Here is a 230686-nt window from a genome sequence, read left to right as displayed (position 1 = left end):
CAGCAGCCCCAGAGTGGTATTGATTACCGGTGGGGATGAAATCACCTTGGATACTGAAGCCGCCCCCGAAAGCGGCAAAATACTGGACGCCAACGGCCCCATGCTCTGCGCACTCGCCGGAGCTGATGGCGCTGAAACTCAGCGGGTGGCTATCGGAGACTCTGTTGAACAGCTGGTGGGAGTTCTCACCCGGCTAGTGCTCAGCTGGCGCCCTGACTTTATGATTACTAGCGGCGGCATCAGCCACGGCAAATACGAGGTGGTACGACTAGCTCTCACCGCCATGATGGAAACTAAGGACGCCCGGGTGCAGGCAGAGCGCACCTGGTTTGGGCACGTTGCCCAGCAACCTGGCGGCCCTCAGGGGGTGTCCCTGCTACGGGCCACTTCCCAGGAGCAGGACGGCGGTGCCCACCTGGTCCCGGTGATTTCATTGCCAGGCAACCCGGTCAGTACCCTTGTCTCCTATGTAGAGCTGGTGCGCCCAGCTCTAGCCCAACTCACCGGTAGGGTAGCACCCCAGCCCCGTCACGGCGTCCTGGCACTAGCGGAAGGGGAGGCGCTGCAAGCCCCGGAAGGTAAAACTCAGTACCGGCGAGCGCGTCTTGAGCGGGTCTTTGAGAGCGACGGAACGGTGCGCACTCTGCTGACCCCTGATCCATTGACTGGCTCCCACCTGCTGCACCGGGCAGCCACCGCCCAGGTGCTGGTCCAGCTAGACCCGGGGGTCACCTACCGTAGCGGGGACGTTGCCTTATACCTTCCGCTCTGACCCGGGAACGCCTCTGCCTTAATGAAGTATCATGGATACTAAATTTCACCGCCTGACCACCTCAATCTGCTCTAAGGACTCCATGACTACCCCAGAACCTCAGGCACACCTTACCCACGTCCGCACTGACGGTAGCGCTCACATGGTGGATGTCACCGATAAGGCGATTACCACCCGCACCGCTGTTGCTGAAGGTTATGTGATCACCAGGCCCGATGTCATCGAACAACTCTTTGACGCCACCCTGCCTAAGGGTGACGCTCTGCCCGTAGCCCGCGTTGCCGGCATCATGGGGGCCAAAAAGACCCCCGAAATTATCCCCCTCTGCCACCCTCTGCCCCTGGGCAAAATTACGGTGGACTTCCAGCGGATGGAGGACCGGGTACGTATTGAAGCGCTGGTGAAGACCACCGGAGTCACCGGTGTAGAAATGGAAGCCCTCACCGCTGTATCTACTGCCTCCCTCACGGTCTTTGACATGATTAAGGCAGTCGATAAGCAGGCCACTATCACAGGTCTTCGAGTGCTAGAAAAAAGCGGCGGAAAATCGGGCGATTGGTCGGTGGAGCGCTAATCATGGGTAAAAATTACACACTGCCCGAGGGGCTGACCGGCTTAGTCATCGTTGCCTCAACTCGAGCTGCCCGCGGAATCTACCGCGATGAATCCGGCCCTGTGGCGGTTGAATGGTTGCGGTCCCGAGGCTTTGAGACCCCTGAAGCGGTCGTGGTAGCTGACGCTGATTTTGGCCCCTACTTTGATGGGCTGGTTGCCGCAGGAAACCTGCCTACCTTCATTCTCACTAGCGGTGGAACCGGGCTGAACACCGATGACATGACCGTTGAGGCCGTGTGTGCCCACCTAGATAAAGAAGTGCCGGGCATGATGCATGCTTTCTGGGCGCAGGGGCTGAACCACACTCCCACCGCCGTGCTCTCGCGCGGCGTTGCCGGTGTAATTGGGCGTAGCTTCATCATGACCCTACCCGGCTCTAAGGGTGGGGTGAAGGACGGCTGCACCGTATTAGACCCCCTGGTCACCCATATTTGCCGCCAGATGGAGGACTACCATGACCACTAAAGACGCCAACCCCTACGCGGACAGCCCGCTTGAACCTCACGGTTCAACCGTGGTGCACACCGCTATCACCGAAGAACCCCTGGAGCCACTACTCGCTGCAGCCAAGCGTCAGACCATGACCCAGCAGATGGGTGCACTGGTGATCTTTGACGGTATTGTGCGCAATCACGACCACGGGCAAGCGGTCGCTGCCCTCAGCTATTCTGCTCACCCGCAAGCCCAAGACTTTATGGAGCGCACCGTGCAAGGTGTTGCCGATCAGCTAGCAGGTGTGCGGCTTTGGGCTGTGCACCGCGTGGGCCCCATTGCTATCGGTGAATCAGCCCTCACCGTGGTGGCGGCTGCCGCCCACCGAGGACTGGCATTCACCGCCTGCGAGATGGTCGCTGACCGCATTAAGGCAAATGTGCCCATCTGGAAAGAACAGGAACTGACCGACGGCGCCGTGGAATGGGTGGGGATCGACACCCCACCGGCCGCCCGCTAACCACCACGGAGATAAGACACCATGACCGCACCAGCTGACTTCAGCCCCCTGGAATACAAGCTCTACGGGCGGCAAATGATTCTGCCCGAGCTAGGCCAGTCTGGGCAGCAGAAACTTAAGGACGCCAAGGTGGCAGTCATCGGCGCAGGGGGTCTGGGTGCTCCTGCTCTGCTTTACCTGGCAGGTGCCGGGGTGGGCACCGTGGTGCTAATCGATGATGACGAAGTAGAGATTTCCAATCTGCACCGGCAGGTTATTCACTCCTTCGCCCGGGTGGGAACCGCCAAGGCAGACTCGGCTGCTCAAACCATGCGCGAACTTAACCCCACCATTACGGTGCAGGTGTTCAAAGAACGTCTCACCGACGCTAACGCAGACAGCCTCCTACAGGGAGCAACCGTGCTGATGGACGGTAGCGATAACTTTGCCACCCGATACGCTGCCTCCCGAGCTGCCGCCCGCGCCGGTATTCCTCACGTCTGGGGCGCAATTTTGGGCTTTGACGCACAGATGAGCGTCTTTTGGCGCGATCAAGCACCCGTCTATGAAGATCTTTACCCGGTAGAGCCGGCCCCCGGCTCGGTGCCCAACTGCGCCACTGCCGGCGTCATCGGGGCGCTCGCCGGGGTGGTGGGTACCTCCATGGCGATGGAAACCATCAAACTCATCACCGGCGTGGGCCAGCCACTCACCGGGCAGGTTGGCTACTACACCGGACTAACTGGAAGGTGGGAATACATCCCCTTAGTTGCTTTACCTCGGGAGCCTGCTAAGGCCCCCAATGCACCTGAGCCGATGCTGGACGAAAAGCCGGCACTTGGTGAGCCTCAGAACGCCACTCAGGGCCTGGTTCGTGATGCATCTCAGATCGCCACCCAGCAGCCAAAAAACCTTAGTGATATAGACAATATTTTTAGGGTGGGTGAAGCCAGCCCTTATGGCCTAGATATTACTTTTGACGACTATTTCGACAGCGGTGACTTCGCGGGGGTGCCTCTCATTGACGTCCGTGAGCCGCATGAGTTTGAAGCGCTTTCTATACCGGGAGCCATCAATCTGCCCCTGTCGGTTATTGAGTCGGTGGGCGAAAACCGCAGCATTGACCAAGAAATAAAGCGGATTTTGCCGGAAAAACAGGCTGCTTACGCCCTCTACTGTGCTGCCGGCGTCCGCTCGCGCACTGCCGCACAAAAACTTCTCACCCTGGGGTATGGCAGTCTCTATAGCCTCGAAGGAGGAATTTCAGCCTGGCTTGCCCGTTAGGGGAGAGGTTCCCAAAGCTTGAACTGTAAAATATTCACCCCTTTGTTCCCGAATTAGGATAGATTTTTATTCGGTATTTTCTGTGCGAATATTTCGGTAGAGTGATGTTCATGACTCAGCAGGCATCACACACCGCGGGCCCTGACGGCCCTCTCACCGACAAACTGATTAAATTCGGTAAGTTCTTCACTAAGTGGGACGAAACCGACGACGGCCGTGCAGCTTTCTTGCAGGGCGGTCGTCAGGGCGATATCTTCTATCGCAACCGCTGGAGCTATGACAAGGTTGTCCGCTCCACCCACGGCGTGAACTGTACAGGCTCCTGCTCCTGGCAGGTCTTCGTCAAGGACGGCGTCATCACCTGGGAAGCCCAGGCAACTGACTACCCGACCATTGGCCCTGACCGCCCTGAGTATGAGCCCCGCGGCTGCCCCCGTGGCGCAGCCTTCTCCTGGTACACCTACTCACCGACCCGCGTGAAGTACCCCTACGTCCGCGGTGTCCTGCTCGAAATGTACCGTGAAGCCCGCGCCCGCCTGAACGACCCCGTGGACGCCTGGCACTCTATCGTTTCTGACCCTGAAAAGCGCCGCCGCTACACCTCAGCTCGCGGTAAGGGTGGTCTGGTGCGCGGCACTTGGGCAGAAGCCCTTGAAATGGTAGTTGCAGCTCAGATCCACACCATCAAAACCTACGGGCCTGACCGTAACATCGGCTTCTCGCCCATCCCCGCTAAGTCCATGGTCTCCCACGCCTCTGGCGCTCGTTACATCGAGCTGATGGGTGGCGTTATGACCTCCTTTTACGACTGGTACGCCGACCTGCCCGTCGCATCACCCCAGGTCTTCGGTGACCAGACCGACGTGCGCGAATCAGGTGACTGGTGGGATGCCACCTACCTGATGATGTGGGGCTCCAACATCCCCGTCACGCGTACCCCTGACGCCCACTGGATGGCTGAGGTACGCTACCGCGGTACCAAGGTCGTCTCGGTCTCCCCGGACTACGCCGATAACACTAAGTTCGCCGATGAATGGTTGCCTGCCCAGCCCGGTACCGATGCCGCTCTAGCGATGGCTATGGGCCACGTCATCCTCAAGGAAAACTTTGTGGATCGCCGTGTGGAGTTCTTCGAGGACTACACCAGCACCTACACCGATTTCCCCTTCCTGGTGACCTTGGAAACCCGCGAAGACGGCACCAAGGTGCCTTCCAAGTTCCTAACTGCAGCTAACCTGGTAGAGCACAAAGAGGTTGCAGATGCTGCCTTCAAGACCGCCCTGCTCAACCGTGAAACCGGCGAGGTCGTTGTGCCCAACGGTTCAATGGGCTACCGCTACAACAAGGAAGACGAAGGCAAGTGGAACCTGGATCTGCAGGGCGTCAAGCCTGCTCTGTCCATCCTTGACCTGCCCAGCGGCAGCGAAAAGAACGTTGAGATTCTGCTCCCCGCCTTCGATGAGCCCTCGGGGCGCGGTAAGGTAATGACTCGTGGAGTCCCCACTATCACCGTTGAGGGTTTTGAGGTCACCACTGTCTTTGACCTCATGCTCGCCCAGTACGGTGTGGGCCGCGCCGGCATCCCCGGCCAGTTTGCTACCGGTTTTGACGATGCCAGCGTGCAGTACACCCCTGCCTGGCAGTCAGAAATCACCTCGGTTCCCGCCGAAGCTGCGATCCGTACCGCCCGCGAATTCGCCCAGAACTCCATTGACTCTAAGGGCCGCACCATGATCATCATGGGTGCAGGTATCTGCCAGTGGTACCACGGCGATGCCACTTATCGCTCCATCCTTGCTCTGCTCATTATGTGCGGTGCTGAGGGGCGTAACGGTGGCGGCTGGGCTCACTACGTGGGCCAGGAAAAGGCTCGCCCCATCACCGGCTGGGCTCACATGGCTAACGCACTGGACTGGTGCCGCCCGCCCCGCACCCAGGCTGGCACCAGTTTCTGGTACATGCACACCGATCAGTTCCGTCAGGACGGCTACTCATCCGAGGCCATGCAGTCCCCACTTGCTAAGGGCGAACTCAAGGGTGTTCACACCGCTGACCTTCTGGCCCGCGCCGTACGCATGGGCTGGACTCCCTTCTACCCCCAGTTCCCCGAAAACCCTCTGGAGCTGGCAGAAAAGGGCGCCGCTGCCGCTGCAGCTGGCACAGCCGAATCACCTGCTGACTACATTGCTCAGCGTCTGAACTCAGGTGACCTGGAATTCTCGGTAGAGCACCCCGATGCGCCGGCCAACTGGCCCCGCACCCTCATGCTCTGGCGTAACAACCTGCTGGGTTCATCAGCTAAGGGTGAGCAGTACTTCTTGCGCCATCTGCTTGGCAATGAGAATTCCAATATCGCCGAGGACGCTGAAACCCGCCCCTCAGAGGTGCGCTGGGAAGAGGACGCCCCGGTCGGCAAGCTGGACCTGCTGGTTACCACCGACTTCCGCATGACCTCATCCACCCTGTCGTCCGACATCGTTTTCCCCGCTGCCACCTGGTATGAGAAGCACGATATTTCCTCGACCGACATGCACCCCTACATCCATGCCTTCTCACCGGCCATCGACCCGCCTTGGGAAACCAAGACTGACCACCAGGTCTTCAAGGAACTGGCTTACGTCTTCTCGAAGGTTGCTAAGAAGCACCTGGGCGTGCGCAAGGACCTGGTCTCGGTGCCCCTGCAGCACGATACCCCCGGCCAGATTGCCCAGCCCGGTGGCCATGCCCCCGACTGGAAGAACAAGGGGATTAAAGGTATTCCCGGTAAGAACATGCCGGTCTTTGCAGTGGTTGAGCGTGACTACGGTGCCCTCTACGATATGTACACCTCGGTAGGGCCTCTGCTCTCAAAGCTGGGCACCACTACCAAGGCTGTCACCGTGGACGTCAACGACGAGCTAGCAGCCCTGGCTGAAGAGCACGGCGTGATGGGCACCGGTAAGGGCGCAGGTCTTCCTGCCCTGGATACCGACGTCAAACTGGCCGATACCATCCTGGCTCTCTCCGGCACATCCAACGGCCCCGTGGCCATCAAGGGTTTCAAGGCTCTGGAGAAGCGCGTGGGCAAGAAGATGCACCACCTGGCAGAAGGTAACGAAGAGAAGCGCATCCGCTTCCGCGATACCCAGGACCGCCCCGTTCCCGTCTTTACCTCACCCGAGTGGTCAGGTAGCGAAACCGGCGGACGCCGCTACGCACCCTTTACCCTCAATATCGAGCAGCTCAAGCCCTTCCACACCCTCACCGGTCGTATGCACTTCTTCTTGGATCACGACTGGATGAGCGAGATGGGCGAGCAGATGCCGCTCTACCGCCCGCCGCTGGATATGCACAACCTCTTCGGTGAGCCCGAACTGGGCGAAACCGGTGACCTGTCAGTGGCTGTTCGTTACGTGACGGTTCATAATAAGTGGGCTATCCACTCCTCCTACCACGACAACCTCTACATGCAGACCCTTTCACGCGGTGGCACCCACGCCTGGATGAGCCCGCAGGATGCAGAGAAGATTGGCGTCAAGGACCACGACTGGATCGAGTGCGAGAACAACAACGGTGTCTTCGTTGGCCGCGCTGTTGTCTCCCACCGAATGCCCGAAGGCGTTGTCTACGTGCACCATGCCCAGGAACGCCTGGTCAACGTGCCCAAGGCAGAACGTACCGGGCGCCGCGGCGGTATTCACAACTCCGTCACCCGCATCCTGGTCAAGCCCACCCACCTCATCGGTGGTTACGCTCACCTTTCCTACGCCTTCAACTACCTGGGCCCCACCGGTAACCAGCGTGATATTGTTTCCCGAATTCGCCGCCGCAAGCAGGAGGTAACCTACTAATGCGCGTCATGGCACAAGTTTCTATGATTATGGCACTCGACAAGTGCCTGGGCTGTCACACCTGTTCTGTGACCTGTAAGCAGGCATGGACCAACCGTGCTGGCACCGAATACGTCTGGTTCAACAATGTTGAAACCCGCCCGGGTCAGGGCTACCCTCGCCGTTACGAGGACCAGGAGAAGTGGAAGGGCGGCTGGACGCTGAATAAGCGCGGACGCCTGGAGCTCAAGAGCGGTAACCGTTTCAAAAAGCTCTTTACCCTCTTCGCCTCACCGGTTCAGCCCGAGCTCTCGGACTACTATGAGCCCTGGACCTATGACTACGAGAACCTGATTAATGCACCTCTGGGGGACGATTTCCCCACCGCTAGGCCTAAGTCGCTGATTACCGGCGAGGACACCTCGATTGAGTGGGGTCCCAACTGGGACGATAACCTGGGTGGCTCCAGCGAAAACGGTCACCTTGACCCGCTGGTTGAGAAGGTACGCCAGCAGTCAGAAGAGAAGATTAAGTTCGAATTCGAACGCACCTTCATGTTCTACCTGCCCCGTATCTGCGAGCACTGCCTCAACCCCTCCTGCATGGCATCCTGCCCTTCAGGCGCTATCTACAAGCGCGAAGAGGACGGCATCGTTCTCGTGGACCAGAACCAGTGCCGCGGCTGGCGTCAGTGCATCACCGGCTGCCCCTATAAGAAGATTTACTTCAACCACAAGAGCGGCAAGGCAGAGAAATGTACTTTCTGCTACCCCCGCATCGAGCACGGTATTCCCACCGTCTGTGCTGAGACCTGTGTTGGCCGTATGCGCTACATCGGTATCTTCCTCTACGACGCCGACCGCATCACCGAGGCTGCTTCAGTGCCCGATGAAAAGCAGCTCTACCAGGCCCAGCTAGACATCATGCTGGATCCTTTTGACCCCGAGGTCATTCGTGCGGCCAAGGAGCAGGATATCCCTGATTCCTGGATTCAGGCAGCTCAGAAGTCACCGGTCTACAAGCTGGCTAAAGAATGGAAGATTGCCCTTCCTCTGCACCCCGAATACCGCACCATGCCCATGGTCTGGTACGTTCCTCCGCTCTCACCCATCATCGACCTCCTCAAGGAACAGGGCCACGATGCTGAGAGTCAAACCAACCTCTTTGGTGCCATCGACTCCCTGCGTATTCCCGTGGAATACCTGGCAGAGCTCTTCACCGCTGGCGACACCACCATCATTACCGATGTGCTCAAGAAGCTGGCTGCCATGCGTGCCTACATGCGTGACATCACCCTCGGTGGCACCGGCAACGAAGAAATTGCTTCTCAGGTAGGTATGACCGGCGCTGAAATGTACGAGATGTACCGCCTTATGGCGATCTCCAAGTACGAAGAGCGCTACGTCATCCCCCCTGCACACATGGAAGATGCCCATAACCTCGAAGAAACCGGCTGCTCGCTCGATACTGACGGTGGCCCCGGCATGCTCTACGATAGCGCTTTCAACGATCCTGGTGACCGCCCCGTCCCCGTCTCGGCAGGTAGCTACGCTAATCAGGCACGCCAGGATGGCAAGGTCAATATCTTCATGTGGGATGGTAAGACACACCCTGAGGGTATGTTCCCCGATACCAGCGGCAGCAAGAGGGTCTAGTTCTTCATGGCTGGATTTTTCTCTCAACTCCTGAAGCGGAATGCAGTTGAGGCCCTACCTCAGTTGCCCGCCTCGGGCGACCCCTTTGACATGGACTGGGGGAGCGGCCAAGAGCTGGACGCGGTGACCTACCAGGTCACCTCCGTTCTGCTCCGCTACCCCAGCGAAGAAACCCGGGCGCTGCTACCAGAACTCCTAGAACTGGCAGCAGAGACCGGCAACGAGCAGTTCCTGACCGGCGTCCGCGCTGTACAAGATTGGTACGCTACCTCATCCCTAGAAGAGATGCAGGCGCACTACGTGCAGGAGTACGACCTTTCCCGCCGCCATTCTTTCCATCTGTCCTACTGGACTGAGGGCGATACCCGCCGTCGCGGTGAAGCCCTGACCCGTTTCAAGCAGATGTACCGTGACTCAGGTATGGTTACCAATCTGCAGGGGGAGCTGCCCGACTACCTGCCCATGGTGCTGGAATTCACCGCACTGGTGGATGCCCGAGCTGGCCGAGCAGCCCTGCAAGCCTACCGCCCATCCCTAGAGCTACTGCGTCTGGCGCTACGCGATGATGAGCTGCCCTACTATGGGCTAGTTGAGGCAGTATGCCAGAGCTTGCCCGGGGTTTCACCCGAAACCCAGGCTGAGGTTCAAAATATGGTCAACGTTGGACCTCCCAAAGAGGATGTCGGGCTAGCTCAGCTTCCTGCTAGCGACCCGCGCCTCCTACCCCTTCTTCTGCCACATGAGCAGAGACCCGGTGCCCGGGTGGGCGCCGATAAAACAGCCCCCTTCGCCGCACAGCGATCACAGAACGGAGCCCACCAGTGAACCTAACACCCCTTGATTACTTCCTCTGGGGTATCTTCCCCTACATCACCCTAGCAATCGTCATTGGTGGCACCATCTGGCGCTACAAGACAGACCAGTTTGGTTGGACCACCCGTTCATCGCAGATGTACGAATCCAAGTTGCTGCGTATCGCCTCGCCCATGTTCCACTACGGCATCCTGGTCGTCCTGGTAGGGCACATCGTTGGTCTAGTGATTCCTAAATCCTGGACCGACGCTGTGGGTATCTCCGAGTACTTCTACCACCTGAACGCACTGTGGCTTGGCTCTGTCGCAGCGGTAGCTACCCTCGTTGGCCTCTTCGCCATGATTTACCGCCGCCGCACCTCAGCTACCGTTTTCCGGGCTACCACCTGGAACGATAAGTTGATGTACGTGGCACTGGCGAGCGCCATTGTGCTGGGTTCAGTAGCAACCCTCTTCAACGCTCTGGAGATCGAGGGTGAGCATAACTACCGTGAGACCGTGTCGGTCTGGTTCCGTTCCATCTTCTACTTCAACCCCAATGTTGAGGCGATGGCTAACGCGACCACCTCCTTCCACATTCACGTGATTGTTGCCCTACTACTCTTCTGCCTCTGGCCCTTTACCCGCCTGGTGCATGCCTTCACAGCGCCGCTCCACTACATCTTCCGCCCCTACATCGTTTACCGTTCCCGCGGCAAGCGCAACCACCAGCGCGGCTGGTCACCGGTAGGCACCGCGGATTCGGTGAACAAAGACGCCAAGCGTGTTGAGCGTCAGCATCACCACTCCTAAAAAATTTCATACACACCATTTGTTCCTAAGGATCTATACACTATGAGCACTCCCGCAGTCGCAGAACGCGACCCGCAGCTCAAAGGTCAGCTGAAGTACGTCATCATGGCAGCCTGTGCTTCTATGATTGGTTTCTGGGGGTGGACCATGATTGGCCCCCTGGCTAAGTACTACACCGAAACCTACGGCCTGACCGAAGGGCAGCGTTCCCTACTCATCGCTATGCCCGTTATCGTAGGCTCTATCGCCCGTATCCCGGTAGGTGCCCTGACTGACCGCTACGGCGGACGCATCATGTTCACCATCATGCTGATCTTCACAGGCTCCATGGTGCTGGTGACCGGTCTGGTAGGTCAGATGGGTAACTTTAACCTGCTGCTAATTGCTGCTTTCTTTCTTGGTATCGGCGGCTCAATCTTCGCTGTGGGTATTCCCTTCTCTGCCGCATGGTTTGAGCCCCATCGCAAGGGCCTTGCAACCGGTATCTTCGGTATGGGTATGGTGGGTACTGCTTGTGCTGCATTCTTCAACCCCCGCATGCTCAACGCTTTTGGCTACTTCCCAACCCACCTCATCATGGCTTGTGTCGCTCTGACCTACGCCGTCATCGTCTGGATTTTTATCCGCGACTCACCGGTCATGAAAGCTCGCACCCCTGAGCCTGTAGTGCCCAAGATTATCAACGTTTCTCAGAAGCTCATCACCTGGCAGCTTTGCTTTATCTACGCCGTCGGCTTCGGTGCTTTCGTTGCTTTCTCTAACTTCCTCTCCACCTACACCCAGAAAATCTACGATTTTGACCCGGTAGCTGGTGGCACCTTTGCGGCTATGTTCGCTGTCTGCGCTGTGATTGCGCGCCCCTTCGGCGGTGTGGCAGCAGATAAGTTTGGCGGCAAGAACACCACCATCCTGGTCTTCATCGCTATGGCTGTCCTTGGTTTCTTCGTGGCTCAGGCTCCCGCTTCGACCACCGTGAACACCGTGCTTTTCATTGCGCTGGCACTCTGCGTAGGCTTCTCTACCGGTACCCTGTACGGCTGGTTGGGTAAGGCCTGCCGCCCGCAGGACACCGGTACCATCTCCGGTTTGGTCTCGGCCGCTGGTGGCCTGGGTGGTTACTTCCCGCCGCTCATCATGGGCGCAGTCTTTACTGATTACGGCGACTACTTCTGGGGCATTATGTTCTTCGTTGGAGCCTGTGTAGTTTCTGTACTGGTATCCCTCTGGATGGAAAACGATCGCCAGAAGGCAGCACTTGCCGCCTAATCTGATGCTTCCCGGCTCGTTCTGAAAAGGACGGCGGGGTGTCACCTCCCTTTTACAGTAGGGGAGCGGCACCCCGTTGTCTTTTCTGTTTTCCTTTTTGTTGCGGTTTTGAGGTGGCTTAGCCAAAAGGGGATAAGCCTGCCTGGAGCAAAATCCTTGGAAGGCGCCCCGTATGGTGCGGGCCTGTAACATGTGGCACAATAAGGAGGGAAACAAATAGAGCCGTTATGCTAATGCGGGAGAGACCGGAAGAGTCGTGGTTGAGGGACTGCGCCCCGGCGCCGAAGGAGCAAACCCTCCCCGGGAAACTCTCAGGCAAATGTACCGCTTAGATATGGCAACTCTGGAGACGGCGCTAGTTTGGCGCCAACCGAAGGGGCAAAATCTGCTTGCACACCCGCGCGTGATGGGTGGTGCGCAGACTAAAACTCTCAGGTTTTAACAGAGCGGGGAGGACACCCACCTACCCAAGCAGGGTAGGCAGGCTTACCGAGAACGCTTTGGAGTGTCCCATGTCATTCATCGACCGTCACCTTGGCCCCCGTGGGCGCGAGACCGAAACCATGCTCAGCACCCTGGGCTACGATTCATTGGCTAACCTCATTGACGAGGTGATTCCCTCCAACATTCGCTTAGACGGCGACCTAGATTTACCAGCTCCCCTGAGTGAGTTGGAAGCTCAGAAGAAAATTGCTAGCTATGCCGCTCAGAACCAGGTGAAGCACCAGATGATTGGTGCCGGCTACTATGACACCATCACCCCTGCGGTCATTCGCCGCAACATTCTGGAGAACCCCGGTTGGTATACTTCCTACACCCCCTACCAGCCAGAAATTTCTCAGGGTCGCTTGGAGGCTCTGCTGAACTTCCAGAACACCGTCATGGAACTGACCGGTCTGCCAGTAGCCAATGCCTCCTTGCTCGATGAAGCTACTGCCACTGCTGAAGCTGCCGTGCTCATGCACCGGGCTAACCGCAAAATCAAAAACGGTTTCTTCGCCATTGACTCCCGCGCTCTGCCTCAGACGCTCTCAGTAGTTCGAGGCCGTGCTGAAGCTCTTGATATTCCTTTTGAAGTCACCGACTTCAACCAGGGGCTTCCCGAAGGCGACCTCTACGGCGTCATCCTCGCAGCCCCCGGTCACGATGGTGAAGTGCGAGATATTGAACCTCTGATTAAGGAAGCCAAGGAGCGCGGCGCACTGGTTACTGTTGCCGCTGATTTGCTTTCTCTCACCCTGCTGACCAGCCCCGGTTCCCTGGGTGCCGATATTGCTGTGGGCTCCACCCAGCGTTTCGGCCTGCCTTTCTGGTACGGCGGCCCCCACGCTGCTTACATGGCGGTCACCAAGGGCATGGAACGCAACCTGCCTGGCCGTCTGGTCGGCGTCTCTAAGGACTCTGCAGGTAAGCCCGCCTACCGTCTGGCGCTGCAGACCCGCGAACAGCACATCCGCCGTGAGAAGGCGACCTCCAACATCTGTACCGCCCAGGCACTGCTAGCCATCGCAGCGGGCGCCTACGCGGTCTACCACGGCCCCGAAGGTATGCGCGCTATCGCTAACCGCCTGCACGATAATGCAGCCCGCGTGGCGACTGCCCTGGTCGCCACTGGTCTCACCCTGGTCCACGAGAACTTCTTTGACACCGTTGCATTCGAGGCTCCCGGCCGCGCTGACGAACTGGTCGCCAAAGCACTAGAAGCTGGCGTGAACATCCGCAAGCTTTCCGCCGACCGCATCTGCCTATCCATCGGTGAATCCCACTCCGAAGAGGTTCTGGATGCCCTGGTCAATGCCCTGGGTGGAACCCTGGACGAGGCTGAAGGCTACGAGCTGCCCAGCGAACTGTTGCGCACCGATGACTACATGAGTCACCCGGTCTTCCACCTCTACCGTTCAGAGACCTCCATGATGCGCTACCTGCGTGCACTCTCTGACAAGGACCTAGCGCTGGACCGCACCATGATTCCGCTAGGTTCCTGCACCATGAAACTCAACGCCGCAGCTGAGATGGAACCCATTTCCTGGCCCGAACTCGCCGGTATCCACCCCAATGTACCCGCTGATCAGGCTCAGGGCTGGAAGGCACTCATTGATGAGCTGTCTAACTGGCTGGTTGAAATCACCGGCTACGATGCTATCTCCCTGCAGCCTAACTCAGGTGCCTCTGGCGAATACGCCGGTCTGCGCGCTATTCGCGCCTACCACGAGTCCAATGGGGACACCCAACGCACCGTCGTATTGATTCCCAACTCGGCTCACGGCACCAATGCTGCCTCCGCTGCACTAGCAGGACTGGGAGTTGCCGGCGTTGCTACCGCCCCCGACGGTTCCATTGACGTTGAGGATCTTAAGGCAAAGATCGAAAAGTACGGCGACACCATCGCCGGCATCATGATCACCTATCCCTCCACTCACGGTGTTTTCGAAGAGCAGGTCGTAGAGGTTTGCCAGCTGGTTCACGACGCCGGTGGACAGGTCTACGTTGACGGCGCTAACCTCAACGCCCAGATGGGTCTGGCGCAGCCCGGTAAGTTCGGTGGCGACGTATCCCACCTGAACCTGCACAAGACCTTCGCTATTCCCCACGGTGGCGGCGGCCCCGGCGTCGGCCCCGTAGCTGTCGGTGCCCATCTGGAGAAGTACCTGCCCGGTAACGGCTTCGAAGCCGATGCAGAGGGCAACCTGGCAGCACCCCTACCCATCTCCCAGGCAATGTTCGGCTCAGCCGGTGTACTTCCCATCTCCTGGATGTACATCGCTATGACCGGTGCAGAAGGTCTGCGCGAATCATCCGAAATCGCCATCCTCTCTGCCAACTACATCGCCAAGAAACTAAGAGGCCTCTACCCCGTACTCTACGCAGGTGAAACCGGCCTGGTAGCCCACGAATGCATCCTTGACCTGCGCCAGCTTACCGCGGACTCAGGCATCACCGCAGAGGACGTCTGCAAGCGCCTCATGGACTACGGCTTCCACGCCCCCACCCTATCCTTCCCCGTACCCGGCACCCTCATGGTCGAGCCCACCGAGTCAGAATCCCTGGCAGAGCTAGACCGCTTCATTGAAGCAATGGAACACATCCACGCGGAAATCCAGGAAGTCATCGATGGGACTGTTACCGCTGAAGAATCAGTTCTTCGCCAGGCGCCCCACACCGCCGAGGTTGTCACCGCAGACGAATGGGACCGCCCCTACCCCCGCTCTCAGGCGGCCTACCCCGTGCCCGCCCTACGCCTGAACAAGTACTTCACCAGCGTAGGCCGCATCGACGGTGCCGGCGGCGACCGCAACTTCGTCTGCGAATGCCCGCCCATGGAAGCCTTCGACCTCGAAGCTAACTAGGTATCCAACACTTGGATATGGCTTTTCACAGGTACTAATACTTCGCTGAAAGAGAGAGAGCGGCGGCAAGCCAGGCCCTCTCGCCCGGTTCGCTAACGCTCATGAGACGATTGGCGCCAGACCCGACCAGCTTGCCGCCGCCCTCTCTGTCAGCTCCCACACCGGTGAACCGTCTCAATTATTCTTCAGTCCCGAAAGGTTCAATCATGACTCCCAAAAAAACAGCTCTCTACACCGTCCACGAACAGCTTGGTGCTTCCTTCACCGACTTCGGCGGCTGGGATATGCCCCTGAAATACACCAACGACGTTGAAGAGCACAAAACCGTACGCAACGCAGCCGGTCTTTTCGACCTCTCCCACATGGGTGAATTCCGCGTCAAAGGTGCCGACGCCGGCGCTTACCTGGACTACGTCCTGCTCTCCAACATGTCCATCCTCAAAGTTGGCAAGGCGAAGTACTCCTTGCTGCTCAACGAAGATGGCGGGGTCATCGATGACCTCATCACCTACCGCCTGGCAGACGACGAATTCCTCGTCGTTCCCAATGCCGCCAACGTCGATGTAGACTTTGAGGCTTTCCAAGAACGTCTGGGCGATTTTGATGTCACTCTCACCAACGAAACAGCTGATACCTCACTGGTCGCAGTACAGGGCCCGGCAGCAGAAGCCATCCTGCTGGACATGGCACCGGACTCTCCCGAAACCATCACCTCCATGGGCTACTACGCGGCAGCCCCCGTACTCTTCGGGAACATTCAGACCCTGGTCGCCCGCACCGGCTACACCGGCGAAGACGGCTTCGAAATCTACGTACCCAACCAGGATGCCGAGGCCCTCTGGAACCTGGCAGCCACTCGCGGTGAAGCCCACGGCGCCCTTCCCGCCGGCCTGGCAGCCCGCGACTCCCTGCGCCTTGAAGCCGGCATGCCCCTGTACGGCCACGAACTTGGCCTAGACATCGCACCCGCAGAAGCAGGCATGGGCAAACTGGTAGAAATCGCCCTCAGCAAGAAAACCGCCGACTTCGTAGGTAAAGAAGCAGTAGCAGCACAGGCAGAGAATGCCCCCGCCCGCACCCTCATTGGTCTCAAAGCCCAGGGTAAGCGCCCCGCCCGTGCTGGTTCGAAGATTGTCGACGAAGCAGGCAACTCCATCGGAGAAATTACCTCTGGCATTCCCTCACCCACCCTGGGCTACCCCATCGCGCTCGCTCTGATGAACACCGAGCACGCGCACCAGGGCACCACGGTAAATGTTGACATTCGTGGCAAGGCAGCCCCCTTCGATATCGTGCCGACCCCCTTCTACCAGCGCGAAAAATAAGCCCTAGACCCCCATCCAAAGCGCGCCTATCAGCCCACCGATAGGCGCACTTTTGGCTACCCTTTCCCGTATCACACCAAAGGTTTCACCGTGGACATCGACTTCGTACCGGACTTCTCACCGACCGCCCACCAGGAGGCTGACAACGCCCAAAGCCAGGCTGAAGCACTGAACTATGACATCAGCGTCTTTGACCTCTTCTCAGTCGGTATCGGCCCCTCCAGCTCCCATACCGTGGGCCCTATGCGAGCCACCAACCGCTTCATCGCCGAACTCATCGACACCGGCTCCCTGAACCAAGTCACCGGCATGCACATCGACCTTTACGGTTCCCTTGCCGCCACCGGCGCCGGGCACGGCACCATGAGCGCTGCCATCAAAGGGCTAGCTGGTTTCGTGCCAGAAACCATCAACATCGCTGATTCCGAGCTGTTCCTCGACCGCAACTCGGTCGACGGCACCCTGCCCCTGGCAGGCTACCCCTCTGAAGCTTTTGCTAACGGCGCCCCCGCCACCGACCTTCCTCAGACCACCGGGCCCAACTTCAGCTACCGTGAAGCTGACATCACCCTACGTCCACTCACCGTGCTACCCCGGCACACCAACGGCATCAAGGTCACTGCCTACGCGGGGGAGCGCACCCTGCTAGAGCGCACCTATTTCTCCATCGGCGGCGGCTTTATCATCGAAGAACACGAGGACGCCGCCGGGGCAAACGGCCTCACCAGTGCCCCCTACCCCTTTGGATCTGGCGCTGAACTGCTGGATATGGCAAACACTGCTGGGCTTTCCATTGCAGCCCTCAAGATGGAAAACGAGAAAACCGAACGCACCGAAGACGAAGTGCGCCAGGGCATCCTCGCCATCCGTCAGGTCATGAAAGAGTGCATCGGCTCATCCTTAGAGCGCGTGGGTTACCTGCCGGGGCCCCTCAAAGTTCGTTGCCGCGCCGGAGCCTGGCACCGCGACCTCTTAGCAGAAGACCCCCGCAAGTCACCAGAATTCGCCATCGATTGGGTCAACCTCATAGCCCTAGCCGTCAACGAAGAAAACGCTTTCGGCGGGCGCATCGTCACCGCACCGACCAACGGCGCATCCGGCATTATCCCCGCCGTGTTGCACTACGCTCTCAACTACCTCCCCACCATCCGCCACCGCGGTCAACACGTCATCGACGATGCCGTTGTGGACTTCTTCCTCGCCGCTTCCTCCATCGGAGCCCTCTACAAAAAACGCGCTTCGATCTCAGGCGCTGAAGTCGGTTGCCAAGGCGAAGTAGGCACCGCCTCATCTATGGCCGCTGCCGGTCTTGCCCAGGTCATGGGTGGTACCAACGAACAGATTGAAAACGCTGCAGAGATTGCCATGGAACATAACCTCGGCCTCACGTGCGACCCTGTCGGCGGTCTGGTGCAGATTCCTTGCATCGAACGCAACGCTATGGCAGCCTCCAACGCCGTTACCGCCGCCAAAATGGCGCTACGCGGCGACGGACACCACCGCGTCTCCTTGGACCAGGTCATTGAGACGATGCGGCAAACCGGGGAGGACATGTCCCACCGCTACAAGGAAACCTCCATGGGTGGACTAGCGGTCAACGTCGTTGAATGTTAGTATTCCTGCTTTGCTACTTGGGCCAACGAGAAAGCAGGCGGACGCACGCACCCCAGCTCCTGAAGCAACGACTTGGGTCGAAGTTTGCAAAAAGCGGCTTTATTAGATATAGACAAACGTGCACATATTGCTGTAATGTAAATATTTGCGCTTCCCTAATCTTCTGTGCCTTCATATAGCGGTGGGCTGGTTGTAACAGGATAAAACGTACGTTTCTAACCTCTTTCAGCAATCTAGTCTCACCGGCACAGCACAGGTGTCCGAGAAGGGCTTTTTTGTATTTAAGGGAAGAAGGGCGTGCACCCTGGTGGGGGAGCGGGTACGAACAGACATGTCTGTGGAAGGATCCAATATCTTGGTCGCCTCGAGCACCTCACATACCGAAGCCGCTAACGGCGCAGATTCGCAGCGCCGAATCTCATTCGCAAAAATCGCGGAACCCCTGCAGGTCCCAAACCTGCTCGCTCTGCAGCTGGACAGCTTTGACCGCCTTGTAGGCAACGAACGCTGGCAAGAGAAGGTAGCAGTCGCCGAAGAAACGGGTGACGCCTCCGTCCCCCGCGTTTCCGGTCTGGCTGAAATCTTTGAAGAAATCTCACCGATTGAGGATTTCCAGGGCACCATGTCCCTGTCATTCTCAGAACCTGAATTCGCTGACCCCAAGTACACCATGGAAGAGTGTAAGGATCGCGATGCGACCTACTCAGCTCCGCTGTACGTCAAGGCCGAATTCATGAACAACAACACCGGCGAAATCAAACAGCAGACCGTGTTCATGGGCGATTTCCCGCTCATGACCGAGTCCGGCACCTTTGTCGTTAACGGCTCAGAGCGCGTTGTTGTTTCCCAGCTGGTGCGTTCACCCGGTGCTTACTTTGAAAAGACTCAGGACCGCACCTCCGATAAGGACATCTACTCGGCCCGTATCATCCCCTCACGTGGTGCATGGTTCGAGCTCGAAATTGATAAGCGTGACCAGGTTGGTGTGCGTCTAGACCGCCGCCGCAAGCAGTCCGTCACCACCCTGCTAAAGGCTATGGGCTGGAGCGAAGCTAAGATTCTCGCCGAGTTCGGCGAATTCGACTCCATCCGCGCCACCCTCGAGAAGGACACCGTTCACACCCGTGAAGAGGCCCTACTTGATATCTACCGCAAGCTGCGCCCGGGCGAACCGCCCACGGTTGATGCTGCCCAGTCACTGCTGGACAACATGTACTTCACCCCCCGCCGCTACGACTTGGCAAAGGTCGGTCGTTACAAGATCAACCGCAAGCTGGGTATCGACACCCCCGTGAACGATCCATCAGCAGCAGTGCTGTCTCAGGACGACATCGCTGCGATGATTCGCTACCTGGTCACCTTGCACGCTGGTGGCAGCACCATCAAGGGTATTCGCGACGGTGAAGAAGTTGAGCTGCGCGTTGACGTGGATGACATCGACCACTTCGGTAACCGCCGTATCCGCGCGGTAGGCGAACTCATCGAGAACCAAATCCGCACCGGCCTGTCCCGTATGGAACGCGTTGTGCGTGAGCGTATGACTACCCAGGACGTTGAGGCAATTACCCCTCAGACCCTGATCAACATCCGCCCGGTTGTTGCCTCCATGAAGGAGTTCTTCGGCACTTCTCAGCTCTCGCAGTTCATGGACCAGAACAACCCGCTTGCTGGTCTGACTCACAAGCGTCGTCTGTCTGCTCTGGGCCCCGGCGGTCTGTCCCGTGATCGTGCGGGCATGGAAGTCCGAGACGTCCACCCCTCCCACTACGGCCGCATGTGCCCCATCGAAACCCCTGAAGGCCCCAACATTGGTCTGATTGGCTCGCTGGCTACCTACGGTCGCATTAACACCTTCGGTTTCATCGAGACCCCCTACCGCATTGTGCGCCAGGGTAAGGTCACCGATGAGGTTAAGTACCTCACCGCTGATGATGAGAAGGGCAATACCATTGCTCAGGCAAATGCTCCCCTGAACCCCGATATGACCTTCGCTGAAGAGCAGGTTCTCTGCCGTGCCGGCGACGGCTCAGGCGAAGCGGTTCTGGTCGATGTAGCCCACATCGAATACATGGACGTTTCACCGCGTCAGATGGTTTCTGTGGCAACCGCACTGATTCCTTACCTGGAACACGATGACGCTAACCGTGCGCTCATGGGCGCCAACATGCAGCGTCAGGCTGTGCCCCTGCTGGAGTCTGAAGCTCCCGTCGTTGGTACCGGTATGGAACGCTACGCAGCTATTGACTCCGGTGACTCCGTCCTGGCTAAGAAGCCCGGTGTTGTCTCTGAGGTTTCCGCTGACCTGGTTGTTGTTCGTAACGATGACGGCACTACCAGCTCTTACCCCATCCTGAAGTTCCAGCGTTCAAACCCCGGTAACTGCTACAACCACCGCGTGGTTGTTAAGGTAGGCGACCGTGTTGAGACCCGCGGCCTCATCGCTGACGGCCCCTCAACTGATAAGGGTGAACTGGCGCTCGGTAAGAACCTGCTCGTGGCGTACATGTCATGGGAAGGTTTCAACTTTGAGGACGGTATCATCCTGTCCCAGCGCATGATCTCTGATGACGTGCTCACCTCAATTCACATTGAAGAGCACGAAATCGATGCCCGCGACACCAAGCTGGGCGCTGAAGAGATTACCCGCGACATCCCCAACGTCTCTGAGGAAGTACTGTCAGCTCTTGATGAGCGCGGCATTATCCACATTGGTGCTGAGGTCGAAGCCGGTGACATCCTGGTTGGCAAGGTCACCCCCAAGGGCGAGACCGAGCTGACTCCCGAAGAGCGCCTGCTGCGCGCTATCTTCGGCGAGAAGTCACGCGAAGTCCGCGATACCTCCCTGAAGGTTCCCCACGGTGAGTCAGGTACTGTTATCGGCGTGCGCATCTTTGACCGCGACACCGACGAAGATGATCTGCCTAGCGGTGTTAACCAGCTGGTACGCGTCTACGTTGCTCAGAAGCGCAAGATTACTGTTGGCGATAAGCTGGCAGGCCGCCACGGTAACAAGGGTGTTATTACCAAGATCCTTCCCGTTGAAGATATGCCCTTCATGGAAGACGGTACCCCCGTTGACATCATCCTTAACCCCCTCGGCGTCCCCGGTCGTATGAACATCGGTCAGGTACTCGAAGTTCACACCGGCTGGCTCGCTAAGCAGGGTTGGAAGATTGACGGCAACCCCGCCTGGCTCGACAAGCTGCATAACTTCCCCAAGGAAACCGGCCCCACCACCGTGGCAACCCCGGTCTTCGACGGCGCGGGCGAAGATGAACTCTTCGAACTGCTCGATCACGCTAACCCCAACCGTGACGGCGATCGTCTGATCAACCGTTCCGGTAAGGCACGCTTGCTCGATGGCCGTTCCGGTGAGCCCTTCCCCGAGCCCGTTTCCGTGGGTTACCAGTACATCTTGAAGCTGCACCACCTGGTGGACGACAAGATTCACGCACGCTCCACCGGCCCCTACTCCATGATTACCCAGCAGCCCCTGGGCGGTAAGGCTCAGTTCGGCGGTCAGCGCTTTGGTGAGATGGAAGTGTGGGCGCTTGAAGCCTATGGTGCTGCTTACACCCTGCAGGAAATCCTGACCGTGAAGTCCGATGACGTTCACGGTCGTGTGAAGGTCTACGAGGCGATCGTTAAGGGCGAGAATATCCCCGAACCCGGCGTCCCAGAGTCCTTCAAGGTTCTGATCAAGGAAATGCAGTCACTTTGCCTGAACGTTGAGGTTCTCTCAACTGACGGTAAGACCATCGAAATGCGCGATGTAGAAGATGAAGGCTTCCGGGCAGCAGGTGAGCTGGGTATTGACCTGTCTCACGCGGAACCCAACTCCGTAGAAGAGGTCTAAACCTTTGCAGGTTTACCCTCATCGTTGCCCAGAACTAAGACTTCATAACACTAGGAAAGAGATAAGGACCACATGTCCAACGAATCTTCACTTGGTTTGATGCGAATTGGCCTTGCGACCTCAGCAGATATTCTGAGCTGGTCGTACGGCGAGGTTAAGAAGCCCGAAACCATCAACTACCGAACCCTCAAGCCGGAGAAAGAAGGCCTCTTTGATGAGCGTATCTTCGGCCCCACCCGCGACTGGGAATGCTACTGCGGTAAGTACAAGCGTGTACGCTTCAAGGGCATTATCTGTGAACGCTGTGGTGTTGAGGTAACCCGCGCCAAGGTGCGCCGCGAGCGCATGGGCCACATTGAGCTTGCTGCTCCCGTAACTCACATCTGGTACTTCAAGGGCGTGCCCTCACGCCTGGGCTACCTACTGGATCTGGCTCCGAAGGATCTTGAGAAGATCATTTACTTCGCCGCCTACATGATTACCGCTGTGGACGAGGACGCTCGCCACGAGGACCTGCCCAATCTTCAGGCCGCGCACGACCGCGAGAAGAAGGTTCTGCAGGATCAGCTGGATGCCGACATCAACCTCATTGCCCGCGAAACCGAAGAGGAACTCGCTCGCGTTGAGGCTGAAGGCGGCAAGGCTGCCGAGAAGCGTAAGCTCCGTGATAGTGCTGAGCGTCAGATGGCGTCCGTTCGCAAGAACGCAGAACGCGAAATTGAGCAGCTAGAGCGCGTCTGGGATCGCTTCAAGAACCTCAAGGTCGCTGACCTTGAAGGTGATGAGGCGCTCTACCGTGGCATGGTCGATAAGTACGGTATGTACTTTGAAGGCTCCATGGGTGCTGAGGCGATTAAGAAGCGTCTTGAGACCTTCGATATGGAGGCCGAAGCTGAGTCTCTGAAGGACACCATTCAGACCGGTAAGGGCCAGCGTAAGACCCGCGCCCTGAAGCGTCTGAAGGTTGTTAACGCCTTCCTGACCACTGATAACTCACCGCTGGGCATGGTCCTGGATCACGTCCCTGTGATTCCGCCAGAACTGCGCCCCATGGTGCAGCTGGACGGTGGCCGCTTTGCGACTTCCGACCTCAATGACCTCTACCGTCGTGTGATCAACCGTAACAACCGTCTGAAGCGTCTGCTGGAACTCGGTGCCCCCGAGATCATCGTGAACAACGAAAAGCGCATGCTGCAGGAAGCTGTTGACTCCCTGTTTGACAACGGCCGTCGCGGTCGCCCTGTCACTGGCCCCGGTAACCGTCCTCTTAAGTCCCTTTCAGACATGCTGAAGGGTAAGCAGGGTCGTTTCCGCCAGAACCTCCTGGGTAAGCGCGTTGACTACTCAGGTCGATCCGTTATTGTTGGTGGCCCCACCCTGGAAATGCACCAGTGTGGTCTACCCAAACAGATGGCGCTTGAGCTCTTCAAGCCCTTTGTGATGAAGCGTCTGGTTGATCTCAACCACGCTCAGAACATCAAGAGCGCTAAGCGCATGGTAGAGCGTTTCCGCCCCCAGGTGTGGGACGTTCTCGAAGAGGTCATCACCGAGCACCCCGTGCTTTTGAACCGCGCACCTACCCTGCACCGTCTGGGTATCCAGGCCTTCGAACCCCAGCTGGTTGAAGGTAAGGCTATCCAGCTGCACCCGCTCGTATGTTCAGCATTCAACGCTGACTTCGACGGCGACCAGATGGCAGTTCACCTGCCGCTGTCACCCGAAGCGCAGGCTGAAGCTCGCATTCTGATGCTGTCCTCTAACAACATCCTGAAGCCCTCAGACGGCCGCCCCGTTGCGGTACCTGACCAGGATATGATCATCGGTCTTTTCCACCTCACCACCGCACGTGAAGGTGAAAAGAACGAAGGTCGACTGTTCTCGTCTTACGCTGAAGCGATTATGGCGATGGACCGTCACGAGATTGAGCTCTACACCAAGGTCAAGATTATTCTTGATGACTTCGTACCCTACGAGGGCTTTGAGGCTCCTGAAGGTTACGAGGCAGGTCAGCCCGTTCTCGTTGAAACCACCGTCGGCCAGGTTATCTTCAACCAGGCTCTGCCCGCCGATTACCCCTGGTACACCGGTATTGCAGATAAGAAGTCACTGGGTGCACTGATCAACGATCTTGCTGAGAAGTACCCCATGTACGTAGTGGCCCGTTCACTGGATAACCTGAAGAACACCGGCTTCTACTACGCCTCACGCTCAGGGGTGACCGTTGCTGTTTCTGACATCGCAGCGCCCCCTACCAAGCCCGCCATTATGGAAGGCTACGAGAAGCAGGCAGCTGACATCGAATCCCAGTTCGAGATGGGTCTGATTGACGACGTTGAGCGTCGTACCGAGCTCATTGACATCTGGACCAAGGCAACCGATGAGGTTGCTGAGGCTATGAAGGAAAACCTGGCTGAGAAGAACACCACCATCAACCGCATGGTCACCTCAGGTGCACGTGGTAACTGGATGCAGGTTCGTCAGATTGCCGGTATCCGTGGTCTGGTGTCTAACCCCAAGGGTGAAATCATGCCCCGCCCGATTAAGTCTTCTTACCGCGAAGGCCTATCGGTTCTGGAGTACTTCATCGCAACCCACGGTGCACGTAAGGGTCTGGCCGATACCGCGTTGCGTACCGCTAACTCGGGTTACCTAACCCGCCGTCTGGTGGACGTTTCTCAGGATGTCATAGTGCGTGAAGATGACTGTGGCACCCGCCGCGGTCTGACTCTGCCTCTTACCCAGGTGGACGAGCACACCGGCGCCGTTTCTTTGCATGAGAATGTTGAGTCTTCAATCCACGGCCGCGCTCTGGCTGTTGATGTGAAGGCTGAAGACGACACCGTCTTGGTTACTGCCGGCACTGACGTGTCAGATATCGTCATTGATGATCTCTACAAGGCTGGCATTCAGGAAGTTAAGGTCCGCTCGGTCCTGACCTGTGAATCAGCTGTTGGTGTCTGTGCACTCTGCTACGGCCGTTCTATGGCATCAGGTAACCTGGTCGATATTGGTGAGGCTGTCGGTATTATCGCTGCTCAGTCCATCGGCGAACCCGGTACCCAGCTAACCATGCGTACCTTCCACACCGGTGGTGTCGCATCAGCGGACGATATTACCCAGGGTCTGCCCCGTATTCAGGAACTCTTCGAAGCACGTACCCCCAAGGGCGTAGCTCCGATTTCAGAGGTCACCGGTCGCGTGTCGATTGAGGACACCGAGAAGTCGCTGAAGGTCGTCATCACTCCGGATAACGGAGATGAGCCCATCGCCTACCCCGTCCTACGTCGTGCCCGCCTCAACGTTACTGAAGGCGATCACATCGAGGTCGGCGAGCAGCTCGTTGCCGGTGCTGTTGACCCCAAGGAGGTGCTGCGTATTCGTGGTCCCCGTGAGGCTCAGAAGCACCTGGTGGATGAGGTTCAGGGCGTCTACCGTTCACAGGGTGTAGGCATTCACGATAAGCACGTTGAGGTTATCGTCCGCCAGATGCTGCGCCGTATTACCGTGATTGATTCCGGTGATACCGCACTGCTACCCGGTGAATTGGTTGAGAACATTGCCTTCCAGCGCGCTAACCGCGCTGCTCTGGCTGAGGGTAAGCGTCCTGCTGCAGGCCGCCCCGAGATGATGGGTATCACCAAGGCGTCACTGGCAACCGAGTCCTGGCTGTCAGCTGCTTCCTTCCAGGAAACCACCCGAGTTCTGACTCAGGCGGCTATGGAAGGTAAGTCTGACCCGCTGGTTGGCCTTAAGGAAAACGTCATCATTGGTAAGCTGATCCCCGCCGGTACCGGCCTCGCTCGTTACAACGATATCGAGGTTCAACCCACCGACGAGGCTCGCGAAGCGATGTTTGCGCAGACCGCGACCCCCTACAACGATTTCAGCTACGCCGAGACCAACGAGGGTGCTATTAGCCCCGAGTTCCAGGCGATTCCGCTGGATGACTACGAGTTCGGTAAGTAAACCGTTCTTGAGCCGTTAGGCTAAGCCAAAGGGCGCTTTCTCACTCTTCGTGGGAAAGCGCCCTTTGCTGTCCTCAAAAACTATGAGGGAGCTCATTGCCGGTTTCTTGTAGGAAGAAACGGTGGAGTTCTGGAACATCGGGGCGTTGGCCGGTAATGAGCGTGAAGGCATCTACGGCTTGGCCTACCGCCATGAGGCCGCCGGGTAGGGTGCGCGCCCCGAGTGCGCGGGCTGCGGTGATCAGAGGAGTGTCCTGGGGCAGGTAGATAACGTCGGCAACCCACAGGTCAGCGCGTAGGAGCGAGAGGTCTATGGGAGCGCCGGGGTGGTGGTGCATACCGATGGGGGTAGCATTCACCAGACCACGGGAAGACGCCAGCGCGGAAGCTAGCTGCTCTGGCTCTAACGCCACGACTTTTTGGGAGGGGAAGAGGTCTTGTAGCGTGCTGGCCCGCGCTTGGGCTTGTTGAACTGAAATATCGAAGAGGAAGAGCGTTTTGACTCCGCGACTCAGCAGGGCGTAAGCAGTGGCAGAGCCAGCGCCACCGGCACCCAACTGGAGCACCGTATCTAGGTCCTCAGATCCTAGTGCTAGCCCGCTATCTACAGCGAAAGAGAAGCCTGAGTAGTCGGTGTTGTAGCCTACCGTTGCGCCGTCTTCAATCACTACCGTATTGACCGCGCCAAGTTGTAGAGCATGTTCAGACACCTGATCGAGGTGTTGCATAATGAGCTGCTTGCAGGGGTAAGTAATGTTGAAAGCGTTGTACCCCAGGGCCAGCCCGTAGCTCAAGAGAGTGCCGCAGTCATCGGCAGTGAAGGCTCGTTGATGAGGGCCCAGGGCATCAATGTCCAGGGGGCGATAAAGGTAACGGATTCCTAATTGGTCAGCAGCCATCTCGTGCATTGGGGGAGTGAGAGAGGCATTGATGCCGCTGCCCAGGAGGCCCACTAAAAACGATTCATCAATCCTGCTCACAGCATCCTTCTTTCCGGCCCAATAACTGCCCTGACTCCCAGGCTAGACAGAGAGGTACCGGGGCACAAACCGGCGTCCTAATCAGCGGACGACTCCCGGGTCATCTTGGTGCAGGGCTACGAGCATGGACGCTGGGGCACGGTCACTGCTGATAATGACCCTGGTACCTGCTTCAAGTGGAAGCGTCACCTGGCGCCTCAAGCCATCACCTACTGCGACGCAGGGTCTACCTACGTGCCTGACATCACCTGTTTTGAGGGATTAAAGGCTTAAATAGTCGGTTATCGGGGTGGATTAAAACCATGGTAACCGGCTATAGTTCTATGTGGAGTACTTAGCTAGCTCTTCCCAGCTGGCATCGTACGGAATACCAATGGCAGAACGGACACCGTCCTTTGGCCTTGTTCGCCCCAACTTTTGTTGGTCAGCGATCTTGAGGCCTAAATGCCATTTTTCGTCATGTCTGGGTAAAAACAGCTAAGTCAATGTGATTCTTTTGCGCGTTATATAAAAGCTCGCCCAATACAGCACGTGTTGTGCAGGTGAAACCGCAGGAGCAACACCTTTTCCACCTGGAGGAGATGTTGTTCAAACAGCATCACCTGCAAATACTTGAGGGGCTAGAGTCTAGCCGCAAGATACAGTAACCGGTCGCACCTAGCGGAGCGACCGAAACCAAACGGAGAACAAGTGCCTACAATTCAGCAGTTGGTCCGTAAGGGCCGTGCACCAAAGGTCGTAAAGACCAAGGCGCCCGCACTTAAGGGCAACCCCATGAAGCGTGGCGTATGCACCCGTGTATACACCACCACCCCCAAGAAGCCGAACTCAGCACTGCGTAAGGTCGCACGTGTTAAGCTCAACGGCGGCGTAGAAGTAACGGCTTACATCCCCGGTGAAGGTCACAACCTTCAGGAACACTCCATCGTGCTCGTGCGCGGTGGCCGTGTGAAGGACCTCCCCGGTGTTCGTTACAAGATCGTTCGTGGCGCACTGGATACCCAGGGCGTTAAGGGCCGCGGTCAGGCTCGTTCACGCTACGGCGCAAAGAAGGAGAAGAAGTAATGCCTCGTAAGGGTCCCGCTCCTAAGCGTCCCCTCGTAAACGATCCCGTTTACGGTTCACCGCTGGTTACCCAGCTCATCAACAAGGTTCTGCTGGACGGCAAGAAGTCAACCGCTGAGCGCATCGTTTACGGTGCACTTGAGGGTGTTGCTGCCAAGTCCGGTGAAGACCCCGTTGCAACTCTCAAGAAGGCTATGGACAACATCAAGCCTGCTCTTGAGGTTCGCTCACGCCGCGTCGGTGGCGCAACCTACCAGGTTCCCGTAGAAGTTCGCCCGGGCCGTTCAACTGCCCTAGCACTCCGCTGGCTCGTAGGTTTCTCAAAGCTTCGCCGCGAGAAGACCATGACCGAGCGTCTCATGAACGAGATCCTGGATGCATCTAACGGTCTCGGTGCCGCTGTGAAGCGTCGCGAAGACACTCACAAGATGGCCGAGTCCAACAAGGCCTTCGCACACTACCGCTGGTAATTTCTTCGCAGCCTGCCGACCTTTTGCACTCCGTGTAAGGTGGCAGGCTTTCGAAGTTTCTCACAAGGGAGAACAAAGTGGCACTAGACGTGCTTACCGACCTGAACAAGGTCCGCAACATCGGTATTATGGCGCACATTGACGCCGGTAAAACCACCACCACCGAACGCATCCTCTTCTACACCGGTATTAATCACAAAATCGGTGAAACCCACGACGGTGCGTCAACCATGGACTGGATGGCTCAGGAACAGGAACGCGGTATCACCATTACCTCCGCGGCTACCACCTGCTTCTGGAAAGACAACCAGATCAACATCATCGACACCCCCGGCCACGTTGACTTCACCGTTGAGGTTGAGCGTTCACTGCGCGTCCTCGATGGCGCTGTTGCAGTCTTCGACGGCAAGGAAGGCGTTGAGCCCCAGTCTGAGACCGTTTGGCGTCAGGCTGACAAGTACGAAGTTCCCCGCATCTGCTTCGTCAACAAGATGGACAAGCTGGGCGCTGACTTCTACTTCACCGTAGATACCATCATCAAGCGTCTTGGTGCCACCCCCCTCGTGATGCAGCTGCCCATTGGCGCTGAAAACGACTTCATCGGTGTCGTAGACCTGCTCACCATGCAGGCTTACGTATGGCCCGGCGATGCCAAGGGTGACGTAACCATGGGCGCTTCCTACGAGATCCAGGAAATCCCTGCTGACCTCAAGGAAAAGGCTGAAGAGTACCGTTCGCAGCTCGTTGAGTCTGTTGCAGAAACTTCAGACGAGCTGATGAACAAATACCTCGAAGGTGAAGAAATCACCATTGAGGAAATCAAGGCTGGCGTACGCAAGCTGACCGTTAACAACGAGGCTTACCCCGTTTTCTGTGGTTCAGCATTCAAGAACCGCGGTGTGCAGCCTATGCTTGACGCTGTTCTGGATTACCTGCCCACCCCCCTTGACGTTCCCGCAATGGTTGGTCACAAGCCCAACGATGAAGAAGTTGAACTGACCCGCACCCCCTCAGCTGACGAGCCTTTCGCAGCTCTGGCGTTCAAGGTTGCAGCTCACCCCTTCTACGGCCAGCTAACCTACATCCGTGTTTACTCGGGTAAGGCTTCATCAGGCCAGCAGGTTCTCAACTCAACTAAGGGCAAGAAAGAGCGCATCGGTAAGCTCTTCCAGATGCACTCCAACAAGGAGAACCCGGTTGATGAGATTCAGGCAGGTCACATCTACGCAGCGATTGGTCTGAAGGACACTACCACCGGTGACACCCTCTGTGATATCGCTAACCCGATCGTCCTTGAGTCGATGACTTTCCCCGCTCCCGTGATCTTCGTGGCAATTGAACCCAAGACCAAGGGTGACCAGGAAAAGATGTCAACCGCGATCCAGAAGCTTTCTGCAGAGGATCCCACCTTCACCGTTTCACTTAACGAAGAAACCGGCCAGACCGAAATCGGTGGCATGGGCGAGCTTCACCTCGATATCATCGTTGACCGTATGAAGCGTGAATTCAAGGTTGAAGCTAACGTTGGTAAGCCTCAGGTTGCTTACCGCGAGACCATCCGCAAGGCTGTTGATAAGGTGGATTACACCCACAAGAAGCAGACCGGTGGTTCAGGTCAGTTCGCTAAGGTTCAGGTTTCCTTCGAGCCCATCCCCCTCGATTCAGAAGAACTCTACGAGTTCAGCAACGCCGTCACCGGTGGTCGTGTTCCCCGTGAATACATCCCCTCTGTTGACGCCGGTATCCAGGACGCAATGCAGCTCGGTATCCTCGCTGGCTACCCCGTTGTTGGTGTGAAGGCAACCCTGATCGATGGTGCTTACCACGATGTTGACTCGTCAGAAATGGCGTTCAAAATCGCAGGCTCAATGGTCTTCAAGGAAGGCGCACGCCGCGCTAACCCGGTTCTGCTTGAACCGCTGATGGCTGTTGAAGTTCGTACCCCGGAAGAGTACATGGGCGACGTTATCGGCGACCTCAACTCACGCCGCGGTCAGATCCAGTCAATGGAAGACGCAGCAGGTGTCAAGATCGTTCACGCTCTTGTTCCGCTGTCAGAAATGTTCGGTTACATCGGTGACCTCCGTTCAAAGACCCAGGGTCGCGCTGTGTTCTCCATGGAGTTCGACAGCTACTCAGAGGTTCCCAAGAACGTTGCTGATGAAATCATCCAGAAGAGCCGCGGCGAGTAATTTCGTCCCCGCGTAACTCACCGCAAGTGAGTCGCACCTCTTTTTGAAAAAACCATATCCGTGAAACCGTTCTAGGGTTTCAACTCACCGGCGTTATCCGCTATTGTGGTAGCTAGACCGCTTTTTGGCGGATTGCGCCGGTGTGAAACCCGAGTGCACGTTTTCATAACTTCTCTATAGGAGGAATACTCTTGGCTAAGGCTAAGTTCGAGCGCTCCAAGCCTCACGTAAACGTTGGTACCATTGGTCACGTTGACCACGGTAAGACCACCCTGACCGCTGCAATCTCAAAGGTTCTTGCTGACAAGTACCCCGATCTGAACGAGCAGCGCGACTTCGGTGCTATCGACTCCGCTCCCGAAGAGCGCCAGCGCGGTATTACCATCAACATTGCTCACATCGAGTACCAGACCGAGAAGCGTCACTACGCACACGTTGACGCTCCCGGCCACGCTGACTATGTCAAGAACATGATCACCGGTGCTGCTCAGATGGACGGCGCAATCCTCGTTGTTGCTGCTACCGACGGCCCCATGGCTCAGACCCGCGAGCACGTTCTGCTGGCTCGCCAGGTTGGCGTTCCCACCCTGCTTGTTGCACTCAACAAGTCAGACATGGTTGACGACGAAGAACTCCTCGACCTCGTTGAAATGGAAGTTCGTGAACTTCTTTCATCACAGGAATTCGACGGCGACGAAGCTCCCGTAGTTCGCGTTTCAGCTCTCAAGGCTCTTGAAGGCGACGCTGAGTGGGTTGCTAAGGTTGAGGAACTCATGGACGCAGTCGATGAGTACATCCCGGACCCCGTCCGCGATAAGGACAAGCCCTTCCTCATGCCCATCGAGGACGTCTTCACCATCACCGGTCGCGGTACCGTTGTTACCGGCCGTGCAGAGCGCGGTACCCTCAAGATCAACTCTGAAGTTGAAATCGTTGGTATCCGTCCCATCCAGAAGACCACCGTTACCGGTATCGAGATGTTCCACAAGCAGCTCGACGAAGCATGGGCAGGCGAAAACTGTGGCCTTCTGCTCCGCGGTCTGAAGCGCGATGACGTAGAGCGTGGCCAGGTTGTTGTAGCTCCCGGCTCCATCACCCCCCACACCCAGTTCGAGGCTAACGTTTACATCCTTTCCAAGGATGAAGGCGGCCGCCACAACCCCTTCTACTCGAACTACCGTCCTCAGTTCTACTTCCGTACCACTGACGTAACCGGCGTTATCACCCTCCCCGAGGGCACCGAAATGGTTATGCCTGGCGACAACACCGAGATGACCGTTGAGCTCATCCAGGAAATCGCTATGGAAGAGGGCCTCGGCTTCGCAATCCGCGAAGGCGGCCGCACCGTTGGTTCAGGTCGCGTTACCAAGATCATCAAGTAAGTACTGCTTACCTGATGTTCTAACCAGGCTTTGACCTCGGTAATGAACCCATGCAGAGGGCCCCCGGCATTGCCGGGGGCCCTCTGCTATACCCAAAAGAAACAGTCCAGCCTGAAAGCTAACTAGCCCGATAGAGAGCCGGTCCTAGAGCGTCGGGTGGCCAAGGAGACTTATTGCCTTTTAGGGTGTATGGTCTGGTTTCTGCCAGGCTGGGATTGATGTTTGTTGGGTCCCGCTAGGGTTGCTTCCTGTAGCCGGCGGGGCAGGTGGGGTTGTGTTTGTATAGTTTCATCGCGGGCTAGTAGACGCCAGATGACTAAGCCGATGAGGGCGAAGCCCAGGATGAAGAGCGAGAAGATGTTGAGTCCACCGACGATGCAGAGAATCTGGTAGGACAGCATAGCCACTACAAGAATCACCAGGATCTTACGTTTCAGGAGTACTGTAGCGACGAGTAGCACCAGGGTGACTAGCACGATGATGAGCCGGTCGCTCCAGGGAAGAGACCAGCCAGCCACCGTCAAATAGAGGGTACCAAAGGCTTGTATCCCAAGAGCAATACTGTAGAGAATCAGGGAGGGTTTCTGTCTCCTAATGATGCTGAAGACGAGGAGCAGGCTGAAGCTGAAAACTAGGGCCTGTGAGAAATAGAGGAAAGCTTCCCGCATCTCGTTCTCTACGAGAATACGGAACACGAGGAGGTTGATACCCACTAGAGGTGGGTAGAGGCGCATCTGCGGAGCTACCTGGACCCACCAACCTGCAGTAAGAATCAGGATGGCAAGGCAGGAGAGAGCTAGAGGTTCTGCCCATACCGGGTGTAAGAGATAGACGTGGGTAAGGGCAAGACCTGTTCGGGCAGTGGTGACGTTATAGGCGTATCCCCAACGACCCAAATAGTCCTCCTGGTTGGGGTTACTGACATGTGCCGGTTGAGTCGAGACGCTGAGAGCGGCCCAGGTTTTACTCCCGGCAAGGCTCAACATTCCCAGGATCAAGAGACTCAGCGCGTCCGAAAGCCTCAAGCTGCCGGTAAAAAGAGGATAGCCCAGAAGAGTGAGGGCACCGGCGGCAAGCGCTACCTGCAACGCGGATACCGCCGGGCGACGTGACGTAATCTGCCAGAGAAGGGCTAAACCGGTAAGAAGCAGAGCACCGAGGAGGGCTGCGACTCTGATGTCTGTTCGGATAAGGGGGAGCGCAGCTAGAAGAGCTATCCAGCCAAATACAAGACCGGTGATGAGTTCTGTTCCGGCTGATCTGCTGAGCTGGTGGAATCGGATGAGCAGAAGAGAACAAGCAGAGAGCAGGGCCGTCAAGAAGGTGATGATGAGGGCAGTATGGAGAGAGAACAGTGAGCTAGTAATCATTAGCTGGACAGCAGCCCACAGTAGGTAAAGGCGAATCAAGATACCTAGGTGACTGAAAGTTCTGGGGCTGGCCTTCCAGAAGATTGCTAGCGTACCCAGCAACAGCGCTGCATACACCAAATAGTCCCGGTGGCTCATTAGAACCGCTGGCGCGGTGATAAGGATGAGACTAACTGAAACGTAGAGAGCCGTAAGGAGCAGGTAGGGGGTTTGCAGGGGCGAATGAGTATATATCTGGCCTGAAACTGGGGCTTTCTGATGAATCGGTCTGGCATCAAGAGCCCGATAGGTGCGGTCAAGTGTCAAAAGTGCCCCGGCAATACTTAGTCCAAGATAAGAAGCAATGCCGACGGATAAAGCGCTGTACTCGATACTTCCGGAGATGACCCGGTACCTGTAGGCAGCATCAACACCTATAGATAGGAGTACTGGGGTAATAACACCCGATGCCAGCAGAATGATAGCTGAGAACATCCGGGCGTTGGAGGGAGTTTCTGCCGTCCTGGGGGTTGCCAGCTCACTATAGAGATAGCAAAATGCACCGGATAGACCTAAAAATAATAGAGCCCAATAACTGTGGGAGTCTGCGATCTGCACGAGCAGTAGAAGTAGAGCGGGGAGAGCTAAACCGCCTGCAACACCAGGCAACTGTGCCCCGTGACTGAGGGGCTTAGGCATGACGTGCAGTGCTGCTAGGCCAAGAAGTAGAACTACTAATGGAATCGTGGGTAGAGCAAGAAAACCTAGGATTCCCACGATGAAGGCTAAAGCTGGGGTATGAGTTTTTAGACGGCTTCTGACTGCGACCCCTAAGGCTGCCACATTAAGGGTGACCAGCAGAGAAAGAACCAGAGTGGCTCCGACACCGCCGGAAGAGCTGCCGGATAAGGCGGGTTCCGCGTGAGCATCTACCATTATCGCTGCAACAGAGAAAATCATAGGAGGCTGGGCTAGACACCAGGTTGCCATAAGATCTTTAGAAGGCGCCCAAGGCAGAGCTGGCAAATTGACCAAGCCTAAGATTAAACAAGATATCAGCGACAGAATCGCAGTTGGGAGCAGAACATATACATAGTTATTCAAGTACTCACAAAGCCAGAGCGTGAAGTAAAGAGTAGCTAGCAGCGAATAGACGCGGGCCTGCACATAGAAGTAAAAACTTCGATCCAGAGCAACAAAAGTAACCGTGTAGAGGGTACCGAGCACAAAGATGAGTGCCGTTTCCCAAAAATGCAACCGTGTTCCTATCATCATCGAAGCAAACATGGTGACCGGGACAAAGACGCGGGCAGAGTCGTTGATCCCGCGAGTAAGCTGCACAGGTAACTGTGCTGATGCGAATCGCTGTATAAGGGCCAGAGCTGTTGCGAGCAGCAAAAGAGACACAAAGTACCAGATCAGCCCCACCTGCATTGTCTTAGAGACAGCAAGTACATCGGAGACTATGAAGGCAACTGCCAGGTAAATCATGGCCCGTGCTTTCATGAGAGCCAGGGCTCCCAAGACGGCTGCGGTGCCTACCAGTGATACCAGTAGCCAGAGTAAAGCCCCGGAAAGGGGCCACATCAGGTGATAAACGGCAAGACCGCACAGGGGAATGAGTGCCAACCCCGTCGCCGTAAAAGAGTAGGACGCCAGGCGTAGTTTTGGAATCCACCGGTAGCTGACCAAACCCGCGACGTAGACGAGTAAGGTGAGTGCGCATAGAAGAACACCCTGCATAGGAGCCGTTGCTACTGAGCTCACTAAAAGGGAGGAAGCGCTGATAATGAGAAGGCTACCCAGGTAAAGGCCGAGATTTAGGAAGATATTTTCCAAGGCTCGACGATCCTGTCGCGGCGGGTGAAGCGATACCGGCGGATTTACTCTGGCAGCCAGCACTGAAGCAGGGGGATCCCACGGGTTTGATGGGTATTGAGGTGGGGGAGATGGCAGGCTCATATTTTTCATGCTAGACCAGTCAGACTAAGATCCTCTGACGCCTTCCCATATGTTAAGAGCGGGGGTACTGTTCAGAGCTCACCGAGGGGCTCATGTGAGAGCTAGCACTAATCAATTCTGGGGGTTGCAAGTGATAACTGAGCCTGTAGAATAGAAGACGTTGTTCAAGCGCTTACCGCTTTAAGCAGGCTATGAATCGTTCAAGATTCTGGATTCTAGAGTAAGCCCAAATATGACCCAATCGATCAGTTCAAGGGCTGTGAAGCGCAAATTCATCACAAAGTACGCGACACGCCCGAGTTCGGGGGTCGGTGCCTCGGCAGGGTGAGGAACCCGGTTTTACCGGATTCAGTCTGTTCGAGGTGATGCAAGAGAAGCTATGAGTTTCTTAACCTAAAGCATCACATAAAGGAGCAACCGCTCCGTTACAGGGAAGTAGACAGAAAGAGAGTCCGACAGATGGCGGGACAGAAAATCCGCATCCGTCTGAAGTCATATGACCACGAGGTCATTGATTCATCAGCACGGAAAATCGTTGAGACAGTAACTCGTGCAGGTGCGACGGTAGTTGGCCCGGTGCCGCTGCCCACCGAAAAGAACGTATACGTTGTTATCCGTTCACCTCACAAGTACAAGGACAGCCGCGAGCACTTTGAAATGCGCACGCACAAGCGTCTGATCGACGTTGTTGATCCGACCCCTAAGGCTGTTGATGCCCTCATGCGTCTAGACCTTCCGGCAGACGTAAACATCGAAATCAAGCTGTAGAGGATCGCATCTAAATGACTAACAAGATCGAGCGCCAGGTTAAGGGCCTGCTAGGCACCAAGCTTGGTATGACCCAGATTTGGGATGAAAACGGCAAGTTCGTGCCCGTTACTGTCGTCAAGGCCGATTCGAACGTTGTTACCCAGCTCCGCAACGCTGAAACCGATGGCTACGAAGCTATCCAGATCGGTTTCGGTTCCATCGAAGCTCGCAAGGTAACCAAGCCTCTGGCAGGCCACTTCGAGAAGGCAGGCGTAACTCCTCGCCGTCACCTCGTTGAACTCCGCACCTCAGACGCAGCTGAATACTCACTCGGTCAGGAACTGACCGTTGAGCTCTTCGAAGCTGGCCAGAAGGTTGACGTAGTTGGCAAGACCAAGGGCAAAGGCTTTGCCGGTGTAATGAAGCGTCACGGCTTCTCAGGTGTCGGTGCATCACACGGTGCCCACAAGAACCACCGTAAGCCCGGTTCAATCGGTGGCGCATCCTACCCCGCACGCGTGTTCAAGGGTATGCGCATGGCAGGCCGTATGGGCGCTGCACGCCACACCACCATGAACCTGACCATTCAGGGTGTCGACGCAGAAAACAACGTTCTTCTGATCAAGGGTGCTATCCCCGGTCCTAAGGGCGGCGTTGTTCTGGTTCGCACCGCTGTGAAGGGAGCCTAATACATCATGGCTGTCAAGACCGTAAAGGTAGACCTGCCCGCAGATATTTTTGACGCGCAGGCATCAGTACCCCTCCTTCACCAGGTTGTCGTAGCTCAGCTCGCTGCAGCACGTCAGGGTACCCACAAGACCAAAAACCGCGGCGAAGTTTCCGGTGCAGGTCGTAAGCCCTTCAAGCAGAAGGGCACTGGCCGCGCACGTCAGGGCTCAATCCGCGCACCGCACATGACCGGTGGCGGCGTTGTACACGGCCCGACCCCGCGTAACTACGCACAGCGTACCCCCAAGAAGATGATTGCAGCTGCACTGCGCGGCGCTCTCTCGGATCGCGCTCGTCACGACCGCATCCACGTTGTCGAAACCCTAGTTGATGGCACCAAGCCCTCCACCAAGGCAGCACTGGCAGCAATTGCAGAGATCACCAGCCGCAAGAACGCTCTGATTGTTATCGACCGCAAGGACGACGTTTCAGCGCTGTCAGCACGCAACCTTGAGAACGTTCACGTCCTCTACGCAGATCAGCTGAACACCTACGATGTTCTGATCTCAGATGACGTAATCTTCACCAAGGACGCATTCGACGTATTCGTCGCTGTTGCATCTAAGGCAAAGAAAGAGGCTGCTAACTAATGACTGTCTCCAACTTCAAAGACCCCCGCGACGTGATCATTGCTCCCGTCGTTTCGGAAAAGAGCTACGGTCAGCTCGATGAAGGTAAGTACACCTTCCTCGTAGACCCCCGCTCAAACAAGCTGGAAATCAAGCAGGCCATCGAAAGCATTTTCGATGTCAAGGTTGCTTCCATCAACACCGCTAACCGTCAGGGCAAGCGTACGCGCACCCGTTTCGGTTGGGGTGCTCGTAAAGACACCAAGCGTGCGATTGTAACCCTCAAGGAAGGTTCAATCGACCTCTTCGGCGGTCCGGCAGCATAAGCAGCCGGAGACCACTTTAGCGAAGGAAAGAAATATCTAAATGGGTATTCGTAAGCACAAGCCGACGACCCCGGGTCGCCGCGGTTCGAGCGTATCAGATTTCGCAGAAATCACTCGCTCAACCCCGGAAAAGTCCCTGGTTCGTCCGCTCCCCAAAAAGGGTGGCCGTAACAACACCGGTCGCATCACCACCCGCCACAAGGGTGGTGGCCACAAGCGCCAGTACCGTCTGATCGACTTCCGTCGTCACGACAAGGACGGCGTCAACGCACGCGTTGCACACATCGAGTACGATCCCAACCGTACTGCCCGTATTGCTCTTCTGCACTACTTCGATGGCACCAAGCGTTACATCATCGCCCCCAACAAGTTGGCACAGGGCGACGTCGTAGAGTCAGGTCCCTCGGCTGATATCAAGCCCGGTAACAACCTGCCCCTGCGCAACATCCCCGTTGGTACCGTGATTCACGCTGTAGAGCTCCGCCCCGGTGGCGGCGCTAAGATGGGCCGCTCAGCTGGCGCATCCATCCAGCTGGTCGCTAAGGAAGGCAAGTACGCCCAGTTGCGTCTGCCCTCCGGTGAAATCCGCAACGTTGATGTTCGCTGCCGCGCAACCGTTGGTTCGGTTGGCAACGCCGAGCAGTCAAACATCAACTGGGGTAAGGCTGGCCGCAACCGCTGGAAGGGCATCCGCCCAACCGTTCGTGGTGTTGTCATGAACCCCGTTGACCACCCCCACGGTGGTGGTGAAGGCAAGACCTCCGGTGGCCGTCACCCGGTTAACCCCAATGGTAAGCCTGAGGGACGCACCCGTCGCCCCAACAAGGAAAGCGACAAGCTCATTGTTCGTCGCCGTCGTACTGGCAAGAAGCGCTAAGGAGCCTGAACCATGCCTCGTAGTTTGAAGAAGGGTCCTTTCGTCGATCAGCACCTTTTTGTAAAGGTTGCAGCTCAGAACGAAAAGGGCACCAAGAACGTAATCAAGACTTGGTCCCGTCGCTCGATGATTATCCCCGACATGCTCGGACACACCATCGCAGTGCACGACGGACGCAAGCACGTACCCGTGTTCATCACTGAGTCCATGGTTGGGCACAAACTCGGCGAGTTTGCACCCACCCGTACATTCCGTGGCCACGTTAAGGACGACCGTAAGGGCAAGCGTCGCTAGAAACGGTTCACACCGTTTTTAGAAACGTTTTCCTTTCGGCAATAGACGAAAGAGAGATAGGCAATGGAAGCCAAGGCAACTGCGTCTTACGTACGCGTTACGCCTATGAAGGCACGCCGCGTCATCAACCTTATCCGTGGTAAGCAGGCGGAAGAGGCTCTGGCGATTTTGAAGTTCGCCCCCCAGGGTGCTTCAGAACCGGTATACAAGATCGTTGCATCAGCTGTTGCAAACGCTCGCCAGAAGGCAGCCCAGCAGGGTCTGCCCTTCAAGGAAGAAGAGCTGTTCATCAGCGAAGCATACGCGAACGAAGGCCCCACCATGAAGCGTTTTCAGCCTCGTGCACAGGGTCGCGCGTTCCGCATCAACAAGCGCACCAGCCACATCACTGTGGTCGTTGCAACCCCGTCAGAGGAGGAGGGCCGCTAAATGGGTCAGAAAATCAACCCCAACGGTTTCCGACTTGGCATCACCACCAACCACGTCTCCAAGTGGTTCGCTGACTCCACCAAGGAGGGCGAGCGCTACGCAGACTTCGTTCGTGAAGATGTAAAGATTCGTGAACTCCTGTCTAAGGGTATGGAACGCGCAGGCATCGCTAAGGTCGAAATCGAGCGTACCCGTGATCGTGTTCGTGTGGACATCCACACCGCACGTCCCGGTATCGTTATCGGCCGCCGCGGCGCTGAAGCTGACCGTATCCGTGGCGAGCTTGAGAAGCTCACCAACAAGCAGATCCAGCTGAACATCCTCGAGGTTGCAAACCCCGATCTGTCAGCTCAGCTTGTTGCTCAGGGCGTCGCAGAGCAGCTCGCTTCACGCGTAGCTTTCCGCCGCGCAATGAAGAAGGCAATCCAGTCCGCACAGCGTGCAGGTGCTAAGGGTATCCGTATCCAGTGCTCCGGCCGTCTGGGTGGCGCTGAAATGTCACGTAGCGAGTTCTACCGCGAAGGCCGTGTGCCCCTGCACACCCTGCGCGCAAACATCGACTACGGCTTCTTCGAGGCTAAGACTACCTTCGGCCGCATCGGCGTCAAGGTTTGGATCTACAAGGGTGACCTCACCGACAACGAGCTTGCTGCACAGCAGGCTGCAGGTAACCGTCGCGGCAACGCCCGCGGTGGCGACCGTCGTCGTCCTACCGGTAACCGTGGTCCTCGCCGCGAACGTCGTTCCGACAATGCTTCAGCTCCTGCTGAAGCAAAGACTGCAGAAAACGGTGAGGCATAAATGCTAATTCCCCGTCGAGTAAAGTACCGCAAGCAGCATCACCCCAAGCGTTCAGGTATGGCAAAGGGTGGCACCGAGGTAACCTTCGGTGAGTGGGGCATCCAGGCTCTCACTCCCGCATACGTTACCAACCGTCAGATTGAAGCTGCACGTATCGCGATGACCCGTCACATTAAGCGTGGCGGTAAGGTTTGGATCAACATTTATCCCGACCGCCCCCTGACCAAGAAGCCTGCCGAAACCCGTATGGGTTCCGGTAAGGGTTCACCCGAATGGTGGGTCGCAAACGTCAAGCCCGGTCGAGTCATGTTTGAACTCTCCGGTGTATCCGAAGAAGTGGCTCGCGAAGCTATGCGCCTCGCAATCCACAAGCTCCCGATGAAGGCACGTGTTGTGCGTCGCGAAGGTGGTGAATAAGAAATGGCAGTTGGATCAAAGGATCTGAGCATCGACAACCTCGCAGAGCTCTCCGACGAGAATCTGGTAGAGAAGCTGCGTGAGTCGAAGGAGGAACTGTTCAACCTCCGTTTCCAGGCAGCCACCGGTCAGCTTGAAAACCCCGGTCGAATCCGTTCGGTCAAGCGTGACATCGCACGTATCTACACTGTGCTTCGCGAACGCGAGCTCGGTATTCGTCCCGCAACCGAAGGTTAAATCACATGAGTGAAGTAAAGACTGAAGAGCGCGGCTACCGCAAGACTCGCCGCGGCTACGTTGTGTCCGACAAAATGGACAAGACTGTAGTCGTTGAGGTTGAGGATCGCGTGAAGCACGCACTGTACGGCAAGGTTATGCGCCGTAGCTCGAAGATCAAGGCACACGACGAGCAGAACACTGCTGGTATCGGTGACCTCGTTCTTCTGGCAGAGACACGCCCGCTATCTGCTTCAAAGCACTGGCGCGTTGTAGAGATCATCGAGAAGGCTAAGTAAATCTTAGGCGTACGAGTTCTCACTCTGTAAGAGCTGAGATGGCCCCCACCTACAAAAGTAGGTGGGGGCCATCTGCGTGTGCTGCTGAGTTATGTGACGTGCAGTGTGATGGGGGAGTACAGCGTAAATCACGCTCTTCTTTGCTCTCTGGCCCCCTGTTCAGCCTAAAAATGCTGTGCTAAAGTTGAAGTTCTGTGTGGGTACACAAGCACCTGCACAACCACGGATTTTTTCGTGCCACAACATAATGCCGCTTTTCAGCGGGGTTCGCCCGCTCATAAGGCGGGTCCAAATGTTCGGGGCATGACCAGATCCCAGGCGTGTCCGCCAACTCTTCCCCTGAATTTTAGGTTAAGAGACCGGCGCGTCAACATCCCGTACAAATGTTCCGCAAGGCTGGCTCACAAGATACGTGTGTCGGAACCGGCGAGACGACAGGAGAAATATGATTCAGCAGGAGTCACGACTCAAGGTTGCTGACAACACCGGTGCGAAGGAAATCCTGACCATCCGTGTTCTCGGCGGCTCAAAGCGTCGTTACGCAGGCATTGGCGACATCATCGTCGCAACCGTTAAGGATGCTATCCCCGGCGGTACCGTAAAGAAGGGCGACGTCGTAAAGGCAGTTGTCGTTCGCACCAAGAAGGAAGTTCGTCGTGCAGACGGCTCCTACATCAAGTTCGATGAGAATTCAGCAGTAATTCTCAAGAACACCGATGGTGACCCCCGTGGCACCCGTATCTTCGGACCTGTTGGCCGCGAACTGCGCGACAAGAAGTTCATGAAGATCATTTCACTTGCTCCGGAGGTGCTCTAACTCATGGCTAAGATCAAGTCTGGCGACCTAGTACAGGTCATTTCAGGTGCAGATAAGGGTAAGCAGGGCAAGGTTCTTAAGGTATTCCCTAAGACCGAGCGTGTGCTGGTTGAAGGCGTAAAGATCGTCACCAAGCACAACAAGGCTAACCCCATGACCGGCGAAGCCGGCGGCATTGAAAAGGTTGAAGCTTCAATCCACGTATCGAACGTTGCGATTGTTGATGCCGAGACCAAGAAGCCGACCCGCGTTGGTTACCGCCTCGAGACCGTAGAGCGCAATGGCAAGACCCGCACCAACCGCGTGCGCGTCGCCAAGAGCTCGGGTAAGGACATCTAATGACCGAAGCAAAGATTACCCCTCGTTTTAAGACTAAGTTCAACGACGTAGTCACCCCGGCACTGCAGGAGGAGTTCAACTACTCCAACACCATGCAGGCCCCGAAGATCGTTAAGGTCGTCGTGAACATGGGTGTCGGTGAAGCTGCCAAGGACGCGAAGCTCATGGATGGTGCTATTCGCGACCTCACCGCAATCACCGGTCAGAAGCCGCTGGTTACCCGCGCGAAGAAGTCCATCGCACAGTTCAAGCTACGCGAAGGTATGCCCATCGGTGCACACGTCACCCTCCGTGGCGATCGCATGTGGGAATTCCTCGACCGCCTGGTCACCCTGGCACTTCCCCGTATCCGCGACTTCCGCGGCCTCTCGGATCGCCAGTTCGACGGCAACGGTAACTACACCTTCGGTCTCACCGAACAGTCAATGTTCCACGAAATCGACCAGGATTCCATCGACCGTGTTCGCGGTATGGACATCACCGTGGTTACCACCGCAAAGACCGATGAAGAAGGCCGTGCGCTGCTAAAGGCACTCGGTTTCCCCTTCAAGACTAAGTAACGACTACGTTGTAGGTCCGCACCCTATACAGGGTGAGGAAACCATAACGAGGAAGGGCTCAGCCCACCATGACTATGACAGATCCTGTCGCAGATATGCTGACCCGTTTGCGTAACGCAAACTCAGCTCATCACGACACCGTGTCAATGCCTTACTCAAAGCTCAAGGCTCGCATCGCCGAGATCCTCAAGGCTGAAGGCTACATCGCTGATTTCAAGGAAGAGGAAGCAAAGGTCGGTAAGACCCTCATCCTCGAACTGAAGTTCGGCCCCTCACGCGAACGCTCCATCGTAGGTGTTCGTCGTATTTCCAAGCCGGGTCTGCGTGTATACGCAAAGTCCACCAACCTGCCTCAGGTACACGGTGGCCTCGGTATCGCAATTCTGTCCACCTCTTCAGGTCTGCTCACTGACAAGCAGGCTTCGAAGAAGGGTGTGGGCGGCGAAGTCGTCGCTTACATCTGGTAGTCGGTAAGAAGAGAAAGGAAGAAGAATGTCACGTATTGGACGTCTCCCCATCTCGGTTCCTGCCGGCGTTGAGGTAAAGATTGATGGCAACCTTGTTGCTGTTAAGGGTGCAAAGGGCGAGCTGACCCACGAGGTTGCTGCTCCCATCACCGTTGCACTTGAAGACGGTGTTCTCACCGTTTCCCGCCCGAACGATGAGCGTGCTTCACGCTCACTGCACGGCCTGACCCGAACCCTGATCCAGAACATGATCGTAGGTGTTACCGAAGGTTACTCGAAGAAACTCGAAATCGTCGGTACCGGTTACCGTGTAATGGCGAAGGGCTCAGATCTCGAGTTCGCACTCGGCTACTCACACCCCATCAACATCAAGGCACCCGAGGGTATCACCTTCGCTGTTGAGGGCAACAACAAGCTGACCGTTACCGGTATCAGCAAGCAGCAGGTTGGCCAGGTTGCAGCTAACATTCGCGGTCTGCGCAAGCCCGATCCCTACAAGGGTAAGGGTGTTCGCTACGAAGGCGAGCAGATCCGTCGCAAGGTCGGAAAGGCTGGTAAGTAACAATGGCTGTAAAGACTAAGTCAGCACAGCGCGCACGCCGTCACGCACGCGTTCGCAAGTACGTTTCAGGCACCGCTACACGCCCCCGCCTGTCCGTAACCCGTTCAGCTCGTCACATGTTCGTCCAGGTGATTGACGATGTTCAGGGTCACACCCTGGCATACGCCTCCACCATGGAAGCAGAACTCCGTGGCTCAGACATGGACAAGACCGCTAAAGCTAAGCGCGTTGGTGAGCTCGTAGCAGAGCGTGCCAAGGCTGCTGGCGTAGAAGCAGTTGTCTTCGACCGCGGTGGTAATAAGTACCACGGCCGTGTCGCAGCAGTTGCAGAAGGCGCACGCGAAGGGGGTCTTGCACTCTAATGAGCGAGCAGACTGTAAACGAAAAGGAAACTCAGGTGACTGAAGCTACCGCAGAAGCTACCGCTGAAACTTCCGAGAAGCGCGAAGAGCGCCGCAACGACCGTGGCGATCGCCGCGGCAACCGCGGTGAGCGCGGTGACCGTCGTGGTAACCGTGGTCGCGAAGAAGAGAAGGATAAGTTCATCGAGCGCGTTGTCACCATCAACCGCGTCTCCAAGGTCGTCAAGGGTGGTCGTCGCTTCAGCTTCACCGCACTTGTCGTTGTTGGTGACGGTAACGGTATGGTTGGCGTTGGCTACGGCAAGGCGAAGGAAGTTCCCGCAGCTATCTCTAAGGGTGTTGAAGAAGCAAAGAAAAACTTCTTCCGCGTTCCCCGTATTGAAGGCCGCACCATTCCTCACCGTGTTCAGGGTGAAGCAGCAGCAGGCGTAGTTATGCTCCGCCCCGCTACCGCTGGTACCGGTATTATCGCCGGTGGTCCCGTCCGCGCCGTACTTGAGGCAGCAGGCATCCACGATGTTCTGTCCAAGTCACTGGGTTCATCAAACCAGATCAACATTGTTCACGCAGCAATTGAAGCACTTCGCCAGCTCGAAGAGCCCGCAGCTGTTGCAGCACGCCGTGGTCTGCCCCAGGATGAGGTTATCCCCGGCTACCTGCTGAACACCAAGTCTGAAAAGGCAGGTGCGTAATGACCGGTAAGCGTATTAAGCCCAGCGACGCACAGCTGGAAATCACTCAGATCAAGTCATACGTTGGTGAGAAGCAGAACATGCGCGACACCCTCCGTTCCTTGGGCCTCAAGCGCCCCGGCAACAAGGTTGTTCGCACTGCTGACGCTGTAACCTGCGGCATGATCAACACCGTTGCTCACCTGATTCAGGTTGAGGAGGTCAAGTAAAGATGGCAGTAGAAAATAACGACGCTATCAAAATTCACGATCTGCGCCCCGCACCGGGTGCCCACAAGGCAAAGACCCGCGTTGGCCGCGGTGAAGGCTCAAAGGGTAAGACCGCAGGTCGCGGTACTAAAGGTACCAAGGCTCGTTACCAGGTTCGCGCCGGCTTCGAAGGTGGTCAGCTTCCGCTGCACATGCGCCTTCCCAAGCTCCGCGGCTTCAAGAACCCTTTCCGCACCGAGTACCAGGTTGTTAACCTGGAACGCATCGCGGAACTGTTCCCCGAGGGCGGCGACATCACCGTTGACGCTCTGGTAGCAGCAGGCGCAGTTCGCAAGAACGAACTCGTCAAGGTTCTTGGCACCGGTGAAATCTCAGCAGCTTACACCGTAACTGTTGACAAGGTTTCAGAGTCAGCTAAGGCTAAGATTGAGGCAGCTGGCGGTTCAGTAACCGTCAAGTAGTCTTGATGACCGATTGACTTCGGTAGGGGTGCCCCGCGTTTCAGCGCGGGGCACCCCTTTCTCATTCGCGATGCCTACAAACGGTGGCTCAACCTTACTTAAACGGTAAATGTGTTCTATGCACCGAGCGTAACTGCCCCGTTTCCGGCTAATTAAGAGATATAAGCGTTACACTTGAGAAGATTGTGTAACTGCAGGTGCTCTCAAGACCATCTTTGGAGCGCACATTGGCAGACTAAAACTTTTTTCAGGAGGACATGTGCTTAGCGGTTTCGGGCGGGCTTTTACGATCCCCGACCTGCGCAACAAGCTGCTGTTTACCCTGGGCATTATCATCATTTACCGGTTAGGTGTTTTCATCCCTGCCCCCGGTATTTCCTACGGGAACGTGCAACAGTGTCTATCGAATATCACCGCTACCAGCGGTGTCTACGGTATGATCAACCTCTTCAGCGGCGGCGCTCTGTTGCAACTTTCGATTTTTGCCCTGGGCGTGATGCCGTACATTACCGCGAGCATCATTGTTCAGCTTCTACGCGTTGTAATTCCCAGGTTCCAGCAATTGCATGAGGAGGGCGCCCAGGGGCAAACTAAGCTGACCCAGTACACCCGCTACCTCACTATCGCCCTGGCTGTTCTCAACGCAACGACCATCGTTACGCTGGCTCAGAACGGTACTTTGCTACAGGGGTGTACCCTGCCCATTATTCCGGATGACGGTATTTTGAACATCCTACTCATTATTACGACTCTGACCGCAGGTACCGGTGTCGTGATGTGGCTGGGCGAGCAAATCACCGAAAAGGGTGTTGGCAACGGTATGTCCTTGCTCATTTTCACCTCCATCGCAGCGTCCTTCCCCACCGCTTTCGGTTCTATTCTGCAGACCCAGGGCTGGGGGATCTTCGCCGCCGTGATGGGCATTGGGCTTCTGGTGATTGTGGCTGTTGTCTTCGTTGAGCAGTCCCAGCGCCGTATCCCCGTACAATACGCTAAGCGTATGGTGGGCCGCCGGACTATCGGAGGAACCTCAACCTACATTCCGCTCAAGGTCAACATGGCTGGCGTTATCCCACTGATTTTCGCTTCATCTATGCTGATGCTGCCAGGTCTGATTGCCCAGTTCAATACACCGTCTGACGGGCGTCAGCCACCGGAATGGGTCAACTGGATTAACACCTACCTGATAACAGGGGATCACCCTCTCTACATGATTATGTACTTCTTGATGATCCTTGGGTTCGCATACTTCTACGTTTCCATCACCTTCAATACAGAAGAAGTGGCCGGTAATATGAAGAAGTATGGTGGTTTCATTCCGGGTGTGCGCGCAGGTCGCCCCACCCAGGAATACCTCACCTATGTGCTAAACCGCATTACCCTGCCCGGTGCAACCTACCTAGCGGTTCTCGCTCTGATTCCGCTCATTGCACTGGTGCTCTTTGATGCTAACCAGAATTTTCCGCTCGGCGGTGCTTCACTGCTGATCGTTATCGGCGTCGGTCTTGATACTATCAAGCAGATTGACGCTCAACTTCAACAACGCAACTACGAAGGATTGCTCCGATGAATCGTTTGCTCATCATTGGCCCTCCCGGTGCAGGTAAAGGCACCCAGGCTGTAAAAATCGCTGAAAAGCTGAACATCCCTGCTATCTCAACCGGTGACATCTTCCGCAAGAACATTAAGGAAGAAACTGAGCTGGGTAAGGAAGCTAAGGGCTACATTGACGAGGGAAACCTAGTACCGGACTCGGTGACCAACCGCATGGTTCGTGCGCGTCTGGCAGAAGAAGACTGCACCGATGGCTTCCTGCTGGATGGATACCCCCGCAACGTAGCTCAGGTTTCTGAACTTGATGACATCCTGACCGATATGGGCCAGGAAATCGGCCAGGTGCTCTTGCTGGTTGCCGATAATGAAGAGCTGGTTCAGCGTCTTCTGGGTCGCGCCGCAGAACAGGGCCGCTCGGATGACAACGAAGAGGTCATCCGCCACCGTCTCAAGGTGTACGAGGAAGAAACTGCGCCGCTCGTAGCTATTTATAGCGAGCGCGGGCTAGTCACCTCCATTGACGGTCTCGGCGAGATCGATGAGGTTACCACCCGTATCATGGACGCTCTGAAGTAAGGCCTCCTGCTCGTCCCTGTGCCCCCGGTCATTGCGGGGGCACAGGTGTTTAAACCACAATGGAACAGCTTGGCTTTTGACCCGAGTAGAAAGAGAAGTGAGATAACTATGCGCCGTATCGAGTATAAAACCGATGCCCAGCTGGCCCACATGGCACGAGCAGGCATTATTACCTCCCGTGCCCTGGACGCTGCTGTAGCCGCTGTCGCACCCGGCGTCAGCACCGCTGAACTCGACCGTGTGTTCCGGGGGGTGCTTGCAGAACACGGCGCGGGCTCGAACTTCTTGGGTTACTATGACTACCCAGCGACCGTTTGTACCTCGGTCAATGATGAAGTGGTGCACGGTATCCCGGGGGAGCGCACCCTATCTGATGGAGACATGATTTCCATCGACGGTGGAGCGACCGTTCAGGACGCTCAGGGTAAAACCTGGCATGGTGACTCTGCCCGAACCGCTCTTATTGGCAACGTCTCGGCGGCTCGTCGCGAGCTTTCAGAGATTACACGGGCTGCCCTTTGGCACGGTATCGCGGCTGCTGCTACCGCTAAAAAGGTGGGCGAAATCGGGTTCGCCATTGAACACTTCGTCCGCGAGGAAACCGGCGACAAATACGGCATCATCGAGGATTTCGTGGGCCATGGCATCGGTACCTCCATGCACATGGCACCTGATGTACTCAACTATGCTGCCCGCGACCTGGGCCCTCGCCTCAAAAAGGGGATGGCGTTAGCTATCGAACCCATGCTCACCACCGGTGGTATTGAAACCATTACCCTGGAGGATGACTGGACCATCAAAACTGTAGACGGCGGGGACGCCTGCCAATGGGAACACTCCATTGCCATTCACTCCGAGGGTATCTGGGTGCTCACCGCAGAGGACGGTGGGGCTTCTGAACTCTCTAAACTTGGTGTCACTGTTAAACCCATTCCCGCCTAAATACTTTCTTCCACCATCACTAACCGGCCTTTAGCCGTTTGCATCTCACAGGACACTTTATGACTGATACTTCCACCAAAACCCCGGTTGAAATCTCAACCGCCCGGCCCGCACCAGGCCAGATCATTCTGCAGGCACCGCGCCGCGGAAAGCCCCCACGCCATATCGCTGACTTCGACATGGCAGGGCGGCGAGAATTTTTGGCAGAACTTGGCTACAAGCCTTTCCGCGCTGCCCAGCTCTCAAAGCACTACTTTGAGCGCCTGGTCGCTGATCCTGAGCACATGACCGACCTGCCGGCTGCAGAGCGTGAACAAATGGTAGCTGACGCTATGCCTCAGCTACTCACCACCGTCCGCACCCTTGAAGCTGATGGGGGAGACACCCTCAAAGTAGTCCACCGTCTCTTCGACGGTGCCCTGGTGGAGTCCGTCATCATGCGCTATGAAAACCGCGTGACCATGTGTATCTCATCCCAAGCTGGCTGCGGCATGAACTGCCCCTTCTGCGCCACCGGTCAGCAGGGCCTGACACGTAACCTATCCACCGCTGAAATCGTGGAGCAGGTTGTAGCCGGCGCCCGCTACCTTAAAGAAATGAAGGGTCTAGAACAGGCAACAGACGGAGCGGAAGATACTCGCCCGCTACGCGTCTCCAACATCGTGTTTATGGGCATGGGGGAAGCACTAGCCAACTACAAGCAGACTATGGGCGCTGTGCACCGCCTCATTGATTCCTCACCCGAAGGCCTGGGTATCAGCGCACGCGGGCTCACCATGTCCACCGTGGGGTTGGTTCCCGGCATCCGCAAATTCGAGATGGAAAAACTGCCCATCACCCTTGCCCTCTCACTCCACGCCCCGGATGATGAGCTACGTGATGAGCTCATCCCCATCAACCAGCGCTGGAAGGTTGATGAGACCCTGGATGCTGCCTACGACTACTACCGCACCACCGGCCGTCGCATCTCCATTGAGTACGCTCTGATTCGCGATATTAACGACCAGGGCTGGCGCGCCGATCTTCTGGGCAAAAAACTTGCCTCACGCGGGCGCGGCTGGGTGCACGTTAACCCCATCCCTCTCAACCCAACTCCCGGCTCCAAATGGACTGCCTCCCGCAAGGGCGTCGAGCAAAACTTCGTAGAGCGCCTGCGTGCCCACGGTATCCCCGTGACCGTGCGCGATACCCGTGGCAGTGACATTGACGGAGCCTGCGGCCAGTTGGCAGCTAAGGAAGACTAAGCCACATAAGTGTGAGGTCAAGCAACTTTGCCGCAAAGCGTTAACATTTAATGTTTTTTCGCGTATATTTGTGTGTTGGTCGTCTGTGCCCAAAAGGCTCCTGCCTTAAAGCGCCCGGCACCCGCACTTACGCGGGATAACGGTTGCAACAGAAAAACACTACAAACTGCCCGCAGCGAAAGCTGTGAGCACAAACGTAAAGCGGAGGATATGGCCAAGAAAGACGGCGTCATCGAGATCGAAGGTACCGTGGTCGAAGCACTGCCCAACGCGTCATTCCGCGTTGAGCTAGACAACGGACACAAAGTACTTGCACACATCTCAGGCAAGATGCGTCAGCACTACATTCGAATCCTGCCTGAGGACCGAGTAGTAGTCGAGCTGAGCCCCTACGACCTCTCACGCGGTCGTATCGTCTACCGCTACAAATAAACACCAACCAAACACCACCAGTGCGTGGTGTTTGCGCCGTGTAAAAGGGGTAAACAGTTCTACCACCCGCTTGCGGGACGCAGAACCTCTTACCCCGCCCGTCCAAAGCAATAGCTGAAAATCAACGCAAAGGAATGCGATGAAGGTCAAGCCGAGCGTTAAGCCGATCTGCGATAAGTGCAAAGTGATCCGCCGTCACGGTGTGGTCATGGTGATCTGCGAAAACCCGCGCCACAAGCAGCGCCAGGGCTAAACCCCTAGAACGCTGAACACCGCGCTGAAAGGTGCGGAACTAACTGAAAAATGGCACCACTCCTAGGAAAACCTAGGATACCCTCGGGCACAGAGGCCGGGGACCGCAAAGAATTGCGGGCAGTGATGTCACAGACCTCTGCGAAAGCAAGGAGAAGCCAACTATGGCACGTCTCGCTGGAGTCGATATTCCCCGCGAAAAGCGCGTGGAGATTGCTCTCACTTACATCTACGGCGTGGGTAAGACCCGTGCAAAAGAAGCTCTCGCTGCAACCGGTGTTGATCCCAACATCCGCGTCAAGGACCTTGACGATTCGCAGCTCGTAGCACTTCGTGACTTCATCGAAGGTAACTACAAGGTTGAAGGTGACCTTCGCCGCGAGGTTGCTGCAGATATCCGCCGCAAGGTTGAAATCGGTAGCTACCAGGGTCTGCGTCACCGCCGTGGCCTTCCCGTACACGGCCAGCGCACCAAGACCAACGCACGTACCCGTAAGGGTCCGAAGCGTACCGTCGCAGGTAAGAAGAAGTAAACAGTGTTGCCTCAGTCTTGCCCGTTCAGTAAGACCAACACTTCAACCAAAACTTTGTAGGAGAATCAAAAATGCCTCCCAAGACTCGCGCAGCGGCCCGCAAGACCGGCCGCCGCAAGGTATCTAAGAACATTGTCGCCGGTCAGGCGCACATCAAATCAACCTTTAACAACACCATCGTATCGATCACCGATCCTTCAGGTGCTGTTATCTCCTGGTCATCAGCAGGTGAAATGGGCTTCAAGGGTTCACGTAAGTCAACCCCCTACGCTGCTCAGATGGCTGCCGAAACTGCTGCAAAGCGCGCTCAGGAGCACGGTGTACGTAAGGTAGACGTATTCGTCAAGGGCCCCGGCCCCGGTCGCGAAACCGCTATCCGCTCACTGCAGGCTACCGGCCTCGAAGTTGGCTCAATTCAGGACGTCACCCCCGTTGCACACAACGGCTGCCGCCCCCCGAAGCGCCGCCACGTCTAAGCCGCTCGTCCACAGGACGCGTCCCGATTTATCGGGAGACCTCACACCACACGGTTTGAGGTCAATGAACAGACTGCTTCGTCTGCTTCCTCACACGTTTTTCCCAACCTGTGAGCTCATATAGCGGATGCTCACCGAAAGGAAACAAAGTGCTCATTGCACAGCGCCCCATCCTGCGTGAAGAATACGTATCGGAAAACCGTTCACGTTTCACCATCGAGCCCCTCGAGCCCGGCTTCGGCTACACCCTGGGCAACTCACTCCGTCGCACCCTTCTATCCTCCATCCCCGGCGCTGCTGTTACCAGCATCCGGATCGATGGTGTGCTGCACGAATTTAGTACCGTAGAAGGCGTCACCGAGGACGTCACCGAGATCATCTTGAACATCAAGAAGCTCTCAGTCTCCTCAGAGAATGACGAGCCCGTCATCGCCTACCTGCGCAAGCAGGGCGAAGGTGAACTCACCGCAGCCGACATCGAGGTGCCCGCAGGCGTAGAGATCCACAACCCGGATCTCCACATCGCAACCCTCAACAACCGCGCTAACTTCAACGCGGAACTGACCATCGAACGCGGCCGCGGCTACGTTTCGGCAGCTCAGAACAAGTCAGGCGATGCCGAGATTGGCCGTATACCGGTCGACTCCATCTACTCACCCGTTCTGAAGGTCACCTTCCGTGTTAGCGCAACCCGTGTTGAGCAGCGCACCGACTTCGACTCCTTGACTTTGGACGTCGAAACTAAGGAAGCAATCGCTCCCCGCGACGCAGTAGCATCAGCAGGTAACACCCTAGTTGAGCTCTTCGGCCTAGCCCGTGAACTAAACACCGCAGCAGAAGGTATCGAAGTTGGCCCGTCACCCGCTGACGAGTCAATGGCAGCAGACCTCGCTCTGCCCATCGAAGACCTGGACATGACCGTCCGCTCCTACAACTGCCTCAAGCGCGAAGGCATCCACACCGTGGGTGAACTCGTGACTCGCAGCGAAGCAGACCTCATGGACATCCGCAACTTCGGTGCCAAGTCCATCGACGAAGTCAAAGCAAAGCTCACCGAGCTTGGCCTCTCCCTCAAGGATTCACCCGCGGGAATGGACCTGGCATCACGCCTGCAGGACGACGACAGCTACGGCAGCGACTACTAAGACACCGGCAGTCAACGCGTAAGCGTTACACCCGTCAAACATCTTTGGTTCCCGCACTACCTGGTACGGGTGCAGGAACGGCAAACAGGAGAATAAATTATGCCTACTCCCACTAAGGGTCCCCGCCTCGGCGGATCACCGACCCATGAGCGCATCATGCTGAACAACCTGTCTCAGCAGCTCTTTGAGCACAAGCGCATCACCACCACCCTGACCAAGGCAAAGCGCATGCGCCCCGTCGCTGAGCGTCTCATCACCTTCGCTAAGAAGGGTGACCTCAACGCACGTCGCCGCGTCCTACGCTCCATCGGCAACAAGACCGTGGTCCACGAGCTGTTCACCGTCATTGCACCCGCAATGGCAGAGCGCCCCGGTGGCTACACCCGAATCACTAAGATCGGTAACCGCAAGGGCGACAACGCTCCCATGGCAGTTATCGAACTCGTGATGGAGCCCATGGGTGCCAAGGCAGCAGTAGCCGAAGCAACCGCAGTGACCGAAGCAGCAGCACCCGCCGCTGAAAAGGCAGCACCCGTTGCAGCAGCAGCACCGGTTGAGACCACTACCGAAGCTACTTCAACCGACCTGCCTGCAGGCGCAGCAGCAGCACTCGAGAACGGCGAAGCTCCTGAAGGCTTCGAGATCAAGGGTAACGCTGGCTCCATGAAGTACCACGTACCTGGCTCACGCTGGTACTCGAACACTCAGGCTGAAATCTGGTTCGACACCAAGGAATCAGCTGAAGCAGCAGGTTACGCACCTGCTGGTGGTGTAGCAGCACAGACCATCTCCGAGTAATCTCCTAGAGACACACTCCGGTCGATTAACTGGTGGCTCTTCCCGAATTGGGGAGGGCCACCATTTTCTGTGTTTAATATGCTGCAGGATCACGGATACCTGCTGACCCTCTCACAACTGATGCAAGTTATCGCGCAAGCTCGGAAAACCTGCACCAGCTGTGATTCACTCAAGTCCTGAGCCAGCAGCCGCCCGTTATCCTACAGCACAAAACCGGTAAAGTAAGTGCGAAACCAATACGACTGACCAGGAGCACCGTGAACCACCATCCCTTGGGAGCCGCAGCAACGGAGTCTTTGCCGGCTGAATTCAAGCCGACCATGCGGGTCCGTATCGATTTTGCCTATGACGGCGCCCCCTTTGCCGGCTGGGCCAAACAGCCTGGTCTGGTCACTGTTCAAAGTGTTCTTGAAGAGGCTCTGGCTCTCATTTTCCGTCAGCCCATCTACACCACGGTTGCCGGGCGCACGGACGCCGGGGTGCACGCCCTGCACCAGGTGGTGCACTTTGATGTCCCCACTGACCTCTGGGAGAAACTCCCCGGTCGCAGTGAAGACGCACCGGCCCGAGCTTTGCGCCGCAAATTGCGCGGATCCCTCTCTCGGGCATTAGCTGACGCTGAAGCACAGCTGGGTTTACCGTCCCGCCTGCAGGGACTCCTGCAGAAAGCTATTACTATCAGCGCTTGCGCAGAGGTTCCCTCTAGTTTTGACGCCCGCTTCTCTGCCCTAGAGCGCTCCTACCGCTACCTCCTTGAAGATAATCAGGAGGAAAATGGCTCCAATCCTCTCTACCGGGGTTTGACCTGGCAGATTAATAAAGAACTTGATCTGGAACTTATGAACAGTGCGGCCCGAGAGCTGCTAGGGCTCCACGATTTCCTGTCCTTCTGCAAGCCCCGTGAAGGATCTACCACAATCCGTGAGCTACGAGAACTCAGCTTTGAGCGGCAAGAAGACGGGCTGATTGAGGCAACCATTAGAGCGGATGCCTTCTGCCATAATATGGTGCGAACTCTCATCGCCTCCCTGGTGATGGTGGGGGAGAGAAGCAAAGATCTACCCTGGCTTTTGAGCCGGATCCAAAACCCTGTGCGTGACTCCCAGGTGCGGCTAGCTGCACCTCGCGGGCTCGCTCTCAACCAGATCACCTACCCCGTTGCGTCGGCTTACGCTGCTCAGGCAGACCGGGCGCGCAACAAGAGAGAACTCTAAAACTACACCCTTGTCATTATTAAGGGTGAGCTACCTCAAAGAGGGCAGTTTTAAGGCTTCTTCACCTAGATTAAGTGCCGGATTTTCTGTATAGTTTCATACGTTGTGCGTACACCGCCCTCATTTCGTACCCTGTTCTTCGGTCTAGTTGCAGGACATAACGGGGAACAAGAGGTCTGAGGAATGGTGGTGCAGCTGCGTTTGGCCCTCACCCAAACCCTGCCACTAACGCACAGAGAGTCAAATAGGCGCGACACCCAACTAGCGCCCTACCGAAACGAGAAAAGGCGAAATTTTGCGCACTTACACTCCGAAGTCAGGCGATAACAACCGCCAGTGGCACATCATTGATGCCTCCGACGTTGTTCTCGGCCGTCTTGCAAGCCAGACCGCAATCCTGCTGCGCGGCAAGCACAAGCCCACTTTTGCACCCCACGTTGATATGGGTGACTCAGTCATCATCATCAACGCAGAAAAGGTTGCACTGACCGGTGCGAAGCTTGAACAGAAGCGCGCATACCGTCACTCAGGCTACCCCGGTGGTCTGAAGTCAGTAAACTACGCCGAACTGTTGGAAACCAACCCCGTTCGCGCCGTAGAAAAGGCTGTTAAGGGCATGCTGCCCAAGAACAAGCTGGCTGCACAGCAGCTCAAGAACCTCAAGGTTTACACCGGTTCTGAGCACCCCCACTCAGCTCAGCAGCCCAAGACCTACGAATTCAACCAGGTTGCCCAGTAATTCGGGCCTACGAAAGAACTATTAAAGGAGACATCGTGGCTCAGAACGAAGAGTACACCACCGAAGAAGAGCTGACTAGCTACACTTCAGAATCATCAGAAACCGTAGCTGAGAAGGCTCCCCGCCCCGCACTGACCGTTGGCGGTCAGGCTGTAGGTCGCCGCAAGGAAGCTGTTGCTCGCGTTCGCCTGGTACCCGGTACCGGCAAGTGGATCGTAAATGGTCGCGAACTCGATAACTACTTCCCCAACAAGCTGCACCAGCAGGAAGTTAACGATCCTTTCAAGCTCCTCGAGCTCGAAGGTGCTTACGACGTATTTGCACGCATTTCCGGTGGTGGTCCCTCCGGTCAGGCAGGCGCACTGCGTCTGGGCGTTGCTCGTGCACTGAACGAGATCGACCTCGAGAACAACCGCCCCGCCCTCAAGAAGGCTGGCTTCCTTACCCGTGACGCACGCGTCATCGAACGTAAGAAGGCAGGCCTTAAGAAGGCACGCAAGGCTTCACAGTTCTCAAAGCGCTAAAGACTTTCGTTGCTTACGCAGCGACAACAAGCTTACAGGCAGCGTCCCACCCCTTACGGGTGGGGCGCTGCCTCGTTTTAAGGCTAAAAAGTTAACCCTCAGGCTCAGGGGTAAAGGTCTAAGTACGCGTAATAGTGGGGGCAGGGTGATGTAAACCATAGAATGATGGTGCAAGGTACCGATGAGAGAAAGGGTGCCCATGGCATCTTCGAAAACCACCCGCGCTAGGACCCTTAAGAACGCACCGGGCAAAGACGCCCCCGCTGAGACGGAGAGCAAAGACGCTCAGGCAGTCCAGATACCAGCTGAAGACCCCAAAAAGCAGGCTGTGAAAGCTGCTTTAGCTAAAGAAACCCGCCGTGTTTCTGTGGTTGAAGACTACAGCGCTGAACTTGATGAGATGGAATCGCTGAGGAAAAAAATCAACGGCTCCTCTGAATCCACGTCGGATGCCTGGAAAGCAGGCTACCCCTACGACGAAAAACTGGGGCGCAAGGAATACGAGAAAGAGAAGCGAGCTCTGCAGATCGAGCTTCTCAAGTTGCAGCTGTGGGCCAAGGAGACAGGGCAGAAGATTCTCATTATCTTTGAGGGCCGTGATGCTGCTGGTAAGGGCGGTGCCATCAAGCGTTTCATGGAGCACCTCAACCCGCGTGGCGCCCGCGTCGTTGCGCTAGAGAAACCAACCGATATTGAGCAGACACAGTGGTACTTCCAGCGCTACATCCAGCACCTGCCCTCCGGCGGTGAAATCGTGCTCATGGACCGTTCCTGGTACAACCGGGCAGGTGTTGAGCGCGTCATGGGCTACTGCACTTCCCAACAGTACTACGAGTTCATGCGAGAAGTGCCTGAGCTAGAGCGCATGCTGGTGAACTCCGGGGTCAAGCTCATAAAATTCTGGTTTTCCGTGACCCGCGCGGAGCAGCTGGCTCGCTTTAATGCCCGCCGCACAGATCCTGTGCGTCAGTGGAAGCTATCACCTACTGACATAGCTTCGCTGGATAAATGGGATGACTACACCGCAGCCAAAGAGGCAATGTTCTTCTATACCGATACCGGGGATGCCCCCTGGACGGTGGTAAAGTCTAACGACAAGAAGCGTGCACGCCTGGAGGCTATGCGTCATGTGCTCAACCAATTCGATTATCCCAACAAGGATACGGCGCTGGTAGGTGCCACAGACTCACTGATTGTGGGCTCGGGTTCGGACGTATTGGACGATGATGTGCCAGAAAACCCAGAGGGTTTTCCCATACTAAGAGAAGAAAACTAGGTTAAGCCGCGTAGAATAATCTGTGATGTCACAAAGATTATTCGGAACCGACGGTGTTCGCGGCCTCGCTAACGATTTGATTACCCCAGCTCTTGCAATGGAGTTGGCGCAAGCCGCGTCTATCGTCCTTGGGTTCAATACGGTTGAAAATGGAACTCGCCCCAAGGCAGTCATCGCGCATGACTCCCGGATCTCGGGTGAGTTTATCGGTGCGGCAATGACCGCAGGCTTTGCTTCCTCTGGCGTTGATGTTCTTGACGCCGGATTGGTGCCTACACCTGCGGCTGCCTACCTAGTTGCTAGCACAGGCGCAGACTTTGGCGTCATGATCTCAGCGTCTCACAACGCAGCTGAAGATAATGGCATTAAGTTTCTTGCTCGGGGAGGCAAGAAGCTCGATGACGCGCTGGAGGATGCTATTGAAGAGCTCTATAGCAGCAAGGACTTCCGTTTCCCGACTCACGGTGCTGTGGGGCGTATCCGGCCCCTGACTGACGGTGAGGACCGTTACGTCACCCACCTGCTCTCAACCATTCCTGATCACCGCCGTCTTAACGGTCTTAAGGTCGTTCTTGACTGTGCCCACGGTGCTGCCTCGGGTGTTTCCCCCGACGCCTTCCATGCCCTCGGCGCTAAGGTTCGTGTGATTGGTGCCGAGCCAGATGGCACTAATATTAACGACGGCGTGGGTTCCACCCACCCCGAGAAGTTACAGGAAGCTGTGGTTGAGTGGGGAGCTGACCTGGGTATCGCCCATGATGGTGATGCTGACCGTTGCTTGGCCGTTGACGAACAGGGCAACCTGGTGGACGGCGACCAGATTATGTCGATTCTGGCACTCGCTATGAAGGACGCCGGAAAACTCAAGGACGATACTCTAGTGGCCACCGTCATGAGCTCACTGGGTCTTGAAATCTTCCTCAAGGAACACGGTATTAAACTGGAACGTGCTTCGGTGGGAGACCGATACGTGCTGGAAGCTATGAACGCTAAAGGTTTTAACCTGGGTGGTGAGCAGTCCGGTCACGTCATTATGAGCGACTACGCCACAACCGGTGACGGGGTACTAACCGGTCTGCATATTGCAGCTGAGCTAGTACGCACCGGCCTGCCACTATCTGAGCTGGCCAACCGCATGCAGGCAACGCCCCAGCGCCTCATCAACGTCAAGGGCGTGGACCGCGCAGGCGTACAGGGCAATGAGACTCTACAACAGGCTATTCGCAATGCTGAAGTTGAGCTGGGGGATACCGGCCGTGTGCTCCTGCGTCCTTCTGGTACCGAGCCGCTGGTCCGCGTTATGGTAGAAGCCCAGACGCAGGACATCGCAGATGCAACTGCTGAATCACTAGCTGCCGTCGTTGCCAAGGAACTAGCTATCTAGCCCATAGATTCATCGATTACAGCGCTCATCCTCTTTACGAGGGTGAGCGCTTTGTGTATAACCTATCTAAACCTGTCTAACAGGTGTGAAAAAACAGTAGAAAAGCTCATGTATAAAAGGAAGTGCCGGGGAGTAGAATAGGTGTATTCCACTCTAAGTATTGTTTTTCTTTGTCTATATAGAGTGTTTAGTAGATTTATTCATCTCACTCGCACCCCGCGAAAATACACGTAAGAAGGGCTTATGTCCGAAAAGAAACCAGCCAGCGTTCGCGTGCGCGTCCAAAAGTTTGGCACCTTCCTCTCCAGCATGATTATGCCCAATATCGGTGCACTCATTGCTTGGGGTCTGATTACCGCGCTCTTTATCCCTGCCGGTCTCGTCCCCAAATATTTCCCTTCGCTGACTGGCTTCAGTGAATACGTGGCAACGATGGTTAGCCCCATGGTGACCTACCTTCTGCCCATCTTGATTGCTTACACCGGCGGTAAGCTCATCTATGAACACCGTGGTGGTGTTGTAGGTGCAACCGCAACCATGGGTGTCATCATGGGTACTAGCGCTGAAATCTTCATCGGTGAAGAGGGCGGCTCACCCATGTTCTTGGGCGCTATGATTATGGGCCCCCTGGCTGCATGGTGCATGAAGAAACTTGATGGCATCTGGGACGGCAAGATTAAGCCCGGCTTTGAAATGCTGGTCAATAACTTCTCTGCCGGTATCTTTGCCGGTATTGCAGCTATCGCTTCGATGTTCTTGCTGACTCCCGTCATGAAGGCTATCTCAGCCGGCGCTGGTGCTGCTGTGGAGTGGCTGGTTAACACCGGTCTGTTGCCGCTGACCGCACTGCTGATTGAGCCCGCAAAGGTTCTCTTCCTGAACAACGCCATTAACCACGGCATTATTACTCCTCTCGGCACTCAGCAGTCACTGGAAATGGGAAAGTCCATCCTCTACCTGCTGGAAGCAAACCCCGGCCCCGGTCTGGGTATCCTGCTGGCCTACATGTTCTTCGGCCGCGGTGCTGCGAAGGCATCGGCTCCCGGTGCAGCCCTGATTCACTTCTTCGGTGGTATCCACGAAATCTACTTCCCCTACGTTCTGATGAAGCCCCAGCTGATTGCTGCCGCTATTGCTGGCGGTATGGCTGGTACCTTTACCTTCTTGACCTTCGATGTAGGTTTGACCTCAGCTTCTGCTCCCGGCTCAATCATCGCTATCACCGCTGTTTCTGCGCCCGGTGACCTTTTTAAGGTTTACGCCGGTGTGCTGGCAGCTACCCTGGTCTCCTTCCTGGTAGCTACTCTGATTCTTCGCTTCTCCAAGAAGGGTGAAGACGATATTGAAGCTGCTGCTCAGAAGATGCAGGACATGAAGGGTAAGAAATCCTCAGTTGCTGGTGCCTTCGCTCCTTCAGCTGCTCATCCCAACAAGGAAATCCGTAGCATCGTTTTTGCTTGCGACGCTGGTATGGGTTCATCCGCTATGGGTGCTTCAGTTCTACGTAACAAGATTAAGGACGCAGGTTACGGCGACAAGGTCACCGTCACCAACTCCGCAATCAACGCTCTGCAGGACAAGTACGACCTGCTCGTTTCTCACCAGGACCTGGCTGATCGTGCTGCCACCCCCACCCCCAGCGCGCTCCACGTAGCTGTCGATAACTTCATGGGTTCACCCCGTTACGATGAAATCGTTGAGATGATTCGCAAGCAGCAGGAAAGCACCACCGCAGCTCCGGCTGAAGCCGCCCCTGTAGCTGTCCCCGCTGCGGTAGCCGCTACCGCCACCGAAACACCTGCTGGTGAACAGGTGCTGACCGCCGACACCATCGTCTTGGGCGCCAGCGCCGCTGACCGCGCAGCGGCAATTGAGCAGGCAGGTGACCTTCTGGTCTCTACCGGTAAGGTCGATGCTTCATACGTAGCAGCTATGCATGAGCGTGAAGCTTCTGTCTCTACCTTCATGGGCAACGGTCTGGCTATCCCCCACGGCACCAATGAAGCTAAGGACGCCATCCACTCATCGGCGATGTCTTTCATTCGCTTAGATGAGCCCATCGACTGGAACGGTAAGCCCGTCAACTTCGTGATTGGCATCGCTGGCGCAGGTGGCACCCACTTGGAACTGCTCCAGAAGATCGCTAAGACCTTCTCCAACAAAGCATCTGTTGCCCAGCTTGAAGAAGCAAAGACTGCCCAGGAAATCCTGGATATCTTCGGAAAGGTTAATAGCTAATGAAAAAAGCTGTACATTTCGGCGCCGGTAATATCGGCCGCGGCTTTGTTGGCGTTATCCTCAATGAAGCCGGCTACGAGCTGGTCTTCTCAGACGTTGCCGCTCCTCTCATTGACGCACTCAACACCGAGGAAAGCTACACCGTGCATGAGGTAGGTGCTGACCCCAAGGACATCACTATCACCAACTTCCGCGGTATCAACTCAGCAGAGAACCCCGACGCGCTCGCTGAGGAAATCGCTACTGCTGATGTCGTCACCACTGCCGTTGGCCCCACCGTGCTCAAGTTCGTTGCGGTTAATATCGCCCAGGGGTTGCAGAAGCGTGCTGAACTGGGTACCCCCGGCAAAGTCGCCGTCATGGCGTGTGAAAACGCTATCAACGCAACCGACGGTCTGGCTGAAGAAGTGCGTAAGCACTACGCTGCAGCCGATGAACAGGCAATCTTCGCCAACACCGCCGTTGACCGCATCGTACCTAACCAGGCTCCCGGACAGGGGTTGGATGTCACCGTGGAGAACTACTACGAATGGGCTGTTGAAACCGGCCCGTTCGGCGATGACGTTCCCGCTATCAACGGTGCAACCTGGGTTGCGGATCTTGCTCCTTACATCACCCGCAAACTCTTCACCGTCAACACCGGGCATGCCACCCTCGCCTACTTTGGCGCTCAGGCTGGCATCTCAAAAATCTCTGATGCGCTCGCAAACGATGAGATCCGCGCCAAGGTTGAGGCAACTCTTGCTGAAACCAAGGACCTCATCGTTCGCACGTTCGGTTTTGAGCCCGAGGTGCAGCAGGCCTACATTGAAAAAATCCTGAGCCGCTTTGCCAATAAGGATTTGCCTGACACCACTGACCGGGTTGGACGTTCTCCCTTGCGTAAGATTTCACGCAATGAACGCTTCATTGGCCCGGCAGCTGATTTGGCTGAACTAGGACGCCCCACGGACGCCCTTCTGGCAACCGTAGCGGCCCTGCTGGAATTTGATGTAGCTGCGGATCCTGAAGCAGTTAGTCTGCAGCAGACCCTGGCTGAGCTCAAGGCAGGGGAGTCCGACCTGGACACCGTAACCGCCCAGCTCACCGGCCTGGAAGCTAAGCACCCGCTCTACGATGGCGTCCGCGAGGTTATCGCGGATCGTGTAGCCTAAGAGAAACGCATAGGGGCTTAGCTCTTTAAACGCACCAAGAAGAGGTGCCCCGCCTCCCTCACGGGAAGCGGGGCACCTCTTTTATCCCCACCGGTATGAGGCTTTAGCCTACGAGGCTGGGTGTTCATCTTCTGGTGAAAGAAACGAACCAGGAGAGGGGGTGGCATGCCATACACTCCGTCCACCTGCGCTTTTAATGCCTGATGAGCCCCTCCGTTGCTTCTAACTCAGAGCTACTGGGTTCTTAAAGCAAAGGTGCCCCGTTCCGAAAAGGAACGGGGCACAGCTCAGTTAGATTTACTGAAAGTCTTTACTTGGCAGCGATTGCGTCGCGGATTTCCTTGAGCAGAGCGACCTGGGGATCTTCCTCTTCCTCTTCGAGTTCCAGCTTTGCAGCGCGCTTTTCGTTGAACTTGTTGATGGGCATAACGATGCAGAAGTAGAGTGCAGCTGCAACGATCAAGAAGTTAACAACAGCGGTTAAGAAGACGCCGATCTTGACATCGCCAAATGCGAGCCATTGGTCGAATGAAACATCGCCACCGGTAACGAGGGCAATTGCGGGCATCATCACTGACTCTACGAGAGCGGTGACAACGGCGGTGAAAGCGGTACCAATGATCAGACCGACTGCGAGGTCGATGACGTTACCGCGGGTAATAAAATCTTTAAATCCAGTAAGCATGATTTCAAGAATAGCTTGGGTCAAACCAGTAAGAAACTAAAAGCAGGTAAAAATTTCTGCGGAAACCAGTGGGCTTCCTCACAAAGTGATGTACGCCCCTCGATATATTCATTAACTGTATGTTTTTCCTTGCCAGGTGCGTTTTGGGGCATAGTCACTCACGAGAGGCATGATGCGCGTCGGAGCACTGCCAGCAAAGACCGCTCTTAGGCATTGGGGCGTGATGGTGTCCCCGTGCCCCGTCTGCGTAGAACCGGCCGGAACTCAACCCCGGATTCTGGAAGATGAGAATTCTCCGTTGGACGGCGTGCATCCATCGATGAGCAACCGCCGCACCCCTGCAAGTTATCAGATACCACTGGAAGTCCACACCGTGAGCTTTCGTCTACGCTAGCAAGGTTGCTTTCATCGCCCCTATCTTTCGCCAATCTCTGATGCTCAGCCAAAAGGTCTCTGCCCTCAGCCCCCACTATCTCAAACCCACTATCTCGAATCATATCCAGGTCATCTAGGGCTGCTTGACCTTCGGACGTGAGATAATCGCCGAGGAAAAGGGAGTTGGCTATCTGCAGCGCCACCGACTGCAGGGACCGCAGGTGCATCTCACGTCCGCCCGCCATACGGATCTCTCGGTCGGGCGCCACCAGGCGCACTGTCGCCAAAATTCGCAGACATTTCAGTGGGGTGAGCTCCCACGTGCCAGCAAGCGGTGTTCCTTCAAAAGGCATCAGAAAATTGACGGGAATGGAGTCTCCATCCAAATCTTTCAGAGCAAAAATTGCATCAATGAGCTGTTCGTCTGTCTGCCCCATCCCCACAATGAGCCCGGAGCAAGCTGATAAGCCCGCCTGCTGAGCTTGGTGGATTGTGCTAATGCGTTCTTGGTAGGTGTGTGTGGAGCAAACGTCGGTGTAGTGGTCTTCGCTGGTGTTGAGATTGTGATTGTAAGCATCAGCGCCAGCTTCTTTAAGGCGTTGGGCCTGCCCATCTTTCAGGATCCCTAGACAAGCACAAACTTCTACCTGCGGGTGCTGGTCCTTGAGCTGCTTTATCATTCCAGACACGCGTTCAACGTCCCGATTGCTGGGCCCCTTGCCTGAAGCAACCATGCACACTCGAGACGCTCCGCCGGCAATGCCGAACTTTGCTTGTGTGAGTGCTTCTTGATGCGAAACCCAGGAGTACTTGAGAACATCAGCCTCAGACCCCAGGCGTTGGGAGCAGTAGGTGCAGTCCTCTGGGCACAGCCCTGATTTGAGGTTGATGAGGTAGTTGACTTTAACCGTGTTGGAGAAATGGTGGCGGCGAAGTAAGGATGCGGCTTCTACCAGGGTAAAGGTCTGGGCGTCGGGGGCTGTCAGCGCGGTCAGCGCCTCTTTGCGGCTGATCGGCTTGCTCTGAAGGATGCGCTCTGCAAGAGCTTTAAAATCTGTCATACATCTATCAATAGACGATTTTTGAACAGTGTTCAAATTTCTGTTGCTAGATTTCATCAACCAATGAAAAAGGCAAGCCACTACCTGAGCGCAGCGCCTTGTTGTCTTGCTCTAATACTGCATACAGTGAGTTTACTCAGACGATGAAAGAGCAAAACCCCAAAAATCCTCCAGTGTAGGGGCGCCTGAGCTGTGGAATGCCGCTGCTTCTGCGCGTCCTACGTAGCGAAAATGCCAGGATTCGTACCAGTAGCCCGTAGTTTTGTGCTGCCACCAGGGATAGCGCAGCACAAAGCCATACTCATGGGCATGGGCGGCTGCCCAGCGGGCGGCATCGGTATCTTTGAAGCAGACCTGTATATCGCAGGCGCCTCCGGTGCCGATATCAAGGGCTAGGCCGGTCTGGTGCTCTGAATAACCGGGACGCGCAGAAGCTACATCGGCCTGCTCCTGTCCGTAGGTAGCCACCCATGAGTTATAGGTGCCGACCTGGGTCTCGTAGGACCTGTAACCACTCAAGGCTGTGATACCTACTCCCTCAACTGAGGCGGCAGCAAACATTTCCTCGGCAGCTTGAGCCGCCTCTTGGCGAAGGTATACCCCACCGAAGGGAACGAGATCAATCGGGGCGTAGGTTTCGGGAGAGAGCGGGTGCATCTTGTTCACCAGCACCGTCAGAGAGTCGGGCGAGGTGAAATCTGGTGAACGCGAGGTGCTAGGCGATGACGACGCGGCTTTGCTGGGGGTTGATTCGGTCTCTGCAGTAGCAGTTGCCTCTGCGGTAGGCGTTTCTTGTGCAGGGGTGCTAGCGCCAGGAGTATTGGCTGCTGAAGAGGTTGTAGCAGGCGTTGGAGAACTGCCGTGAACAGTACAGCCACAGAGCAAGACTAGCGCGCCCACCAGGGGGTAGATGCTTGCTTTTCTGATGGGTAAACCCATTATTTTAGTTCTTCCTGAGCAAGACACGGCGAACCTTGTGGTCGTGAGACTTGCTCAAAATCAGTTTGGCGCGTCCCCGGGTGGGGAGCACATTCTGGCGGAGGTTCGGTTCGTTAATGGACTTCCAGATGCTGGTGGCCAGTTCTATAGCAGCATCTTCAGAGAGATCAGCATAGCGCCGGAAATATGAATCTGGGTTGGTAAAGGCTGATTGCTGCAGCTTGAGAAAGCGCTCTACATACCACCGCTCTATATCGTCGGTCTTGGCGTCCACATAGATAGAAAAATCAAAGAAATCAGCCAGACTCAGCGCTGATGAGCTGTTTTCGCTCAGTTTAGCGGGGGCAAGAACATTGAGGCCCTCGACAATGAGGACATCAGGTGCTGTTACCGCGATGCTCTCCTCCGGGAGGATGTCGTAGTAGAGGTGAGAGTATTTGGGAGCGGTCACCACAGGGGCCCCGGACTTCACGTCTGCGACAAAACGTAGGAGCGCGCGTCGGTTATACGACTCGGGGAAGCCTTTGCGGCCCATGAGCCCCCGTCGTTCTAGCTCAGCGTTGGGGTAGAGAAATCCGTCTGTGGTGATGAGCTGGACGTTAGGGGTAGAAGGCCAACGCCGCAGAAGGTCCTGCAATACCCTGGCTGTGGTGGACTTGCCCACCGCCACGGAACCCGCCACGCCGATAATAAAGGGAACCTTACGCTCTGATGTCCCCAAAAAGTCGTTCGTCATATCGTTGACGCCAGCAGCAGCATTCACATAGAGATTCAGCAACCTCGAAATGGGCAGGTAGACCTGAGAAACTTCTTCAAGGTCAATGCGCTCACCCAGACCGCGCAACTGTGTCAGCTCATCTTCAGTGAGCGGTACTGATATTTCGCTGGCAAGCCGCGACCAGGTATCCCGGTCAAGCTCTGTAAAAGGGGAGTGCTTTGAAGCAAGTGCGGAGGTGCTCATTTAGCCAAGTCTAAAACCCTCTGAACGTCAGCTGAAAACCTCTTCCCTAAGAAACCGATTATGACGCTCAATTTAGGGGACAAATAGTCGTTCGACAGGCCTGTCCACCCCTAGAAATCAATGTGTCGCACTCGTCATTCGCATAATCTGTTCCCAAATGAAACATGCACGGTAGTATGAGCTTTATGTGTGGAATCGTAGGATATGTAAGTCTCGGCCAGGTCGCAGACGGTAAGAAATTTGACCACTCCGCTTATGATGTGGTCCTCGAAGGTTTGCGCCGCCAGGAATACCGCGGCTATGACTCAGCCGGTGTTGCCGTCATTGGTGATGAAGGAATTGAGTTCCGTAAGAAGTCGGGCAAACTGGTCAACCTGGAAGCTGAAGTTGCAGCTAACCCCATGACCGAATCAACTATCGGCATCGGTCATACCCGTTGGGCAACCCACGGCGGCCCCACCGATAACAATGCTCACCCTCAGGTTGTAGATAACGACCGCCTAGCAGTTGTGCACAACGGTATTATCGAAAACTTCGCTGAGCTTCGCGCCGAACTGCTGGAAGAGGGCGTCACCTTCCTCTCGCAGACCGATACCGAAATCGCAGCTAACCTGATTGCCAGCATCTACAACAAGCTGGAATCAAAGGACCTCACCGAAGCAATCCGCCTGGCCTCAAACCGCCTTGAAGGTGCTTTCACCATCCTGGCAATTCACACCGACCACCCCGACCGCGTTGTAGCTACCCGCCGCAACTCACCGCTGGTTATCGGTCTGGGCGAAAATGAGAACTTCCTGGGCTCAGACGTCTCAGGTTTCATCGACTACACCAAAAAAGCAGTCGAAATGGGCCAGGACCAAATCGTTACCATCACCGGTACCGACTACTCCATCATTGATTTTGAAGGCTTCCCCGCCCACGGCAAAGAATTCACCATCGAATGGGACACCGCAGCTGTTGAAAAGGGCGGCTTCGACTCCTTCATGGAGAAAGAAATCCACGAGCAGCCCGCAGCTGTGCGTGACACCCTGCTAGGCCGTCTGGACGAAAAGGGTAACCTGACCCTCGATGAGCTGAAGATCGATGACAGCGTCCTGCGCTCCATTAATAAAATCATCGTGGTTGCCTGTGGCACCGCAGCTTACGCAGGCCACGTGGCCCGCTACGCTATCGAGCACTGGTGCCGCATCCCCACCGAGGTCGAGCTGGCCCACGAGTTCCGCTACCGCGACCCCATCGTGGATGAAAAGACCCTAGTTGTGGCTTTGTCACAGTCCGGCGAAACCATGGACACCCTCATGGCTGTGCGTCACGCGCAGGAGCAGGGCGCTAAGGTTGTCTCCATCTGTAACACCAACGGTTCAACCCTGCCCCGTGAAGCTGACGCAGCTCTCTACACCCACGCAGGCCCCGAAATTGCCGTTGCCTCCACCAAGGCCTTCCTCTCACAGATTGCTGCTGCCTACCTGCTGGGTCTCTACCTGGCACAGCTGCGCGGCAACATGTACAAGGACGAAGTACGCGGCATTCTCCAAGAACTGCAGCAGATGCCCGAAAAGATTCAGGCAGTTATCGACGGTGAGCAGCAGGTCAAGGATCTTGGCACCTCCATGAAGGACGCTAAGTCTGTGCTCTTCCTGGGCCGCCACGTAGGCTTCCCCGTAGCTCTTGAGGGCGCTCTTAAGCTCAAAGAAATCGCCTACCTGCACGCAGAGGGCTTTGCCGCTGGTGAGCTCAAGCACGGCCCCATCGCACTGGTTGAAGAGGGCCAGCCCATCTTCGTCATCGTACCTTCACCCAACGGTCGCGACTCCCTGCACGCCAAAGTTGTTTCCAACATCCAGGAAGTGCGTGCTCGCGGTGCTGTCACCATCGTTATCGCTGAAGAGGGCGACACTGCCGTTGAGGAGCATGCAGATCACATCATCCGCATTCCCGCCTCACCGTCACTGCTGCAGCCCCTGCTAGCTACCGTGCCCCTGCAAATCTTCTCATGCGCAGTAGCGCACGCGAAGGGCTACGACGTTGACCAGCCCCGTAACCTGGCGAAGTCTGTGACTGTTGAGTAATCAAACGGTCTAAGGAATGCTTATTTGGGCGCCCCTACCTCTGGTAGGGGCGCCTTTGCCATGCCCCTACCTTCTTGATGTAGCCAGTTCGCTAAACTAGGGGGATAAGAAGAGACGGTTAGAAGGGTCACCGCATGATTATTGGTACCGGCGTTGATGTGGTCAACATCAACAGATTCGCAGAGATCATTGAGCGCACCCCGGGCTTCATCGACCGTGTATTTGTCGAACATGAACGGGATAAACTCTTGCGTTCCTTGGCCGCACGTTTTGCCGCTAAAGAGGCAGCCGCCAAAGCCCTTCGAGCACCTGCTGGCCTGGTCTGGCAGCACTGCTGGATTGAAAATGACCCGGACGGAGCTCCCCACCTGGTAGCTACGGGTACGGTAGCTCAGCGGGCAGCAGATCTGGGTATTAACCGCTGGCATCTTACTCTCACCCACGATGAACCGGTAGCTATCGCATCTGTCGTGGCAGAACACCTGACCGACGATGAATTACTCACCCTCATGAGATTAGACCCAGCCGGCCGCGGTCTGCTATCTGCTCACCCTAAGGAGACTGACCGATGAGCCTTGAAATCAGCCCCACCGTAAGAGCATTCGATGCTGGCCAGTTACCCGCTCTGCTGAACGCACCCAGCGAAAAGTCCCATAAGTACACTCGTGGAGTGCTGGGAGTTCTGACCGGTAGTGAGGACTACCCCGGGGCGGCGCTCATGAGCGTGCGGGCGGCTGTCAACACCGGGGTCGGTATGGTGCGGTTTGTTGGCAGCAGTCAGCTCAACTTTCTTATGAATCTGTCGGTTCCTGAAGCAGTTTGCTCTACTGGTGACCCGTTAAAATTGCGCGTTAATGCCTGGGCACTGGGAAGTGGTGTCAGTCAGGGCTCACGTCTTGAACACATCGGGGCCGTGCTGAGCACCGAGACCGCAGCGGTGGTGGATGCTGGCGCGGTAGCTCTTGCTGCCCAGCTGGTAGCGGGCGGTCGGATGTTGATGCAGCAGCACATTCTTACTCCGCATGCTGGTGAACTTGCAGATTTCTTCACGTGGCTCTTGGCGCTTGCGCCGAACCTGTTTGATGGAGCTGCCCCTGAACGCGCTGAAATAGAAGCAGATCCTGTCTTCTGGGCTAGCCAGGCAGCCTATTTGAGCGGCGCCACGGTTCTGCTCAAGGGTGGAGTGACGCATATAGCAACTAGTGATGGGAAGATGGTGCTGACGGTCGAAGGTAACAGCCCCTGGTTGGCCACGGCAGGTAGCGGAGATACCCTCACCGGTGTGATGGGTGCTCTATTAGCGCAACACCAGGCACACCACACCCAACCCAGCGCTCCCTTAGTCTACGCTCAGCTGGCGGCTGCTGCCGTGACGGTACACGGCCTTGCCTCTGACTTGGTGCATACACCCGGTACCCGCGGCCCTCTACCACCGACCGAGGTAGCCCAACGGTTACCCGCTGCCCTGGCGCAACTACTGAGCGTGTAGGTATCGTAAAAAAATCCACCCGGCTGTCAGCCGGGTGGATTTGATGCTTTTAGGGCTTAGTAGGCCCCATCCTTAGCGAAAACTGCGCGTACAGTGCGGAAAAGGATCACTAAATCGCCAATCACTGACCAGTTCTCAACATAGTAGAGGTCCAGGCGAATGGACTCTTCCCAGGACAGGTTGGAACGGCCTGATACCTGCCAAAGACCGGTAACGCCGGGCTTGACGAGCAGACGGCGGTAGGCGTCCTCCTCGTATCGGGCAACCTCTGATGGCAACGGGGGTCGGGGCCCTACCAGGGACATATCACCGAGGAAGACATTCCAGAGCTGGGGCAATTCATCGATCGAGTACTTGCGGATGAACTTACCGATTGTGGTAATGCGGGGGTCATCGGTCATTTTGAAAAGAACCCCGTTGCCCTCGTTCTGCGCTATGAGCTCTTTTTTGAGCTCCTCAGCGTTAGTTACCATAGAGCGGAACTTAATCATGGGGAAGGAAGTGCCGCGGTAGCCAACCCTCTCCTGTAAGAAGAAGATGGGGCCGCCGTCCTTCTTAACCATCAGAGCAACAACCAGTAGGAGGGGGGACAGGATGATAAGCCCCAAGGTGGAAACTACGAGGTCGAGGGAGCGTTTTAGAAGGGCCTTGAACCCCTCAATACGCGGAGTATGCACGTGAATAAGGGGGAGACCGCCCAGAGGCTGAGTGTGAATGCGAGGACCGGCGATATCGGTCAGTGCCGGTGCCAAAATAAGGGCCACGTGAGCTGCTGCCAGAACCCACCCTAACCGGCGCAGTTCTTGAGGGTTGAGACCGTGGCCGTTAGAAACTGCCACCGCGTGAATATTGTTATCGCGCACCACCTCAATGATGTCAGCTGCGTTGGGTGAGTAACCCAGGGTGGGGATTTCTCCGTCTCCCAGCGTGGTGCCTTCAGGTGAACTAGGTAAGTAGGCTGCTACAGGTGAAAGGCCTGAAGTGCGGCCTTTTATCAGAGTCTTGTAAAGGTGATTACCGGAATCATAGTCACCGATAATCAGCACACGGGATAGAGCTCGGCCGCGGTTTCTCCAGCTCACCAAATAGCGGCGTACAGACCACCGTGCGCTGAGCAAGAGAAGAATGCCGATGGGGTAGGCCAAAACAACGTAGCCTCGGGCAAACTCAATCTTGGTGAGGTAAGAGAAAATCGCAATGAGGCAGAAAAAATACGAGGTCGCCTTGATGACCAGGCGGTACTCATCATTGCCCTGACCCAGGTAACGGATATTACGGGACCCCGAAATAGAAAGAGCCGTGAACCACAGCACACCGAAAATAATGCCGGTGCCGATATAACCCATGGGCAGCTCAGTAGGGCCTATGACCTCTGAGTTTTCAAAGCCGAAGCTAGCCAGGTGTGCTAGCGCGAAAGCGATAGTGATGGTGAGTGCATCAACAATGTAGAGAGCCGCCTTAATCTTTGGGTGCCATGGGCGGCGATTGCGAGTCTCCCTCCAACGCTCTTCAATGATGTCTTGATTCACGTGGTGTGTTCCCCCCAGTGTGAGTGATGAATGTACCTCAGACAGGGTGCGAAAACTGTTCTGCGGCACGTAGATTAATTATCCAGTCAATCCTACTGCCAATCGCAGAATAAGGGGTGCCTCATAAAGGTGGCTCTTTGCACACTAGCTAGGGCCATGAAACCTCTAGATGGCGGGGTAAAGGCCTGCTTCACTCAGAATAAAATCGATAACCGGTCGGTAAAGATGAGGGGTTACATTATCGTCCATAGGAACAGCCACCAGAATCTGCCCCTGTTCTGCTGAGACAAAGAGCCCGGGGTCATTGCAGTCAGCAATGCCGATGGTGGGGTAGCCAGCTGATGCTGCGAACCCTGCTAACCCGTGGTCAGCGACCACCAGGTCGGGGGCGTCCTCACGCGCCTCAAGCTGGGCGAGGGCCAGCTGCATAGGGCCGGAGAAGTGGGTATGCTGCAGGTTGCCGTACTGTTCGAACATGACCACATCGAAGATTTGGCGGATATCACCATCTAAAAATAGATCACCCTCGTCAATGGTGAGGACGCGGGCTCCGGCTGCCCGGGCTGCACGTGCCATCTCAGCGTAGATGGGGAGGAGGCCTGCGGGGTGACCGGTTGCGAAGAGGATGCTGTGGCCAGCTGCTACAGCCTGGCCGAAAATACGCGCATACTCGGTCAGAGCGTCCACGCACTTCTCTGCGCTGATGGTGTCCTGCCCCTCTACGAAAGTAGCGTCTGAGCTAGTGCCCACACGTCGAGCCATGAGCTCAAAGATTTCTTCGTAGCTCCAATCGCGGGTGAGTTTCACCCCGAACTCAAGGTGCTCGTTACCCTCCACAAAGCCGTGCATATGGGCGATATTATTCTCGCGGGCGGTTGCTACCTGCCCGGTGATTTTGGAGGCGTTGAGGTAGTCAATGAATTCATGGCGGGTCATAGAAAAAGACATGGGTGTTCCTTAGCGTGATCTATAGGTTCTAAATACTGTAGGTGCTGTGAAGTAGCTGGCTGTAGAGCTCAAAGAGACGGTCGGCGGTGTCATCCCAGCGCAGGTGAGCTGCGCGTGCGGAGCCGGCTGCGCCCAGGCGCCGGCGTTCTTCCGGTGATTTCACCAGCTTTTTGATGGCTGAAGCCCAAGCCTCCGGGGTGCGAGGCTCGACCAAATGACCGGTCACACCGTCTTGCACAGCGGTCAGCAGGCCGTCTGCTTTGGTCGCCAGCACGGGCGTACCGCAGGCCTGAGCTTCTAGAGCTACCAGACCAAAGGTTTCTGAGGAGGATGGGCAGGCAACGATATCAGCGGCTCTGAAGGACGCGGCAAGTTCCCGAGGCTTTTGGGAGGGGAGGAGCCTGACTCGATGCGTGAGGCCCAGCTGCTGTGACCGTTCGAGAAGCTGATCCTCGTAGTTAGTGTGGGACTGCCCGATGATATCGAGGGTCACCTCTAAGTCCTGAGGGAGTAAGGCGAGCGCCTCAATGAGAAGGTGGGGGCCTTTCAGCGGCTGCGGGCGTCCGGCAAAAACTAGGTGAGCTGAGGTGGCAGAACCGGCGTTGGTGGCTGTCTCACCTGCCCGGGGTGTAAAGATACCGGTTTCAACACCCGGTGTGATAACCTTCAGCCGCCCGGGATCAGCCGCGTAGAGGTCGCGTATTTGCTGAGCTTCAAAACGTGTATTCACGACCACGGCAGATACGGTATCAATCAGGCGCTGCTCACCCTCCAGGCGTATCTGCGGCTCAGGTTTCTCGCCGGGAGCCAGCCGGGTGTTTTTTGCCGCAGCTGTGGTATGCATGGTCTGCACCAAGGGAAGATCCGGGGCGTATTCCAGTGCCGCTAGCCCCGACAGCCAGTAGTGGGCGTGGATGATATCGGGTTGCCGCACAGCACTCTCCCGAATCGCCTGAGCAAAAGCAGGAACAAATTTCGGTAAATTCTCTTTCGAAGCACAGGCAGCTTCGGGTAGATACAGCGAGTGAACAATCGCCCGGTCAGAAATCCGCTCCGTTGTGCGCGCACCGTTGCAGGCCGTATCCAGGGTAAAGACCTCTACTGATAGCTGCGGATAGCGTTTCAGCAAAGCGCGCAAAGAACGGTCGATGTAGACATTCATGCCCCCAGCGTCCCCCGTGCCCGGCTGTGCCAAAGGAGAGGTGTGCATGGAAATCAGGTGAAGGTGCACGCTTGCCAGAGATAGGTCTACCACGCTTCACTACTTTACCGCCCCTAAGGAGCCAATCGTCACTTACTTTCACCAGCGGTGTACCGGCGGGCACATGACCTGGCGCGTCAAAGTGGACTACCCTAAAAAGAGAAGAATTCATAACACGAAGGCAGGAAGAGCGATGAGTCTTACCAGCGGATACCGCCAGCAGGGTTTCGTGCCCCTGGATGCCCCCGGCGATTTTGAGCGCCTTGCCCTCATTGATCTGGACGCTCTTGAGCATAACGTCACCCGTATTCGTTCCCTCATCGGGGAGCGGGAGCTGGTCGCTGTGGTGAAGGCAGATGCCTACGGGCACGGTGCTGTTGATGTGGCCCGCTCGGCTCTAGCTGCCGGCGCGGACGCTCTGGGGGTGGTGCATGTACGCGAGGCCGCTACCCTGCGTGATGCTGGAATAACGGCACCCATGATTGCCTGGCTCCATACCCCTCGCACCGACTTTGAGCTTGCTCTGCGCTTGAACCTTCAGTTGGGTGTTTCTAGTCTCTGGGAACTAGAAAAAATCGCGGCCGCCGCCCAGACTGTTACCCCCTCCCAGCCGGTGCTATTGCACCTTAAGGTCGATACCGGTCTTGGCCGTAACGGCGTGATGCTCGCTGATCTTGAAAGGCTGGCTGAGCGTGCCCGTGCCTATGAGGTGCAGGGGCTGATAAAAGTGCGCGGGCTCTTTACCCACCTGGCGGTGGCTGATGAACCGCAACGCCCTGAAACCGCTAGCCAGTCGGCAGAGTTTGATCGTGCTCTGATGATTGCAGAAAATGCCGGGCTGACCCCCCAGGTGCTGCACCTTGCTAACACCCCGGCAACCTTTACCGCTGCTGACCTTCAGCAAGAGGATGCGCTGCTGAGGGACGCCGTCCGCGTGGGGCTGGGGCTTTATGGTCTTTCGCCGCTGCCAGGCGTCAGCCCTCAAGAATTGGGCCTCAGACCCGTGATGCACCTCCAAACCTTCATCAGCTCGGTTAAAGAAGTGCCCGCTGGCCAGGGCGTTTCGTACGGTCTTAACTACGTAACTGACCAGCCAACCACCCTAGCCCTGGTGCCCATGGGCTACGCAGACGGTGTGCCCCGGGTAGCCACCGGTGGGCCGGTGCGCATCTACCCGGTAGGCGCAGAGCCCCGCACCTACCCGGAGGTAGGGCGCATCGCCATGGACCAGATGGTTATTGATCTCGGTGCACCCGGTCTTTCTGACCCGGCTCTCGGCTACTTGGGGGCGCCCGCCGTCCTCTTCGGAGCCGAGCAGAACCCGCCCGTGACCGACTGGGCGCAGGCCGCTGGCACCATCAACTACGAAATCGTCACCCGCATCTCACCGCGCGTGCCCCGTGTCTCGGTGGGCGGTAGCTGGCGAAACGACACCACGGAAAGGTAGTCATGCCGAGTTCTGAAGCATTTTTTGACCTAGAAATTACCGGCCCTAGCCACACCGCAGCCGTTGCACATGCGCTCGCGCCCCTGTTGGATGCTGGGGACGTGTTGATTCTGACCGGCGAATTGGGTGCAGGTAAAACTACCTTTACCCGTTCACTGGGTGAGGGGCTAGGGGTGCGCGAGGGCGTCATCTCACCGACCTTCGTGCTCTCCCGCGTACACCCCAACCTGGCTGATGGCCCGCGCCCCGGTGGTCCAGACCTGGTCCACGTGGATGCCTACCGCCTGGCCTCGGGTGAAGAACTGGATGACCTAGATTTGGAGTACTCCCTGGACCGCTCGGTTACCGTCATTGAATGGGGTAGAGACAAGGCCGAACACCTCTCAGATTCTCTGCTGGACTTGGAATTCACTCGCGTCACCGGTGCCGACCTAGCCGAGACCGACCCCTACCAGCTCTACACCAGTGGCAGCGAAACTGACCTTCACGAGGACGAAGAAGCCCCCGAACCGCGCCGCCTGCGCGTCATAGCCAGCGGCCCCCGCTGGCTTAGCCAGCGTCCAAGCGCTTTCGACCGGCTACAACAGGCTCTCACCCATGCCGCCCCGACTACGGAGTAAACTAACACCGTGCTTTTTCTTGCCCTAGACTCATCAGCTACCGCCTCCGTCGCCCTGGGACGTATTGAAGGCGGTCAGCTCACCCTGCTCGCCCACCGCGCCACCACGGACACCCGCTCCCACGCCGAGGTCATGTCCCCCTTCGTCGCCGATGTAATGGCCGAAGCTGGCGTCAACGGTCACGACCTTGACGCCGTACTGACCGGCACCGGGCCTGGCCCCTTTACCGGTCTGCGTGCTGGTATCGTGACAGCCCGTGCGCTCGCCGTCGCCTGGGACCTTCCTCTCTACGGCATGATGAGCCTGACCGCACTGGCCGAGGCAGCCCATGCTGTTGCTCGGGAGGCCGGCCAGCAGCGTTTTCTGGTGGTCAGCGATGCCCGCCGCCGCGAAGTCTACTCGGCGCTGTACGAGCTCACTGAAACCGGCTACTCGCTGGTGCAGGGCCCCACCGTTGGCCCTGCCTCCCAAACGCCTACCCTGCCCGCCTACGGTATTGGAACCTCCCTCTACCCCCAGGACTTCGATGCTCAACCCGGCTTCGAGAGCCTGCAACCCGAAGCCAGCCACCTGTTGCGCGCCGCTGCCCGCCTGGGCGCTAGTGCGCTGAGCACCGATACCTCGGCTCTTTACCTGCGTGAGTCGGACGCTAAGGTGCCGGCCGCCCGTAAAAAGGCGGGTAGCTAGTGCTCCAGGCAGATTTACCCAACGGGCTGCCCGGCGTCCGCGCTCGCGCAATGACCCTCGTGGACGTACCCGCAGTGCACACCTTGGAAAGCCAGCTCTTCCCGGCTGATGCCTGGCCGCTCGATATGTTTTTAGCCGAGATAGTGCATCCCACTCGAGGCTATATTGTGCTCGAAACCGTGCAGGAGGGGAGGAACGAGGCTGAGATCATTGGTTATGCCGGTTTGATGAGTATCGCCGAGACAGCCGACGTGCAGACTATTGCCATTGACCCACGGCACGAGGGCAAGGGCTACGGGCGGGCTCTACTGGACTTCCTTGCCCGCGAAGCCGCGGTCCGCGGTGCTGAACAGATTCTGCTAGAAGTACGCGCCGATAATGCCCGCGCCCAAGATCTTTACCAGCGCAACGGCTACCAGCAAATTCATGTGCGTCGCGGTTATTACAACGACGGCGTGGATGCTCTCATTATGCGCAAGGAGCTACTGGCTCCCGCTTCCACCCCGAACGATGATGCCACGAGCACGACCCCAGAACCCACGATTGAAAGTGAAGCCCACCATGACTAAGGCAAACACCGAACCCCTGGTATTGGGCATCGAATCCTCCTGCGACGAAACCGGCATCGGCATCGTGCGCGGCTCCACCCTGCTCACTAATACCGTTGCTAGTTCTATGGAAGAACACGTGCGCTTCGGCGGGGTCATCCCCGAAATCGCCTCCCGTGCCCACCTAGACGCTTTCGTACCAGCCCTTAAACAGGCCTTGGACGAAGCTGGGGTAACCCTCGAGGAGGTAGACGCTATTGCAGTCACTGCAGGACCCGGCCTGGCCGGTGCTCTCATGGTCGGTGTATCAGCTGCCAAAGCACTGGCTGTAGCCACCGGTAAACCCCTTTACGGTATCAACCACCTGGTCGCCCATGTAGGTGTGGGTCTGCTGGATGACTGCGGCATCGAAGGGCACACCGCCGACTTCTTGGACGGCTTACCCCGCGAGGGTCTTGGCGCCCTGCTGGTCTCTGGCGGACACACCGAAATCCTAGCAGTCCGCGATATCACTGGCGATGTGGAACTCTTGGGCGCTACCCTGGATGACGCCGCCGGCGAAGCCTACGATAAGGTCGCCCGCCTTCTCGGCCTACCCTACCCCGGTGGCCCCGCCATCGATCAAGCCGCAAGAGAGGGCGACGGTAGTGTCTTCGCTTTCCCCCGCGGGCTCTCCACCCGCAAATTCATGGGCACCGTCGAAGAACCCGGCCCCCACCGCTACGATTTCTCCTTCTCAGGCCTCAAAACCGCCGTTGCCCGCGTCGTCGAAGGGTTCGAAGCCCGCGGTGAAGAAGTACCCGTGGCAGACGTCGCGGCCTCCTTCCAAGAAGCAGTCGTCGATGTCATCACTGAAAAAGCCATGCTGGCCTGCATTGAACGCGGTATCAAAACCCTCCTGCTAGGCGGCGGGGTGGCAGCCAATTCCCGACTGCGCGAGCTCACCGCCCAGCGCTGCGCCGAACACGGCATCAAACTGGTTATTCCACAGCTCTCGCTCTGCACTGACAACGGCGCTATGGTCGCTGCTCTGGGTGCCCGTCTGCTCACCGAGGGGCGGCAGCCCAGCGGTATTGACTTCACTGCCGACTCATCCCTGCCGGTCACCACCATCTCGGTCTAGACGAAGTATCTACACAGTATCTACACACGTGCGCCTAGCCTACTGGTTAGAGCCAGCCTGGCAGCTGTGGGGTACCGGTCCGAGCTTGCCCAGAGATTCTATTTATAGTTCCTGCGCCTGAGCCACCAGGTCATCGACCACAGCCCGCAGGTCTCCCCGGTGCTCGGCAGCAACCCGGCGCTGACGCTGGTAACCCGCACCCTCACGACACATCCGTTCAACATCGGCTAGTTCTGCGCTAGAGCCCAGGTCGCGGGCAACCGGCTCCAACTTATCCAGCAGACCCAGCACGTCCTCGGTGACCAGGCGTTCCTCGTTGCGATTATTCATGATGATGATAGCTTCAGTGCCATAGCGCGCGGCCCGCCACTTATTCTCCTGGGCATGCCAGGGGTGCAACGGCTCCACGCGTCCACCGGCGTCCAACTGGCGGCTAAACCACTCCACCAGGCACTGCGTGAAAGCCGTCAGCGCTGCAATATCACGCACCGAGGCAAGCCCGTCATAGGCGCGCATCTCAACGGTCCCGTAGCCTGGCACCGGGCGGACGTCCCAGCGGTTTTCGCTGGGCTCGTCAATGACACCGGTTGCCAACAAATCGCCCAAGTAGGATTCGTAGTCTTCCCAGGTTTCAAAAATAAAGGGCAGCCCACTGGTCGGCAGCTGCTGGAAGAGCTGCGCACGGTGGGAGGCGAAGCCGGTGTCCTCACCTTCCCAGAAGGGGGAAGAAGCTGAAAGTGCCAGTAAATGAGGGTAAAAGTTGGTCAGCCCGTTCAGTACCGGCAATGCTTTATCGCGCGAATCCACGCCGGTGTGCACGTGCACGCCGTAAATAATCTGCCGTTTCCCCCAGAACTGGGAGCGGTCCAGCACTCGCTGGTAACGGTCTTTATCGGCGACCGGTTGCTCAAGGGCCCGTGAGAAGGGATGCGTTCCTGCGGAGAAGAAGCCTAGCCCCAGACTGTCGGTGACCTCTTTGAGGACGGACGCCGCTTCGCGCAGCTGGTCGGAGGCTTCGGCTGGGGTGCGGCAGATACCTGTCACCAGCTCGACGGTGTTATCTAAAAACTCTCCGGTGATATGGGGCTGAGTCTTGCCCGGCACCAGTAGCTGAGGGTGGTGCTCCTTGAGTGCCGTCAGCACCTCAGGGGCACGCGAGGACAGTTCGCGGGTTGCCGGGTCAACGAGAGCGATTTCCCATTCCACGCCAATGGTGGACTGCTCTGAGACATTAAAGGGCATCATGGGCGGCTCCGGGGGCTAGTCAGTAGGCTGTTTCTAGTCTAGGGGCTGGGTTAGGGTGGCGCCGAATTCTGCGTCATGAAAAAGACAAAAAACGGTAAGGGACGCTTCACAGCGCACAGGCTGTCTTATGGTTGCACCGGGTTAGCGTGGATAGCCAGCCGCCGAGATTCAGCCCCGTTGCCCAGGCGCGTCAAAATTAGGGTGGCGGGAACCGCCGCCGCTCCCTTTTTCTTCTTAACCCCGGCCAAAAGCTTGGCACGCAAGTGCTCGGGCACAATATCGACCCCGCGTTTTTTCACCGTCAGGGTGGTGATGCCCTGCTCCTTAACCCATCGCTTGAGCGTCTTATCCTGCAGGGAAAGCACCTGCTGAACCGTATAGATCTGCGCTAAGGCGGTCTCTGCAGGGATTTCCATGGTTAGGTAGGCAATCTTTTCATCCAGTAGCTGGGCACCCAGCTGATGAGCAAGATCAGAGACCAGGTGGGAACGCACCACCGCGCCGTCGGGCTCAGCGATGTAATTGCTGAGTTCTCCCACAAGTGGTTCGTGTTCGTGCGTTCCAGTGAGGTCCGGGGAGTCTTGGGACGAGGTAATCTCGCCCAGCAACTCCGGCTCTAAGGGGTGAGATGAGAGGACGCTGGCCGCCCGGCGCACTCCTAGGCGGGCGAGAGCATTGAACCAGAGCACCACCTCAACCACCGAACCGCCGTGGGACACCCATTCAGCTTCGCAGCCTTCGGGAATATGCTCGTGGGGCAGGCCGGGGCCCATCTTGACGCCCATGGGAATGCCGGTGGCCGCCAGCTTCTCTACAAAGGACAGGGGAGGGGAGAAAGCTTCGGGGTCAAAGAGCCGGGACGTGGTGGCGCCGCCTTCCACCTCGCGGCGGGCAGGATCTAGCCAGAGCGCCTCTACCGGTTGCCCCGAGACCGTGGTCAGGTTTTCTAGTTGCACCTCTTCTACATTGCCCACCAGCACCTGGGCGGTCTCAAAACCCTGCAGATTATGGGCGGTGAAAGCCGCCGTTGCCGGGTCAAGCTCCACCGCTGTCACGGTCAGACCGGCGGCGACAAAGGCGAGAGAGTCAGCCCCGATTCCGCAGCCCAAATCAGCTACCGAGCTGAGACCTGCGTCTACAAATCTTTGGGCGTGACGCGCCCCCACAGCTGCCCTGGTTGCCTGCTCATACCCTGCCTCAGTCAGCAGCATCTCTGCAGCGTGCTCACCAAACTTATTGGCAGCCTGGGTGCGGAGTTTTGCCTGGGTCAGCACTGCTGAGGTCTCTTCAGGGGTAAACCCCCTGGACCGTAGCGCACTCGCGGCGGCAAGGGCAGTATCAGCTGTGTAGGGGGTGAATTCGTGGACGGCGGCGAGCAGCTCTTCACTGAAAGGATGGGCTGGTGCTGGTGTAAAGCTAGTCATCGTTTCTTATTCTAGTGGTGCTATCTAACTGCGCCGGGAACCGGTAGGTAGTTTAGTAATCGGCTGAGTGGCAAGTGCCCAAACGGCTCCAAAGACGGTCAGAGATCCTACCAATATAAAGGTCGCCGGTAGGGCGAACGCAGTGAGCACAGCCGAAATACCCAAGGGACCACCCACAACAGCCACCTGGGAGAACATGGACCAGATGCTCAAGAACTTGGCCCTGCCGGTGTCCGGGCTAAGGTCAGCACCGATGGTCATATTGATACCGGAGCCCAGGCCGTTGCCCACACTCATGCAGATGAGGGCAAGGACGAAACCCCAGCTACCGTCCCAGAACGGCACCAGCAGGAAGCCTCCGCCAAAGAAAACGAGGCACAGACTCAGGGTAAAGGAACGACCTACCCGATCTTTCAGGTAACCGCCGGGGAACATGAGCACCATCTCCAGAGCAGAGCCCAAGGCAATGGCTAAGGAAATCTGGGCTTCGGACCAGCCCAGGTGCAGCCCCCAGAGGGCTACCAGAATGGGCTGGCTCACCCGGGTCACTGAGAGAAGGCCGACTCCGATGCCAGCCACGAAAACGGTGTTCCAAGTAACCGATAGTTGGCTTGTTTCGGTGGCTGCCCTGTTTTCTCTGGCCTGGGCGGTTGCCCGATCAAAGGTTGAATTAAAGCGGGGGATTCGCAGCAGTACCGTTGCAGCTAAAACCAGAATGATGGAGAAAGCAAAAACGGTCCAAAGAGGAAGCCAAATGAGCATGAGGGAACCGACCAGCGGTCCGGCGAGGAAACCTGCTCGTTGTGCCCCGCCCAAGGACGTCATTGCCTTGCCTCGGTCTTTGGCGGCAACGGTTTCAGCCACCACAGCTTGGCGTGCCAATCCCCAGGCAACCTGGGCGGGCACGCGCAACAAATGACCGGCGATATAGAGGGCAATAGACCAGCCCGAAGGCACTGCAAGAGCCAGAATAGTCAGTGCCAGGGCGCCGGCTGCATTCAGGGTAGCCAGAGTCATGGCCCTCTTGTCGCCTACCCGGTCAATAGCTGCGCCCACCGGAACCGTACAAGCAAGCGCCGCAACGCCCGAGGCAGCCATGAGGAGGGCAGCTGCTGCAGGGGGTATTCCTATGTCGATGGCTGCAAGAATGATGAGAGGGGTGATAGCTCCCAGGGCTGCGGCAAAGAGGAAGGAGGGCACCAGCACCGGCCAAAAGAGAAGTTTGATCACGCCATTCCTCCTTGCTTATGGCTTGGCTCACTTTTGCAACCTCTTCATCATAGCCCCACCGCGGTGCGCTCACCGCGAAACCTGCTGGCTCGGTTGCCCCGTGAGCAGAGACGTTCTAAAGTTTTAGTTAGCACTTGACCGTTTAGAGTGCTAAATCTGTAGTCGGTGGCACCGCGACGACACCGAAGACAGTTTTAGCGCAGGTCAACCCCTAACGTTTACGCCCTAGAAGGAGCAAGAACATGGCTACCATCAAGCCGCTTGAAGACCGCATTGTTGTGCAGATCGTAGAAGCTGAGCAGACCACCGCATCCGGTCTCGTAATCCCCGATACCGCCAAGGAAAAGCCCCAGGAAGCTAAAGTTATCGCTGTTGGTCCCGGCCGCGTCGATGACAAGGGTAACCGCATTCCCGTTGACGTAGCAGAAGGCGATGTTGTCATCTTCTCCAAGTACGGCGGCACTGAAGTTAAGTACGGCGGCAGCGAGTACCTCATCCTTTCAGCACGCGACGTGCTGGCCGTTGTCTCCTAAGACCCTTTATCTTCTCAACCACCCTAGATAAAGACCAAAGGAGATAGAGGATTCATGGCAAAACAACTTGAATTCAATGATGATGCCCGCAAGCACCTGCAAGCCGGCGTTGATAAGCTCGCGAACGCGGTCAAGGTAACCCTTGGCCCCCGCGGCCGCAACGTTGTGCTCGATAAGCAGTGGGGTGCGCCCATCATCACCAACGACGGCGTCTCAATCGCTCGCGAAATTGAGCTTGAGAACCCCTACGAAAATCTGGGCGCCCAGCTGGCTAAAGAAGTTGCCACCAAGACCAACGATGTTGCCGGTGACGGTACCACCACCGCAACCGTCCTTGCTCAGGCACTGGTTGCTGAAGGTCTGCGCAACGTTACTTCCGGTGCAGCACCCGGTGAGGTCAAGCGCGGTATCGAGGCAGCAACTAAGTTAGTTTCTGAGCGTCTGTTAGAGAACGCTCGCGGTGTTGAGGGCGAAGAAGTTGCCCATGTGGCAGCGATTTCAGCCCAGTCACCTCAGATCGGGGAACTGCTCTCAGAGGCCTTCAAGAAGGTGGGCCAGGACGGCGTCATCACCATCGAAGACGGATCCACCACCGAGATTGAACTCGAAGTGACCGAGGGTATGCAGTTCGACAAGGGCTACCTCTCACCCTCCTTCGTCACTGACCCCGAGCGTGCCGAGGCCGTTCTGGAAAACAGCGCTATTCTGCTCTACCAGGGCAAAATCTCAACCGTGGCTGAAATTATGCCCGTACTTGAAAAAGTTGTTCAGGCTAAAAAGCCCCTGACCATCATTGCCGAGGACGTAGACGGTGAAGCCCTGTCCACCCTGGTCGTCAACAAGTTGCGCGGCAACCTAGACGTGGTTGCTCTCAAAGCACCCGGTTTTGGCGACCGCCGCAAAGCGATTCTGCAGGACCTCGCCGTTCTCACCCAGGGTACCGTTATTACCGGTGAATTGGGTATCACCCTTGACAGTGTCACCATGGATCAGCTCGGTGGCGCTCGCCGCGTCACCGTCACCAAGAACACCACCACCATCGTCGAAGGCGCCGGCACCTCTGAAGAGGTTGCTGAGCGCGTTGACCAGTTGCGCCGCGAAATCGAGCGCGTGGATTCCGAATGGGACCGCGAAAAGCTTAAGGAACGCCTGGCAAAGCTGTCCGGAGGTGTCGGTGTCATCAAGGTCGGCGCTGCAACCGAGGTTGAGGCCAAGGAACGTAAGCACCGTATTGAGGACGCAGTCTCCTCCACCCGCGCAGCCCTTGAAGAGGGCATTGTTGCCGGTGGCGGTACCGCCTTGGTGCACGCCCTGGCTGCACTGGATGGTTTTGAAGCTGGCTCCCGCGACGCCCAGGTCGGTGTGGACATCGTCCGCCGCGCCCTGGTCCAGCCTCTGCGCTGGATTGCTGAGAACGCTGGTGAGGACGGCTACGTAGTGACCTCTAAGGTCGCTGAGCTGCCCATCGGTCACGGCTTCAATGCGGCAACCAGGGTCTACGAAGACCTCATTGCCCGCGGCGTCATTGACCCGGTCAAGGTGACCCGTTCAGCTCTGGAGAACGCGGCGTCCATCGCTGCCCTGGTGCTGACCACCGAAACCCTCGTGGTCGAAAAACCTGCTGAGGAAGAAGACAACAAGTAGCCCCTTCTTTTCTCAGGGAAAACTGCCCGCTATGGTCTTAGCCACCGTAGCGGGCAGTTTCGTGTTTTCTCAAGCTGATGCTCAGGATGGAGCGGTAAACTTAACCCTTTATGGATTGCGCCAGTACCACCTCAGCGCCCCAGCTGAGGCGCCATGCTGGCTAAAGAGTAGGGAGGGAGTCTGCCTTGAGTGGGCACGCAGTGATGAACCACCACACCAGCACTGGGCAGAGCCGCCGCATCTATTCGAGCGACCGCTCCTGGCGTCCTGAAATTCAAGGTCTACGCGCACTCGCCTTGCTGCTCGTTGCCGCCTACCATTTCTGGTTTGGTCGGGTATCAGGCGGTGTGGATGTTTTTCTCTTCATCTCAGCTTTCCTGCTGACCGGTTCTTTTGCTCGCCGTATTGAAAGCGGAACTTTTGCCGCCGGTGGTCTTTTTCCGGGGCTGAGGGCTGTTTTTGCCCAGTGGGTGCACACCTTCAAACGACTGCTGCCCCTAGCCGCCATTACCGTTGCCCTCACCCTGCTAGGTACCTATTTTTTTATTCCTGCTGAGCGCTGGCTGAGCATCCTTGATGAGGCGGGCACCGTGGTGCTCTACCAGCAGAACTGGTGGTCCATTGATAACGCGGTGGACTACTATGCCACTGATAGCTCGCAAGCATCTCCTCTGCGTCATTTCTGGTCCCTGTCGGTGCAGGGGCAGATTTACCTGCTCTGGCCACTCATCTTCCTGCTGGCTGCACTTCTGATTCGAGCCTTAAAGGGTAGGGGAGTGCGCGCTGTTCTCATTAGCATTTTTACATTGATTTTCGCGGTATCACTGACCTACTCCATCCGTGAGACTGAGTCCAGCCAGGTCACTGCTTACTTTGATACCTGGGCCAGGCTCTGGGAGTTTGCGCTGGGTTCTCTGGTGGCCCTAGTGCTGCCTCTGCTGAAGTTGCGCCGTACCCTACGTGCGGTGATGGGCTGGGCGGGCATCATTGCCATTATTTCCTGTGGCTTCGTTCTGGACGTTAACGGCAGCTTCCCGGGGTATGTGGCGCTCTGGCCCACCCTAGCCGCCGCCTGTGTGATTGCTGCTGGAAATACCGGCACTAGATTTGGCCCTGAAAAACTGCTGACCGCCAAGCCCCTGCTGGCTCTCGGTGGCTTTTCTTATGCCCTTTACCTGGTGCACTGGCCCATTCTGGTCTTCTATCTCTCCTATACCCAGCAGGAAAAGGCGGGTTTTCTTGCCGGTATGATTTTGCTCGTTCTCTCCATGGCGCTTGCCTGGCTACTGACCCGCCTCGTTGAAAACCCTCTGCGCACCTGGAAGCTGCCCAACCGCTCAACCGTTACGGGGCTAGTTATGGTGGGAGCCTGCCTGCTCGTTGGGCTTATGCCCGCCCATGCCTGGACATCTTCAATTCACCGCCAGGCGGTGCAGGCTGAGGCTAACCGTGCTATCAATAACGTGGGCGCTGCCGTGCTTGATTCAGACTATGCGTACGAGGGGGACCAGGCTGCCCCCGTCATCCCCATTCGAGCGGTACTGGACGCTGACTGGGCCGAACTGGGTGATTCCTGCGCTCAGATAAAACCTGAGATGTCGCTCACCGAAGAACTGGCGGGTAGCTGCACTGTGCCGGTAGCTAATGGAAACCCCACCCGCACGGTAATGGTGGTGGGCAACTCGCACATGCAGATGTGGCTCACCGCCCTGCGCCCACTAGCTGAGAGCCAGGGTTGGGAGTTGATTGCCAATATTCGCCCCGGCTGCTTCCTGACTGAAGAAGATAATGCCTCCTTTGCCAGCGGCGCTAACTGCGATGAGTGGGCGCAGGCGTCCTGGGAATTCATTGATACCCAGAACCCTGACACTGTCTTTGTGCACGGTACCCGCTCGCTTGCCGATGAACCTGATGTGCTCTTCACCGGGCTTGAGCCGCACATCGCGCACCTGACCGAGCAGGGAACCAGCGTCATCGGTGTGCGGGATACACCGCGTATGTCACAGATGCATAAGGACTGCATGGACGCTTTTGGGGGCGCTGATGATTGCATTATGGGCCCGGGCCAGGACGTTCTGGACGACCCCCAACTTTCCTTCCAGGAGAGCTACCCCGGTTTCGCAGCGGTCAACCTGTCAGATTTAGTCTGCCCAGATAATGCCTGCCCACCGTCTATCGGTAATGTCTATACCTACTTCGATTATGACCACATCACCGCAACCTACATCGAGACCTTGGGCGACTATTTTGACCCGCGAGTGCTGGATGCCGTAGACCGGGCAGATGCTGCCCTGCAGCCCTCACTCGCGCAAGACGGCTAACCCGACTAAGATTGACAGCAGTGTGCCTCACCTACCCTTTGAAAGGTAATGAAACTTTCATGACCACCCCCACCGCCCTGAGCGAAGACCCCTTTGGCTTTATCGGACTCACCTACGATGACGTTCTGCTATTGCCAGGTAACACCGACGTCATTCCGTCAGATGCGGATACCACCACCCGCCTGACCAAGCGTATTTCGATTGCGTCGCCCATTATCTCAGCAGCTATGGATACCGTGACCGAGTCAGCCATGGCGATTGCTATGGCCCGCCTGGGCGGTATGGGCGTTATCCACCGCAACCTTTCCATTCAGGATCAGGCCGACCACGTGGACCGCGTTAAGCGTAGCGAATCGGGCATGATTACTAACCCCGTGACCGTTGGCCCCGATGCTACGTTGGCAGAGCTGGATGAACTCTGCGGTCACTTCAAGGTTTCGGGCTTGCCCGTGGTGGACGAGTCCGGTGTGCTGATGGGTATCATCACCAACCGTGACACCCGCTACCTGCCCGAGTCCACCTTTGAAACTACCCTGGTCCGCGAGGTTATGACCAAGATGCCCCTCATTACCGGGCACGAGGGGATGAGTAAGGACGAGGCTTTTGCCCTCCTGGCAGATAACAAGATTGAAAAGCTGCCCCTTATTGACGAGGCCGGCAAACTCACCGGTCTGATTACCATCAAGGATTTCACCAAAACCGAGCAGTACCCCCGCGCCACCAAGGACGACGAGGGCCGCCTGCGCGTGGGTGCCGCCATTGGCTTCTTTGGCGACGGTTACGAGCGAGCCATGAGCCTGGTAGAAGCTGGCGTTGACGCACTCTTCGTGGATACCGCCAACGGCCACTCCCAGGGTGTGCTCGATATGATTTCCCGCTTGAAGAAGGACCCCGCCGCAGCTCACGTAGATGTTGTGGGCGGCCAGGCCGCAACCCGCGCCGGTGCCCAGGCCATCATCGATGCCGGCGCCGATGCTGTTAAGGTGGGCGTAGGCCCCGGTTCCATCTGCACCACCCGCATTATCGCCGGCGTGGGCGTCCCCCAGATCACCGCAATTAATGAATCAGCTAAGGCAGCCATTCCTGCAGGTGTTCCCCTGATCGCTGATGGCGGCATGCAGCACTCCGGCGAAATTGGCAAGGCACTGGTAGCTGGTGCGGACGCCGTCATGCTCGGCTCCCTGCTTGCTGGTACCGCTGAATCCCCCGGTGACCTGATTTTTGTGAACGGTAAGCAGTTCAAGGCTTACCGCGGCATGGGCTCCCTGGGCGCTATGCAGTCTCGCGGTGGTAAGAAGTCTTTCTCTAAGGACCGATACTTCCAGGCGGATGTATCCTCCGAAGAAAAGCTCATTCCTGAAGGTATCGAGGGTCAGGTTCCATTCCGCGGCCCCATCTCCTCTGTGCTTCACCAGCTAGAAGGCGGTCTGCGCCAGACCATGTTCTACGTGGGCGCCAATACCGTTGAAGAGCTCAAGAACCAGGGTAAGTTTGTGCGCATCACCAGCGCAGGCCTGAAAGAATCGCACCCCCACGACATCACCATGACCGTTGAGGCGCCCAACTACCGCCGTTAAAGACCCGGCACACCAGCTGATATTGACCGAGCAGGCTCACAGCTCGGGGATAAGGAAACCATGACTGATCTTCAAATCGGTATGTCCAAGCGCGCTCGCCGCACCTACTCTCTCGATGAGATTGCTCTGGTGCCAGCCCGCCGCACCCGCGACGCCAACGACGTCAATATCAGCTGGCAGATTGACGCCTTTAAATTCGATACCCCCATCATCGGCGCCCCCATGGATTCGGTCATGTCACCGGCGACAGCTATTGCCCTAGGCAAATTGGGCGGCTTGGGCGTGCTCAACCTGGAAGGTCTCTGGACCCGCTACGAGGACCCCCAGCCCTACTTCGATGAAATCACCGCCCTGTCGGGGGGCGATGCTTCAGCAGCTACCCGCCGTATGCAGGAAATCTACGCCGAGTCCATCAAGGCTGAGCTGATTACCGCTCGACTGGCTGAGATCCGTGAATCGGGCGTCATCGTCGCAGGCTCCTTGACCCCTCAGAACACCCAGGAGTTCTACGAGACAGTGGTCAAGGCAGGCGTTGACCTCTTCGTCATTCGCGGCACCACCGTTTCAGCCCAGCACGTCTCTGCTAACCGTGAACCTCTTGACCTCAAGAAGTTCATTTACGAGCTGGACGTGCCCGTTATCGTCGGTGGCGTCACTGGCTACACTCCCGCTATGCATCTGATGCGAACCGGCGCTGCCGGCGTCCTGGTTGGTCTTGGCGGCGGCGCAACCCTGACAACCCGCCGTGGCCTGGGCATCCAGGCTGCCATGGCAACCTCAATCTCTGATGTCGCCGCAGCTCGCTCAGATTATCTGGACGAATCCGGCGGCCGCTACGTACACGTGATCGCGGACGGCTCACTGGGACGCTCCGGGGACATGATTAAGGCGCTCGCCATGGGTGCGGACGCCGTCATGGTCGGTGCCCCCCTGGCCCGCGCTGAAGAAGCACCGGGTAAGGGCTGGTACTGGGGTAATGAGGCGCATTCAGTAGACTTCCCCCGCGGAGTGCGCACCCAGCTGGGCACCGTAGGTTCCCTCGAAGAGGTGCTCTACGGCCCCAGTGCACATGCTGATGGTACCGCCAATATCGTCGGTGCACTGCGCCGCGCACTGGCAACCTGCGGTTATACCGACCTCAAATCCTTCCAGCGTATCGACGTTAACGTCACCCCCTACGTCCGCTAACATCTCACACCCCCGCACCCCACCGCCTCGACGGTGGGGCGGGGTTTACGGTGAGAGGCTTTTTGACTTTTCCTACTTCTAAGGCTGAGATTCCTTGCTGAAACTAGCATTCACCCCTCGCTGGATAGGCGGCCTGTTGGCCGTCCTGGCTCTAGTGACTGGCTTTGTGCTACTCAGCTCCTGGCAGCTGGGAGCTTCTACCCAAGGGCGGATTACTGCTGACCCTGCTAAAGATGTGGTGCGGCCTTACTCCCAGATTCTTGAACCCGGTGACTATCTAGATGCCAGCGAGGTCGATACCGTGGTGGAGGCGACCGGCAGTTATGTCTCGGGGTCCTCATACCTGGTGGAAAACAAGCTGAATGATGGCACCCAGGGATTCTGGGTGGTTTCCCTCTTCGAACCGGTTGATACTGACACCGTGACCACCAGCTTTGGGAATTCACCGCGAGGCATTGGGGTAGCACGAGCCTGGACGCCGGTGGCTGAGATTCCAGCGGAGCCAGAGGGCGAAATCACCATCGCCGGTAGGATAGTGGGCAATGACCCGCCCATCAACAGCAACCTGATTGCAACCGATGGTGCCGAAGACCTGAAGGTTATCGGTTCTGCTAATTCTTCTTACCTCACTAATTTGTGGAACGCTCCGCTGTTCAACGGGATACTGGCCGTAGACTCTGAGAGTCTGGGGGATACGCCCCTCACCGAGCAGGGCACCATTGAACCCACGGCAACCCTGCTGGAGCAGGGGGAGAACTTGCTCCCTATCAACGCCCAGCAAGTTACCGATGAGACGGTTGACTGGCTCAATATTTTCTATGCGGTGGAGTGGATAGTTTTTGCTGGCTTCGCGCTCTATCTCTGGTGGCGTTTGCTCAAGGATGCCGTTGAGAAGCATAAGGACCCGGCTCTCTACTTCGAGTACGAGGGGGAGTACTGGGTCGATGAAGCAACCGGTAAACCTTACTATTACGACCCCGCCGATGATGCCTACTATTTCTTTGACGAAGTGGCCTCATCTCCGGCTAACCAGGGGAAGCCTTAGGCTGGCGTCCCTGTCTCATCTTTTCTTCAACCCTCGACCGACCCGAAAGCTGACCATGAGCGAAAATTCCCGCCCTGTTCCCACCCACCGCGGTGACGGTAAAAAAGTGACCCTGGCTGATGGTGCTGTGACCGCAGGGACTAAAGGTGGTTTCACCGTACGTAAAAAGTTCGGTGGTACCGAGACCCAGATCCGCGGCGCCCTCACCTTCTACAAGTGGTGCGCCTGGATTTCCGGTACTTTCTTGCTGCTGCTTGTTGCCGAGATGATTAGCCGCTACGCCTTTGGCTATGACCTGGTCGCCGGTGGCACTGATGCGCAAACTGGTCAAACCGTAGCCCTGGGCTGGCTCAATCTTGAGACCGGTAACCTCCACGGCGGGCTCAATATCTCTACCTGGATTCTGATCATTCACGGTTGGTTCTACGTCATCTACCTCATCTCTTGCTTCCGTCTCTGGCTGCTCATGCGCTGGGCTCTACCCCAGATGATCGTGATGGCGCTCGGTGGGGTTGTTCCTTTCCTCTCCTTCATCGTGGAGCGTCGTATCTACCGCGAGACTCTAGAACTGCTGGCTGCTAACCCTCAAGCCACCAAGCGCTACTAGGCGCCGGTGCCCACCGGTCTTATCTGTCATAGAATAAATACAAACACTCACTGATCAACCGAAAAGGTACATGCGTGACTACTCATAACCCCCTCGAGGAGCTAGAACAGCGCCCGGTACTGGTCGTCGACTACGGCGCTCAGTATGCGCAGCTCATTGCTCGCCGGGTGCGCGAAGCCGGAGTTTACTCCGAACTGGTGCCCCACAACCTGTCCACCGAGAAAATGCTGGCTAAGAACCCTGCAGCTATCATCCTCTCGGGCGGTCCTTCTTCGGTCTATGAGGAAGGTACCCCCAAAGGTGACCCGGCCCTCTTTGAAGCTGGAGTGCCTGTTTTCGGTATTTGCTACGGCTTCCAGGTCATGGCACAGACCCTGGGTGGCACCGTCGCTAAGACCGGCCTACGCGAATACGGTGCCACCGATGCCGTTCTCTGTGCTGAAGATTCTTCCTTCCTGACCGGTACCCCCGCCACCCAGAATGTCTGGATGTCCCACGGCGACTCCGTTTCTGAGGCTCCCGAAGGTTTCCGTGTGCTCGCTCAGACCCCCGGTGCTGCTGTTGCGGCTTTCGTGGACGAAGAACGCAAGTTTGGTGGTGTGCAGTGGCACCCCGAGGTCAAGCACTCTGACTACGGTCAAGTAGCTCTTGAGAATTTCCTCTTCAATGTTGCTGGTCTGGAAAAGACCTGGTCTACCGCAAACATTATCGAAGAGCAGGTCGCTAAGATCCGCGAGGAGGTGGGCGAAGACCGCGTCATCTGCGCGCTGTCAGGCGGCGTTGACTCATCCGTAGCTGCCGCCCTGGTCCATAAGGCTGTTGGCGACCAGCTGACCTGTTTCTTCATTGACCACGGTCTGCTCCGTGCCGGTGAACGTGAACAGGTTGAAGAAGATTACGCCACGACCATGGGTATCAAGGTTGTCACCATCGACGAGTCTGAGCGCTTCTTGGGCGCACTGGCCGGTATCACTGAGCCCGAAGCCAAGCGTAAGGCTATTGGCCGTGAGTTCATTCGCTCCTTCGAAGCTGCCCAGCGTAAGCTCATTGAAGAAGCCGGTAATGACGGCGCTGACATCAAGTTCCTCGTTCAGGGCACGCTTTACCCTGACGTTGTTGAGTCTGGTGGTGGCGAAGGTGCAGCTAACATCAAGTCCCACCACAATGTGGGCGGTCTGCCCGAGGACATGCAGTTTGAGCTGGTTGAGCCTCTGCGCACCCTCTTTAAGGATGAGGTACGCGAGATTGGCCGCCAGCTCGGCGTTCCCGAGAAGATTGTTGCCCGTCAGCCTTTCCCCGGCCCTGGCCTGGGTATTCGCGTGATTGGTGAGGTCAGCAAGCACAATCTGGACATTCTGCGCGCTGCTGACGCTATTGCCCGTGAAGAGCTGACCAAGGCTGATATGGATGACAAGATCTGGCAGTGCCCCGTTGTTCTGCTGGCGGATGTTCGTTCGGTGGGTGTACAGGGCGATGGTCGTACTTACGGTCACCCGATTGTGCTGCGCCCTGTTTCTTCTGAGGATGCGATGACTGCTGACTGGTCGCGCTTGCCGTATGACTTGTTGGCTAAGATTTCTAATCGTATTACTAATGAGGTTTCTGAGGTTAACCGAGTGGTCTTGGACGTGACCTCGAAGCCCCCGGGAACGATTGAATGGGAATAATCTGATTTTCCGCCCCCAGGCGGAATAGAAAATCAGATTATTCGGCGAGCATAGCGAAGCGGCGAGTCGTTAGAGCTGTGAGCGTAGCGAACTCGTTGTCCGCCCCCAGGCGGAATAGAAAATCAGATTATTCGGCGAGCATAGCGAAGCGGCGAGTCGTTAGAGCTGTGAGCGCAGCGAACTCGTTGAGGAGACAAAGGGCCGTCACGCCTCTGAGGCGTGGCGGCCCTTTTTTGTGAATTTTTTGGTCAGGTAGTGACAAATAAACCTGCGTGCGGTTAGGTTTAATGTGTTGTGTTGTCCCCCCTTTGATGGACACAGCGTTCTTTCCCCCACGATAAGGCTGATTTTCATGCTTGTACCATCCCTTTTGAGGCGTGGAGTGCGCCCTGCTGTCGCCCTGCTGGCTTTAGCGTCGGCGTCCTATCTCGTCCCGGCACATGCCGTGCCTGCTGAGCTTTCGGATGTGGGCATGGAGTCCCGTTCGATCCAACAGAAAGAAACCCCTTTGCCGGTAACCGGTGGGGATAATCCAGGTGCTCAGATGGGGCATGTTTTCAAGAACGCTGAGCAGGAAGGAGCTGGTGTGGAGCAAAACGGCTTGGCGGACGCGGTTCAGAGCGATCTTCCCCCAGCACCAGGAGTGCTGGGTATGGATGTCTCAGGTTGGCAGCCCAACGTTAACTGGGTCAACGAGTATGCTAAGGGTGCGCGTTTTGCCTACGTTAAGGCGAGCGAGGGTAGCTACTACACTTCTGATGATTTTTCCTCCCAGTATCTTGGTGCGGATAGGGTGGGGATGCTCCGCGGGGCTTATCACTTCGCCATTCCGTCCCTGACCAGCGGTGCTGAGCAGGCTCGATTCTTCATTGCGAACGGTGGTGGGTGGAGCCCAGATGGTAGAACGTTGCCTGGTCTGCTCGACATTGAATATAACCCCTATCCGCAACTGGGTAATATGTGCTTCAACATGTCCCCGGCGCAGATGAACCGATGGATTACTGATTTCACAGAAACTTACCGTGGTATTACCGGCCGTTACCCGGCTATCTACACCACTACTCACTGGTGGCGAAACTGTACGGGTAATACAGATGCCTTCAATTTCATGCCCTTGCATTTGGCAAGCTATTCACACCAGCCTGGAGCTATGCCGAATGGCTGGGTTGAGCAAGATATCTGGCAGTATTCTGATGCTGGCCCTTTTGCCGGAGATTCCAATATTTTCAATGGCACGATGAGCGATTTACGGGGGTTCGCGGCCAATGCTAACTACCGCCCCTTGGGTAGCACCAGACCCTTGGTGACCGGTAAAGATTTCATTGATGTGCCACCGCATCATGTCTTTTACGGTGAAGTGAGCTGGCTGTCTTCTAACGGTATTTCTAGGGGCTGGGAAGACGGTACATACCGCCCGACGACCTCGATCACACGCGAGGCCATGGCGGCCTTCATGTACCGTATGGCTGGTGAACCTAACTACTCTCCACCTGCTAGATCACGTTTTTCTGATGTTCCTACGAGTCATCATTTCTACAAGGAAATTAGCTGGTTAGCTGACCAGGGGATTACGAGAGGTTGGGATGACGGCACTTTCCGGCCTGACGAGTCTATTAGTCGTGAGGCCATGGCTGCTTTCTTTTACCGTCTAGCGGGTGAGCCGGCTGTTGTAGGGGCTTCCCCTTTCCTCGATGTTCGGCGTGGCGATACCTTCAATCGCGAAATTACCTGGCTGGCATCTACCGGTATTACCAGGGGCTGGGACGATGGTACCTTCCGCCCCCAGACGCCCGTTACCCGTGAGGCGATGGCAGCCTTCATGTATCGCTTTACCTACAGATCCTAATAATTACTAACTACCCAGAATGCAGAAGGCTTCCAAGAAGGTAAAGGTTCTCTGTGATTTGCTGGTTTTGGTGGGGCCAGCTCGGGCTAGGCTGTAGGCACCCCGCGTTAGTGAGTAGCCCTTCTTGACCTGAGGAAAAGTCTAACGACGATAAATGTCTTCCCGCCGCACTGCTTTTTCAGCAGATACAAGAAAACCCCTGCCGGTCTTCAATGCCGAAGATTAACAGGGGTTTTCGTAGTTGTAGGGGTGCAAGACGCCGCTAGTTGGCTAGGCGATAGACCTTAGCTTCGTAGGGGCGCAGGGTGGTTCCGGCATCATCTGTGTAGTTAGAGATGACCGGTGAAAGGCCCTCTCCGAGACCGAAATCTCGGGTTAGCTCCTGATCAGTAAAGTTGGCAATCACTAGAAGCTTCTCACCCTCGCCAATGCGCTCGTAGGCGTAGACCTGGGCATCGTCTTCACCCAGGGGTAGAAAATCGCCATAGACCATGAGATGTTGCAGTTCACCGCGGCGCAAACCAATCAGCTGACGGTAGAAGTTCCACAGCGAGTCCTCACGACTTACCGCCTCAGCAACGTTAATCTCGGTGAAGTTGGGATTTATCCCAATCCAGGGCTGCACCCCAGCGTCCGTGAAACCGCCGTTGTCGCTGGCGTCCCACTGCACCGGCGTCCTGGCATTATCACGGCCCTTGGCATAAATCAGCTCCATAGCCTGCTCGTGAGTCAGGGTGCCGTACTGGCGCACCATACTCTCGTACATGTTGAGGGAATCAAGGTCCTTGTAATCATCGATAGCGTCAAACTGCACGTTGGTCATGCCGAACTCTTCACCCTGGTAAATGTAGGGGGTGCCCTGCATAAAGTGAAGTACGGTTGCCAGCATCTTGCCCGAAAGCTCCCGATACTCTGGTGAATCATTGCCGAAGCGGCTGATAGTGCGCGGCTGGTCGTGATTATTCCAGTAAAGAGAGCCCCAGGCCTTACCTGATAGCTTGGTCTGCCACTCATTCAAAATGGTTTTGAGTTCAACCAGGTCAACAGGCTTTCGGGACCACTTACCCATGCTGGCACCGGGATCAGAATCCACCGTCATATGCTCAAAGTGGAAGATCATGTGCAGCTCATCTGACGTGAAACCTGAGAACTGGATAGCTTCTTCCGGGGGAGTGGCGCTCATCTCGCCCACGGTCATTACATCATATTTAGCGAAGGTCTCAGCGTTGAGCTCATGCATCCACTCGTGCACCCGGGTCCCGTTTTCGATGACGAAAGGAATTGAAGAGGTCTGCTTGCCGGGGACTACAGCAGGGTCATCGGGCAACCCTTCAGGTTTGGAGATGATGTTGATGGCATCTAGGCGGAAGCCGTCCACACCCTTATCCAGCCAGAAGGTGACAATATCGAAGATTTCCTGACGAACCTTGGGGTTTTCCCAGTTAAGATCCGGCTGCTTCTTGCTAAACATGTGAAGGTACCACTGGTCAGTATGCTCGTCATACGCCCAGGCGGGGCCACTGAACTCAGAAACCCAGTTATTGGGGGGTAGGGGGTTGCCTGCCTCATCGTGACCTGAAGAATCACGCCAGATGTAGTAGTCGCGGTAGTCATTATCGCGGCTGGCTCGGGAAGCCTCGAACCAGGCGTGCTCATCCGAGGAGTGGTTGACCACCAGATCCATCAGAATCTTAATTCCCAGACTGTGGGCGGTTTCCAGCATCGTATCGAAATCAGCCATGGTGCCGAACTCTGGCATAATCGCCCGGTAGTCCGAGATGTCATAGCCCATATCGTCATTGGGCGACGCAAAGACCGGAGACAGCCAAATGACGTTAATGCCCAGCTCCGCTAGGTAGGGAAGCTTCTCGGTAATACCGGGGATATCACCCAGACCGTCGCCGTCGGAGTCCTTAAAGGAGCGCGGCCAAATCTGGTAGACCACCGCTTCCTTCCACCACTGCTTACCTGAATGATCTGCCATTAGTTTTCTTCCTTCTGAGTGTAGAGGTAGACCTTTGCCTCGTAAGGGCGCAGAGTTTCACCTTCGTCATCGGTGTAGTTGCTGGTCAATAGTGTCTGCTCGCCGTCCGGCTGTACGTAGGAGCGCTCGACCTGCTGGTCAGTAAAGTTAGCGATGACGAGCAGGGTCTGGCCTGCGCTACTGCCGTTACCCTCACGAAGGTAGGCATAAACCTGCTCATCTTCAGCGTCCAACAGACGGTAGGTTCCGTTGATCATCACAGGGTTTGCGTGGCGCAGCTTGATGAGCTCCTGGTAGTGATAGAAGACCGAATCTTCATCTGCCAGGGCTTCTTCAGCGTTGATTTCTGTGTAACGCGGATTGAGCTTGAGCCAGGGTTCACCTGCGGTGAAACCGGCGTTCTTTTCTGCGCTCCACTGCACGGGAGTGCGAGCATTGTCTCGGCCTGAAGCGGAAATGTAGCGCAGCATGTCCTCATGCGACACAGTACCTGAGCTCACCAGCTTGGCATAGGAATCGTGAATTTCGATGTCGTTGTAGTCTTTGATGTCATCAAAGAATACGTTGGTCATGCCCAACTCTTCGCCCTGGTAGATGTAGGGGGTGCCCTGCATGAAGTGCAGAACGGTGCCTAGCATCTTGGCGGAGCGGACGCGGTGCTCGGGGGCGTCGTTGCCAAAACGGGAGACAGCACGGGGCTGATCGTGGTTGTTCCAGTACAGTGCATTCCACGCCTTGCCTGAAAGATCATCCTGCCACTTGGAGAGAATGCGCTTGAGGTCAACCAGCTTAAAGCGGGTGTCATTCCACTTGCCCAGTTTGGCGTCCGGGTTGGCATCCACACCCATATGCTCGAACTGGAAGAGGGTTTGCAGTTCACCGCGGTCAAAGCCGGTGTAGAGCAGGCCGTCTGCGGTGGTGACGTGCGGGGTTTCGCCCACGGTGATGACGGGGTAGTGAGCCAGCACCTGCTCGTGCATTTCGTGCAGGAACTCGTGGACGCGAGGGCCGTTGGCTGCCATGCCCAGCGAGTCGGTCTTGGCGCCAGCTGCTACAGCGGGGTCGTCGGGGTAGGCAGGGTCTTTAGAAATCAGGTTGATGACATCCATACGGAAGCCATCGACACCCTTATCCAGCCAGAATCGCATGAGTTCGTAAACCTCTTCACGCAGGACAGGGTTCTCCCAGTTGAGATCGGGCTGCTTGACCGAGAAGAGGTGCAGGTAGAACTGCTCGGTAATCGGTTCCCATTCCCAGGCGGAGGGGGAGAAGGCTGCTACCCAGTTGTTGGGAGGGATGGGGGAGCCGTCTTCGGTGAAACCGGCGGCGTCCTTCCAAATGTAGTAGTCGCGGTACTTGTTATCGCGGCTGGTCTTAGCCTGCTGGAACCATTCGTGCTCGTCAGAGGAATGGTTAACAACCAGGTCCATCATGATTTTGATGCCGGCGCCGTGGGCGGTTTCTAGCAGGGTGTCGAAGTCTTCCATGGTGCCGAATTCGTCCATGATGTCCCGGTAGTCCGAGATGTCATAGCCGTTATCGTCGTTGGGTGACTTGTAGATGGGGGAGAGCCAGATGACGTCTACGCCCAGCTTAGCCAGGTAGGGGATTTTTTCGGTGATACCGGGTAGGTCTCCGATCCCGTCGCCGTTGCTGTCGTTAAAGCTGCGGGGGTAGATCTGGTAAACCACCGGCTCCTGCCACCACTGGGTTTCTGCTATGGGCTGGTCTAATTGTTCGGTCACGGTGAGCTCCTAATCAGGGGTGAGGTGTTAGAGGTTGATATCGAGGTAGAGGCCTGAGTGGTCAGAAATCGCCACTGTCGGATCGTTGTCGGGGAAGATGACGCTGTGCTCAGCCACGTTTAGGTCGGTTGAGCTAAAGACGAAGTCAATGCGTTGCTGAGCCGCGACCAGGGCATCCCAACCCGCGATAGGTTTGTGCACGGTTGCCTCACCGGTGACTTTTTGGGCGGTCGTAAAAGTATCAATCCAACCCATAGAGACCATCAGGTCATAACCCTCGCCACGTACCTCTGCGGGGCTGTTGAAGTCACCTGCCAGCAAGACGGGGGCACCGCAGGCAAGCTGGTGGATCTGCGCATCAAGCTGCCCGAACTCCTTCTCAAAGTAGTGCACACCTTCCCGCTTCCACCAGGACATGTGGGTGGATACCACCCAGGCGCCCTGGTGCTCTTCTCCCAGCTGCACTGCAAGGGCAACACGGCGTGGCACATCGGTATAGCGGTAGGACGGCGCGAGGTTGATCATCTCGATACGGGTAACAGGCATTTTGGCGAGTACCGCAACCCCTTCGTCGTAGCGATCGAAACCGATGTGTGCTTCAGCCCATCCCCAGTAGTAGCTGTGGCCGGTGAGTTCTGCAATGAACTGGTTGAGGATCAGGGCGAAGTTGTCCTGCCGTATCGGTTGTTCGTTGCCGCCGAGGAAACGCTCTGGTTCTCCAGCGAGTGGGGAGTGCCTAAACTGGTTGACTTCTTGTAGAGCAACAACATCTACAGATTCAGAGACGATGAAGTGAGCTAACTCGTAAATCTTGGGAATTTGGTGAACCTCTAGCCAGCTGTGCACGTTCAGCGTCAGGAGTTTCATAAATGGTCTCACCTTAAAGTCAGAATAAGAGGGTAGGTTACCTACCATCATATAAACAGGTGTTCCCTCGCCGTGAGCAAAGAATGCTTGAAGGGGAGGGGAACTTTTACCCGCTACTGTAAAAGGTTCCAATCTCTGAAATTAATACCAAGTGTGAGTTGTGCCTCTCAAAAGATGTCAAACGCTGGTTATATTAGGTTTTGAGTTATTACACGGGCGCTAGCCACACACCCTCGCAAGAGTCAGACGCAGCGCCTCACAACATGAAAGGGATCTCTACCGATGATGGAGAAGATTCAGAGGTTCGGCTCGGCGATGCTCGCCCCCGTCCTCATCTTTGCTTTTGCCGGTCTTGCCGTTGGTATCGCGATCATCTGCAAGAACGAGCAACTCCTGGGCAGCATTGCTGCTGAGGGTACCGGCTGGTACAACTTCTGGTCTGTTTGGGAATCAGGCGCTTGGACCGTCTTTAACCAAATGGAACTGCTCTTCGTGCTGGGTCTGCCCATTGCACTGGCAAAGACCGCTCAGGCACGCGCTGTGCTTGAAGCCGGTATGGTCTACCTGACCTTCAGCTACTTCGTTGGCGCCATCCTTAGCATCTGGGGCTCAAACTTCGGTGTGGACTTTGATGTTGACCTCTCAGAAGGTGCTGCGGGTACCGGTCTGAAGATGATTGCAGGTATCAAGACCCTTGACACGGGTATCTTCGGTGCCATCATCATCTCAGCCATTGTGGTATGGCTGCACAACCGTTACTTCGGTACCAAGCTGCCCGACTTCCTGGGCATCTTCCAGGGCACCCAGTTTGTTTACGCCCTCAGCTTCTTCCTGATGATGCCCGTCGCTCTTCTCTTCTGCCTGGTATGGCCTCCTATCCAGACCGGTATTGAGTCCATGCAGGGCTTCTTCATGGGCTCCGGCGTCTTCGGCGTATGGCTCTACACCTTCCTCGAGCGCATCCTGATTCCCACCGGTCTGCACCACTTCATCTACACTCCCTTCGTCTTTGGTCCCGCTGTGGTTCCGGATGGCATCACCAAGTACTGGGTTGCTAACCTGGACACCTTTGCAGCTAGCCAGACCCCCGTCAAGGAACTCTTCCCCGGTGGTGGCTTCGCTCTGCACGGTAACTCAAAGGTCTTCGCTCCCATCGGTATCGCAGCTGCTTTCTACACCACCGCACGCAAGGAAAAGCGCAAGGAAACCCTTGCTCTGCTGATTCCTGTCTGTCTCACCGCAATCCTGATTGGTATCACCGAGCCTCTAGAGTTCACCTTCCTCTTCCTGGCACCCCCGCTATTCGCAGTTCACGCAGTTCTGGCAGCTACCATGGCAGCTACCATGTACGGCTTCGGCGTTGTCGGTAACATGGGCGGCGGTCTGATTGACTTCCTCTTCCAGAACTGGATCCCCCTGTGGCCCAACCACTCCGGTATGGTTCTCACCCAGATTGCTATCGGTTTGTGCTTCACCCTGATCTACTTCGTGGTCTTCCGCTTCCTAATCCTCAAATTCAACTTCAACACTCCCGGTCGCGAAATTGAAGGCGAAGAAACCAAGCTGTACACCAAAGCTGAATACAAGGAGGCCAAGAAGGCTGGAACCCTGAACAAGGACGGCTCCCTAGCAGCAGCACCCGCAGCAGCTACCGCAACCTACAACGATCCTTACTCACAGCGTGCGACTGAGTTCCTGGCCCACCTCGGTGGCGCTGAGAACATCACCAGCGTGAACAACTGCGCAACCCGTCTTCGTGTCTCGGTTGCAGATCCTTCACTGGTAGGCACCGAAGCTGACTTCAAGTCCTCCGGAGCTCTAGGCCTGGTCAACAAGGGTAAGGCTCTGCAGGTCATCGTTGGTATGGACGTCCCCCAGGTTCGCGATAAGTTCGAAGATCTGGTCAACGAGGACAAGTAACCCCGCTCTGGCGCTAGCTAGGTAGCTGAACGCCAAAAGGGCTCCTGAGCTTCAACACATGTACGCTAGAGATAGCAAGCGAGTAAGAAGACAGGAGCCCTTTGTGGATTTACAAGAATTAGTTAACAAGCATCACAACCGGCTGAGTGAAACTGAACGCGAAATCCTCGCGTTCATGCTCAATAACGAGCAGTTTGTTGCTGACTCAACGATTAGCGTACTGGCTCATAAAACTTTCACTTCGACCTCCAGTATCATTCGCTTGACCAAAAAACTGGGGTTTAGTGGTTTCGCCGAGCTTAAGTTCTTTGTCAAGAGTTCTTTGAGTTCAACCTATGAACCTAACGCTGATTTCCTTAAAAGCGGGCGCGAGGACATCCTTAAAACCTATGAGGGGCTGCAGAGCGCAGACTTTGACGCGATCTCTCAGATGTTATACCGAGCCCGCACCATATACTGCTACGGCACCGGCTTCGCTCAGCGCAATGCTATCTCTGAGTTTTCTAAATCAATGCTGGCCTGCGGAAAATTCACTCACGTGATTCCCGCCAGTAGTGAATTTAGGGGTAGCACCGGCGTCATCACCCCCGATGACCTCGTGATTATTGTGTCTCTATCCGGTGAAACTGCAAGCGCTCTTGATACGGTCAAAACCCTGGCAGCACGCAAAATTCCCATCATTGCCATTACTGTACCGGGGGTCAACACCATCTCCTCGGCAGCAGATATCTCTCTGCACTATATAGCCACCCCCACCGTGACCAAGTTTCAACGAGACCCCTTCCATTCTTTTGTGGCGCTTTCCGTGCTCCTTGACTACACGGTGCGCCAGTATATTCAGTTTCTCGAAAGTAATTAACCCGATGAACGCTATCCTCTATGCCCTGCGCGATCTCAACAAGATGCGCACCTTCCTCTACTGGTACTGGCTTATTAGCCCCTTTGTCTTCTTCTTTTACCAGTATTCTGCGTCCTCTATTAGCGGGGCAGGTTTGCAGGAGATGCTAAATCAACCAGAAATTGCCCTTACCTTCTTGGGGGCATGCATGTCTCTGATTATGGCGGGGCTACTCAAGGGTGCTGAAAGTGAAAACGAAGTGACCGAGAAAACCTTCGGTATCTTCGCCGTGGCCCAGCAACTCTTGGTGGGCAACATCCTTGGTTTTTTGCTCAGCTTCTTCTATGCGAGAGTGCTGTGGGACGCCGGGGGAGAACCTTTCGCGCCGCGTCTGCGCTGGGTACTACTGGGCGGTATGACGCTGATCGGTTTGCTCAGCCTTCTCACGGTGGTTGGAAATATCAATATGGCCCTGAACCGCTAAGCAGCCGGCGCCACTGGTTACCCGGCCCGGTTACTGTGCAGGGCACCTAGCAACTATCATGGTAAACAAAGCAGAAGACGCGTTGAAAGCTAGAGAATCTCAGTGAACGAGCCGCAGGCACCCTCCACCATCCCAGCTGATCAGGCAACCCAGCAGATTTCCCCCTGGTCTCATGGTCCGGTTGCAGCCGAACAGCCCCAAGAGGTCGCTCCTCACCTTTTAGATCATCCACACAGCTCAGATGACGACGTCGAGGTACGTGCTGGGCTTGAAGCGTGGGCTGAGCAGATGGAAATCTATACCGGGCCCGATGCCATGCTGGACTTCAACGAAGTTGACTACGTCCATATTGACCTGACCGACGCCAACTCATCCGGTGTCGCCCAGATGTTCATGGGGCGCAAAACCCGCCTCTCCACAATTCTGCGGGATAAAGAAAAACGCGAAGCTGGAATGGTAGCTGCTCGGGCACTGCGCACTAAAATCTTTGAGCTCAGTGTGGAGCACGGCCTGGATGCTGGGTATTTTGTGGCCGGCACAGCGTCCTGGCTCTCCCACGATGTGCGTGAAGATGGCATGGTGTCCGAAAAACGTTTTATCGCTCCTATTCTCATGGCGCCTCTGTCAATCACTCCGCACCCCAACGGTGATGACTTTGAGGTCAAATTAAACGGCCCGGCTCAACTTAACCCGGCTATGGTGCGCCAGATTAAAAAAGAGTACGGTGTAGATTTGGGCACCATGGATGTAGCGCAACTGGCCAACTCCATGCGGAAGCTTGATCCTGAGCCTGTGATCGAACGGATGCGTATCAGCACCGCTGGAGTGCCGGGTATGACAATCCGGTCCAACTACTTCATTTCTACCTTCGCTGACCTTAAAGAAAGCACGGGCGAGCTACCTGCAACCGCGCATACAGATCTAGTGAGAGAGGTAGCGCGGCTCAAACTGAACCCTCTAGAAAAACCTTTTGTCGCGCCCATTCAGAACACGCGTGAACCGGTCGATACGCGTGATTTGAGCAGTGACCTGCTCATTTTCGATGCGGACTCAGCCCAGCAGGAGGTCATTGACCTGGCCTACCTGGGGCACTCTTTCACCGTAACCTGCGCACCGGGCACAGATCAGTTGCGCACCGCTATCAACGTGGCAGCTGCGTTGATGAACGAGGGTAAATCAGTGCTGATGGTGGGCGAAAAGCGTTCGACCCTGGCTGATGTGAGGGAGCTAGTTGAGCAAGCTGGGCTTGATGACCTCTGCTTTGACGTACTCTCTGAAAAAGACGACGAAGCCAACCGCAACGAGTTTATTCAGGCGGTTATCCGCAACGAAAACAGTGCCGTGCCTAACCTCAGCAAAACCTTCACTGAGCTAGAAGAAACCCGGGCTAAACTAAGGGGCCACACCCAGTCTCTACGGTTTACCGAGTCCCGTTGGGGCTGCTCTGTCTATGAGACACTGCAAACCCTGGCCGCGCTCACCGCCCAGCACCCGGCTCCTTCAACCCACGTTCGTTTGGACCGCTCCACCATGGACGCCCTAACGCAGCGCAGCGCCACGGCACAGAAGTTACAGCGTCTTGCGCAGCTGGGTGGTTTTGACCCTTCAACTCGCACATCAGCCTGGCACCGCGCCAAGCTGGTCAACACCGATGAGACTGCTGCCGCCCATGAGCTCGCTCAGAACCTGAGCGAATCTTTAGCGAGCCTGCGCGCTAAAATGCGTTTAATGGCCGATGAAGCGGGCATCCAAGAGGGTGCCACCATGGAACAATGGCATGCTCAGCTCGACCTCTTTGAACGCATCGCAGATACCCTGACCCGTTTCCGCCCCGATATTTTTGACCGCCCCGTGACCGACCTCATCGCAGCAACAGCCACCGGCTCGTGGCGGCGTGAACACGGCGTTGATATGTCGAGTATGCAACGTTCCCGCCTGCGTAAGGTTGCCAAAGAATACATCCTCCCCGGTGTCAGTATTGGAGATGTCCACGAGCAATTGTTTGTGGTCCAGAGCCAGCGCGAGGAATGGATGCGCTGGGTCACCGACCAGCGAGTGCCCACCGTCCCCAACAATCTAGGGGAGCTTCAGTCCGCCTACCTACGCCTTCGAGAAGAATTTGTCGGGCTAGCGATCGTTCTCGAAGATTCGCCTCAGGGCACGGACTTCAACAAGACTGAGCTTAGCGTTTTAGAGAACCGTCTTGCGGCTCTCATCAATGAAGAGAAACTGCTACACACCCTGCCTGAACGGGTGGATCTTCTCACCGAGCTTCAAGAAGCAGGGCTCACCGAGCTGCTCAGAGACATCTATGAGCGTCAAGTGCCAGAAGATGCACTGGCTGCCGAACTCGAATTAGCCTGGTGGCAGACAGCCCTTGAAATGATGCTTCAGTCGCACGAGATTGAGATTCTTGATGGCACGACTCTGCGAGAGCTCGAAACGACCTTCCGCCGCGCCGACTACTCCTTCGTAGCATCGGGCAGCGCCAGGCTGCACTCCAACCTAGCTAAGCTATGGAAGCAGCGTATTGAGAGCGACGAACACGGGGCAGCCTACCTGCGCAGTCAATTACGCAGTCACCGGTTCGAGCTGATGCAACTGCTGGAACAAGCCGGAGCTATGGCGACCAGCCTGCTACCTCTCTGGCTGACCAGCCCCTTTGCACTATCTCGCAGCGTCCCCACCACCATGCGGTTTGACGCAGTAATTCTCTTGGACGCTGAATCAACCCCTTTGGCTGCCAACCTGCCCGCTCTCACTCGTGCTGAACAGGTCATAGCGCTCGGTGACCCGCACAGCGGTTTCCCCACTCCCTTCATGGTCTCAGCGGTGACCCGCAACCTGCCAGCACCCAAGCAGCAGAGCATGGTGAGCACCTTTGACGCGCTCTCTCAAACCTTGCCCTCCCGATCGCTGGCTATGGTCAACAAAGCCATTGACCATGCTCTCTTCACCTACCTCAATGAGCATTTCTATAAAAATAAGCTCATCAGCTACCCCTGGGGCGAAGATATTACCGATGGCGCCCAAGCCCTCACCGTTGAGGTAGTGAAAACCGAGGGCAAAATCTCGGATAACGCCAACCTCGATTCACCCAGCCCAGAAGTTCAACGAGCTGCAGAGCTAGTGATTGAGCACGCCTACCGCACCCCTCAGCAAAGCCTGGCGGTAGTGACAGCTACCCCGCGCCATGCCCAACGAATCGCTGCAGCGGTGCGGAACCTACTGATTCAGTACCCCCAGTTCGCGAGTTTTTTTGCTCCCGGAGAAGAACCTTTCAGAGTTGTTGATCTCGCCCGAGCTGTAGATATAGAACGGGACGTCATTATTTTTGCTCTCGGTGCTGGCAAGACTTCCCGCGGAGCATCCCACCATTTTGGCGCCCTCTCAGAACGCGGCGGGCGTCAAAAATTTGTGCTAGCCCTGACCAGAGCTAGGCACCTTACCCGCATGCTGACCTGCCTAACCCCCGAAGACCTGGACCCCCAGCGCCTTGAGCAGGGAGCCTTCGATATCTACCGTCTGTTACTGGCCTACCGTAAAGACAGGGACGCAAAGGCAGCGCAAGCACTCACCGCACCCATTACCGATAAACTACCGGTCAACGAATTCTTACGACACGATGACCTCGATGCCATCGACATGGGGGACTGGCTACTGAGCGACCTCGTGCGCAGGCTAGGTGCCCAGGGCGTTACACTCCACGAAGTGGACAATAATGTGATGTCCTTAGTGCTGACCGGCGATAACGAGTCCCTGGTGGCTGGAGCGGTTGCCAGCCCCCGCGCTCGCAAACAGAACGGGGAGGTGACCAGGCGCCGGGTTCCCCTCGCCGTCATCTCAGATGGCACCGACGCCTATGCAAAGATGAGCGTCCGCGAACGAACCCGATTACTGCCCGAGCTACTTGCTCGCACCGGCTGGAACCATATGACCGGTTGGACCATAGAAGTCTTTACCAACCCAGAGGCAGTAGTTAAGCGTATGAGCCGCTACGTGGGTGTAGAACACGAGGGCAAATAGATGGTTACGCCGGATCACACAGAAGCTGGCAGCGACCGCTACTCAGCTACACCCCGCCGCAGGCGCGGTAACCGGCGTGCTACCGGTGGTTCATCCTTCACCGGTGCGGAGCCCAAAATGGTCGGCTTAGCCCCCACTAACGCTCAGGGCGAGGAGAGTAACTCTAGGGATGAGCGAGATGCCTGGCTTAAAGAGCAACGCCCCCCGCACTACCAGAATCGGGTCTGAAGCTGGTGGGCAGGGGGCGCGAATCGAGTTTTCTACACCCTATTTTCCCTTGTCATTGGCGTAGAAACCTGAGCCTTTAAAAACTACACCCACCTGACCGAACTTCTTGCGAAGGGTTTCCTGCTTGCATTTAGGGCAGGTACGAAGGGCATCCTCAGCGAAGGACTGATGCTGTTCAAAAACATGGTCACAGTTTTTGCATTGATAAACGTAAACGGGCACGGGTGCTCCTTGCAATGGTGGTGTCTGTATCAATCAAAGAGTTATTCTACCGGCTCACTGAAGCCAACTTTCCCTAAGCGGTGAACCCCGCTTTCAGTGAGGACGTAGCTTAGGCGGGCGTCCCAATGGTCCGCTGGAACCTGGGTGAGAATTTCGCGTTCAAATGCTACGCCCACCGTGGAGCGGCTACGGGTGCGGTGGTCCAGCTCTTCTAAGAGACGGTCGTAGTAGCCCCCGCCTTGACCCAGACGCCTGCCGGTCACGTCATAGGCAAGAGCTGGGACGAGACGTAAGTCTGCTTCAAGAAAAGCGGAGGAGGTCAGCTCCTCACCCAGGGGCTCTTCTATGCCCAAAGCATTAGTAGACGTAGCTGCACCCGGCGTCCACCGCACCCACGATAGCTGGTGATGGGGGAGGATTCTGGGGACCAGAATGGTGTGGCCACGCGCGATAAGTTGCCCCAGAGCTTTTTTGATGGGGGGTTCTGATACTAACGGCAAGAAAGCCGCAATGGTGAGGTGAGAAGAAGAACCTACCTCATTCTCTATTGCTCGGGTGAAACCCTGAAGTGCCTCCTGTGAAGCAGGGAATCTCTGACGCATCCTTCGTATATGAAACCTTAAAAGTTGCTTATTCTGTGCCGTCTCTTCTGAGAGGTTTGTGGTTTGTATAGGGGACATTGTCCGGTCTTAACCTTTCTATACTGTAAACACTTCAGCCATAAATTTACAGACTGCGCCCGGTTACACGAACTATTGTTTGACATTGTTAGGTATTCTGAACGGTATGACTGAAGAAAAATCATTCACCGTAACCAAAGCAGTAATTCCTGCTGCTGGTCTCGGCACTCGTTTCCTTCCCGCTACCAAGGCTACTCCCAAAGAAATGTTGCCTGTGGTTGACCGTCCCGCTATCCAGTATGTTGTTGAGGAAGCTGTTCGCGCAGGCCTCGATGACGTTCTGATGATTACCGGTCGCAACAAGCGTGCTCTTGAGGACCATTTTGATCGCGTGCCCGGTCTTGAGCAGCAACTCTCAGATCAGGGTAAGGACGCCCTGTTGAAGAGCGTCGAGGATTCAAACGATTTGGGCGAAATTCATTACGTTCGACAGGGCGATCCCAAAGGGCTAGGTCACGCTGTTCTGCGCGCTAAGGTGCACGTAGGCAAGGAGCCTTTCGCCGTGCTTCTGGGCGATGACCTCATCGACGAGAAAGAAGATCTCCTATCCACCATGGTAGCTGTGCAACAGAAGACCGGTGGGTCTGTCGTAGCTTTGATGGAGGTTCCTGAGGAGCAGATTTCAGCGTACGGTTGTGCAGCTGTTGAAGAGGTGGCCGGTGAAGACGGTTTCGTTAAGGTAACCGGTCTTGTAGAGAAGCCTGCTCGTGAAGAGGCTCCTTCAAACCTGGCAATTATCGGGCGCTACGTCCTCTCACCCAAGGTCTTCGAAGTACTGGAAAAAACCGAGCCTGGCCGTGGAGACGAAATTCAGCTGACCGATGCTCTGCAGACCCTGGCTCAGGGGCAGGGTGAGGGTGAAGGCGTCTATGGTGTCGTCTTTAAGGGCCGCCGTTTTGACACCGGTGACAAGCTCTCCTATTTAAAGGCTAACGTTATTTTGGCTGCTGAGAATGATGACCTTGGCGCAGATTTGCGCCAGTGGATTAAGGAATTTGCTGCTGAAATCTAAATTTCACTACAGCATATAGATAATGGTGCATCTCCCTTTTGAAAGAGGGTGAGAGGCACCATTTCTATATCTGGTACAAGAAATATTCCCCCATGTATCTGCGGTACAATAGGTCAGATAGATTTCAGCTATAGAGAGGGGCAAACCCTGGCACTTTTGAGTACTTCGGGTGTTATTGTCACTCTATGCATTCTTCTGGGTCTATATCTCATCACGGGCCGCAATTCTAAAGCTCAATCTCGAGCTCCGTTCGGTGCAGAAATCTATGCTGAAGACGTTTTAGAAGACGCCGTTCTGGAAGTCATTAAGCACCAGGATGCAGGCGGTAGCCTCCATCCCTCGGGGGAACCTGCACCTGTCTCCTCCACACCTAGTGTCCCCTCGCCGCGAGTGCCGGTAGGCAAGCGCGTCCGTCTGGCTATATTTGGTGGGGCAGCTTTCTTATTTTTGAGTGCCGTAATAATGGCTCTCGTGGCAGCTTTTAGCTCGGTCAGTTGGTGGGTTCCCGTATCTTTGCTGGCGTTTTCGGCGTTGATGCTGGGGCTCCTCCGTTTTTGGGCTGTGCAAGATCGCAATAGGTCACGTAGCCTATCCGCTCTTCATCGTTCTGAAATCCACGGTGCGCGTGGGCCAGAGTCCACCCGCGATGTTTCAGTGGAACTTAAACATGCCCCGCAGGTCACTGAACGAAACAGGCAAGCTCTCCCGGTTAACCACGCTGTAAAAGCTCTGCGGGCAGCGCGCACTCAGCATGTGCCACGCAGGGCACCCCTTGAGCCTCTGCCCCTAACGGCTTCGGGCGAGATGCCCACACGTTTGCGTCTGGATGACGAACTGCCCCATAGTGGCTGGCAGCCCGTAGAGGTACCGCGCCCCACCTATTTGGATGCCGAGGTAGTGCATGCGGTGACTCCTGAGCCACTCCAGCGTAACACCGCACCTAAGAGCCGTAGCAAGACTCTGGCTCAAGCAGCTAGCTTTGACCTCGACGATGTATTACGCCGGCGTCGTGCCTAAAACAATTCATTGTTCACTCAGCGCCCTGTCTCTTGGAAGAGAGCCGGGGCGCTGAGTACTCTTAAGGCGTATCATTCTTGCTTCTTGGCTTGATGAACATATCTACCTCCCACTGCGAAGGGTTATATCCTATGGTGTCCCACCATCTTGAGATTGAGCGTAAATACGAGATGCCAGAGGCTGGATCCCCCATACCTCAGCTGAGCTGGTCCATGAAGGAATTGGTGGCAGCCCCAACTGTCAGCGAACATCTGGATGCCACCTATTTCGATACCGAAACCCAGAGTCTGGGGCGCCATAAAATAGCTGTTCGCCGCCGTACCGGGGGATACGACCAGGGATGGCACATTAAATTCGACGCAGCGGGTGGGCGCCATGAAGTGGGCTTTGACCTCACGGACGATGCGCTAGGAGTGCCTGATACGGTGACCGATTTTGTTCGAGCTGCCATTCTCGATGAGACCCTTGTGCCGAGGGTTTCTTTGACGACCGACCGGAAGCGTACGGTTTTGTCTCTTGCAGGCACCGGGGATATTGCTGAGATTTGTGAAGACAGCGTGAGAGCGGTTGACTATTCCACAGGAATACAAAGAACCTGGTGTGAGTGGGAAGTTGAGCTGCTGGGGGCAGCTGAAGAGAGTGAAGAGCTGGCGCAAAAGGTCTTCTCAGAGGTAGAAACAGTGCTAACTGCTGCCGGAGCAGTACCTTCGCAATCAAGTGCAAAAATTGCTCGGGCGCTGGGGCAGGACGCTGATTTTGAACGCAGACTCAAGGGCGATAAAGCTGATCTCCAGCCATCTGCGCAAGCTCCACGGAAAAAACGTACGGGACGCGCGGGTGCTAAGTTCACCCTGCCCAGTTCTGCGCAGGTGCTCACCACCGTCCTCGCCCACCAAAGCCTAGCGCTGGTACAAGCTGATCTTCTGCTGAAAGCCGGTGTGCAAGACGCAACCCACCGCGGTCGTATTGCTGCCAGGCAGCTGCGCAGCACCATTAAATACATGGTGCGCCCTTACACTAAAAGCCTTGAGGTAGATGAGCACTTGGCTGAGCTTGCCCTCGAACTGAAGTATTATGCCGAGGTGTACGAGACCAACCGAAATGGTGAGCTGCTGGCTGACATGCTGGCTGAGCGGGGAACTCCTGCTGCCGGGGATCTCTCTCATCTGATGAGCCGCGCCCAAGAACAGATGCTGATGGGGACTCAAGAAGCTCTTACCTACAGTGCTTCAGCCCGCCGACTGGCGGTGCAGAGAGAACTAGGGGCACTGATTGCAGATGTGACGTTGAGCGCTGATCTGCCCCTTAATAGCGAAAACTATCTCAATAAGGTGGCTAAGCGTCTGCATAAGGGCGTCTTGAAAACCTATGAAAGTCACCCTGGGGGAGAGGTCGGGGTTGAGGCCGATGCGTCCTGGCACGATATCCGAAAGATGGTTAAGGCCGCGCGCTACACCTTAGAATCCTTCCAGGACGCTGGCTTACCCCTCACAGAGGACCAGATCAACATGCTGTCTATGGCCAAAGAGCTGCAGGGGCACCTGGGCCGTCTCACCGATGAGATGACCTTTACTGCTTGGCTTTCAGGCGACGCTCCGCAGGCTCAGGAGAGTGAGAAGCCTTCCTATCTCTACCTGCAGGGCTACAGTGATGGGCAGGCAGATTTGGTACGGGGCGAACTGCAAGAGAAAGTTCCCGCTGCGATGAAGGAATTGAAGCAGCTCACCTTGAAGTAGTTGGCTACTCTGAAGGCGTCAAAAAGAATAAGGCGGAGGTATCTGAGGTACCTCCGCCTTGCATCACACACAGGAAGAAGAAAAATCTTCGACACCTTCTAGCTACATTGCTTCCCACAAACTCAGCAACTATTTGGTAATAAAAATATAACCTAATTAATCTGTCTTTGGCTAGCATTCTGAGCTACTAATTTTGGTGTGCCTGATTATGTACTAAGGATGCCTAATAATGGTGGGGTGGTACTCCTAAGGTGTCCTGTCTAACGTCTTGCCCTAGAGTCGTCCGCAAGCCGGTAAACTTGAGCAAATGAGAGAATGGCTAGACACCTTGCACTGGAGTGCCGCTATCGGCTTCTTCTGGACCGTTGGTGTCATTCGCACATCCATTATCTATTCTTTGGGGAGACTAGCTGCTGCAGGCGGGCGTCACTCCCAGAAAATCGCACGCTTGATGCGCCATCCTGTCTATGTGCAAGCTAGAGATTTTGTAAACCGCTGGGGAGTCTTGGCCGTACCCGCCTGTTTTTTCACCGTAGGGTTTCAAACAGCTGTTATCATCACCACCGGCTTCACCCAAATGCCTCTTCTTCGCTGGATACCGGCCATGCTTCTCGGTACCCTCATTTGGGGCGTTATCTACGGGACGGTTGGTATGGCAGTAGTGTGGGCGTGGCTTGAAAACCCCTTCATTGCCGTTACCCTCATAGCCCTCCTGGGTGCAATCATCGTCCTCTATCGCCTCATCCAGCGGAAGCAAACTGCTGAAGCTCTCAAGAAAGTGGAAAAGCTGTGACTCTGAGCGAAGCTATCCTCAACCATCCACACCTCCTCATCGACGAGGAAACTGCCCGCTATGAGCGTGTAGGCAAAGTCCCTGGTCTCTGCATTGGTTTCGTGCCGGGCATTATGCCCGGCAAATGGTTCAACCGCTGGCAACAACGCTACAGCGCGATAGCCCCCCTCACCGAGGTTGCGCTGGCAGAAGCCCGCGGCTTAGATGCTCTAGATGCCTTCGCCGATATGGTGATCGTGCGCGCCGAAGATGAACCAGAGGCCCGCGACAAGAAAAAGTACCACGCCATCGAGCTTTACCGCGAGCAACTGGTCGTCCTGATGCCCAAGGAGCACTTACTCACCGTCCTGGATGAAGTACCTCTTGACGAGCTCTCCGAAGAATTGCTCCTACAAGCGCCTGATGAGGTGCCCGAGTGGGCAGAAATCTCAGCAGACTACCGTGCAGCTAATCCCCGCCAGCTACCCCAGATGCGCAACCGTAAGGACGCCGTAGAGCTCATAGCAGCCGGGGTCGGGCTGATGATCGCCCCTCTCTCAGTGGCCCGCTTCTACCACCGCAAAGACCTCACCCACCGCCCCCTCAAAGGCGCTGATGAACGCCCCGTCCTCCTCTGCTGGAAACGGCAACTACGCGAAGATGATCGCGAAGCCCTTCTGCAAGACTTCGTAGGCATCACCCGCGGACGCACCGCAGCCTCTAACCGCGGTAGCGACAGCAAAGAGGTAGCCCTTGAAAAACAGCGCCGCCAAAAAGAAGAAGCTAAACAAAAACGCCAAGCCGCCAACAAACGCCGCGAACTTGAAGACCGCAAAAAACGCAATGCCCGCAAAAACGGCAACCTACGCCAATACCAGACCCAAAAAGGCGGGGCGGCAGGCCGCAAGAAGAAGTAAGAAATGGTGTACAAGTCGGCTTAGCTCCACACCCTCAGACCCCTCAAGTTCAAACCAGCACGCTAGCGCTTAGCTGATGACGCTTGATCTTAGGTGCTCGCGAGCTTGCACCCGCTATACTCCATCTCGCTTTGCTTCAGGGAACGTGCAGGTGGGTGGAAGGCGCTCCGCTTAAGCTACGACTTTTGAGCTATTTCCAAGCCCGTACAAAAGCCCGGAACCAGTCAGCAACTTAACTACTGTTGGCTGTCTGCGGGAATAGTTTTCTTGGAAGGTGATGACTGCTCTTCGGTCAGAACCACGGACTGGTTGGTGTGCGGCATGCGGATACCGCGGGCGTCCATCGCCTTCTTGAGCTCTTCACGCAGTTTGCGCCCCACCGAGAACTGGGCAGCTGGAGCAGTTTTGACCAGCAGGCGCAGCGTCACGGATTCGCCGGTAATGGTCTGCACGCCCAGGTACTCTGGCTTACCTGTCACATTGCCCTTAATACCGGGCTTCTGCAGAGCCTCAGAGGTAGCCTCAACCAGGAAATCTGCCATCTCGTCAATATCAGCATCGTAGGGGATGGGCAGGTCCACCACAGTGCGTGCCCAGCCCTGGGATGAGTTGCCCACCCTCAGAATTTCACCGTTACGGACGTGCCAGAGGGTACCTTCCAGGTCGCGCACCTGAGTGGTTCGAAGGCCCACGGCCTCTACTTCACCGGAGGCTTCGCCCAAATCCACCCAGTCTCCAATACCTAGTTGGTCCTCGGCGACAATAAAGATGCCGGATAAGAAATCTTTGACTAGAGACTGAGCGCCGAAGGACAGGGCAACACCCACCACACCGGCAGACGCAATCACCGGGGCGATATTGAAACCCAATTCAGCGATAATCATGACAATCATGACTGTCCAAATGACGATAGAAGCCACTGACCTCAGCACTGAACCGACGGTCTTCGCGCGCTGGGACTGGCGGGCGCTCGAGAGAGTGGTGTCGGTCTTCCACCTGTTGCCCTGCCTCTTTTTGGGGGAAGCCGCTACTACCCGTGACTGTGTGCCCCGGGCAATCGAACTGGTGACCTTACGGATGACCAGCCGCACCATGGCATGCAAAATCAGCCCAATCAACACAATCATGATGATGCGCAAAGGAGCGTCCAACCAGAAATCGATGCTGGCTAGACGCAGAAGAAAATCACTTGCGCTCTGGGCGCCCTCGCCCAAGGAAAGCGTCATCAATGAAATCAGTGAAATACTCATGACTCACGAGCTTAGTGCCTCTCCCTGAAAAGATCGGCAAAGGTGAGAGCCTCTGGAAGTTACACTGGATGAGAAGGAAAGGAGCCCACCCTATGCCACTTGTCATGGATACGAGACCTGCAGCCTATGCCGTGGTAATCCGCGATGGATGCCTACTTCTGTCCCGGTGGGTTCCTCACATTCCCGGTATGAAACCGGGCTGGACGCTGCCCGGTGGCGGCATGGACCCGGGTGAACAACCTTCAGACACTGCCATCCGCGAGGTTTTTGAAGAAACTGGCTACATTGTTGAACTGAAGCAACTGTTGGGAGTGCATGCTGGTTACTTCGAGCCGGAAAACGGTTCAACGCGGCCTTTTTGCGCCCTGCGCACCATTTACCGAGCCGAGGTCATAGGGGGCGAGTTGACCTCCGAGGTGGGCGGCTCCAGCGACCTAGCTGCCTGGGTGCCGCTCGGCGAACTCGATCAACACTTCTGCTACAGCGTTGTAGAAGAAGCCGCAAAGATGATGGGCTTCGCGACCCTGGAATTGATGACAGCCCACTACCGTGCAACTGACCAGCCTTAGAGACCTAGAGAAGAGAAGGCCACTCATGATAACCGCTTTTTTCACTACTCACCGCCGCAAATCTCTAGCCACGACGCTGGCGCTCACCTGCCTCGCACTCACAAGTTGCGTCTCCGGCCCTTCCGAGCAAAGTGCTGAACACACCGCGACCCCCACCAGCGCCACCATCCGCATCGGAACCGGTATCACCCCAGAAACCCGCCACGCTGCCTACCTTTACGCAGCTGCCCTGCAACAGGCTGGCTACAGTGTCGAAGTAACAGAAACAGGTGCAACCCGGGAAGAGCTCTTCGACTCCATGGGAATCGATACCACCTCACTTGCTACTGCCGACCCCAGCGCGACCGAACCAGCAGAGGGCCGCATTCACCTCATCCCTGATCTCTCCGGTGAGCTGCTGCTCTACCTCACCGATGACGGCAGAATCAGCCCCACCGAACTCGAAGAGAGCCGAGAAAGCGCCCGCATCACCCCCAGCGAATCACCGACTAGCGCCAGCCCCCAACCAACTGACACTCCGGCTGGGCCTACCCCCTCCGCCTCACCCAGCCCCACTGCACAGCCCCTCAACGTCCGGGGGCTGAGCGGTAGCGACATCATCAGCTACGTGCAAAAATCACTGCCCGAAACGGTCGAGATGCTCGATTCATCGGCTGCCACCAACCGCTACGGTTACGCCATCACCTCAGCGACCGCCCAAAAATACGGCATCAGAAACATGGGGGATCTAGGAGAGCACTGCAAGGAGCTAGCCTTCACCGTGCAACCCACCTTCACCAGTAACCCCGCCGGCGCCGCATCCTTGGGCACCTACTACGGTTGCACACCCGGTAAAACCATAGAAAACGACGATCGAAGCTCACGCACCTGGCAACTCATCACTGCCCAAGCTCAGGTCGCCTACCTCTACAGCACCAACTCAGACATTAAACGCAACAACCTGACCCTGCTCGATGACCCCCAGGGCACCCAACTTGCCCAAAACATCATCCCCCTCACCCGAGCCGGCGAAATACCAGAAGAAGCCCAAAACATCGTCAACAGAGTCTCCGCTCAACTCGACACCCCCTCACTCGAGCGCCTCGAAACCCTCACCACCGGCAAAAACCCCATTTCAGAAACAGACGCCGCAAATTTCTGGCTCGAGAGCGTAAAGGAGTAATCTGGGGCATATGGAGTTCAAGCAATCAAAAAAACTGGCAAACGTTCTGTACGATATTCGCGGCCCTATCCTCGAAGAAGCCCAGCGCATGGAGGCACGCGGCCAACGCATCCTCAAACTCAATATCGGCAACCCAGCCCCCTTCGGCTTTGAAGCTCCCGAAACTATCATGATGGACATCATCGAGCACCTGCCCGAAACCCAGGGCTACTCAGACTCCCGCGGGCTCTACTCAGCACGCACCGCCATCGTTCAGTACTACCAGAACGAAGGCATCATGAATATCACCACCGATGATATCTACCTGGGCAATGGCGTCTCCGAACTGATCCCCATGACTCTGCAGGCCATGCTGGATCACGGCGACGAAATCCTGGTGCCCTCACCGGACTACCCCCTGTGGACCGCTTCAACCCAGCTGGCAGGCGGCACCCCCGTGCACTACCACTGCGATGAAGAAAACAACTGGTCCCCGGACATCGAGGACATCACCTCCAAAATCACCCCCAAGACCCGCGGCATCGTTGTCATCAACCCCAATAACCCCACCGGCGCCGTCTACTCCCGCGAAACCCTGCAGCACATCGTAGACCTGGCAAAAGAACACCAGCTGGTGATCTTCGCCGATGAAATCTACGAAAAAATCACCTACGACGACGCTGAAATGGTGCACATTTCATCACTCGCCGGTGAGGACGTCCTCTGCCTCACCTTCTCAGGGCTTTCCAAGGCCTACCGCGTAGCAGGCTACCGCGCCGGCTGGGTCGCCATCTCCGGCCCCAAACTAGCCGCCGCCCCCTACATCGAAGGCATCAACCTCCTCGCCAATATGCGCCTCTGCGCCAACGTGCCCGCCCAACACGCCGTGCAAACAGCGCTCGGTGGCTACCAGTCCATCAATGACCTGATCCTGCCCGGCGGCCGACTCAAGGAGCAGCGCGACCTCTCCTACAAGATGCTCAACGACATGGACGGAATCACCGTCAACCAGGCAGAAGGCGCCCTCTACCTCTTCCCCAAGATCGATACCGACAAGTTCAACATCACCAGTGACGAAAAGTTCATGCTCGATCTGCTGCGCGAACAAAAAATTCTGCTCTCCCACGGCACGGCCTTCAACTGGGACAAGCCGGATCACTTCCGCCTGGTCTTTCTGCCCGATACCCGCACCCTCAAGGACGCGCTGGAACGTCTAGGCAACTTCCTCAGCGACTATAAGCAGCAGTAAGGGAAGCGCAACAGGCGAAGGAGGGGTAGCAGGCGATCATGGCTATCTGTGTTCTTTGGCGGCTCGTTCCACAGAGCTTATTTCAGCTCTACTACCTATAGGTCTACTGGGCGGCGTCCTTGCGAGCAGCATCCAATTTTGCCTGGGCGCCGTCCAGCCAAGCCTCGCAACGTTGCGCCAGCTTCTCCCCGCGTTCCCACAGAGCGATGCTCTCTTCCAGGTTGGTGGCGCCAGATTCCATGCGGCTCACCGTCTGCAATAGTTCTTCGCGTGCCTGCTCGTAGGTCAGCTGATCTACGGGGGTCGCGTTGAGGCTGGTGGTGAATTCGATATCTTTGCTCATCATCTTCTTCTCTCGTTCTGGGAAATATTAGTGGTGGTGAGGGTGAACGTGGGTGATGGTGGCATCCAAGGATCCGGTTGCCGCGCGCACCTTTACGGTATCGCCGGGGGAAAGCAGAGTAGCGTCCCGCACTAATTGCCCGGCTTCGGTCTGCATGAGCACATACCCGCGCTCTAAAGTTTGCTGGGGTGAAAGAGCGGTGACGCGAGCGCGCAGCTGGGCTACCTCATCGCGGGAACGCACCACCCGCTGGCTTACCGCAGCCCGGGCGCGGGTACGCAGCCTCTCTAAGTCCTCAGCTCTTGCCAGCAGGGCAGAAGCAGGGTCAACCAATACCGGGCGGCTGCGGAGCTGGGCTAACCCAAAGCGCTCGCGTTCCACCCACTGGGTGACTGACCGCTCTAACTGGGCGCGGATTTGGGCGAACATCAGACGCTCCTCAGCAACATCGGGCACGATGCGTTCGCCAGCGTCCGTTGGGGTAGACGCACGCAGGTCAGCTACATGGTCCATGAGCGGTGAGTCAGCCTCGTGCCCGATCGCTGAGACCACTGGGGTCTGCGCCGCAGCAACAGCCCGTACCATGGCCTCTTCAGAGAAGGGCAAAAGATCTTCGAAAGAGCCACCGCCGCGAGCAATCACAATGATATCGACCTGCGGGAGGGCATCGAGTTCAGCCAGGGCAGCGGTAACCTGAGAGACCGCATTGACCCCCTGCACCGCAACCTCACGAATCTCAAACTGGACGGCGGGCCAGCGCAGACTGGTGTTGCGCACAACGTCTTTGAGAGCGTCCGAATCTCTACCCGTAATCAAACCGATACGGTGGGGGAGCAGCGGCAGAGGCTTTTTGCGGCGGGCATCGAAGAGCCCCTCAGCTTGGAGCTTGGCACGCAACTGCTCTATGCGTTCCAGCATGGACCCAACACCGACCGGCTTGATGTTGGAACCCTGCATTGACAGCCGCCCGGTTTTTACCCAGTAGTCGGGTTTGAGCTGCAGCACCACCCGGGAGCCGCGATCAATGTGACCGGCAACCTTAGCCATTTCAGAACCCCACACGGTGACCGAGACCGAAACTTCCTGATCAACATCGCGCAAGGTTACATAAGAAACCCGCCCGCGATTGTTAAGCTCAATGACCTGCCCCTCCACCCAGGTGGGCACGCAACGGGCGATATAGTCGTGCATTTTGTTGGACAGCAGATGCAGCGGCCAGGGGTTTTCAGGGCTAGTCTGCCCGGCCGTGGGGGCCAACTGCCTCGGTTGCTGGGGTTGCTCCTGCAAAGCCTGAAGCTGCGCTAGGGTGGGTTCAGCAAAATCATTCATACATCTATTTCTAGCACCCCTGGCTGACATTTTAGGTGCCCTTAGAGCCTCCCGGGGTAAAAAGTGCCGGTAAGCTCACGTCAGTACCCTGAGGCAAAACTCAGCTAGAGACGTTAGTATGCTCAGCATGGGCACAGAGAACCGGGGCGCAGACCCCACGCAGAAACTCCCCGATTACGGGGACGGGAGCTGGACGAACCCCCAGATTGCCGCCGATAACAGGCGCTACCTGGCGGATCAAGAGGCGCAGCAGGCAGCACTCCACCCTGTACCGCCCTATCAGCCGCCGCAGCCTCACGCTTATCAGCACAATCAGCCTGCCCCCGGTGGCAGTTACCGGGAGCCCGCCTACCAGCCGGTCCAGCGACGCTCCTTTCCAGCGTCCTACCGTGCTCTGCCTGCCCGCAAGCCGACGCTGAATCTGACCCGCCGCTTTATCTGCATTCTGCTCATGCCCCTGGCACTGCTGACAGGGCTCACCTCAGCCCTGGCCTACTGGGCTGATACCACGCTGGTAGACACCCAAAACTTCACCGAACTGACCAGTTCCCTGGCCACTGACCCCGATTTTCAGCAGGTGCTGGGAACCTCAGTGACCGACGATATTATGAGCTCCGACGCCATCGCCACCTATCTGGGCGACGGCAATAGCACCACCTGGTACGGGGACGTGCAGGATTGGCTCTACGATCGCACCCACACCATCGTCAGCGATGCAACGACCGGGGCAATCACCTCAGAGAACTTTCAAACCCTTTGGCTAGAAGTCATCAGTGACACTCACGCCTATAACTTCTCAGGTGAAAGCCGCCCAGCGGTGCTTGATCTTTCAGCAATTTATGATCAGGCTGATGATTCAGTGAATAATTCGCTGGGATTCACCATCGATACCAGCACCCTACCCGGACGCACCGTTCCCCTAGATAACGGGCAGGGCAGTTACCCCATCAATAGTGCTATCAACACCCTCATCAGGTTTTCTGATTCTTGGCAGCTCCTGCTCGCAGCAGCTGCGGTGATAGCGGCACTCAGCTTTTTGCTCTGGCCCGGTAACCGCTTTGCACACCTGGCTTTTGCCAGTCTCTCGGCCGCAGCGCTGCTCTGGCTGGCAGGTCTTATGGGTGGCGGGCTTTCCCTCACCTCAGGCATTAGCCTGCCGGCCAGCCCCACCGCAGTACTCTTCCTGCAAAGCATCGCTGAAAAACTCACGGCGTCCTACGCAGACCTGCATTACCGCCTGGCCGGCTACGCCCTCATCGCGACCCTAGCCCTTACCCTGATGGCTATTCTCTCAGCGATACTGCGCGCCACTGCGAGAGCCACCACAGCACACACCCGCTAAGACCACGTAGGATAGAGAGCATGTCCACAGCAGAGAAGACCATTGAACTCGGCCTGCCCACCGTGCCCCGTATGCGCAAGCCCCGCGAAGTAATTGAAGCCGCCGCACCTACCGGCACCAAAAAAGTACTGCTGGCAGCCCCCCGCGGCTACTGCGCCGGTGTTGACCGTGCTGTTATCGCCGTCGAAAAAGCCCTGGACCACTACGGTGCCCCGGTCTATGTGCGTAAGCAAATTGTGCATAATCGCCACGTGGTAGAGACCCTCGAAGCTCAGGGGGCTATCTTTGTGGATGAGGTAGATGAAGTTCCCGAAGGCTCGGTCACCGTCTTCTCAGCCCACGGCGTCTCACCGGCTGTTATCGCCGAGTCAGAAGACCGCCAGCTCAACACCATCGATGCCACCTGCCCGCTAGTCTCCAAGGTGCACCGTGAGGCCGTGCGCTTTGCTAAGCAGGACTATGACATCCTTCTCATCGGTCACGAAGGCCACGAAGAGGTTGAGGGCACCGCGGGTGAGGCCCCCGATCACGTTCAGATCGTCAACTCACCGGATGAAGTGGACAAAGTGACCGTACGCGACCCCGAAAAAATCGTCTGGATTTCACAGACCACGCTGTCTGTGGACGAAACCCTGGAGACCGTTGCGCGTCTCAAGGAACGTTTCCCCACCCTGCAGGACCCGCCCAGCGACGACATCTGCTACGCAACGTCCAACCGCCAGGGTGCCATCAAAGAAATCGCACCCCAGGCTGAGCTGGTGATTGTAGTTGGTTCAACCAACTCATCGAACTCGGTACGTCTCATGGAGGTTGCCCTGGAATACGGCGCTAAAGCCTCCTACCTCGTGGATTACGCCAACGAGGTTGATGAAACCTGGTTTGAGGGCGTCACCACCGTGGGTGTTACCTCCGGTGCATCAGTCCCCGAGATTCTGGTGCAGGACGTGCTGCGCCTACTGGCTGACTACGGCTATGAGGACGTGGAATCTATCGAGACCGCTAAGGAAGATATCCTCTTCTCCCTGCCCAAGGAACTGCGCTCAGCTCTTAAGAATGACACCGGCGCCCCTGCCATGCGCCTGGGAGGACGCGGCGAAAAGCCCAACCGCTAAAGTCTGAGCATCAAAAGTGACCCTTCAACCGTGAATAGTTGAAGGGCCACTTTTCTATCGGCTCCAGTCGGCATCTTCATTCGGTTCTGGCTCTTGTACCGTCAGAAAGTCATCAAGCCAGGAGTCGTAGGGCTCAGGGGTAGGTGTATCGAGGGTTGCTGTACTGGGGTCAGGATCTGGGCTGGCTACTGTGGCCTCAGAGCGGGAGCCACTATCTGCTGTTGCACCCGGCTCAGAGGCCGTACCCAAAAACTCTGGAGAGGTCAGCGGTTTGACCGCTGATTCATTAGGGGAGGGGAAGAGGCTCTCCTGTACTGGAGCCTTGTTGAGCTCTGCAATCTTACGGGCTGTCACGAAGACCCTGGTTTCTAGGGAACCCACCAGACCGTTGTAGGAATCCACGGCGCGGGTCAGCGAGCGCCCCATAGCGCCTAAGTGAGAACCAGCGGTGCCCAGCCGCTCGTAGAGCTGCTGAGAGAGCACGAAGAGCTCCCGGGCGTTATCGGTGAGGGATTCCTGGCGCCACGAGAAGGCAATAGCCTTGAGGGCTGCCAGCAAGGAAACCGGCGCCACCAGGGCAATATTTTTAGTTGCGGCATAGTCCAGCAACTGCCCGTCGTGGGCTAGTGCCGCAGCCAGGGCAGACTCTGCAGGAATGAAGCAGAGCACCAGCTCAGGTGTAGCGTCGAAAGCAGCCCAGTACTGTTTGGAGGCCAACGCATCTACGTGGGCGCGTACCGCTTTGGTGTGCCGGTCCAGGTCAGCCTTCTGGGCAGGGCCCTCAGACTCCTGAGCATCCAGGTAGGCACCCAGCGGCGCCTTGGCATCCAGAATGACGGTCTTGCCGCCGGGTAAGTTGATGACCATATCGGGGCGGACGCCACGCACCGCCCCGTGGGCATCTTCAAAACTGGCGGTGGTTTGCTCACTGAAGGCGACGTGAGGTGCCATGCCGGCAGCCTCGACCACTCGTTTGAGCTGGGCTTCCCCCCAGGTGCCCCGAGCACTGGTAGATCTCAAGGCGGTGGAGAGCGTCCCGGTCAAATCCCGCAGCTGGGCCTGAGTTCTGTTGGACTCCGCAATCGCCTGAGCCAGCCCCCCATACTGGTTAGCGCGCTCTGACTCCATGGTGCGCACTGACCGTTCCATGGTGGCCAACTGTGTTTTGAGCGGGGCAAGCGCTAGCAGAACATCGGCATCAGCCTCAGCCTTGGTTTCCAGGCTCTGCACTCGGGCGTTCAGGTGCTTTTCGGCCTGCAAGGACGCTGCTAGATCAGCGGTCAGCCGGGCATTCTTTTCTTTCAGAGCGTCCGCACTGCCCGAGCCCGCGCGTCCCCAGAAAAACCCTGCTAGGGCACCGAGCACTAGGGCAAGAAGAACTGCAAGAAGAACCGTTGATGTAGCCATGCCTCAACTTTACTCTGCGCCACCTATGGTGACTCCTTGAACCTAGCGGAGCTGCACCCCAAACTTGGTCACCTGTACGTAACCAATCAGCCTTACACTGGTGACTATGGCCTATATTTTCCTGTCGATCGCCATTGCTTCTGAGATTGCGGCGACCTCTTTGCTCAAGTTCACTGAGGGATTCACCCGTCTCTGGGCCACGCTAGCCTGCCTGGCGATGTACGGTATTGCTTTCTTCATGCTTTCGCTGGCGGTGCGGGATATCCCGGTGGGCGTTGCTTATGCTCTCTGGAGCGGGTTGGGCACCGCGGCCATCGTGGCGGTTGGGGCTGCCTTCTTGGGCGAACCCATTACCCTGGTTAAAGTTCTAGGCATCTCGCTGATTGTGGCTGGAGTGCTGGTGCTCAACCTGGGCGGGGCCTCTGCCCACTAGGGCTAAGCCCTCACCTGCTTAGAGCCAGCCGTTTTCCTCAGCCCGATGGGCTGCATCGTAGCGGTTTTCGGCGTTCAACTTTGCAATGGAACTGGAAAGATGGTTGCGCACTGTGCCTTGGGATAGATGCAGTTGTGCCGCCAAAGTCACGATTGACGCGCCGTCCTTAGCTGCCTGTAGAACTTGCTTCTCGCGGTCGGTGAGCGGGCTGGGGCCTACCGCAAAGCTCTCGGCTGCCAGCTGCGGGTCAACCACCCGCAGCCCCGCATGAATCTTGCGGATGGCCTCTGCCAGCTGGCTTGCCGGGGTATCTTTAACCACGAAACCGCTGGCACCTGCTTCAAGTGCCCTTGCCAGGTAGCCCGGTCTGCCAAAAGTGGTGACAATGAGACTACGGCAGGGTAGATGTTGCTCCTTCAGCTGCTGAGCCACACTGATACCGTCCATGCCCGGCATATCAATATCGAGCAGGACGACGTCCGGCTGGGTTTGGCGGGCTAGGTCTAGCACTTGGTCCCCGCGTCCGCAGGAGCCCGCCACCTCAATATCTGCCTGTAGGGAAAGCAGGGCCCCTAGGGCGTCCCGGATCAGTTGCTGGTCATCGGCTAGCAGAATCTTGATGGGGCTCACGCGTCAGGCTCCTAGAGGTGAAGTATCTCCGTTCATCGTAACAAGGAGACGAGTACCACCTCCGGTTTCAAGCAATAGGTCGCCACCAGAATCTTTGACCCTTTGTTCCAGGCCGGTTAAGCCGTTGCCCTTGATCAGCTCATGGCCTAGAGAGAGAACTCCGTCATCGACAATTTCCAGCCGTTCGGCTTCAACCTTGACCCGGCAGTTTTCTGCCCCTGAGTGGCGAATGATGTTGGTGACCCCTTCACACAGAGCCCAGCTAAATAGCACTGAGTTGGTGCCGGGCACCTGGGCCTCCTGCTCGCTAGGCAGATGAGCCTTAATCCCGGCCGTTTCGAGGGCACGTGCTGATGCGAGAATCTCGCCAGTGAAGGTCGGTGTTTTCAAACGGGTGACAGTTGCCCGCACCTCCGCTAAAGCCGTGCGGGATAGTTCTGAGACTTCTTGCATTTCTTGTTGCGCTCTGGCGGGGTCAGCTTCTACCAGGGCTGAAGCTAACTCTGCCTTGAGGTTAATAACTGTCAATGAGCGGCCCAAGATGTCGTGCACATCGCTGGCGATACGCTCGGCTTGCTCGGTGCGCTGTTGCTGCTCACGGCGCAGGACGCGAGCATCCCCGCCGGCTGAGAGCGCCGCCATGACCAGCACGAAGAAAGCACCGGTAATAAACCCGTACCCACCCTGCTGGAAGATGCGTGGGTAGTACACCACCATGACAAGAGTGGATAAGACGGTGACGAAGGTGCCGACGGTGAGCCCGATACGCGGCGGTGTTTGAAAGGCCCACATGGCAACAATGTAGGTGAAGAAATAGAGCCACCAGGGCCCCACTGCGTAGGTGAGCGCCGCAGTCGGGAGGAGCAGGAGCAGGCTCCATTGCAGCGTCAGGTGCCAGGTTTTCTTGCCCGGTAAAACCCAGGGGGCGCCGTAAGAGGCCAGATAGGTCAGGGCAAAAATAACCACAGCAACTAGGCCCAGCGTTTTTTCTGTGTTGCTCAGTTGGTTGTTAGTCAGCAACTGTGTGATTGGAAAGAGCAGAAATACTAGCCAGATTCCGGCGAACCCGGCGGCCAGCCAGTCAAAGTGCCGGCGTATGGTGGGTTGTGTGCTCATAATATCTACTTCCTGCTTGCTGTGAGCCTCAAACTTGCTGGCCTAGCGGGCGAGTGACCGCTTGCGCAGTAGGATGCTGGCTCCGATAAAGATTATGCCCCAGGCCGCCACATTTATCAGTGCATAGTGCAACGGTTCGGTCACCATCCGCTGAACCGTGTCGGTGGTGATAGTGTCGCCGGCGGTAAAGGGGTAGCGGGCTAGCTGGGTTACCCCGTACATGGGGGTGAAGCGGGCGTAGTCCATCAGTGATAGCGGCAGGGGGCTAAAGGTGGTGCCAAAGAAGGCGAGAAATACGACCAACCCACTAGCAACTGATACAGCGCGGGCTGACTTCACCAGGCGTGCCACCGCTATACCGTAGAAGACAAAGATAGATGAGGCCGCAATGGCTATTAGGGCGCTGAGCAGCTGCTGGGCGGGCGGAATTTCTGCGGTGGTAAACAGCGCAATGATATTGACAACGATAACCGGCAGGGCAGTGGTGACGAGAGCGTTGAGCACCTTGCTAGCCAGCAGAGCACTGCGGCTCATGGGGGTCAGTGCCAGCTGGCGGCCCCACCCGGACTCTATTTCGATAACCGCCGTGCCTGATGAGGATACCGAACCGGTGACAGCCCCGTAGACGGCCATGCCGATCATGACGTAGGCGGTAGCGTTGCCATCTCGGAAGGAGGCTGAACCGTAGTCCTGCATCACCCCAAAGAGCAGGTAGAACCCGGCAGGCATGATGATCAGGTAAAAGAGGGTGGAAATATTGAAGAGGGAGTGCTTGAGGTCGTAGAAGAGAAAGCTGAGGGTCTGCATGGTTAGATCTTTTCTCCGGTGGTATGGGTGGTGAGCTGGGTGAAGGCTTCAGCAAGGCTGGGTGCAATGATTTCCAGATTGGTGACGCTGTGGTTCTGCAACAGGTGAAGGGTGAAAGCCTCGGCGTTGTGGCAGTGCAGGGAGTGCGTCGTTTGGCTGACCGTGTAGTTGCTGACTCCCCAGTCACGGTCTTGCTCTTGAGTGAGATGCAGGGCTGGGGCATCCAGCGTGAAGCTGATGGCGCGGGTGCCAGCATGATCCCGAATGGACTGCGGGGTGCCGTCCATAATGAGCTGCCCGCCTGCCAGCACCACGATGCGCTGGGCGAACTCTTGGGCTTCTTCAAGGTAGTGGGTGGCAAAGAGAATGGTTTTGCCAGCCGTAGCCTGAGCCCGCATGGACCCCCAGAATTGTTCGCGGGCGTTAACGTCCATGCCGGCAGTCGGCTCGTCGAGGAAGAGCAGATCGGGGTTGCCCAGCAGAGCGATGGCGAACTTGACCTTCTGCTGCTGGCCGCCGGAGCATTTGCTGATTTTTCTGCGAGCAATGTGGCTGATACCAGCTGCTTCTAGTGCGGCATCTACATCGGGGCTGCCGGGGTAGGTCGCTGCCACCATGGCAACCTGGTCGCGGACTGAGAGGTCGGTGAGCAGGCCACCAGTTTGCAGGACGGCGCTTACCCGGCCGTCTGCCACAGCCTGGCTAGGGGAGGAGCCCCACAGTTTGACTGTACCGCTGGTGGGCTCGGTCAGCCCCAGCAACATGTCGATGAGGGTGCTCTTGCCCGCCCCGTTCTCGCCCAGCAGGGCAACAATCTCACCGGTTTGCACCGAGAAACTGACATCTTTGACTGCCTCCACCGTGGCGGTGCGGGTGCGAAAGGTCTTGTTCACGCTGAGGATTTCAATTGCTGTGTTCATATCTCAAGTTTCCTGCCTGATAAGGGCATTGACTCAGGCTAAATGTCACGACCTGCCCCTGACATTTGTCACGGTCTGCACCCGAGTTAAACCAACGCGGGCTCTAAAGTACAAGCAAACTCACCCGCGCACGTCCTGCTAAAGAGACAGGCAAAGCGCCATGCCTAGTAAACTGGGCACTAAGAACACCCCAAACAAAGGTTTATTTTTCCGTGGCTCTAACAATTGGCATCGTGGGTCTGCCCAACGTCGGCAAGTCAACCCTCTTCAACGCACTGACCAAGAACAACATTCTGGCAGCCAACTACCCCTTCGCTACCATCGAACCCAACGTGGGCGTCGTCAGCCTGCCCGATGAACGCTTGGCTCGTCTGGCAGAGATTTTTGGCTCCGAGCGCATTCTGCCCGCAACCGTTTCCTTCGTTGATATCGCGGGCATCGTGCGCGGTGCATCCGAGGGTGAAGGTCTGGGCAACCAGTTCCTGGCAAACATCCGCGAGGCTCACGCTATCGCTCAGGTAGTGCGTGCTTTTGATGATCCGGACGTCATTCACGTGGACGGCAAGGTTGACCCCGCTTCTGACATGGAAACCATTAACACCGAGCTGGTGCTGGCTGACCTGCAGACCCTGGAAAACGCTATTCCCCGCCTGGAGAAGGCAGTGAAAATCAAGAAGGGCGATGCTGCTCAGCTTGAGGAATACAAGAAGGCTCAGGCTATCTTGGAGCAGGGCGACACCCTAATTTCTAAGGCTGAGGAAGCAAAAATCGATATGGCTCTGCTCAAGGAGCTGAACCTGCTGACCGCTAAGCCCTTTATCTTTGTTTTCAACGCGGACGATGGCGTGCTCGCCTCTGAAGAGAAGCAGCAGGCTCTGCGCGATATGGTTGCTCCCGCTGAGGCTGTGTTCCTGGACGCCAAGCTTGAGGCTGACATGGTGGAGCTGGACGAAGAAGAAGCACGCGAAATGCTAGAGATGAGCGGCCAGGACGAGTCTGGTCTGGACAAGCTGGCTCGCGTTGGCTTCTCCACCCTGGGTCTGCAGACCTACCTGACCGCCGGCCCCAAGGAAACCCGCGCCTGGACTATCTCCAAGGGCGACACCGCGCCCCAGGCTGCCGGTGTTATCCACACTGACTTCGAGCGCGGCTTCATCAAGGCTGAGGTTGTTTCTTTTGAAGATCTAGACGCCACCGGCTCCATGGCTGAGGCGAAGGCTAAGGGCAGGGTCCGTATCGAAGGTAAGGACTATGTCATGCAGGACGGCGATGTAGTGGAGTTCCGCTTCAACGTGTAGGAAATCAGTCTGATCAGGGGCTTTGATGCTTGGGTTCCTGCGGCCAAAGGGGTCGAGCGTTCCGATATAACGTCTGGCAGCAGGTCCAGATATGCCTTCCGCGCGTCCGCGCGCATCTGTCGTTGTCGGCGGCTAAGATCTAAATAGACCTGCTCTCGTACGAAAGGAATCACCATGGGGTTGAACTGGCCGAGCGCATTCATGGGCAGAAACGAGCTACCGGAACCGGAACAGGAGATCTGCCGAGTGGTCGTCGATGAGTTCGGCGACGCTTTGAAGGACGAATTGGCTTCTCGCGGGCTGCCACCTCATGCCTCCCCGTTTTATCGACAGTTCTCGTTCATTGCCGTACGCGACAATTCGCAAATCTTGGTTGGGATTAGTCCGGCCACAGGTATGCCGCAGGTCAGTTGGCTGGACCGCCCGAACGACCGTTATCCGCTCTCAGCTATGGCCGACCTACTCCAGAACCAACAGGGTTGGCCGGTTGCGGCGGTGGTTTCGTTGCCGCTCCCCGGCAGCCCGCAGCAGTCTGGCGTCGTGCGGCGAGTCGCGGCAGAGCACGCACACGAAATGGAGACCATGAATACGCTCGGCAAGCTCGGTGATATCAGCCATGTTCGACACCTTGAAAGCGACCTCCGCCGCTTTCTAGAAGACCACCCAGAGCCGAGCCGCAATGTTTTCGTCATGATGCGCTTCGCCGACACTTTACAGATGAACCAGATCTACGAGTCGGTTAAGGCCGCGCTCGCAGAGTTGGGGATGACTGCTGTGCGAGCTGACGACAGGGACTATACCGGGGAGCTGTGGTCCAATATCGAGGTGTACTTAACCGGCTGTCAGTACGGCATCGCGGTGTTTGAGGACATCGAGCAGCGCGACTTCAACCCTAATGTGTCGCTGGAACTCGGCTATCTAATGGGCCGAGGTAAGCGAACGTTGCTCTTAAAGGAGAAACGTTTGCCGCGGGTCCCCTCAGACGTGGTCCACCGTCTGTACAAGGAGTTTGACATCTTCGATATTGATGCTTCGATCAATCGTGAGATCAAGCGATGGATTAGCATCGACCTCGGTCTGGATTTCTAGATTCGGTGGATCTGGTGAGTGCCAAGATGGCGGTGAGCATTTACGTCAGATGGTCGTAAGCGGCGAAACGCGGTCGAATTCCGCTTCAACGTGTAGGAAGCTGGGATTTTAAAGATCCGCGTCCAATGACAACTTGCTGGACGGAATAACTATTCAGAATTAGTGTAAGACTACTGATCGGAGTCGAGGAGGACACCGTGATCACCGAAGTCAGACTGGCAGGGCTCCCTTGCTTTGGGGCAGAAGCAATGCTCCCCGGACTCAGCCAAATCAACTATATTTTCGGTCCCAACGGCTCCGGCAAGACCACGATCAGTCAGTACCTGGCTTCGTACGACCCCGTCAGCAGCTCTTCTGTCAGCTGGCAGCAGCATTCGAACAGCGTCAAGGTCTATAACCGAAGTTATGTTCGCGCTTCATTTACCAGCGCTGACGGTGAAGAGCCTGGGGTCTTCTTGTTGGGTGACGACAGCCGCGAGACCTTCCAGCGCATTGGCGCGCTAGAAGACGAGCAGAAGAAGATCAACAATAAGCTTGCACAACAACAGGAGACGCTCGGCAGGTTTCTTAATCAGCTTAATGCCGAACGCTCCGCTCTTGCTCAGACAGCATGGGAACGCCGTGCTGTCATTCCGGTGGCGCTCAAGGACAAGATGCCAGGCATCAAAGGTAGCAAAGAGGGGTGCTTGGACAAGGTTCTCGCGGCTGCGCAGACCCATCCAGAACGCGGAACGGACACCTTCGTCACCCTTGAAGCCAAAGCGAAGACTGCGTTTGATGAGACGATCTTGGAGTCCTCGCTCCTGCCACCCGCGCCGAAGCTCGAATGGGACGAAGCGGCAGTTCAGGCGGTGCTGATGACCCCGATTGTGGGTAGCGCGGATGTGCCGCTCGCTGATCTAGTTGAACGTCTTTCCAACTCGGACTGGGTGCGAGAAGGATTGGAGCACCTCCACAAGGGGGAAAACGCAGAGAAACTCTGTCCGTTCTGTCAACGGTCGGTACCGAAGGACTTGGCGGAAGAACTCGCGAGCATCTTTGACGCTACATACCAAGATAAACGTGATGAAGTTCTTGAATTTCAGATGACCCTGAGCAACGCGGCTTTGGAGCTGAAGGAATACAAGACTACTCACCTTGATCGACTCAAGGCGCTGGTTCCCATAGAGGATCCTGCCCAAGTATTCCGCGCATTGGAACTCGCCATAGATGGTGTCGGGAAGGCCATCCAGCAGAAGGTGGTCAAGTCATCCGAGAAGATCATGACTAACACGATAAAAACTGACTATGACTTACTCGAAAAACTTATTTCTTCAGCAAACGAAATGGTCAAGACGACAAACGCGATCGTTGCGGATCGTCGCGAGCAACGCAGCATCATTGTTGACGCAGCGTGGCAAGAGTTTGCGCGTGGGCACCTGAACGACCTCATTGAAGGATTCAATCAGAAAAGCGAGCGGAAAAAGAAGTCAATTGATGGCGTCAAAGACGCCATGAGTAAGCAGCGGGAGCGACTTGCCGGAGTTGAGCACGAGTTGCGTGACTTGAGGAAGGAAATAACCTCAAGTGCCCGGACAATACAAGAGATCAACGATTTGCTCGCGCTGAGTCAGTTCCACAGTTTTAGACTTGAGGTGGCATTGAGCAAGTCAGATGGTTATCGGATCATTCGCGACAACGGCCAACCCGCTGATATTCAGACCCTAAGTGAGGGTGAACGAACCTTCATCACGTTCCTCTACTTCTACCACTCACTGTCCGGCGTCCGCCAAGACGGCGAGACAGAGAGGATAACCGCTGTCATAGATGATCCCATTTCAAGCCTCGACGGCGACATCATGTTTGTGGTCTCGGCGCTGACTCGGAGGTTAGTCAAAGAGGTCAGGAGTGACGCGCATTCCCGTGTAAGCCAGATGATCCTGCTCACGCATAACAGCCGTTTCCATAATGAAGTCTGCTATGAACATCAAGGTGAGCTGTCGCCCGCGGTAAAGTTCTATCGCATCAGGAAATTCTCTCCGGACCCCAATCAAGTAGAGGACTGTGGGCAGAGGAACCCAATTCGAACGGCGTACCAAGAGCTATGGGACGAGGTGGCCGCCGCTGAGGTCCGACCCGAAGGAAGTATGCCGTGGCTCCCTAACGTGCTTCGGCGAATCCTTGAGAGTTACTTCACGACTCTTGGTGGTAAGAGGAATCTCTATGAACTCGGAGAGGACCTCTCGATCAATGAACGCGCATTCCACGATGCGTTGATCGCGTGGTCTCACAGCGGTTCTCATACGATCATGGATGCGGAAACCTACACCCAACCTGTCGCGACGAACGGCCGATGGCTGGCAGCGTTCGCTCGGGTATTCGAGAAAAACTCTGGTGGCGCTCATATTGGTCACTACGAAATGATGATGGATGAAGCGCGCAAGCATCTTCTGCCGCGTACCTCGGTAGCCGCGGTGCCCGCTGCTTTATGATCGGCCCCGCAGCCATGATTTGCGCTTGCGTCGAGTCTCGCTCGTCGGTGGCGGCTAGAGGTTGGTCTGTGACGGAACCCGGTGGAGTTCCGCTTCAACGTCTAGTCCCGTGCCGTTTTGACCATTCGCAAGCGCCGGATCCAATCGCTGGGATCCGGCGTTTGCGTCATTCAAGCATGAGAGCGACCGCGAAAATAACGGGTGGTCGAACGGCTATTTGCTTGTTAATACGATCCGTTTTTAACCAGCTTCGCGAGGTGTTATTCCAGTCAGTTGCCGCGGTAATACTGATAGTGATCTTTGTGGAACGAGTCGCGGTGGAAATCAACGTCCCTAGTTCTTACTTCATGATGGGACGCTTGTCCGTCGTAGTATTTAGAAGCGGTCGACGTCGGATTGTCGAGTTCGGATGTAATGCTCCTCACGATCTCGGTTGCATCCACGGGTACCGAAGGTGGATTCCACGTGCCAGTGTGTATAAGGACTTCGGTTGTGTATGAAGCTGTTCCGTGTTTGTTGTCGTAGAAGACCGATCGTGGCCGGATAAGTACATGATCAGTATCGTAATACTTCTGAAGCGTGTCGAGGCGTAATAGATAGTCCTTCACCGAATCGAGTTGGAAGGACAGGTCACCCTCATGACGTTCATGCACGTGCAAGTAAAATCCGAAACCAGTTATCACAAACTCGTTCGGTGCAGTCGTTCTGTATACCCTAAGGCCATTGAGTCCGACGGTGGTGGGCAGATACTCCTGGAGCAAAGCATAGATACGAGGATTGGCAGCAAGCCGAAGTAATGTCGCCGAGTCCCAGACTGTGATTGGGATTCTCTTATTCGTTTCAAGGGCCTCCAAATGTCGCGTACAGGATGCGCTCACTTGTGTGGTGCATGCGATGAGGAATCCGTCGACTCTGTGAGTGTCAACGAGTGCTGCTATGTCACCTGACTCTGTTAAGTCTGAGTAGCTAACGGATTTTTTGCTGTCAGCAAAGTTCTTGCAAGAGATGAGCCACTGACGTGGTTTTCCGCCAAATATTTCGCGACCGGGCTCGCTGGCGATGAGGTCTTTCCCATCGTCCGGGCCGACACCGCTCCAACGGATAGGGTAACCCAGGGTTATCAGGATGTCGCGTATGAGCTGCTCAAATTTCGTGCCAGATTTTAACCCTGCAAAATCGAGTTCCACGTTGTCTCCTGTGGTGTAAAGCTTTGATGGTCTATTGGGAGCCTTTCATGATTTTACTTTCCCCGACTAATCAGGACTTAAGCGCACTTTAACGGACGACGTTTGCGCAGATTCTTTAATTCAAGTGATGCTACGGTGACTATGGTGGCCGTTAGTTAGACCGTTAGTTTTCGACGGTCGGCCTGGATTCGTTGATTCTTGTTGTACAGGGGCGGACAGTGTCTAAAGGATGGAGGGTTTCTCCGCGACGCTGGCGTCGAGGCCTTTGACGGGGTGGAACCCGATGTCGGATTGCTGGAGGTGGTGTACTGGTCGACGAACCTACTGATGAATGCCACTACGTTGGCCAGATGCGGGAAGCCTTCAGGAAACGTTGGCCTGTACTCCATTGTTTTAAAAATTGATTCTGCGGTATTCAAAATTCGGATTTTCTCAGAAGCAAAGGTCAAGGCGTTGGAGTATCTTTCATTATTCCTGTAGTAACTTCGTTCGCATGATTCATGCCTAGGATTTCGTGGACCGAAATACATAAACGTATAACGGGCTATCAAATAGATAACGGGCGAGCCTGTGATGGGCCAGTGGATGCCCTTCGTGGAACCCGACGTCTGGTGGACGGTTCAGGAGAGCCTCAACGCTCCGGCCAGAATCACCAACCGGACTGGGTCTACTGCGCGCAAACACATCGGATCCGGACTTTTCCTCTGTGGCATTTGTGAGAAACCTGTCAAGGCCCATAGCCAGCGCTACCGCTGCTAGCGGCACATTATGTAGTCCAAGGGGCAGATCGAGAATTTCGTGCTGGCCGTGGTCCGGGAGCGTCTTGGCCGGCCCGATCTGATCGGCACAATCCCCAGCCTTGACGAGCCTCGACTCCGGGCCATCAAGGCCGACATCGGCTTCCACCAGACGAAGATCAAGTGCGCCCAGAGCGATTACGACAACGAGCTGATCGAGGGCCACGATCTCAGCCGTGTCAGTACGGCCGCGCTGGCCATGACACAATATAGCTATGGACATTCTCGCGCTAGTGATTTCAGCTTTATCCCTGTTGGTCGCCGGCGTGGGTACATACTTGGCGAACAAGCGCGCCAACGAGGCACTCTCCGAATCACGCAAGGCGGCCGTGGATGCACGCTGGTTCGCGGTTCAAGAAGCTGTGCAACGCCTCATCGGCTTCGACCCCACCGCAGAGCCGGTGGGGGAGCGACTGGCAAACCTGCGCATCACGTCGATCGCGCTCGTCGATCAACTCGAGGACTGGGACGGCATCGACACTTGGTTGGAGGCCGAGCGCATGCTGGGTGCGACCATCGGCCGGCAGGTAATGGAAGTAGCCAAGCCCGGCGAAAGCGTTGAGCGGCGGCTGGAGACCCTTGATCCGCTGATGAGCTGGGCGAACGCGCTGAGCAGCAACCTGCGCCATCTCCGATCGACAGGCCACGACGCCGACGCCCTGACCAAACTCCAGACAAACGCCGAGGAGCAGGTCGTGGCCATCCACGTGAGCCACGGCTGGGACCTGCCATCAAGGTCCAATCCCCGGATCCAACCGCTGGAGTAGGTCTCTTCGCTTCGCGACTGAACTGGAGCAGCCTGGAGTCGTGGACCGATCAACGTACCGCCGAAGTCGCGAGGGACATCCCTCTTAACTGGCACAATGGGGTCATGCCTAGAATCATCCTGAACGCTGGAAACGACTTGGTCCAGCGTCTCGCCGGCGAGAAAGACCCGGTGCGAGCGATCATTGAGCTGATCTGGAACAGCCTTGATGCTGACGCCAACAAGGTATCGGTCACTTTCGAACGCAATGACGCCGATGGTATTGTCGGCGTCACCGTCCGGGATGACGGCCTTGGCATGAGCCCCGAACGAGTTGAGCAGGACTTCAAGTGGGTGGGGAACTCCTGGAAGGTCGGGGCCCGCGTCACCGAGCGTCAGAAGCGACCTCTGCACGGCAGGCTTGGCCAGGGGCGTCTGCGCGCCTTCGCATTGGGAACACGCATCACCTGGGAGACCGTTGGCCACGATGCTGCGGGCGCGTTCAAGAAGACTAGCGTGTCGTCGACGATTGACCGTCGTAACGACTTCTCCGGTCCCGATCCTGTTGACGCACAAGGACCGACCTACACGGAGTTCCGGGCTGAAGGTCGCGACTCGCTTGGCCGGCTCGAGGGCGACGCTGCGCGGCCGCGCATCGGTGCCGCTCTCGCTCTGCATCTGCTGACTTTCCCGACGATAGAAGTCCGGTACGACGGAGTCAAGATTGACCCGGCCGCAAGCATCGAGCGCCAGACGAAGCACGAGCTGAGGTGGTCTTACGACGGTGTCGAGCATCTAGCCGCGTTGAAGGTCGTCGAATGGCGACATGTGAAAGGCCGGACGCTCTACCTCTGCGATGAGAAAGGCGTTCCCGTCGATGAGACGCCGATCAGGCGCTTCGCCGACTTCAACTTCGCCGCGTACGTCCTTTGGGAGGACATGACTGAGCACGCCAATGAGGTGCTGCTCGTCGATATGGAGCAGGAGACGTCCCTGCTCGGATCTCTAATGCAGGTCGTGGACTCCACGCTGGAGGACCATTTCGAGGCTCGCCGAGAGGAGCAGCGGCGCGAGCTCGTCGACCGCTGGAAAACGACCAAGGCCTACCCGTACGAGGGTGATCCGACCTCGGACGAAGAAGTGGTCGAACGAGCCACCTTCGACGTCATCGCTACCGCTGTGCGTCGGCACATCCCCAAGAAGCGCGACCAGGAGAAGCTGACGCTCGGACTGCTCAAGGACACGCTCCAGCGAAACCCAGACGGTGTGAAGGCGCTCCTGGATCAGTACATCGGGCTCACCGAAGGCGAGAGCGAAGAGCTCGATCGGTTGCTTGAGCGCACCCCGCTTTCAAGGCTCATCCGGGCGACTACTGATGTGACCGACCGCCTGGACTTCCTGAGCGCTCTTCGCGAGATCGTCTTCAGCCCCGAATCCAAGGGACTGGTCAAGGAGCGCGACCACCTGCACAAGATCCTCGAGCGCGAGAGCTGGGTGTTCGGGGAACAGTTCAATATGATGAGCTCGGAGATCGGTCTCACTCGAGCGCTCGAGCAACACCTCAGCATCCTTGGCCGCGAGGGGGAGCCCACCACGAAGGTCACCAAGACCGACGGCAGCCAAGGCCGCCTGGACCTGATGTTCTCCCTTGCTGCGCCGGAGCACGAGACGAAGCGGCACCTGGTCGTGGAGCTGAAGGCCCCATCCGTGGTTGCGTCGTACAAAGAGGCTAACCAGATCAAGGGCTATGCGCGCGATCGTCGAGGAACCGCAATTTGCCGGCACCCACACTGTCTGGGACTTCGTCCTGGTCGTGAACGACTACAACAACGATGTGCGGCGCGACATCAACCAGCGTGGCCGTGAGTCGGGGTTGCTCGACGAGTCTGAGCTCGACCCGAACTCCCCGCTACGCTACAGGTTCTGGGTACGTCGCTGGTCGGAGATCCTCGAATTCGCGGACCAGCGCTTGCTCTACTACAAGCGTGGATTGCAGCACGATGCCTCCCCCATCGACGTCAAGCGGTACCTGCGCGAGCATCACGCAGACGTGCTGCTGGAGGGGCTGTTTTCCGAGGACGATCCGAGCTAGGTCGGGTTCTCTTCCGCGGGTCCTGACCTGTGGCAACGGCTCACAACGATCCCATCGTCACAGGTTGGTATGTGCGGCGACGTGGTAGAGTTCCGCTTCAACGTCTAGGCGACTGGTAACTAGCCGGTAGAACTGTCACTAAAGCTCTGTCTCTCAACTGAGAGGCAGAGCTTTTCTGTTACCGGTTTCTTCAACTCGCGAAATTTACAAGGCATGGTATGAGAAGAAAACAAAGCTGAAACTTCTCACTAACAAGTTACTCATGCGTAACTGAGTTGTATTCTGGAAAAGAAAAATAATGACGTAGACCACGTCAAAGAAAGAACAGTGATGTCAGAAGAAAATATCAAACAAGGTGAAAGCGCCAAAGAGGCGGCAGAAATCGCTCTCATTGAGCTGCGACCTGGCGTTGCCGCGCTTTACTCCAAAGAGCCTGTGTCTGGCCTGGAGACCATGTCCTTCGACTTGCTCAGTCAAGAAGCGAGTAACCGGATTACTGATGGGCTATCCGTTGCGCTAAACGTCGGTAGTGTGGGGAGCCAGTTCATCAAGACGGACTCTGCGTTGCAGGGGCTAATTCAGCTCACTCCTAAAACTATCGCTGATATGCAGACCATGAAACCCATGACCAATGGTCTAGTGAACTATGGATCCCTGATGAAGGGCAGCTCCATCGGTGCTTCCATGCAATGGACTAAGCTTTCACCGCAAACATTAGCCACGCTGACAGGCCCGGGGATGCTACCGACTCTTGCCCTGGCTGCAGTTGCCCAGCAGGTCGCAAGTGTAAACCGTAAACTCGATGAAAATCTGGCACTCACCCGCCAGGCTATCAACGAGATTCGTCAGGCAACCCAAGAAGACCGTTGGGCAACCTTAATTTCCTTGGATGCAGTTGTATCTAAAGCACTCGATGAAGCCCGGGCTATCGGTTCTGTATCCAGTCTGGTCTTTGCTCCCATTCAGAGTAAAGAAGCCGAGATTATCAAGAGCCGCGAACTCTTTACCAATAATGTGCAAAAACATGTTTCAGCTCTAGAAGTGGGGCCTGAAGAACAGCGCACTTACATTCAATCGAATGAGCAGTCCATTCTTAACGATGCAAATGGTCTACTTTTGGCTGAATGGACCAGGCATCGCTGGAACGTGCTTCGTACAGCTCATATCAGCTTAGATGAGAATTCTACGGCTCTACTTGAAACGATCTTGGAATCAACTGAGAGGGAGTACAAAGAGGCTCGTCAGAAGCTTGAAAAGCTATTGAGCACTCTTGTCCAACAGCTCAATCTGGTTAAAGCGCTGACTCCAGAGGGTGGGTCGGCTCGACTTCCCTTCGGTAAGAGGCGCCGTAAGCTGGAATCAGCTGATATAGCGGCTACGCTGGCCAAGGCTGTTGCCGCACTTGGTGACGATATTTATCGGGAGCCTGCTCAGCCTGCACCTGACTTTACTGTCTTCAAGCAGGAGGTAGAAACGTCTCTCTACGATATTCTGAAATGGGCTCTACCTTCAGATGCTCGGCTGCTCGCTTTCGCAGATGTTAATCAAGGACTAACTAATTCTTACTTTGGTATCACGGAAACTGACTTCTTCATTGTCAGCTATGGTGACCTTCGTAAAAAGGGAACGGTAGGAGAGTTATACCCTCTGACGGATATACGCTATGTTCGCTTGGATGAAAGCAAACCTCGTGATCCGCAGCTACACATCATCACCAAGAAGCAGAATTTCCAGGTGGATTTTGACCGGTGGATTAGCGATGAACAGAATCTGTCTGATGCTCGTCGTCTTGCAGATATTCTTGCAACGGCGATGAACCTGCCTGTAGACGAAATGAGAGATGATCCCCTACTAGCTCACCTGAAAGTTGAACCAGCGGCAATTACTGCCTAATAAGAGCGGCTCCATAGCTTCCCAGATAGACGCTCAACATAACGCCAGCACATGAGTTCCCATGTGCTGGCGTTCCTTTTCCATTCTCGTAAGCGTTTGAGAGAATTGCTTTATGACCGCTTTTATCTATCCCTGCAAGGGCGCAAAGCTCTCTTTTAGCCCCATGACCAGGGATTTTGCCCGAATCATCGCTGATACCTGGAAGTACCCGCCACCCTACGACTTTTACGATGCTACTGCTGACCCAGAAGACTACGAAGAATTTGTGAACCCAGAGCAGTGGCCTCAGAAGTTCTGGCAGGTTCGTTGTGAAGAAGACTTAATTGGGTTTTTTACTGCCGCACCTATAGAAGATGGTGAGGCCTACGAAATTAGTCTTGGTTTATATCCTGATTTGACAGGCGGCGGCCTGGGACTGAAGTTTGTGCTGGCTGGGCTAGAGACTCTGGCCGCTGAATGCTCACCTTCCCGTGTTGTTCTCAGTGTCGCGGCTTTCAACGAGAGAGCTATGAAGGTTTACGAGAGGGCAGGCTTTAGAGCTATTCGCACTTACTCCCAACCCACTAATGGCAGCGTCTACGAATTTGTTGAAATGGAACTATTAGTCAGTCGTTTCTGATTACAGTGTAAACATCATGACGCAAAACCCTTATGAGCAGGCACTGATGGCTGCCATCTACGATGAAGGCAATCCCGATGGTCCTGACCACGACTTCTACCGGGCGCTAGCGCAGGAGACAAACTCCAAAAGCATTTTAGATCTGGGGTGCGGCACCGGCATCCTAACCGTCACGCTTGCTGGTGCTGACCGTAAGGTCATGGGCATCGACCCTGCCTCGACCATGCTGGACGTCGCCAGGGCACGAGAAGGCGGGAACAACGTCCAGTGGGTGCAGGGCTACTCATCCCAGATAAAGCCAAACTCTGCAGACCTAGTCCTCATGACCGGCAATGTCGCCATGCACATTCTCGGGCAAGCCTGGAAGCAAACACTGAGCGATATTGCCCAAGGCCTCAACCTCGGGGGAGTGCTCGCCTTTGAAACCCGCAACCCAGATGCCAGAGCCTGGGAAAAGTGGAACAAGACCGGTAGGAAACGCATGACCTCTGCCTGTGTGCTTCATGAAACGACGACCGTGAGTGAGCCGGATAGTAATGGCATAGTAACCATGGTGGAGGTCAATAGATGTGAAGATACGGGTGATGTTTTAGAACTTGAATCTCACCTGCACTTCCGTTCGCTTGAAGTAATCAGACAAGACCTAGAGAATGCGGGTCTCTATATCGATAAGGTATATAGCTCTTGGAGTCGGGATGAGTTTGTGGGTGGCGCAAACCAGCCTCTCATGATTGTGCTTGCCCGGGGTGCAGTCAGCTAGGTTAGTCTGCTCGAGAACTCCCTTCACGATGGGCGTCGTTGTTTCCACCGGCGCAGAACTAATACACACCCCATGGAACGATCCCCGCCCCAAACAGTGGCTAGGCTCCGTAGTAGCTGCGCACCGCAAGACTCAGCCCAAAGAAATCCTCGCCCTTGTTGAGATCAACCGCTAAAAGTCTCTCAATGGTCGCTATCCGGGAATAGAGGGCTGTGCGTGAAAGGTGAAGCTCCTGGGCCGCTGCTGATCGGGACGTCGGGTGTTCGAGCAGGGTGCTCAGCGTCACCATAAGATCAGAATCGTTGCGAGCATCATGCAGCAGCACAGGCTGCAGGGTGGTTTCGCCAAACTCCTGCACCCTCACGTCCTGATGTAAGTAGTTCACTAGACCATCGAACTGGTTTCGGTCAGCCCGTCGCAAAGCAACCCCGGTCTCAGGAATCTGAGCGTTCAGAGCGCTCATTCTGTGCAGGGCAGAACTTAAGTCAACGGGCCCCCTAGCGCCGGTGGCCACTAGAAATTCGATAGCTGTATGGCGGTTATGCCTGATGCTGATTTTGATGCGGCAGCGGACGCCGCTATTGTCTTCACTCGTGATGGCCGTACCGCCAGAGAATTTGAGTTCAACATTGAGGTTGGCATGGTCGGCATTAACGTCCCCATCCCTGTACCTATCGGGGCCTTCTCCTTTGGTGGGTGGAAAGACTCCTTGTTTGGGGACACCCACATTTACGGCCCAGAAGCTTTTAATTTCTATACCCGCCGTAAGGTCGTCACGCAGAGGTGGCCGCTGGCGAGTGAGTCCCAAATTAATCTGGGCTTCCCAACCAACTAACTTTGCTCATTAGCACAGATAAGGAGTAACACTTATGGACGGCAACGTCTTTCACTCTTGGTCAGCTCAGGACCTCATTGACCCTGTCAACGTGGTTTCTGGTCAGGGCTCTACCTTCACCGATGACCAGGGCCGAGACTACCTTGATTTTTCATCCCAACTGGTTAATCTAGCTCTAGGGCATGGCAACCAGCGGTTGATTCAATCCATCAAAGATCAGGCAGATCGACTGGTCACCATCCAGCCTTCCTTCAAAAATGACACCCGTAGTCAACTTGCTCAAGAGATAGTGGAGCGGGCGGGGGAGAGCTTCGGTTCAGTATTTTTCACCAATGGTGGAGCAGAAGCTAACGAGAACGCCGTGCGCATGGCGCGGGGCTACACTGGGCGGCGAAAGGTGATGTCAGCCTACCGCTCCTATCACGGAGCGACCTCTACCGCGATTTCTTTGACAGGCGACCCGCGACGTTGGGCAAATGAACCTTCGGATTCCTCGGTGGTGCATTTCTTTGGTCCTTACACTTACCGTTCAGCATTCTGGTCGGAAGATGAGAGGCAGGAATGTGAGCGTTCCTTGGCTCATCTGGAGCAGCAGATTATTCTTGAGGGATCTCAGACCATTGCAGCCATTATCTTGGAAACAGTGGTAGGCACCAATGGAATTCTGGTACCACCTGAGGGTTACCTGCCAGGGGTACGCGCGCTGTGTGACAAGTACGGCATTGTCTATATTGCCGATGAAGTCATGGCCGGTTTCGGGCGCACAGGCACTCTTTTTGCTGTTGAAAACTTTGGGGTTGTGCCTGACCTCATCACCTTCGCTAAGGGAGTGAACTCTGGTTACGTTCCTCTGGGCGGGGTCATTATTTCCAAGGAAATCCAGAGGACCTGGTCTACGACGGCTTACCCAGGTGGGCTGACCTATTCAGGTCATCCTTTGGCTTGTGCCCCAGGTTTAGAGACCCTCAAAATTTTTGATGAGGACAGGATTCTTGATCGGGTGCGTGACCTGGGTGAGAGGGTGGTGCGTCCCCGGCTCGAGGAGATGAAAGAGAAATACAGCATTGTAGGTGAGGTTCGTGGGCTGGGGCTTTTCTGGGCTATCGAACTGGTCAAAGATAGGGAAACGAGGGAACCTCTCGTGCCCTTCAACGCCTCTGGTGCCGATGCTGCTCCGATGAATGATTTTGCGGGTTACTGCAAGCAGAACGGCGTGTGGCCCTTCGTGCACTTTAACAGGGTGCACGTTGCTCCACCGCTGGTGATTTCGGAGGAGGAACTGGTGCGGGGCTTGGATGTTTATGACGCCGCTCTTGCCGAACTAGATGAGAAAAACTAATACCTTAGCAAAGGAATAAAGCCTCATTCTCATCTACAGAGCATTGAATATCTATCACCACGCTCTGCCCCGTTCTTGAGAAGAACGGGGCAGCGGGGAGATTAGGGTGTTTATTTTTATTAAAGTAGATTCAGTTCAGTAGCGTTCCGAAGGTAGGATTCCTGCCGGCAACACTCTGTTATCTATTACCGTCTAAAGAGAACGTTTTGATAATTGAGCAATGAGGCTTTGTCCACAACACTAGTAAGTACAGCAATGTGTTCCATGCCTCAAAGTATGGGGTTGTTTCGTAAATGGCCTACAGGCTCAGACGGAAAGGGTTTGAAATGTTTGGATTACCAGGGTTTACCGTCCTAGTGATGACCGTTATTCCACTGTTCTGGATTATATACACCGCAGGGTTCTACTTTATGACCCGAGACTGGGCTAACGCGGATGAGGAGGATTAGGCTGTGAACATTGCAGTAGCATTCCTCATCATCTACTTTCTCGCTATGATTCTGATCGGAATCTGGGCGATGAAAAAGTCCGGTAATGACTCAGAAGATTTCCTCCTTGCCGGACGCTCCTTGGGCCCAGCAGTGACAGCCTTGCGTTTGCAGTCCTCCTCGATGTCGGGCTATATGTTCGCTGGAGCTGGCTCTCTCGGGTACTCATCGGGTTACTTTGGTATGTGGTACGCCCTGGGTGATTTGGGCGGCGGCGTCCTCAACCTCTCTATTATCGGCCGACGCATGCGTAAGCTCACCAAGATTCTGGGATCAATTTCCTCCATTGAGTACCTTGAAAATCGCTACCAGTCTTCAGCCGTGAGAATGGTTGCATCCATCTTGGCTCTGGGTGGTCTCTTTCTCTACCTGATGAGCCAGTTCATCGCAGGTGGTGCCGGGTTGGCCTCTGTGACCGGTATAAGCTTCGATATTGCCCTTGTCATCGCGGTAGCGGTGATTGTCTCCTACACCTTCCTCGGTGGCTACCTTGCTGTCGCCTACACCGACTTCGTCCAGGCCATCATCATGTTGATTGGCATGGTCTGGATTCTTATCGCCACCTTGCAGGCAGTAGGGGGCCTGACCGCCGGCCACCAGCAGATTGAAGCCATCAACCCCAACCTGCTCACCATGTTTGGTGCTGACCTTGAATATCAGAATCAGTGGGGATTGATTATTGGTGCCCTTCTGATCTTCTCGATTGGTTACATGGGCTGGCCCCATGTTGTTGTATCCCATATGGCAATGAAAAAGCCTTCGGTATCGCGCATGGCCGGCGTTTATTCAACCGCCTTCAACTTACTCTTTATCCCCGCTCCCTACCTGGTCGGTCTTCTTGCCCTCATCGTGGTGCCTAACCTGGCAGCCCCTGAACAAGCTATTTTTGAGGTTGCAAAAACTGTATTGCCGAGCTTCGCTGTAGGTATTGTTATGGCTGCGGTGATGGCCGCAATTATGTCTACCGCTGATGCCCTGCTACTCCAGGCTTCAACCATCGCTTCTCGTGACCTTGTTGGGCGCTTCTTCCTCAAAGAGGTCTCTGAAAATACCCTGGTGAAGGTTTCGCGAATCACCGTATTAGTTATGGCACTGGGAGGTCTGACGATGGCGTTGCTTCAGCCCCCGTCCGTCCTCTTCCTCGCTACTTTCGCGGCAACTGTGCTCGGTGCAGCCTTTGCCCCTGCTTATATATGCGCAGTCTGGTGGAGAAAAGCTAATAAGGTGGGTGCCCTTGCCAGCATGCTGGTAGGTAGCTCGGTCTCTGTTGTGTGGAAGCTTGGAGACTTGGGGGCGGTAACTGGGCTGGACCCCATGCTGATAGGTATCGTCTGTTCAACGGTGGCAATGATTGTTGGATCGCTTCTCACCCAAAAATCACACCCAGTCTCAGCGCATATTTTGGACGCCATTGATAGCGCTGCTAGCGTCACTAGCACCCGCTCAACTCGGGATGTCAAGGAAGACATTGACCTGTCGGCCCAGATGCCGGAAGGTGGGTAGAGACCGTGCCACAGCAGAAGGCTATTAAAGCGTCGGTGACCTACCACGAAGCTCTTGAGCTAGCTCAAAAGGTCTTCCCTGAAAAGGATTGGACGCGAACACTTGAGCCCAGCTATTACCGGCTTACAGGTGTGGTGTTCAGGGTATCGTCGCCCAAAGGGCCTTCACGCCGGCTAAATGGCCAGCTTATTCGTGTGCTCGTAGACCCCCGCACTCGCAGAGCTTGGACTTCGGATGATTGGAACCTCTCGAGCGAACCAGTAGATTCTGACCTGGTGCAAGAAGAGCCCTTGGATGATGTAGAGCGTCAGCAGCTGGTGAAAATCGCGCAAGAGGCAGCTTACGTACAATTTCTTAAGCACTACAGGCTTGCTGCAAGCTTCGAGTTTTTACTTGAGCATGTTCAAGAGGCCGTATGGAAGCCCAACTGGTATGCCGAAACCCGAAGTCACCGCCTCCTGATTGACGGGATTACCGGGCGCTATGCAACCGCCACAAAACCAACGGCCGGTGTGTCACCTACCTCAGTGCCCTAAGTAGGCGTATTATGTAGTCAGCACTATTAGCAACCGTAAAGGTGGACATCATGAGAGCACGTATCGCACTAGTAGCTGGCATCGGCATCGGCTATGTTCTGGGCGCTCGCGCAGGCCGCGAAAGCTACGAAAAGATCAAGACCCAGGCCACCAACGTCTGGCACGACCCCAAGGTGCAAGAAGGCATCAAGGCTACCGAAGAGACCATCAAGGAAAAGGCTCCTGTTGTAGCTGAAAAGGCTAAGGAAGCAGCTGCCACTGCAGCTGACAAGACCAAGGCTAAGGTCGAAGAGGTCAAAGAAACTCGAGCAGAGCACAAGGTTGAAAAGGCTGCTGAGAAGGCAGTCAAGGACGCTCCCGCTGACGTCATTTCAGACCCCGCAACTGCACCTGAGGCTGAAGGCCCCGCCGTCTCTTAAGCCTTTGTGTGAGGTTTAGTAACCCGCCCCTGCCCGCGTTGCTAAGCGTTGGTAGGGGCGGTTTTTCATCTGTGTATTTCTGCCATAGTAGAAGCGAACATACCGACAGAACAATAAACTCCGCTCCCAGACCCAATTAGGTTCAGGACGGCGTTTTTATATCTGCGGCTACGTTCTGCGTCAATGGACCGACGAGGAAGAAGTGCTGCGATACCTGGCGAGTTCTTTAGTCAGCTCAGCGATTTCTTCCTCGGTTAGATAGGGCACCGGGTGAACCAGAACCATATTAAGGTGGGTTCTAAAGGCTCGGCTCAAATCTACCGGCTCAGAGCGTCGCCCATCTAAAATTGTTTTGGCGGTGATACCTTGGCCTAAAATCAGCAATTGATCAGCCTGCGCTGCAGCGTCCGTGCCCGGTTTGAGCTCCCCAGCGCGCTCCAGCCAGGCGAACATGTCATGATAGGTGATGCGAAGCTGCTGAAGACTGCGGTGGGCAATTTTCCGTAGCTCAGGGGTGGATCTCATCTCGGCGATCATGCCCATCATCACCCGTGCGTAGGTTTCAGTGGCAGGAATAAGAGGAATCTGAAACTCTAGAATCCTCACGGCACCATCAACAGTGAGACCGTCTCTAGCCCGGGCTCTCACGTTCTCTTGAATACGATCCGTCAAAAGTTGCAGCGCGTACTCGAGTAAATCCAGCCGACTTTTAAAAGAGTGCCGCAAAGAACCCGCCGAAATACCCGCTTCAGCAGCTACGTTTCTGATTGAAATGGCACTGACTCCATGCTCATCAAGGAGCTTCCACACTGCTGCTGAGAGAAACTCTTTACGTTCTGTGTGATCGATAAGTTTAGGCACAAGAGGTTCCTTGGGTTCTAGTCAGTGTTCTTTAAGGACGCGAGATGCATCTTAAGTGGCGCCTGCAGCTCCTGGTCAGAGGCTGTTTGGTCAGAGAGCATGTAGGAGACATGTACCCCGAACAAAAGCGAGACAAGGGTATCAGTTTCATACTGAACGTCGATATCTGATCTGATGCGCCCGTGAGCTTTCAGCTGGCTCAGAATAAAACTGTAAGTGTAGGACAGCTCGGTTTCCTGCTGCTGAAGCATGCGCGCAGCACCCGGGATGTTAGATGCTTCTGCCAGCATGCCAACTACCACCTCAGAGTACATGCGGCTTTCGTTGCTCGTGGGTAAAAAGTCGAACAGCAAATCCTCAAGGTGATCGATGAGGGGGCCGGTGACCTTCCGGCTGGTGAGCGATGCCAAAAATTTTTGACCGCTGTAATCAAGGGAGTAGAGCATCATATCGTTCAGGGTGGGAAAAACATGGCGCAGGGAGCCTGTTGAGATACCGGCTTCTGCTGCCACAGTCCGGACAGAAACGCCACGAACGCCCTCGCGCGCCAGAACAGCCCATACCGCCTGAGCTATGTGCTGTTTACGTTCTTGATGGTTAATGAATTTTGGCACATCTTAGTGATGCGCTAAAAACTTCATTTTGTGTGTTAATAAAAACTCTCTTTTTCTTGTGAATATATGAACGTTGGTGGGCTTTAAAAGGCGGGCAGGTTTTGGCGCTCGTTTTCTGTGGGTGGGAGATAAGCGGCTAAATGCTGAGCAGTCAGGGTTGTGGCTAGGGCAAGCTGTGCCGGGGTGCCTTCAAAAACGATGGTGCCGCCGTCGTGACCTGCTCCGGGGCCTACATCGATCACATGATCGGAGTGAGCTACCACAGCCTGGTGATGCTCCACGCAAATGACGGTGGTTCCACCGTCCACCAGCTGATCTAGCAGACCCAAGAACTGCTCGATATCAGCCAGGTGCAGGCCGGTTGTTGGCTCATCAAAGATGTAGATTCCGCCCGGTTCAGCCATATGGGTTGCCAGTTTGATGCGCTGGCGTTCACCACCTGACAGAGTAGAGAGTGGCTGGCCCAGGGTAAGGTAGCCCAGGCCAACGTCTGATAGGCGCTTGAGAATCTTGGCGACGGCGGGAATCTTGCCCTCCGAGCTGGTGAAGAAGGTGAGTGCTTCAGCGACCGGCAGAGTGAGCACCTGGCTGATGTTCTTGCCGCCAAATGTGTATTCCAGCACGGCAGGGCTAAAGCGCTTGCCTTCGCAGGCTTCACAGGTGGCGGTTGATTTTTCCATGAAGCCCAGCTGGGTTTCGATGACACCGGTGCCCTTACATTCGGGGCAGGCGCCCTCAGAATTTGCAGAGAAGAGAGCGGGCTTTACTCTGTTGGCCTTGGCGAAGGCCTTGCGGATGGGCTCTAGCAGCCCGGTGTAGGTGGCGGGATTAGAGCGGAGCGAGCCCTTGATGGCTGACTGGTCGATAAAGATAATGCGCTCTTCACTGCCCTCGTGCTGGCTGAAGAACTCAGCAATCAGGGAGGACTTACCCGAGCCAGCTACTCCGGTCAAGGTGGTCAGTACGCCGGTCGGCAGGTCAACGCTGACCGAACGCAGGTTGTTGCGCTGGGCGTCCTTGACGGTGAGGACGCCGGTCGGCGTGCGGACGCTACCTTTGAGGCCCTGACGGTCAAAGAGGTGGCGGGAGGTCACGGTGTCAGCTGCGCGCAGATTGTCGTAGCTACCTTCAAAGACCACGGTGCCACCGCCTGAACCGGCTAGCGGGCCCATATCAATAATGTGGTCTGCTACCGCAATGGTTTCTGGTTTATGTTCAACCACCAGCACGGTGTTGCCGCGGTCGCGCAGGGCCAGGAGCAGTTGGTTCATTTTTGCCACATCGTGGGGGTGCAGCCCTGCGGTGGGTTCATCAAAAACGTAGGTGACGTCAGTGAGCGGGGAGCCCAGGTGGCGTACCATCTTGGCGCGCTGCGCCTCGCCGCCTGAAAGAGAGGACGCCGAACGGGAGAGCGCGATATAGCCCAGGCCGATGGTGACCATAGACTGCAGCAGGTGTTCAAGACTAGCAACCAGTGGAGCCACAGAGGGCTCATTCAGCTCCTTTACCCAGGTCAGCAGATCTGAGACCTGCATATCGCTCAACTCGGCGATGTTCTTGCCAGCTACCTTAGATTCAAGAGCTGCCTGAGAGAGGCGGGAGCCTCCACAATCGGGACAATCCACAAAGGTCACCGCGCGCTCGACGAAGGCACGCACGTGCGGCTGTAGCCCCTCGGCGTCCTTGCTGAGCACCGACTTTTGCAGGCGGGGGATGAGGCCCTCATAGGTCATATTGATACCGGCAATTTTCATGCGGGTTGCCTCTTTATAGAGGAAGTCCTCCCGCTGCTGCTCGGTGAAATCTTTGATGGGCACGTCGGCGGGAAAGAGCCCGCTTTCCTTATAGAGGCGCACGTTCCAGCCTCCGGCGTTGTAGCCGGGAATGGTGAAAAGGTCGTCTTCTAGGGTGAGGTTTTCATCAAAAAGCTCCGCCATGTTGATGTCGCTGGTTCTACCCAGGCCTTCACAGCGGGGGCACATGCCGCCGGCGCGAGAGAAGGTAACATGCTCCACCTTGCCGTTGCCTACCTTGCGGGCACCGGTTGCCTGTACCGATGCCTGGTTGAAACTAAAAGCGGTAGGGGAACCAAGGTTGGGGGAGCCGACGCGGGCAAAGAGCATACGCAGCATGGGTAGAGCGTCGGTGGCTGTACCCACGGTTGAGCGCGGATTGGCGCCCAGGCGTTCCTGGTCCACAATGATGGCGCTGGTCAGCCCTTCAATTGAGTCAACGTCGGGGCGGTCCTGGTGGGGCATGAAACCCTGCACAAAGGCTGAGTACGTTTCATTGATCAGGCGCTGTGACTCAGCTGCCACCACACCAAACGCGAGGGAGCTTTTACCCGACCCCGAGATACCGGTGAAGACCGTCAAACGGCGCTTAGGGATTTCAACCGTGACGTTCTTCAGATTGTTATTGCGGGCACCGGTAATACGAATAACCTGGTGCGTATCTGCGGGATGCGACAATTCTGCCCCTCTAGGGTGGTGCGAGTTTGATTAGGCTCAAGTTTAGCGAACAAGAGTAAAATGCTAAACGTCCTCTAGACCTAGAAAGTTGACTACCGCATGTTCGCTTTGCCCCTCATGATTCTGGGTGGGGCTTTGCTTCCCATTCAAACCACCTTTAATTCCAGGTTGCGGGAGTCTGTAGGTTCCCCTTTCCTCTCATCTTTGGCGTCCTTCATCGGTGGTACGCTCTTCCTGCTCTTTCTCTCCACGGTTGTTGAGGGCCACTTCTGGTTTTCCCCGGAGGACGTGAGCGGACAACCCTTTTGGATTTGGACCGGCGGCCTGCTGGGCGTCATCGGTCTTACCACCAATATCTTTATCTTTCCCAAATTGGGCGGGGTGCAGTCCGTCATCCTGCCCATCACCGGGCAAATCCTCATGGGCCTCATCATCGACCAGTTCGGTCTCTTTCACGCACCTCAGACCTCCCTGACCCCCTTCAGAAGTATCGGGGCTGCTCTGGTTTTGACTGGTGTGTTCGCTGCTGTTTTGCTAGGACGCCGCGCCAAGGCACCGGCTAGTGGTACGCAGCAACAGGGAGCGACCTCACCTGGCAGTCAGCTGGGGTGGCAGGCTTTGGCTATTTTCTCGGGTTTTCTCATGGCCATGCAGTCACCCATCAACGCGAGTCTGGGCACCCTCATCGGTTCCGGGCTGAAGGCTGCTCTCGTTTCTTTTACAGTAGGCACCTTGGTATTACTGTTCATTGCCTTGGCGCTCCGCCTCAAATTTAGAGTGAGGGTGCCAGGCGGTAAAACTGCCAATCCGCTTTGGATGTGGGTAGGCGGCCCGCTAGGCGCCATCTTCGTCACCTTTAACGCCCTTTTCGTGCCCATTCTCGGTGCAGGCTCTACCATTATGGCCGCATTGACCGGCATGGTGACTGCCTCACTCATCGTTGATAAGTTCGGAATCTTCGAGGCTCCCCGTCGCCCTGTGACCGTCCTGCAGGCTGCCGGTATCGCGGTTATGCTGGCCGGTGTTGCACTCATTCGCCTCACCTAACGTACTGCGGGTGAAGTTCCCAGCAGGTGGAAGGACGCCGCCGCAGCCCCTGCTCAGAGATAAACGCTGAAGACCTACTAGGGCACGCGGTGAGTCCATTCTTTGGTGGCGAACTTTTCATCGACCAGTTTCTGGGTAGCAGCCATATCGGCATCGGTGAGCTCACCCAGGCTGGCACCGTACCTGCCGGTGAAAGTATTAATCATGGTCTGCACGATTTCTTCACGGCTGGCGCCTGTCTGACGGCGCAGGGGATCAACTCGCTTCTTGGCGGAACGGATACCCTTATCCACAATCTTTGCCTGCCCGATACGCAGGACTTCCAGCATTTTATCGGCGTCAATGTCATAGCTCATGGTGACATGGTGCAGCAGACCGCGGGTGTTGCGTTTCTGTGCAGCACCGCCAATCTTGCCTGCTTCTGAGGTGATGTCGTTAATGGGCTTGTACCACGCTTTCACACCCAGCTCTGCCAGTGCAGCCAGCACCCACTGATCCAAGAACTCATAGGACTTCTCATAGGACAGCCCTGCCACCAGCTCCTTGGGTGCGTAGATGGAATAGGTGACGCAGTTGCCGCCCTCCATAAACATTGCACCGCCACCAGAAATACGGCGTACCACCTGCACATCGTGCTCAGCCACACCTTCAGGCCACAGCTCATTGGTGTAGGACTGGAAGGAGCCAATCACCGTGGCACGGTCCTCCCAATCCCAGAACCGCACAATAGGCCCGCGCCGCCCAGACAGTACCTCTTCAAGTAGATACTCATCCAGGGCAACGTTCATCGCAGTGGGCAGAACGCCGGGGCGCAGAATGGTCCAGTCGTAGTCTGTAAATTCCTTGGCACCAGCCAGAGTACGGCGCACAATAAAAGCGATGTCTTCTACAGTAAAGCCGTGTAAAGATAAATCATCGTCAAACTGCACAAGAGCTGAGTAAATGCGGGTGACCAGGGCATCGGCGTCCTCATGCACCGACGCTCCTACCAAAGCAGGTGCAAGTTCAAAGAAAGCCTCCTCCGGCTCAATAAAGAAATCACCTGAAACCTTAGCGCTGGTGAGAACCTGCCCATCGGTCTCAAAATCAACCACCACCAACTTACCGTTCACCACCTTGCGCTCGCCGTGGTAGCTCTGCTTTTCTGACATATTGACTCTGCCCTTTCTTCTGGCGTTAGTCGTATTTTATTCTCCAGCAATGAGCGCCTACAAGGGTCGAGGCTCAGGTAGCAGTGAGAGTAAGCGTAGAGCCAAATACCTTGCCAGAAGTAGGTAATCAGAGACACAATAAACCTATGGCTACAACTAAATTTCAAGGCACCGACGTCCAGACCGTAGGCGAACTGCCTGCCGTCGGCTCACAGGCCCCCAACTTCACCCTGGTCACCACAGGTCTCGAAAACACCACCGGCGCAGACTTTGAGGGCAAAAACCTTGTTCTCAACATCTTCCCCTCGATTGACACCGGTGTGTGCGCCGCATCAGTGCGCAAGTTCAATGAAGAAGCTGCCAAGCTTGAGAACACCGCTGTGCTCTGCGTATCCAAGGACTTACCCTTCGCCCTGGATCGTTTCTGCGGTGCTGAAGGCATCGAGAACGTCGTCTCAGCGTCCGCCTTCCGCGATAGCTTCGGCGAAGACTTCGGCGTGACCATGACCGATGGCCCTCTAGCAGGCCTCCTGGCACGCTCCGTGGTTGTCCTCAATTCCGCTGGTGAAGTGATCTACACCCAGCTGGTCGATGAAATCACCACCGAACCTGACTACGAAGCAGCACTCGCAGTCCTCTAATGCTCCATAAAAAACTGGCCCTCGCTACTGCAAGCGGGGGCCAGGTGTCTTTAAGCAGGCTGTTAGAAAACCCAGTTAGAAAGGATTACGCAGACCGCGGTGCCAGCCACCAGGCTCAGGGCCAGGTTTCCGCGCCACAGGTGCAGACCGGCAGTGGTCACTGAACCGGCCAGATAGGGGATAGCGGTGTCGGCTGAGGAGTAGTCGATGCTAACCAGTACGTAAAAACCCAGACAAATAATTGCACCCATAGGCACCCACTGCGAGAGATTCTCTACCAGTGCGTTGCCTTTCAGCGCGCTCTTGATACCGAAGGGAATCAGGCGCAGAGCAAAGGTGATGCCGGCAGCCAGAAAAATTGCCGTCAGAATGTAGCCGGTATTAGGCATACTGACTCTCCTGGGTAGAGTTCTTGCAGGCGCCCTGACGGCCTTGCACAAGATGGCGCAGAATCAAGAAGCACACCAGGGCTAGCAGGGCAACCAAGAGCATGGACTGCGGGTAGAGAATAATAGCGGTGATGGACGCCGCGGCAGCCAGCGAAGCGGTGACATGATCCTTGACAGCGCGGTAAGCGTCGATGGAAAGAATGATGAACATGCCGGTCATGACGAAGTCCACGCCTGCTAGGTTGCTCAGGAAAGCTGCGCCTACGAAGTAGCCCAGGGTGGAGCCACCCCACCAGCTGACCCAGAGGAGTATCGAAACGGTCAGGATTCTACCCTGGCGGTAATTCTTAGAGCCCGGCCCTGTATTTACTGCATAGGCCTCATCGCAGAGCATGTAAACAGCTAGCGCCTTGGCGAAGCCGCCCCGCACATTCTGTAGCGGGTAGCTGATGCCGTAGACCAGGTGCCGGGCGTTCATAATTAGGGTGGTGGATGCAATGAGCGATAGGGGAGCGGCGGCCGCGATCATGCCTACCAACAAGAATTCAACAGATCCGGCGAAAACCACGGCAGACAGCACGGGGGCAACCCACCAGGCTAACCCGTAGGATGACACCAGCACACCCAAACCCATACCCATCACCACAAAGCCAAGGCACATGAAACCGGCAACGCGCAAGCCCTCGCGGAAGCCGCTCTCACCAGGCAAAGTATGCACATGCTCGCCAGAAATTACGGGCAGTGCCCCGGTCGCTGTAGCGGGGCTGGTGACCTCGCTGGTTGTCACAAACGGCAGTGAAGCGGTGGTGGTTCTTTCCTGGTACATAAGAAACAAGTCTAGATAAAAAGCCCCGCAAAGTGTTTGCTTTTTATTGCTAAAAAGCAGCTCTTATAGCAAGATAAAGCACATGGACAACCTTGATAGCGCAATTATTGAAGAGCTTACCGCTAATGGTCGGCTCACCAACCAGGAACTTGCTGCTCGGGTAGGGCTAACAGCTGCCCCCTGTCTGCGCCGGGTGCGTCGGCTAGAAGAAGCTGGAATTATTGCTGGCTATACGGCCCGCATCAACCATGCCCTGCTCGATGAAGGCTTTGAGGTGCTGGTCTTCGTAGATCTTTCACGCAACGACCTGCCCAGCGTAGAAGCCTTTGAGAGCACCGTCCTTGCCGATCCAGCTGTCATCGAATTCCGCCGCATGTTCGGTCTGCCCGACTACTACATCAAGGTACGCGTGAAAGACTCAGAAGCCTATGAGCGCTGGTACAGCGCGCTCGCCTCTCAGCACGAGTACATCTCCCGCATCGATTCGCGGATCACCATGAAGCTACTCAAAGCGCCCTAACCGCCCAAGCCTTGACAGCGCACGGAATAAGTAGCTAGCACCGCACGTTTTTATAAAAAGACCTCTTACTCCATTCGTATAAGGAGAACACCATGGCAGAAAATGCCCGCACTGAAGACCCTAACTACCGCGCTGTGCCCGTTGAGCGCATTAGTAAAAAGCACTACCGAGCCACCGGTGCTAACGGGGCTACCTTAGATTTTGGCCAGGGGGAGGGGATGCTGACTCCGGTCGAGCTACTGCTTGCTGCAATCGCTGGTTGCTCCGCTGTGGACGTCGATGTGGTGACTTCCCGAAAGGTGGAGCCCGAGACTTTTGAGGTGCTGTCCTCTGCCATCAAGCAAAATGAGGACGGCGCTGTTCGGCTTGATGATATTGAGGTGAGCTTCAAGGTAGCCTTCCCCGCCGGTGCTGAGGGTGAGAAGGCGCAGAAGATGGTGGATCGTCTGATTAAACTCTCGGCCGAGAAGGATTGCACCGTCAGCCGCACTGTAGAGCACGCCACCAAGGTTACTTTTATCAACGAGAACGCCTAGGTCAACCCGGGCGCATTTGTAGCCCGCTCTTCGTCGTCTCAACCGCGCCGCCCTGCGCTCCAGCCCCCATGTTCGCTGGAGTGCAGGGCGGCTCTTTTCTGCCCTCTAGGCTGGATATCACGCGCTGTTTAGGGGTCAAATGGACGCTGCGGTGGTAATCTAAAGTTTGTCTTATGCCCCATTAGCAAAACTGTTGGGGTAAGTTCTTGGGTCCTGGATGTAATCCTCCAGCCTCCTAACTACCGAAAGTAGCACGCACCTTATGTCTACTGATGCAGTTCCCACCCCGGTTGGTGAGAATAAAGAAGAGCTGAAGCGGGGCCTGCGCAGCCGTCACCTCTCCATGATTGCTATTGGCGGCGCTATTGGCACCGGCCTCTTTGTCGCTTCAGGTTCCACCATCGCAACCGCTGGTCCCGGCGGTGCTCTGCTCGCCTACTCGCTCATCGGCATCATGGTGCTGCTCCTCATGCAGTCCCTGGGCGAAATGGCAGCCAACCTGCCCGTAGCAGGCTCCTTCCAGACCTTCGCTTCACGCTACGTCTCAGAGTCCTTTGGCTTCGCTATGGGGTGGAACTACTGGTTCAACTGGGCCATTACCGTTGCCGCAGAACTGGTCGCTGCCGGCGTCATTATGTCCTACTGGCTCCCCGGCGTCCCCGGCTGGATCTGGGCGGGTCTCTTCCTCTTCATCATCTTGGGCATCAACATTCTTTCAGCGCGTGCTTACGGCGAATCAGAATACTGGTTGGCCGCCATCAAGGTGCTCACCGTCATCGTCTTCCTCATTGCAGGTATCCTCATGATTTTTGGAATCCTGGGCAACCACGAGGCGGGCTTTGGTAACTGGACCGACGGCGAAGCACCCTTCAAGGGCGGTTTCATCTCCATCCTGGCCATCTTCATGGTCGCGGGCTTCTCCTTCCAAGGCACCGAAATGATCGGTGTTGCTGCTGGCGAATCAGAAAACCCCCGCCGCGACGTCCCCCGTGCCCTCAAGAGCGTCTTCTGGCGCATCATGCTCTTCTACATTGGTGCTATCGCGGTGATCGGTACCCTGATTCCTTACACCAACCCCAACCTCTTGCGCGCTGATGAAACCGACATAGCCTACTCGCCCTTCACTATGGTCTTCGATAACCTGGGTATCGCGCTCGCAGCTTCCGTCATGAACGCGGTCATTCTGACCGCTATCCTCTCTGCCGGTAACTCAGGCCTCTACGTCTCATCGCGTATGCTCTACTCTCTGGCCGTTGAAGGCAAAGCACCCAAAATCTTCATGCGCGTCAACAAGCGCGGCATCCCCATGCCCGCCCTGCTGATGACCGCAGCTATCGGTCTCTTCGGCTTCGTCACCGCCCTTGTAGGCCAGGGTGCCGCTTACACCTGGCTGATTAACATCTCCGGCCTCTCCGGGTTCATCACCTGGGTGGGCATCGCTATCTGCCACTACCGCTTCCGACGCGCCTACGTCGCCCAGGGCTTCGATGTGAAAGACCTGCCGTACAAGGCACCGCTCTTCCCTATTGGGCCCATCGTTGCGCTGCTCATGTGCCTCTTGGTAATTGGCGGCCAGAACTACAACGCCATCTTTGAGGGCCACTGGTTTGAGGTTGTCTCAGCCTACATTGGTGTGCCCATCATCATCGGCGTCTACCTGGTCCACAAGATGGTCAGCGGCTCAAAGACCATTCCCCTCAATCAGGTGGATGTCTCTGGCATCGAGGTAGAACCCGTCAAGGGCTAACTTCAAACTGAACGGTGGCGGGGCGGGCGGGCTCTCGCCGGCTACAAGCACGTCCACTCCGCCACCACTGCACCAGCATGGCTCACCTTTCGCTCGCGAGGGGGAGCAGCCATGCTGGTGTTTTTGTTTGCGGGTAGACTGGTGCCGTTTGATTTTTCTGGTGAAGGGGTAGCGCACGTGGCTAAGCTGTATTTCCGTTTTGGGGCGATGAACTCGGGCAAGTCTACGGCCCTGCTGCAGGCTGCCTACAACTACGAGGAGCGGGGCCAGCGCGTCCTGCTAGCTAAGCCCCGTGTGGATACCAAGGGTGATGCCCTCATTGTTTCTCGCCTGGGCGTGACCCGCCATGCTGACTTCCTCATTGGCCCTGAGGACTCAGCTAAGGACCTCTTTCATGCCGCTGCTGAAGTAGCTGAAGACCCTGACCGGATGCATTGGCATCTGCCCGTCTCCTGTCTGCTAGTGGACGAGGCACAGTTCTTGACCTCAGAACAAATCGATGACCTGATGCGTATTGCCGTGCTGGAGGACATCCCAGTACTTGCTTACGGCATCCGCACCGACTTTCGTACTCACGCCTTCCCCGGTTCTGCCCGCCTGCTTGAAATTGCCCACACTCTTGAAGAACTTAAGACTATTTGCCGGTGCGGCCGGAAAGCTCTCTTTAACGGGCGGACGCTGGACGGAAAGTTCATCTTCGACGGCGACCAGGTGGCCATCGACGGCGTGCACGTGGGCTACGAGTCCCTGTGTGCTACCTGTTACCTAGAAGAATCTGGCGGGGTGCTGAGCTAGGCATCCATTATTTTTCTGCAGGACGCTTGCGCTGTTTTATAAAGCTCTGTTAAGGTAGTAATCACGATTCAGAAGCCCAACGCTAAGCCCTTTGACTTGTTGGCTGGCAACCGCCTTTCGCAGACGGTGCCTTCAAAGGAAAATCGGTCACCCGGCTCAAATGATCCGGTGAAAGTAGCGATTATTTTAGGAGGCCCTCATGGGTCAGCTTTCTTTTTCTTCTTCCAATGCCGATGCAGAAACCAGCAAAGAATCTGTTGGTACCCGCTGTATTCTTCACACTGCCGGTCACGGAATTGTGCCTGCTGTTGGTATGAACGCTTCAAATATGGTGTGGGAGAAAGCCACTGTTACTGCTCATCGTGGCACCCGGTTGCGGCTGCAAACAGCGGATGGTGCATCTTACTTCTGGCACCACGACCCGCAGCGCGTGGCTTACCTGTGCGCTCCTGAAGCCGGTGATAACCCTGATAGCGAGACTGATGGGGAGGCGGCTTCAACGGAGCTGCTGTGGAATTCCACCTATAAACTTTTGGGCAGGCGTTTCGATCATGGTTTCGCACTGGCCCATCTTTCGGATAAACCGCTAGATGGCTGCGAACTAGCGTCCTCTCTTTCCTAGGAATCTTTCTTAGGAAAAGATAGATCAATATAAGGGGTGGTGGGCCAGGCTTTCTGGCCCACCACCCCTCTATTTTTTTTGGGGACTAATGGATAGTTTTAGTGAGGTGTGTGGAGGCTATGTGCTGTTAGCCTGGAATCACTATCGAGAAAGGAAAGACAATGAAGTCTTATACTGGACTGACACTTCTGGCTGCCACCGTTCTCTTGGCCGGGTGCGGCTCATCTGGCACAGGAACAGCAGATAATGAAAGGGTAACCCCACCTGCTTCGTCAGCTGCTGCAGCAAGTCCCTCGGCACCTACGCCGAGCCCGATGCCTTCGGTCTCTAACTCACATGATGCCCAGGCTGATCTAGTTGAGGTGGCTACTACTTTCCCGGTGGGTACGGAGGTGGCGGCCGATGAGAAAATAGGTATCTTGGTCAGCCCAACCGGCAATATTGGGTGTGACATCTGGGCGGTGGAGGGTTTCGCCCGGTGCGGCGTGAAGTCCTACTATGATGAGGCGAAGTACCCGACCGATGATATTACCGGCCCTGCCTGGGTCTTTGCGTTAGATGATGAGCTGGATGAGGTATCGCTGAATTCGCGTGGTGATGCCATGTTCTTCATGATGGGGGAGCATGAGGGTAGCGCCCCGCAGGTTGTTGAGTACGGTACGACTGCTACGTACGGTTCAATTCAATGCCGCTCTGAGGAGGAGGCGATGACCTGTACCAACACTAAAACCGGTCACGGTGTAACCATGAGCCGTGAAGGCTATTCAACCTTTTAGAGCCACTAATAAAAAAGCTGGTGACCTCCCTGAGTGGGAAGGTCACCAGCCTTTTTTATAATCTACTTACTTGAGCTTAGTCAGCTCACCGTTCAAGGTAGCACTCGGGCGCATTACCTTATCTGCCAGCTCGTCGGAGGGCTTGTAGTAGCCGCCCAGGTCCACGGGCTTACCCTGAACCTCCAGCAGCTCAGCCACAATAGCCTCTTCCTTCTCGCCCAGACCCTCAGCTAGCGGTGCAAAAGCCTCAGCCAGCTCGGTGTCCTCGGTCTGAGCAGCCAACTCCTCAGCCCAGAACTTAGTCAGATAGAAGTGTGAACCGCGGTTATCAATCTCGCCCACCTTACGTGACGGTGACTTGTTCTCGTTCAAGAAAGTGCCGGTCGCAGCGTCCAGAGTGTTCGCCAGAACCTGCGCACGCGCATTATCAGTAGTCTTTGCCAAGTGCTCGAAAGAAGCCGCCAGTGCCAGGAACTCACCCAGTGAATCCCAACGCAGGTGGTTTTCCTCCACCAACTGCTGAACGTGCTTGGGCGCAGAACCGCCAGCGCCAGTCTCAAACAGACCGCCACCGTTAATCAGCGGAACAATGGAGAGCATCTTCGCGCTGGTGCCTAGTTCGAGGATGGGGAAGAGGTCGGTCAGGTAGTCACGCAGAACGTTACCGGTCACCGAGATGGTGTCCTCACCCTTGCGGATGCGGTCAATGGAGAACTGAGTGGCAGCCTCGGGTGCCAGGATGCGGATGTCCAGCCCCTCGGTGTCATAGTCGTCCAGGTACTTGTTGACCTTAGCAATCAGGTTTGCATCGTGTGCGCGCTTCTCGTCCAGCCAGAAAACGGCGGGGGTCTGAGAATCGCGGGCACGGGAGACAGCTAGCTTGACCCAGTCCTGAACGGGGATGTCCTTGGTCTGGCAGGCGCGCCAAATGTCGCCAGCCTTCACGTCGTGTTCGATGAGCACATCGCCGTTGGATGCAACAATCTGCACCTTACCGGCTGCATCTAGCTGGAAGGTCTTATCGTGTGAGCCGTACTCCTCAGCCTTCTGAGCCATCAAACCAACGTTGGGCACGGTGCCCATGGTGACGGGGTCAAAGGCGCCGTTCTTACGGCAGTCGTCAATAACGGTCTGGTAAACACCGGAGTAGCAGGAATCAGGCAGGACAGCCAGGGTGTCAGCCTGCTGGCCCTCCTTGCCCCACATCTGACCCGAGGTGCGGATCATCGCGGGCATCGAAGCGTCCACAATGACATCTGAGGGGACGTGCAGGTTGGTGATGCCCTTATCTGAGTTGACGTACGCCAGCTCGGGGCCTTCTGCCAGGCCTTTCTCAATGAGGTCTCGGACCTCCTGCTGGATGTCGGCGGGCAGGGTCTCGATGCCGCTAATGATTGCTGCTAGGCCGTTGTTACCGTTGAGACCGGCCTCGTCCAGCTGCTTGCCGTACTTATCGAAGAGCTCGGAGAAGTAGGCGCGTACCACGCGGCCAAAGAGGATGGGGTCAGAAACCTTCATCATGGTTGCCTTGAGGTGCACGGAGAAGAGCACGCCCTCAGCCTTGGCGCGGACGATCTGCTCAGCCAGGAAGGCATCCAGCTTGGCGACGTCCATGAAAGTGCCGTCAATGATTTCGCCATCCAAAACGGGCAGAGATTCCTTGAGAACGGTTACGGTGCCGTCTTCTGCCACGTGCTGAATCTTCAGAGTGTCATCACCAGAGATAACCACTGACTTTTCGTTGCTGAAGAAGTCGTTCTGACCCATAGTGGCCACGTTGGTCTTGGACTCTGCGCTCCACGCACCCATGGAGTGAGGGTTCTTGCGCGCGTAGTTCTTGACCGATAGGGGAGCGCGGCGGTCAGAGTTACCCTCACGTAGCACGGGGTTAACTGCTGAACCCTTGACGCGGTCGTAGCGAGCGCGGACGTCCTTCTGCTCCTCGGTCTCAGCTTCATCAGGGTAGTCGGGGATGCCGTAACCCTGTGCCTGAAGCTCAGCAATAGCTGCCTTGAGCTGGGGCACGGACGCCGAGATGTTGGGTAGCTTGATGATGTTAGCTTCGGGGGTCTTAGCGAGTTCGCCCAGTTCGGTCAGCGCATCTGCAACCTGCTGGTCAGCGGGCAGAATGTCGCTGAACTGTGCCAAAATGCGGCCGGACAGCGAAATGTCGCGGGTCTCAACCTCAATACCGGCGGTAGCAGCGAAAGTCTCAACGATGGGCTTGAACGAGTAGGTGGCCAGCAGCGGCGCTTCGTCGGTGTGGGTGTAGATAATCTTTGCCATAGGGTGGTCTCCCTTGATCAGTTTTTAGGCAGGTACTGTTATTCAGAATACTATCTTGTGCCAACCCTCACATAATTTTACGAAGCGATAAGTCTATGTGTTGAGAAGAGCTGAATTAGCTCTGCCGCAGGGCGCTTGTGGGGTGAGCTGGCTTGGCCCTTCTGGCCGGTACTCTAGAAAGCATGTCTGTTATCCGTGTTTCAGCAGTAGTTTTTGTTAATGACGATATGGAGGTGCTGACCGTGCGCAAACGGGGCACCACCGGTTTTATGTTGCCCGGGGGTAAACCGGAACCGGGGGAAAGCTTTGCAGAGACAGCCGTGCGTGAAGTCTATGAGGAGTTGGGGTTGAGGATTTCTGTTCCCGGACTGCAGGAGATCGGCGTCTTTACCCAGCCCGCCCTCAACGAACCCGGAATGATGGTTGAAGCTCATGTCTATCTGGCGCCCATCGTTGATACCAGCTGGGGTAAGGTGCACCCGCAGGCTGAAATTGAGCAGATCCGCTGGGTTCACCCCGTTGCAGGAAACCTAGAACACCAGGCGCCGCTCAACACCGAGGCGGTCTTTCCTGCCCTGGTCGAGCAGTTTGAGGACTTCGATGTGCAGAAATCCCTGACCGTCTTTATGGGCTCGTCCATGGGAAATAACCCTGTCTTCTCGGTTGAAGCAAACCGGCTGGGGCTTGAAGCTGCCCGGCGCAGCGTCAGGTTGGTGTACGGCGGTGCGCAGATTGGTCTAATGGGGCAGATGGCAGGCGCTGCTCTCTCCGCGGGAGGCCACGTTCTAGGTGTCATTCCCGAATTCATGGTTCCTCTAGAAAAAGCGCATAAGAACCTCACCGAGCTAGTGGTCGTGGAAACCATGCACGAGCGCAAGGCTCGTATGGCAGAGGAAGGGGATGCTTTCGTTGCTCTGCCCGGTGGCCCCGGAACCCTTGAAGAATTTTTTGAAACCTGGACCTGGTACTACCTCAACCAGCATAATAAGCCTCTCTATCTGCTGAATGTGGGCGGTTACTGGAACCCGCTGATTGAGGCGCTCGAATCGATGGCGGACGCTGGCTTTGTGGATAGCCGCTATTTTGAGGCCTTAACGGTGGTGCAGGACGTGGATCAGCTGTTTGCGGAGCTGGGCTGGTAGCGGCAGCCTGGGGTGTCACTATAGAGGTGAGTTCGACTAAGAGAAATAAACTTTCTTGGGGGCTGTCCTTTTCTCTAGGGTGAGGGGTTGACGGGTGCCCCTTTCTAGGAAATACTTTACAAGTAAAGTAAATATTTTCGAAAGGCCCCGCCATGACTGCAGCCTCGCATGGAACTAACTTTCTGCCAGCAAATACCACCATGGGCACTGTCCGCCTGCGCGTCAAAGATCTAAAAGCTGTCTATGACTACTACACCCGTGGCGTGGGTTTAGTTGAACTGACTTCTGACCTGCCCGGCGTCCACCTAGGGTTGGGTAATCAGGTGTTGGTGACCCTTGAGCATGACCCTTCCCTGCGCGCCCCCGCCCGCACCGAAGCCGGCCTCTTCCACGTCGCAATTCTCTTTGACACCCCGCAGGATCTCGCTAGGTCACTCATTCGAGGCTTGACCTCCTACCGCAACCGATATGTAGGTTCAGGCGACCATCTGGTTTCCCAGGCTTTCTATTTTGCTGATCCAGAGGGCAACGGAGTTGAACTCTACATTGACCGCCCGCGCGACCAATGGCAGTGGTCTAACGGTGAGGTTTCTATGGACACTCTCCATATTGACCCCGTTGAATTTATTCGCCAACACTTGACCGATGAGCAGATCGCCTTGGCGGCAGAGACCCCAGCAGACTACGCAGGCACCGTGGGCCACGTGCACCTACAGGTGGGTGATGTGGCTACTGCTCAACAGTTCTATGTTGATGCCCTGGGCTTTGAGCGCACTGCCGGTTTGGGTAACGCCGCGGTTTTTGTCTCTGCTGGCGGCTACCACCACCACATGGCCATGAATGTCTGGAATTCCCTGGGTGCCAGCCCTCGCCAAAACACGCTGGGTCTAGGAGTGGTGAATCTTCACCTGCCGGGGGAGGGAGCGCTCGATGCGCTGGCTGACCGCCTGAAATACAAGGGCATTGCTACCACTTTTGATGGGCAATCGCTGAACTTCATGGACCCTTGGAATAATCAGCTGCGCGCTCACTCTGCCTGATGCGTAGCCGGTGACATTGAGGCCAGTGTCACTAGCGGGTAACTTGGTAGGCATGACAGAAACACCGCACAACACCGATTACCTGACCCAACTGATTGAACACCCCCGCATGGTCTCCCTGACCGCAGGCCGCGAGGGTAACCCTGTGCTGACCATCAACACCCTTAACAAGGACGGCGCCACGTATCGCCCCCGTCTCTGGGCACTGGAAAAGCACACTGGTCACAGTGGGCGCCCCTACCCGCTGACCGCACCCGACTCCGGGGCCAGCGTCCTCACCGTTACCGATGAAGGGACGCTCTACCTGAGCCTGGGCAAAGACGTGGACGAGGCCGACTCCGAGAGCCTCAAGGGAGTCTACCGGCTGCCTGAGCAGGGCGAACCTGAACTGGTCTTTACGTACCCCGGCGGTATCGACTCTCTAGTGGTGCGCGAGCGCGAGCAGGGAACCCGCTATATCTTTAGCGCCAAAGCCCACCGCGGTAGCTTGGAAGAACAGGCATCAACCCTGGACTCACGGAAGAAAACCGGCACCAGCGGGGTGCTCTACACCGAGTTCCCCACCCGCTACTGGGATCATGACTTGGGCACCGGCGTCCCCGCCCTCTTCGTCAAAGACGGGGACGGCGAACCTCGGCGCATAGAACTACCTGGCGGCACGCGCGCTCAACTCAGTGGCTTCACTGTTTGCCCCACCGGCAAACTGGTGGCAGTCAGCGTGGAAACCAAAGAACGCGGTATTTACCAGCGCTCCAGCGTCTGGCTACTAGACCTCGACGGCGGCAAGGAGCCCCAGCAGATTGCGGCAGCAGACGGCACCCATGACTACGACCCCGGGAGCTTCAACCCCGGCGGTACTGGGCTAGAAATTTTGAAGGTACGCCGCTGGAAACCGGGCCAGTCCATTAAGCTCAACGCTCACTACTATGACCTAACCAGCGCGAATCTCACCGAGTTGTCCAGCGATCTGGACCGCTGGTCCTCTAACCTGGTCTGGCTAACGGATACCGACTACGCCTTCGTCACCGATCACCTGGGGGCAACCGCTATCTTTACCGGTAGTATCGGCGGCAGCGAAACCCGCGCTCTGGTTGATGATGGCGCCAGCTACTTCTCCCATCTTGCCTATAACAGGGGGCAACTGGTGGCTCTGAAAAATAGTCACCAGCACTCTGCCTACCCGGTCAGTATTGACCCTGCCACCGGTGAGGTCACCCGCTTGGCCGCTCCCGCGCAGGAACTACGCGCTCCCGGGCGTCTGGAGCGTCTCACCAGTACCGCTGAGGATGGCACCCAGCTGACCAGCTTCCTTGCACTGCCAGAAAGCAGCGATGAAAAGAGTGACCCGCTGCCCCTGCTAGTCTTTGCTCACGGTGGGCCTTGGGGCTCCTGGAACTCCTGGAGCTACCGCTGGAACCCCTGGTACTTTACCCAGACTGGATACGCCGTGTTGATGCCAGACCCGGCAATCTCCACTGGCTACGGCCAACAGATGATTGACCGCGGTGGGGACGATTTGGGGGGCACCCCCTACCGGGACATCCTGCAGGTAATCGAAGAGGTAGCTGACCGCCCCGATATTCAGGGCGATAACGTTGCCTTCTCTGGCGGATCCTACGGTGGGTTTATGACTAACTGGGTGGCCGGGCAGGCTGGCACCCGCTTCAAGTGCTACGTCACCCACGCGTCCATCTGGGATTACCAGGCTATGTACTTTGTCTCTGATAACGGTGCCTGGCACGAGTGGAAACTCAGCGAAGGTGGGGAAGGCGATAGTATCTCACCGCGCCAGTTCGCTGCCAACATTGCTGCGCCCATGCTAGTCATTCACGGCGATAAAGACTACCGTGTGCCCATCGGCCAGGCCCACCACCTCTGGGCTGACCTGCAGCACCACTCACCCGAGCTGGGGCACAAGTACCTCTACTTCCCGGACGAAGGCCACTGGATTCTCAAGCCGGGCAACTCCCGTCTCTGGTATCAGGTCTTTGGCGCCTGGTTGGCGCAACACCTGGGTGGCCAGGAGTTCCAAGCACCTGAACTATTGGGCTAAAGCCCTTCTTTTGCTTTGCGCCGGCGTTTAACCAGCGAGACCGTCGGCGCAATGTTGATTGCTAACCACAAGGGGTTAGTAATGACAAAAAGCATAAAGAGCGTGCGCACCAGTGAGGACGCATCAGCAGGGATCACGAAATAGTTCAGAAGCAGAGTGGTACCGATATAGAGCACGGTGCCTACCACCACGTAAATCATGGCCCAGCGAAACTCAGAAGCGGACGCCGTGCCACGGTCATTCCAGTAATGGCGGTAAAAAAGCCGAACAGCGCGCCCAAAACCTACCTCTTCAGCAACGGCAGGCGCGCGGCGCTCGTCGGCCAGCTCGTCCTCAGTGAAACCGCCTGCGGCAAGAGCATCGGGGGTATCGTCACTCAGGGTCTCATAGACGAAGCTGGGGGTAGGATTTTTCTCAGACATACTCACCAGCCTACCCAAACCAGCCCCATAAATCATACGGAAAGATAGAGATGGCCACGCTACTGCTCACCTATTTCGGTGCCTTTGAAGGGGTACCCTACAATCCCACCCGGGTAGTTGCCCGCCGGGCTGCTGACCTGCTTGCCGTCAGCGCCCCAGATTTAACGGTGCACCTCAAGGAGCTCCCGGTTGAATTTGCCGGTTCTAGCCGGGCGCTCAGCGAAGCCTTAGATGCATATGAGCCCGATATCGCTATCAGCCTCGGTGTGGCGGCTGGGCGGGAGAAGGTCAGCCTAGAACGAGTGGCTATCAATCTAGATGCAGCGCGCATCGCCGATAACGCGGGTGCCCAGCTCAACGATACTCCTATCCATCTGGATGAGCCGGACGCCTACTTTTCTGCTCTGCCCACCCGCACCATTTATGAGGAATTGAACAGAACCGGGCTGCCGGTAGAGCTGTCCTACACAGCCGGGACTTTCGTCTGCAACCACGTCTTCTACGAATTGATGCACGCTACCCAGGGCAGTATTCCAGCTGGCTTCATCCATATTCCGCTCTCTCACCCAAATCATGCACCAGAAACCCTGAAGCAGGACGCCGGCGAGCCCATCCGTGCTCACGCTGATACTGGTGGGGTAGAAAGCGGCGAGCTGCCCACTCTCGCCGAGGGGCAACTCGCTGGCATCATTGAGCAGTCAGTGCTCATTACCGCAAGGGCGTGATGCGACTAGCTCTTAACCGCCCCGGTCTCGTACTATAAACCGACCATGGGGTATCAACTCGGGAATGACCCTATTACATACCACGGCGGCTGCTTTAGTCCCCGAGATGCAGGTGCTCGCTCATCCCGTCTCTACTTTGTCCTTGCCTGGCAAGGGCGGGCAGGAAGACTATAACACCTTAGCAATGGCTTCTATTTATAATCTTGGATCCAATATCGGCAGGTTCGACACCCTACTTGCTATTTTGCTGTTACTCTCAGCCCAAGGCATCTATCTCCTTGATGGGCCCCTGGCCGGATTATTGATGGGGGCAGGGGCCGAAGGCAAAGAAGAGAACTATGTCATCTAAAAAACTTCAGAATGTTACCAGCCCACAGATCCATCCAACTGACCCTCAACCTTTACCAACCGATAAGGCGGCTTTCATGCCTATACCCCCCGCTATCGAATTCAAGAACGTCACCAAGACCTATGGTGAGAACACCGTGGTCGATGATCTCAGCCTGAGCGTCCCTGCAGGAAAAATTACCGTTTTCGTGGGGCCGTCAGGCTGCGGTAAAACTACCTCCCTACGCATGATTAATCGCATGGTGGAGCACACCAGAGGCGAGATTCTGGTAGACGGTCAGCCCAATACTGGACGCCCCGCGCACGAACTGCGGCGGTCTATCGGCTACGTGCTGCAGCAGGCCGGTCTGATGCCCCACCGCACCATCGTCGATAACATCGCTACCGTTCCCGTGCTCAAAGGGGTCTCTACCAAAGAAGCTCGTGCCCAGGCACTAGAGCTATTGGAGAGGGTGGGGCTGGACCGATCCTTCGCGAAACGCTACCCCGCCCAACTATCGGGCGGTCAGGCCCAGCGTGTGGGAGTGGCCCGAGCCCTGGCCTCCGGATCTTCAATTTTGCTGATGGACGAGCCCTTCAGCGCCGTTGACCCGGTAGTGCGCAGCGACCTACAAAATGAGCTGCTGCGTCTGCAACGTGAGCTGGGGGTGACCATCATCTTTGTTACCCACGATATCGACGAGGCCATCACCCTGGGTGACCAGCTAGCAGTTTTTGCTCGCGGCGGGCGTATTGCCCAGTTCGGCACCCCCGAAGAAATCCTGCGTCAGCCTGCCGATGATTTCGTAGCCTCATTCGTGGGCCGCGACCGTGGCATGCGCCGCCTGACGTTTGCCTCAGCATCCGATGTCACCATTCACCCCCTTCAAGCTCTAGAGACCCCCTGGCAGAACTGGCAACTGAAGGTTGAGGACGGTAAACCTGCTGGCTGGCTCGTGGACGGGCGGTTGATCCCGGGAGGTTCCCTCTACCGCGAAGGAGCTAGCCTGCGCGATGCCCTAGATTCGGTGCTGTCTTCACCTTCAGGTTGGGGCGTTGCCGTGGATAATGAGGGCAAGCTGCTGGGCCTGCTCAAATCCGATGACGTTCTGGACGCCACGGAAACCGAACGCCAGCGTCGTTACGGAGTGGGCGCGTGAACTGGCTGTCTTCTAACCTCGACTATGTTGCGCAGTTAGCAGCTCTCCATGTATTGCAAGCCCTCATCCCGCTGGTGGCTGGCACACTGATTGCCCTGCCTTTGGCCCGTCTGGCGGTAGGACGCCGCCGCGACGGCCGTTCCACAGAACTGAGCACCACCGCCGGTAAGGTGCGCAGGGCTACGGTTATTAACTCTGCTGCCCTGCTCTATACCATCCCTTCGCTGGCACTCTTTGTACTCATGCCCCTCATCCTGGGCACCTCGATTACCTCCCTGCTCAACGTTTACGTGGCGCTTTCACTCTACGTGCTGGCCATGATGGTGCGCAGCTCCGTTGACGCCTTCGAATCCGTCTCACCCATCACCTTAGAAGCCGCCACAGCGATGGGCTACACCCCGGTCAGGCGTTTCTGGATGGTTGAACTGCCTCTGGCTATCCCCGTCATGGTCGCCGGTCTGCGGGTGGCTCTGGTCTCTAATATCTCCATGGTATCGGTGGGTGCCGTTATTGGCATTCAGTCCCTGGGCACCCTCTTCACCGACGGTTTGCGCCGCAACATTCCCGCTGAAATTATTGTGGGCATCGTTGGCACCGTCCTGCTCGCCCTCGTCCTAGACCGAGTGCTGGCAGCCCTGGGCGCCTGGAATACTCGCTGGAGGAAAGCATGAATATCTTTGAAAGCACCGCAGCCTGGTTTACTGCTGAGGGCGCCTGGGCAGGTGCCGGCGGTATCATCCAACGCACCACAGAGCACCTGGGCTACTCTGCGCTGGTGCTCCTCATTGCAGCCCTCATCGCTTTTCCGCTGGGTCTCTTAGTAGGTCACACCGGTAAAGGCGAAAACCTGGTGGTTGCACTCACCGGTGCCCTGCGTGCCCTGCCCACCCTGGGTCTTCTGACCCTGTTTGCTCTGTGGCTGGGGTTGGGGCTCACCGCTCCCATCGCAGCGCTCGTCATTCTTGCCATCTCACCTCTACTGGCAGGGGTTTACGCCGGAATTGCAGCAGTAGATCCAATCACCGTGGACGCCGCTCGTGCCCAGGGAATGACCGAATGGCAGATCTTGAGTCGGGTAGAAATTCCCCTGGCCCTGCCCCTCATCTTCGGCGGAATCCGTAACGCCGCTTTACAGGTGATTGCTACCGTCACCATCGTTGCCTATATCAACCTGGGTGGTCTGGGTCGTTTCCTCATTGACGGGTTAGCCGTGCGCGACTACTCCCGTATGGTGGGCGCGGTTCTTCTGGTCGCCGCCCTCGCCCTGCTGGTAGATCTTCTGCTCGCAGGTCTACAACGCCTCACGACTCCCGCCGGAACATCCTAGGACACCCTCATGAATATTTCTTTGAACACCACCTCCCTGAACCGACGCCGGTTCCTTGGCGTCCTGGGCATCGGGGCAAGCGTGAGCGCCCTGAGCGCCTGCGGCATCTCCGGGGAAACAGCCTTCGGCACCGGTACCCAGGGCGGGCCCATCATCGTTGGGTCAGCCGACTTTCCCGAATCCCAAATCATCGCTGAAATCTACGCGGCGGCACTCAATCAGCGGGGCATATCAGCTGAAACCCACCCCGCTATAGGCGCCCGTGAAGCCTACATCGGTGCCCTGCAAGAAGGGTCGGTGGGCGTGGTCCCTGACTACTCCGGTAACCTGCTGCTCTACTTCGATGCCCAAAGCACCGCGGTCACCGCTGAAGAGATTATTGCTGCCCTGCCCCAAGCACTGGGTGAGACCTTATCCGCTCTGAAACCCTCAACCGCGGAGAACAAAGACTCCATGGTAATTACCTCCCAGACCGCGCAGAAGTTGGGCCTGCGTAGCCTGGATAACTTATCAGAACACAACCGTCAACTGGTGCTAGGTGCACCCCCAGAATTCGCAGAGCGAGGCTATGGACTGCCCGGCCTAGAAAAAAACTACGGTTTCACCCCGCAATCTTTTGAGCCCATCAACGATGGTGGCGGCCCCCTGACCGTCAAGGCACTGCTGGATGACCAGGTACAGATCGCTGATCTCTTCTCCACCGACCCAGCCATCATCGCCAACGACCTGGTAGTGCTAGAAGACCCCAAGAACAACTTCCTGCCCCAGCAGGTACTGCCAGTCATCAACGGTGAGCTTGTCTCATACGCCGCAGCGCAGGTGCTGAACGAGGTCTCAGCGGCGCTCACCACCGAGGATTTGATCGCGCTCAACACCCGTGTTTCTGGCGAAGAAAAGGCTAACCCTGCCACCGCCGCCCAGGATTGGGTTGGCGAAAAGCTCTAGACACGCACTGCTAGACAAAAGGTGCCCGGTTCATAAGAACCGGGCACCTTTTTAGTTTTAGCTACTTGTGACTGAGCGTTTACTTGCGGTTGTTCAGGTAGAACTCAATCAGACTCTGGGTTGAGGAGTCCTGCTGAGCCAGGACCTCGCGGTCACCGCTCACAGCGGGTGCCAACTGCAGGGCGAGCTGCTTGCCCAGTTCAACGCCCCACTGGTCGAAGGAGTCGATGCCCCAGACGACACCCTGCACGAAAGTGATGTGCTCATAGAGGGCAATGAGCTGACCCAGAACTGACGGGGTCAACTGGGAGGCCATGATGGAGGTGGTGGGGCGGTCACCGGAGAAGACACGTGCGGGTACAATCTCTTCGGCGGTGCCTTCAGCGCGTACCTCATCAGCGGTCTTGCCGAAGGCTAGTGCCTTGGTCTGGGCGAAGAAGTTAGCGAGGAAGAGCTCGTGAACATCCTGCTCGCCATCCTTGGTGGGGTGCACCGGGTTGGCGAAGGCAATGAAATCAGCGGGGATTAGGCGGGTGCCCTGGTGAATAAGCTGGTAAAAGGCGTGCTGGCCGTTGGTGCCGGGCTCGCCCCAGAAAACCTCACCGGTCTCGGTGGTGACAGGGGTGCCATCCGCGCGTACCGACTTACCGTTGGATTCCATGGTCAGCTGCTGCAGGTAGGCGGGGAAACGATGCAGGTACTGGTCATAGGGTAGGACGGCGTGGGTTTCGGCACCCAGAAAGTTGACGTTCCAGATGTTCAGCAGACCCATGAGAGCAGGGACGTTCTCTGCCAGGGGAGCGGTACGGAAGTGCTCATCCATAGCATGGAAGCCAGCCAGGAACTGCTCAAAAACATCGGGGCCCAGCACGATCGCCAGGGGAGTGCCGATAGCTGAGTCAACGGAGTAGCGGCCGCCCACCCAGTTCCAGAAACCAAAAGCATTCTCGGGGTCGATACCGAAATCAGCGACCTTATCCAGGGCGGTAGAGACGGCGACGAAATGGGCTGCAACGGCGTCCTTCTCATCCTTGCCTTCCAGCGCCCCGGCTTGGCGCAGATTGGTCAGCAACCACTCGCGGCAAACACGTGCGTTGGTCAGGGTCTCCAGAGTGCCAAAAGTCTTGGAAGCAACGATGAAGAGGGTGGTTTCTGGGTCCAGGTCAGCCACGGTCTCAGCGGCGTCGGTGGGGTCAATATTGGAGATGAAACGAGCGGTCAAGCCGGGCTGAGCGTAGGGCTTGAGAGCTTCGTAGACCATGACGGGGCCCAAGTCAGAGCCGCCGATACCGATATTAACCACGGTTTCGATCTGCTGGCCGGTGATGCCGGTCCACTCACCTGAACGTACACGGTCAGCGAAGTCGTAGACCTTGGCAAGAACCTCGTGAACGTCCTCATCCACGTTCTGACCGTCCACAATCAGCGGGGGCTGGGCATCAGCAGGGCGGCGCAGTGCCGTGTGCAGGACGGCGCGGTCCTCGGTGACGTTGATGCGCTCACCGGCGAACATGGCAGCCCTGCGGTCTTCTAAATTAACTTCGCCTGCCAGCTTCATCAGCAGGTCAAGTGTTTCATCAGTAATGAGGTTCTTGGAAAGATCAACGTGCAAATCTGCGGCGGTGAAGCTGAGCTTGTTAGCGCGCTGGGCGTCCTGCTCAAACCAGGTGCGTAGGTTGGCATCCAAACCCTGGCTGTGAGCGTCCAGTGCCTTCCACGCGGTGGTGGTGACGGGGTCAACGATGGTGTTAACAGACATGTGCCTGCATCTCCCTTGCTGTTATGGGTTACTTGTTTCCATCTTATGTTGGATTGGTGGGATTTTGATGTTTTTCGTGTGGTTTTTTGTGGTTTTGACGGTAAATTCTAGCCAGAAATTATCAGTAGTGTTATGGTTGTTGCCAGTGAGTGCCTCAACCTCGAGACCTAAGCCAAGGGGCAGGGGAGGGCACTTTTTAATGTGTAAAGACGACGACAAACATACAGACTGCATACTAAAGGAATAGATACATGACTACTTCTCAGAACCAAACCCCGCCCGGTGCGGGCGTAGACCTGCGGAAGGGAGGCCTGAGTAAGGAGCAGCGTCAAAATATGCGTGAGGGCAATCTTGCTCCCAAGGTTTTCTGGCCCGCCGCAGCCATCATGGTGCTTTTCGTTGGTCTGACTATAGCCTTCCCTCAACGTGCAAAATCAATTTTTGACGCCCTGCAGACGGACGTCATCAACTACTTTGGTTGGTACTACGTTGCCATCGTCGCCTTCTTCGTGGTTTTTGCCCTCTACTTAGGGTTCTCCCGCATGGGCGACATCAAACTGGGTGATGATGACGACGAGCCAGCCTACACCTTCACCACATGGTTTGCTTTCCTCTTCGCTGCTGGTATGGGCATCGGCCTGGTCTTCTACGGCGCGACCGAACCGCTGATGCACTATGTTGACCCCCGCCCCGGTGTAGAAGGCGGCAGTAAAGAGCAGATAGCGCAGGCGGCCATGAGCCAGTCCTTCCTGCACTGGGGACTACACCCCTGGGCTATCTACGTAATTGTGGGCCTTGCGATTGCCTACTCAGCTCACCGCCTCAAACAGCCCCTCTCTATTCGTTACTCCCTCAAGCCGCTGCTGGGCGACCGTGTCACCGGCAACTGGGGCAACCTCATTGATATCGTTGCCCTGGTGGGCACCCTCTTCGGTGTCGCCACCTCTCTTGGGCTGGGCGTGATGCAGATTGCAGCGGGTCTTGGCTACCTCAACATTCCGGCTGAGGGTAACCTCTGGCTAATTGGCATCATCCTGGTGCTCATGGGAATTACCCTCTTCTCTGTAGTCACCGGCCTTGAGAAGGGCATGAAGTGGCTCTCAAACGGCAACCTGATTCTGGCGGCTATCGTCTGTATCTTTGTGTTGCTGGTCGGCCCCACCCTCTTCATCTTCCGCGAGTTCATCGGTTCCCTCGGTCACTACCTACAAAATATTGTGGCCATGACCTTCGAAACCCTGGCCCTTTACGGCGTGGACGGCGAACAGTTCCAGGCTGCCTGGACTACCTTCTACTGGGGCTGGTGGATCTCCTGGTCGCCCTTCGTGGGCATGTTCATCGCCCGCGTCTCCAAGGGACGCTCCGTGCGTGAGTTCGTCACCGGCGTCCTGCTGGTCCCTGCCCTAACCTCCTTCTTCTGGTTCTCTGTGCTCGGCGGCACCGCCTTGCACCAGGAGCTCTTCAGTGGCGAGACCCTCAGGAATGCTGACGGCAGCGTCTCCGCTGAGCACGCTCTCTTTGAGATGTTCAGCAACCTGCCCGGCGGTGTTGTTCTAACCGTTGGTGCAGTTTTGCTGATTACCGTCTTCTTTGTGACCTCGGCTGACTCAGGCGCTCTGGTGTTGGGTATGCTGTCCACCAACGGCTCACCCGAGCCCAAGACCTGGATCCGTGTCTTCTGGGTCTGCGTAGCTGCAGTAACCTCTATCTCCCTGATTATTGTGGGTGGTAGCGAAGCGCTCTCCGCCATCCAGACCATCGCGATTCTGACCGCTCTGCCCTTCTCAGTTGTCATCATCCTGATGTGTATCTCGCTCTATAAGGCACTAAGCGTTGAGCACCGCCTCTTTGTGCGCGCTCAGCGACGCAACGCCCGCGAAGAGCTGATGGACTCGGTGACTGACCGCGTGGACGAGCACCTTGATAGCCACTTCGATGCAGCCCTCGACAAAGCCGTAGAAGCTAAGGTTGAAGAAGCGGTTGAAGAAGCGGTTGAGAAAGCAGTAGATGAGGTCAACGTTCAGATCTCAGCGAACACAGCAGCAATCGATCAGATTCGTACTTCCACCGGTGCAATCCCCGTCGTTACTCCTAAGACACAGGAAAAGCCCTGGGATAAGTAACCCACCTCATTAAAATGAGTTATTGTGGCGGCGTCCTTTTCTACTCACTTGTACCTCAAGTAGTCAGAAAGGGGCGCCGCACCTCTATAAATATGTGTTCCACGTGATAGTTCCACTTGAACCGTGGGGCGGTATACTCAGAACGAAAGCCCAAAAGCACCCGGCTCTCTTTAATGAGCGTTCGGTGAGCTCCGGCGTCCTTTTACCCTAGATAAAGCGAGATATTTTACGCATGTCTGAAACTCAGAACACCGCTTCACGTAGCGACCTTCGCAACGTGGCAATCGTGGCTCACGTTGACCACGGCAAGACCACCATCGTTGATGCGATGCTCAAGCAGACCAACGCCTTCTCAACCCACGGCGACGTTGAAGATCGAGTCATGGACTCCGGTGACCTTGAAAAAGAAAAGGGCATCACCATTTTGGCCAAGAACACCACCGTGTTCTACTCAGGCCCTGCAGCTAACGGTGAGACCATCACCATTAACGTGATTGATACCCCCGGCCACGCTGATTTCGGTGGTGAGGTTGAGCGCGGCCTGTCTATGGTAGACGGCGTTGTTCTGCTGGTGGACGCTTCAGAAGGCCCCCTGCCCCAGACCCGCTTCGTTCTGCGCAAGGCACTTGCAGCTAAGTTGCCCGTCATCCTGGTTGTTAACAAGGTTGACCGCCCCGATGCGCGTATCGATGAGGTTGTTGGCGAGTCAATGGACCTGCTGCTGGGTCTTGCTGGCGACCTGGCGGACGAGGTTCCCGACCTAGACATTGACGCTCTGCTCAACGTGCCCGTTGTCTACGCTTCCGGTAAAGCTGGCGCTGCTTCACTGAACCAGCCCGCTGACGGCGCCCTGCCCGATAACGAAGATCTGGAACCCCTCTTCCAGACCATTCTTGAGCACGTCCCTGCCCCCACCTACAACCCCGATGAGGTTCTACAGGCACACGTTACTAACCTTGACTCCTCACCCTTCCTGGGTCGCCTGGCGCTGCTGCGTATCTTTAACGGCACCCTGAAGAAGGGTCAGACCGTTGCCTGGGTACGCCAGGACGGTCAGACCAAGAACGTACGTATCTCAGAACTTCTTGCTACCAAGGCGCTGGAGCGTGTTCCCGCTGAATCAGCTGGCCCCGGTGAAATCGTGGCTGTTGCCGGTATCGAGGACATCACCATCGGTGAAACCTTGACCGACTCAGAGAACCCCAAGCCCCTGCCCCTGATCAAGGTTGATGACCCCGCAATCTCCATGACCATCGGTATCAACACCTCACCTTTGGCCGGTAAGGTCAAGGGCGCTAAGGTAACCGCGCGTCAGGTCAAGGACCGTCTTGATAAGGAACTGATCGGTAACGTATCCCTCAAGGTTCTTCCCACCCAGCGTCCTGACGCCTGGGAAGTGCAGGGCCGTGGCGAGCTCGCCCTGGCGATTTTGGTTGAGCAGATGCGCCGCGAAGGTTTCGAGCTGACCGTCGGCAAGCCCCAGGTCGTGACCAAGGTTGTGGATGGCAAGGTCCACGAGCCCATGGAACACATGATTATCGATGTTCCCGAAGAATTCCTGGGCGCAGTTACCCAGCTCATGGCAGCTCGTAAGGGCCGCATGGAGAACATGGCAAACAATGGCACCGGCTGGGTCCGCATGGAATTTGCCGTCCCTGCCCGTGGTTTGATTGGTTTCCGCACCCAGTTCCTCACCGAGACCCGCGGTGCTGGTATCTCTAGCTCCTACGCCACCGGCTACGAGCCCTGGGCTGGCACCATCGAGTACCGCACCAACGGCTCCATGATTGCCGACCGCGCAGGTGTTGTGACCCCCTACGCCATGATTAACCTGCAGGAACGCGGATCCTTTTTCGTAGAACCCACCACCGAGGTTTACGAGGGAATGATTGTTGGCGAGAACTCCCGTGCGGATGACATGGAAGTCAACATCACCAAGGAAAAGAAGCTCACCAATATGCGTTCGGCATCGGCTGATAACTTCGAAAACCTGACCCCTCCCCGCAAGCTGACCCTCGAAGAGTCCCTCGAATTTGCCCGTGAAGACGAGTGCGTTGAGGTGACCCCCGAGGCAATCCGCATCCGCAAGGTCGTGTTGAACGCCAACGAGCGCGTCCGCGAGGCACGTAAGCGCGCACGCGCCTAACGAGGCAGAGGTAGCCATCATAGCTACCCACTAGCAACAGGGGAGTAGGGTAAACCTGCTCCCCTGTAGCTGTACCAGCTAGGCATCCTAGCCCGGCAAAAGCACAGAGAATGAGGACGTTTTGAGTCAGGACAACACCCCCTACTACCCGGTAGCCGGTGAACTTATTACGGAGACCGCAGTTGATACCCTCGCCCCGGCAGGTAAGTCATCGGGAGAGACCGTCTTTCTATTTGTGCACGCCCACCCAGATGATGAATCATCATCCACAGGTGCCACCATGGGGGCCCTTGCTAAGGCTGGCGCCCAAGTGCACCTCTTGACCATGACCCGCGGGGAAATGGGGGAGGTTATCGACCGTTCCCTCGCCCACCTTGAAGCTGAAAACCCCGCGAACACCGATGGGGGAGTAGCCCTGGGCAAACTGCGCACCGCTGAACTAAAACAAGCGCTAGCTGCTCTGGGCATCACACAGCATACTTTTCTGGGAGAAGGGAATGCCAGGGCCACCCAGACCCCACCTCTTTACCGTGACTCTGGCATGACCTGGGGGGAAGACGGTCGAGCTGCCCCCAACCCCCTCGCCGCACCCGACTGCCTAACTCGCACCTCTCTAGAGCCCCAAGCCGAGGCTATCGCCGCACTGATAGAGCAGGTTCGCCCCGACGTCCTAGTGACTTATGATGCGGACGGCGGCTACGGGCACCCCGACCACAAGCGCACCTATGAAGCAACACAGGCTGCTGTTGAGCTGCTTAAAGGTTCGGACGCCGCACCCACCCTTTTCTGGGGTATCGAGGGTGAAGCTGATGCAACAGATACCCGGCAACAGGCTGTCATTACCGGGGACCTGGTGCGTAAACGCGACGCTATGGCGGCGCACGCCACCCAAATCACCATCACTGGAGATACCACCTTCGAATACTCCAACGGAGTGCCCCAACCCATCTCAGCCGTCGAAACCTACCGGCTCCTTGGCGGTGAAATTGAGGGGATTAAGCCAGCACCTCTCACCGCACACCAGAACTCATCAGAGACCCAAGAAGAACCCCCTGGGGTTATCAATAGTCTGATTACCTCCATAGCCCTAGGTCTGCTCGCAGGTTTTTCAGGCACCATATATCATTCCTGGATTTGGTACATCAATCAAGACCTTTGGGTGCCCTGGGGCGCCTTGCTGGGCTGCCTGACCGTCTTCTTTGCCGCAACATGGTCTACCCTGCACACCCGCAAAAATTGGACTGCAGCACTGGTTGGCTTCACCGCCTTCACCCTCATCAGTATCTTTGCCTATGCCAAGGGCAACTCCATGTTGGTCTACATTAACCCCATCAATCCGCCGGGAATAGCCGGAACCCTCTGGGCGATGGGATCCCTGGTCGCAGCAACACTATCCCTCATCGCTACCACCCGCTACCGCCTCAAACGCGGTTAGATGCGGCGACTAAGGTTACATATTTTGACTGTTGCCTAGACCACAAAAATAAGCTCCATAGGCATGCACCCTATAAACTAGAGCACAGAACAAAACCTACCCAGCGCACCAGCCCCCACCCGCGCCCAGAAAGGCAGAGATGACCTACGTTATCGCCCAGCCCTGCGTCGACGTCAAAGACCGTGCATGCGTCGAAGAATGCCCCGTCGACTGCATCTACGAAGGCGAACGCTCCCTCTACATTCACCCTGATGAATGCGTGGACTGCGGCGCCTGCGAACCCGTTTGCCCCGTAGAAGCCATCTACTACGAAGACGACGTCCCCGAAGAATGGGAAGACTACACAGCGGCTAACGCCGACTTCTTTGACGACCTGGGCTCACCCGGTGGTGCAGCCCGCATGGGCCTCATCGAAAAGGACGTCCCCTTTATCGCTGCTCTGCCCCCACAAAACCAGGGCTAAATAGCTTTCTACCCCTCTCCTCCCCTAACAGGGTGAGGAGAGGGGCTTTGCTTTTAAGCTCGCAGTAGCCCAATGGTGCCACATCCGCTCTGCAACCGTGCCAGCATTCGAGCAGCTGCCAGCCGGGCCGCGGCGTCCTTGCGTAGACTAGGGACAGAACAGAACGTAGCCTAGTGAAGGAAAACCTATGAGCGCCTTTGGCCTTTCTCTGCCCGACTACCCCTGGGACACCATGGCTCCTTACTTGGAAACGGCTAAGGCGCACCCGGACGGATTGGTCAACCTTTCCATTGGCACTCCCGTGGACCCTACTCCTGCTGTTATTCGGGATGCCTTAGCAGCGGCCACTGACGCTCACGGTTACCCCACCACGCACGGCACTGTGCAGGTGCGTCAGGCGATTGTGGACTGGTTTAACCGCCGCCGCGGAGTGCCAGGTTTGAGTGTCGAGCAGGTTATGCCGACCATCGGTTCCAAGGAATTGGTCGCCTGGTTGCCCTTCCTCCTGGGGTTGGGGGAGGGAGATGTGGTGGTGCGCCCCTCCGTTGCTTATCCCACCTATGATATTGGTGCTCAGCTGGCTGGTGCCACTGCTGTTGCAGCTGATTCTCTCGATGAGCTGGACGCCGATACCCGCGCCCGGGTGCGTCTGGTCTGGGTTAATTCACCCGCAAACCCCACCGGTATTGTCCGTGGTGTTGATGAGCTAAAGAAGCTGGTTGATGACGCCCGCAGCCTCGGTGCTGTGGTCGCCTCTGATGAGTGCTATGCAGAGCTGGGTTGGGGTGAGTGGGACACCCAGCGCGGTGGAAAGCTTGTGCCCTCCATCCTTGATTCTCGTGTGTGCGGTGAGAGTCAGCAGCTGGTTTTCTCGGTCTACTCCCTTTCAAAGCAGTCCAACTTTGCTGGCTACCGAGGTGCTTTTATCGCTGGGGACGCAGAGATCATGCCCAACCTCATTAATTCTCGTAAGCACGCAGGCATGATTGTGCCAGCCCCCGTGCAGGCTGCTATGGCAGCTGCGCTCAATGACGATGCCCATGTGGAAGCGCAGAAGGATCTCTACCGTGCCCGCCGTGACCTACTGCTGCCAGCTGTGCAAAAGTTCGGGCTGACCGTTGAAAATTCTGAGGCCGGTCTTTACCTCTGGGCGACTGCCGGTGAAGATACCTGGACGACTGTTCAACGCTTTGCTGAGCTGGGTATCCTTATTGGTCCAGGAGTTTTCTACGGTGAATCAGGTGAGGGCTATGTGCGCCTAGCACTCACCGGTTCTGACTCAGATATTGAGAAAGCAGCAGCTCGTCTAAAAACTGCATAAACAGCGGTTTTAGAGGTCTTATTAGGGCGTAATCTTTTACCCTACCTCTCCTCTGAATGTGACCTCACCCATGGTTCTGTTGTAATGTGAACCATAGATGACATGCGTACGCGTGCGGTGTGGCTCTCAACGGTTGAAAGCCACACCGCTCTCTATGAAATCCTCTCTAGCGATTCGTGTACGTTTGACCTCACACACCAGGAGGAACAATGACAGAAAACCACGCGACCCTCAGCTATCAGGGCAAGGAACTGCCGCTGGCAGCGGTGGAAGCAACCGAAGGTAACGGTGCCTTCGAAGTAGCTGGCATGCTTAAAGAGACCGGTAAGGTAGCCTACGACCCCGGCTTCATGAATACTGCTAACGCAAAATCAGCGGTGACCTATATTGACGGTGACGCCGGAATCCTGCGTTACCGCGGCTATCCCATCGAAGAGCTGGCGGAGAAATCAAGCTTCATCGAAACCGCTTACCTGCTGATTTATGGGGAGCTTCCCACCGCTGATCAGCTGGAAGAGTTTGACCAGATGATCCGCCGCCACACCATGGTGCATGAGGATTTCAAGACCTTCTTCAACGGCTTCCCCCGTGATGCCCACCCCATGGCTGTGCTGGCGTCCAGCGTTTCAGCTATGTCTACCTTCTACTCAGATTCACTGGATCCTTTTGATCCGCGCCAGGTAGAGATTTCTACCTTCCGTCTGCTCTCCAAGGTTCCTACCCTGGCGGCTTATGCTTACAAGAAGTCCAAGGGCGAGCCCCTGATTTACCCCCGCAATGAGCTCAATTACTCAGAGAACTTCTTGCGCATGTGCTTCGGTTTCCCCACTGAGGAATACGAAGTTAACCCCGTGCATGCTAAGGCTCTTGACCTTCTGCTGCTCTTGCACGCAGACCACGAACAGAACTGTTCCACCTCCACGGTGCGCCTCGTAGGTTCATCTAACGCCAACATGTTTGCCTCGGTCTCCGCCGGCATCAACGCTCTCTACGGCCCCCTGCACGGGGGTGCCAACGAAGCTGTGCTGAAGATGCTGACTCAGATCCAGCAGGAGGGCATCAGCCCTGAGGACTTCATGGAGAAGGTCAAGCGTAAGGAAGACGGTGTGCGCCTCATGGGCTTCGGTCACCGCGTCTATAAGAACTACGACCCCCGTGCCCGCCTTACCAAGAAAACCGCTGACGAGGTGCTTGAGACCCTGGGTGGCAATAACGAGCTGTTGGATATTGCTATGCGCCTTGAAGAGAAGGCACTGAACGATGACTACTTCATTGAGCGTAAGCTCTACCCCAACGTAGACTTCTACACTGGCATGATTTACAAGGCGATGGGCTTCCCCGAGAAGATGTTCACCGTTCTCTTTGCCCTGGGCCGTATGCCCGGCTGGATCGCCCAGTGGACCGAAAGTATGCAGGACCCCGACCGTAAGATCGGACGCCCCCGCCAGGTCTACATTGGCGAAAACGAGCGCCACTACCCGGGTGCGTAAACCTAGGGTTTAACAGCTAAAGCCGGCCCCCTTATGGGGGCCGGCTCTTTTTATTTAGCCACGATTTATTTAGGCTTCGTAACCGTTGGGGTTGTTCTTCTGCCAGTTCCAGTGATCGCGCACCATAGTCTCAATGTCGCGGTGGGCGCTCCACCCCAGGTCAGAGAGGGCAGCTGAGGGGTCAGCGTAGGAGACGGCGACGTCGCCGGGGCGACGGTCCACCATCTTGTAGGGAAGCTCCTTGCCTGCAGCCTTCTCAAAGGCATGCAGAACTTCGAGAACCGAGTAGCCGTTGCCGGTGCCCAGGTTCCAGGTATGCAGGCCCTGATGGCTGGTGATATAGTCCAGCGCCTTGAGATGGCCATCTGCCAGATCAGAGACATGGATGTAGTCGCGCACGCCGGTGCCATCAACGGTGGGGTAGTCGTTACCAAAAATATTTAGGTGCTCGCGGCGGCCCACAGCTACCTGGGCGATGAAGGGCACCAGGTTATTGGGGATACCTGCGGGGTCCTCACCAATACGGCCGGACTCGTGTGCGCCTACCGGGTTGAAGTAGCGCAGCAGGGCGATGTTCCACTTGGGGTCAGATGCAGCAAGGTCGACCAGCATATCTTCGATGTGCTCTTTGGTGCGGCCGTAGCAGCTCTGAGCATCCATGTTGATTTTTTCGGTCAGCGGCATGGACTCCGGCTCACCGTAAACGGTAGCTGATGAAGAGAAAACGATGGAGGTGCAGCCAGCCTCTTCCATGGCGTAGAGCAGGTTGAGGGTACCGGTCACGTTGGTCTGGTAGTACCAGAGGGGCTTTTCAGCTGACTCGCCCACGGCCTTGAGACCCGCGAAGTGGATGACTGCATCTGGCTTGACCAGGTTGAAGAGCTGCTTCATCTCGGGCAGATCCAGCAGATCAACCTTGCGAAACTCTACGGTCTTTCCGGTCAGTTCTTCAACACGAGCCAGCGACTCCATGGAGGAATTGGAGAGGTTGTCCATGACGGTGACCTCGTGCCCAGCGTTGAGCAGTTCAAGGACGGTGTGCGAGCCGATGTAGCCGGCGCCGCCGGTAACGAGAATTTTCACGTATTCCCCTCAATTAAGGTGTGGTTATTTGTGATGTTTCTAGCTTAGCGGCTTAGTAGCACAGCGGCGGGGTTTGGCACACAGATGTGGGCACATGCACGGACAATGACGCCCCGCCCGTGCGGTTCTTGTCGGAACCGTTCACAGGCGGGGCGTCCTCAGCGAGAAGCTGATGCCCCGGCGCCTAGGCGAGCTTTTACTGCTTGCCCTTGCGAGTGGCTCGCATGGCAATACCTCCGATTACTAGTAGCAGGAGAGCAACAGCGAGCAGAGTGAGCAGCGGAGCGCCCGTATGGGCCAAGAAGCGCTTGGGCGTGGAGCTTGCCGCAGCTTGTTGGTTGCCTGTGGCTTCACCTGATGTTGCTACCGGTGTGGGAGCTTCCTCGCTGGGGGCAGAGGTTGGCTCATCGGTAGGTTCAATACTGGGCTCTGCAGTGGGTTCTGCGGTGGGCGGAGCAGTGGGCTCTGCAGTGGGTTCAGCTGATGCTGAAGGTTCGGGGGTCTGACTGGGAGTAGGAACAGGGCCCACGCTGTGATCTAGTGAGCTGGTCCCGACCGTCCAGTTCTTGACGAAGAAGTCGGCGGGGTCAATGGTCTTATTGGCTGCCGCCCAGTCGATCATCAGATCGCGGACGGCCTTCTGCTCCTCATAGACAATGGGAGCTGAGGTCACGTGTGGGTAGCCCGAGCCACCGCTCCAGCGGTAGTTGTTAAGAGCCAGAATGACCTTCTGGTCATCGGCCAGGGGCGAGCCGTCGGCAAGGGTTAGATTCTCAATTCTTTGGCCCACAGGCTGGGAGATGTTGATGTGGTAGTTAACGCCAGAAAGCACATCGTAGGAGTAGTCCGGAATACCGCGGGTCGCACCGTCGTAGAGAGCATTGGTGACCGTTGACCAGTCCTCAATGACTGCTCCAGGCTCCTGCTGCTGATAGTAGCGTGCCGAGTATTCCAGGTAGTCCCGTAGCTGGGCTCCGGTCAGTTCAACCGCATAAAGGGTGTTGTCATAGATGTAGAGTGAGGCCATATCAGCGATAGTCACAGGGCCCTGCTTGAAAACGGCAGTGCGTGAGAAAGGTGATGCCTCAGCAATCAGCGGTAGATCAGCGTAGGGGGTGCCTTCCAGTGCGCGTGCTACCTCATCGGTTTGTACACGGTTGATGAAGTCCAGCACCGCGGTGTCCTCCCAAGCAGAGGTAGCTGCCGGCATGTCTTCGGTAGCCTGGGCAACCACGGTCTGCACCCACTGGGTGGTTTCCGTGTGATAGGGCTCAATAGCCGCGCGGATACGCGGGTCGGCAGCGTAGTTACCGGCAGCCAGCGGCGCGGCGGTAGGACGCCCGGTCTCGTCCCACTTAACTTCAATCTCCCCATCGGCATCTTTCGTCAGGGGAAGGGTCACTTCAGAGAGGAAGCGAGCCCAGTAGCCCGGCTGGGTGAAGAGCACCGGCTCCCCGTTTTTATTGGTGAAATACTCTTGAACCTTGTTGGTGACGTGGGAGTGTCCGCCTACCACCACATCAACATCCGTGGACTGTTCAGCGACCGACTGGGCAATGTTTTCGTTGAGATCAGCAGGGTTGTAGGTATAACCGGTAGCATCCAGACCGGTATGAGCAAGCACGATAACCACATCAGCGCCAGCCGCTTTCACCTTGGGTGCCCATTCAGCAGCGGTGGCAGCGGTGTCCCTAAACTCGAGGTTGCCCTCAACGGTTGCCTTATCCCAGACCCTCACCCCGGGGGTTACTACACCAATGACGCCAACCTGAACGGTCTCACCACCCACGGTTTTATTGATCATGGTATAGGGCTCATAGGCGGGCTGGCCGGTGCGGGCATCAATAACATTGGCAGCCAGCAGAGGCATAGCAAGGCTGTCCTTATACTGGGCGGATGCCTGCAATCCGTAGTTGAATTCGTGGTTTCCCACCACACCCGCGTCATACCCCAGCAGGTTAAAGACCGACGCCATGGGGTCCACTGTGCTTGCCGAACGGTTCTTCTGGTAGTAGGTGGCCAGGGGATTGCCTTGGTTAGCGTCCCCATTATCGAGCAGGACGGTGGAGTCTTCACCCTTTGCACTGCGCGTCTGTTCGATGGCGGTTGCTAGGTGTTCCATACCCAGCGCCTTATCCCCAGTGCCGTAAGGCTCTCCGGTGAAGTAGTCATAGTTCAGTTGCCGCCCGTGAATATCGGTGGTAGCAAGAACGGTGAGGTTACCTAAATCGGTGTCACCGTCATCCGCTACAGCAGCCGGTGCTAAAAACGCGGATGAGACCAGGCCAAGGCCTGTCAGTAGAGCGAGAGAACGCTTCATAAAAGAGGATCTTTCATCAGATAGTGTGTTGAATACCTGTGTGTGCGAGCTCTCTTCAGTTTAAAGGGCAAAAGCCCCGGCCTGCCACCCCATAGAGGAGGTTAAAATTGCAGGTCAGGGCTCTTGGCCGGTTAGTGCGCTTTAGTTAGCGTGCAACTCTGAGTTCAGCTCAACGGTTTTACCCTCACGAGGAAGCGCCTCAATGGCACCAGTCACCGAGTTGCGGCGGAAAAGCAGATTATTGACACCCGATAGCTCGACAGCCTTGATGATTTGAGGCTCTGCGCCGGGGTTAAGCAGGGTGACGCGTGAACCTGCGGTCACATACAGACCGGCCTCAACGACGCAGTCATCGCCCAGAGCAATACCAATACCGGCCTCGGCGCCTAGCAGGGAGCGCTCGCCGATGGCAACGCGCTGGGTGCCACCACCTGAGAGAGTGCCCATGGTTGAAGCGCCACCACCGATGTCAGTGCCGTTGCCGATGACTACGCCCTGAGAAATACGGCCCTCCACCATGGATTCACCCAGGGTGCCGGCGTTAAAGTTCACGAAACCCTCGTGCATGACGGTGGTGCCGGCTGCCAGGTGAGCACCTAGACGCACACGGTCAGCGTCACCGATACGGACGCCTGCGGGCACGACGTAATCAATCATGCGGGGGAACTTATCGACGTGGGTAACGACCAGGGCACCGCGGCGGCGCAGCTTCAGGGAGACCGTATTGAATTCGCTGGCCAAAACGGGGCCAAAATTGGTCCAGGCGACGTTGGCCAGCTTGCCGAAAAGACCCTCAAGGTTGATGGTGTTGGGTTCTACTAAAGTGTGAGATAGCAGGTGAAGGCGCAAGTAGGCGTCCTCTGCGTTGGCGGGGGCGGCGTCCAAATCAATGGTGACGTCTACGATTTCACGCACCACGTTACGGTCTTCATCGGTCTCTACCAGGGCTTCCAGATCAGCGACCACGGACTGGTCGGAGGTCTGTGCGAGAGTGGGGGCGGGGTACCAGACATCTAGTACGGTACCTTCGTGCTCGCCGCTTGCGACAATAGTTGCCAGGCCCAGGCCTGCTGCTGTGCGGGTCTTTTGTTCAGTCATAGATACCAGTTTACGAAATCAAGATGTACTGTGCAGTCTCTGCTTGTATGGTGGACGTATGACTGAACCCCGTGTTACTTCCCGTGACTTTGCCAGCTTTGGCCCGGCCACCCTTGACCTCATCCAGCCCGTGGAACAGCTAACCGCTGACCTGCTCGATATTTTCTCCGTATCTGGTGAGGAAACGAGGCTGGCAGATGCAGTGCAGATTGCCCTTGAAGGCATCGGCGGCTTAGAGATTACCCGTGATGGAGACTCCCTCATTGCCCGCACCCATCTAGGAAGGAGCCAGCGCATTGTGCTGGCCGGTCACCTGGATACCGTTCCCTTGCCCCGCGCTGAGGGCTCTTTGGGCACGGTGCCTTCAGCATGGAGGAACGACGAGGGGGAGCAGGTGCTGTACGGACGCGGGGCGGTGGATATGAAGGGCGGGGTTGCCGTTCAGTTGGCGCTAGCCGCCCACCTGGCTAATCCTGCCTACGACATTACCTACGTTTTTTACGACAACGAAGAAGTTGCTTCAGAGCTCTCGGGTCTTGCCCGCCTCATGCGTCACCACGAGCAACTATTGACCGACGCCGATTTCGCGGTGCTCCTTGAACCTACCGATGGCGTTATCGAGGGTGGCTGTAACGGCACCATCCGTTTCTGGATTCATACTGAGGGGCTGGCTGCCCACTCGGGGCGTGCATGGAAGGGGGAGAACGCCATTCACAAGATGGCGGATGTCCTGGGCCGCCTGGCCGTCTACCAGCCTCAGACCTACGAGGTGGAAGGGCTAGCTTACCGAGAAGGTCTCAACGCCGTGCAAATCTCTGGCGGTGTTGCCGGTAACGTTATCCCCGATACTGCTGGCGTCCACATCAATTACCGCTTTGCCCCTAACAAAACTCTGCGCCAGGCTCTAGACCATCTCCAAGAGGTCTTTGACGGCTATGAGTTAGATTTTGTCGATCAGTCCCCGGCTGCCCGCCCTGGCCTGGACGCACCTATGGCGGCATCCCTGATTGCCTCGGTGGGGGGCGAACCCAAGCCCAAGTACGGCTGGACGGATGTTGCCCGCTTCAGTGAAATCGGTATCCCCGCGGTCAACTTCGGTCCGGGTGACGCCCTGCTGGCCCACACGGATAACGAGCATGTGAAAGCCCGTGAAGTCCAAGCCTGTTACCAGGCACTTGCTACCTGGCTGACCGCCTAAGGCAGAGGCTGTAACCGTTTAAAGCCCGATCCATGAAAAGGTCGGCGGGCCCACCAGATGGTGGACCCGCCGACCTTTTCATGGACCGGAACTAAGGAACCCTAGTGCTTAGGGATCTTAAACATCATTTCGGTCTTAGGCCTAGCGTTATCGACCTCGCCGGGCACACCATCAGCGTGCTTAATCTCAACATCGGTGCGTGAGCTTAGGAACTGGGAAAGCCACTCAGCTAGCAAGGTGAGAGCGAAGTTAATCACTACGAAGATGAGAGCAGCCAACAGCAACATCTGCAGGATGTTACCTTCACCGGAGCCAAAGCGGCGGGCGGCTGCCAATAGCTCGGGGTAGGAGATGATGTACCCCAGGGCGGTGTCCTTGAGGATGACCACGAACTGCGAGAGCAGAGAGGGCATCATAGCGGTCAGTGCCTGAGGCATGAGAACTGAAGTCAGCACAGCCCAGGGAGTCAGACCGATGGCCAGGCCGGCCTCACCCTGACCCTTTGGCAGCTGGTGGACACCGGAGCGTAGTAACTCAGCAATCACCGAACCGTTGTAGAGGGTCAAGCCTAGAACGACGGCGATGAAGGGCAACTGGGAGGGTGAGAAGAAGGTGAACTGACCCAGGAAGAGCCAGAAGAAAATCATCATCATCAGCACGGGTACAGCGCGGAAGAACTCGACCACCACGGTGCCAAAGCCACGAATATATTTATTGGGTGCTAGGCGTGCCATGCCGAAGAAGAGACCAAATATCACTGAGGTAACAACTGAAATTAGTGCGGCCAGCAGGGTTTTACCCAGAGCAGGCAGGATGTAGTTAACCCAGAGGTTACCGGTGAAGAGTGAAGTCCATTTATCGGCTTCGAGCTGCCCCTGGCGCCCCATCACCATGAGAACGTAGGCCAGCATACCTGCCAGCAGCAGAATGGCAATGATGTTGAAAATACGGGTACGGGCACGTGCCTTGGGCCCCGGAACGTCAAAGAGAACAGAGGTTGAGGTCATACGTTTCATCGCTTCACCGCCAGTTTACGAGAGGCCCAGGTGGTCAGTAGACCGATGGGGACGACAATGATGACAAAGCCCATGGCAAAGACAAAGAAGATCATGAAAATGAGGTCTGAATTGAACTCAATCATGGACTTCATCATGCCCGATGCTTCTGCAACCGAGGCTACGGTGGCAACGGTGGTGTTCTTAGCCAGCGCGATCAAGGTGTTACCTAGCGGGGTAATGGAGCCGCGCAACGCCTGCGGGAAGATGACATAGCGGGCGGTCGGCATGAAGCTTAGACCGATAGCGCGTGCTGCTTCTGCCTGCCCAACGGGCACCGTGTTCACACCTGAACGGATTGCTTCGCAGACGAAGGCCGCGTGGTAGATCGCGAGAACGATGGCGGCGTAGATAAAGAAGTTCCATTCAAAGCTGGTAGCCAGTGAGAGTTGGAACTGGGTCCACACGCCCAAAATTGCCAGGGTCATGAGAATAGTTAGCGGAGTGTTACGGATCAGGTGCACGTAAGCGGTACCTGCCCAGCGCAATGAAGGCACCGGGGAGATACGCATGAGCGCCAGCACCGAACCGAGGACGAACGAGCCGATAGCTGCCCAGAAGGTCAGCTGCACGTTGGTCCAGAACGCTCCGAGAACGTCATAGGTGGCAAAGAGCGTGGAGAGCTGTTCAGAGAACGACATGAAAGCCTCCAAAATCTAGAAAATGTGTGTTGAGAATGTTTACTGGGCGGGGACGGTGGCGCAGGCACTATCAAGAACGGGCGGGTTCAGCTCGGCGTTATAGACATAACCCGATGCTCCCACGTTCTTTTCGACAGCTTCTTCCCAGGCGCCGGTTTCTACCATCTTGTTGATGGCTGCGTTGATATCAGCGCACTGATCCGAGCCCTTGGGCAGACCAATGCCGTAGCGTTCTTCGGTGAACGTGTTGCCCACCAGCTTTAGTTCGCCCTGATTAGCTCTGGTAGCGCCAAGACCTGCCAGGATGATGTCATCGGTGGTGACAGCATCGACCATGCCGGCGTTGAGGGCGACCACGCAGTCAGAGTAGGAGTTCTGCTGAACCAGCTGCACGGTTGAGGAGTACTTATCCTGAATCTTTTTTGCAGAGGTAGAACCGGTGACGGAGCAGAGATTCTTCCCTGCCAGGGAATCTGGGCCGGTGATATCGGTGTTCTCCTGCTGTACTAACAGGTCCTGGCCTGCGTAGAAGTAGGGGCCGGCGAAGTCTACGGTTTTGAGACGTGATTCAGAGATGGAGTAGGTCGCAAAAATCATGTCGACCTGTCCGTTGACGAGCATATTCTCGCGGTTAGCTGAGGGAGCCTCAACCCACTCAATCTGATCTTCTGAGTAGCCGAGTTCCTTGGCAACGTAGCGGGCGACGTCGGTATCAAAGCCGGTGTAGTCACGGCCGTCCTGATAGCCCAGACCGGGCTGATCGTACTTGATGCCAATGCGGATGCTCTCACCGTCAGATGAAGAGCCACACCCTGAGAGGGCGAGGACGCCGGTCGCAGCCAGGGCTACAGCGGCTAGTGCCTTGCCTTTGAGCTGTGAGAAGTTCATGGTGCACCTGCCCTAGTGACCGATAATCTTGCCGAGGAAATCCTTGGCACGATCTGACTGGGGGTTGGTGAAGAACTGATCGGGTGTGGATTCTTCGACGATTTCACCATCTGCCAGGAAAACAATGCGGTCGGCTGCCTTGCGGGCGAACCCCATTTCGTGGGTTACCACAATCATGGTCATGCCTTCGCGGGCTAAGGAAATCATGGTGTCAAGAACTTCGTTGACCATTTCGGGGTCAAGGGCGCTGGTGGGCTCATCGAAGAGCATCACTTTGGGCTGCATCGCTAGGGCGCGGGCAATGGCTACACGCTGCTGCTGGCCACCCGAGAGCTGGGCGGGCATCTTGTGTGCCTGATTATCAACGCCGACCTTCTTGAGCAGGCTCATCGCCAGTTCTTCAGCTTCAGTTTTGCTGAGACCGCGAACCTTGCGGGGGCCTAGAGTGACGTTGTCAAGGATGGACTTGTGCGCGAAGAGATTGAAGGACTGGAAGACCATGCCCACTTCAGCGCGCAGATCAGCCAGCGCTTTACCTTCTTCAGGCAGGCTGACGCCGTCGATTTTGATGTCGCCTGAAGAGATGGTTTCGAGGCGGTTGATGGTGCGGCAGAGCGTGGACTTGCCGGAGCCCGAGGGGCCGAGCAGGATGATGACTTCACCCTTGCCCACTTCGAGATTGATGTCCTTGAGGACGTGGTGGTCACCGAAGTACTTATTGACTCCGGTTACCTGGACCAGTGCGTCGTGAGTCATGCGGGTTTCCCTCCCTATGTGGTGTATTGACTGCCTCGCCGGTAGCATGGGCTACCGAACGTGTGTAGACAAAAAGGTGTATGTGCTTTACCTTACCCTCTCAAACGTAAACAGAAAGTTACACGGCAGGGGGTGGAGCGAGTAATAAGTGTTTGAGTGGGGTGACAAACAGTAAAGCGCCAGCCGTTGATGGTGGGAAGAGACCGTGAATTATCTTTTAGTTGGCCTGACTTTTCTAGTACTGGCGGTAGTGGTAGCTGCTTGCGCGGTGCTGGGAACTGATCGCTTGATACCGGGGCGCAGGGTGTTAGACGCTCTGAGCTCTGACGGGGTGGATGCCGCGGTGGGTGGCGAGCTGCCGCTGATTCTCTCGGATCACCCTCGCGGTAAAGAACTGCACAGCATCCGTTTCTCTACGGCCTTTTTTGGCTATCACCGAGATGAGGTGGACGGCGTGCTGGTTAAACTCATAGACGAGAACGCACGCCTGCGTTCCCTCCTTGAGAGCGATAGTTCCTCAGCTGAAACGGATAACCCTGGGCAGATCTCCTCGGAGCGACCCTAGATGCAGGACAACCGCTCGGAGGGGCAAGGATCTGCCGCTACGCTTTCAACCCTGGACAGGCTGAGCCTGCGACTGAATGCGATAGCTCTTAGACTGGCCCTTCACTTTGGCAGGTGGCCGGCGGCGGTGCAGGTTATGCTGGTCTACCTTGCCAGCCGTATTGTTAGCTGGTTTATTTTCAGTACGGTTGGTTTACAGCAGACCTTCAGCCCCTGGAAGCAGGGCGCTATGAGTTACGGCGAGTTCGTGATGATGTGGGATGCCGACTGGTACCAGAAAATTTCGCAGCAGGGTTACCCGCAGACCCTCCCTCTGGATGCGAACGGACGGGTAGCTCAAAATGAGTGGGCCTTCTACCCTCTCTATCCGCTTCTAGCCCGCACGCTGGTGACGGTGACAGGCTTACCCTACGAGACCGTAGCCCCCACCCTTTCTCTACTAGCTGGTTTTGGTGCTGCCTGGTTGCTCTACCGCCTCTTTCGCCTCTGCTGTCAGCGGGCATCCGACTCTCTCGGCACTGACCGAGGTGAAGAGCGATGGCATACTACCGCCCTGTGGGCTGTAGCTGCTGTCAGTTTTTGCGCTGTGGCCCCGGTGCTACAAACCGGTTATGCAGAGTCTTTGGGGTTGCTCTTTCTCATCTGGACCCTTCTCTGCCTGGTCCAGGGTTCCTACACCCTGATGCTGGTGCCAGCCCTATTTGCCGCCCTTACCCGACCGGTGGGGGTTCCCCTGGGAGCCGCCGTTGGAATGTGGTGGATGGTCTGCTGGCTAAGAGATTATTCAGCCCGTAGACCTCAGCGCGGTGCCGCCCTGGCCGCTCTCGGCACTACCGGCTGGCAGCTAATTTCAGCAGTGATGGTCTGCGCTTTTGCCTTCATTCACCCTGCCCACGCCTGGCTGGTGACCGGCAGAATCGACGCCTATACCGCCACCGAGACAGCCTGGCGGGCAGGCGGGGAACACGTTCTGCCTTTCATGCCATGGGTGCATCAAAGCCAGCACTATCTGGGAGTTGCGGGGCCGCTGGTGCTCACCCTTCTCCTCCTGCTCTTTTTCGCGGCTCTGCTGAGCCGCACCGTGCGACTTAGCCTGCCCCTGCCCCTGCTGCTTTGGGTCTGGAGCTATACCCTCTACATGCTGATGTTCTTTAACCCTCAGTCATCTACCTTCAGGTTGCTCCTGCCGCTCTTTGCACTGTATCTGCCGCTAGTTATGCTCTCATCCTCTCGGGCCTACCGGGGGCTGCTGGTGCTGAGCGGGGTAGCCATGCAGTTTGGCTGGGTAGGTTGGCTGTGGCACTGGAAGCAGTTACCCGGCGGGGGAGATTACCCACCCTAAACAGAGCTGGAAACGGGATGTCCCCACAAAAAGGTGCACAGGCTTTATTATTAAAGGAGTCACACAGCGGGTTCGCCTCAGAGCCGCGTTTTTTAGACAGCATCGCAAAGGAGAGACCACCGATGGCAGCACAGAAACCCCGCACTGGCGAGGGCCCGCTTGAAATTGTCCGTGAAGGCCGCAGCATCGTTATGCGCATCCCTGTAGAGGGCGGTGGACGTCTGGTGTTGGACCTCTCTGAAGCTGAGGTAGAGGCAATCCGCGAATGCGTTGAAAAGTTCTAAAGACCTTAGAACCCTGAATTTTTAGTTCACCCCGGTGCTTAGCGCCGGGGTTTACTTTTTGTAAATGAGGTACAGTCCGCTGCCGGCAAAAACTAAGGAGACGTGTACATCGTCCACACAGGCTGCGACGTCGGTGAGCAGGCGCCGCAGGGAAACGCTGCGGGCATCGCGTGCTACCGGATCAGCAACAGCACCACCTGCCAGCGGATCATGAACCACCAGCAGACCGCCGGGCGAAAGCAGAGCCAGGGCATCATAGGTGAACTGCTCAGCCTGGTCAGCACCTGCATCGATAAAGGCGAAATCATAGGAGGCTGCCGAGAGGCGGGGGAGCACATCGGTGGCGTCCCCGGTAATAATGCGCACCCGGTGGTTCTTATCGAGCCCAGCTTCTGCCAGTAGTTCACGAGTGAGCTGGGAATGGGCAGCATCAATATCGAGGGAGGTCAGCGCCGCTCCCTCACGCAGTCCCAAGAGCAGAGCAACCGTTGAGACGCCGCAACCGGTACCAATTTCAACGGTGTGCTCCGCCCCGGTGGACGCCGCTAAAACGGTCAACAAAGAAGCTACCGAGGGAGCCACCGGGGCGGCACTCTGACGCTCAGCCTGCTGCCTCGCCTGGGCGAGAGTTGGCGCCTCATAAGGGAACTCTTCAGCGTAACGCCAGCTACGAATCTGTTGGTTGGTGTTCAAGGCCCTACCTCTTCATGATTCTGAGAACATCTTATTGAACGGTACCCAAGATTGCCCGTTTTGCCCAGGGAATACTGGTAATCTCGTGGTGTGTTTGGAATTAGTGGTCTCGAGTTCATCGTCCTGGCGATCCTGGTATTTGTGGTCATCGGGCCTGAACGCATGCCCGAATACGCCCAGCAACTCAAAGATTTCGTCAAGCAAATACGCCGCATTGCCTTTGACGCTAAGGACGACCTCAAGGAAACTCTCGGCCCTGATTTGGGCGACATCAACTGGCGCCAGTACGACCCTCGCCAGTATGACCCCCGCGTGATTGTGCGTGAGGCTTTTGCTGAGGACGAGGAAGAGCGCCGCAAAGAACTTGAGGCTAGGACTCAGTCTGCACCAGCCGCATCGGTGACCTCCCGCTTGCCCCGCGGCGCCTGGGCACCCTTTGACTCCGAGGCAACCTAATCCCCTCACTCTTTAGAAGAAGGGCCCGCACCAAGAAGGTGCGGGCCCTTTCCTTCTGCAAAAAACAAGTATTCACCAGGGATGGACATCGCTAGCGAGCACCAAAAGAGCAAGAACCCTAAATAATACTGTTAGACGTTGAAGGGCAGGGGCTTCCCGGCCAGCCCGCGGGGGCGGTGGGTTAGCTGAGTTGCGATATCGGTGAAGACAGCTGCTGCCTTAGTTTCTGGTGCCGACCAGACCACCGGGGTACCAGCGTCCCCGCCCTCGCGCAGTGCCATATCCAAGGGGATAGATCCCAGGAGCGGCACGGGGTAGCCCAGGGCTTTGCCCAGGGAATCAACCAGGATTTGGCCGCCGCCCTCACCGAAAAGAGCCATAGTGGAGCCATCGGGCAGGGTCATAGCTGCCATGTTCTCGATAACGCCGGTCACTTTCTGCTGGGTTTGAAGGCTGAGGGTACCAGCGCGCTGGGCAACGTCCACAGCGGCATGTTGCGGGGTTGAAACCAGCAGGATTTCTGCATGGGGGAGTAGCTGTGCCATCGAGATGGCGACATCCCCGGTGCCGGGAGGCAGGTCCAGGAGGAGGATGTCCAGAGCGCCGAAATGGACGTCAGTCAAGAACTGTTCCAGGGCTCGGTGAAGCATGGGACCACGCCAGGCCACCGGTTGATCTGCGGCTACGAACATGCCGATTGAGATGACTTTGATATGACCGTTGCCGGTGGGTGCTTCAACGACCGGGGGGATGATCATGTCATCCATGCGGGTGGGACCTTCGACCAGGCCCAGTAGGCCGGGGATAGAGAAACCGTGCACATCGGCGTCGATGATGCCGACGCTCAGCCCGGCCGAGGCAAAGGCTGCTGCCAGGTTGGCGGTTGCTGAGGATTTACCAACACCGCCCTTGCCGGAGGCGACAGCAAAAATGCGGGTGAGGGATTCCGGCGCGATAAAAGGGTTAGCTTTGGTATGCCCCAGACGCTGACGCAATTCGGAACGCTGGTCGGCACTCATATAACCGATTTCAAGATCCAGGTGCTCTATCTCGGCAACCCGACCAACGGCTTCCCGCACGTCCGCTTCGATGGTGTTCTTGAGCGGGCACCCCTCGATGGTGAGCAGGATTTTTACTCGAGCGGTGGTGCCATCCACCTGGGAAGTTTCCACCATACCCAGCTCGGTAATGGGTAGACGCAGCTCCGGGTCAATGACCGTGGCTAGAGCGCTGTTAAGAGAGGTATCGGGGGTCTGTTCAGTCATGTTTACGGGGCCGACTACTCAGGTGAGCCGTCGATATCCTTCACCATCTTCTTCTTACGGTTCTTAGGGCGGTGTTCACTCAGCAAGTCAAAAGCGCTGGTGGAAGGGTTGGCTGAGTTGGGGTCAAAGTCCGGGAGCTCCATTTCGTGGTCGCTCTCATCCAGGCCGCGTGCCAGATGCTCAGCGCGGGCAAAGAGCTCTTCCTGGCGTTTTTGAACCTCTTGAATTTCGTCCATCAAATCTCGCATTTCACTGCGCACGAAGTCGCGGGTGGCTACCTCACGCAAAGTGATGCGCAGGGAAGCAATTTCGCGGGTCAGGTACTCAGTTTCTTCCAGGTTCTGCTGGTCGCGCTGGCGGTCCTGTTTAGAGACCACGCGGTCGCGGTCGTCCTGCCGGTTCTGCGCTAGAAGCAGCAGAGGCGCGGCATAGGAGGCCTGCAGGGAGAGCATGAGGGTGAGCAGAGTGAAGTTCAGTGCCCGAGGGTCAAACTGCATTTCCTCGGGTGCCAGGGTATTCCAGCCCAACCAGACGGCACAGAAAACGGTCATCCACAGTAGGAACTGCGGGGTGCCCATGAAACGGGCAATTTTTTCGGTCATCTGACCGAAGGCATCCGGGTTGGGGTTGGCCAAGAAGAACCTGCGCCGCTTTTTCTCTTGGGGGGTGCCCAGAGTCTGCGCGGTATCTAGCGAAGGGCGTGCATCACTCAAAGCGTCGGCCTACCTTTCGGATCGGGGTCCCATCATCATAGGTGCGCCAGTCATCGGGCAGCATCTCATCGAGCACGTCATCCACCGTGACAGCTCCGACCAGGCGGTCAAACTCATTAACTACCGGCACGATGGTAAGGTCATAGGTTGCCAGCACACGGGAGACTTCCTCGATGCTGGCGGCATCGTTGACTGCCTCAATTGAAGTATCCAAAATGTTGCCCACCTGCTCGCTGGGGGAATGGCGCAACAAACGCTGCATATGCACCAGACCCAGGTACTTGCCGGTGGGAGTTTCTAGGGGTGGACGCGCCACCATAACGGCAGCGGCCAAGGCAGGGGAAATTTCCTCTTGGCGAATGTGCGCTAGTGCCTCGGCAACAGTAGCTTCGGGGGAGAGCACAATAGGTACGGGGTTCATCAACGAACCGGCGGTGCCCTCCTCATATTCGAGCAGACGGCGCACGTCATCGGAATCATCAGGGTCCATGAGGGTCAGCAACTCTTCACGCTGCTGATCAGAGAGTTCGCTGAGCAAGTCAGCGGCGTCATCGGGTTCCATTTCTTCCAGCACGTTGACCGCGCGCTCTACCTCAAGGTGGGAGAGAATCTCTACCTGATCGTCCTCGGGTAGCTCCTGCAAGACGTCCGCTAGGCGTTCATCTTGTAGCTCTTGGGCTACCTCTACCTTGCGCTTTTTGTTCATCTCGTGGATGGCATCCGCAAGGTCAGCGGGGTTGGAGTCCTCATGGCTTGCCACGAATGCAGTGGCTGCCTGGGGCTCAAAATCGGTGGAAAGGATAGCTTCATGCCAGTCGATAATGAGGGTTTCTTTACGGCGGCGCATCAGCGTGTTGTGCCCGCGGGAGACGAAAAGTTCAGAAATGAACCAGTCACCATTGCGGCGTTGCTCCATCGCAACGTCCTCAATCTGGGCTCTGCCAGAGCCGTCCCGCAACTGCACCTTACGGTCAAAAAGTTCACCGACGACCAGGGCTTCTGAACCGCGTTGCTCAAAACGGCGCAGGTTCACCAGACCCGTCAGAATAATTTGGGTGGAATCGATGCTGGTCACGCGCGTCATGGGCACAAAAATACGTTTTTTGCCCAAAATCTCAATCACGATACCCACAACCACCGGCTCTTTGAGCTTGCCCAGGGAACCCACCGCTGAGAACTGCGTGAAACCGTGTTTAAGCACCACAACATCCCGCAAGCGGCCTAAACGGTCACCGTGCGGGTCAAAGACATCCAGACCAAGAAGGCGGGCAATAAAAATCTTATTCGGTGCAGTACTCACAGTTTCTAAGCGTACTAGCCTTTACAACGCCCCGCTACGCCGCACCCGCTGTGACAGCCGTCCTTTCCTCTTTCCGAGGCAGCAAGGACGCCAGTGCTCTCGTCCCGCCCAGGAGCACCTCTGCGTTCACCAGGGGCGATAAAGCACCGCCCATCCAGCAAGCTGTCAGCAGAGTAAGAGAAAATGGGGGAATGGACCAACTGAAAGCACCCCCGGCCCTCACCATGGCAGACGGCTCGAACATCCCGCCCGGTGAACTTGTGGCAACTTTTTCTGACCGCAAAGAACTTAACAAGGCGGTCGAATTTCTGGCAAGCCAAAAGTTCCCCGTGCACAGCCTCTTCATCGTGGGTCATGACGTCAAGCAGGTGGACTACGTCACCGGCCAGGCAACCTACCCCCGAGCCGCCCTGAACGGTGCACTACAGGGCATCATGCTAGGCATCATGGTAGGTGTTTTCAACTCGATTCTTACCCAAACCTCCATGCTCGCCAACATTCTGAGCATCGTTCCACTGGCGATTGCCTTCTGCATCATCTGGTCCATCCTGGTTGCTTCCCGAGCTAAGGGAAAGGGGATTCGCACCCGCACCCAGATGCTGCCGACTCGCCTAGACCTCATGGCTATCCCCGCTACAGCTGCCGCCGCGCGTCATCTGCTGCGCGTTCCTCTGCAGGGCCAGCCTCACCAGCCCGCCCAGCATCACCACCAGCAGATGCCCCATCAGCAGGCACCTCACGACCAAGCTCCTGGGCAGCCGGTAGCACCAGCCCAGCACCCTCACGCCACTTCCGTGCCCGCGGGCTCACTAGCAGCACCTCAGCCTGCTCACGGACAGGTCGAAGCGCCCACTCCGGTTTTCACCCCACCGGCTGAAACCAACAAGGACGGGTCAAGAGCCGCCGGTAAGTTCGGTCTGCGTATCGACAACCCTCAGCAGTTTGAGCAACAGATTCGTGAGCAGCCCGCTCCCGCCACCACCAATGAACGGGTGGAGCAGGTACGTGCCCAGCAGAGCGAGTCACGCTACGGAATCCGCGTGGAGGATGAGGCAGAGTTTGAGAAAACCATTCGCCAGGCACCCGCTCCTGCACCGAAAAAGGACGATGGCAGCCCAGAAAGCTAGGATGCCGCCGTCAATCTGCTGGTAAATGCCGCCCCTGTGCCCGTTAGCGCGTGCACTCCCAACACAAAGCCCCTCACGAGTAGTAACTCGTGAGGGGCTTCTTGGTTCTAGGCTGGGGCTAGCTGCTGAGCTGAGCCATCCAATCCTCAATGCCCTCTACCGTGCGGGGCAGGGCGGCTGAAAGGTTCTCGTTGCCGGTTTCGGTGACGAGCACGTCATCCTCAATACGGATGCCGATGCCGCGTAGCTCCGCTGGGATCCCTAGATCCTCTTCCTTGAAGTAAAGACCGGGTTCAATGGTGAATACCATGCCGGGTTCTAGTACACCGTCCATGTAGAGCTCACGCTTTGCCTGGGCGCAGTCATGCACATCTAGGCCCAGGTGGTGGCTGGTGCCGTGGGGCATCCAGCGGCGGTGGTGCCCGCCTTCTTCTGACAGGGAAACTTCAGCCGTGACGGGCAGCAAACCCCACTCCTCAAGACGGCTCGCCAGCACCTGCATAGTTGCGGCGTGAATATCCTTGAAACGGGCACCAGGAACAGCTGCTTTAAAAGCGGCCTCTGATGCTTCCAAGACAATGCTGTACGCCTTAGCCTGAACCTCGGTGAACTTACCGTTGACGGGGAAGGTACGGGTGATATCTGCAGTGTAGAGGGTGTCATCTTCAACACCGGCGTCCACCAGCATGAGTTTGCCGTCTTCGACGGTGCCGTTGTTACGGATCCAGTGCAAAACAGTGGCGTTGTTACCGCAGGCGGCAATGGTGTCGTAGCCTAAGTCGTTGCCTTCAGCGCGGGCCTTGGCAAAGAAAGCGGTTTCGATGATGCGCTCGCCGCGGTGGTGGTCGCGGGCAGCAGGTAGAGCTTTGATGACCTCTGCGAAACCGTCAATGGTGTTCGCTACCGAGCGGCGTAGGTTTTCTATCTCAATGCTGTCCTTGACCAGACGTGCCTCTGAGAGCGCCTCGGTAAGCGCAGCGTCCAGCTTGTCAGATTCTTCTAAATCGACGGCGGTGTTGTAGCGGGAGGTATCGACCAGGGCATCCACGTTGAGGTCAACATCCCGGACTAGGCGGATGCGAATGCCGCCCAGCGCCTGGTTACCGGCGTTCTTGGTGATCGCAACTTCAAGTTCGGACAGGTCAGCGGTGGCAATACCGTACTCGGCCGACAAAGCCTCAAGGGTGGGGCGGGCGCCTACCCAGAACTCACCGTAACGCGGGTTCTTATAGAACTGCTCGGTGTCCCGGCCCGCCAGAGGGCGGAAGTAGAGGGTCGCTTCATGGTTAGACCCGTTATCACCGGTGCCTTCTTCAACCGGCTCAAAGACCAGCACGGCATCCGGTTCGTGATCCAAGCCTAACCCGGTCTGGTGAGCGAAAGCTGAGTGGGGGCGGAACCGGTAGTCGGTGTCATTGGAACGTACCTTCAGCGGGCCAGCTGGGAGAACCAGTCGTTCGCCGGGGAACATCGCTGAGATAGCGGCACGGCGTTGAGCGGTAAAGTCCGCGACGGTGGAGCGCGCGGGTAGCTCGGTGTCTGCCGGTGCCCAATTGACTGCCATGAAATCAATAAAGGCTTTGGAAGAAGGTGCTGCTGAGCGGTTATTTACGCGCTCTTCGATGGGCTGTTCAGAGCCTGCTGTATGTTCAGAAGTGGTCATATCTCCACTCTAACCTATGGTTTCGCACCCGCTTGGGTGCTCGGTACAGTAGAGGGTATGTACGACCTCCACACCCACTCACAGATTTCTGACGGCACCCAGAGCTTGGATGAGTTAGTCGGTGAAATCGCTACCACCGGGCTGACCGGTTTCGCCCTCACCGACCACGACACCACCGCCGGGTGGCAGCGCGCTGGGCAGCTGGCAGAACACTTTGGGTTGGATTTTTTGCCCGGTATGGAGGTCTCGTGTTCCGGCCAGGGAGTCAGCGTCCACCTCCTGTCGTATATGCATGATCCTCTGGACACCGCTCTGCTGGCTGAAATTTCTAGGGCCAGGGAGTCGAGGGTGGGAAGAGCCCAGCGCATGGTGCAACTTCTGGCAGAGGACTATCCGCTCACCTGGGAGGCGGTTCAAGATCATACCCATGAAGGGGCTACCGTGGGACGCCCGCACATTGCAGATGCACTGGTAGCTGCCGGAGTGGTAGCTAACCGGTCCGAGGCCTTTGAAACCATTTTGACGGCCCGCTCCAAATACTATGTGCCTCACTACGCGGTGGACCCTGTACAGGCGGTTAGCTTAGTGCGAGCCGCCGGGGGAGTTCCTGTCATGGCTCACCCCCGGGCGGTAGCCCGAGGGTGGGTAGCGTCTGAAGAGCTGATCTTTGCCATGATAGACGCCGGTCTTGCTGGGCTAGAGATTTACCACCGGGACAACGGTCCTGAAGACCGCGCCTGGCTACTACAGCTAGCTAAAGAACACGACCTGCTGGTCACCGGCTCATCCGACTACCACGGCGCAGGCAAACCTAACCGTCTGGGTGAGAACACGACTGACGGCGAAACCGTTGCCCGGATCCGCGAGCAGGCGCGTTAGATTCTTACCTTCTGCCGCTGAGCTGTCCCTAGACAGGACGCTTATTCTCTGTTTACTGCTGGAGCCAAGCGGTCGCTGGGCCGGGTAGCTGGCCGTCTACTAACTCCGCTGAGGCTAGAACCAGCTGACCTGCCGGAAGCTCAATGGTCTGGTCGCCGAAGTTAGTGACGTTAACCCAGCCGGAGGGGCGGCGGAAGGCGAGTACCTGCTCAGAGTCTGTCTCCAGCCACTCTAGTTCTTCAGCCCCCTGGAGCTTGCGGCGGGCTGCCAGCGCTGCCCGGTAGAGGTTGAGTGTTGAGCTGGGGTCGGCATCCTGCAGGCTCACTGCAACGTCAGCAAACCAGGTGGGCTGGGGTAGGTGTGCAGTGCCGGGGCCGAAGCCGTAGGAGCTTCCGTGGCTCTTCCAGGGCAGGGGCACCCGGCAGCCGTCGCGGCCAACATTGACCCCGGGGGAGTTGAAGAAGGTGGGGTCCTGACGCTGGCTATCGGGGATGTCGGCAACCTCGTGCAAACCGAGTTCTTCACCCTGATAGAGGTAGGCTGAGCCCGGCAAAGCGAGTTCGAAGAGGGTGGCTGCACGCGCACGGGCCAAACCTAGGGCACGATCCAGCTGACTTTCGGGGCCACCGGCGAGTAGCCACTCGTGGCCCACCTTCTCGTTGGTCTTCCCTTCGACAAAAGGTAGGCCGTAGCGGCTGGGGTGCCGCACCACGTCGTGGTTTGAGAGCACCCAGGTGCTGGATGAGCCGGACTCAGCAGACAGTTCCAGGTTCTCGGTCACGATCTTTTTGAACTCGTCAGCATCAAAGTGAGCGGTGAGCAAATCAAAGTTAAAAGCCTGCCCCAAACCCTCGGGGCTGGCGTAAGCGTGGCGGCGGTCTCGCTCTACCCAAGCCTCAGCAACGGCAGTGCGTGGCGGGGTGTACTCGTTGAAAACGGTTCGCCATTCGCGGTAAATCTCGTGGACCTCGTCGCGATCCCAGATAGGGTGAGTTCCGTCCTTAGGCAGTTTCTGCAGTTCTGCTTCGCTGGGCAACTCGCCCCACATGTCACCCTTAGCGAGGCCGTGGGCGACGTCAATGCGGAAACCATCAACACCCCGATCTGCCCAGAAGCGGAAGGTGTCCAGGAAGTCCTGGTGTACCTCGGGGTTGCGCCAGTTCAGGTCGGGCTGTTCCTTGGCAAAGATATGCAGATACCATTGGCCGTCCCCGACCTGTTCCCAGGCTGGACCACCAAAAATTGATTCCCAATCTGAGGGCGGTAGCTCACCCTGTTCGCCCGAGCCATCACAGAAGATGTAACGGTCACGCTCGGGTGAACCGGGGCCTGCGGCTAGAGCTGCTTTGAACCAGACATGCTGGTCTGAGCTGTGGTTTGGCACCACATCCACAATGAGCTTGATACCGGCCTCGTGCAGAACCCCAGACATCTCATCAAAATCCTCCAGGCTGCCGATTTTGGGGTCAACGTTGCGGAAATCGTCCACATCGTAGCCACCATCTGCCAGCTTGGAGGGGTAGAAGGGCGACAGCCAAACAGCGTCTACACCCAACTTCTTGAGGTAGGGAACCCGGCTGGTGATGCCCTTTAGATCACCGATAGAGTTACCGTCGGCATCGGCAAATGAGCGGGGGTAAATTTGGTAGACGGTGGCTTGACGCCACCAGTTAGGATCATCAGCAGCGGGGACCAGGAGGTTCTCGAGGGTGCTCACAGTGAAGTGCCTTTCAGTCGGAGGAGGGCTTATGTCTAAGCCTATAGAACCGTCTGCGCCTTCGAGCGCTCTTGGCAAAAATTCCTGACTTTGGAGCGACCCCATCACCTCCATCTGCTTCATCCAGCCCGCCGTGAAATCAGTATTTGGCTATGAGCTAAGTAGAAGAAAGAGGAATGTGCGCGCTCCTGTTTCTCCCCGTAAGCTGGGTTACATGAAGTTCCTGAACGATATGACTCCCTCCACCGATCTGACCTACAACGACGTTTTTATGGTGCCCTCTCACTCGTCTGTAGGCTCACGTATGGGTGTTGACCTTGCAACCGCTGACGGCACCGGCACTACCATCCCTCTGGTCGTTGCCAACATGACCGCCGTTTCAGGCCGACGCATGGCAGAAACTGTTGCCCGCCGCGGTGGAATCGCCATCATCCCTCAGGATGTTCCCGCCGACATTGTGGCTGAGACCATCGCTCGGGTGAAGAACGCCCACCTGCTCTTTGAAACTCCCATCACGGTCAAACCCCACCACACTGCTGGCTATGTGCGCCACCTTTTGCCCAAACGCGCCCACGGAGCTGCCTTCGTCATGGACGGAGAGCAACCCATGGGTGTTGTCACCGCAAAAGACCTGCGCGGCTGCGATAACTTCGACCAGGTGGAAAACGTCATGTCCACCGAGCTGCTGACCCTTCCCGACACCGTCAGCCCCCAGGAAGCCTTCGAGATTCTGCACCAGCACTCCCGTAAGGTAGCACCCGTTGTGGACGCGCAGGGCAACCTGGTAGGTGTTCTCACCCGCGCAGCAGCACTGCGCGCCAGCCTCTACACCCCCGCCACCGATGACCAGGGCCGCCTGCGCATCGGGGTCGCTATCGGCATTAACGGCGATGTAGCCGGCCGTGCCCGCACGCTCCTGGACGCCGGTGCCGACGTGCTGGTGGTAGACACCGCCCACGGCCACCAGGAAAGCATGATTGAAGCCCTCAAAAAGGTGAAGGCTCTCAACCCGCAGGTGCCCGTCGTCGCCGGCAACGTCGTCACCGCTGCTGGCGTTCGTGACCTTGCTGAAGCAGGCGCTGACATCATAAAGGTCGGCGTTGGCCCCGGCGCCATGTGCACCACCCGCATGCAGACCGGCGTAGGGCGCCCCCAATTCTCAGCCGTGCTTGAATGTGCAGCCGAGGCCAAAAAACTGGGCATCCATATCTGGGCAGACGGCGGCGTCCAAGACCCCCGCGACGTGGCCCTAGCCCTAGCAGCAGGTGCCTCCAACGTTATGATTGGCTCCTGGTTCGCCGGCACCTACGAGTCACCCGGTGACGTTCTGCAGGACGCCGACGGCCGTCTCTACAAGGAATCTTTCGGCATGGCATCCCGTCGCGCCGTCACCAACCGCAACGCCCAAACCGAAGCCTTTGAAAAAGCCCGCCGTGAAATGTTCGAAGAAGGAATCTCATCAGCCCGCATCTACCTTCCCCAGGGCAAGGGCGGGGTTGAAGACCAAATCGATTCCATCATCTCCGGCGTCCGATCCTCCTTCACCTACGCCGGCGCCTCAAGCATCGCAGAATTCGCTGAGCGTGCCACCGTAGGCATCCAGTCCGCGGCCGGCTATGCCGAGGGCCAGGCACGCGAAACCCGCTAGCCCGACCCCTTAATCATTACCGGGGGGCACTTGTTTACCCGGTGGGTAAACCCTCCTACCTAAGAAATATGGCTGGGTTGGTCAGAAAGAAAATTTCTTTCTGACCAACCCAGCCATAGCCATTTAGATTAAATTAATTTAGTTTTCTGCGCGGGGAGTGCGGCGGCGACGACGGCGGGTGCCCTCCCCACTCTTCTCCACTGACTTTTCCCTCGGGGTACGCTCAGCGCTACCATCGCCCTGACGGGTGCGGCGGCGACGCTCACCCTGGGGCTTATCCACGGTGCGCTCGACACCTTCCGATGAGCGTTCACGTGAGCCATCGCGAGCACCGGAGCGACGGCCACGGCCCTCACCGCGATTACGGTTGCCTTCGCGGCTATTGGAACGGCGCCGCTCATTACCTCCGCGAGGGCTACGGTGTTCGTGGCCCTCCCCGTAATTCTCTGCCTCTTCAGCATCCAGACCGGCAGCAGTCTGCTCACTCTTGGGAAGCTTGCCCTTGGTGCCCTTCTCGATGCCCAGGTCAGCGAAGAGGTGGGGGGAAGAAGAATAGGTTTCTACCGGGTCATCAACGCCCAGCTCTAGGGCAGCATTGATGAGCTTCCAGCGGGGTACATCTTCCCAGTCCACCAGGGTGACAGCGGTACCGGTGTTGCCCGCACGGCCGGTGCGGCCTACACGGTGCAGGTAGGTTTTTTCGTCTTCAGGGCACTGGAAATTGATGACGTGGGTAACGTCCTCAACGTCGATGCCGCGCGCTGCCACATCGGTGGCGACCAGAATATCAACCTTGCCGTTACGGAAGGCGCGCAGCGCCTGTTCGCGAGCGCCCTGGTTGAGGTCGCCGTGGATAGCGCCAGCTGCGAACCCGCGGCCCATGAGTTCCTCTGAAAGGCGGGCGGCGCTGCGCTTGGTCTTGGTGAAGATGATGGTGCGCCCTCGGCCTTCGGCACGCAGGATGCGGCCGACCAGCTCGTCCTTGTCCATGGGATGGGCACGGTAAATAACCTGGCGGATAGAAGCCTTGGTGGCGGTTTCGTCCTCGCCACTTTCAGCACGAATGTGCATGGGACGGCTCATGTAGCGGCGCGCCATGGTCAGCACGGCACCGGGCATGGTAGCCGAGAAGAGCATGGTCTGGCGCTTTTCGGGGATCAGGGAAAGCAGCTTTTCAACATCGGGCAAGAAGCCCAGGTCTAGCATTTCGTCGGCCTCATCGAGCACCACAATTTTGACCTGAGAAAGGTTCAAAAAGTGCTGGCGTTGCAGGTCAATGAGACGCCCCGGGGTGCCAACGATGACCTCAACACCTGCTTCAAGTTCTTTAACCTGGCTTTCGTAAGGACGGCCACCGTAGAGGGTAGCGACGCGGGCGTTGCGCTTAGTCGCTGCGACGGAGAGGTCGTTGCCCACCTGAATCGCAAGTTCACGGGTAGGGACGATAATGAGCGCCTGGGGTGCTCCTGGGGTCTTCAAAGACGCCCACGCTTCGTCCTCACGACCGACGACGGACTGAATCGCAGGTAGACCAAAGCCGAGAGTCTTACCGGTGCCGGTCTTAGCTTGGCCGATGATGTCATGCCCCGAAAGAGCAACGGGAAGGGTCAGAGCCTGAATTGGGAAAGGAGTGGTGATACCCTTTTCTGCCAAAGCATCGCTGATGTCCTGGCGAACGCCGTAATCGGCAAAAGTGCGGCTGTCGGTGGTGACCGTTTCAAAATTTTCTGTCAAGAATCGTTTTCCTTAGATGGTGCCGCAGCGAGGTGCGGCAATGGGGAAGCCGATCGCAGGTTAGTCTCGTTCAATCGACCGCACAAACGGTGCGGGAGAACTTTGTTCAGGTGTTGATAGGTGAGGTTCACGACCGGGCAACCAAATAACTTTTTCATTCTACCGGCAAAAAGGCATAAAGACAGGGCAGGTGGGTGAGTCACCTGCGACTCACCCACCTGCCCTGAAGCGTGGGAGAGTTATTCGCCCACGCCGATGCCGAAGCCGATGCGACGCTTGGACTCAGCGCCGATTTCAACGAAGCCAATTTGAGCTGCTGGTACCAGGGTGGTTGCACCCTTGGGGTCAGTCAGTTCAAGAATGCTGCCCTGAGCCAAGGCGTCTGCCACTTTAGCCTTGATGTCAGCAGCGGTTTCATCCGAGTCGACAACAACCTGGGTGGGCACATTCAGCACGCCAATTTTGATTTCCACGAGAAACTCCCTCAATACGGTAGGGCACGATGAAACCGTGCCAAGCTTTACCCCAGTGTACGTGAGCGCACTAGTTCTCAGGCTCCTCGGCGTCCTATGTTCGTAACAGGCGAAACCCGGCTTTAGACTTGTTTATTCCCAGTCCTCGTCGATGATTGAAATGCCACCCCAGGCAAGGCGGAAGGTAGCCCTTTCGGCTGCTGCAAGTGCTTCATCAGAGCTGCCATTGCCAATCACGACCTGTGTTGAGGAAAGCACCATACCGGACAGCATGCGGGCAGTCAGCATTGCTTCCTTAAAGGATAGGCCAGCATTGGGCGCTAGGATCCCGGCGATATGTTCTGCAATGAGGGTATGCAAATTTTCGATGCGTTCAAGCACCGCAAAGTCGTTGTGGATATCTGATGCAAAAATCAGGCGGTAGCCGGCAACGTTAGTGCGGGCATACGTAAAGAAAGCGCTGATAACCCCCTCAACGCGCTCCCTATTGACCTCCGATTGATGCAGAGGCGCGATGACGAGCTCCAACATATTCTTGATTTCTTCATCAAGCGCCGCCAGGTAGAGATTACGTTTACCCGTAAAATGCTGGTACAGTACCGGTTTGCTCACATTTGAGGCGTTAGCAATGTGATCCATAGTGGTGTAGTGGTAGCCTTGGGCAGCAAAAATCCGTACTGCGTTATTGATGAGCTGCTGCCTCCGCAAATCCTTAGGTAGGCGGGACACAACAAACGCATCGTTGGAGCCTTCTGGTGCATTGGGTGCTACTACAAGGTGAGAGCTCATCTGGAGATAAACCTTAGATGTAGGGATGGGGTCTTGCTAGTGAAGCCATGAATCTAACCCCTGCGTGCGGCTCCAGGCTATGAAGCGTCATCTTGCGAAAGGGCCGGATCTTGGATTTGTTCCTGCACTTCGATGCCATACAGCGCCTCGAGGGCGGATACGTAGTCATCAATCCTGCCGTCACGGGCTAGTTCCCTAGCTCGCACGGTGGGGGTGTGCAAAAGTGATTTAACCATACGGCGCATGGCAAATTCGAGTTCTTCGGTGGCCGCCGTGCACCCGTATTGATGATGAACTTTAGCTAGTTCTGCATCGAGAACGCTCATGGTGTGCTGCCTGAGAGCAACAATAGCAGCGTCCACATTGCGTGCCTTCTCTTTGACCCTGAATTCAGCAGCTTCTTCGTCCACAATTGTGCGGGCAGTATGCACTGACTCCACGGTTTCTTCCGGTGCGGCTAGGCGTACCGACTCCAGGGTAATGAGTTCGACGTTGGGTAAATCGGCCACCTCGGGGGCGAAGTCCCTAGACAGTGCTAGATCAAGGATGACGCGCTTACCTTCGGGGATTTCGATGGGCAGCATGGGGGAGGAAGCGCCAGAGCAACCAATGATAATGTCGGCCTTTTCCATAGAGGAATAGAGGCTACCGTGGGACACCGCTTGAGCGCCTCTCTTGTCCGCAAAAGAAGCTGCGCGGTCACTGCGAGAATAAACCCAAATATCGGTACATCCACGCTCATGCAGTGCGGCAATAGTCGCACCGGCATAGGCGCCCGTGCCAAAAACCAGCGCGGTGCGAGTAGCCCAGGTCTTCTCGGTAATGTCATCAGAAATATCTAGAGCGACAGAAACAATCGACCGGCCACGAGAACCCAGCATGGTGCGCTGACCAACTTTACGTGCTGTAGCAGCCCCGTGATCAAAAAGCCGAACCAGGTTGCCGGTTGCCCGCCCCTTTTCTTGCGCCAAAGAAAGAGCACGACGCACCTGGCCGGTAATTTCCCGCTCACCCACAACCGCAGATTCCAGCCCAGAAGCAACCGTGAAAAGGTGATGGGCGGCATCCGAATTAATGAAAACATCAAAGCTGCTCTCAACAATGTCATAGCTAAGACCAGAGCGTGCTGAAACCATTTCGAAAATCTTTTCTGAAGTGAGAGCTACATCGTTATGAATGTTTTGCTGGGTCGCCCCCGGCTTGCTAGCTAATTCAACGTAAATTTCTAGACGGTTGCAGGTAGACAAAATAACCTCGCCTTGAATGCCTTTGCTGACAAGGTGGGAGGGCAGGTCTTGAACACCCTCGCTGAGATGAGCGATGGTGGTGAGGTCTACAGTGCGGTGCGATGCAACGAGGCTAAAAATAGTCACAACGTTCTTAATAATAAACAAAAAATTGTTTGAAATCGTTGACAGGGTGTCACTAAGGTGACGCTGGTAGGTGCCAAGCGTGGGCACTGGGGCTTGGCAAGGCTGCATTTCGCAGCGTAGCGGATCTGACCTTAAAGGTACATTTTTTCTGGTGGTAGCCGGGTCATACATCTCGAGGTTTACTTCAGCGACACCCTGTCTCTAAAATTTTTTATTTTAATTGGCACAATAGTGTGTATGAGTATGAACCAGAGCCCTCCCCTCAGGCAGCGTGCCCTGCTCACCGATGAGCAGCTTGCGCACCTTCCTGCCAACCACCCCCTCAAAACTGCGAATACCGGCGAATCCACCATGATTCGCACTCTCACCGGGCGCCCGGCTGACCATGCCCCGGTCTGGTTCATGCGTCAGGCTGGTCGCTCTCTGCCGGAATACCGCGAGGTTCGTGAAGGAATCCCCATGCTGGATGCCTGCCTCACACCCGCACTAGCTGCCGAAATTACGGTGCAGCCCGTTCGTCGACACAAGGTGGACGCGGGTATTTTCTTCTCTGACATCGTCATCCCCATGAAGCTTGCTGGGGTCAACGTTGATATCGTTCCCGGCCGCGGCCCGGTGCTGGACGCCCCCGTACGCACCATGGAAGAGATCAAGAACCTGCCGGAACTTGAGGACTCAGCCCTAGACCCCATCCGCGAAGCTGTTGCCCTGACCGTCAAAGAGCTAGGATCCACCCCGCTCATCGGTTTTGCTGGCGCACCCTTCACCGTAGCCGCCTACATGGTGGAAGGTGGCCCTTCCCGCGACCATTTGCGCCCCCGCACCATGATGCACGCAGACCCGGAAGCCTGGGACGCCCTGGCAGCCTGGGCAGCACGCACCAGTGCCCAGTTCCTGGCAGCTCAGATTGAAGCTGGCGCATCAGCGGTGCAGCTCTTCGACTCCTGGGCAGGCTCCCTGGGCGAGGCTGACTACCGCCGCTTCGTGCAACCCCATTCTGCCGCCGTCCTCTCAGCTGTTGAGCATTACGGTGTGCCCCGCATCCACTTTGGTACCGGTACCGCTGAACTACTGCCCGCCCTGCTAGAAGCTGGTGCTGATGTGATTGGCGTGGACTACCGTCTGCCCCTATCCGTAGCCCAGGAGCGTCTGGGCGGGGGCATCGTACTGCAGGGCAACATTGATCCAGCGCTGCTTGCCTCGGGCTGGGAGGCGCTTGCCGCCCACACCGACGCGGTACTGGAGCAAGGACGATCCGCACCGGCCCATGTCGTCAACCTGGGCCACGGCGTACCACCGACCACTGACCCCACCGTGCTCACCGCACTGGTGGACTACATCCATACCCAAACTCGTAAAGGCTAGGTAGAAAGCCTATGGCAACCGGAGCTTCACAGGCGGAGACCGCACTCGTTATCGGTGGCGGTATTTCAGGTCTTCTTGCTGCGCGTGAGCTAGCGCGTGCGGGTAAAAGAGTCACCCTGGTTGAACGCGAGGAGCCTCTGGGCGGTGCGGTAGGTTCGCATCAGCTCGCTGGGCTGGTGCTGGACTCCGGTGCAGAGTCCTTTGCCACCCGCACCCCGGTGGTCACCAACCTACTGGGTGAACTGGGGCTTGAAGACCAAATCGTGCAGCCCAACCCCTTGGGATCCTGGCTCTACCTGCCTGAAGGCGCCTTCCCCTCACCATCCACCGGTGTGCTGGGTATCCCCGGAAGCTTTGATGACCCAGCTCTCAAACAGATTTTGGGGCTTAGAGGCTACCGCCGAGCCACCCTAGATAAGGTGCTACCTCGCTCGGCTGGTTCTACGGCAAAAACCCTGGGCGAACTCGTCCGTGTGCGCATGGGCCAGCAGGTGCTCAATCAGCTGGTTACCCCCGTCGTATCGGGTGTCTTTTCAACCCACCCTGACAAACTCGAAATTGCCACCATTGCTCCGCGCCTATTGGACGGTCTGGCCCAGCACGGCTCTCTGGCTGCTGCATCCTCCGCTCAGCGGGCTGCTTCACCGGCTGGCTCGCAGGTCGCTGGCGTTGAGGGCGGCATGAACCGCCTGTCGGAAGCGCTGGTCGATGAATTGCTCAATCTTAGAGTGAGGCTAGTCAGCGGGTTCGACACTATTGCCGTTGACCGCGATCCCTCGGATGGCCGATGGACCGCTATCCAGCGCCAGCCTTACAGTGGTGAGCGGGCAGCCATTATTTCTGCTGACCTTCTGGTCGTCGCCACAGACGCCCAAACCGCTGTGCGCCTGCTGGGTCCCTACCTGCCAGCTAGCGCCCTGCCTGCTGTGAAACCGGGCCCAGAAGTTGCCCTGGTCTCCCTTGTGCTGGACGCTCCAGCCCTGGACGCCAACCCCCGCGGTACCGGCCTTCTGGTGAGCGAGCAGGCCACCGGCGTCCGTGCCAAGGCGCTGACCCACGCCACTGCCAAGTGGAGCTGGGTTGCCGACAGGGCAGGGGAGGGGCGCCACGTCATCCGATTGTCCTACGGCCGTGCTGGCCAGGAAAACTCACCGCTCTCCGACCTCGCCCTGCATGATGACCAGTTAGTCACTCTGGGCCTGCATGACGCAGGGCGTCTGCTGGGCGTACCCCTGAGCAAGTCATCGTTGGTTGCCGCTGATGTGGTGCGCTGGCGTACGGCGCTACCCTCTACGGGGCCCGGGCACCGTCAGGGCGTCGCAGCTTTCCGTTCGGCCCTTGAAGAGCTGGATGGAGCCACCGCTGTTGGAGCCTGGGTGGCAGGCACCGGCCTGGTCGCTATCGTCACGGACACCGCCCCGCACATCCAGCGTTTTATGCAACGTAATTCAAACCTCTAGATCAACCCTAGGATTCATCACACCATAACCCCACGGTGAAGGAAGAAAACCCATGTCACACCCCACCTCATCCCACGGTTCTGACCATCGTGCAGGCGGCTACAGCCACGCAGCTGCAGCCCGCCCCACCGCCAAGGACGCCAACGGCAAGATTCAGGGCCAGCGCCCCGGCGAAGTTGCCGAAGGCGATACCCAGTTCCACTATGCTCTCTACACCATCTTCGCCCGCGAGGGCGTTGCCAGCCCTAACGCAAGGGGCGCAGAGGCAACCGCTGAACTCGAAAAAGCAGTAGCAGACCTCGAAGCTTCTGATGTCACCGTTCGCGGATTCTACGATGTCTCAGCGATGCGCAACGATGCCGACGTGATGGTCTGGGTGCACGGTGCTGTGCCCGAGGACCTGCAGGCAGCCATCCGTACCCTGCGCCGTACCGAAGCCTTCAGCGGTACCAAAATTGTCTGGTCTACTATGGGTCTGCACCGCGACGCTGAGTTCGTTGCTAACCACACTCCCACTTTTGCTAAGGGTATTGAACCCGAAGCCTGGATTTGCGTTTATCCCTTTGTGCGCAGCTTTGACTGGTACACCATGAACCCCGAAAAGCGCCGCGAGATCATGAAGAATCACGGTTTCAAGGGTATTGACTTCACTGAAGTTCTGCCCAACACCATCGCTACCTTTGGTCTCAACGACTACGAATGGCTCATCGCTTTGGAAGCTCCCGAGCTGGTGCTAATCGTAGATATTATGCGCTCCTTCCGTAACACCGAAGCCCGCCATTACATCCGTGAAGAGATTCCCTTTTACACAGGCCGCCGCATCCCTGCCGCCGAGGTCGCTGAGGTACTTGCCTAATGACTGCTATACCTAACGACGTCCGCCCCAATGTCACGGACCCCAACAACACCGCCTCCAACGGACCAGACCGCCTCGATGAGGCCACCATCGCTGATTTCCACGGTGAAGAAAACCTGACCCGCCCGCGCTCTGAAGCACCCCAGGACTATGACCTGGTCATCCTCTCCTCCTTCGGCGGGCCCGAAGGCCAGGAGGATGTAATTCCCTTCCTGCGCAATGTCACGGCCGGTCGCGGCATCCCTGACGAGCGTCTGGAAGAGGTTGCCACCCATTACCGTGCCAACGGTGGAGTGTCACCTATCAACGCCCAAAACCGTGCCCTGCTGGCTGCCCTGCAAGAAGCTCTGGCTGAAAAGGGCCCCAATATTCCTATCACCTGGGCTAACCGCAACTGGGAACCCTACGTCAGTGACGTGGTGCAAAATGCTTACGACGAGGGCAAGCGCAATATTCTGGTGCTAGCTACCAGCGCCTACCCCGGTTATTCCTCCTGCCGCCAGTACCGCGAGGACTACGGCATGGCTCTTGAGAAGCTGGGTCTGGAAGGCAAACTGAACATCGGAAAGGTGCGTCAGTTTTTCGATTCCCCTGGCTTTATCCAGTCCTTTGCTGATGGTCTGGTTCTTGGTCTGAAGGACGTACGTACTCGTCTCTCAGAAGCCGAGCAGAAGGCCGCGGGTAACGGCAAGATCCGCATCATGTTCTGCACCCACTCGGTGCCCACCAGCGCAGCGAATGAAGCTGGCCCGCGCGGTGTGGACTACGAAGGTGGCAGCGCCTACGTTGAGAAGCACCTGCAGGCAGCCCGTGCCGTCCTCACCCGTGTAGAGGCTGTAGACCCCGCTCTGCTCGATGACGTGGAATGGGAGCTGGTTTACCAGTCACGCTCTGGTCCACCCAGCATGCCCTGGCTAGAACCCGATGTGAATGACGCTCTTGAAGCTATCGAGGGAGCTGTTGACGGTGTGGTTCTGGTGCCCCTGGGCTTCGTTTCAGATCACATGGAAGTTAAGTGGGATTTGGACACCGAGGCTCTGGATACCTGTGACCGCCTGGGCTTTGTGGCAACCAGAACACCCACCCCCGGTGTGCACCCTGAGTACGTGGAGTCTCTGCGTCAGCTCATTGCCGAGCGCGTGGCTGAAACAGCTTCTTCTACCGACCCGGCTGAACTTGAAGCCAATCGTGGGGGAGTGTGCGGCGGCAAGGGCTGGTTTGACGCCTGTAACCCGGACTGCTGCAAGTCTCTGCGCCCCGGCTCAGATAAGTCACGCATCGCTGATTACACCGGTGACACCACCGGCGGAACCCGCTAAAACGGCAGCACAGCGCCCCGGCCCCCCTTGCCGGGCGCACTGACGCTTAAACCTAAGGACGAAGGTACATGGTAGCGAAAGCACCTTACACTGTTGGCACCCGCGGCTCAGCTCTGGCGATGACGCAGAGCAAAATGGCGGCAGATTCCGTGGCAGAAGCCGGCGGTTTTGAGTTGGGTATGGTCACCGTTAAAACCGAAGGCGATGTACTCACCGGGCCGCTGTCGCAGATGGGAGGCACCGGAGTCTTCGCTGCCACCTTGCGTACCCGCCTATTGGAAGGAGTCGTGGATCTAGCAGTCCACTCCCTCAAGGACCTACCCAGTGCGCCCTGTCCGGGATTGGTTATTGGAGCTACCCCTGAGCGTGAAGACCCTCGTGATGCCCTCTGTGCCCGTGACGGTCTGACTCTCGACACCCTGCCGCTCGGTGCCCGCGTGGGCACCGGTTCACCGCGCCGTGCCGCCCAGCTCTTGGCCCTGCGCCCTGATCTAACCATCGTTGATATTCGCGGTAATGTGGGCACCCGCCTGGCACGTGTGACCGGTAACGAAGCCTACGGGGTTGGTGGTGCCGGCCTGCACGGTGAGAAGAAACTGGGTGCGATTACGGGCGACTGCGATGCGGTTATCCTGGCAGCTTCGGGGCTTAAGCGCCTGAGTCTAGAAGAAACCATCACCGAGTACCTGCCTACTGATCGGGTAGTTCCTGCCCCGGGTCAGGGCTCGCTGGCCCTTGAAGTTCGTGAAGGTGAACTGGGCGGTGAGCCTACACCTCTGGGTGCGGCCGTCACAGCAGTGGATCACCTACCAACCCGCCTGGCGGTCACCGCTGAACGCGCTCTACTGCGCCGTCTTGAAGCAGGTTGTGCCGCCCCCATTGGTGCCTACGCCTATATCAAGGATGACCAGCTCACCCTTGATATCTGTGTGGCAGCTACCAACGGTTCAGAGACCCTGCGTCAGAGTCTCACCACCGACCAGCTCACCCTTGAAGCGGCGGCTGCGTTGGGCGTCCGCGCCGCTGAGCAGCTTTTGGAGCAAGGAGCAGCCAGCCTGGCCGGGCTCGAAACTGCTTTTGGGAACTAGGTAGAGTAAAGACTATGACGCACCTTCTTTTCACCCGCTTTCCCCGCAAGGCCGGAAGCTTCGTTAAAGAACTTCAGGAAATATTGCCCGGCACTACTGTCGCTTGCGCTCCGGTGCTTGAAGCGGTCGCGGTAACCCCCGAAGACTGGGACGCCACCGCCTTCTCGCTGATTCGTGGTGAATACAGCTGGGTCACCTTCACTTCAGTCAACGGGGTTCTTGCTTTTGACGCTCTGGCTAAAGAGTTGGGGCAGAGCACCGTTGAATTGCTGGGCGCTGCTCAGGTCGCCGCCGTGGGCACCGCCACCGGCAAGGCGTTAGAAGCCTTGGGTGTACTGGTCGATTTTGTGCCAGTAGAGCAGTCTGCGGCGGGCATGGTGGCCGAGTGGCCCCTGGACGAAGAATGGGAAGACCCTACCGAAGTAACCGTGTTGCTGGTGCAGGGGCTAACCGCCTCACCCACCCTAGAAGCAGGTCTCACCGACTATGGCTACACCGCCCTAACCCTGGGCGTCTATGACATGCAGACCTACCCGGCGCACCAGCCCCTGGTGGAGCGCACAGAAGAGGACGCTGCGGCTCTTGACCTGGATGCCGCCCGGGACGCTTTGGCCTCGGCTGATGTCCTGGTAGCTACCTCACCGCTGATTCTTTCTACCTTGGCTGAAGGCTATTCGGGGCAGCTGCCACCCACTGTCACTATTGGGGCAGCTACCGGAGCTGCTGCCCGGGAGATGCCTACCAGCGTCCGGCCCGCAAAAATTTCTGCAGCAACCACCCCGGCCCCGGCTGACCTGGCCGCCGCGGTAGCTGACCTTCTCCACTCCTCAGAATGACCTAAAGGACCACCAATGTTCTCAAAACCGACTCTTGACGTGCCCGTGCGCCCCCGCCGCCTACGCACCAGCGGCCCCATGCGAGCGCTGACCGCTGAGACCCGCCTGGCACCTGCCAACCTGATTCAGGTGCTCTTTGTGCGCGACGGCATCGACTCGCCCGTAGAAATTGCTTCCATGCCCGGCCAGTACCAGCACACCCTAGATTCTGTTCTGCCGGAGGTTCAAAAAGCCATTGACGCCGGCGTTGCTGCTATTGACCTTTTCGGTGTGCCCAAGGACGAAGACAAGGACGCCGCCGGCTCAGTGGCCTGGGCAGAGGACGGGATTCTCAACCGCGCCATTGCTACCATCCGCCAGGAATTTGGTGAGCAGATCGTCATCATTGCTGATACCTGCCTGGATGAGTTCACCGACCACGGCCACTGTGGCCCGCTATCAACCGATGATTTCGGTGTGGTCTCTGTCGATAATGACGCCGCGGTGGAAACATATTGCAAGATGGCTATCTCCCAGGCAAAAGCCGGTGCTCACACCGTCAGCCCCTCGGGCATGATGGATGGCCAGATCGCTGCCATGCGGGCGGCACTGGATGATGCCGGGTACAGCCATGTTTCTATCCTTGCCTACTCTGCCAAGTACGCTTCAGCTTTCTTTGGCCCGTTCCGCGATGCCGTGGGGTCAACCTTCACCGGTGACCGTAAAACCTATCAGCAGGACCCCGCCAATCGCCGTGAATCTCTCTATGAGGCTGCTCTTGATATTGAAGAGGGCGCAGATATGGTCATGGTCAAACCTGCCACTGCCTACCTGGATATTATCCGCGAGATTACCGATTTTTCACCTGTTCCGGTTGCCGCTTACCACGTCAGTGGCGAGTACGCCATGATCGAGGCAGCTGCAGCTCAGGGCTGGATTAACCGTAAGGCAGTTGCCCTTGAAGCGCTGACCGGCATCCACCGCGCCGGTGCAACCATGATTTTGACTTACTACGCCACCGAAGCTGCCGGCTGGCTCAACCAGCGCTAACCTCTCATTTTCTCTTGACCTCTGGGCAGGTATATCACCTGCTGTACCACTGAAAGGTTCCCTACCATGACTGTTTCAGAAGATCTCTTCGCCCGCTCCGCCAAGGTTATTCCTGGCGGCGTTAACTCCCCGGTACGTGCCTTCAACTCTGTGGGCGGCACCCCCGCCTTCATGGTGGAAGCCCAAGGCCCCTACCTAACCGATGCAGACGGTCGCAGCTACGTTGACCTGGTCTGCTCCTGGGGCCCGGCACTCCTGGGCCACAAGCACCCCGGCGTGATTGAGGCTGTACACGCTGCCGTTGAACACGGGCTCTCCTTTGGCGCCTCCACTGTTGCTGAAACCGAACTGGCTGAACTGGTAGTGGACCGTATCAATGCCGCTATTCCTGGAGCCATCGACCAGATCCGTATGGTCTCTACCGGTACCGAGGCAACCATGACCGCCATTCGCCTAGCACGCGGTTACACCGGCCGCGACAAGGTCATTAAGTTCGCAGGCTGCTACCATGGCCACGTGGATGCCCTGCTCTCTGAGGCTGGCTCGGGTGTTGCCACTCTCTCCCTGCCCGGTTCTGCGGGGGTCACCGCAGCTACGGCGGCCGAGACCATCGTCCTGCCCTACAACGATGAGGACGCTGTACGCGCGGCTTTCGCAGCCCACCCCGGTGAGATTGCAGCTATCATCACCGAGGCTGCTCCCTGCAACATGGGTGTGGTTCCTCCTGCTCCCGGGTTCAATAAATTCCTGAGCCAGGTCACCAAGGAGAACGGAGCCCTTTTTATCTTTGATGAGGTGCTGACCGGTTTCCGTGTTTCATCTGCCGGTTACTGGGGCTTCGCTGCCCCAGAGGATGACAGCTGGGTCCCCGACCTCTTCACCTTCGGCAAGGTCATTGGCGGCGGTATGCCGATGGCTGCTCTGGGCGGCAAGCGTCAGGTCATGGAGTACCTGGCACCCACCGGCCCCGTCTACCAGGCGGGCACCCTATCGGGTAACCCCATCGCTATGGCAGCTGGTCTGGCAACCCTCAAGGCAGCGGACGCCAGTGTCTATCGAGCTATCGACCAGCGTTCAGCCCAGTTGCAGGCCGAGCTGAAGAGCGCCTTTGATGCAGCGGGCGTGGATCATTCCATCCAGACTGCTGGCAACCTCTTCTCGGTTGCTTTCGGAACTAGCCAGGCGGGGGTACATAACTACGCTGATATTAAGGCGTCGCAGACCTTCCGCTACAACGCCTTCTTCCACTCCATGCTGAACTCCGGTGTCTACCTGCCGCCCAGTGCTTTTGAAGCGTGGTTCCTCTCGGCTTCCCACGATGACGCCGCTATGGACCTCATCTTCTCGGCCCTGCCGGACGCCGCGCAGGCAGCAGCTGCAGCTACCGCCTAAAAGGGAGAGGCTTAGCGCCTTTTAACTTCACATCACAGTAGACGCACTTGCTTCTTGATCAGCTCAATCGTTGGCAGGAAGTAGGTGCGGCTGTTTTTTATCATCACTATCTCTGTAAGATAGTGAGTGGAAGATTACACGGTTTTAGAAAAACGTGGGTCCATTTGATGCAATTTATCGGTCTGATGCTGCCGGGGCACATCGAAAGACCCCGGGGTTTTGTTTGGTCTCCAACAGTCCTTAGGGAGTTGGGAGCCTAACGGGTGTGGCCGGTCGGCAGGCTGGCGACGTCCTGGGTGTCGCGGTCGTAACGCCAATCGGGGTCCATGAGTAGACGTGAGAAAGCCAGCCCCATACCTAGCGCCATAAAGATGAAGAGCACCTGTACAAAGCTCTCCAGCGCCGCAGCGATGTTCCCGTTGGAAAAATGTGCCATGGACATATAGAAACTGACACCCGGGACCATGGTCACAACCGCCGGCACCGAGAGAGAGACGCGGGAGACGCGGCGTCCAAAAGCGGGGGCAAGAATCTCAGACAGCACCCCGGCAGCAAAAACAGCGGTTGCAACCGCCAGATGGGGTACCCACCCCGTCTCCATCCACCAGATACGAGCCGGGTTCACACCGGCGGCAATCACCCCGGCCCAGAAGCAGGCAAGAGGGGAGGCAGAGAAAAGCATGGCGAAGCCGAAAGCTGCTATGAAGGACGCCACCACCTGCGCTAGTACCAGTAACCAGGTAGCAAGATGAGGTGCCGCTGCCTGCTCTAAGGGCAAGTCAAAGGCCGTGGACACCAGCCAGACAGCGCAGGAGGCGGACACCAACAGCAGCATAACGTAGGTCAGCCGGTTGATACCGGCGGCAAAGTCCATGCGGAAAAGATCTAAGAGCCCGGTCACCAGAGGAAAGCCGGGCACCAGGTAGAGCACCGACGATATAAAGCCCACCAGGTGGTTATCGCCAATGAGCCCAGGGGCAATAAGAACGCTCATAGCACCAACATAAAGGCCCGCTGACAATAGGCCGCAAAGTAACCAGATTGCTGCATGGTTCATCCCCTTGTGCGCGAGCGTGGAGCGTAGTAGCTGGCCAGTGAAGGCAGCGAGCAATACTACAGTGCACTCGATGATGCCGCCCCTGTTGAGGAAGGCAAAGCCTGCGCAGGCAAAAGCAGCTGCTAGGGCTAGGAGCCAGGGAGGGTAGAGGGGCTTTTCAGCGCCGATGCGATCCAGGGTAGCGCTGGCCTGTACCGGGCTGATGTGCTCGGGTAGGGAGGAAACAAAGTCGCCCAGCACATCAATTTTGAAGGCGTTAATACCTTTGATACGAGTCTCGGCAACCTCGGTGCGAAAGTTGTTCCCCGAATAAGAGGTCGTAGAGATCTCGGTAAAGCTAATCTGGGCGTGGTGCTCATCCAGCCCCACTGCTCTTGCAAGGCGTGACATGGAGGACTTAACCCTGTAGGCAGAGGCCCCAGACTGTATGAGCAACAGGCCAAGTTTCATCACTACTGCTGATTGGTCCATCAGCAGGCGGTGCTCGCTGGGGTTTGAACCCCTGTAGGCGGCGCTGATGGTGTCGTTCATGGTGCCCTCACAGGTCTAAGAAAGGTATGCGGCTTTAATCCTACTCGCCCGTACGCACCGGCCATTCACCATTAATGTCAGCCTGTTTGCCAATGCGGTCAAAGTATTCCTGTAGCTCTTTGGCCTGCTCAGCAGCCCAGGTAATTTGGGCTTTGTGCAGGTCAGCAGCAGGTTGCTCAATCTCGTCGTATTCCAGGCTCATGGCGGTCAGCAGGCGCTCGGCTGCCAGAGCGTCGTCCTTCGAAGTGTGAGCGTTTTCAAGTTCTACGCCATATTCGCCGGCAAGAACTTCTAGGGTGCGTTTGCCCTTTTTGAACTTGTGCACGTGCTTGTTAATAACAAGAGGATCAAGCACGGGGTGGCAGGTGAGCGGCGGGTAACCGTAGCGGGCCAGCTCGTGGTGCATGACAGAGAAATCGTAGGCAGCGTTGAAAGCAATCACGGGCACCCCGTCCGCGAAGAGACCTCCCAGCGCCATCGCTACCTCGTAGGCAACCTTGGCTGCAGGCTGACCATGCTCACGAGCGTACTCGGTGGTGATGCCGTGCACTGCGGCTGCTTGGGCAGGGATTTCAATACCGGGATCAGCCAACCATTCACCGGCGCGCAGTACCTGCCCGTCGGCGTCCACCAAGACTAGGGATGCCGTGACAATGCGAGCTGTAGCGGGATCAACGCCGGTGGTTTCGAGGTCGAAAGTGGCGCGGGGCAGGTCTGTCCATGAAGTCATACCTCGATAGTAGCCTTTGGCAGCAGATGATAAAAAATATTTTTTGCGCTTTAGTGCACAATGCTTAAAGTGTCAGTCCCTTGTGATGGAATGATGGGGTAGAGCCAAAGGAGAGCACCGATGACCGCTGAACACCTTCATGGAGCAAAACAGCCTGCCCGTCTTCTCTTGGGTGCGCCGGGCACGGGTAAAACCGAGCGTCTGCTGCGTGCAGCCCAGGAGTTTTTGGACAGCGGCGCTGACCCTGCTCGCCTGCTGGTGCTGACCCCTTCGAGGGTCTCTGCCACTCGCTTCCGCGAGGAGCTTTCATCACGTATCTCCGCTACCGTTTCTACCGCTCCGGTGCGTGCCTGGCAGGCCTACGCTTTTGACCTGTTGCGCCGGGCGCATGTGGGTGGCTACCTACCGGGGGTCGAATTTTCCCCCAAACTATTGAGCGGTCCCGAGCAGGATGTTCTGATTAGAGAACTTCTGGAAGGGCACCGTCAGGGGCATGGTGCTAGCCTGACTTGGCCCCAGGACCTGCGTGAGGCGCTGGGCACCAAGGGTTTTAGGCACGAGGTGCGAGATTTCTTTGACCGCCTGGCAGAACATGACCTTTCAGCTGCTGCGGTGCAGGAGCTGGGGCAGCAGACAGGGCGCGCCGAATGGGTGGCGGTGGGCAAGCTCTATGCCGAGTACCGGCAGATTCGTGCCCTGCGAGCACCCCAGGCATTTGACGCCGCTGCCCTTATTCATGAGGCGGTTAAGGTTCTGCTGGCTCATCCTGAGTTTTTGGCGGCCGAACGGTCTCGGTTTGATGTGGTGCTGGTGGATGATGTCCAGGAGCTAACTCCCTCTATTTACCGACTGCTCTCTGCACTGGTGGGTAGGTCGTTGGATGATCTGTTAAGTCATAGCCGCAGTTCGTTGCAGGGGATGGACGAACAAACCGCAGAGCACCTTGCCTTAGCTTTTGGTGCCGCACCCCGTGTGATGTTGGCCTGTTGCACAGATACCGTGGTGCAGGGCTTCCGCGGCGCGGTACCCCAGCTAGCGTCCGGGCTGACTGCCATGATGGGGGAGCTGGTTCAAGAGCAACTAACAGTCTCTTACCGAATGCCAGAGGCCGTAGCCAGCAGTTGGGCTGCCGTAGTCAGCCGCCTGCCTGCCGTCCCCGGTGCGGTGCACCCGCGTCAGCTTTCATTTACTTCACGGCAAATTGAAGGTGATCAAGCTTTGCTTCATCTGGGGGACGACGGAGCCCTGCTTGACCCTGAAAAAGCGGCAGATCCTCATCCCGCGGTCTTGGGGCTGACCGTCGAAAGTGCCCAGCACGAGAGCCGCCTGCTGGGGCAGATGATTTTAGAGGACCACCTCTACCGGGGCAGGTCCTACCGGCGCTCTGCCATTATTGTGCGCAACGGTTCGGATGTCACCCGGATTAAGAGAGCGCTTACCGGGTTGGGTGTCCCCGTGCAAACAGCAGCTGCTATTACCCCGGTGCGCGATGAACCAGCAGCTCGCCCCTTCCTCGATGCCCTGGGGCTCCTGCTTCATACCAGGTCGCTAGGAGAAGCCCCTGAGACTGTCCCCACAGAGAATCAAGCGTCGACTGAAGGTCGGAACCAACTTACCCAAACGGGGGAGGTCTCACCCTTCATCCCGGCGCCGGGTTCTGCTTGGGGTCTTGGAGTTGATACAGCGCTGTCTCTACTTACTTCCCGTCTGGGTGGAGCCAGCACCGCTGAAATTCGCCGTCTGCGTCAGCATCTACGTGCCGCTGATCTGCGAGCAGGGAGGGGGCGTAACAGCGATGAGCTTTTGGTTGAAGCCCTGATTCACCCCGAGCTGCTACCCACCAGCGGGGCGGGTAGGGCCGCTAGCAGACTGGCATCTGTCCTCAAAGCAGGCAATATCGCACTGGATCAACCGGGTGCGACCGCTGAAACAGTGCTTTGGGCGCTCTGGGAGGCGTCCGGTCTAGCCGCTGAATGGAAGAAACTAGCCGCTGGTACCGGAACAGCTGCAGATCGTGCTAACCGTGATATTGACGCTATGATTGGGCTCTTTGAGACCGCAGAACGCTACACCGACCAGATGCCCGGTGCCACTGCCGAGCAGTTCCTCACCTACATTGATGCCCAGGACCTGCCCATGGATACTTTGGCAGAACGTACTGGCAACCGAGATGCGGTAGAAATTATGACCCCAGCCTTGGCCGCCGGTAGGCAGTGGGAGACAGTCTATATCGCTGGCTTGCAAGAAGGCACGTGGCCTAACACCACCGTGCGTGGTTCTCTGCTAGGAACCCAAGATCTGGTTGATCTGGCGACCGGTGCTACACCTGGTTCCGGGCGGCTCCTAGAACGTCTCAAAGAAACCCGCTTTGATGAGTTCCGTATGTTTTCCACCGCCGTCTCCCGTGCCAGCTACCGCGTGGTCTGCACGGCGGTCTCGTCCGCCGACGAGGCAGCCAGCGAACTGCTCGATATCTTCGCCCCGGCCCCCGGCGGCGAACGGTCTAACAGCGAGGTGCGCCGGCCAATGACCCTGCGCTCACTTATTGCGGAGTTGCGTCAGTGGGCTGAAAGCCAGCACATCTCGCCCAGCAAGGCAGATGCCGCGGCCCGTTTGCTCAACCGCCTGAGTAACACAGAGAACACCGCTGGTCTGGGGTTACCCGGCGTAAACCCTGCTCATTGGTGGGGCCTTTTACCGCTATCGTCTTCAACCCCTGCCTTCGAGGGGGATGGACCGGTGCCGATTTCGCCGTCCCAACTAGAGAAGATCCACCGCTCACCTCTAGACTGGTTCGTCTCAGCCTCTAAAGCTGAAGCTGCTACAGACGCATCACGTTCCTTAGGCACACTTATTCACTCTATTTGTGAGGACTTCCCGGATGCCCCTGGCCACCAGTTGCGAGAGGAGCTTCACCGACGGCTCCCCACCCTGGGGTTACCAGACACCTGGGAGAGCCGCAAGACCATCGAACGGGCTGAGCAGATGGTCTCAAAGTTCGCCAGTTACGTGGCTGAACTGCCCGGTAAAGGACGCGAGCTCGTGGGAGTTGAAGGTTCCTTTACGGTGTTGGTGCCGGGCCCTGCCCGGGACGCCCTGCTTTCGGGCCGGGTTGACCGCATTGAAAAAGATCAGCTGGGGAGGTTCATCATCATTGACCTCAAAACTGGTAAGTCTAAGCCTTCGAAAGCTGACCTTGAAAAACACCCCCAGCTCGCTGCCTACCAGGTGGCTCTCGAAGCAGGCGCTGGCCAGCTCATGCAAAAAGCCCTCACGCAGGACCAAGCAGAGCAAGAGCATTCTTCCGACCAGCGTCCTGACGGCTCTGCTAGCCGAGAAACCCTGGAATTCACCGGTCTACGCGAGCTCTCAGGCGGAGCCCTGCTGCTACAGATTGGCGACAGCACTAAGAGCTACGGTGAACAGGCGCAGGCTCCCCTCGATACTGATAGCGCATGGGCAGTAGAACTCATTAACCGGGCCGCAGAACTCATTGCCGGTGAGCAACTACAAGCTCGTCATGCGGGTGGCGGCGCCTTTGGTATTGGCTGTGCTCTGCCCGATATCTGCCCGCTATGCTCCCGCGGCAGGCAAATAACCGTCCGCTCGGCCCTCTAAGGAACAAGATGATGACTACTTCCCTCCCTGATAGCCAGCACCCCTACCTGACTCCAGAGCAGATTGCTGATGCTCTGGGCCGGCCCCGCCCTACCCCCGAACAGTCTGAGATTATCTCAGCACCCCTCACTCCGCGTCTGGTGGTGGCTGGTGCAGGTTCGGGTAAAACAGCGACCATGGTGGATCGAGTGGTCTGGCTGGTGGCTAATGGACTGGTGCGTGCGGACCAGGTGCTGGGTGTTACCTTCACCCGTAAGGCCGCCGGTGAGCTACGCGAGCGTATGCGCGGGCGTCTAGAAGATTTGCGCCGGCAGAACCTGGTGCGCCAGGTGCCAGGTGCGCAAAACGAACCGGTGGGTGACCCTGTAGTATCGACCTACCATTCCTACGCAAATTCTCTGGTAGCCTCCTACGGTTTGCGCATCGGCATTGAGGATGACGCACAGATGCTAGGTGGCGCTCAGGCCTGGCAGCTGGTAGCGCAGTTGGTAGAGCACTACGATGGAAAGCTACCTGAAAAAGAGGTGGCAAAATCAACCATGGTCAGCTCGGTCTTACAGCTCTCAGGCGAGTGCGCTGAGCATCTGGTGACCCCTCAACAAGTCAGTGACTGGTGCCAGGAGCAAATCCAACGAATTCAAAGGTTAGGCAAGCCCACGGGTAAGGGTGCAACTGCTGAACAGCGCACTCTTGTTCAGGGGCTGGAACTGCGCATTTTCTATGCTGAGCTGGTGAAGCGCTATTCCCAGATCAAACGCAGAATGCAGGTCATGGACTACGGTGATCTTATTGCCTGCGCCGCTCGAATCGCCAAGGAGGTCCCGCTAGCCGCGGCTACAGAGCGGGAACGATTTGCGGTGGTGCTCCTGGACGAATTTCAGGACACCTCCCATGCCCAGATGCAGCTTTTCTCTGATCTGTATGGAGCCAGAAACGGTGCTGCAGAACATCCGGTCATGGCAGTGGGCGACCCCAAACAATCCATCTATGGTTTCCGTGGCGCCTCAGATGGCCAACTCTTTAGCTTCTATGACTTCTTCCCCACCGCTGACCGCACCGCCCGCTATCTGACGGTTGCCTGGCGCAACGACACCGCTATTTTGGCGGCTGCTAACGCCAACGCAGCCCCGCTGGCTCTGCAGCCCGATTGGGTTCGTTCACAGCATTCCATCGAAGTACCCCACTTAGTGCCACGGCCCGATCCGGGTAGTGGCCGGGTTGAAATAGGGGAGTACCTGACCGATCGGGATGAAGCTGAGGTTATCGCTCAAAAAATTGCGCAGCAACGAGAGCCCTTCGCGCACCGTCCCCTAGCCGAGATGCCCACTATGGCCGTACTGTGCAAAAAGAGAGCCCAAATGGAACCTCTGCGGGAGGCCTTCGAGGCAAAGGGCGTGCCCTACCAGGTGGTTGGTTTGGGCGGTTTGCTGGATACCCCTGAGATTGTTGATACGGTCGCGGTCTTGCGGGTGCTCTCAGACCCGGGGCGATCTGACGCGCTGATGAGACTGCTCTCCGGCGCTCGCTGGCGCCTGGGGGTCAGTGATCTGCTGGCCTTCGCCGACTGGGCAGGGGCACTCAAACAGCAACGCGAGTATGAGATTCGTTTTGGTATCACCGGCGAGGCGGCTGCCCTGCGCGTAGAACAAGAAACCCTCGATGAGCTTGATGAGGTACGTTCACGGGGGCTCAGCAGTAGACAGGACATCACCCGAGTTAAAGAAGCCGAGCAAGCCAGGGATAATGAGCGCTACCGCCGTATTCTAGATTCTGCTGCCCCCGATATTTCAGACGGGGCGTCACTGGTTGAGGCTCTTGAAAATCTTCCTCCTGAGGGCTGGGTCAGCGCCCGCACCGGCCGGTCATTGACTCATGCGGCTCGTGGCCGTCTGCAGGCATTAGCAGCAGAAATTAATTACCTACGTCAGTTCACCTCCGATGACCTTTCAACCCTTCTTTATGAAATTGAGCGCACCATGCTGCTGGATATTGAGCTGGCTGCCCGCCCCGGCGTCCGCTCGCACGCAGCCCGGCAGCACCTGGATACTTTCCATGGGGTCGCAGCCACCTACGAGTCCAGCGCCCCGCGCATCAACGCTCTCTTGCTGGCCGCAGCTAATGGTCTTGATGCTGATGAAGCTGAAGAAACCGTGCGTTTTTCGCTGACTGCCACCGGCGCATCAGCTAGCGGTATCAGCGGTTTTTTGGCCTGGCTGGATGCCGCTGCCGCTGAAGAAGGTGGGCTGGATATGGCGGTGGAGGCACCGCGCCATGATGCGGTGCAGTTGCTCACCGTGCATGCTTCTAAGGGTTTAGAGTGGGACCATGTCTATATTCCCGGCGTAGCTGCCGGTGAATTCCCTGATGGTAAGGATGAACGCTGGACTAAGAAGGGGGATACCCTGCCTTGGCCATTGCGCGGGGATGCCAATTATCTGCCGCCCTGGCGCGATAACTTTGAGAACCTTAAGGACTTCGGCGAATTTATGGGCGTTATGAAGGAGCAGGCCGTTGAACACAGGGTAGCCGAGGAACGCAGGCTCGCCTACGTGGGCTTCACCCGGGCGCGGTCTCTGCTGGTGCTGACCAGCTCATCCTGGAAGGGCACCGGGGCTAAACCACGTCAGGTCTCAGACTTCCTGCAAGAGTTACTTGATCTAGGTCAGGACTTGGCGAGTGCCGGTCACCAGAACGCCGCCCAGCTACTAGCGCGCGTTGATGAGGCTCAGCTTGAAGCCGGTAACCCTCAATCAGCCACACTACTCACTGCCCTCTGGCCCTTTGACCCCTTTAACGGGCCAGAAATCCGTAGCTGGTCTTCCTTAGAAGATTTGGAAACTGCCGGGGTAGAAGAAGTCAGCGGCACCAGCACTTCTGACGCTGGGCTGGGCCCAGATGGAGAAGCGGCTCCTCGGCTTACCCCGCGTCAGAGGGTTGAGCGCGCTGCGACTAACGTCTTACAAGGCGGTCTAGAGCCACGAGAGCTATCCGAGGTCACCGCCGATAGCAACGCCCAAGAGACCGCTGATATCGAAGACTGGGAAGAAGAGACAAGGCTGCTGCTTGAACTCTTGCGCGCCCCGGCCGATCAACAGGAGTTTGAGCTACCGCAACACATTTCAGCTTCCCTCTTGGTTCAGCTAGCGCAGAACCCTGAGGTGGTGATCGATAACCTGCAGCGCCCCATGCCCCAGCGCCCCGGCATCGCAGCCCGTCAGGGAACCCTCTTTCATACCTGGGTTGAAGAACACTACGGTCAGAGTGCCATGCTGGATGTGGGGGAGGAAGACTTTGCCGATGATGACACCGCCGAAGAGCTTGATTTGCCCGCCCTGCGCGAGAATTTCCTGGCAAGCCGTTGGGCGGACGAAGTGCCGTGGGCTATAGAGTATCCGCTGGAAACACCGGTCGAGGGTGTGACCGTCCGCGGTCGCGTGGACGCGATCTTCCGCACCATCGATACGGACGGTACTGAAAAGTGGGAGCTGGTGGACTGGAAGACCGGCAGGGTCCCTTCAAAGAAAGAGCTGAAAAGCCGTGCCCTTCAGCTGGGGCTCTACCGCATCGGCTTTGCTCGCTTGCACAAGATTGAGCCAGCGAATATCAGCGCTAGCTTCTTCTACGCTGCTGAGGGCGACGAAGTAAGGATTGAGGAGTTAGCAACCGAAGAGGAAATCGCTGGTGTGTTAAAGAAAGCCCGTCGCCAGGCGGCACAGCTCTAGAGAACAAAATTCAAGGCTGAGCACCGGGTGAAGGCGCCACTGCAGGTAACCTCTGGGGAAAGGCTAGTAGGGCGAGAGCGGCGCACAGTAATACCATACCTGCCCAGCCTACGGCAGAGAGCTCTTCCCCGACGATGGCTACTGCCAGGAGCGTGGCTACCGCAGGTTCAACCAGAGTGATAGTCGTGGCGGTTGAGGGGCTTACCCTAGTAAGCCCACAGCCAAAGAGCAGATAGCCAGCGAACATGGGAATGAGTGCCATATAGCTTGCCACCCAAAAAGCCTGGGGGCTGGCAAGCAGGGGAGCGCCCGTTAGGATCAGTACCGGTAAGAGCAATAGCCCACCGGCACCAAATACAGAGCCCATAGCAGCGGCGCGGCTAATACCTGCCCCCATAAGCCGGTGGGCAACCCAGGAATACACGGCGTAGCTGGTACCAGCCACCAGCCCCAGACCAAGCCCCCACAGGGTACTGAGTAGGTCCTCTGGGGCACTGGTGAGTTTGGCAAGGCAGAGCAGAGCACTACCGCCTAGCCCTAGAAGCAGAGCAAGAACCCAGCGTCGGGATAAGGGATTGTGGCTGATAAAGCGCTCTAAGAGCGCGGACGCTATGGGGGCAGAAGCCAGCGAGACGACGGAGCCAATAGCTACACCTGCATAGTGCATGGAGCTGTAGAAAGCCAGGGGGTAGATAGCCACTGCCAAGGCTCCGGCGGCAATCGGGAGGGTGCGGACGCGCAGAGCAGCTACCTCGGTGCGAAGTGCTGATACCGCAATCAACGCCTGTAAAAGTCCACCTATTCCTAGCGCCGCAGATCCTATTGCAAGCGGTCCGGCTCCCGGGGCAAAGGTGGCTACGGTGCCGGTAGTCCCCCAGAGAAGAGCTGTGATCAGAATGTAGATCACGCTTCTGCCTCCAGAAGCTTGATAGCCTGCTGGCGGGCCTCATCCAAAAGTGCTGGGTCCTCCTCTAGACCCGCACGGGCTATAGCGCCTTCCAAGAGGAAACTGAGCTGGCGGCCTAGCGTCGCCGCACGGTCTTCTAACTGAGGCCGTAGAGCTTTTACCAAGATTGCCTCTACTTCTTCCTTATGGCGGCGTACCGCCTGCCTCCCCGGCGAGCCGGTGGCGAGCTCGGCTGCAGCATTGAGTAGACCGCAACCGCGAAAACCTTGGCTCCACCCGGAAACTGCGTGATCAGCATAAGCGTCAAAGACAGCCAACACTGTGCAAAGTGCCTCTGCCCGGGGTTCCCTGGGCGCCTCGCTATCCGGACGTGTGAGCCTTTCGTTAAAAAGTTGGAGCCACTGTTGGTGGCGCACCTCGATGTAGGCGCTTTCGAGCTCTTCTTTGGAGGAAAAATTATTGTAAAGGCTCTGCTTAGCAACTCCCGCATCAGCGATAATAGCGTCAATGCCGGTGGCGGCAATCCCGCGGGTATAGAAAAGATGCGCGGAGGCATCGAGTATTTTCTGGCGTGCTTTACCCATACCGAAACTCCCAAAATAGACCGTTCTGTCTAATATTTCTTTAGGTGTGACCCCAGAGCAAAAACATTCCATCATGTGAAAAACTGCAGGGTAAAACAAACCCCGCCCCTTTCCGACATGAAAGGGGCGGGGTAAGAGGTGAGAAAGTAATCTTTAGAAGTCGTCCGAGATTTTCTCGGGCAGTTGCTGAACCGGCTGGGGGTCAAGTACCCCCACCTCGCGCAGTTCAGCCTCCAGGCTGCTGAGCATCGAAACCGCCTCTGACACCATCACACGGTCTTCAAGCTCAACCCCACGAATCAGCCACTGAGCTAAGCCAAACTCAGCATAAAGGTTGGCGCGGGATTCTAGGTGCTCGTCGGGTTGCTGAGGCATCTGGTTGCGGTAGAGATCAAAAATGCGATCGCGGAAGTCAGTATCTGAGCAGGCAAAAAGCCAGGAGAAATCTTGGGCAGGGTCACCTACACAGACCTCCGACCAGCCGGTTACCTCAACAATCGTTTTCTTATCAATCACCAGGTTATCTTCGTTGAGATCCCCATGGATGACCCGGGGGCGGAACTGCCAGAGGGAGACATCATTGAGCTGCTTTTCCCAGCGTTCTAACAGACCTGAGGGTACCTTGCCGGTTGCTACGGCGCGGTCCAGTTCAGCGAGACGGCGCTCGCGAATCTGTTCACCGGTATAAACGGGTAAGTCTGCTTCTTCTACGATGGTTTCGGGGAAGACATGCACGGTGGCGATGGCCCCGGCGATAGCTTCTGCAATATCGGTTTTGCCACCGCGGGTGCCGTAGCTAATATCTGCTAACTCATCAATATCGACCGGCGCACCGGGATTATGAGAGTAGATAAAAGTTTGCAGCCCGCCCTGGGGTACCGATCCGACGATGGTGGGTACCAAAAAGGGGAGGCGGGCGCGCAGACCCGGTGAGAAGGATTGAAGGATCATGTGCTCCGCTTCAAGGCGCACGCTAGCTTCTGGATTTTTGGGGGCACGTACGCGCCAACGTTTGTCGGCGGAGTCAATAATGATCGCTGAATCAAAGTCTACGGTGTCATCAGCTGACGGGAGGGCGGCTACAGGGTAGAGCCCTAGCACGCCAGCTGATACGATTGCGGCAAGTTGAAGCGGTGTCGAAGTCACACTTCCAGGGTACAAGAGATAAAGGGGCATAGACCCGATGAATGCCGAAAATATGATGAATCTGTCGCTGACGGGGCATTTTTCGCCCCTGGGTCGCCTACCTTTTGTTCCGCATCGTCTCTCCCAGCAGGGGAGCGTGCGGGATGAACCAGGGTTCTTGGCCGCGGTAGTGGAGCAGTTGGTGGACGGCGGGCTGCCGGCTACTGCGGCTGACTCCGGCAAGCTCTACCCCTGGGAGCACCTGCCACTTTTGCTTGCAGTGGACCGCGACAGGGTGCTGGTGCAAAACAGGGGAGACGGGCAACCTCCCGAACCCCTGGACCTTGCGGCGCACTACGGCCTGCAGGCTGAGCACTGGCATGACTACGCAGCTACCGATAGCCACCACACCGCCTATCTTGTCTTTGCTGGTGTACTGGCTCTAGATGATGGGGATGCCCCGGTCCTTGCGCTGACCGGTGACTTTGAATATTTTTTGGACCTCGGGCACCAACCCCTGAACCTGCAAGGCTTCGATCAGCAGGAACAGTCCGTGGCAGACGTCCTGGCCGCTCAAACCGGCGGGCAGTGGGAGCTGATCCGAGACTATGCCGCCTACGGCTATGAGGGGATCGGCTTGCCTTTTGCCTGGGGCCAGCCTCTGGCAGCTGTTGCTTCCCTGGCCCATTGGCACGGTTCCCACAAGTTTGACCCCGCCACCGGAGAGCCCACCCTTTCCATACGCGCAGGTTGGGCGCGTGTGACCCAGAGCGGCCGGGAACTTTTCCCTCGCACCGACCCTGCTGTCATTACAGCGGTCACCGCTGAGGTGGGAGGAGAGGAAAAAATTCTGCTCGGCCAGGCAAGAGCTTGGGGTGCTGGGCTCTTTTCTACTTTTGCTGGTTTTGTAGAGGGTGGGGAGTCCTTGGAGGATGCGGTGATGAGGGAGGTCTGGGAAGAAAACGGTGGGCGCGTGGTCGGCATGGCTTATCTGGGTTCCCAGCCCTGGCCTTTTCCCCGTTCACTCATGTGTGGTTACATCGCAGTCATTGATAATCCGGAGCAGGTGAAAGCTGACGGCGCCGAAATAGAGACCATCCGGTGGTTCACCCGCCAGGAGCTCATCGCCGCCTACACGCATCAAGAAGTTCAGCTACCTGGCCGAAGCTCGATATCCCGCCGTCTGATTGAACACTGGCTGGGGAAAGCCCTGTAAACGGTAGACTGGTTGACTGCCCCGTCTACCCAAGGAGTCCTCGTGCTAGAAATTGATCGTCTGCGTGCTGAGCCCATTGAGCTAATGCAGCGGAGCGCTGATTCTATCCTTGAGGGCCTTGACCCGGAGCAGCGCCGGGTGGCCACCGAAATATCCGGCCCCATGTGCGTGTTAGCAGGTGCGGGTACTGGTAAGACCCGGGCGATTACCCACCGCATTGCTTACGGCATTGCCATCGGCCGCTACAACCCCCGCAGTGTTCTAGCGCTGACCTTTACTACTCGGGCGGCAGAAGAAATGAAGGTGCGCCTGCGCGCTTTGGGCGCAGTGGGTGTGGTGGCCCGCACCTTCCATTCGGCTGCTCTGGCCCAGCTAAAGTATTTTTGGCCGCAGGCAATTGGCGGCTCAACGCCTGAAATCCTCAAAAATAAAGCCCAGTTCATCATTGAATCTGCTAGGCGCCTGGGCCTGGGCACGGATCGCGCGATAGTGAGAGACTTAGCAGCTGAAATTGAGTGGGCTAAGGTTTCCATGCTGACACCTGACACCCTGATGCCAAACCTCGCTCACCGGGAGTTGCGAGCGGATATTACCCCCATTGATATGGTGCGTCTCTTCCGTACCTATGAGGAGCTCAAAGACGAACGCAACGTCATCGACTTTGAAGATATCCTCTTACTGACCATCGCCATTATTGAAGAGAACCCGCAGATCGCTGCCCAAATTCACCAACAGTACCGGCACTTTGTGGTGGATGAATACCAGGACGTCTCGCCCCTGCAACAACGACTACTGGATGCCTGGCTAGGGCAGCGCGATGATATCTGCGTAGTGGGTGATGCCTCCCAGACGATTTACTCTTTTGCCGGGGCCACCAGCCGCCACCTGCTTGATTTCCCCCGCCGCTTTGAAGGCGCAACGGTAGTCAAATTGATTCGCGCCTACCGCTCAACACCCCAAGTGGTTCAGCTGGCTAACCGTCTGCTGGCAGCGCGCCGGGTGCAGCCTGACTCTACCCGCTTCTCTTGGGCGCCGCCCCTTGAACTCAAGTCCCAACGTCCGGGTGGGCCTGAGGCCGCCTGGTTTGGTTATGCAGATGATGAGCAAGAAGCTGCCGGTATCGCCGAGGACATCAGAGATTATATCGAGAAGGACGGCGTGCCAGCAGCTGAGATCGCTGTGCTTTACCGTACCAATGGACAGTCGGCCGCACTAGAACAAGCCCTGAACGATGCGGGAATTAAATACCAGCTACGCGGGGCTGAAAAATTCTTTGACCGAGCTGAAGTGCGCGCTGCCCTGAGCATGCTGCAAGGAGCTGCCAAGGGCGCGGACTCCGCTGAGAGTGTGCCGGAA

The 230686-nt window shown here is 56.8% G+C and carries 205 protein-coding genes, 1 pseudogene and 3 riboswitches (2 of these 209 running past the window's edge); of the genes and pseudogenes, 148 read left to right on the top strand and 58 right to left on the bottom strand.

All coding sequences use genetic code 11. The features are described 5' to 3' along the window. From M3668_RS02640 to M3668_RS02570, 15 genes are all read left to right on the top strand, one after another. Window positions 1–772, top strand: the 3' portion of a protein-coding gene (locus tag M3668_RS02640) for a molybdopterin molybdotransferase MoeA (RefSeq protein ID WP_251379257.1). Its footprint begins 584 nt before the window's first position; the window shows 772 of its 1356 coding nt (coding positions 585–1356); its start codon lies beyond the left edge, outside the window; its stop codon occupies window positions 770–772. Window positions 773–854: 82 nt separating this feature from the next. Further along, the gene (gene moaC / locus M3668_RS02635) at window positions 855–1346 is read left to right on the top strand and encodes a cyclic pyranopterin monophosphate synthase MoaC (protein WP_251379692.1); all 492 of its coding nucleotides are present in this window, start codon (window positions 855–857) and stop codon (window positions 1344–1346) included. A 2-nt stretch (window positions 1347–1348) separates the two neighbouring features. Beyond that, complete coding sequence (locus M3668_RS02630; RefSeq protein WP_251379256.1) at window positions 1349–1852, top strand: MogA/MoaB family molybdenum cofactor biosynthesis protein; 504 nt, start codon at window positions 1349–1351, stop codon at window positions 1850–1852. Further along, window positions 1842–2339 (top strand): molybdenum cofactor biosynthesis protein MoaE, encoded by a 498-nt coding sequence (locus M3668_RS02625; protein WP_251379255.1) that lies wholly within the window; start codon window positions 1842–1844, stop codon window positions 2337–2339. The genes M3668_RS02630 and M3668_RS02625 overlap by 11 nt, the downstream gene beginning before the upstream one ends. A 21-nt stretch (window positions 2340–2360) precedes the next feature. Beyond that, window positions 2361–3602, top strand: coding sequence for a ThiF family adenylyltransferase (locus M3668_RS02620; RefSeq protein WP_251379254.1), 1242 nt, complete (start codon window positions 2361–2363; stop codon window positions 3600–3602). Between the two features lie 110 nt (window positions 3603–3712). Next, the gene (locus M3668_RS02615) at window positions 3713–7432 is read left to right on the top strand and encodes a nitrate reductase subunit alpha (RefSeq protein ID WP_502948946.1); all 3720 of its coding nucleotides are present in this window, start codon (window positions 3713–3715) and stop codon (window positions 7430–7432) included. Then, the gene (narH, locus tag M3668_RS02610; RefSeq protein ID WP_251379252.1) at window positions 7432–9066 is read left to right on the top strand and encodes a nitrate reductase subunit beta; all 1635 of its coding nucleotides are present in this window, start codon (window positions 7432–7434) and stop codon (window positions 9064–9066) included. The genes M3668_RS02615 and narH overlap by 1 nt, the downstream gene beginning before the upstream one ends. A gap of 6 nt (window positions 9067–9072) precedes the next feature. Beyond that, window positions 9073–9891 (top strand): nitrate reductase molybdenum cofactor assembly chaperone, encoded by an 819-nt coding sequence (gene narJ / locus M3668_RS02605; protein WP_251379251.1) that lies wholly within the window; start codon window positions 9073–9075, stop codon window positions 9889–9891. Then, window positions 9888–10670: a respiratory nitrate reductase subunit gamma gene (gene narI / locus M3668_RS02600; RefSeq protein WP_251379250.1), complete on the top strand. Its 783-nt coding sequence runs from the start codon at window positions 9888–9890 to the stop codon at window positions 10668–10670. Before narJ ends, narI begins: the two co-directional genes overlap by 4 nt. A 42-nt stretch (window positions 10671–10712) precedes the next feature. Next, on the top strand, window positions 10713–11936 hold the full coding sequence (locus tag M3668_RS02595; RefSeq protein ID WP_251379249.1) for an MFS transporter: 1224 nt from the start codon (window positions 10713–10715) through the stop codon (window positions 11934–11936). Between the two features lie 225 nt (window positions 11937–12161). Next, window positions 12162–12273: riboswitch (glycine riboswitch) on the top strand. A gap of 1 nt (window position 12274) precedes the next feature. Next, a riboswitch (glycine riboswitch) is annotated at window positions 12275–12391 on the top strand. A gap of 57 nt (window positions 12392–12448) precedes the next feature. After that, window positions 12449–15283, top strand: a complete 2835-nt coding sequence (gcvP, locus tag M3668_RS02590) for an aminomethyl-transferring glycine dehydrogenase (RefSeq protein WP_251379248.1) — start codon at window positions 12449–12451, stop codon at window positions 15281–15283. A 206-nt stretch (window positions 15284–15489) separates the two neighbouring features. Continuing rightward, window positions 15490–16608 carry a glycine cleavage system aminomethyltransferase GcvT gene (gene gcvT, locus M3668_RS02585; RefSeq protein WP_251379247.1) on the top strand — a complete coding sequence of 373 codons (1119 nt, stop codon included), beginning with the start codon at window positions 15490–15492 and terminating at the stop codon, window positions 16606–16608. Window positions 16609–16776: 168 nt separating this feature from the next. Beyond that, the gene (locus tag M3668_RS02580) at window positions 16777–18222 is read left to right on the top strand and encodes an L-serine ammonia-lyase (RefSeq protein WP_285835700.1); all 1446 of its coding nucleotides are present in this window, start codon (window positions 16777–16779) and stop codon (window positions 18220–18222) included. A 355-nt stretch (window positions 18223–18577) separates the two neighbouring features. Beyond that, window positions 18578–22078, top strand: a complete 3501-nt coding sequence (gene rpoB / locus M3668_RS02575; RefSeq protein ID WP_251379690.1) for a DNA-directed RNA polymerase subunit beta — start codon at window positions 18578–18580, stop codon at window positions 22076–22078. A gap of 72 nt (window positions 22079–22150) precedes the next feature. Further along, entirely contained in the window at window positions 22151–26044 is a 3894-nt protein-coding gene (locus M3668_RS02570) for a DNA-directed RNA polymerase subunit beta' (protein ID WP_251379246.1), read from the top strand. Between the two features lie 73 nt (window positions 26045–26117). On the opposite strand, the gene M3668_RS02565 is transcribed toward M3668_RS02570, so the two are convergent. Further along, entirely contained in the window at window positions 26118–27023 is a 906-nt protein-coding gene (locus tag M3668_RS02565) for a shikimate dehydrogenase (RefSeq protein ID WP_251379245.1), read from the bottom strand. Window positions 27024–27713: 690 nt separating this feature from the next. Here M3668_RS02565 and rpsL point away from each other — a divergent pair. From rpsL to tuf, 4 genes are all read left to right on the top strand, one after another. Continuing rightward, window positions 27714–28088: a 30S ribosomal protein S12 gene (gene rpsL / locus M3668_RS02560; protein WP_083090707.1), complete on the top strand. Its 375-nt coding sequence runs from the start codon at window positions 27714–27716 to the stop codon at window positions 28086–28088. Continuing rightward, window positions 28088–28558, top strand: a complete 471-nt coding sequence (gene rpsG / locus M3668_RS02555) for a 30S ribosomal protein S7 (protein WP_251379244.1) — start codon at window positions 28088–28090, stop codon at window positions 28556–28558. Before rpsL ends, rpsG begins: the two co-directional genes overlap by 1 nt. Window positions 28559–28635: 77 nt before the next feature. Beyond that, complete coding sequence (gene fusA / locus M3668_RS02550; protein ID WP_251379243.1) at window positions 28636–30750, top strand: elongation factor G; 2115 nt, start codon at window positions 28636–28638, stop codon at window positions 30748–30750. A gap of 191 nt (window positions 30751–30941) precedes the next feature. Then, window positions 30942–32132 carry an elongation factor Tu gene (gene tuf / locus M3668_RS02545; RefSeq protein ID WP_208887317.1) on the top strand — a complete coding sequence of 397 codons (1191 nt, stop codon included), beginning with the start codon at window positions 30942–30944 and terminating at the stop codon, window positions 32130–32132. A 170-nt stretch (window positions 32133–32302) separates the two neighbouring features. On the opposite strand, the gene M3668_RS02540 is transcribed toward tuf, so the two are convergent. Beyond that, window positions 32303–35320, bottom strand: coding sequence for a hypothetical protein (locus M3668_RS02540; protein ID WP_251379242.1), 3018 nt, complete (start codon window positions 35318–35320; stop codon window positions 32303–32305). Between the two features lie 582 nt (window positions 35321–35902). On the opposite strand from M3668_RS02540, the gene rpsJ reads away from it, so the two are divergent. The 37 genes from rpsJ (at window position 35903) to M3668_RS02355 (ending at window position 62100) form a co-directional block, all read left to right on the top strand. Beyond that, complete coding sequence (rpsJ, locus tag M3668_RS02535; protein WP_168614567.1) at window positions 35903–36211, top strand: 30S ribosomal protein S10; 309 nt, start codon at window positions 35903–35905, stop codon at window positions 36209–36211. Window positions 36212–36225: 14 nt separating this feature from the next. Continuing rightward, window positions 36226–36882 (top strand): 50S ribosomal protein L3, encoded by a 657-nt coding sequence (gene rplC / locus M3668_RS02530; protein ID WP_237202277.1) that lies wholly within the window; start codon window positions 36226–36228, stop codon window positions 36880–36882. Window positions 36883–36888: 6 nt separating this feature from the next. Beyond that, window positions 36889–37512: a 50S ribosomal protein L4 gene (gene rplD / locus M3668_RS02525; RefSeq protein WP_251379241.1), complete on the top strand. Its 624-nt coding sequence runs from the start codon at window positions 36889–36891 to the stop codon at window positions 37510–37512. Continuing rightward, the gene (rplW, locus tag M3668_RS02520; RefSeq protein WP_237202275.1) at window positions 37512–37817 is read left to right on the top strand and encodes a 50S ribosomal protein L23; all 306 of its coding nucleotides are present in this window, start codon (window positions 37512–37514) and stop codon (window positions 37815–37817) included. Before rplD ends, rplW begins: the two co-directional genes overlap by 1 nt. Before the next feature lie 40 nt (window positions 37818–37857). Beyond that, window positions 37858–38694, top strand: a complete 837-nt coding sequence (gene rplB / locus M3668_RS02515; protein WP_237202274.1) for a 50S ribosomal protein L2 — start codon at window positions 37858–37860, stop codon at window positions 38692–38694. A 12-nt stretch (window positions 38695–38706) separates the two neighbouring features. Further along, a complete protein-coding gene (rpsS, locus tag M3668_RS02510) occupies window positions 38707–38988 on the top strand; it encodes a 30S ribosomal protein S19 (RefSeq protein ID WP_083090719.1) in 282 nt (93 codons plus the stop codon). A gap of 63 nt (window positions 38989–39051) precedes the next feature. After that, on the top strand, window positions 39052–39417 hold the full coding sequence (gene rplV / locus M3668_RS02505; protein ID WP_237202273.1) for a 50S ribosomal protein L22: 366 nt from the start codon (window positions 39052–39054) through the stop codon (window positions 39415–39417). After that, on the top strand, window positions 39418–40218 hold the full coding sequence (gene rpsC, locus M3668_RS02500; protein ID WP_251379240.1) for a 30S ribosomal protein S3: 801 nt from the start codon (window positions 39418–39420) through the stop codon (window positions 40216–40218). After that, a complete protein-coding gene (gene rplP / locus M3668_RS02495) occupies window positions 40219–40635 on the top strand; it encodes a 50S ribosomal protein L16 (RefSeq protein WP_083090722.1) in 417 nt (138 codons plus the stop codon). A 3-nt stretch (window positions 40636–40638) separates the two neighbouring features. Continuing rightward, window positions 40639–40872 (top strand): 50S ribosomal protein L29, encoded by a 234-nt coding sequence (gene rpmC, locus M3668_RS02490; RefSeq protein WP_272879252.1) that lies wholly within the window; start codon window positions 40639–40641, stop codon window positions 40870–40872. A gap of 5 nt (window positions 40873–40877) precedes the next feature. Continuing rightward, entirely contained in the window at window positions 40878–41150 is a 273-nt protein-coding gene (gene rpsQ, locus M3668_RS02485; RefSeq protein ID WP_237202271.1) for a 30S ribosomal protein S17, read from the top strand. Between the two features lie 445 nt (window positions 41151–41595). Next, entirely contained in the window at window positions 41596–41967 is a 372-nt protein-coding gene (gene rplN, locus M3668_RS02480) for a 50S ribosomal protein L14 (protein WP_237202270.1), read from the top strand. Between the two features lie 3 nt (window positions 41968–41970). Continuing rightward, a complete protein-coding gene (gene rplX, locus M3668_RS02475) occupies window positions 41971–42306 on the top strand; it encodes a 50S ribosomal protein L24 (RefSeq protein WP_251379239.1) in 336 nt (111 codons plus the stop codon). After that, entirely contained in the window at window positions 42306–42866 is a 561-nt protein-coding gene (rplE, locus tag M3668_RS02470; RefSeq protein WP_237202268.1) for a 50S ribosomal protein L5, read from the top strand. The genes rplX and rplE overlap by 1 nt, the downstream gene beginning before the upstream one ends. Before the next feature lie 68 nt (window positions 42867–42934). Beyond that, complete coding sequence (gene rpsH, locus M3668_RS02465; protein ID WP_251379238.1) at window positions 42935–43333, top strand: 30S ribosomal protein S8; 399 nt, start codon at window positions 42935–42937, stop codon at window positions 43331–43333. A 25-nt stretch (window positions 43334–43358) separates the two neighbouring features. After that, a complete protein-coding gene (gene rplF, locus M3668_RS02460; RefSeq protein ID WP_251379237.1) occupies window positions 43359–43895 on the top strand; it encodes a 50S ribosomal protein L6 in 537 nt (178 codons plus the stop codon). Window positions 43896–43897: 2 nt separating this feature from the next. Further along, window positions 43898–44257: a 50S ribosomal protein L18 gene (rplR, locus tag M3668_RS02455; RefSeq protein WP_237202265.1), complete on the top strand. Its 360-nt coding sequence runs from the start codon at window positions 43898–43900 to the stop codon at window positions 44255–44257. Next, complete coding sequence (gene rpsE / locus M3668_RS02450; RefSeq protein ID WP_285835632.1) at window positions 44257–44949, top strand: 30S ribosomal protein S5; 693 nt, start codon at window positions 44257–44259, stop codon at window positions 44947–44949. The genes rplR and rpsE overlap by 1 nt, the downstream gene beginning before the upstream one ends. After that, window positions 44949–45158 (top strand): 50S ribosomal protein L30, encoded by a 210-nt coding sequence (gene rpmD / locus M3668_RS02445; protein WP_251379236.1) that lies wholly within the window; start codon window positions 44949–44951, stop codon window positions 45156–45158. Before rpsE ends, rpmD begins: the two co-directional genes overlap by 1 nt. A 2-nt stretch (window positions 45159–45160) precedes the next feature. Next, entirely contained in the window at window positions 45161–45619 is a 459-nt protein-coding gene (rplO, locus tag M3668_RS02440; protein WP_251379235.1) for a 50S ribosomal protein L15, read from the top strand. Between the two features lie 259 nt (window positions 45620–45878). Further along, a complete protein-coding gene (gene secY / locus M3668_RS02435) occupies window positions 45879–47189 on the top strand; it encodes a preprotein translocase subunit SecY (protein WP_251379234.1) in 1311 nt (436 codons plus the stop codon). After that, the gene (locus M3668_RS02430; protein ID WP_251379233.1) at window positions 47186–47749 is read left to right on the top strand and encodes an adenylate kinase; all 564 of its coding nucleotides are present in this window, start codon (window positions 47186–47188) and stop codon (window positions 47747–47749) included. Before secY ends, M3668_RS02430 begins: the two co-directional genes overlap by 4 nt. A gap of 108 nt (window positions 47750–47857) precedes the next feature. Then, on the top strand, window positions 47858–48691 hold the full coding sequence (gene map, locus M3668_RS02425; RefSeq protein WP_251379232.1) for a type I methionyl aminopeptidase: 834 nt from the start codon (window positions 47858–47860) through the stop codon (window positions 48689–48691). Window positions 48692–48750: 59 nt separating this feature from the next. Continuing rightward, window positions 48751–49935 carry a dual-specificity RNA methyltransferase RlmN gene (gene rlmN, locus M3668_RS02420; RefSeq protein WP_251379231.1) on the top strand — a complete coding sequence of 395 codons (1185 nt, stop codon included), beginning with the start codon at window positions 48751–48753 and terminating at the stop codon, window positions 49933–49935. Window positions 49936–50145: 210 nt separating this feature from the next. Continuing rightward, the gene (gene infA, locus M3668_RS02415) at window positions 50146–50367 is read left to right on the top strand and encodes a translation initiation factor IF-1 (RefSeq protein ID WP_083090737.1); all 222 of its coding nucleotides are present in this window, start codon (window positions 50146–50148) and stop codon (window positions 50365–50367) included. A 139-nt stretch (window positions 50368–50506) separates the two neighbouring features. Beyond that, on the top strand, window positions 50507–50620 hold the full coding sequence (rpmJ, locus tag M3668_RS02410; RefSeq protein WP_004005257.1) for a 50S ribosomal protein L36: 114 nt from the start codon (window positions 50507–50509) through the stop codon (window positions 50618–50620). Window positions 50621–50783: 163 nt separating this feature from the next. Continuing rightward, window positions 50784–51152 (top strand): 30S ribosomal protein S13, encoded by a 369-nt coding sequence (rpsM, locus tag M3668_RS02405; RefSeq protein WP_251379230.1) that lies wholly within the window; start codon window positions 50784–50786, stop codon window positions 51150–51152. 71 nt (window positions 51153–51223) lie between these two features. Then, window positions 51224–51628 (top strand): 30S ribosomal protein S11, encoded by a 405-nt coding sequence (rpsK, locus tag M3668_RS02400; protein ID WP_237202257.1) that lies wholly within the window; start codon window positions 51224–51226, stop codon window positions 51626–51628. Between the two features lie 149 nt (window positions 51629–51777). Further along, the gene (locus M3668_RS02395; protein WP_251379229.1) at window positions 51778–52773 is read left to right on the top strand and encodes a DNA-directed RNA polymerase subunit alpha; all 996 of its coding nucleotides are present in this window, start codon (window positions 51778–51780) and stop codon (window positions 52771–52773) included. 99 nt (window positions 52774–52872) lie between these two features. Further along, complete coding sequence (gene rplQ, locus M3668_RS02390) at window positions 52873–53571, top strand: 50S ribosomal protein L17, sunset domain variant (protein ID WP_251379228.1); 699 nt, start codon at window positions 52873–52875, stop codon at window positions 53569–53571. Between the two features lie 257 nt (window positions 53572–53828). After that, the gene (truA, locus tag M3668_RS02385) at window positions 53829–54785 is read left to right on the top strand and encodes a tRNA pseudouridine(38-40) synthase TruA (RefSeq protein WP_251379227.1); all 957 of its coding nucleotides are present in this window, start codon (window positions 53829–53831) and stop codon (window positions 54783–54785) included. A 295-nt stretch (window positions 54786–55080) separates the two neighbouring features. Continuing rightward, window positions 55081–55524 (top strand): 50S ribosomal protein L13, encoded by a 444-nt coding sequence (rplM, locus tag M3668_RS02380; RefSeq protein ID WP_237202253.1) that lies wholly within the window; start codon window positions 55081–55083, stop codon window positions 55522–55524. 35 nt (window positions 55525–55559) lie between these two features. Beyond that, window positions 55560–56048, top strand: a complete 489-nt coding sequence (gene rpsI, locus M3668_RS02375; RefSeq protein ID WP_251379226.1) for a 30S ribosomal protein S9 — start codon at window positions 55560–55562, stop codon at window positions 56046–56048. A 199-nt stretch (window positions 56049–56247) separates the two neighbouring features. Then, on the top strand, window positions 56248–57324 hold the full coding sequence (gene ppk2, locus M3668_RS02370) for a polyphosphate kinase 2 (RefSeq protein WP_251379225.1): 1077 nt from the start codon (window positions 56248–56250) through the stop codon (window positions 57322–57324). A gap of 25 nt (window positions 57325–57349) precedes the next feature. Further along, a complete protein-coding gene (glmM, locus tag M3668_RS02365) occupies window positions 57350–58708 on the top strand; it encodes a phosphoglucosamine mutase (RefSeq protein WP_251379224.1) in 1359 nt (452 codons plus the stop codon). 243 nt (window positions 58709–58951) lie between these two features. Beyond that, window positions 58952–60946 (top strand): PTS mannitol transporter subunit IICBA, encoded by a 1995-nt coding sequence (locus M3668_RS02360; protein WP_251379223.1) that lies wholly within the window; start codon window positions 58952–58954, stop codon window positions 60944–60946. Beyond that, on the top strand, window positions 60946–62100 hold the full coding sequence (locus M3668_RS02355; RefSeq protein WP_251379222.1) for a mannitol-1-phosphate 5-dehydrogenase: 1155 nt from the start codon (window positions 60946–60948) through the stop codon (window positions 62098–62100). Before M3668_RS02360 ends, M3668_RS02355 begins: the two co-directional genes overlap by 1 nt. 310 nt (window positions 62101–62410) lie before the next feature. Here the strand turns inward: M3668_RS02355 and mscL are convergent, their stop codons facing one another. From mscL to M3668_RS02340, 3 genes are all read right to left on the bottom strand, one after another. Beyond that, the gene (gene mscL / locus M3668_RS02350; protein WP_237202247.1) at window positions 62411–62785 is read right to left on the bottom strand and encodes a large conductance mechanosensitive channel protein MscL; all 375 of its coding nucleotides are present in this window, start codon (window positions 62783–62785) and stop codon (window positions 62411–62413) included. Between the two features lie 206 nt (window positions 62786–62991). Further along, window positions 62992–64221, bottom strand: coding sequence for a biotin synthase BioB (bioB, locus tag M3668_RS02345; RefSeq protein ID WP_251379221.1), 1230 nt, complete (start codon window positions 64219–64221; stop codon window positions 62992–62994). 132 nt (window positions 64222–64353) lie between these two features. Next, the gene (locus M3668_RS02340; protein ID WP_251379688.1) at window positions 64354–64878 is read right to left on the bottom strand and encodes a M15 family metallopeptidase; all 525 of its coding nucleotides are present in this window, start codon (window positions 64876–64878) and stop codon (window positions 64354–64356) included. A gap of 34 nt (window positions 64879–64912) precedes the next feature. Here M3668_RS02340 and M3668_RS02335 point away from each other — a divergent pair, with 34 nt between their 5' ends. After that, on the top strand, window positions 64913–65086 hold the full coding sequence (locus tag M3668_RS02335) for a hypothetical protein (RefSeq protein WP_251379220.1): 174 nt from the start codon (window positions 64913–64915) through the stop codon (window positions 65084–65086). A gap of 78 nt (window positions 65087–65164) precedes the next feature. On the opposite strand, the gene coaA is transcribed toward M3668_RS02335, so the two are convergent. Then, window positions 65165–66121 carry a type I pantothenate kinase gene (coaA, locus tag M3668_RS02330; RefSeq protein WP_251379219.1) on the bottom strand — a complete coding sequence of 319 codons (957 nt, stop codon included), beginning with the start codon at window positions 66119–66121 and terminating at the stop codon, window positions 65165–65167. A gap of 185 nt (window positions 66122–66306) precedes the next feature. Between coaA and glmS the strand changes: the two genes are divergently transcribed. The 3 genes from glmS to M3668_RS02315 all read left to right on the top strand — a co-directional run bounded on the left by glmS (window position 66307) and on the right by M3668_RS02315 (window position 69679). Continuing rightward, entirely contained in the window at window positions 66307–68190 is a 1884-nt protein-coding gene (gene glmS, locus M3668_RS02325; protein ID WP_251379687.1) for a glutamine--fructose-6-phosphate transaminase (isomerizing), read from the top strand. A 134-nt stretch (window positions 68191–68324) separates the two neighbouring features. Next, window positions 68325–68762, top strand: coding sequence for a holo-ACP synthase (locus M3668_RS02320; protein WP_251379218.1), 438 nt, complete (start codon window positions 68325–68327; stop codon window positions 68760–68762). Next, on the top strand, window positions 68759–69679 hold the full coding sequence (locus tag M3668_RS02315) for an ADP-dependent NAD(P)H-hydrate dehydratase (protein WP_251379217.1): 921 nt from the start codon (window positions 68759–68761) through the stop codon (window positions 69677–69679). Before M3668_RS02320 ends, M3668_RS02315 begins: the two co-directional genes overlap by 4 nt. A 56-nt stretch (window positions 69680–69735) precedes the next feature. Here the strand turns inward: M3668_RS02315 and M3668_RS02310 are convergent, their stop codons facing one another. From M3668_RS02310 to M3668_RS02300, 3 genes are all read right to left on the bottom strand, one after another. Continuing rightward, on the bottom strand, window positions 69736–71208 hold the full coding sequence (locus M3668_RS02310; RefSeq protein ID WP_251379216.1) for a sugar transferase: 1473 nt from the start codon (window positions 71206–71208) through the stop codon (window positions 69736–69738). A gap of 165 nt (window positions 71209–71373) precedes the next feature. Next, window positions 71374–72156: a phosphatase gene (locus M3668_RS02305; RefSeq protein WP_251379215.1), complete on the bottom strand. Its 783-nt coding sequence runs from the start codon at window positions 72154–72156 to the stop codon at window positions 71374–71376. Between the two features lie 28 nt (window positions 72157–72184). Next, the gene (locus M3668_RS02300) at window positions 72185–73411 is read right to left on the bottom strand and encodes a glycosyltransferase (protein WP_251379214.1); all 1227 of its coding nucleotides are present in this window, start codon (window positions 73409–73411) and stop codon (window positions 72185–72187) included. A gap of 139 nt (window positions 73412–73550) precedes the next feature. Between M3668_RS02300 and alr the strand changes: the two genes are divergently transcribed. Genes alr through tsaD form a run of 5 tightly spaced genes read left to right on the top strand, consistent with a single transcriptional unit; the run spans window position 73551 to window position 77782 of the window. After that, window positions 73551–74804 (top strand): alanine racemase, encoded by a 1254-nt coding sequence (alr, locus tag M3668_RS02295; RefSeq protein ID WP_251379213.1) that lies wholly within the window; start codon window positions 73551–73553, stop codon window positions 74802–74804. A gap of 2 nt (window positions 74805–74806) precedes the next feature. Further along, window positions 74807–75424, top strand: coding sequence for a tRNA (adenosine(37)-N6)-threonylcarbamoyltransferase complex ATPase subunit type 1 TsaE (gene tsaE, locus M3668_RS02290; RefSeq protein WP_251379212.1), 618 nt, complete (start codon window positions 74807–74809; stop codon window positions 75422–75424). A 9-nt stretch (window positions 75425–75433) separates the two neighbouring features. Further along, window positions 75434–76111, top strand: a complete 678-nt coding sequence (gene tsaB, locus M3668_RS02285) for a tRNA (adenosine(37)-N6)-threonylcarbamoyltransferase complex dimerization subunit type 1 TsaB (RefSeq protein WP_251379211.1) — start codon at window positions 75434–75436, stop codon at window positions 76109–76111. Then, window positions 76111–76680, top strand: coding sequence for a ribosomal protein S18-alanine N-acetyltransferase (rimI, locus tag M3668_RS02280; RefSeq protein ID WP_502948945.1), 570 nt, complete (start codon window positions 76111–76113; stop codon window positions 76678–76680). The genes tsaB and rimI overlap by 1 nt, the downstream gene beginning before the upstream one ends. Next, the gene (tsaD, locus tag M3668_RS02275) at window positions 76673–77782 is read left to right on the top strand and encodes a tRNA (adenosine(37)-N6)-threonylcarbamoyltransferase complex transferase subunit TsaD (RefSeq protein ID WP_251379210.1); all 1110 of its coding nucleotides are present in this window, start codon (window positions 76673–76675) and stop codon (window positions 77780–77782) included. Before rimI ends, tsaD begins: the two co-directional genes overlap by 8 nt. 102 nt (window positions 77783–77884) lie before the next feature. On the opposite strand, the gene M3668_RS02270 is transcribed toward tsaD, so the two are convergent. The 3 genes from M3668_RS02270 to M3668_RS02260 form a co-directional block, all read right to left on the bottom strand. After that, a complete protein-coding gene (locus M3668_RS02270) occupies window positions 77885–79027 on the bottom strand; it encodes a glutamate--cysteine ligase (protein WP_251379209.1) in 1143 nt (380 codons plus the stop codon). 125 nt (window positions 79028–79152) lie between these two features. Next, window positions 79153–80451 carry a class I SAM-dependent methyltransferase gene (locus M3668_RS02265; RefSeq protein WP_251379208.1) on the bottom strand — a complete coding sequence of 433 codons (1299 nt, stop codon included), beginning with the start codon at window positions 80449–80451 and terminating at the stop codon, window positions 79153–79155. Between the two features lie 24 nt (window positions 80452–80475). Next, a complete protein-coding gene (locus M3668_RS02260) occupies window positions 80476–81681 on the bottom strand; it encodes an MFS transporter (protein ID WP_251379207.1) in 1206 nt (401 codons plus the stop codon). A gap of 242 nt (window positions 81682–81923) precedes the next feature. On the opposite strand from M3668_RS02260, the gene groES reads away from it, so the two are divergent. From groES to M3668_RS02215, 9 genes are all read left to right on the top strand, one after another. Then, window positions 81924–82214, top strand: a complete 291-nt coding sequence (gene groES, locus M3668_RS02255) for a co-chaperone GroES (RefSeq protein WP_251379206.1) — start codon at window positions 81924–81926, stop codon at window positions 82212–82214. Between the two features lie 54 nt (window positions 82215–82268). Beyond that, window positions 82269–83858, top strand: a complete 1590-nt coding sequence (gene groL / locus M3668_RS02250; protein ID WP_251379205.1) for a chaperonin GroEL — start codon at window positions 82269–82271, stop codon at window positions 83856–83858. A 185-nt stretch (window positions 83859–84043) separates the two neighbouring features. After that, window positions 84044–86179, top strand: coding sequence for an acyltransferase family protein (locus M3668_RS02245; RefSeq protein WP_251379204.1), 2136 nt, complete (start codon window positions 84044–84046; stop codon window positions 86177–86179). Between the two features lie 59 nt (window positions 86180–86238). Then, window positions 86239–87756, top strand: coding sequence for an IMP dehydrogenase (gene guaB / locus M3668_RS02240; RefSeq protein WP_251379203.1), 1518 nt, complete (start codon window positions 86239–86241; stop codon window positions 87754–87756). A 60-nt stretch (window positions 87757–87816) separates the two neighbouring features. Further along, the gene (locus tag M3668_RS02235; RefSeq protein ID WP_251379202.1) at window positions 87817–88944 is read left to right on the top strand and encodes a GuaB3 family IMP dehydrogenase-related protein; all 1128 of its coding nucleotides are present in this window, start codon (window positions 87817–87819) and stop codon (window positions 88942–88944) included. A 94-nt stretch (window positions 88945–89038) separates the two neighbouring features. After that, window positions 89039–89989 carry an SURF1 family protein gene (locus M3668_RS02230; RefSeq protein ID WP_251379201.1) on the top strand — a complete coding sequence of 317 codons (951 nt, stop codon included), beginning with the start codon at window positions 89039–89041 and terminating at the stop codon, window positions 89987–89989. Window positions 89990–90044: 55 nt separating this feature from the next. Continuing rightward, complete coding sequence (locus M3668_RS02225; RefSeq protein WP_251379200.1) at window positions 90045–90596, top strand: DUF3817 domain-containing protein; 552 nt, start codon at window positions 90045–90047, stop codon at window positions 90594–90596. Between the two features lie 74 nt (window positions 90597–90670). Continuing rightward, window positions 90671–92263: a glutamine-hydrolyzing GMP synthase gene (gene guaA / locus M3668_RS02220; RefSeq protein ID WP_251379199.1), complete on the top strand. Its 1593-nt coding sequence runs from the start codon at window positions 90671–90673 to the stop codon at window positions 92261–92263. A gap of 352 nt (window positions 92264–92615) precedes the next feature. Next, entirely contained in the window at window positions 92616–94109 is a 1494-nt protein-coding gene (locus M3668_RS02215; RefSeq protein WP_251379198.1) for a GH25 family lysozyme, read from the top strand. A 262-nt stretch (window positions 94110–94371) separates the two neighbouring features. Here M3668_RS02215 and M3668_RS02210 read toward each other — a convergent pair whose 3' ends face one another. From M3668_RS02210 to M3668_RS02200, 3 genes are read right to left on the bottom strand one after another with little or no spacing between them, the layout of a single operon-like run. Then, complete coding sequence (locus M3668_RS02210) at window positions 94372–96093, bottom strand: glycoside hydrolase family 13 protein (protein WP_251379197.1); 1722 nt, start codon at window positions 96091–96093, stop codon at window positions 94372–94374. Continuing rightward, window positions 96093–97838 carry a glycoside hydrolase family 13 protein gene (locus tag M3668_RS02205; protein WP_251379196.1) on the bottom strand — a complete coding sequence of 582 codons (1746 nt, stop codon included), beginning with the start codon at window positions 97836–97838 and terminating at the stop codon, window positions 96093–96095. The genes M3668_RS02210 and M3668_RS02205 overlap by 1 nt, the downstream gene beginning before the upstream one ends. Before the next feature lie 27 nt (window positions 97839–97865). Next, complete coding sequence (locus M3668_RS02200) at window positions 97866–98705, bottom strand: endonuclease/exonuclease/phosphatase family protein (protein WP_251379195.1); 840 nt, start codon at window positions 98703–98705, stop codon at window positions 97866–97868. 282 nt (window positions 98706–98987) lie between these two features. On the opposite strand from M3668_RS02200, the gene M3668_RS02195 reads away from it, so the two are divergent. From M3668_RS02195 to M3668_RS02175, 5 genes are all read left to right on the top strand, one after another. Beyond that, the gene (locus M3668_RS02195; protein ID WP_251379194.1) at window positions 98988–100625 is read left to right on the top strand and encodes an alpha-glucoside-specific PTS transporter subunit IIBC; all 1638 of its coding nucleotides are present in this window, start codon (window positions 98988–98990) and stop codon (window positions 100623–100625) included. Window positions 100626–100728: 103 nt separating this feature from the next. Further along, window positions 100729–101484, top strand: coding sequence for a MurR/RpiR family transcriptional regulator (locus M3668_RS02190; protein WP_251379193.1), 756 nt, complete (start codon window positions 100729–100731; stop codon window positions 101482–101484). Between the two features lie 4 nt (window positions 101485–101488). Then, entirely contained in the window at window positions 101489–101947 is a 459-nt protein-coding gene (locus M3668_RS02185; RefSeq protein WP_251379192.1) for a cell shape determination protein CcmA, read from the top strand. A 102-nt stretch (window positions 101948–102049) separates the two neighbouring features. Beyond that, window positions 102050–105973, top strand: coding sequence for a DEAD/DEAH box helicase (locus M3668_RS02180; protein WP_251379191.1), 3924 nt, complete (start codon window positions 102050–102052; stop codon window positions 105971–105973). Beyond that, window positions 105974–106201 carry a hypothetical protein gene (locus M3668_RS02175; protein WP_251379190.1) on the top strand — a complete coding sequence of 76 codons (228 nt, stop codon included), beginning with the start codon at window positions 105974–105976 and terminating at the stop codon, window positions 106199–106201. It begins immediately after the preceding gene. 39 nt (window positions 106202–106240) lie between these two features. Here the strand turns inward: M3668_RS02175 and M3668_RS02170 are convergent, their stop codons facing one another. Together M3668_RS02170 and M3668_RS02165 are read right to left on the bottom strand one after the other, a co-directional pair. Next, entirely contained in the window at window positions 106241–106423 is a 183-nt protein-coding gene (locus M3668_RS02170; protein ID WP_251379189.1) for an FmdB family zinc ribbon protein, read from the bottom strand. Between the two features lie 41 nt (window positions 106424–106464). Then, complete coding sequence (locus M3668_RS02165) at window positions 106465–107103, bottom strand: 5-formyltetrahydrofolate cyclo-ligase (RefSeq protein ID WP_285835629.1); 639 nt, start codon at window positions 107101–107103, stop codon at window positions 106465–106467. Window positions 107104–107209: 106 nt separating this feature from the next. Between M3668_RS02165 and galU the strand changes: the two genes are divergently transcribed. The 5 genes from galU to M3668_RS02140 all read left to right on the top strand — a co-directional run bounded on the left by galU (window position 107210) and on the right by M3668_RS02140 (window position 112557). Next, window positions 107210–108115 carry a UTP--glucose-1-phosphate uridylyltransferase GalU gene (gene galU / locus M3668_RS02160; RefSeq protein WP_251379187.1) on the top strand — a complete coding sequence of 302 codons (906 nt, stop codon included), beginning with the start codon at window positions 107210–107212 and terminating at the stop codon, window positions 108113–108115. 471 nt (window positions 108116–108586) lie between these two features. Continuing rightward, window positions 108587–109132 (top strand): hypothetical protein, encoded by a 546-nt coding sequence (locus M3668_RS02155; protein WP_251379186.1) that lies wholly within the window; start codon window positions 108587–108589, stop codon window positions 109130–109132. A gap of 131 nt (window positions 109133–109263) precedes the next feature. Continuing rightward, a complete protein-coding gene (locus tag M3668_RS02150; RefSeq protein ID WP_251379185.1) occupies window positions 109264–110868 on the top strand; it encodes a CYTH and CHAD domain-containing protein in 1605 nt (534 codons plus the stop codon). 307 nt (window positions 110869–111175) lie between these two features. Further along, the gene (locus M3668_RS02145; RefSeq protein ID WP_251379184.1) at window positions 111176–111661 is read left to right on the top strand and encodes a DedA family protein; all 486 of its coding nucleotides are present in this window, start codon (window positions 111176–111178) and stop codon (window positions 111659–111661) included. Next, window positions 111658–112557: a LysR family transcriptional regulator substrate-binding protein gene (locus M3668_RS02140; RefSeq protein WP_251379183.1), complete on the top strand. Its 900-nt coding sequence runs from the start codon at window positions 111658–111660 to the stop codon at window positions 112555–112557. The genes M3668_RS02145 and M3668_RS02140 overlap by 4 nt, the downstream gene beginning before the upstream one ends. Window positions 112558–112793: 236 nt before the next feature. Here the strand turns inward: M3668_RS02140 and M3668_RS02135 are convergent, their stop codons facing one another. After that, the gene (locus M3668_RS02135) at window positions 112794–113807 is read right to left on the bottom strand and encodes a mechanosensitive ion channel family protein (protein WP_251379182.1); all 1014 of its coding nucleotides are present in this window, start codon (window positions 113805–113807) and stop codon (window positions 112794–112796) included. A 92-nt stretch (window positions 113808–113899) separates the two neighbouring features. On the opposite strand from M3668_RS02135, the gene M3668_RS02130 reads away from it, so the two are divergent. From M3668_RS02130 to M3668_RS02120, 3 genes are read left to right on the top strand one after another with little or no spacing between them, the layout of a single operon-like run. Next, entirely contained in the window at window positions 113900–114376 is a 477-nt protein-coding gene (locus M3668_RS02130; protein WP_251379181.1) for an NUDIX hydrolase, read from the top strand. Between the two features lie 25 nt (window positions 114377–114401). Further along, window positions 114402–115538: a glycine betaine ABC transporter substrate-binding protein gene (locus M3668_RS02125; protein WP_251379180.1), complete on the top strand. Its 1137-nt coding sequence runs from the start codon at window positions 114402–114404 to the stop codon at window positions 115536–115538. Window positions 115539–115548: 10 nt separating this feature from the next. Continuing rightward, window positions 115549–116766 (top strand): pyridoxal phosphate-dependent aminotransferase, encoded by a 1218-nt coding sequence (locus M3668_RS02120; RefSeq protein WP_251379179.1) that lies wholly within the window; start codon window positions 115549–115551, stop codon window positions 116764–116766. Between the two features lie 103 nt (window positions 116767–116869). Here M3668_RS02120 and M3668_RS02115 read toward each other — a convergent pair whose 3' ends face one another. Beyond that, the gene (locus M3668_RS02115; RefSeq protein WP_251379685.1) at window positions 116870–117109 is read right to left on the bottom strand and encodes an exodeoxyribonuclease VII small subunit; all 240 of its coding nucleotides are present in this window, start codon (window positions 117107–117109) and stop codon (window positions 116870–116872) included. A gap of 27 nt (window positions 117110–117136) precedes the next feature. Further along, entirely contained in the window at window positions 117137–118438 is a 1302-nt protein-coding gene (gene xseA / locus M3668_RS02110) for an exodeoxyribonuclease VII large subunit (RefSeq protein WP_251379178.1), read from the bottom strand. A 118-nt stretch (window positions 118439–118556) separates the two neighbouring features. On the opposite strand from xseA, the gene M3668_RS02105 reads away from it, so the two are divergent. Together M3668_RS02105 and M3668_RS02100 are read left to right on the top strand one after the other, a co-directional pair. Next, the gene (locus M3668_RS02105) at window positions 118557–119780 is read left to right on the top strand and encodes a hypothetical protein (protein WP_251379177.1); all 1224 of its coding nucleotides are present in this window, start codon (window positions 118557–118559) and stop codon (window positions 119778–119780) included. 20 nt (window positions 119781–119800) lie between these two features. Then, window positions 119801–120892 (top strand): 4-hydroxy-3-methylbut-2-enyl diphosphate reductase, encoded by a 1092-nt coding sequence (locus M3668_RS02100; RefSeq protein ID WP_251379176.1) that lies wholly within the window; start codon window positions 119801–119803, stop codon window positions 120890–120892. A 54-nt stretch (window positions 120893–120946) separates the two neighbouring features. On the opposite strand, the gene M3668_RS02095 is transcribed toward M3668_RS02100, so the two are convergent. Beyond that, the gene (locus M3668_RS02095) at window positions 120947–122299 is read right to left on the bottom strand and encodes a DNA recombination protein RmuC (RefSeq protein WP_251379175.1); all 1353 of its coding nucleotides are present in this window, start codon (window positions 122297–122299) and stop codon (window positions 120947–120949) included. Window positions 122300–122405: 106 nt separating this feature from the next. Between M3668_RS02095 and M3668_RS02090 the strand changes: the two genes are divergently transcribed. After that, complete coding sequence (locus M3668_RS02090) at window positions 122406–122732, top strand: DMT family transporter (RefSeq protein ID WP_251379174.1); 327 nt, start codon at window positions 122406–122408, stop codon at window positions 122730–122732. A gap of 18 nt (window positions 122733–122750) precedes the next feature. Here the strand turns inward: M3668_RS02090 and M3668_RS02085 are convergent, their stop codons facing one another. The 4 genes from M3668_RS02085 to M3668_RS02070 are packed head-to-tail and all read right to left on the bottom strand — an operon-like array spanning window position 122751 to window position 126205. Next, window positions 122751–123362 carry a response regulator transcription factor gene (locus M3668_RS02085; RefSeq protein WP_251379173.1) on the bottom strand — a complete coding sequence of 204 codons (612 nt, stop codon included), beginning with the start codon at window positions 123360–123362 and terminating at the stop codon, window positions 122751–122753. Window positions 123363–123365: 3 nt separating this feature from the next. After that, window positions 123366–124478, bottom strand: coding sequence for a sensor histidine kinase (locus tag M3668_RS02080; protein ID WP_251379172.1), 1113 nt, complete (start codon window positions 124476–124478; stop codon window positions 123366–123368). Between the two features lie 42 nt (window positions 124479–124520). Further along, a complete protein-coding gene (locus M3668_RS02075) occupies window positions 124521–125285 on the bottom strand; it encodes an ABC transporter permease (protein ID WP_251379171.1) in 765 nt (254 codons plus the stop codon). A 2-nt stretch (window positions 125286–125287) separates the two neighbouring features. Then, the gene (locus M3668_RS02070) at window positions 125288–126205 is read right to left on the bottom strand and encodes an ABC transporter ATP-binding protein (RefSeq protein ID WP_237202190.1); all 918 of its coding nucleotides are present in this window, start codon (window positions 126203–126205) and stop codon (window positions 125288–125290) included. Between the two features lie 212 nt (window positions 126206–126417). Between M3668_RS02070 and ychF the strand changes: the two genes are divergently transcribed. The 3 genes from ychF (at window position 126418) to M3668_RS02055 (ending at window position 131063) form a co-directional block, all read left to right on the top strand. Then, on the top strand, window positions 126418–127503 hold the full coding sequence (ychF, locus tag M3668_RS02065; protein ID WP_251379170.1) for a redox-regulated ATPase YchF: 1086 nt from the start codon (window positions 126418–126420) through the stop codon (window positions 127501–127503). Between the two features lie 174 nt (window positions 127504–127677). After that, the gene (locus M3668_RS02060; RefSeq protein WP_251379169.1) at window positions 127678–128592 is read left to right on the top strand and encodes a nucleotide-binding protein; all 915 of its coding nucleotides are present in this window, start codon (window positions 127678–127680) and stop codon (window positions 128590–128592) included. Window positions 128593–128789: 197 nt separating this feature from the next. Next, window positions 128790–131063, top strand: a complete 2274-nt coding sequence (locus tag M3668_RS02055; RefSeq protein ID WP_251379168.1) for an AAA family ATPase — start codon at window positions 128790–128792, stop codon at window positions 131061–131063. Between the two features lie 269 nt (window positions 131064–131332). Here M3668_RS02055 and M3668_RS02050 read toward each other — a convergent pair whose 3' ends face one another. Continuing rightward, window positions 131333–132250 carry a restriction endonuclease gene (locus tag M3668_RS02050; RefSeq protein ID WP_251379167.1) on the bottom strand — a complete coding sequence of 306 codons (918 nt, stop codon included), beginning with the start codon at window positions 132248–132250 and terminating at the stop codon, window positions 131333–131335. A 1012-nt stretch (window positions 132251–133262) separates the two neighbouring features. Here M3668_RS02050 and M3668_RS02045 point away from each other — a divergent pair. The 6 genes from M3668_RS02045 to M3668_RS02020 all read left to right on the top strand — a co-directional run bounded on the left by M3668_RS02045 (window position 133263) and on the right by M3668_RS02020 (window position 139156). Continuing rightward, window positions 133263–133814: a hypothetical protein gene (locus M3668_RS02045; protein ID WP_251379166.1), complete on the top strand. Its 552-nt coding sequence runs from the start codon at window positions 133263–133265 to the stop codon at window positions 133812–133814. Window positions 133815–133918: 104 nt separating this feature from the next. Beyond that, on the top strand, window positions 133919–135658 hold the full coding sequence (locus M3668_RS02040; RefSeq protein WP_251379165.1) for an ATP-binding protein: 1740 nt from the start codon (window positions 133919–133921) through the stop codon (window positions 135656–135658). After that, complete coding sequence (locus tag M3668_RS02035) at window positions 135606–135884, top strand: hypothetical protein (protein WP_251379164.1); 279 nt, start codon at window positions 135606–135608, stop codon at window positions 135882–135884. Before M3668_RS02040 ends, M3668_RS02035 begins: the two co-directional genes overlap by 53 nt. A 330-nt stretch (window positions 135885–136214) precedes the next feature. After that, the gene (locus M3668_RS02030) at window positions 136215–137777 is read left to right on the top strand and encodes a hypothetical protein (RefSeq protein WP_251379163.1); all 1563 of its coding nucleotides are present in this window, start codon (window positions 136215–136217) and stop codon (window positions 137775–137777) included. A 112-nt stretch (window positions 137778–137889) separates the two neighbouring features. Further along, window positions 137890–138396 carry a GNAT family N-acetyltransferase gene (locus M3668_RS02025; protein WP_251379162.1) on the top strand — a complete coding sequence of 169 codons (507 nt, stop codon included), beginning with the start codon at window positions 137890–137892 and terminating at the stop codon, window positions 138394–138396. A gap of 16 nt (window positions 138397–138412) precedes the next feature. Next, entirely contained in the window at window positions 138413–139156 is a 744-nt protein-coding gene (locus tag M3668_RS02020) for a class I SAM-dependent methyltransferase (protein WP_251379161.1), read from the top strand. A 100-nt stretch (window positions 139157–139256) separates the two neighbouring features. On the opposite strand, the gene M3668_RS02015 is transcribed toward M3668_RS02020, so the two are convergent. Then, window positions 139257–139619, bottom strand: a complete 363-nt coding sequence (locus M3668_RS02015; protein ID WP_251379160.1) for a PucR family transcriptional regulator — start codon at window positions 139617–139619, stop codon at window positions 139257–139259. A gap of 114 nt (window positions 139620–139733) precedes the next feature. Here M3668_RS02015 and M3668_RS02010 point away from each other — a divergent pair. The 6 genes and pseudogenes from M3668_RS02010 to M3668_RS01990 form a co-directional block, all read left to right on the top strand. Beyond that, window positions 139734–139991: pseudogene (locus M3668_RS02010) on the top strand (aldehyde dehydrogenase family protein); the annotation flags it as partial. Window positions 139992–140025: 34 nt separating this feature from the next. Then, window positions 140026–141330, top strand: a complete 1305-nt coding sequence (locus M3668_RS02005; RefSeq protein ID WP_251379159.1) for an aspartate aminotransferase family protein — start codon at window positions 140026–140028, stop codon at window positions 141328–141330. A gap of 326 nt (window positions 141331–141656) precedes the next feature. Then, the gene (locus M3668_RS10980) at window positions 141657–141779 is read left to right on the top strand and encodes a hypothetical protein (protein WP_285835627.1); all 123 of its coding nucleotides are present in this window, start codon (window positions 141657–141659) and stop codon (window positions 141777–141779) included. Between the two features lie 3 nt (window positions 141780–141782). Further along, a complete protein-coding gene (locus M3668_RS02000) occupies window positions 141783–143321 on the top strand; it encodes a sodium/proline symporter (protein WP_251379158.1) in 1539 nt (512 codons plus the stop codon). Window positions 143322–143326: 5 nt separating this feature from the next. Next, entirely contained in the window at window positions 143327–143857 is a 531-nt protein-coding gene (locus M3668_RS01995; protein WP_251379157.1) for a hypothetical protein, read from the top strand. Between the two features lie 50 nt (window positions 143858–143907). Next, the gene (locus tag M3668_RS01990; protein ID WP_251379156.1) at window positions 143908–144276 is read left to right on the top strand and encodes a YtxH domain-containing protein; all 369 of its coding nucleotides are present in this window, start codon (window positions 143908–143910) and stop codon (window positions 144274–144276) included. Window positions 144277–144456: 180 nt separating this feature from the next. Here M3668_RS01990 and M3668_RS01985 read toward each other — a convergent pair whose 3' ends face one another. The 3 genes from M3668_RS01985 to M3668_RS01975 form a co-directional block, all read right to left on the bottom strand. Then, window positions 144457–145137, bottom strand: coding sequence for a TetR/AcrR family transcriptional regulator (locus M3668_RS01985; protein WP_251379155.1), 681 nt, complete (start codon window positions 145135–145137; stop codon window positions 144457–144459). Window positions 145138–145154: 17 nt separating this feature from the next. Continuing rightward, window positions 145155–145751 (bottom strand): TetR/AcrR family transcriptional regulator, encoded by a 597-nt coding sequence (locus M3668_RS01980; RefSeq protein ID WP_237202164.1) that lies wholly within the window; start codon window positions 145749–145751, stop codon window positions 145155–145157. An 83-nt stretch (window positions 145752–145834) separates the two neighbouring features. Then, window positions 145835–148222, bottom strand: coding sequence for an ATP-binding cassette domain-containing protein (locus M3668_RS01975; protein ID WP_251379154.1), 2388 nt, complete (start codon window positions 148220–148222; stop codon window positions 145835–145837). Between the two features lie 99 nt (window positions 148223–148321). Here M3668_RS01975 and M3668_RS01970 point away from each other — a divergent pair, with 99 nt between their 5' ends. Further along, complete coding sequence (locus M3668_RS01970) at window positions 148322–149269, top strand: DMT family transporter (RefSeq protein WP_251379153.1); 948 nt, start codon at window positions 148322–148324, stop codon at window positions 149267–149269. Window positions 149270–149346: 77 nt separating this feature from the next. Here the strand turns inward: M3668_RS01970 and M3668_RS01965 are convergent, their stop codons facing one another. After that, on the bottom strand, window positions 149347–150420 hold the full coding sequence (locus M3668_RS01965; protein WP_251379152.1) for a lipoate--protein ligase family protein: 1074 nt from the start codon (window positions 150418–150420) through the stop codon (window positions 149347–149349). A gap of 146 nt (window positions 150421–150566) precedes the next feature. On the opposite strand from M3668_RS01965, the gene tpx reads away from it, so the two are divergent. After that, window positions 150567–151061: a thiol peroxidase gene (gene tpx / locus M3668_RS01960; protein WP_251379151.1), complete on the top strand. Its 495-nt coding sequence runs from the start codon at window positions 150567–150569 to the stop codon at window positions 151059–151061. Between the two features lie 62 nt (window positions 151062–151123). On the opposite strand, the gene M3668_RS01955 is transcribed toward tpx, so the two are convergent. Further along, window positions 151124–151450 carry a branched-chain amino acid transporter permease gene (locus M3668_RS01955; RefSeq protein WP_251379150.1) on the bottom strand — a complete coding sequence of 109 codons (327 nt, stop codon included), beginning with the start codon at window positions 151448–151450 and terminating at the stop codon, window positions 151124–151126. After that, window positions 151443–152276 carry an AzlC family ABC transporter permease gene (locus tag M3668_RS01950; RefSeq protein WP_251379149.1) on the bottom strand — a complete coding sequence of 278 codons (834 nt, stop codon included), beginning with the start codon at window positions 152274–152276 and terminating at the stop codon, window positions 151443–151445. The genes M3668_RS01955 and M3668_RS01950 overlap by 8 nt, the downstream gene beginning before the upstream one ends. 82 nt (window positions 152277–152358) lie before the next feature. Here M3668_RS01950 and M3668_RS01945 point away from each other — a divergent pair, with 82 nt between their 5' ends. From M3668_RS01945 to M3668_RS01920, 6 genes are all read left to right on the top strand, one after another. Continuing rightward, window positions 152359–152796, top strand: coding sequence for an Lrp/AsnC family transcriptional regulator (locus M3668_RS01945; protein ID WP_251379148.1), 438 nt, complete (start codon window positions 152359–152361; stop codon window positions 152794–152796). Between the two features lie 92 nt (window positions 152797–152888). Next, window positions 152889–153332: an OsmC family protein gene (locus M3668_RS01940; protein WP_251379147.1), complete on the top strand. Its 444-nt coding sequence runs from the start codon at window positions 152889–152891 to the stop codon at window positions 153330–153332. 262 nt (window positions 153333–153594) lie between these two features. Then, window positions 153595–155079, top strand: coding sequence for an amino acid permease (locus M3668_RS01935; protein ID WP_251379146.1), 1485 nt, complete (start codon window positions 153595–153597; stop codon window positions 155077–155079). A gap of 177 nt (window positions 155080–155256) precedes the next feature. After that, window positions 155257–155874, top strand: a complete 618-nt coding sequence (locus M3668_RS01930; protein WP_251379145.1) for a thymidine kinase — start codon at window positions 155257–155259, stop codon at window positions 155872–155874. 65 nt (window positions 155875–155939) lie between these two features. Further along, a riboswitch (SAM riboswitch) is annotated at window positions 155940–156057 on the top strand. A 16-nt stretch (window positions 156058–156073) separates the two neighbouring features. Then, window positions 156074–156496, top strand: a complete 423-nt coding sequence (locus M3668_RS01925; RefSeq protein ID WP_251379144.1) for a hypothetical protein — start codon at window positions 156074–156076, stop codon at window positions 156494–156496. A gap of 161 nt (window positions 156497–156657) precedes the next feature. Next, window positions 156658–157272, top strand: a complete 615-nt coding sequence (locus tag M3668_RS01920; protein WP_251379143.1) for a hypothetical protein — start codon at window positions 156658–156660, stop codon at window positions 157270–157272. Between the two features lie 66 nt (window positions 157273–157338). Here the strand turns inward: M3668_RS01920 and M3668_RS01915 are convergent, their stop codons facing one another. Beyond that, on the bottom strand, window positions 157339–159558 hold the full coding sequence (locus tag M3668_RS01915; RefSeq protein ID WP_251379142.1) for an NADP-dependent isocitrate dehydrogenase: 2220 nt from the start codon (window positions 159556–159558) through the stop codon (window positions 157339–157341). A 182-nt stretch (window positions 159559–159740) separates the two neighbouring features. On the opposite strand from M3668_RS01915, the gene M3668_RS01910 reads away from it, so the two are divergent. From M3668_RS01910 to M3668_RS01900, 3 genes are all read left to right on the top strand, one after another. Next, entirely contained in the window at window positions 159741–160700 is a 960-nt protein-coding gene (locus M3668_RS01910) for a TIGR00730 family Rossman fold protein (protein ID WP_251379141.1), read from the top strand. A gap of 152 nt (window positions 160701–160852) precedes the next feature. Beyond that, window positions 160853–161740 (top strand): VOC family protein, encoded by an 888-nt coding sequence (locus M3668_RS01905; RefSeq protein WP_251379140.1) that lies wholly within the window; start codon window positions 160853–160855, stop codon window positions 161738–161740. Window positions 161741–161792: 52 nt separating this feature from the next. After that, the gene (locus M3668_RS01900; protein ID WP_251379139.1) at window positions 161793–163793 is read left to right on the top strand and encodes an alpha/beta hydrolase family protein; all 2001 of its coding nucleotides are present in this window, start codon (window positions 161793–161795) and stop codon (window positions 163791–163793) included. Here the strand turns inward: M3668_RS01900 and M3668_RS01895 are convergent. After that, window positions 163790–164215: a hypothetical protein gene (locus M3668_RS01895; protein WP_251379138.1), complete on the bottom strand. Its 426-nt coding sequence runs from the start codon at window positions 164213–164215 to the stop codon at window positions 163790–163792. The genes M3668_RS01900 and M3668_RS01895 overlap by 4 nt on opposite strands. A 50-nt stretch (window positions 164216–164265) precedes the next feature. On the opposite strand from M3668_RS01895, the gene M3668_RS01890 reads away from it, so the two are divergent. The 6 genes from M3668_RS01890 (at window position 164266) to M3668_RS01865 (ending at window position 168699) form a co-directional block, all read left to right on the top strand. Continuing rightward, window positions 164266–164940, top strand: coding sequence for a pyroglutamyl-peptidase I (locus M3668_RS01890; RefSeq protein ID WP_251379137.1), 675 nt, complete (start codon window positions 164266–164268; stop codon window positions 164938–164940). Window positions 164941–164974: 34 nt separating this feature from the next. Beyond that, window positions 164975–165289 (top strand): aromatic amino acid lyase, encoded by a 315-nt coding sequence (locus tag M3668_RS01885; RefSeq protein ID WP_353055961.1) that lies wholly within the window; start codon window positions 164975–164977, stop codon window positions 165287–165289. 76 nt (window positions 165290–165365) lie between these two features. Continuing rightward, window positions 165366–166427, top strand: coding sequence for an ABC transporter ATP-binding protein (locus M3668_RS01880; protein WP_251379135.1), 1062 nt, complete (start codon window positions 165366–165368; stop codon window positions 166425–166427). Continuing rightward, window positions 166424–167098, top strand: a complete 675-nt coding sequence (locus M3668_RS01875; RefSeq protein ID WP_251379134.1) for an ABC transporter permease — start codon at window positions 166424–166426, stop codon at window positions 167096–167098. The genes M3668_RS01880 and M3668_RS01875 overlap by 4 nt, the downstream gene beginning before the upstream one ends. After that, a complete protein-coding gene (locus M3668_RS01870; protein ID WP_251379133.1) occupies window positions 167095–167754 on the top strand; it encodes an ABC transporter permease in 660 nt (219 codons plus the stop codon). The genes M3668_RS01875 and M3668_RS01870 overlap by 4 nt, the downstream gene beginning before the upstream one ends. A 9-nt stretch (window positions 167755–167763) precedes the next feature. After that, window positions 167764–168699, top strand: a complete 936-nt coding sequence (locus M3668_RS01865) for an ABC transporter substrate-binding protein (RefSeq protein WP_251379132.1) — start codon at window positions 167764–167766, stop codon at window positions 168697–168699. 79 nt (window positions 168700–168778) lie between these two features. Here M3668_RS01865 and pgi read toward each other — a convergent pair whose 3' ends face one another. After that, on the bottom strand, window positions 168779–170458 hold the full coding sequence (gene pgi, locus M3668_RS01860) for a glucose-6-phosphate isomerase (protein WP_251379131.1): 1680 nt from the start codon (window positions 170456–170458) through the stop codon (window positions 168779–168781). A gap of 251 nt (window positions 170459–170709) precedes the next feature. Between pgi and M3668_RS01855 the strand changes: the two genes are divergently transcribed. The 6 genes from M3668_RS01855 (at window position 170710) to M3668_RS01830 (ending at window position 179436) form a co-directional block, all read left to right on the top strand. Beyond that, the gene (locus M3668_RS01855; RefSeq protein ID WP_251379130.1) at window positions 170710–172581 is read left to right on the top strand and encodes a BCCT family transporter; all 1872 of its coding nucleotides are present in this window, start codon (window positions 170710–170712) and stop codon (window positions 172579–172581) included. Between the two features lie 232 nt (window positions 172582–172813). Beyond that, window positions 172814–174727, top strand: a complete 1914-nt coding sequence (typA, locus tag M3668_RS01850) for a translational GTPase TypA (protein WP_251379129.1) — start codon at window positions 172814–172816, stop codon at window positions 174725–174727. 121 nt (window positions 174728–174848) lie between these two features. Next, window positions 174849–176162 (top strand): PIG-L family deacetylase, encoded by a 1314-nt coding sequence (locus tag M3668_RS01845; RefSeq protein WP_251379128.1) that lies wholly within the window; start codon window positions 174849–174851, stop codon window positions 176160–176162. Between the two features lie 139 nt (window positions 176163–176301). Further along, window positions 176302–176625 (top strand): ferredoxin, encoded by a 324-nt coding sequence (gene fdxA, locus M3668_RS01840; RefSeq protein WP_251379127.1) that lies wholly within the window; start codon window positions 176302–176304, stop codon window positions 176623–176625. Between the two features lie 187 nt (window positions 176626–176812). After that, on the top strand, window positions 176813–177946 hold the full coding sequence (dapC, locus tag M3668_RS01835) for a succinyldiaminopimelate transaminase (protein WP_251379126.1): 1134 nt from the start codon (window positions 176813–176815) through the stop codon (window positions 177944–177946). A 209-nt stretch (window positions 177947–178155) separates the two neighbouring features. Beyond that, complete coding sequence (locus M3668_RS01830; protein WP_251379125.1) at window positions 178156–179436, top strand: citrate synthase; 1281 nt, start codon at window positions 178156–178158, stop codon at window positions 179434–179436. Window positions 179437–179505: 69 nt separating this feature from the next. Here the strand turns inward: M3668_RS01830 and galE are convergent, their stop codons facing one another. The 3 genes from galE to dapD all read right to left on the bottom strand — a co-directional run bounded on the left by galE (window position 179506) and on the right by dapD (window position 183937). Next, window positions 179506–180519, bottom strand: a complete 1014-nt coding sequence (gene galE, locus M3668_RS01825) for a UDP-glucose 4-epimerase GalE (RefSeq protein WP_251379124.1) — start codon at window positions 180517–180519, stop codon at window positions 179506–179508. A gap of 196 nt (window positions 180520–180715) precedes the next feature. After that, complete coding sequence (locus tag M3668_RS01820) at window positions 180716–182839, bottom strand: 5'-nucleotidase C-terminal domain-containing protein (RefSeq protein ID WP_251379123.1); 2124 nt, start codon at window positions 182837–182839, stop codon at window positions 180716–180718. 141 nt (window positions 182840–182980) lie between these two features. Further along, a complete protein-coding gene (dapD, locus tag M3668_RS01815; RefSeq protein WP_502948944.1) occupies window positions 182981–183937 on the bottom strand; it encodes a 2,3,4,5-tetrahydropyridine-2,6-dicarboxylate N-succinyltransferase in 957 nt (318 codons plus the stop codon). 58 nt (window positions 183938–183995) lie between these two features. Between dapD and dapE the strand changes: the two genes are divergently transcribed. Then, window positions 183996–185135 (top strand): succinyl-diaminopimelate desuccinylase, encoded by a 1140-nt coding sequence (gene dapE, locus M3668_RS01810; protein WP_251379122.1) that lies wholly within the window; start codon window positions 183996–183998, stop codon window positions 185133–185135. A gap of 101 nt (window positions 185136–185236) precedes the next feature. Here dapE and M3668_RS01805 read toward each other — a convergent pair whose 3' ends face one another. Genes M3668_RS01805 through M3668_RS01790 form a run of 4 tightly spaced genes read right to left on the bottom strand, consistent with a single transcriptional unit; the run spans window position 185237 to window position 188460 of the window. After that, the gene (locus tag M3668_RS01805; RefSeq protein WP_251379121.1) at window positions 185237–186142 is read right to left on the bottom strand and encodes an amino acid ABC transporter permease; all 906 of its coding nucleotides are present in this window, start codon (window positions 186140–186142) and stop codon (window positions 185237–185239) included. Between the two features lie 5 nt (window positions 186143–186147). Beyond that, entirely contained in the window at window positions 186148–186831 is a 684-nt protein-coding gene (locus M3668_RS01800; RefSeq protein WP_251379120.1) for an amino acid ABC transporter permease, read from the bottom strand. Between the two features lie 39 nt (window positions 186832–186870). Then, a complete protein-coding gene (locus M3668_RS01795) occupies window positions 186871–187719 on the bottom strand; it encodes a glutamate ABC transporter substrate-binding protein (RefSeq protein WP_251379119.1) in 849 nt (282 codons plus the stop codon). Between the two features lie 12 nt (window positions 187720–187731). After that, window positions 187732–188460: an amino acid ABC transporter ATP-binding protein gene (locus M3668_RS01790; protein WP_251379683.1), complete on the bottom strand. Its 729-nt coding sequence runs from the start codon at window positions 188458–188460 to the stop codon at window positions 187732–187734. 220 nt (window positions 188461–188680) lie between these two features. Between M3668_RS01790 and M3668_RS01785 the strand changes: the two genes are divergently transcribed. The 3 genes from M3668_RS01785 (at window position 188681) to M3668_RS01775 (ending at window position 190665) form a co-directional block, all read left to right on the top strand. Beyond that, window positions 188681–189040 (top strand): DivIVA domain-containing protein, encoded by a 360-nt coding sequence (locus M3668_RS01785; RefSeq protein WP_251379118.1) that lies wholly within the window; start codon window positions 188681–188683, stop codon window positions 189038–189040. Next, on the top strand, window positions 189041–190381 hold the full coding sequence (locus tag M3668_RS01780; protein WP_251379117.1) for a putative hexosyltransferase: 1341 nt from the start codon (window positions 189041–189043) through the stop codon (window positions 190379–190381). A gap of 122 nt (window positions 190382–190503) precedes the next feature. Next, window positions 190504–190665: a DUF3117 domain-containing protein gene (locus M3668_RS01775; protein WP_237202120.1), complete on the top strand. Its 162-nt coding sequence runs from the start codon at window positions 190504–190506 to the stop codon at window positions 190663–190665. A gap of 51 nt (window positions 190666–190716) precedes the next feature. Here M3668_RS01775 and M3668_RS01770 read toward each other — a convergent pair whose 3' ends face one another. After that, window positions 190717–191358, bottom strand: coding sequence for an O-methyltransferase (locus M3668_RS01770; protein WP_251379116.1), 642 nt, complete (start codon window positions 191356–191358; stop codon window positions 190717–190719). A 90-nt stretch (window positions 191359–191448) separates the two neighbouring features. On the opposite strand from M3668_RS01770, the gene M3668_RS01765 reads away from it, so the two are divergent. Then, window positions 191449–191814: a twin-arginine translocase TatA/TatE family subunit gene (locus M3668_RS01765; RefSeq protein ID WP_251379115.1), complete on the top strand. Its 366-nt coding sequence runs from the start codon at window positions 191449–191451 to the stop codon at window positions 191812–191814. 131 nt (window positions 191815–191945) lie between these two features. Here M3668_RS01765 and M3668_RS01760 read toward each other — a convergent pair whose 3' ends face one another. Genes M3668_RS01760 through M3668_RS01750 form a run of 3 tightly spaced genes read right to left on the bottom strand, consistent with a single transcriptional unit; the run spans window position 191946 to window position 195092 of the window. Further along, entirely contained in the window at window positions 191946–193079 is a 1134-nt protein-coding gene (locus M3668_RS01760; protein WP_251379114.1) for a P-loop NTPase, read from the bottom strand. Between the two features lie 14 nt (window positions 193080–193093). Next, complete coding sequence (locus M3668_RS01755; protein ID WP_409349928.1) at window positions 193094–193792, bottom strand: DUF1003 domain-containing protein; 699 nt, start codon at window positions 193790–193792, stop codon at window positions 193094–193096. Continuing rightward, complete coding sequence (locus M3668_RS01750) at window positions 193785–195092, bottom strand: magnesium transporter MgtE N-terminal domain-containing protein (protein WP_251379113.1); 1308 nt, start codon at window positions 195090–195092, stop codon at window positions 193785–193787. Before M3668_RS01750 ends, M3668_RS01755 begins: the two co-directional genes overlap by 8 nt. Before the next feature lie 191 nt (window positions 195093–195283). On the opposite strand from M3668_RS01750, the gene M3668_RS01745 reads away from it, so the two are divergent. After that, window positions 195284–196219 carry a YflT domain-containing protein gene (locus tag M3668_RS01745; protein WP_251379112.1) on the top strand — a complete coding sequence of 312 codons (936 nt, stop codon included), beginning with the start codon at window positions 195284–195286 and terminating at the stop codon, window positions 196217–196219. A gap of 118 nt (window positions 196220–196337) precedes the next feature. On the opposite strand, the gene M3668_RS01740 is transcribed toward M3668_RS01745, so the two are convergent. Further along, window positions 196338–197882 (bottom strand): aminopeptidase P family protein, encoded by a 1545-nt coding sequence (locus tag M3668_RS01740; RefSeq protein ID WP_251379111.1) that lies wholly within the window; start codon window positions 197880–197882, stop codon window positions 196338–196340. Window positions 197883–197939: 57 nt separating this feature from the next. Between M3668_RS01740 and M3668_RS01735 the strand changes: the two genes are divergently transcribed. Further along, window positions 197940–198761 (top strand): PHP domain-containing protein, encoded by an 822-nt coding sequence (locus M3668_RS01735; RefSeq protein ID WP_251379110.1) that lies wholly within the window; start codon window positions 197940–197942, stop codon window positions 198759–198761. A gap of 52 nt (window positions 198762–198813) precedes the next feature. On the opposite strand, the gene M3668_RS01730 is transcribed toward M3668_RS01735, so the two are convergent. Next, window positions 198814–200583, bottom strand: a complete 1770-nt coding sequence (locus M3668_RS01730) for a glycoside hydrolase family 13 protein (RefSeq protein WP_502948943.1) — start codon at window positions 200581–200583, stop codon at window positions 198814–198816. Between the two features lie 109 nt (window positions 200584–200692). On the opposite strand from M3668_RS01730, the gene M3668_RS01725 reads away from it, so the two are divergent. Further along, window positions 200693–202126: a GuaB1 family IMP dehydrogenase-related protein gene (locus M3668_RS01725; protein WP_251379681.1), complete on the top strand. Its 1434-nt coding sequence runs from the start codon at window positions 200693–200695 to the stop codon at window positions 202124–202126. 138 nt (window positions 202127–202264) lie between these two features. Here the strand turns inward: M3668_RS01725 and M3668_RS01720 are convergent, their stop codons facing one another. The 4 genes from M3668_RS01720 to M3668_RS01705 all read right to left on the bottom strand — a co-directional run bounded on the left by M3668_RS01720 (window position 202265) and on the right by M3668_RS01705 (window position 206495). Beyond that, window positions 202265–203860, bottom strand: coding sequence for a DEAD/DEAH box helicase (locus tag M3668_RS01720; protein WP_251379108.1), 1596 nt, complete (start codon window positions 203858–203860; stop codon window positions 202265–202267). 239 nt (window positions 203861–204099) lie between these two features. Then, the gene (locus tag M3668_RS01715; RefSeq protein WP_251379107.1) at window positions 204100–204333 is read right to left on the bottom strand and encodes a DUF3107 domain-containing protein; all 234 of its coding nucleotides are present in this window, start codon (window positions 204331–204333) and stop codon (window positions 204100–204102) included. Window positions 204334–204465: 132 nt separating this feature from the next. Beyond that, entirely contained in the window at window positions 204466–205122 is a 657-nt protein-coding gene (locus M3668_RS01710; protein WP_251379106.1) for a TetR/AcrR family transcriptional regulator, read from the bottom strand. Between the two features lie 77 nt (window positions 205123–205199). Next, a complete protein-coding gene (locus M3668_RS01705; RefSeq protein ID WP_251379103.1) occupies window positions 205200–206495 on the bottom strand; it encodes a glutamyl-tRNA reductase in 1296 nt (431 codons plus the stop codon). Between the two features lie 243 nt (window positions 206496–206738). Between M3668_RS01705 and hemE the strand changes: the two genes are divergently transcribed. From hemE to hemL, 8 genes are all read left to right on the top strand, one after another. Next, on the top strand, window positions 206739–207860 hold the full coding sequence (hemE, locus tag M3668_RS01700; RefSeq protein WP_251379680.1) for a uroporphyrinogen decarboxylase: 1122 nt from the start codon (window positions 206739–206741) through the stop codon (window positions 207858–207860). 11 nt (window positions 207861–207871) lie between these two features. Next, the gene (gene hemG / locus M3668_RS01695) at window positions 207872–209320 is read left to right on the top strand and encodes a protoporphyrinogen oxidase (RefSeq protein WP_251379102.1); all 1449 of its coding nucleotides are present in this window, start codon (window positions 207872–207874) and stop codon (window positions 209318–209320) included. A 52-nt stretch (window positions 209321–209372) separates the two neighbouring features. Then, window positions 209373–210176: a hydrogen peroxide-dependent heme synthase gene (gene hemQ / locus M3668_RS01690; protein WP_251379101.1), complete on the top strand. Its 804-nt coding sequence runs from the start codon at window positions 209373–209375 to the stop codon at window positions 210174–210176. Continuing rightward, complete coding sequence (locus M3668_RS01685) at window positions 210176–211495, top strand: ferrochelatase (protein WP_251379100.1); 1320 nt, start codon at window positions 210176–210178, stop codon at window positions 211493–211495. Before hemQ ends, M3668_RS01685 begins: the two co-directional genes overlap by 1 nt. A gap of 68 nt (window positions 211496–211563) precedes the next feature. Continuing rightward, window positions 211564–212583: a hydroxymethylbilane synthase gene (gene hemC, locus M3668_RS01680; protein ID WP_251379099.1), complete on the top strand. Its 1020-nt coding sequence runs from the start codon at window positions 211564–211566 to the stop codon at window positions 212581–212583. A gap of 14 nt (window positions 212584–212597) precedes the next feature. Beyond that, window positions 212598–213419 (top strand): uroporphyrinogen-III synthase, encoded by an 822-nt coding sequence (locus tag M3668_RS01675; RefSeq protein WP_251379097.1) that lies wholly within the window; start codon window positions 212598–212600, stop codon window positions 213417–213419. Between the two features lie 15 nt (window positions 213420–213434). Next, a complete protein-coding gene (hemB, locus tag M3668_RS01670; RefSeq protein WP_251379095.1) occupies window positions 213435–214448 on the top strand; it encodes a porphobilinogen synthase in 1014 nt (337 codons plus the stop codon). A gap of 66 nt (window positions 214449–214514) precedes the next feature. Next, the gene (hemL, locus tag M3668_RS01665; protein ID WP_251379094.1) at window positions 214515–215840 is read left to right on the top strand and encodes a glutamate-1-semialdehyde 2,1-aminomutase; all 1326 of its coding nucleotides are present in this window, start codon (window positions 214515–214517) and stop codon (window positions 215838–215840) included. Window positions 215841–216096: 256 nt separating this feature from the next. On the opposite strand, the gene M3668_RS01660 is transcribed toward hemL, so the two are convergent. Together M3668_RS01660 and M3668_RS01655 are read right to left on the bottom strand one after the other, a co-directional pair. Then, window positions 216097–217428 carry a threonine/serine exporter family protein gene (locus M3668_RS01660; RefSeq protein WP_251379093.1) on the bottom strand — a complete coding sequence of 444 codons (1332 nt, stop codon included), beginning with the start codon at window positions 217426–217428 and terminating at the stop codon, window positions 216097–216099. A gap of 40 nt (window positions 217429–217468) precedes the next feature. Beyond that, window positions 217469–218158, bottom strand: coding sequence for a 3'-5' exonuclease (locus tag M3668_RS01655; RefSeq protein WP_251379091.1), 690 nt, complete (start codon window positions 218156–218158; stop codon window positions 217469–217471). A gap of 120 nt (window positions 218159–218278) precedes the next feature. Between M3668_RS01655 and M3668_RS01650 the strand changes: the two genes are divergently transcribed. Both M3668_RS01650 and M3668_RS01645 read left to right on the top strand, forming a co-directional pair. Beyond that, the gene (locus tag M3668_RS01650; RefSeq protein WP_251379090.1) at window positions 218279–221776 is read left to right on the top strand and encodes a UrvD/REP family ATP-dependent DNA helicase; all 3498 of its coding nucleotides are present in this window, start codon (window positions 218279–218281) and stop codon (window positions 221774–221776) included. 8 nt (window positions 221777–221784) lie between these two features. Next, complete coding sequence (locus tag M3668_RS01645) at window positions 221785–225498, top strand: ATP-dependent helicase (protein ID WP_251379089.1); 3714 nt, start codon at window positions 221785–221787, stop codon at window positions 225496–225498. Between the two features lie 10 nt (window positions 225499–225508). Here M3668_RS01645 and M3668_RS01640 read toward each other — a convergent pair whose 3' ends face one another. The 3 genes from M3668_RS01640 to M3668_RS01630 form a co-directional block, all read right to left on the bottom strand. Further along, complete coding sequence (locus tag M3668_RS01640) at window positions 225509–226405, bottom strand: DMT family transporter (protein WP_251379088.1); 897 nt, start codon at window positions 226403–226405, stop codon at window positions 225509–225511. Next, window positions 226402–226989, bottom strand: coding sequence for a TetR/AcrR family transcriptional regulator (locus tag M3668_RS01635; RefSeq protein WP_251379087.1), 588 nt, complete (start codon window positions 226987–226989; stop codon window positions 226402–226404). The genes M3668_RS01640 and M3668_RS01635 overlap by 4 nt, the downstream gene beginning before the upstream one ends. Before the next feature lie 153 nt (window positions 226990–227142). After that, entirely contained in the window at window positions 227143–228135 is a 993-nt protein-coding gene (locus M3668_RS01630; protein ID WP_251379086.1) for a phosphotransferase, read from the bottom strand. A gap of 37 nt (window positions 228136–228172) precedes the next feature. Between M3668_RS01630 and nudC the strand changes: the two genes are divergently transcribed. Both nudC and M3668_RS01620 read left to right on the top strand, forming a co-directional pair. Beyond that, window positions 228173–229330: an NAD(+) diphosphatase gene (gene nudC / locus M3668_RS01625; RefSeq protein ID WP_251379085.1), complete on the top strand. Its 1158-nt coding sequence runs from the start codon at window positions 228173–228175 to the stop codon at window positions 229328–229330. 84 nt (window positions 229331–229414) lie between these two features. Further along, a protein-coding gene (locus M3668_RS01620; RefSeq protein ID WP_251379679.1) for an ATP-dependent helicase crosses the window boundary here: on the top strand, window positions 229415–230686 show its 5' portion. 516 nt of this gene lie beyond the right edge of the window; only the first 1272 of its 1788 coding nucleotides appear in the window; its start codon is at window positions 229415–229417; the stop codon falls past the right edge of the window.

This window comes from Rothia sp. P100 (assembly GCF_023712425.1).
Classification (GTDB): domain Bacteria; phylum Actinomycetota; class Actinomycetes; order Actinomycetales; family Micrococcaceae; genus Rothia; species Rothia endophytica.
This window is presented reverse-complemented; position numbering and strand designations above follow the sequence as displayed.

Coding starts and splice junctions, on each gene's coding strand:
- moaC (WP_251379692.1), top strand. CDS start 855: ATGACTACCCCAGAACCTCAGGCACACCTTACCCACGTCCGCACTGAC.
- M3668_RS02630 (WP_251379256.1), top strand. CDS start 1,349: ATGGGTAAAAATTACACACTGCCCGAGGGGCTGACCGGCTTAGTCATC.
- M3668_RS02625 (WP_251379255.1), top strand. CDS start 1,842: ATGACCACTAAAGACGCCAACCCCTACGCGGACAGCCCGCTTGAACCT.
- M3668_RS02620 (WP_251379254.1), top strand. CDS start 2,361: ATGACCGCACCAGCTGACTTCAGCCCCCTGGAATACAAGCTCTACGGG.
- M3668_RS02615 (WP_502948946.1), top strand. CDS start 3,713: ATGACTCAGCAGGCATCACACACCGCGGGCCCTGACGGCCCTCTCACC.
- narH (WP_251379252.1), top strand. CDS start 7,432: ATGCGCGTCATGGCACAAGTTTCTATGATTATGGCACTCGACAAGTGC.
- narJ (WP_251379251.1), top strand. CDS start 9,073: ATGGCTGGATTTTTCTCTCAACTCCTGAAGCGGAATGCAGTTGAGGCC.
- M3668_RS02595 (WP_251379249.1), top strand. CDS start 10,713: ATGAGCACTCCCGCAGTCGCAGAACGCGACCCGCAGCTCAAAGGTCAG.
- gcvP (WP_251379248.1), top strand. CDS start 12,449: ATGTCATTCATCGACCGTCACCTTGGCCCCCGTGGGCGCGAGACCGAA.
- gcvT (WP_251379247.1), top strand. CDS start 15,490: ATGACTCCCAAAAAAACAGCTCTCTACACCGTCCACGAACAGCTTGGT.
- M3668_RS02570 (WP_251379246.1), top strand. CDS start 22,151: ATGTCCAACGAATCTTCACTTGGTTTGATGCGAATTGGCCTTGCGACC.
- rpsG (WP_251379244.1), top strand. CDS start 28,088: ATGCCTCGTAAGGGTCCCGCTCCTAAGCGTCCCCTCGTAAACGATCCC.
- rpsJ (WP_168614567.1), top strand. CDS start 35,903: ATGGCGGGACAGAAAATCCGCATCCGTCTGAAGTCATATGACCACGAG.
- rplC (WP_237202277.1), top strand. CDS start 36,226: ATGACTAACAAGATCGAGCGCCAGGTTAAGGGCCTGCTAGGCACCAAG.
- rplD (WP_251379241.1), top strand. CDS start 36,889: ATGGCTGTCAAGACCGTAAAGGTAGACCTGCCCGCAGATATTTTTGAC.
- rplW (WP_237202275.1), top strand. CDS start 37,512: ATGACTGTCTCCAACTTCAAAGACCCCCGCGACGTGATCATTGCTCCC.
- rplB (WP_237202274.1), top strand. CDS start 37,858: ATGGGTATTCGTAAGCACAAGCCGACGACCCCGGGTCGCCGCGGTTCG.
- rpsS (WP_083090719.1), top strand. CDS start 38,707: ATGCCTCGTAGTTTGAAGAAGGGTCCTTTCGTCGATCAGCACCTTTTT.
- rplV (WP_237202273.1), top strand. CDS start 39,052: ATGGAAGCCAAGGCAACTGCGTCTTACGTACGCGTTACGCCTATGAAG.
- rpsC (WP_251379240.1), top strand. CDS start 39,418: ATGGGTCAGAAAATCAACCCCAACGGTTTCCGACTTGGCATCACCACC.
- rplP (WP_083090722.1), top strand. CDS start 40,219: ATGCTAATTCCCCGTCGAGTAAAGTACCGCAAGCAGCATCACCCCAAG.
- rpmC (WP_272879252.1), top strand. CDS start 40,639: ATGGCAGTTGGATCAAAGGATCTGAGCATCGACAACCTCGCAGAGCTC.
- rpsQ (WP_237202271.1), top strand. CDS start 40,878: ATGAGTGAAGTAAAGACTGAAGAGCGCGGCTACCGCAAGACTCGCCGC.
- rplN (WP_237202270.1), top strand. CDS start 41,596: ATGATTCAGCAGGAGTCACGACTCAAGGTTGCTGACAACACCGGTGCG.
- rplX (WP_251379239.1), top strand. CDS start 41,971: ATGGCTAAGATCAAGTCTGGCGACCTAGTACAGGTCATTTCAGGTGCA.
- rplE (WP_237202268.1), top strand. CDS start 42,306: ATGACCGAAGCAAAGATTACCCCTCGTTTTAAGACTAAGTTCAACGAC.
- rpsH (WP_251379238.1), top strand. CDS start 42,935: ATGACTATGACAGATCCTGTCGCAGATATGCTGACCCGTTTGCGTAAC.
- rplF (WP_251379237.1), top strand. CDS start 43,359: ATGTCACGTATTGGACGTCTCCCCATCTCGGTTCCTGCCGGCGTTGAG.
- rplR (WP_237202265.1), top strand. CDS start 43,898: ATGGCTGTAAAGACTAAGTCAGCACAGCGCGCACGCCGTCACGCACGC.
- rpsE (WP_285835632.1), top strand. CDS start 44,257: ATGAGCGAGCAGACTGTAAACGAAAAGGAAACTCAGGTGACTGAAGCT.
- rpmD (WP_251379236.1), top strand. CDS start 44,949: ATGACCGGTAAGCGTATTAAGCCCAGCGACGCACAGCTGGAAATCACT.
- rplO (WP_251379235.1), top strand. CDS start 45,161: ATGGCAGTAGAAAATAACGACGCTATCAAAATTCACGATCTGCGCCCC.
- M3668_RS02430 (WP_251379233.1), top strand. CDS start 47,186: ATGAATCGTTTGCTCATCATTGGCCCTCCCGGTGCAGGTAAAGGCACC.
- map (WP_251379232.1), top strand. CDS start 47,858: ATGCGCCGTATCGAGTATAAAACCGATGCCCAGCTGGCCCACATGGCA.
- rlmN (WP_251379231.1), top strand. CDS start 48,751: ATGACTGATACTTCCACCAAAACCCCGGTTGAAATCTCAACCGCCCGG.
- infA (WP_083090737.1), top strand. CDS start 50,146: ATGGCCAAGAAAGACGGCGTCATCGAGATCGAAGGTACCGTGGTCGAA.
- rpmJ (WP_004005257.1), top strand. CDS start 50,507: ATGAAGGTCAAGCCGAGCGTTAAGCCGATCTGCGATAAGTGCAAAGTG.
- rpsM (WP_251379230.1), top strand. CDS start 50,784: ATGGCACGTCTCGCTGGAGTCGATATTCCCCGCGAAAAGCGCGTGGAG.
- rpsK (WP_237202257.1), top strand. CDS start 51,224: ATGCCTCCCAAGACTCGCGCAGCGGCCCGCAAGACCGGCCGCCGCAAG.
- rplQ (WP_251379228.1), top strand. CDS start 52,873: ATGCCTACTCCCACTAAGGGTCCCCGCCTCGGCGGATCACCGACCCAT.
- ppk2 (WP_251379225.1), top strand. CDS start 56,248: ATGGCATCTTCGAAAACCACCCGCGCTAGGACCCTTAAGAACGCACCG.
- glmM (WP_251379224.1), top strand. CDS start 57,350: ATGTCACAAAGATTATTCGGAACCGACGGTGTTCGCGGCCTCGCTAAC.
- M3668_RS02360 (WP_251379223.1), top strand. CDS start 58,952: ATGTCCGAAAAGAAACCAGCCAGCGTTCGCGTGCGCGTCCAAAAGTTT.
- M3668_RS02355 (WP_251379222.1), top strand. CDS start 60,946: ATGAAAAAAGCTGTACATTTCGGCGCCGGTAATATCGGCCGCGGCTTT.
- mscL (WP_237202247.1), bottom strand. CDS start 62,785: ATGCTTACTGGATTTAAAGATTTTATTACCCGCGGTAACGTCATCGAC.
- bioB (WP_251379221.1), bottom strand. CDS start 64,221: ATGACAGATTTTAAAGCTCTTGCAGAGCGCATCCTTCAGAGCAAGCCG.
- M3668_RS02340 (WP_251379688.1), bottom strand. CDS start 64,878: ATGCACCCGCTCTCTCCCGAAACCTACGCCCCGATTGATCTCGTTCCC.
- coaA (WP_251379219.1), bottom strand. CDS start 66,121: ATGAGCACCTCCGCACTTGCTTCAAAGCACTCCCCTTTTACAGAGCTT.
- glmS (WP_251379687.1), top strand. CDS start 66,307: ATGTGTGGAATCGTAGGATATGTAAGTCTCGGCCAGGTCGCAGACGGT.
- M3668_RS02320 (WP_251379218.1), top strand. CDS start 68,325: ATGATTATTGGTACCGGCGTTGATGTGGTCAACATCAACAGATTCGCA.
- M3668_RS02315 (WP_251379217.1), top strand. CDS start 68,759: ATGAGCCTTGAAATCAGCCCCACCGTAAGAGCATTCGATGCTGGCCAG.
- M3668_RS02305 (WP_251379215.1), bottom strand. CDS start 72,156: ATGTCTTTTTCTATGACCCGCCATGAATTCATTGACTACCTCAACGCC.
- alr (WP_251379213.1), top strand. CDS start 73,551: ATGAGTCTTACCAGCGGATACCGCCAGCAGGGTTTCGTGCCCCTGGAT.
- tsaE (WP_251379212.1), top strand. CDS start 74,807: ATGCCGAGTTCTGAAGCATTTTTTGACCTAGAAATTACCGGCCCTAGC.
- tsaD (WP_251379210.1), top strand. CDS start 76,673: ATGACTAAGGCAAACACCGAACCCCTGGTATTGGGCATCGAATCCTCC.
- M3668_RS02270 (WP_251379209.1), bottom strand. CDS start 79,027: ATGATGCCCTTTAATGTCTCAGAGCAGTCCACCATTGGCGTGGAATGG.
- M3668_RS02265 (WP_251379208.1), bottom strand. CDS start 80,451: ATGACTAGCTTTACACCAGCACCAGCCCATCCTTTCAGTGAAGAGCTG.
- groES (WP_251379206.1), top strand. CDS start 81,924: ATGGCTACCATCAAGCCGCTTGAAGACCGCATTGTTGTGCAGATCGTA.
- groL (WP_251379205.1), top strand. CDS start 82,269: ATGGCAAAACAACTTGAATTCAATGATGATGCCCGCAAGCACCTGCAA.
- guaB (WP_251379203.1), top strand. CDS start 86,239: ATGACCACCCCCACCGCCCTGAGCGAAGACCCCTTTGGCTTTATCGGA.
- M3668_RS02235 (WP_251379202.1), top strand. CDS start 87,817: ATGACTGATCTTCAAATCGGTATGTCCAAGCGCGCTCGCCGCACCTAC.
- M3668_RS02225 (WP_251379200.1), top strand. CDS start 90,045: ATGAGCGAAAATTCCCGCCCTGTTCCCACCCACCGCGGTGACGGTAAA.
- M3668_RS02215 (WP_251379198.1), top strand. CDS start 92,616: ATGCTTGTACCATCCCTTTTGAGGCGTGGAGTGCGCCCTGCTGTCGCC.
- M3668_RS02210 (WP_251379197.1), bottom strand. CDS start 96,093: ATGGCAGATCATTCAGGTAAGCAGTGGTGGAAGGAAGCGGTGGTCTAC.
- M3668_RS02200 (WP_251379195.1), bottom strand. CDS start 98,705: ATGAAACTCCTGACGCTGAACGTGCACAGCTGGCTAGAGGTTCACCAA.
- M3668_RS02195 (WP_251379194.1), top strand. CDS start 98,988: ATGATGGAGAAGATTCAGAGGTTCGGCTCGGCGATGCTCGCCCCCGTC.
- M3668_RS02185 (WP_251379192.1), top strand. CDS start 101,489: ATGAACGCTATCCTCTATGCCCTGCGCGATCTCAACAAGATGCGCACC.
- M3668_RS02175 (WP_251379190.1), top strand. CDS start 105,974: ATGGTTACGCCGGATCACACAGAAGCTGGCAGCGACCGCTACTCAGCT.
- M3668_RS02165 (WP_285835629.1), bottom strand. CDS start 107,103: ATGTCCCCTATACAAACCACAAACCTCTCAGAAGAGACGGCACAGAAT.
- galU (WP_251379187.1), top strand. CDS start 107,210: ATGACTGAAGAAAAATCATTCACCGTAACCAAAGCAGTAATTCCTGCT.
- M3668_RS02150 (WP_251379185.1), top strand. CDS start 109,264: ATGGTGTCCCACCATCTTGAGATTGAGCGTAAATACGAGATGCCAGAG.
- M3668_RS02145 (WP_251379184.1), top strand. CDS start 111,176: ATGAGAGAATGGCTAGACACCTTGCACTGGAGTGCCGCTATCGGCTTC.
- M3668_RS02135 (WP_251379182.1), bottom strand. CDS start 113,807: ATGAGTATTTCACTGATTTCATTGATGACGCTTTCCTTGGGCGAGGGC.
- M3668_RS02130 (WP_251379181.1), top strand. CDS start 113,900: ATGCCACTTGTCATGGATACGAGACCTGCAGCCTATGCCGTGGTAATC.
- M3668_RS02125 (WP_251379180.1), top strand. CDS start 114,402: ATGATAACCGCTTTTTTCACTACTCACCGCCGCAAATCTCTAGCCACG.
- M3668_RS02120 (WP_251379179.1), top strand. CDS start 115,549: ATGGAGTTCAAGCAATCAAAAAAACTGGCAAACGTTCTGTACGATATT.
- M3668_RS02115 (WP_251379685.1), bottom strand. CDS start 117,109: ATGAGCAAAGATATCGAATTCACCACCAGCCTCAACGCGACCCCCGTA.
- xseA (WP_251379178.1), bottom strand. CDS start 118,438: ATGAATGATTTTGCTGAACCCACCCTAGCGCAGCTTCAGGCTTTGCAG.
- M3668_RS02105 (WP_251379177.1), top strand. CDS start 118,557: ATGCTCAGCATGGGCACAGAGAACCGGGGCGCAGACCCCACGCAGAAA.
- M3668_RS02100 (WP_251379176.1), top strand. CDS start 119,801: ATGTCCACAGCAGAGAAGACCATTGAACTCGGCCTGCCCACCGTGCCC.
- M3668_RS02095 (WP_251379175.1), bottom strand. CDS start 122,299: ATGGCTACATCAACGGTTCTTCTTGCAGTTCTTCTTGCCCTAGTGCTC.
- M3668_RS02090 (WP_251379174.1), top strand. CDS start 122,406: ATGGCCTATATTTTCCTGTCGATCGCCATTGCTTCTGAGATTGCGGCG.
- M3668_RS02080 (WP_251379172.1), bottom strand. CDS start 124,478: ATGAGCACACAACCCACCATACGCCGGCACTTTGACTGGCTGGCCGCC.
- M3668_RS02075 (WP_251379171.1), bottom strand. CDS start 125,285: ATGCAGACCCTCAGCTTTCTCTTCTACGACCTCAAGCACTCCCTCTTC.
- M3668_RS02070 (WP_237202190.1), bottom strand. CDS start 126,205: ATGAACACAGCAATTGAAATCCTCAGCGTGAACAAGACCTTTCGCACC.
- M3668_RS02060 (WP_251379169.1), top strand. CDS start 127,678: ATGGGGTTGAACTGGCCGAGCGCATTCATGGGCAGAAACGAGCTACCG.
- M3668_RS02045 (WP_251379166.1), top strand. CDS start 133,263: ATGGACATTCTCGCGCTAGTGATTTCAGCTTTATCCCTGTTGGTCGCC.
- M3668_RS02040 (WP_251379165.1), top strand. CDS start 133,919: ATGCCTAGAATCATCCTGAACGCTGGAAACGACTTGGTCCAGCGTCTC.
- M3668_RS02030 (WP_251379163.1), top strand. CDS start 136,215: ATGTCAGAAGAAAATATCAAACAAGGTGAAAGCGCCAAAGAGGCGGCA.
- M3668_RS02025 (WP_251379162.1), top strand. CDS start 137,890: ATGACCGCTTTTATCTATCCCTGCAAGGGCGCAAAGCTCTCTTTTAGC.
- M3668_RS02020 (WP_251379161.1), top strand. CDS start 138,413: ATGACGCAAAACCCTTATGAGCAGGCACTGATGGCTGCCATCTACGAT.
- M3668_RS02015 (WP_251379160.1), bottom strand. CDS start 139,619: ATGAGCGCTCTGAACGCTCAGATTCCTGAGACCGGGGTTGCTTTGCGA.
- M3668_RS02005 (WP_251379159.1), top strand. CDS start 140,026: ATGGACGGCAACGTCTTTCACTCTTGGTCAGCTCAGGACCTCATTGAC.
- M3668_RS10980 (WP_285835627.1), top strand. CDS start 141,657: ATGTTTGGATTACCAGGGTTTACCGTCCTAGTGATGACCGTTATTCCA.
- M3668_RS01990 (WP_251379156.1), top strand. CDS start 143,908: ATGAGAGCACGTATCGCACTAGTAGCTGGCATCGGCATCGGCTATGTT.
- M3668_RS01970 (WP_251379153.1), top strand. CDS start 148,322: ATGTTCGCTTTGCCCCTCATGATTCTGGGTGGGGCTTTGCTTCCCATT.
- M3668_RS01965 (WP_251379152.1), bottom strand. CDS start 150,420: ATGTCAGAAAAGCAGAGCTACCACGGCGAGCGCAAGGTGGTGAACGGT.
- tpx (WP_251379151.1), top strand. CDS start 150,567: ATGGCTACAACTAAATTTCAAGGCACCGACGTCCAGACCGTAGGCGAA.
- M3668_RS01955 (WP_251379150.1), bottom strand. CDS start 151,450: ATGCCTAATACCGGCTACATTCTGACGGCAATTTTTCTGGCTGCCGGC.
- M3668_RS01950 (WP_251379149.1), bottom strand. CDS start 152,276: ATGTACCAGGAAAGAACCACCACCGCTTCACTGCCGTTTGTGACAACC.
- M3668_RS01945 (WP_251379148.1), top strand. CDS start 152,359: ATGGACAACCTTGATAGCGCAATTATTGAAGAGCTTACCGCTAATGGT.
- M3668_RS01940 (WP_251379147.1), top strand. CDS start 152,889: ATGGCAGAAAATGCCCGCACTGAAGACCCTAACTACCGCGCTGTGCCC.
- M3668_RS01935 (WP_251379146.1), top strand. CDS start 153,595: ATGTCTACTGATGCAGTTCCCACCCCGGTTGGTGAGAATAAAGAAGAG.
- M3668_RS01925 (WP_251379144.1), top strand. CDS start 156,074: ATGGGTCAGCTTTCTTTTTCTTCTTCCAATGCCGATGCAGAAACCAGC.
- M3668_RS01920 (WP_251379143.1), top strand. CDS start 156,658: ATGAAGTCTTATACTGGACTGACACTTCTGGCTGCCACCGTTCTCTTG.
- M3668_RS01915 (WP_251379142.1), bottom strand. CDS start 159,558: ATGGCAAAGATTATCTACACCCACACCGACGAAGCGCCGCTGCTGGCC.
- M3668_RS01910 (WP_251379141.1), top strand. CDS start 159,741: ATGTCTGTTATCCGTGTTTCAGCAGTAGTTTTTGTTAATGACGATATG.
- M3668_RS01905 (WP_251379140.1), top strand. CDS start 160,853: ATGACTGCAGCCTCGCATGGAACTAACTTTCTGCCAGCAAATACCACC.
- M3668_RS01900 (WP_251379139.1), top strand. CDS start 161,793: ATGACAGAAACACCGCACAACACCGATTACCTGACCCAACTGATTGAA.
- M3668_RS01895 (WP_251379138.1), bottom strand. CDS start 164,215: ATGTCTGAGAAAAATCCTACCCCCAGCTTCGTCTATGAGACCCTGAGT.
- M3668_RS01890 (WP_251379137.1), top strand. CDS start 164,266: ATGGCCACGCTACTGCTCACCTATTTCGGTGCCTTTGAAGGGGTACCC.
- M3668_RS01880 (WP_251379135.1), top strand. CDS start 165,366: ATGCCTATACCCCCCGCTATCGAATTCAAGAACGTCACCAAGACCTAT.
- M3668_RS01870 (WP_251379133.1), top strand. CDS start 167,095: ATGAATATCTTTGAAAGCACCGCAGCCTGGTTTACTGCTGAGGGCGCC.
- M3668_RS01865 (WP_251379132.1), top strand. CDS start 167,764: ATGAATATTTCTTTGAACACCACCTCCCTGAACCGACGCCGGTTCCTT.
- pgi (WP_251379131.1), bottom strand. CDS start 170,458: ATGTCTGTTAACACCATCGTTGACCCCGTCACCACCACCGCGTGGAAG.
- M3668_RS01855 (WP_251379130.1), top strand. CDS start 170,710: ATGACTACTTCTCAGAACCAAACCCCGCCCGGTGCGGGCGTAGACCTG.
- typA (WP_251379129.1), top strand. CDS start 172,814: ATGTCTGAAACTCAGAACACCGCTTCACGTAGCGACCTTCGCAACGTG.
- fdxA (WP_251379127.1), top strand. CDS start 176,302: ATGACCTACGTTATCGCCCAGCCCTGCGTCGACGTCAAAGACCGTGCA.
- dapC (WP_251379126.1), top strand. CDS start 176,813: ATGAGCGCCTTTGGCCTTTCTCTGCCCGACTACCCCTGGGACACCATG.
- M3668_RS01830 (WP_251379125.1), top strand. CDS start 178,156: ATGACAGAAAACCACGCGACCCTCAGCTATCAGGGCAAGGAACTGCCG.
- M3668_RS01820 (WP_251379123.1), bottom strand. CDS start 182,839: ATGAAGCGTTCTCTCGCTCTACTGACAGGCCTTGGCCTGGTCTCATCC.
- dapD (WP_502948944.1), bottom strand. CDS start 183,937: ATGACTGAACAAAAGACCCGCACAGCAGCAGGCCTGGGCCTGGCAACT.
- dapE (WP_251379122.1), top strand. CDS start 183,996: ATGACTGAACCCCGTGTTACTTCCCGTGACTTTGCCAGCTTTGGCCCG.
- M3668_RS01805 (WP_251379121.1), bottom strand. CDS start 186,142: ATGACCTCAACCTCTGTTCTCTTTGACGTTCCGGGGCCCAAGGCACGT.
- M3668_RS01800 (WP_251379120.1), bottom strand. CDS start 186,831: ATGTCGTTCTCTGAACAGCTCTCCACGCTCTTTGCCACCTATGACGTT.
- M3668_RS01795 (WP_251379119.1), bottom strand. CDS start 187,719: ATGAACTTCTCACAGCTCAAAGGCAAGGCACTAGCCGCTGTAGCCCTG.
- M3668_RS01780 (WP_251379117.1), top strand. CDS start 189,041: ATGCAGGACAACCGCTCGGAGGGGCAAGGATCTGCCGCTACGCTTTCA.
- M3668_RS01775 (WP_237202120.1), top strand. CDS start 190,504: ATGGCAGCACAGAAACCCCGCACTGGCGAGGGCCCGCTTGAAATTGTC.
- M3668_RS01760 (WP_251379114.1), bottom strand. CDS start 193,079: ATGACTGAACAGACCCCCGATACCTCTCTTAACAGCGCTCTAGCCACG.
- M3668_RS01745 (WP_251379112.1), top strand. CDS start 195,284: ATGGACCAACTGAAAGCACCCCCGGCCCTCACCATGGCAGACGGCTCG.
- M3668_RS01740 (WP_251379111.1), bottom strand. CDS start 197,882: ATGACCACTTCTGAACATACAGCAGGCTCTGAACAGCCCATCGAAGAG.
- M3668_RS01735 (WP_251379110.1), top strand. CDS start 197,940: ATGTACGACCTCCACACCCACTCACAGATTTCTGACGGCACCCAGAGC.
- M3668_RS01730 (WP_502948943.1), bottom strand. CDS start 200,583: ATGGGGTCGCTCCAAAGTCAGGAATTTTTGCCAAGAGCGCTCGAAGGC.
- M3668_RS01725 (WP_251379681.1), top strand. CDS start 200,693: ATGAAGTTCCTGAACGATATGACTCCCTCCACCGATCTGACCTACAAC.
- M3668_RS01710 (WP_251379106.1), bottom strand. CDS start 205,122: ATGAGCTCTCACCTTGTAGTAGCACCCAATGCACCAGAAGGCTCCAAC.
- hemE (WP_251379680.1), top strand. CDS start 206,739: ATGAACCAGAGCCCTCCCCTCAGGCAGCGTGCCCTGCTCACCGATGAG.
- hemG (WP_251379102.1), top strand. CDS start 207,872: ATGGCAACCGGAGCTTCACAGGCGGAGACCGCACTCGTTATCGGTGGC.
- hemQ (WP_251379101.1), top strand. CDS start 209,373: ATGTCACACCCCACCTCATCCCACGGTTCTGACCATCGTGCAGGCGGC.
- M3668_RS01685 (WP_251379100.1), top strand. CDS start 210,176: ATGACTGCTATACCTAACGACGTCCGCCCCAATGTCACGGACCCCAAC.
- hemC (WP_251379099.1), top strand. CDS start 211,564: ATGGTAGCGAAAGCACCTTACACTGTTGGCACCCGCGGCTCAGCTCTG.
- M3668_RS01675 (WP_251379097.1), top strand. CDS start 212,598: ATGACGCACCTTCTTTTCACCCGCTTTCCCCGCAAGGCCGGAAGCTTC.
- hemB (WP_251379095.1), top strand. CDS start 213,435: ATGTTCTCAAAACCGACTCTTGACGTGCCCGTGCGCCCCCGCCGCCTA.
- hemL (WP_251379094.1), top strand. CDS start 214,515: ATGACTGTTTCAGAAGATCTCTTCGCCCGCTCCGCCAAGGTTATTCCT.
- M3668_RS01660 (WP_251379093.1), bottom strand. CDS start 217,428: ATGAACGACACCATCAGCGCCGCCTACAGGGGTTCAAACCCCAGCGAG.
- M3668_RS01655 (WP_251379091.1), bottom strand. CDS start 218,158: ATGACTTCATGGACAGACCTGCCCCGCGCCACTTTCGACCTCGAAACC.
- M3668_RS01650 (WP_251379090.1), top strand. CDS start 218,279: ATGACCGCTGAACACCTTCATGGAGCAAAACAGCCTGCCCGTCTTCTC.
- M3668_RS01645 (WP_251379089.1), top strand. CDS start 221,785: ATGATGACTACTTCCCTCCCTGATAGCCAGCACCCCTACCTGACTCCA.
- M3668_RS01635 (WP_251379087.1), bottom strand. CDS start 226,989: ATGGGTAAAGCACGCCAGAAAATACTCGATGCCTCCGCGCATCTTTTC.
- nudC (WP_251379085.1), top strand. CDS start 228,173: ATGAATGCCGAAAATATGATGAATCTGTCGCTGACGGGGCATTTTTCG.